The sequence below is a fragment of the Streptomyces sp. CA-106110 genome (assembly GCF_050936285.1).
GTDB lineage: Bacteria > Actinomycetota > Actinomycetes > Streptomycetales > Streptomycetaceae > Streptomyces.
This window is the reverse complement of record NZ_JBNJNB010000001.1, coordinates 1,484,547-1,712,297: the sequence shown is the minus strand read 5'-3', so window position 1 is coordinate 1,712,297 and position 227,751 is coordinate 1,484,547. Positions and strand designations below refer to the sequence as shown.

The 227,751-nt window shown below is 71.0% G+C and carries 204 protein-coding genes and 11 pseudogenes (2 of these 215 running past the window's edge); 126 read left to right on the top strand and 89 right to left on the bottom strand.

Annotated elements, in window-relative coordinates:
* A protein-coding gene (locus ACQEXA_RS08000; protein ID WP_432935682.1) for an alpha/beta fold hydrolase crosses the window boundary here: on the top strand, window positions 1–79 show its 3' end. 278 nt of this gene lie to the left of the window's left edge; only the last 79 of its 357 coding nucleotides appear in the window; its start codon lies off the left edge, out of view; it ends in the stop codon at window positions 77–79.
* Between the two features lie 115 nt (window positions 80–194).
* Here ACQEXA_RS08000 and ACQEXA_RS07995 read toward each other — a convergent pair whose 3' ends face one another.
* Entirely contained in the window at window positions 195–1,814 is a 1,620-nt protein-coding gene (locus tag ACQEXA_RS07995) for an acyl-CoA synthetase (RefSeq protein WP_432935684.1), read from the bottom strand.
* Window positions 1,815–1,998: 184 nt separating this feature from the next.
* Here ACQEXA_RS07995 and ACQEXA_RS07990 point away from each other — a divergent pair, with 184 nt between their 5' ends.
* The 7 genes from ACQEXA_RS07990 (at window position 1,999) to ACQEXA_RS07960 (ending at window position 8,000) form a co-directional block, all read left to right on the top strand.
* Window positions 1,999–2,799 carry a crotonase/enoyl-CoA hydratase family protein gene (locus tag ACQEXA_RS07990; protein ID WP_432935686.1) on the top strand — a complete coding sequence of 267 codons (801 nt, stop codon included), beginning with the start codon at window positions 1,999–2,001 and terminating at the stop codon, window positions 2,797–2,799.
* A gap of 39 nt (window positions 2,800–2,838) precedes the next feature.
* The gene (locus ACQEXA_RS07985; protein WP_432935688.1) at window positions 2,839–3,780 is read left to right on the top strand and encodes a Zn-ribbon domain-containing OB-fold protein; all 942 of its coding nucleotides are present in this window, start codon (window positions 2,839–2,841) and stop codon (window positions 3,778–3,780) included.
* Window positions 3,777–4,826: a thiolase domain-containing protein gene (locus ACQEXA_RS07980; protein ID WP_432935690.1), complete on the top strand. Its 1,050-nt coding sequence runs from the start codon at window positions 3,777–3,779 to the stop codon at window positions 4,824–4,826. The genes ACQEXA_RS07985 and ACQEXA_RS07980 overlap by 4 nt, the downstream gene beginning before the upstream one ends.
* Window positions 4,823–5,989: a thiolase domain-containing protein gene (locus tag ACQEXA_RS07975; protein WP_432935692.1), complete on the top strand. Its 1,167-nt coding sequence runs from the start codon at window positions 4,823–4,825 to the stop codon at window positions 5,987–5,989. Before ACQEXA_RS07980 ends, ACQEXA_RS07975 begins: the two co-directional genes overlap by 4 nt.
* Before the next feature lie 82 nt (window positions 5,990–6,071).
* Window positions 6,072–6,314, top strand: coding sequence for a DUF397 domain-containing protein (locus ACQEXA_RS07970; protein ID WP_359403182.1), 243 nt, complete (start codon window positions 6,072–6,074; stop codon window positions 6,312–6,314).
* Between the two features lie 134 nt (window positions 6,315–6,448).
* Entirely contained in the window at window positions 6,449–7,354 is a 906-nt protein-coding gene (locus tag ACQEXA_RS07965; protein ID WP_433129199.1) for a universal stress protein, read from the top strand.
* A gap of 148 nt (window positions 7,355–7,502) precedes the next feature.
* Window positions 7,503–8,000, top strand: coding sequence for a hypothetical protein (locus ACQEXA_RS07960; protein ID WP_432935696.1), 498 nt, complete (start codon window positions 7,503–7,505; stop codon window positions 7,998–8,000).
* Window positions 8,001–8,054: 54 nt separating this feature from the next.
* On the opposite strand, the gene ACQEXA_RS07955 is transcribed toward ACQEXA_RS07960, so the two are convergent.
* Both ACQEXA_RS07955 and ACQEXA_RS07950 read right to left on the bottom strand, forming a co-directional pair.
* Window positions 8,055–10,028, bottom strand: a complete 1,974-nt coding sequence (locus tag ACQEXA_RS07955; protein WP_432935698.1) for an N-acetylmuramoyl-L-alanine amidase — start codon at window positions 10,026–10,028, stop codon at window positions 8,055–8,057.
* Between the two features lie 292 nt (window positions 10,029–10,320).
* Window positions 10,321–11,460, bottom strand: a complete 1,140-nt coding sequence (locus ACQEXA_RS07950; RefSeq protein ID WP_433129197.1) for an aminoglycoside phosphotransferase family protein — start codon at window positions 11,458–11,460, stop codon at window positions 10,321–10,323.
* Window positions 11,461–11,693: 233 nt separating this feature from the next.
* Here ACQEXA_RS07950 and ACQEXA_RS07945 point away from each other — a divergent pair, with 233 nt between their 5' ends.
* The gene (locus ACQEXA_RS07945; protein WP_432935702.1) at window positions 11,694–13,193 is read left to right on the top strand and encodes a DNA-binding protein NsdB; all 1,500 of its coding nucleotides are present in this window, start codon (window positions 11,694–11,696) and stop codon (window positions 13,191–13,193) included.
* 87 nt (window positions 13,194–13,280) lie between these two features.
* Here the strand turns inward: ACQEXA_RS07945 and ACQEXA_RS07940 are convergent, their stop codons facing one another.
* Window positions 13,281–14,702, bottom strand: coding sequence for a PP2C family protein-serine/threonine phosphatase (locus ACQEXA_RS07940; protein WP_433129195.1), 1,422 nt, complete (start codon window positions 14,700–14,702; stop codon window positions 13,281–13,283).
* Between the two features lie 268 nt (window positions 14,703–14,970).
* Window positions 14,971–15,990 carry a Gfo/Idh/MocA family protein gene (locus tag ACQEXA_RS07935; RefSeq protein WP_432935706.1) on the bottom strand — a complete coding sequence of 340 codons (1,020 nt, stop codon included), beginning with the start codon at window positions 15,988–15,990 and terminating at the stop codon, window positions 14,971–14,973.
* Between the two features lie 492 nt (window positions 15,991–16,482).
* On the opposite strand from ACQEXA_RS07935, the gene asnB reads away from it, so the two are divergent.
* Entirely contained in the window at window positions 16,483–18,327 is a 1,845-nt protein-coding gene (gene asnB / locus ACQEXA_RS07930) for an asparagine synthase (glutamine-hydrolyzing) (protein WP_432935708.1), read from the top strand.
* Window positions 18,328–18,360: 33 nt separating this feature from the next.
* Here the strand turns inward: asnB and ACQEXA_RS07925 are convergent, their stop codons facing one another.
* A complete protein-coding gene (locus ACQEXA_RS07925) occupies window positions 18,361–19,926 on the bottom strand; it encodes an alpha/beta hydrolase (protein WP_432935710.1) in 1,566 nt (521 codons plus the stop codon).
* Between the two features lie 336 nt (window positions 19,927–20,262).
* On the opposite strand from ACQEXA_RS07925, the gene ACQEXA_RS07920 reads away from it, so the two are divergent.
* Together ACQEXA_RS07920 and ACQEXA_RS07915 are read left to right on the top strand one after the other, a co-directional pair.
* Window positions 20,263–20,829, top strand: a complete 567-nt coding sequence (locus ACQEXA_RS07920; protein WP_432935713.1) for a chaplin — start codon at window positions 20,263–20,265, stop codon at window positions 20,827–20,829.
* A gap of 339 nt (window positions 20,830–21,168) precedes the next feature.
* Window positions 21,169–22,023, top strand: a complete 855-nt coding sequence (locus ACQEXA_RS07915) for a GNAT family N-acetyltransferase (protein WP_433129193.1) — start codon at window positions 21,169–21,171, stop codon at window positions 22,021–22,023.
* A 118-nt stretch (window positions 22,024–22,141) separates the two neighbouring features.
* Here ACQEXA_RS07915 and ACQEXA_RS07910 read toward each other — a convergent pair whose 3' ends face one another.
* From ACQEXA_RS07910 to ACQEXA_RS07900, 3 genes are all read right to left on the bottom strand, one after another.
* On the bottom strand, window positions 22,142–23,347 hold the full coding sequence (locus ACQEXA_RS07910; protein WP_432939828.1) for a vWA domain-containing protein: 1,206 nt from the start codon (window positions 23,345–23,347) through the stop codon (window positions 22,142–22,144).
* A 143-nt stretch (window positions 23,348–23,490) separates the two neighbouring features.
* Window positions 23,491–24,807 carry an AAA family ATPase gene (locus tag ACQEXA_RS07905; protein ID WP_432935719.1) on the bottom strand — a complete coding sequence of 439 codons (1,317 nt, stop codon included), beginning with the start codon at window positions 24,805–24,807 and terminating at the stop codon, window positions 23,491–23,493.
* A 207-nt stretch (window positions 24,808–25,014) separates the two neighbouring features.
* Window positions 25,015–26,562, bottom strand: coding sequence for a hypothetical protein (locus ACQEXA_RS07900; protein ID WP_432935722.1), 1,548 nt, complete (start codon window positions 26,560–26,562; stop codon window positions 25,015–25,017).
* Between the two features lie 249 nt (window positions 26,563–26,811).
* Here ACQEXA_RS07900 and ACQEXA_RS07895 point away from each other — a divergent pair, with 249 nt between their 5' ends.
* Window positions 26,812–27,585, top strand: coding sequence for a GNAT family N-acetyltransferase (locus tag ACQEXA_RS07895; RefSeq protein WP_432935725.1), 774 nt, complete (start codon window positions 26,812–26,814; stop codon window positions 27,583–27,585).
* 264 nt (window positions 27,586–27,849) lie between these two features.
* Here the strand turns inward: ACQEXA_RS07895 and ACQEXA_RS07890 are convergent, their stop codons facing one another.
* Window positions 27,850–28,113: a GlsB/YeaQ/YmgE family stress response membrane protein gene (locus ACQEXA_RS07890; RefSeq protein ID WP_359401584.1), complete on the bottom strand. Its 264-nt coding sequence runs from the start codon at window positions 28,111–28,113 to the stop codon at window positions 27,850–27,852.
* 287 nt (window positions 28,114–28,400) lie between these two features.
* Between ACQEXA_RS07890 and ACQEXA_RS07885 the strand changes: the two genes are divergently transcribed.
* The gene (locus ACQEXA_RS07885) at window positions 28,401–29,855 is read left to right on the top strand and encodes a hydrolase (protein ID WP_432935728.1); all 1,455 of its coding nucleotides are present in this window, start codon (window positions 28,401–28,403) and stop codon (window positions 29,853–29,855) included.
* A gap of 177 nt (window positions 29,856–30,032) precedes the next feature.
* Here ACQEXA_RS07885 and ACQEXA_RS07880 read toward each other — a convergent pair whose 3' ends face one another.
* Window positions 30,033–31,214 (bottom strand): ROK family protein, encoded by a 1,182-nt coding sequence (locus ACQEXA_RS07880; protein ID WP_433129191.1) that lies wholly within the window; start codon window positions 31,212–31,214, stop codon window positions 30,033–30,035.
* 201 nt (window positions 31,215–31,415) lie between these two features.
* Between ACQEXA_RS07880 and ACQEXA_RS07875 the strand changes: the two genes are divergently transcribed.
* Complete coding sequence (locus tag ACQEXA_RS07875; RefSeq protein ID WP_432935734.1) at window positions 31,416–32,864, top strand: APC family permease; 1,449 nt, start codon at window positions 31,416–31,418, stop codon at window positions 32,862–32,864.
* Between the two features lie 239 nt (window positions 32,865–33,103).
* On the opposite strand, the gene ACQEXA_RS07870 is transcribed toward ACQEXA_RS07875, so the two are convergent.
* Window positions 33,104–34,360, bottom strand: coding sequence for an aminoglycoside phosphotransferase family protein (locus tag ACQEXA_RS07870; RefSeq protein ID WP_432935737.1), 1,257 nt, complete (start codon window positions 34,358–34,360; stop codon window positions 33,104–33,106).
* A gap of 87 nt (window positions 34,361–34,447) precedes the next feature.
* On the opposite strand from ACQEXA_RS07870, the gene ACQEXA_RS07865 reads away from it, so the two are divergent.
* Entirely contained in the window at window positions 34,448–35,215 is a 768-nt protein-coding gene (locus ACQEXA_RS07865; protein WP_432939831.1) for an ArsR/SmtB family transcription factor, read from the top strand.
* A 117-nt stretch (window positions 35,216–35,332) separates the two neighbouring features.
* On the opposite strand, the gene ACQEXA_RS07860 is transcribed toward ACQEXA_RS07865, so the two are convergent.
* From ACQEXA_RS07860 to ACQEXA_RS07850, 3 genes are all read right to left on the bottom strand, one after another.
* Window positions 35,333–35,773, bottom strand: a complete 441-nt coding sequence (locus tag ACQEXA_RS07860) for an SPW repeat protein (RefSeq protein ID WP_433129189.1) — start codon at window positions 35,771–35,773, stop codon at window positions 35,333–35,335.
* A gap of 79 nt (window positions 35,774–35,852) precedes the next feature.
* Window positions 35,853–36,842: a YihY/virulence factor BrkB family protein gene (locus tag ACQEXA_RS07855; protein ID WP_433129187.1), complete on the bottom strand. Its 990-nt coding sequence runs from the start codon at window positions 36,840–36,842 to the stop codon at window positions 35,853–35,855.
* A gap of 220 nt (window positions 36,843–37,062) precedes the next feature.
* The gene (locus ACQEXA_RS07850; RefSeq protein WP_432935745.1) at window positions 37,063–37,740 is read right to left on the bottom strand and encodes a sigma-70 family RNA polymerase sigma factor; all 678 of its coding nucleotides are present in this window, start codon (window positions 37,738–37,740) and stop codon (window positions 37,063–37,065) included.
* A gap of 183 nt (window positions 37,741–37,923) precedes the next feature.
* Here ACQEXA_RS07850 and ACQEXA_RS07845 point away from each other — a divergent pair, with 183 nt between their 5' ends.
* Window positions 37,924–38,946, top strand: coding sequence for a MerR family transcriptional regulator (locus ACQEXA_RS07845; protein ID WP_432935747.1), 1,023 nt, complete (start codon window positions 37,924–37,926; stop codon window positions 38,944–38,946).
* Between the two features lie 238 nt (window positions 38,947–39,184).
* Here ACQEXA_RS07845 and ACQEXA_RS07840 read toward each other — a convergent pair whose 3' ends face one another.
* Window positions 39,185–40,567: a cryptochrome/photolyase family protein gene (locus tag ACQEXA_RS07840; protein ID WP_433129184.1), complete on the bottom strand. Its 1,383-nt coding sequence runs from the start codon at window positions 40,565–40,567 to the stop codon at window positions 39,185–39,187.
* A 73-nt stretch (window positions 40,568–40,640) separates the two neighbouring features.
* On the bottom strand, window positions 40,641–42,170 hold the full coding sequence (locus ACQEXA_RS07835) for an SDR family oxidoreductase (RefSeq protein WP_433129182.1): 1,530 nt from the start codon (window positions 42,168–42,170) through the stop codon (window positions 40,641–40,643).
* A 271-nt stretch (window positions 42,171–42,441) separates the two neighbouring features.
* Between ACQEXA_RS07835 and ACQEXA_RS07830 the strand changes: the two genes are divergently transcribed.
* Complete coding sequence (locus ACQEXA_RS07830; protein WP_359401553.1) at window positions 42,442–42,609, top strand: hypothetical protein; 168 nt, start codon at window positions 42,442–42,444, stop codon at window positions 42,607–42,609.
* A gap of 463 nt (window positions 42,610–43,072) precedes the next feature.
* Window positions 43,073–44,347, top strand: a complete 1,275-nt coding sequence (locus ACQEXA_RS07825) for an ISL3 family transposase (protein WP_432921964.1) — start codon at window positions 43,073–43,075, stop codon at window positions 44,345–44,347.
* Window positions 44,348–44,380: 33 nt separating this feature from the next.
* On the opposite strand, the gene ACQEXA_RS07820 is transcribed toward ACQEXA_RS07825, so the two are convergent.
* Window positions 44,381–45,697: an IS701 family transposase gene (locus tag ACQEXA_RS07820; protein WP_433129180.1), complete on the bottom strand. Its 1,317-nt coding sequence runs from the start codon at window positions 45,695–45,697 to the stop codon at window positions 44,381–44,383.
* A gap of 202 nt (window positions 45,698–45,899) precedes the next feature.
* Between ACQEXA_RS07820 and ACQEXA_RS07815 the strand changes: the two genes are divergently transcribed.
* The 3 genes from ACQEXA_RS07815 to ACQEXA_RS07805 all read left to right on the top strand — a co-directional run bounded on the left by ACQEXA_RS07815 (window position 45,900) and on the right by ACQEXA_RS07805 (window position 48,207).
* Entirely contained in the window at window positions 45,900–45,983 is an 84-nt protein-coding gene (locus ACQEXA_RS07815) for a putative leader peptide (RefSeq protein WP_359401602.1), read from the top strand.
* Window positions 45,984–46,326: 343 nt separating this feature from the next.
* Window positions 46,327–46,881 (top strand): NADPH-dependent FMN reductase, encoded by a 555-nt coding sequence (gene ssuE, locus ACQEXA_RS07810; RefSeq protein WP_433129178.1) that lies wholly within the window; start codon window positions 46,327–46,329, stop codon window positions 46,879–46,881.
* A 183-nt stretch (window positions 46,882–47,064) separates the two neighbouring features.
* Window positions 47,065–48,207, top strand: a complete 1,143-nt coding sequence (locus ACQEXA_RS07805) for an LLM class flavin-dependent oxidoreductase (RefSeq protein WP_432935758.1) — start codon at window positions 47,065–47,067, stop codon at window positions 48,205–48,207.
* A gap of 286 nt (window positions 48,208–48,493) precedes the next feature.
* Here the strand turns inward: ACQEXA_RS07805 and ACQEXA_RS07800 are convergent, their stop codons facing one another.
* Entirely contained in the window at window positions 48,494–49,534 is a 1,041-nt protein-coding gene (locus tag ACQEXA_RS07800) for an acyl-CoA dehydrogenase family protein (RefSeq protein ID WP_433129176.1), read from the bottom strand.
* Between the two features lie 99 nt (window positions 49,535–49,633).
* On the opposite strand from ACQEXA_RS07800, the gene ACQEXA_RS07795 reads away from it, so the two are divergent.
* From ACQEXA_RS07795 to ACQEXA_RS07780, 4 genes and pseudogenes are all read left to right on the top strand, one after another.
* Window positions 49,634–49,990 carry a YciI family protein gene (locus ACQEXA_RS07795; protein WP_432935763.1) on the top strand — a complete coding sequence of 119 codons (357 nt, stop codon included), beginning with the start codon at window positions 49,634–49,636 and terminating at the stop codon, window positions 49,988–49,990.
* A complete protein-coding gene (locus ACQEXA_RS07790; RefSeq protein ID WP_432935766.1) occupies window positions 49,990–51,195 on the top strand; it encodes an RNA polymerase sigma factor in 1,206 nt (401 codons plus the stop codon). Before ACQEXA_RS07795 ends, ACQEXA_RS07790 begins: the two co-directional genes overlap by 1 nt.
* Window positions 51,196–51,677: 482 nt before the next feature.
* Window positions 51,678–52,395, top strand: a pseudogene (locus ACQEXA_RS07785) (phospholipase); the annotation flags it as partial.
* Between the two features lie 61 nt (window positions 52,396–52,456).
* Window positions 52,457–52,909 (top strand): recombinase family protein, encoded by a 453-nt coding sequence (locus tag ACQEXA_RS07780; RefSeq protein WP_433129175.1) that lies wholly within the window; start codon window positions 52,457–52,459, stop codon window positions 52,907–52,909.
* Here ACQEXA_RS07780 and ACQEXA_RS07775 read toward each other — a convergent pair.
* Together ACQEXA_RS07775 and ACQEXA_RS07770 are read right to left on the bottom strand one after the other, a co-directional pair.
* A complete protein-coding gene (locus tag ACQEXA_RS07775) occupies window positions 52,820–53,854 on the bottom strand; it encodes an IS630 family transposase (protein WP_433129173.1) in 1,035 nt (344 codons plus the stop codon). The two genes, ACQEXA_RS07780 and ACQEXA_RS07775, sit on opposite strands and share 90 nt — an antisense overlap.
* A 273-nt stretch (window positions 53,855–54,127) precedes the next feature.
* Complete coding sequence (locus ACQEXA_RS07770) at window positions 54,128–55,534, bottom strand: IS1380 family transposase (protein ID WP_433129171.1); 1,407 nt, start codon at window positions 55,532–55,534, stop codon at window positions 54,128–54,130.
* A 200-nt stretch (window positions 55,535–55,734) separates the two neighbouring features.
* On the opposite strand from ACQEXA_RS07770, the pseudogene ACQEXA_RS07765 reads away from it, so the two are divergent.
* The 10 genes and pseudogenes from ACQEXA_RS07765 to ACQEXA_RS07720 form a co-directional block, all read left to right on the top strand.
* A pseudogene (locus ACQEXA_RS07765) lies at window positions 55,735–56,358 on the top strand (recombinase zinc beta ribbon domain-containing protein); the annotation flags it as partial.
* A gap of 120 nt (window positions 56,359–56,478) precedes the next feature.
* Window positions 56,479–56,760, top strand: a complete 282-nt coding sequence (locus tag ACQEXA_RS07760) for a hypothetical protein (protein WP_433134830.1) — start codon at window positions 56,479–56,481, stop codon at window positions 56,758–56,760.
* Between the two features lie 465 nt (window positions 56,761–57,225).
* Complete coding sequence (locus ACQEXA_RS07755) at window positions 57,226–57,453, top strand: hypothetical protein (RefSeq protein WP_432935771.1); 228 nt, start codon at window positions 57,226–57,228, stop codon at window positions 57,451–57,453.
* A complete protein-coding gene (locus ACQEXA_RS07750; protein ID WP_433129169.1) occupies window positions 57,450–58,049 on the top strand; it encodes a hypothetical protein in 600 nt (199 codons plus the stop codon). Before ACQEXA_RS07755 ends, ACQEXA_RS07750 begins: the two co-directional genes overlap by 4 nt.
* 2 nt (window positions 58,050–58,051) lie before the next feature.
* Window positions 58,052–59,233 carry a DNA primase family protein gene (locus ACQEXA_RS07745; protein ID WP_433134485.1) on the top strand — a complete coding sequence of 394 codons (1,182 nt, stop codon included), beginning with the start codon at window positions 58,052–58,054 and terminating at the stop codon, window positions 59,231–59,233.
* Window positions 59,234–59,542: 309 nt separating this feature from the next.
* Complete coding sequence (locus tag ACQEXA_RS07740; RefSeq protein WP_432935778.1) at window positions 59,543–59,779, top strand: hypothetical protein; 237 nt, start codon at window positions 59,543–59,545, stop codon at window positions 59,777–59,779.
* On the top strand, window positions 59,776–60,126 hold the full coding sequence (locus ACQEXA_RS07735) for a hypothetical protein (protein ID WP_433129167.1): 351 nt from the start codon (window positions 59,776–59,778) through the stop codon (window positions 60,124–60,126). The genes ACQEXA_RS07740 and ACQEXA_RS07735 overlap by 4 nt, the downstream gene beginning before the upstream one ends.
* A 113-nt stretch (window positions 60,127–60,239) precedes the next feature.
* A complete protein-coding gene (locus ACQEXA_RS07730) occupies window positions 60,240–60,860 on the top strand; it encodes a hypothetical protein (RefSeq protein WP_432935783.1) in 621 nt (206 codons plus the stop codon).
* Window positions 60,861–61,295: 435 nt separating this feature from the next.
* A complete protein-coding gene (locus tag ACQEXA_RS07725) occupies window positions 61,296–61,634 on the top strand; it encodes a hypothetical protein (RefSeq protein ID WP_432935785.1) in 339 nt (112 codons plus the stop codon).
* A 363-nt stretch (window positions 61,635–61,997) separates the two neighbouring features.
* A complete protein-coding gene (locus ACQEXA_RS07720; RefSeq protein ID WP_433129165.1) occupies window positions 61,998–62,849 on the top strand; it encodes an HNH endonuclease in 852 nt (283 codons plus the stop codon).
* Window positions 62,850–63,212: 363 nt separating this feature from the next.
* Here the strand turns inward: ACQEXA_RS07720 and ACQEXA_RS07715 are convergent, their stop codons facing one another.
* Window positions 63,213–63,416 (bottom strand): hypothetical protein, encoded by a 204-nt coding sequence (locus tag ACQEXA_RS07715; protein ID WP_433129163.1) that lies wholly within the window; start codon window positions 63,414–63,416, stop codon window positions 63,213–63,215.
* A 215-nt stretch (window positions 63,417–63,631) separates the two neighbouring features.
* A complete protein-coding gene (locus tag ACQEXA_RS07710) occupies window positions 63,632–63,811 on the bottom strand; it encodes a hypothetical protein (protein ID WP_433129161.1) in 180 nt (59 codons plus the stop codon).
* Between the two features lie 304 nt (window positions 63,812–64,115).
* Here ACQEXA_RS07710 and ACQEXA_RS07705 point away from each other — a divergent pair, with 304 nt between their 5' ends.
* From ACQEXA_RS07705 to ACQEXA_RS07690, 4 genes and pseudogenes are all read left to right on the top strand, one after another.
* The gene (locus tag ACQEXA_RS07705; protein WP_432935794.1) at window positions 64,116–64,337 is read left to right on the top strand and encodes a GntR family transcriptional regulator; all 222 of its coding nucleotides are present in this window, start codon (window positions 64,116–64,118) and stop codon (window positions 64,335–64,337) included.
* A gap of 21 nt (window positions 64,338–64,358) precedes the next feature.
* A pseudogene (locus ACQEXA_RS07700) lies at window positions 64,359–65,039 on the top strand (phospholipase); the annotation flags it as partial.
* 453 nt (window positions 65,040–65,492) lie between these two features.
* The gene (locus ACQEXA_RS07695; protein ID WP_433134483.1) at window positions 65,493–66,674 is read left to right on the top strand and encodes an SMI1/KNR4 family protein; all 1,182 of its coding nucleotides are present in this window, start codon (window positions 65,493–65,495) and stop codon (window positions 66,672–66,674) included.
* Between the two features lie 583 nt (window positions 66,675–67,257).
* A pseudogene (locus ACQEXA_RS07690) lies at window positions 67,258–67,559 on the top strand (DUF6000 family protein); the annotation flags it as partial.
* Between the two features lie 6 nt (window positions 67,560–67,565).
* Here ACQEXA_RS07690 and ACQEXA_RS07685 read toward each other — a convergent pair.
* Window positions 67,566–67,762: pseudogene (locus ACQEXA_RS07685) on the bottom strand (IS110 family transposase); the annotation flags it as partial.
* A 287-nt stretch (window positions 67,763–68,049) separates the two neighbouring features.
* Between ACQEXA_RS07685 and ACQEXA_RS07680 the strand changes: the two are divergent.
* Window positions 68,050–69,720, top strand: a complete 1,671-nt coding sequence (locus tag ACQEXA_RS07680) for an alpha/beta hydrolase (protein ID WP_432935858.1) — start codon at window positions 68,050–68,052, stop codon at window positions 69,718–69,720.
* A gap of 219 nt (window positions 69,721–69,939) precedes the next feature.
* Here the strand turns inward: ACQEXA_RS07680 and ACQEXA_RS07675 are convergent, their stop codons facing one another.
* The 4 genes from ACQEXA_RS07675 to ACQEXA_RS07660 form a co-directional block, all read right to left on the bottom strand.
* The gene (locus ACQEXA_RS07675; protein ID WP_432935861.1) at window positions 69,940–70,821 is read right to left on the bottom strand and encodes a GNAT family N-acetyltransferase; all 882 of its coding nucleotides are present in this window, start codon (window positions 70,819–70,821) and stop codon (window positions 69,940–69,942) included.
* A 465-nt stretch (window positions 70,822–71,286) separates the two neighbouring features.
* Window positions 71,287–72,507 carry an RNA-guided endonuclease InsQ/TnpB family protein gene (locus ACQEXA_RS07670; protein WP_433129159.1) on the bottom strand — a complete coding sequence of 407 codons (1,221 nt, stop codon included), beginning with the start codon at window positions 72,505–72,507 and terminating at the stop codon, window positions 71,287–71,289.
* Between the two features lie 10 nt (window positions 72,508–72,517).
* Entirely contained in the window at window positions 72,518–72,940 is a 423-nt protein-coding gene (locus tag ACQEXA_RS07665; protein WP_432935866.1) for a hypothetical protein, read from the bottom strand.
* Window positions 72,941–73,569: 629 nt separating this feature from the next.
* Window positions 73,570–74,577 carry an IS110 family transposase gene (locus ACQEXA_RS07660; RefSeq protein WP_432935868.1) on the bottom strand — a complete coding sequence of 336 codons (1,008 nt, stop codon included), beginning with the start codon at window positions 74,575–74,577 and terminating at the stop codon, window positions 73,570–73,572.
* A gap of 341 nt (window positions 74,578–74,918) precedes the next feature.
* Between ACQEXA_RS07660 and ACQEXA_RS07655 the strand changes: the two genes are divergently transcribed.
* Both ACQEXA_RS07655 and ACQEXA_RS07650 read left to right on the top strand, forming a co-directional pair.
* Window positions 74,919–75,239 (top strand): hypothetical protein, encoded by a 321-nt coding sequence (locus ACQEXA_RS07655; RefSeq protein WP_432935869.1) that lies wholly within the window; start codon window positions 74,919–74,921, stop codon window positions 75,237–75,239.
* Window positions 75,240–75,311: 72 nt separating this feature from the next.
* On the top strand, window positions 75,312–75,707 hold the full coding sequence (locus tag ACQEXA_RS07650) for a VOC family protein (RefSeq protein WP_432935872.1): 396 nt from the start codon (window positions 75,312–75,314) through the stop codon (window positions 75,705–75,707).
* Between the two features lie 201 nt (window positions 75,708–75,908).
* Here the strand turns inward: ACQEXA_RS07650 and ACQEXA_RS07645 are convergent, their stop codons facing one another.
* Window positions 75,909–76,676 carry a phosphatase PAP2 family protein gene (locus ACQEXA_RS07645; protein ID WP_432935874.1) on the bottom strand — a complete coding sequence of 256 codons (768 nt, stop codon included), beginning with the start codon at window positions 76,674–76,676 and terminating at the stop codon, window positions 75,909–75,911.
* Window positions 76,677–76,765: 89 nt separating this feature from the next.
* On the opposite strand from ACQEXA_RS07645, the gene ACQEXA_RS07640 reads away from it, so the two are divergent.
* The 4 genes from ACQEXA_RS07640 to ACQEXA_RS07625 all read left to right on the top strand — a co-directional run bounded on the left by ACQEXA_RS07640 (window position 76,766) and on the right by ACQEXA_RS07625 (window position 80,133).
* Complete coding sequence (locus ACQEXA_RS07640) at window positions 76,766–77,137, top strand: BlaI/MecI/CopY family transcriptional regulator (RefSeq protein ID WP_432935876.1); 372 nt, start codon at window positions 76,766–76,768, stop codon at window positions 77,135–77,137.
* A complete protein-coding gene (locus ACQEXA_RS07635; protein WP_432935878.1) occupies window positions 77,134–78,063 on the top strand; it encodes a M56 family metallopeptidase in 930 nt (309 codons plus the stop codon). The genes ACQEXA_RS07640 and ACQEXA_RS07635 overlap by 4 nt, the downstream gene beginning before the upstream one ends.
* A 569-nt stretch (window positions 78,064–78,632) precedes the next feature.
* Window positions 78,633–79,025, top strand: coding sequence for a VOC family protein (locus tag ACQEXA_RS07630; RefSeq protein WP_433129157.1), 393 nt, complete (start codon window positions 78,633–78,635; stop codon window positions 79,023–79,025).
* Window positions 79,026–79,062: 37 nt separating this feature from the next.
* The gene (locus ACQEXA_RS07625) at window positions 79,063–80,133 is read left to right on the top strand and encodes an adenosine deaminase (RefSeq protein WP_433129155.1); all 1,071 of its coding nucleotides are present in this window, start codon (window positions 79,063–79,065) and stop codon (window positions 80,131–80,133) included.
* Here ACQEXA_RS07625 and ACQEXA_RS07620 read toward each other — a convergent pair.
* Together ACQEXA_RS07620 and ACQEXA_RS07615 are read right to left on the bottom strand one after the other, a co-directional pair.
* Complete coding sequence (locus ACQEXA_RS07620; protein WP_433129153.1) at window positions 80,130–80,630, bottom strand: mycothiol transferase; 501 nt, start codon at window positions 80,628–80,630, stop codon at window positions 80,130–80,132. The genes ACQEXA_RS07625 and ACQEXA_RS07620 overlap by 4 nt on opposite strands.
* A gap of 58 nt (window positions 80,631–80,688) precedes the next feature.
* Window positions 80,689–81,591, bottom strand: a complete 903-nt coding sequence (locus ACQEXA_RS07615) for a LysR family transcriptional regulator (protein WP_433129151.1) — start codon at window positions 81,589–81,591, stop codon at window positions 80,689–80,691.
* Window positions 81,592–81,701: 110 nt separating this feature from the next.
* On the opposite strand from ACQEXA_RS07615, the gene mgrA reads away from it, so the two are divergent.
* Together mgrA and ACQEXA_RS07605 are read left to right on the top strand one after the other, a co-directional pair.
* Entirely contained in the window at window positions 81,702–82,691 is a 990-nt protein-coding gene (gene mgrA / locus ACQEXA_RS07610; RefSeq protein WP_432935891.1) for an L-glyceraldehyde 3-phosphate reductase, read from the top strand.
* A 405-nt stretch (window positions 82,692–83,096) separates the two neighbouring features.
* Window positions 83,097–83,198, top strand: a pseudogene (locus ACQEXA_RS07605) (AraC family transcriptional regulator); the annotation flags it as partial.
* Here the strand turns inward: ACQEXA_RS07605 and ACQEXA_RS07600 are convergent.
* Entirely contained in the window at window positions 83,188–83,475 is a 288-nt protein-coding gene (locus ACQEXA_RS07600; protein WP_432935893.1) for a DUF1905 domain-containing protein, read from the bottom strand. The pseudogene ACQEXA_RS07605 and the gene ACQEXA_RS07600 sit on opposite strands and share 11 nt — an antisense overlap.
* Before the next feature lie 239 nt (window positions 83,476–83,714).
* Here ACQEXA_RS07600 and ACQEXA_RS07595 point away from each other — a divergent pair, with 239 nt between their 5' ends.
* Entirely contained in the window at window positions 83,715–86,264 is a 2,550-nt protein-coding gene (locus tag ACQEXA_RS07595; RefSeq protein WP_432935895.1) for an ATP-dependent Clp protease ATP-binding subunit, read from the top strand.
* Window positions 86,265–86,381: 117 nt separating this feature from the next.
* On the opposite strand, the gene ACQEXA_RS07590 is transcribed toward ACQEXA_RS07595, so the two are convergent.
* Window positions 86,382–86,786 (bottom strand): nuclear transport factor 2 family protein, encoded by a 405-nt coding sequence (locus tag ACQEXA_RS07590; RefSeq protein ID WP_432935898.1) that lies wholly within the window; start codon window positions 86,784–86,786, stop codon window positions 86,382–86,384.
* A 375-nt stretch (window positions 86,787–87,161) separates the two neighbouring features.
* On the opposite strand from ACQEXA_RS07590, the gene ACQEXA_RS07585 reads away from it, so the two are divergent.
* Entirely contained in the window at window positions 87,162–87,572 is a 411-nt protein-coding gene (locus ACQEXA_RS07585; protein WP_432935900.1) for a hypothetical protein, read from the top strand.
* A gap of 27 nt (window positions 87,573–87,599) precedes the next feature.
* On the opposite strand, the gene ACQEXA_RS07580 is transcribed toward ACQEXA_RS07585, so the two are convergent.
* From ACQEXA_RS07580 to ACQEXA_RS07565, 4 genes and pseudogenes are all read right to left on the bottom strand, one after another.
* Window positions 87,600–88,886, bottom strand: a complete 1,287-nt coding sequence (locus tag ACQEXA_RS07580) for a streptophobe family protein (RefSeq protein WP_433129149.1) — start codon at window positions 88,884–88,886, stop codon at window positions 87,600–87,602.
* A 151-nt stretch (window positions 88,887–89,037) separates the two neighbouring features.
* Window positions 89,038–89,169 (bottom strand): annotated as a pseudogene (locus ACQEXA_RS07575) (LysR family transcriptional regulator); the annotation flags it as partial.
* A gap of 111 nt (window positions 89,170–89,280) precedes the next feature.
* Window positions 89,281–89,889 carry a PRC-barrel domain-containing protein gene (locus tag ACQEXA_RS07570; RefSeq protein WP_433129147.1) on the bottom strand — a complete coding sequence of 203 codons (609 nt, stop codon included), beginning with the start codon at window positions 89,887–89,889 and terminating at the stop codon, window positions 89,281–89,283.
* On the bottom strand, window positions 89,886–90,032 hold the full coding sequence (locus ACQEXA_RS07565; RefSeq protein WP_432935906.1) for a hypothetical protein: 147 nt from the start codon (window positions 90,030–90,032) through the stop codon (window positions 89,886–89,888). Before ACQEXA_RS07565 ends, ACQEXA_RS07570 begins: the two co-directional genes overlap by 4 nt.
* A 226-nt stretch (window positions 90,033–90,258) precedes the next feature.
* On the opposite strand from ACQEXA_RS07565, the gene ACQEXA_RS07560 reads away from it, so the two are divergent.
* Window positions 90,259–90,711 carry an ATP-binding protein gene (locus ACQEXA_RS07560; RefSeq protein WP_432935909.1) on the top strand — a complete coding sequence of 151 codons (453 nt, stop codon included), beginning with the start codon at window positions 90,259–90,261 and terminating at the stop codon, window positions 90,709–90,711.
* A gap of 72 nt (window positions 90,712–90,783) precedes the next feature.
* On the opposite strand, the gene ACQEXA_RS07555 is transcribed toward ACQEXA_RS07560, so the two are convergent.
* From ACQEXA_RS07555 to ACQEXA_RS07545, 3 genes are all read right to left on the bottom strand, one after another.
* Window positions 90,784–91,671, bottom strand: a complete 888-nt coding sequence (locus ACQEXA_RS07555; protein ID WP_433134481.1) for an RNA polymerase sigma factor SigF — start codon at window positions 91,669–91,671, stop codon at window positions 90,784–90,786.
* Between the two features lie 344 nt (window positions 91,672–92,015).
* Window positions 92,016–92,945, bottom strand: coding sequence for a transposase family protein (locus ACQEXA_RS07550; protein ID WP_433129145.1), 930 nt, complete (start codon window positions 92,943–92,945; stop codon window positions 92,016–92,018).
* Window positions 92,946–93,024: 79 nt separating this feature from the next.
* A complete protein-coding gene (locus ACQEXA_RS07545) occupies window positions 93,025–93,918 on the bottom strand; it encodes an IS982 family transposase (protein ID WP_433129143.1) in 894 nt (297 codons plus the stop codon).
* 76 nt (window positions 93,919–93,994) lie between these two features.
* Between ACQEXA_RS07545 and ACQEXA_RS07540 the strand changes: the two genes are divergently transcribed.
* Window positions 93,995–94,426, top strand: coding sequence for a helix-turn-helix domain-containing protein (locus tag ACQEXA_RS07540; RefSeq protein WP_432935913.1), 432 nt, complete (start codon window positions 93,995–93,997; stop codon window positions 94,424–94,426).
* Window positions 94,427–94,448: 22 nt separating this feature from the next.
* Here ACQEXA_RS07540 and ACQEXA_RS07535 read toward each other — a convergent pair whose 3' ends face one another.
* The 3 genes from ACQEXA_RS07535 to ACQEXA_RS07525 all read right to left on the bottom strand — a co-directional run bounded on the left by ACQEXA_RS07535 (window position 94,449) and on the right by ACQEXA_RS07525 (window position 97,015).
* Window positions 94,449–95,051, bottom strand: a complete 603-nt coding sequence (locus ACQEXA_RS07535; protein ID WP_432935915.1) for a ClpP family protease — start codon at window positions 95,049–95,051, stop codon at window positions 94,449–94,451.
* Window position 95,052: 1 nt separating this feature from the next.
* Window positions 95,053–95,700, bottom strand: a complete 648-nt coding sequence (locus ACQEXA_RS07530) for a ClpP family protease (RefSeq protein WP_432935918.1) — start codon at window positions 95,698–95,700, stop codon at window positions 95,053–95,055.
* A gap of 112 nt (window positions 95,701–95,812) precedes the next feature.
* Window positions 95,813–97,015, bottom strand: a complete 1,203-nt coding sequence (locus ACQEXA_RS07525) for an epoxide hydrolase family protein (protein ID WP_432935920.1) — start codon at window positions 97,013–97,015, stop codon at window positions 95,813–95,815.
* 122 nt (window positions 97,016–97,137) lie between these two features.
* Here ACQEXA_RS07525 and ACQEXA_RS07520 point away from each other — a divergent pair, with 122 nt between their 5' ends.
* From ACQEXA_RS07520 to ACQEXA_RS07510, 3 genes are all read left to right on the top strand, one after another.
* Window positions 97,138–97,620: a VOC family protein gene (locus ACQEXA_RS07520; RefSeq protein WP_433129141.1), complete on the top strand. Its 483-nt coding sequence runs from the start codon at window positions 97,138–97,140 to the stop codon at window positions 97,618–97,620.
* Window positions 97,621–97,798: 178 nt separating this feature from the next.
* The gene (locus ACQEXA_RS07515) at window positions 97,799–98,152 is read left to right on the top strand and encodes a hypothetical protein (protein WP_433129139.1); all 354 of its coding nucleotides are present in this window, start codon (window positions 97,799–97,801) and stop codon (window positions 98,150–98,152) included.
* Entirely contained in the window at window positions 98,077–99,348 is a 1,272-nt protein-coding gene (locus ACQEXA_RS07510) for a bifunctional phosphatase PAP2/diacylglycerol kinase family protein (protein ID WP_433129137.1), read from the top strand. The genes ACQEXA_RS07515 and ACQEXA_RS07510 overlap by 76 nt, the downstream gene beginning before the upstream one ends.
* 48 nt (window positions 99,349–99,396) lie before the next feature.
* Here the strand turns inward: ACQEXA_RS07510 and ACQEXA_RS07505 are convergent, their stop codons facing one another.
* Entirely contained in the window at window positions 99,397–100,896 is a 1,500-nt protein-coding gene (locus ACQEXA_RS07505) for an MFS transporter (RefSeq protein ID WP_432935928.1), read from the bottom strand.
* A gap of 203 nt (window positions 100,897–101,099) precedes the next feature.
* On the opposite strand from ACQEXA_RS07505, the gene ACQEXA_RS07500 reads away from it, so the two are divergent.
* Window positions 101,100–101,441 (top strand): ArsR/SmtB family transcription factor, encoded by a 342-nt coding sequence (locus ACQEXA_RS07500; protein ID WP_359406536.1) that lies wholly within the window; start codon window positions 101,100–101,102, stop codon window positions 101,439–101,441.
* Window positions 101,442–101,446: 5 nt separating this feature from the next.
* Window positions 101,447–101,977, top strand: a complete 531-nt coding sequence (locus ACQEXA_RS07495) for an SRPBCC family protein (protein ID WP_432935932.1) — start codon at window positions 101,447–101,449, stop codon at window positions 101,975–101,977.
* A gap of 4 nt (window positions 101,978–101,981) precedes the next feature.
* On the opposite strand, the gene ACQEXA_RS07490 is transcribed toward ACQEXA_RS07495, so the two are convergent.
* The 5 genes from ACQEXA_RS07490 to ACQEXA_RS07470 all read right to left on the bottom strand — a co-directional run bounded on the left by ACQEXA_RS07490 (window position 101,982) and on the right by ACQEXA_RS07470 (window position 109,107).
* On the bottom strand, window positions 101,982–104,798 hold the full coding sequence (locus ACQEXA_RS07490; RefSeq protein WP_433129135.1) for an NHLP bacteriocin export ABC transporter permease/ATPase subunit: 2,817 nt from the start codon (window positions 104,796–104,798) through the stop codon (window positions 101,982–101,984).
* 1 nt (window position 104,799) lies between these two features.
* A complete protein-coding gene (locus ACQEXA_RS07485) occupies window positions 104,800–107,037 on the bottom strand; it encodes an NHLP family bacteriocin export ABC transporter peptidase/permease/ATPase subunit (RefSeq protein ID WP_432935937.1) in 2,238 nt (745 codons plus the stop codon).
* On the bottom strand, window positions 107,034–107,840 hold the full coding sequence (locus tag ACQEXA_RS07480; RefSeq protein ID WP_432935940.1) for an HlyD family efflux transporter periplasmic adaptor subunit: 807 nt from the start codon (window positions 107,838–107,840) through the stop codon (window positions 107,034–107,036). The genes ACQEXA_RS07485 and ACQEXA_RS07480 overlap by 4 nt, the downstream gene beginning before the upstream one ends.
* Before the next feature lie 152 nt (window positions 107,841–107,992).
* Window positions 107,993–108,208 (bottom strand): type A2 lantipeptide, encoded by a 216-nt coding sequence (locus ACQEXA_RS07475; RefSeq protein WP_432935942.1) that lies wholly within the window; start codon window positions 108,206–108,208, stop codon window positions 107,993–107,995.
* 491 nt (window positions 108,209–108,699) lie between these two features.
* The gene (locus ACQEXA_RS07470) at window positions 108,700–109,107 is read right to left on the bottom strand and encodes a PaaI family thioesterase (protein WP_433129133.1); all 408 of its coding nucleotides are present in this window, start codon (window positions 109,105–109,107) and stop codon (window positions 108,700–108,702) included.
* A 191-nt stretch (window positions 109,108–109,298) separates the two neighbouring features.
* Here ACQEXA_RS07470 and ACQEXA_RS07465 point away from each other — a divergent pair, with 191 nt between their 5' ends.
* A complete protein-coding gene (locus ACQEXA_RS07465; protein ID WP_432935946.1) occupies window positions 109,299–110,609 on the top strand; it encodes a S1 family peptidase in 1,311 nt (436 codons plus the stop codon).
* Window positions 110,610–110,852: 243 nt separating this feature from the next.
* Here ACQEXA_RS07465 and ACQEXA_RS07460 read toward each other — a convergent pair whose 3' ends face one another.
* Complete coding sequence (locus ACQEXA_RS07460) at window positions 110,853–111,812, bottom strand: helix-turn-helix transcriptional regulator (RefSeq protein ID WP_432935948.1); 960 nt, start codon at window positions 111,810–111,812, stop codon at window positions 110,853–110,855.
* Between the two features lie 162 nt (window positions 111,813–111,974).
* On the opposite strand from ACQEXA_RS07460, the gene ACQEXA_RS07455 reads away from it, so the two are divergent.
* Window positions 111,975–114,428 carry a SpoIIE family protein phosphatase gene (locus ACQEXA_RS07455; protein WP_432935950.1) on the top strand — a complete coding sequence of 818 codons (2,454 nt, stop codon included), beginning with the start codon at window positions 111,975–111,977 and terminating at the stop codon, window positions 114,426–114,428.
* A gap of 84 nt (window positions 114,429–114,512) precedes the next feature.
* Entirely contained in the window at window positions 114,513–115,034 is a 522-nt protein-coding gene (locus ACQEXA_RS07450; protein WP_432935953.1) for a metallophosphoesterase family protein, read from the top strand.
* A 63-nt stretch (window positions 115,035–115,097) separates the two neighbouring features.
* Here ACQEXA_RS07450 and ACQEXA_RS07445 read toward each other — a convergent pair whose 3' ends face one another.
* Window positions 115,098–116,216, bottom strand: a complete 1,119-nt coding sequence (locus ACQEXA_RS07445; protein ID WP_432935955.1) for an XdhC family protein — start codon at window positions 116,214–116,216, stop codon at window positions 115,098–115,100.
* Window positions 116,217–116,735: 519 nt separating this feature from the next.
* Between ACQEXA_RS07445 and ACQEXA_RS07440 the strand changes: the two genes are divergently transcribed.
* Window positions 116,736–118,721, top strand: coding sequence for a GTP-binding protein (locus ACQEXA_RS07440; protein ID WP_433134479.1), 1,986 nt, complete (start codon window positions 116,736–116,738; stop codon window positions 118,719–118,721).
* Window positions 118,722–118,826: 105 nt separating this feature from the next.
* On the opposite strand, the gene ACQEXA_RS07435 is transcribed toward ACQEXA_RS07440, so the two are convergent.
* Window positions 118,827–120,077, bottom strand: a complete 1,251-nt coding sequence (locus ACQEXA_RS07435; protein ID WP_432935957.1) for a YncE family protein — start codon at window positions 120,075–120,077, stop codon at window positions 118,827–118,829.
* Window positions 120,078–120,299: 222 nt separating this feature from the next.
* Here ACQEXA_RS07435 and ACQEXA_RS07430 point away from each other — a divergent pair, with 222 nt between their 5' ends.
* From ACQEXA_RS07430 to ACQEXA_RS07415, 4 genes are all read left to right on the top strand, one after another.
* Complete coding sequence (locus tag ACQEXA_RS07430; protein ID WP_433134477.1) at window positions 120,300–120,959, top strand: helix-turn-helix domain-containing protein; 660 nt, start codon at window positions 120,300–120,302, stop codon at window positions 120,957–120,959.
* A 470-nt stretch (window positions 120,960–121,429) separates the two neighbouring features.
* On the top strand, window positions 121,430–121,723 hold the full coding sequence (locus ACQEXA_RS07425) for a hypothetical protein (protein WP_359406500.1): 294 nt from the start codon (window positions 121,430–121,432) through the stop codon (window positions 121,721–121,723).
* Between the two features lie 185 nt (window positions 121,724–121,908).
* Window positions 121,909–123,366 carry an aldehyde dehydrogenase family protein gene (locus ACQEXA_RS07420; RefSeq protein WP_433129131.1) on the top strand — a complete coding sequence of 486 codons (1,458 nt, stop codon included), beginning with the start codon at window positions 121,909–121,911 and terminating at the stop codon, window positions 123,364–123,366.
* A gap of 78 nt (window positions 123,367–123,444) precedes the next feature.
* Entirely contained in the window at window positions 123,445–123,912 is a 468-nt protein-coding gene (locus ACQEXA_RS07415) for a PaaI family thioesterase (RefSeq protein WP_433129129.1), read from the top strand.
* 233 nt (window positions 123,913–124,145) lie between these two features.
* On the opposite strand, the gene ACQEXA_RS07410 is transcribed toward ACQEXA_RS07415, so the two are convergent.
* Window positions 124,146–125,054, bottom strand: a complete 909-nt coding sequence (locus tag ACQEXA_RS07410; RefSeq protein WP_433129127.1) for an EamA family transporter — start codon at window positions 125,052–125,054, stop codon at window positions 124,146–124,148.
* Between the two features lie 69 nt (window positions 125,055–125,123).
* Between ACQEXA_RS07410 and ACQEXA_RS07405 the strand changes: the two genes are divergently transcribed.
* The 7 genes from ACQEXA_RS07405 to ACQEXA_RS07375 all read left to right on the top strand — a co-directional run bounded on the left by ACQEXA_RS07405 (window position 125,124) and on the right by ACQEXA_RS07375 (window position 132,129).
* A complete protein-coding gene (locus ACQEXA_RS07405; protein WP_432935967.1) occupies window positions 125,124–125,981 on the top strand; it encodes a LysR family transcriptional regulator in 858 nt (285 codons plus the stop codon).
* A 119-nt stretch (window positions 125,982–126,100) separates the two neighbouring features.
* Window positions 126,101–126,751 carry a GntR family transcriptional regulator gene (locus ACQEXA_RS07400; RefSeq protein WP_432935970.1) on the top strand — a complete coding sequence of 217 codons (651 nt, stop codon included), beginning with the start codon at window positions 126,101–126,103 and terminating at the stop codon, window positions 126,749–126,751.
* A 194-nt stretch (window positions 126,752–126,945) separates the two neighbouring features.
* Window positions 126,946–127,770 carry a PIG-L deacetylase family protein gene (locus ACQEXA_RS07395; protein ID WP_432935972.1) on the top strand — a complete coding sequence of 275 codons (825 nt, stop codon included), beginning with the start codon at window positions 126,946–126,948 and terminating at the stop codon, window positions 127,768–127,770.
* Window positions 127,767–128,477, top strand: coding sequence for a 4-carboxy-4-hydroxy-2-oxoadipate aldolase/oxaloacetate decarboxylase (locus tag ACQEXA_RS07390; RefSeq protein WP_359404548.1), 711 nt, complete (start codon window positions 127,767–127,769; stop codon window positions 128,475–128,477). Before ACQEXA_RS07395 ends, ACQEXA_RS07390 begins: the two co-directional genes overlap by 4 nt.
* Window positions 128,474–129,592: a 4-oxalomesaconate tautomerase gene (locus ACQEXA_RS07385; RefSeq protein WP_432935975.1), complete on the top strand. Its 1,119-nt coding sequence runs from the start codon at window positions 128,474–128,476 to the stop codon at window positions 129,590–129,592. Before ACQEXA_RS07390 ends, ACQEXA_RS07385 begins: the two co-directional genes overlap by 4 nt.
* The gene (locus tag ACQEXA_RS07380) at window positions 129,573–130,523 is read left to right on the top strand and encodes a VOC family protein (protein ID WP_432935977.1); all 951 of its coding nucleotides are present in this window, start codon (window positions 129,573–129,575) and stop codon (window positions 130,521–130,523) included. Before ACQEXA_RS07385 ends, ACQEXA_RS07380 begins: the two co-directional genes overlap by 20 nt.
* A 280-nt stretch (window positions 130,524–130,803) precedes the next feature.
* Window positions 130,804–132,129, top strand: coding sequence for an MFS transporter (locus ACQEXA_RS07375; RefSeq protein ID WP_432935979.1), 1,326 nt, complete (start codon window positions 130,804–130,806; stop codon window positions 132,127–132,129).
* A gap of 110 nt (window positions 132,130–132,239) precedes the next feature.
* Here the strand turns inward: ACQEXA_RS07375 and ACQEXA_RS07370 are convergent, their stop codons facing one another.
* Window positions 132,240–133,250: a M56 family metallopeptidase gene (locus tag ACQEXA_RS07370; protein WP_433129125.1), complete on the bottom strand. Its 1,011-nt coding sequence runs from the start codon at window positions 133,248–133,250 to the stop codon at window positions 132,240–132,242.
* 4 nt (window positions 133,251–133,254) lie between these two features.
* Window positions 133,255–133,680 carry a BlaI/MecI/CopY family transcriptional regulator gene (locus ACQEXA_RS07365; RefSeq protein ID WP_360993560.1) on the bottom strand — a complete coding sequence of 142 codons (426 nt, stop codon included), beginning with the start codon at window positions 133,678–133,680 and terminating at the stop codon, window positions 133,255–133,257.
* A gap of 143 nt (window positions 133,681–133,823) precedes the next feature.
* Between ACQEXA_RS07365 and ACQEXA_RS07360 the strand changes: the two genes are divergently transcribed.
* Genes ACQEXA_RS07360 through ACQEXA_RS07350 form a run of 3 tightly spaced genes read left to right on the top strand, consistent with a single transcriptional unit; the run spans window position 133,824 to window position 136,537 of the window.
* Window positions 133,824–135,209: a UDP-N-acetylglucosamine--N-acetylglucosamine transferase gene (locus ACQEXA_RS07360; RefSeq protein ID WP_432935983.1), complete on the top strand. Its 1,386-nt coding sequence runs from the start codon at window positions 133,824–133,826 to the stop codon at window positions 135,207–135,209.
* Entirely contained in the window at window positions 135,206–135,952 is a 747-nt protein-coding gene (locus ACQEXA_RS07355; RefSeq protein WP_432935986.1) for a polysaccharide deacetylase family protein, read from the top strand. The genes ACQEXA_RS07360 and ACQEXA_RS07355 overlap by 4 nt, the downstream gene beginning before the upstream one ends.
* Before the next feature lie 60 nt (window positions 135,953–136,012).
* A complete protein-coding gene (locus tag ACQEXA_RS07350; protein ID WP_359404569.1) occupies window positions 136,013–136,537 on the top strand; it encodes a MarR family winged helix-turn-helix transcriptional regulator in 525 nt (174 codons plus the stop codon).
* 10 nt (window positions 136,538–136,547) lie between these two features.
* On the opposite strand, the gene ACQEXA_RS07345 is transcribed toward ACQEXA_RS07350, so the two are convergent.
* Window positions 136,548–138,314, bottom strand: coding sequence for an ABC transporter ATP-binding protein (locus ACQEXA_RS07345; protein ID WP_433129123.1), 1,767 nt, complete (start codon window positions 138,312–138,314; stop codon window positions 136,548–136,550).
* A 222-nt stretch (window positions 138,315–138,536) separates the two neighbouring features.
* Here ACQEXA_RS07345 and ACQEXA_RS07340 point away from each other — a divergent pair, with 222 nt between their 5' ends.
* The 3 genes from ACQEXA_RS07340 (at window position 138,537) to ACQEXA_RS07330 (ending at window position 141,430) form a co-directional block, all read left to right on the top strand.
* Window positions 138,537–139,625: an S-(hydroxymethyl)mycothiol dehydrogenase gene (locus ACQEXA_RS07340; protein WP_432935991.1), complete on the top strand. Its 1,089-nt coding sequence runs from the start codon at window positions 138,537–138,539 to the stop codon at window positions 139,623–139,625.
* A complete protein-coding gene (locus tag ACQEXA_RS07335) occupies window positions 139,625–140,254 on the top strand; it encodes an MBL fold metallo-hydrolase (RefSeq protein WP_432935993.1) in 630 nt (209 codons plus the stop codon). Before ACQEXA_RS07340 ends, ACQEXA_RS07335 begins: the two co-directional genes overlap by 1 nt.
* Before the next feature lie 207 nt (window positions 140,255–140,461).
* Window positions 140,462–141,430: an aldo/keto reductase gene (locus ACQEXA_RS07330; protein WP_432935995.1), complete on the top strand. Its 969-nt coding sequence runs from the start codon at window positions 140,462–140,464 to the stop codon at window positions 141,428–141,430.
* Window positions 141,431–141,512: 82 nt separating this feature from the next.
* On the opposite strand, the gene ACQEXA_RS07325 is transcribed toward ACQEXA_RS07330, so the two are convergent.
* Window positions 141,513–142,064, bottom strand: coding sequence for an RNA polymerase sigma factor (locus ACQEXA_RS07325; protein ID WP_359404584.1), 552 nt, complete (start codon window positions 142,062–142,064; stop codon window positions 141,513–141,515).
* Window positions 142,065–142,110: 46 nt separating this feature from the next.
* On the opposite strand from ACQEXA_RS07325, the gene ACQEXA_RS07320 reads away from it, so the two are divergent.
* The 4 genes from ACQEXA_RS07320 to ACQEXA_RS07305 all read left to right on the top strand — a co-directional run bounded on the left by ACQEXA_RS07320 (window position 142,111) and on the right by ACQEXA_RS07305 (window position 146,699).
* On the top strand, window positions 142,111–143,496 hold the full coding sequence (locus ACQEXA_RS07320; protein ID WP_433129120.1) for a serine/threonine-protein kinase: 1,386 nt from the start codon (window positions 142,111–142,113) through the stop codon (window positions 143,494–143,496).
* 152 nt (window positions 143,497–143,648) lie between these two features.
* A complete protein-coding gene (locus ACQEXA_RS07315) occupies window positions 143,649–144,374 on the top strand; it encodes a DUF4232 domain-containing protein (RefSeq protein WP_432936002.1) in 726 nt (241 codons plus the stop codon).
* 186 nt (window positions 144,375–144,560) lie between these two features.
* Window positions 144,561–145,817, top strand: coding sequence for a hypothetical protein (locus ACQEXA_RS07310; protein ID WP_432939847.1), 1,257 nt, complete (start codon window positions 144,561–144,563; stop codon window positions 145,815–145,817).
* A gap of 72 nt (window positions 145,818–145,889) precedes the next feature.
* Window positions 145,890–146,699: an SDR family NAD(P)-dependent oxidoreductase gene (locus ACQEXA_RS07305; RefSeq protein ID WP_432936004.1), complete on the top strand. Its 810-nt coding sequence runs from the start codon at window positions 145,890–145,892 to the stop codon at window positions 146,697–146,699.
* 6 nt (window positions 146,700–146,705) lie between these two features.
* Here ACQEXA_RS07305 and ACQEXA_RS07300 read toward each other — a convergent pair whose 3' ends face one another.
* Window positions 146,706–148,739, bottom strand: a complete 2,034-nt coding sequence (locus ACQEXA_RS07300) for a glycosyltransferase family 39 protein (RefSeq protein ID WP_433129118.1) — start codon at window positions 148,737–148,739, stop codon at window positions 146,706–146,708.
* A gap of 437 nt (window positions 148,740–149,176) precedes the next feature.
* Between ACQEXA_RS07300 and ACQEXA_RS07295 the strand changes: the two genes are divergently transcribed.
* The 8 genes from ACQEXA_RS07295 to ACQEXA_RS07260 all read left to right on the top strand — a co-directional run bounded on the left by ACQEXA_RS07295 (window position 149,177) and on the right by ACQEXA_RS07260 (window position 159,919).
* Window positions 149,177–149,434: a hypothetical protein gene (locus ACQEXA_RS07295; RefSeq protein ID WP_432936008.1), complete on the top strand. Its 258-nt coding sequence runs from the start codon at window positions 149,177–149,179 to the stop codon at window positions 149,432–149,434.
* A 357-nt stretch (window positions 149,435–149,791) separates the two neighbouring features.
* Window positions 149,792–152,686 (top strand): bifunctional glycosyltransferase/CDP-glycerol:glycerophosphate glycerophosphotransferase, encoded by a 2,895-nt coding sequence (locus ACQEXA_RS07290; protein WP_432936010.1) that lies wholly within the window; start codon window positions 149,792–149,794, stop codon window positions 152,684–152,686.
* On the top strand, window positions 152,683–153,816 hold the full coding sequence (locus ACQEXA_RS07285) for a glycosyltransferase family 4 protein (RefSeq protein ID WP_432936012.1): 1,134 nt from the start codon (window positions 152,683–152,685) through the stop codon (window positions 153,814–153,816). The genes ACQEXA_RS07290 and ACQEXA_RS07285 overlap by 4 nt, the downstream gene beginning before the upstream one ends.
* Before the next feature lie 273 nt (window positions 153,817–154,089).
* On the top strand, window positions 154,090–155,406 hold the full coding sequence (locus ACQEXA_RS07280; protein ID WP_432936015.1) for an ABC transporter substrate-binding protein: 1,317 nt from the start codon (window positions 154,090–154,092) through the stop codon (window positions 155,404–155,406).
* Between the two features lie 14 nt (window positions 155,407–155,420).
* On the top strand, window positions 155,421–156,419 hold the full coding sequence (locus ACQEXA_RS07275; protein WP_361826148.1) for a carbohydrate ABC transporter permease: 999 nt from the start codon (window positions 155,421–155,423) through the stop codon (window positions 156,417–156,419).
* Window positions 156,420–156,471: 52 nt separating this feature from the next.
* A complete protein-coding gene (locus ACQEXA_RS07270; RefSeq protein ID WP_359404651.1) occupies window positions 156,472–157,311 on the top strand; it encodes a carbohydrate ABC transporter permease in 840 nt (279 codons plus the stop codon).
* A gap of 29 nt (window positions 157,312–157,340) precedes the next feature.
* Window positions 157,341–158,705 carry a GH1 family beta-glucosidase gene (locus tag ACQEXA_RS07265; protein ID WP_432936018.1) on the top strand — a complete coding sequence of 455 codons (1,365 nt, stop codon included), beginning with the start codon at window positions 157,341–157,343 and terminating at the stop codon, window positions 158,703–158,705.
* A gap of 518 nt (window positions 158,706–159,223) precedes the next feature.
* Window positions 159,224–159,919: a L,D-transpeptidase family protein gene (locus ACQEXA_RS07260; RefSeq protein WP_433129116.1), complete on the top strand. Its 696-nt coding sequence runs from the start codon at window positions 159,224–159,226 to the stop codon at window positions 159,917–159,919.
* A gap of 67 nt (window positions 159,920–159,986) precedes the next feature.
* Here ACQEXA_RS07260 and ACQEXA_RS07255 read toward each other — a convergent pair whose 3' ends face one another.
* Window positions 159,987–161,207, bottom strand: coding sequence for an RNA-guided endonuclease InsQ/TnpB family protein (locus ACQEXA_RS07255; protein WP_433129114.1), 1,221 nt, complete (start codon window positions 161,205–161,207; stop codon window positions 159,987–159,989).
* A gap of 332 nt (window positions 161,208–161,539) precedes the next feature.
* On the opposite strand from ACQEXA_RS07255, the gene ACQEXA_RS07250 reads away from it, so the two are divergent.
* Entirely contained in the window at window positions 161,540–161,725 is a 186-nt protein-coding gene (locus ACQEXA_RS07250; RefSeq protein WP_359404622.1) for a hypothetical protein, read from the top strand.
* A gap of 176 nt (window positions 161,726–161,901) precedes the next feature.
* Here ACQEXA_RS07250 and ACQEXA_RS07245 read toward each other — a convergent pair whose 3' ends face one another.
* The 3 genes and pseudogenes from ACQEXA_RS07245 to ACQEXA_RS07235 form a co-directional block, all read right to left on the bottom strand.
* Window positions 161,902–163,308 carry a S1 family peptidase gene (locus ACQEXA_RS07245; RefSeq protein ID WP_432936024.1) on the bottom strand — a complete coding sequence of 469 codons (1,407 nt, stop codon included), beginning with the start codon at window positions 163,306–163,308 and terminating at the stop codon, window positions 161,902–161,904.
* Between the two features lie 116 nt (window positions 163,309–163,424).
* A complete protein-coding gene (locus tag ACQEXA_RS07240; protein WP_433134829.1) occupies window positions 163,425–163,604 on the bottom strand; it encodes a hypothetical protein in 180 nt (59 codons plus the stop codon).
* Window positions 163,604–163,798: pseudogene (locus ACQEXA_RS07235) on the bottom strand (hypothetical protein); the annotation flags it as partial. The pseudogene ACQEXA_RS07235 and the gene ACQEXA_RS07240, both read right to left, overlap by 1 nt.
* A gap of 176 nt (window positions 163,799–163,974) precedes the next feature.
* Between ACQEXA_RS07235 and ACQEXA_RS07230 the strand changes: the two are divergent.
* The 5 genes from ACQEXA_RS07230 to paaI all read left to right on the top strand — a co-directional run bounded on the left by ACQEXA_RS07230 (window position 163,975) and on the right by paaI (window position 167,996).
* Entirely contained in the window at window positions 163,975–164,721 is a 747-nt protein-coding gene (locus tag ACQEXA_RS07230; protein ID WP_432936026.1) for a type 1 glutamine amidotransferase domain-containing protein, read from the top strand.
* Window positions 164,722–164,878: 157 nt separating this feature from the next.
* Window positions 164,879–165,520, top strand: a complete 642-nt coding sequence (locus ACQEXA_RS07225; protein WP_360993510.1) for an HAD family acid phosphatase — start codon at window positions 164,879–164,881, stop codon at window positions 165,518–165,520.
* Window positions 165,521–165,621: 101 nt separating this feature from the next.
* Window positions 165,622–166,008, top strand: coding sequence for a PPOX class F420-dependent oxidoreductase (locus ACQEXA_RS07220; protein ID WP_432936028.1), 387 nt, complete (start codon window positions 165,622–165,624; stop codon window positions 166,006–166,008).
* Between the two features lie 112 nt (window positions 166,009–166,120).
* Window positions 166,121–167,452: an enolase C-terminal domain-like protein gene (locus tag ACQEXA_RS07215; RefSeq protein ID WP_433129112.1), complete on the top strand. Its 1,332-nt coding sequence runs from the start codon at window positions 166,121–166,123 to the stop codon at window positions 167,450–167,452.
* Window positions 167,453–167,567: 115 nt separating this feature from the next.
* Window positions 167,568–167,996 (top strand): hydroxyphenylacetyl-CoA thioesterase PaaI, encoded by a 429-nt coding sequence (gene paaI / locus ACQEXA_RS07210; protein WP_433129110.1) that lies wholly within the window; start codon window positions 167,568–167,570, stop codon window positions 167,994–167,996.
* Window positions 167,997–168,062: 66 nt separating this feature from the next.
* On the opposite strand, the gene ACQEXA_RS07205 is transcribed toward paaI, so the two are convergent.
* Window positions 168,063–169,343: a cytochrome P450 gene (locus ACQEXA_RS07205; RefSeq protein WP_433129108.1), complete on the bottom strand. Its 1,281-nt coding sequence runs from the start codon at window positions 169,341–169,343 to the stop codon at window positions 168,063–168,065.
* Window positions 169,344–169,359: 16 nt separating this feature from the next.
* Window positions 169,360–170,724, bottom strand: coding sequence for a glutamine synthetase family protein (locus tag ACQEXA_RS07200; RefSeq protein WP_432936037.1), 1,365 nt, complete (start codon window positions 170,722–170,724; stop codon window positions 169,360–169,362).
* 345 nt (window positions 170,725–171,069) lie between these two features.
* Here ACQEXA_RS07200 and ACQEXA_RS07195 point away from each other — a divergent pair, with 345 nt between their 5' ends.
* The 10 genes from ACQEXA_RS07195 (at window position 171,070) to ACQEXA_RS07150 (ending at window position 181,184) form a co-directional block, all read left to right on the top strand.
* Window positions 171,070–171,258 carry a ferredoxin gene (locus ACQEXA_RS07195; RefSeq protein ID WP_432936040.1) on the top strand — a complete coding sequence of 63 codons (189 nt, stop codon included), beginning with the start codon at window positions 171,070–171,072 and terminating at the stop codon, window positions 171,256–171,258.
* 2 nt (window positions 171,259–171,260) lie between these two features.
* Entirely contained in the window at window positions 171,261–172,469 is a 1,209-nt protein-coding gene (locus tag ACQEXA_RS07190) for an NAD(P)/FAD-dependent oxidoreductase (protein WP_432936043.1), read from the top strand.
* Between the two features lie 11 nt (window positions 172,470–172,480).
* Window positions 172,481–173,287, top strand: a complete 807-nt coding sequence (locus ACQEXA_RS07185; RefSeq protein WP_432936045.1) for an acetoacetate decarboxylase family protein — start codon at window positions 172,481–172,483, stop codon at window positions 173,285–173,287.
* A gap of 35 nt (window positions 173,288–173,322) precedes the next feature.
* Window positions 173,323–174,786 (top strand): aldehyde dehydrogenase, encoded by a 1,464-nt coding sequence (locus ACQEXA_RS07180; protein ID WP_432936047.1) that lies wholly within the window; start codon window positions 173,323–173,325, stop codon window positions 174,784–174,786.
* Window positions 174,779–175,714, top strand: a complete 936-nt coding sequence (locus ACQEXA_RS07175; protein ID WP_432936049.1) for a 3,4-dihydroxyphenylacetate 2,3-dioxygenase — start codon at window positions 174,779–174,781, stop codon at window positions 175,712–175,714. Before ACQEXA_RS07180 ends, ACQEXA_RS07175 begins: the two co-directional genes overlap by 8 nt.
* Before the next feature lie 8 nt (window positions 175,715–175,722).
* Window positions 175,723–176,568, top strand: coding sequence for a fumarylacetoacetate hydrolase family protein (locus tag ACQEXA_RS07170; RefSeq protein WP_432936051.1), 846 nt, complete (start codon window positions 175,723–175,725; stop codon window positions 176,566–176,568).
* Window positions 176,569–176,596: 28 nt separating this feature from the next.
* Entirely contained in the window at window positions 176,597–177,211 is a 615-nt protein-coding gene (locus tag ACQEXA_RS07165; RefSeq protein ID WP_432936053.1) for a TetR/AcrR family transcriptional regulator, read from the top strand.
* Window positions 177,212–177,486: 275 nt separating this feature from the next.
* The gene (locus ACQEXA_RS07160) at window positions 177,487–178,941 is read left to right on the top strand and encodes an APC family permease (protein ID WP_432936056.1); all 1,455 of its coding nucleotides are present in this window, start codon (window positions 177,487–177,489) and stop codon (window positions 178,939–178,941) included.
* 45 nt (window positions 178,942–178,986) lie between these two features.
* On the top strand, window positions 178,987–180,477 hold the full coding sequence (locus tag ACQEXA_RS07155) for an aldehyde dehydrogenase (protein WP_432936059.1): 1,491 nt from the start codon (window positions 178,987–178,989) through the stop codon (window positions 180,475–180,477).
* The gene (locus ACQEXA_RS07150) at window positions 180,474–181,184 is read left to right on the top strand and encodes a gamma-glutamyl-gamma-aminobutyrate hydrolase family protein (RefSeq protein WP_432936062.1); all 711 of its coding nucleotides are present in this window, start codon (window positions 180,474–180,476) and stop codon (window positions 181,182–181,184) included. The genes ACQEXA_RS07155 and ACQEXA_RS07150 overlap by 4 nt, the downstream gene beginning before the upstream one ends.
* A gap of 190 nt (window positions 181,185–181,374) precedes the next feature.
* On the opposite strand, the gene ACQEXA_RS07145 is transcribed toward ACQEXA_RS07150, so the two are convergent.
* Together ACQEXA_RS07145 and ACQEXA_RS07140 are read right to left on the bottom strand one after the other, a co-directional pair.
* Window positions 181,375–181,947: a MarR family winged helix-turn-helix transcriptional regulator gene (locus ACQEXA_RS07145; RefSeq protein ID WP_432936064.1), complete on the bottom strand. Its 573-nt coding sequence runs from the start codon at window positions 181,945–181,947 to the stop codon at window positions 181,375–181,377.
* A 158-nt stretch (window positions 181,948–182,105) separates the two neighbouring features.
* Window positions 182,106–183,302, bottom strand: a complete 1,197-nt coding sequence (locus ACQEXA_RS07140; protein WP_432936066.1) for a permease — start codon at window positions 183,300–183,302, stop codon at window positions 182,106–182,108.
* A gap of 193 nt (window positions 183,303–183,495) precedes the next feature.
* Between ACQEXA_RS07140 and ACQEXA_RS07135 the strand changes: the two genes are divergently transcribed.
* Window positions 183,496–184,158, top strand: a complete 663-nt coding sequence (locus ACQEXA_RS07135) for a peptidoglycan-binding domain-containing protein (protein WP_432936068.1) — start codon at window positions 183,496–183,498, stop codon at window positions 184,156–184,158.
* Between the two features lie 188 nt (window positions 184,159–184,346).
* On the opposite strand, the gene ACQEXA_RS07130 is transcribed toward ACQEXA_RS07135, so the two are convergent.
* The gene (locus tag ACQEXA_RS07130) at window positions 184,347–185,246 is read right to left on the bottom strand and encodes an N-acetylglucosamine kinase (RefSeq protein ID WP_433134475.1); all 900 of its coding nucleotides are present in this window, start codon (window positions 185,244–185,246) and stop codon (window positions 184,347–184,349) included.
* Between the two features lie 286 nt (window positions 185,247–185,532).
* Between ACQEXA_RS07130 and ACQEXA_RS07125 the strand changes: the two genes are divergently transcribed.
* Window positions 185,533–187,362: a hypothetical protein gene (locus tag ACQEXA_RS07125; protein ID WP_432936070.1), complete on the top strand. Its 1,830-nt coding sequence runs from the start codon at window positions 185,533–185,535 to the stop codon at window positions 187,360–187,362.
* A 74-nt stretch (window positions 187,363–187,436) separates the two neighbouring features.
* Here the strand turns inward: ACQEXA_RS07125 and ACQEXA_RS07120 are convergent, their stop codons facing one another.
* Window positions 187,437–188,123, bottom strand: a complete 687-nt coding sequence (locus ACQEXA_RS07120; protein ID WP_432936073.1) for a nucleoside/nucleotide kinase family protein — start codon at window positions 188,121–188,123, stop codon at window positions 187,437–187,439.
* 220 nt (window positions 188,124–188,343) lie between these two features.
* Here ACQEXA_RS07120 and ACQEXA_RS07115 point away from each other — a divergent pair, with 220 nt between their 5' ends.
* The 3 genes from ACQEXA_RS07115 (at window position 188,344) to ACQEXA_RS07105 (ending at window position 192,411) form a co-directional block, all read left to right on the top strand.
* Entirely contained in the window at window positions 188,344–189,201 is an 858-nt protein-coding gene (locus ACQEXA_RS07115) for an ANTAR domain-containing protein (RefSeq protein WP_432936076.1), read from the top strand.
* Window positions 189,202–189,316: 115 nt separating this feature from the next.
* The gene (locus tag ACQEXA_RS07110; RefSeq protein ID WP_432936078.1) at window positions 189,317–190,057 is read left to right on the top strand and encodes a beta-phosphoglucomutase family hydrolase; all 741 of its coding nucleotides are present in this window, start codon (window positions 189,317–189,319) and stop codon (window positions 190,055–190,057) included.
* Window positions 190,054–192,411, top strand: coding sequence for a glycoside hydrolase family 65 protein (locus tag ACQEXA_RS07105; RefSeq protein ID WP_432936081.1), 2,358 nt, complete (start codon window positions 190,054–190,056; stop codon window positions 192,409–192,411). The genes ACQEXA_RS07110 and ACQEXA_RS07105 overlap by 4 nt, the downstream gene beginning before the upstream one ends.
* Window positions 192,412–192,511: 100 nt before the next feature.
* Here the strand turns inward: ACQEXA_RS07105 and ACQEXA_RS07100 are convergent.
* The 5 genes and pseudogenes from ACQEXA_RS07100 to ACQEXA_RS07080 form a co-directional block, all read right to left on the bottom strand.
* A pseudogene (locus tag ACQEXA_RS07100) lies at window positions 192,512–193,281 on the bottom strand (SDR family NAD(P)-dependent oxidoreductase).
* A 145-nt stretch (window positions 193,282–193,426) separates the two neighbouring features.
* On the bottom strand, window positions 193,427–194,728 hold the full coding sequence (locus ACQEXA_RS07095; protein ID WP_433129106.1) for a CAP domain-containing protein: 1,302 nt from the start codon (window positions 194,726–194,728) through the stop codon (window positions 193,427–193,429).
* Window positions 194,729–194,828: 100 nt separating this feature from the next.
* Window positions 194,829–195,134, bottom strand: a complete 306-nt coding sequence (locus ACQEXA_RS07090; RefSeq protein WP_359397597.1) for a YkvA family protein — start codon at window positions 195,132–195,134, stop codon at window positions 194,829–194,831.
* A 125-nt stretch (window positions 195,135–195,259) separates the two neighbouring features.
* On the bottom strand, window positions 195,260–195,646 hold the full coding sequence (locus ACQEXA_RS07085; protein ID WP_359397599.1) for a hypothetical protein: 387 nt from the start codon (window positions 195,644–195,646) through the stop codon (window positions 195,260–195,262).
* Between the two features lie 386 nt (window positions 195,647–196,032).
* Window positions 196,033–196,953, bottom strand: coding sequence for a MurR/RpiR family transcriptional regulator (locus ACQEXA_RS07080; protein WP_432936092.1), 921 nt, complete (start codon window positions 196,951–196,953; stop codon window positions 196,033–196,035).
* Between the two features lie 184 nt (window positions 196,954–197,137).
* Between ACQEXA_RS07080 and ACQEXA_RS07075 the strand changes: the two genes are divergently transcribed.
* Both ACQEXA_RS07075 and ACQEXA_RS07070 read left to right on the top strand, forming a co-directional pair.
* Entirely contained in the window at window positions 197,138–197,524 is a 387-nt protein-coding gene (locus ACQEXA_RS07075) for a hypothetical protein (RefSeq protein WP_432936094.1), read from the top strand.
* A 247-nt stretch (window positions 197,525–197,771) separates the two neighbouring features.
* The gene (locus ACQEXA_RS07070; RefSeq protein WP_433129103.1) at window positions 197,772–198,785 is read left to right on the top strand and encodes an alpha/beta hydrolase; all 1,014 of its coding nucleotides are present in this window, start codon (window positions 197,772–197,774) and stop codon (window positions 198,783–198,785) included.
* An 85-nt stretch (window positions 198,786–198,870) separates the two neighbouring features.
* Here the strand turns inward: ACQEXA_RS07070 and ACQEXA_RS07065 are convergent, their stop codons facing one another.
* Entirely contained in the window at window positions 198,871–199,707 is an 837-nt protein-coding gene (locus ACQEXA_RS07065; protein WP_433129101.1) for a hypothetical protein, read from the bottom strand.
* A 142-nt stretch (window positions 199,708–199,849) separates the two neighbouring features.
* Here ACQEXA_RS07065 and ACQEXA_RS07060 point away from each other — a divergent pair, with 142 nt between their 5' ends.
* Entirely contained in the window at window positions 199,850–200,833 is a 984-nt protein-coding gene (locus ACQEXA_RS07060; protein ID WP_433129099.1) for an aldo/keto reductase, read from the top strand.
* Between the two features lie 81 nt (window positions 200,834–200,914).
* On the opposite strand, the gene ACQEXA_RS07055 is transcribed toward ACQEXA_RS07060, so the two are convergent.
* Window positions 200,915–203,077, bottom strand: a complete 2,163-nt coding sequence (locus ACQEXA_RS07055; RefSeq protein ID WP_433129097.1) for a transposase — start codon at window positions 203,075–203,077, stop codon at window positions 200,915–200,917.
* 161 nt (window positions 203,078–203,238) lie between these two features.
* Between ACQEXA_RS07055 and ACQEXA_RS07050 the strand changes: the two genes are divergently transcribed.
* On the top strand, window positions 203,239–203,823 hold the full coding sequence (locus ACQEXA_RS07050; protein WP_433129095.1) for a transposase: 585 nt from the start codon (window positions 203,239–203,241) through the stop codon (window positions 203,821–203,823).
* A gap of 53 nt (window positions 203,824–203,876) precedes the next feature.
* Here the strand turns inward: ACQEXA_RS07050 and ACQEXA_RS07045 are convergent, their stop codons facing one another.
* Window positions 203,877–204,164: a hypothetical protein gene (locus ACQEXA_RS07045; RefSeq protein ID WP_432936109.1), complete on the bottom strand. Its 288-nt coding sequence runs from the start codon at window positions 204,162–204,164 to the stop codon at window positions 203,877–203,879.
* 246 nt (window positions 204,165–204,410) lie between these two features.
* Between ACQEXA_RS07045 and tgmA the strand changes: the two genes are divergently transcribed.
* Entirely contained in the window at window positions 204,411–204,602 is a 192-nt protein-coding gene (tgmA, locus tag ACQEXA_RS07040; RefSeq protein WP_433129093.1) for a putative ATP-grasp-modified RiPP, read from the top strand.
* Window positions 204,603–204,616: 14 nt separating this feature from the next.
* Entirely contained in the window at window positions 204,617–205,561 is a 945-nt protein-coding gene (tgmB, locus tag ACQEXA_RS07035) for an ATP-grasp ribosomal peptide maturase (protein WP_433129091.1), read from the top strand.
* 126 nt (window positions 205,562–205,687) lie between these two features.
* On the opposite strand, the gene ACQEXA_RS07030 is transcribed toward tgmB, so the two are convergent.
* From ACQEXA_RS07030 to ACQEXA_RS06995, 8 genes and pseudogenes are all read right to left on the bottom strand, one after another.
* Complete coding sequence (locus ACQEXA_RS07030) at window positions 205,688–207,274, bottom strand: serine/threonine protein kinase (protein WP_433129089.1); 1,587 nt, start codon at window positions 207,272–207,274, stop codon at window positions 205,688–205,690.
* Between the two features lie 163 nt (window positions 207,275–207,437).
* Window positions 207,438–208,409 carry a 4-hydroxybenzoate 3-monooxygenase gene (locus ACQEXA_RS07025; RefSeq protein WP_433129087.1) on the bottom strand — a complete coding sequence of 324 codons (972 nt, stop codon included), beginning with the start codon at window positions 208,407–208,409 and terminating at the stop codon, window positions 207,438–207,440.
* A gap of 125 nt (window positions 208,410–208,534) precedes the next feature.
* Window positions 208,535–208,624: pseudogene (locus tag ACQEXA_RS07020) on the bottom strand (FAD-dependent monooxygenase); the annotation flags it as partial.
* 99 nt (window positions 208,625–208,723) lie between these two features.
* Window positions 208,724–209,674, bottom strand: coding sequence for an LLM class F420-dependent oxidoreductase (locus ACQEXA_RS07015; RefSeq protein ID WP_433129085.1), 951 nt, complete (start codon window positions 209,672–209,674; stop codon window positions 208,724–208,726).
* Between the two features lie 42 nt (window positions 209,675–209,716).
* Window positions 209,717–211,036 carry an IS701 family transposase gene (locus ACQEXA_RS07010; RefSeq protein ID WP_433129083.1) on the bottom strand — a complete coding sequence of 440 codons (1,320 nt, stop codon included), beginning with the start codon at window positions 211,034–211,036 and terminating at the stop codon, window positions 209,717–209,719.
* A 165-nt stretch (window positions 211,037–211,201) separates the two neighbouring features.
* The gene (locus tag ACQEXA_RS07005) at window positions 211,202–211,897 is read right to left on the bottom strand and encodes a hypothetical protein (protein WP_433129081.1); all 696 of its coding nucleotides are present in this window, start codon (window positions 211,895–211,897) and stop codon (window positions 211,202–211,204) included.
* A 259-nt stretch (window positions 211,898–212,156) separates the two neighbouring features.
* Entirely contained in the window at window positions 212,157–213,362 is a 1,206-nt protein-coding gene (locus ACQEXA_RS07000) for an IS256 family transposase (RefSeq protein ID WP_433134473.1), read from the bottom strand.
* A gap of 123 nt (window positions 213,363–213,485) precedes the next feature.
* Window positions 213,486–213,749: pseudogene (locus tag ACQEXA_RS06995) on the bottom strand (acyl-CoA thioester hydrolase/BAAT C-terminal domain-containing protein); the annotation flags it as partial.
* Window positions 213,750–213,991: 242 nt separating this feature from the next.
* On the opposite strand from ACQEXA_RS06995, the gene ACQEXA_RS06990 reads away from it, so the two are divergent.
* The gene (locus ACQEXA_RS06990; protein WP_433129079.1) at window positions 213,992–215,239 is read left to right on the top strand and encodes an IS110 family transposase; all 1,248 of its coding nucleotides are present in this window, start codon (window positions 213,992–213,994) and stop codon (window positions 215,237–215,239) included.
* A gap of 63 nt (window positions 215,240–215,302) precedes the next feature.
* Here ACQEXA_RS06990 and ACQEXA_RS06985 read toward each other — a convergent pair whose 3' ends face one another.
* On the bottom strand, window positions 215,303–215,602 hold the full coding sequence (locus ACQEXA_RS06985; RefSeq protein ID WP_433129078.1) for an IS3 family transposase: 300 nt from the start codon (window positions 215,600–215,602) through the stop codon (window positions 215,303–215,305).
* Window positions 215,603–215,714: 112 nt separating this feature from the next.
* Window positions 215,715–216,131, bottom strand: a complete 417-nt coding sequence (locus ACQEXA_RS06980; RefSeq protein ID WP_433134471.1) for an IS3 family transposase — start codon at window positions 216,129–216,131, stop codon at window positions 215,715–215,717.
* Here ACQEXA_RS06980 and ACQEXA_RS06975 point away from each other — a divergent pair.
* Window positions 216,031–216,642: a hypothetical protein gene (locus ACQEXA_RS06975; RefSeq protein WP_433134828.1), complete on the top strand. Its 612-nt coding sequence runs from the start codon at window positions 216,031–216,033 to the stop codon at window positions 216,640–216,642. The two genes, ACQEXA_RS06980 and ACQEXA_RS06975, sit on opposite strands and share 101 nt — an antisense overlap.
* Before the next feature lie 118 nt (window positions 216,643–216,760).
* Here ACQEXA_RS06975 and ACQEXA_RS06970 read toward each other — a convergent pair whose 3' ends face one another.
* From ACQEXA_RS06970 to ACQEXA_RS06960, 3 genes are all read right to left on the bottom strand, one after another.
* Entirely contained in the window at window positions 216,761–218,266 is a 1,506-nt protein-coding gene (locus ACQEXA_RS06970; RefSeq protein WP_433129077.1) for a glycoside hydrolase family 3 protein, read from the bottom strand.
* A 224-nt stretch (window positions 218,267–218,490) separates the two neighbouring features.
* The gene (locus ACQEXA_RS06965) at window positions 218,491–219,636 is read right to left on the bottom strand and encodes an exo-beta-N-acetylmuramidase NamZ family protein (RefSeq protein ID WP_433129075.1); all 1,146 of its coding nucleotides are present in this window, start codon (window positions 219,634–219,636) and stop codon (window positions 218,491–218,493) included.
* Window positions 219,633–220,565 (bottom strand): GNAT family N-acetyltransferase, encoded by a 933-nt coding sequence (locus tag ACQEXA_RS06960; protein WP_433129073.1) that lies wholly within the window; start codon window positions 220,563–220,565, stop codon window positions 219,633–219,635. The genes ACQEXA_RS06965 and ACQEXA_RS06960 overlap by 4 nt, the downstream gene beginning before the upstream one ends.
* Window positions 220,566–220,703: 138 nt before the next feature.
* Here ACQEXA_RS06960 and ACQEXA_RS06955 point away from each other — a divergent pair, with 138 nt between their 5' ends.
* From ACQEXA_RS06955 to ACQEXA_RS06930, 6 genes are all read left to right on the top strand, one after another.
* A complete protein-coding gene (locus tag ACQEXA_RS06955; RefSeq protein WP_433129071.1) occupies window positions 220,704–221,840 on the top strand; it encodes a serine hydrolase domain-containing protein in 1,137 nt (378 codons plus the stop codon).
* Between the two features lie 9 nt (window positions 221,841–221,849).
* Window positions 221,850–222,782, top strand: a complete 933-nt coding sequence (locus tag ACQEXA_RS06950; RefSeq protein ID WP_433129068.1) for a MurR/RpiR family transcriptional regulator — start codon at window positions 221,850–221,852, stop codon at window positions 222,780–222,782.
* 201 nt (window positions 222,783–222,983) lie between these two features.
* Complete coding sequence (locus tag ACQEXA_RS06945; RefSeq protein ID WP_433129066.1) at window positions 222,984–224,891, top strand: ABC transporter substrate-binding protein; 1,908 nt, start codon at window positions 222,984–222,986, stop codon at window positions 224,889–224,891.
* Window positions 224,892–224,968: 77 nt separating this feature from the next.
* A complete protein-coding gene (locus ACQEXA_RS06940) occupies window positions 224,969–225,961 on the top strand; it encodes an ABC transporter permease (RefSeq protein WP_433129064.1) in 993 nt (330 codons plus the stop codon).
* A 3-nt stretch (window positions 225,962–225,964) separates the two neighbouring features.
* Window positions 225,965–226,867 (top strand): ABC transporter permease, encoded by a 903-nt coding sequence (locus tag ACQEXA_RS06935; RefSeq protein WP_433129062.1) that lies wholly within the window; start codon window positions 225,965–225,967, stop codon window positions 226,865–226,867.
* Window positions 226,864–227,751, top strand: the 5' portion of a protein-coding gene (locus tag ACQEXA_RS06930; RefSeq protein ID WP_433129060.1) for an ABC transporter ATP-binding protein. 135 nt of this gene lie beyond the right edge of the window; the window shows 888 of its 1,023 coding nt (coding positions 1–888); the start codon lies at window positions 226,864–226,866; its stop codon lies beyond the right edge, outside the window. The genes ACQEXA_RS06935 and ACQEXA_RS06930 overlap by 4 nt, the downstream gene beginning before the upstream one ends.

Below are 227,751 nucleotides of genomic sequence, written 5' to 3'. Positions count from 1 at the left end.
CGACCGACTCGCCGACGATGCGGAGGCGTTCCGCGCGCATCTCGGACTCGAGCGGATGGACGCGCTCGCCCACTCGTGAGCGGCAGCCTCGCCGTGCTGTACGCCGCCCGCCATCCGGGACGCCTGCTCACGCCGGCCCTGATCACCGCGGTTCCAGGGCCCGTGCTGCCGGGCCGGACCCCCGCCCTTTCGGCTCAGCGATCCGCCGCGGCCGCGACCTCCCTGGCCCAGCGGTAGTCCGCCTTGCCGCTGGGGGAGCGCCGGATGGTGTCCGTGATCACCAGCTGGCGCGGGAGCTTGTAGCCCGCGAGGTGCGCCCGGCAGTGCCTCTGGATGTCCTCCAGCGACGGGTGTGCCGCCCCCTCGCGCAACTGCACCACCGCCGCCACATGGTTGCCCCATGTCGCGTCCGGCACCCCGGCGACCAGGGCGTCGTACACGTCCGGATGCGATTTGAGCGCCTGCTCGACCTCTTCCGGATACACCTTCTCCCCACCGGTGTTGATGCACTGCGAGCCGCGGCCGAGGACCGTGATGACCCCCTCCTCGTCGACCGTCGCCATGTCGCCGAGCAGCACCCAGCGCTCGCCGTCCTTCTGGAAGAAGGTCTCGGCGGTTTTCCGCGGGTCGTTGTAGTAGCCGAGGGGCACGTGCCCCCGCTGGGCGATGCGGCCCGGCTCGCCGACCGCGACCGGTTCGCGGTTGACCGGGTCCACCACGCACGTACGGGAGTTGACGCGGATGCGGAAGCCTCTCGCCGGGCCCGAGTCCGGGGTCGCCGTGCCGTTGAAGCCGGACTCCGACGACCCGAAGTTGTTCAGCAGCATGACGTTTGGGACGAGCGCCTGGAACTGGACGCGCACGGTCTCCGACATGACGGCCCCCGACGAGGACACGCTGAACAGGGACGAGCAGTCCGTGCCCCGCAGCGGGCCGTCGAGCGCGTCGATCAGGGGCCGCAGCATCGCGTCGCCCACCAGCGAGATGCTGGTGACCTTCTCCTTCTCGACGGTCCGCAGCACTTCCTCGGGAACGAATTTGCGATGGAGCACGATCCGCTGGCCGAAGTTGAAGCCGATGAACGCCGTCAGCGTCGAGGTGCCGTGCATCAGCGGCGGGGTCGGGAAGAAGGTGATGCCCTCGCCGCCCGCCGCGACCCGCTCGGCCAGCTCCTCCGGCTTCTTCACCGGCTCGCCGGTGGGTGCGCCACCGCCGAGCCCGGAGAAGAAGAGGTCCTCCTGGCGCCACATCACACCCTTCGGCATGCCGGTCGTGCCGCCGGTGTAGATGATGAACTGGTCGTCCCCCGAGCGGGGAGCGAAACCGCGTCCTGGGGAGGCCGCGGCCTCGGCGTTGGCGAAGCCCACGGCGGGCGGGGCGGCGGCTCCTGGCGCGGGGGTCCCCACCCGCACCAGGTGCCGCAGCCTGTCCGTGCGCGGCAGCGCCGCCGCCACCCGGTCGGCGAATTCCGCGTCGAAGACGAGCGCCGCCAGGTCGGCGTCCCGGTAGAGGTACACCAACTCGTCCTCGACATAGCGGTAGTTCACGTTCACCGGGACGATCCGGGCCTTGAGGCAGCCCAGCACCGTCTGCAGGTACTCGATCCCGTTGTACAGGTGTAGCCCCAGATGCTCCCCGGGCCGTATCCCGGCGTCGAGCAGATGGTGTCCGATGCGGTTGGCGGCCGCATCCAGCGCCGCATAGCTGAGACGGCGCTCCTCGCCCGTGCCGGGGTGGTCGGCGTACACGAGTGCCTCGCGGTGCGGAACCACATCGACGACCGACTCGAACAGGTCGGCAAGGTTGTACTCCACCACTCCTCCTGACCCGGGCGACGTTGCGGAGAAAGGCGCGTCCGTCGGTTCGCCGGTCATCAGAGCAAAGGCGCGCGCAACTGTGAAGGGCCCCCACCAAGAAATCTGACTAGCTGTCAGAAATCTCTTGTACTGGCACCGCGCCTACTGCAACCTGTTCTCGTTCCGGAGACGGGAGGAAGCAATGGGTGGGACGGAACACCTCACCGTGCAGCGCGAAGGCGCCACACTGGTGCTCACGCTCAACAGGCCGGAGGCCAGGAACGCGCTTTCGCTGCCCTTGCTGGTGGGCCTCTACGACGGCTGGATGGAGGCCGACGCGGACGACGCGATCCGCTCGGTCGTGCTCACCGGCGCCGGCGGCTCGTTCTGCGCCGGGATGGACCTCAAGGCCCTCGCGGGCCAGGGGATGGCGGGCGAGCAGTACCGCGACCGGTTCGCCGCCGACCCGGGCCTGCACTGGAAGGCGATGCTGCGCCATCACCGCCCTCGCAAACCGGTGATCGCCGCCGTCGAGGGCCCGTGTGTGGCGGGCGGCACCGAGATGCTGCAGGGGACCGACATCCGGGTGGCGGGGGAGTCCGCGACCTTCGGCCTGTTCGAGGTCAGGCGCGGGCTCTTCCCGATCGGCGGCTCGACGGTCCGCCTCCCGCGGCAGATCCCCCGGACCCACGCCCTGGAGATGCTGCTCACCGGACGCCCCTACACGGCGCGGGAGGCGGCCGGCATCGGGCTCATCGGCCATGTCGTACCCGACGGCACCGCGCTCGCCGCGGCACTGCGGATCGCCGAGCAGATCAACGCCTGCGGACCGCTCGCCGTCGAGGCCGTCAAGGCGTCCGTGTACGAGACCGCCGAGATGACGGAGACCGACGGACTCGCCGCCGAACTCGAACGCGGCCAGCCGATCTTCGCCACCGCCGATGCCAAGGAAGGCGCCCGCGCCTTCACGGAAAAACGCCCGCCCGTCTACAAGCGCGCCTGACCCCCGCCCGCGCCTGACCTGCGAAGGAGAACAGCCGGGATGCCCGAAGTCCTCAAAGCCCCCCTCGTCGTCGAGTTCCCCTTCACCCGCTCCCTCGGCCCCGTGCAGAGTGCCTTCCTCACCGGGCTGCGCGAACGCGTGGTCCTCGGGGTGAAGACCACAGACGGACGCACGCTCGTCCCGCCCGTCGAGTACGACCCCGTCACCGCCGACGAACTCCGCGACCTCGTCGAAGTGGCTCCGACCGGCACGGTCACCACCTGGGCCTGGAACCACGCGCCGCGCCGCGGCCAGCCCCTCGGCACGCCCTTCGCCTGGGTCCTGGTCCGGCTCGACGGAGCCGACACCGCCCTGTTGCACGCCCTCGACGCCCCCGGACCCGACGCCGTCGGCACCGGTATGCGCGTCCGTGTCCGCTGGGCCGCCGAGCGCTCCGGCGCCATCACCGACATCGCCTGCTTCGAGCCGTACGACGGCGAAGCCCAGCAACCAGCAGGTCACACCGGCGAGTTCGAGGACCGGGTGAGCGGCATCGTCGCAACCGCCCGGCTCGACTACACCTACACGCCTGGGCGCGCCCAGTCCGCCCACATTAACGCCCTGGCCGAACATCGGATCATCGGTGAGCGCTGCCCGTCGTGCCGGAAGGTGTACGTACCGCCCCGAGGCGCCTGCCCCACCTGCGGTGTCGCCACGACCGAGCAGGTCGACGTCGGGCCCCGGGGCACGGTCACCACCTTCTGCATCGTCAACATCAAGGCGAAGAACCTCGACATCGAAGTGCCCTACGTCTACGCGCACATCGCCCTCGACGGCGCCGGCCTGGCGCTGCACGCGCGCATCGGCGGCATCCCCTACGACCAGGTGCGGATGGGCCTGCGGGTCGAGCCGGTGTGGACCGAAGGGGGCCGCCACCCCGACCACTACCGGCCGACCGGCGAACCCGACGCGGACTACGAGACGTACAAGGAGCTGCTGTGACGCGCCAGATCGCCGTCGTCGCCTTCGCGCAGACCGGCCACCGGCGCACCACCGACGAGCTCTCCGAGGTGGAGATGCTCATGCCGGTGCTGCACGCCGTACTCGAACAGACCGGTCTCAGGACCGCCGACATCGACTTCACCTGCTCCGGTTCCAGCGACTATCTGGCGGGCCGGGCCTTCTCCTTCACTCTCGCACTCGACGGGGTGGGCGCCTGGCCGCCGATCTCCGAGTCGCACGTCGAGATGGACGGCGCCTGGGCGCTGTACGAGGCCTGGACGAAGCTGCTCACGGGCGACGCCGACACCGCACTCGTCTACTCCTACGGCAAGGCGTCTCCCGGATCCGTACGTGACGTCCTCACCCGGCAGCTCGATCCCTACTACCTGGCCCCGCTGTGGCCCGACTCGGTGGCCCTGGCCGCGCTTCAGGCCCAGGCGCTCATCGACGCGGGCGAGACCGACGAGCCCGCACTGGCCGGGATCGCCGCGCGCAGCCGGGCGGACGCGACCGCCAACCCACACGCGCAGTTGAGGGGTCCGGTGCCGCACGGGGAGTACCAGGTACGGCCGCTGCGCACCGGAGACTGCCCGCCGATCGGCGACGGTGCCGCCGCCGTGGTCCTGGCGGCGGGGGAGCGGGCCAGGGACCTGTGTGCGCGGCCCGCGTGGATCCGAGGGATCGACCACCGCATCGAGGCCCATGCGCTCGGCGTGCGCGACCTGACCGACTCGCCGTCCGCGCGGCTGGCCGCCGAGCGGGCCGGGGCCTTCGAACGCCCCGTGGACACGGCCGAGCTGCATGCGCCGTTCACCGCGCAGGAGGTGATCCTTCGCAAGGCGCTGCGCCTCGGCGACGACGTCACCGTCAACCCCTCCGGAGGGGCCCTCGCCGCCAACCCGGTCATGGCCGCCGGGCTGATCCGCATCGGTGAGGCCGCCGCCCGTATCCACCGCGGCGCCTCCGACCGCGCGCTCGCCCACGCCACGTCCGGCCCCTGTCTGCAGCAGAACCTGGTCGCCGTACTGGAAGGAGACCCACGATGAGCAAGGAGCCCGTGGCCGTCATCGGCATCGGCCAGACGAAGCACGTCGCGGCCCGCCGCGACGTGTCCATCGCGGGGCTCGTCCGCGAGGCCGGCCGGCGTGCTCTTGAGGACGCGGAGTTGACCTGGGCCGACGTCGACGCCGTGGTCATCGGCAAGGCACCCGACTTCTTCGAGGGCGTCATGATGCCCGAGCTCTACCTCGCCGACGCCCTCGGCGCGGTCGGCAAACCCATGCTCAGGGTGCACACGGCCGGCTCGGTGGGCGGCTCCACCGCGCTGGTCGCGGCCGGTCTGGTCGCGGCCCGTGTCCACGGCACCGTGCTCACCCTGGCCTTCGAGAAGCAGTCCGAGTCCAACGCCATGTGGGGTCTGTCCCTGCCCGTCCCGTTCCAGCAGCCGCTGCTCGCCGGGGCCGGCGGTTTCTTCGCACCGCACGTACGCGCGTACATGCGGCGCAGCGGCGCCCCGGACACCGTCGGCTCCCTGGTCGCGTACAAGGACCGGCGCAACGCCCTGAAGAACCCGTACGCGCACCTGCACGAACACGACATCACCCTGGAGAAGGTCCAGGCCTCGCCCATGCTGTGGGACCCGATCCGCTACTCGGAGACCTGCCCGTCCTCCGACGGCGCCTGCGCCATGGTGCTCACCGACCGTGCGGGAGCGGCCCGTTCGCCCCGGCGGCCCGCGTGGATGCTCGGCGGTGCGATGCGCAGCGAGCCCACCCTCTTCGCGGGCAAGGACTTCGTCTCGCCGCGAGCCGGCCGGGACTGCGCCGCCGACGTCTACCGTCAGGCGGGGATCGCCGACCCGCGCCGGGACATCGACGCGGTCGAGATGTACGTGCCGTTCTCCTGGTACGAGCCCATGTGGCTGGAGAACCTCGGTTTCGCCGAGGAAGGGGAGGGCTGGAAACTCACCGAGTCCGGCGTCACCGAGCTCGACGGGGACCTGCCCGTCAACATGTCCGGCGGGGTGCTCTCCACCAACCCCATCGGCGCATCCGGCCTGATCCGCTTCGCGGAGGCAGCGCTCCAGGTGCGCGGGCAGGCCGGAGAACACCAGGTGGACGGGGCCCGACGGGTGCTCGGGCACGCCTACGGCGGCGGGTCCCAGTTCTTCTCCATGTGGCTGGTTGGCGACCGTCCGCCGACCTCCTGAGGGATCCCGCTCGCGTGACCTGTCGGCAGTGGGATGCGATCGCTAGGCTGGCCGCGGACGACGAATCGGGAGGAGCACGGACGTGGCCGAGAGCACCATCCAGCAGCAGCCGTACGCGGGCTGGGACAAGCCCGAGCTGGACCTCAGCACCGCCGACTGGCACTCCAGCAGCCGAGGGCTCGGAGATGTCCAGATCGCCTTTGTCGAAGGCTTCATCGCGATGCGCAACAGCGAGCGCCCCGAGAGCCCTTCCCTGATCTTCACCCCCGCCGAGTGGGGCGCGTTCGTGTCGGGGGCGCGGGAGGGAGAGTTCGACCTCACGTGAGCTCCCGCCCGCCGAGGTGAGTCCTCGCCACTTCCGGATTTTCCGGACACGCCGCCGCTGAACCCGTGCCGGGGCCCTGTCTGCGTCAGGCTGGCCCCGGAGCGATCACAGCGTGTGCCCGATGCGAGGAATCCATGACCACTCTGCCGGTCGTCGCGGCCGTCGACGGATCCGACGACAGCCAGTGCGCCTTGGAGTGGGCGCTGACCGCCGCACGACAGCGCGCGGCGACGCTGCGCGTGGCCCATGTACGGCAGCGGGCGCCCGGCCTCCCGGCCGCGGACGCCCCGGAGCCGGCCGCCGACCCGGTGCTGGACGAGGTCCGGGGGCAGCTGGCGGGCCGGGACGGTCTTCCGCTGCTGGAGTACGTGTCCCTGCAGGGCGCGCCCGCCGTCGTCCTGCCCGAACTGGGCATCACCGCGCAGTTGATGGTGCTCGGCTCCCGGGGCCGTGGCGGCTTCGCCAGTCTGCTCCTCGGCTCCAACAGCCTGGCGGCCGCACGCGACGCCGCCTGCCCGGTGGTCGTCGTGCCGCGCCCGGGGCGTGAGGTGCACGAAGGGCCGTCCGTACCGCCGGGTCCGCGGGTGGTCGTCGGACTGCACGTCGACAGCCCCGCCGAGGCGACGCTCGCCTTCGCCTTCGCCGAGGCGGATCGTCGCGGCGCCCTGCTGCATGTGATCTCCGCCTATCCCTGGACCCCGCTCGAGGTCTGGCCGGCGCCCGGCGAAGCGGTGCCCGCGGCCGTCGACGAGGACGCGGTGGAAGAGGAGATCCGGACCCTGGCCGCCGGACTGCTCGCGGTCCATCGGGAGCGGCACCCGGGCGTGCGGGTCGAGCTGTCGACCCCGCCGGGCAGGGCGGCGGGCCACCTGGTCGCGGCCTCCGGGGGCGCCGAACTGGTCGTCGTCGGCCGTCACCGCCGGCGGCTCCTCGCCCCCGCCCGCATGATCGGTTCGGTGACCCAGGCCGTGCTGCTCCACGCGGCGAGCCCCATCGCGGTGATCCCGTCGGCGGCGGAGCCCGAGCGCACCGACGGGTGACGGGACGATCAGCGACGCAGACGACGTGCGGCCGCCCGGCGCCCGGCCGAGGCATCACCGCCGGACCGTCGGCGGGCGCCCGGGAAGCGGTTGTCATGACCGCGCGAGCCGGGGCCCGGCTCGGCGCTCGGGCACGTACCATTGCGGCATGTCCTTCCTCCGCCGCCGCAGCGCCACTCCCGCCGGGCCCGACTTCGATGTCCTGGCCATGGATCCGGGGGACTGGCCGGGCAACCTCGGTGCCGGTCTGCTGCCCGCCCCCGACGGCAGCTGCCAGGGCGTCTTCCTGCGCTACGACCTGTTCGGAGGCCGCGGCCCGGCGATGCTCATCGGCAACCTTCCGGAGGGCTCCCCGGCTCGCGAGGTGGTCGAGGGCGAGATCCCCTTCGAGGTGGCCCAGCTTCTCCTCGCGCTGGAGAACGACGAGGAGGTCACGGTCGTCGGGAGCGAGGACATCCCGGTGATGCAGGGCGACAACCTGCTCATCGTGCGCCGCCTCAAGCTCTCCGAGAGCCGGATCTCCTGCGTGCAGTTCGACCGCAGTGACCATGTCCTGGTGACCATCGCCGCCTGGGACCGTCCCATCACCGACGATCTGTACGCACTGCTGAAGCCGCTGCCGGCGGAGCTGTTCCAGCAGGGCTGACGACCGACACACACGAAGGGCCGGGCTCCACGGAGCCCGGCCCTTCGCCATGTCCTACGACGCCGACGGCACCACCTGCACGTCCGCCGCCCGGACGAACTCCACCCGGTGGCCGAACTGGATCTCGTAGTAGAGGTCCTTGCCGATCACGACCCGGTGCGAGTCCGGCGTGAAGGTGACCGCGTAGTAGTACTCACCCGGCACTTCGTCGCCGATCACATACCGCTGGCCGGCGGGCAGCCTGTACGGCAACGGCGAGACGGACTGAACGGGCACGCCCTCGGGATACGCCTCCTTCTCGGGGTACGCCCTGCCGTACACCGGGATGTCCGTGAGCCCGTCCTTGGGCGTCACCACCAGTCCGGACGCGTTCACCGCCGTCCGCTGCCCCCGCGGGTTGCGGAACCAGGCCTTCTGCCCCAAGTACCAGATCGCCGTCCAGTCCCCGGCACGCTCCGCCACGGCGTACCGCTGACCGGTGGAGACGCGTGAGGCCACGTCGTTCACGTCGATCGTCGAGGCGTCGCCCTTCGGGTACAGACCGATGTCCTTGATCAGCGGCGAGCTCTCGTCGGGCGCGCTGTACAGCCGGACCTCGCTCGAGCCGTGCGCCGCGCACGGCTGGCCCGAGGTGGTGCAGCCCGTGTACTCCGGCTGGTTCGCGGAGTAGTCCGGCAGGATCGTCACCAGGCCGCCCCAGGGCCCGGCCGTAGTGTGGAACGGCCTGCCGAGCAGCTCGAAGTAGTGCCGCCAGTCCCAGTACGGGCCCGGGTCCGTGTGCATCCCGGGAATCGTCGAGGTCGTCGGACCAGGCACGTTGTCGTGCCCGAGAATGTGCTGCCGGTCCAGCGGGATGCGGTACTTGCCGGCGAGGTATCTCACCAGCCGTGCCGACGAGCGGTACATCGCCTCCGTGTACCAGGCGTCCGGAGCGGCGAGGAAGCCCTCGTGCTCGATGCCGATCGACTTGGCGTTGACGTACCAGTTGCCCGCGTGCCAGGCCACGTCCTTGGCCTTCACATGCTGGGCGATCAGACCGTCCGTGGAACGCACGGTGTAGTTCCACGACACATAGGTCGGGTCCTGGATGAGCTTCAGGACGCCGTCCCACTGGCCTTCCGTGTCGTGGATGACGATGTACTTGATGCTCTGCGCGTCCGGCCGGTCGCCGAGGTCGTGGTTGCCGTAGTCGTGGTCGCCGAACTCCTCGTACGGGGCCGGGAACCACTCGCACGAGACGCTCCTCGGGCACTCCGTCCCGTCCGCGTGGCCGGCGCGCAGCCCGGTGCGCCCCAGCTGCGCGGTGTCGGGCGCCAGCCCGGGCTGCCCGGCCAGCGCCACGCTCTGTCCCAGGTCCGTGGTGCGCCGCTCGCCCTCGCGCATCACCTGGAAGACGTCATCGGCGTACGCGGCGGCCGTCGCCCTGTCGTCCGCTCCAGAGAACTCCGCCACCGCCCCGTACCAGTCGGCCGGGTCGCCGCCGAGCGGCTCGCCGAGGTGTTGCTGGGCGGCGGCGAGCAGCGCGGCGCCGCCCGCGATGTTCGCCGCCGGGTCGGTGCGCAGCCGCGCGGCCGGGATACCGGTGAGCGCGGCGGCCTTGGTCAGGGTCTTCAGCCGGGCCGGCAGCTCGGTCTGCGCCGGGACCGTCGTGGTGGGCCGCAGGGCGGCGCGGGCCTGGTCGCCGCGGGCGTCCTCCGTGCCCTCGCTGTGGTGCTCCGCCGCGGCGATCGCGGTGTGGGCGTCCGTGAGGTGCATCGGGCCGTATCCGCCCGAGACGCTGGGCGCACCGCCGTGCGTGTCCCAGCGGGACTGGAGGTAGGACACGCCGAGCAGCACGTCCTGCGGCACGTGGTACTCGGCGGACGCCGCGGCGAAGGCGTTCTGCAGGCCGGACGGGGCACTGCGCTCGGGGGCCGGGGCGGCACCCATCAGCGGCAGCAGCAGAGCCGCCGAGGCGACGGCGACCCCGATCCTGCGGGTGCGTCTGTGCCGGGCGGGGGTGTGGGGGTCGGTGGCGGATCCGCGCAAGGCAGCCTCCTGAGACGGTCGGGCGCTGTGGGGCGTGCGGGGGCCGAACGTGCGTCAGTGGTACCGGCTCTTGGACGATCCGTCAATCACGCCCAGGGACAGGCGATTTGCCTTGTCAACGGCGGTGGCGTGGACTTTCGTGACGGCGATGACGCAGCCTGCGGGGCGTCAGTGGAGTGGACCAATGACCCGAACGGGCCAGTCCCGGACGACATCTGGGCGGGCAGGCCCGGACACGACGAAGGCCCGCGGTGCCCCGCTGTCGCGAGCACACCGCGGACCGCCATCCCCTTCAGCGAGTGCCGACCGCCGCTCGTACGGCCCGTCGGGCCAGCTGGCAGTCGTCGTGCAACCGCCGCAGCAGCAGCCGTTGTTCCTCGCCGGACGGCGCAGCACCAGGGTGGGCCACTCCCGGTGCCGCGGGGGTCGTGTCGTGCATCGAACGCTGCACGGCCGTCTCGTAGGCACGGATCTCCCGGGTGAGCACGAGCATCAGGTTCACCAGGAAGGCATCGCGTGAGGCCGGTCCCGCGGACTGCGCGATCTGGCTGATCTGGCGCCGCGCCACCGGAGCGTCCCCGAGGACCGCCCACAGCGTGGCCAGGTCGTACCCGGGCAGGTACCAGCCCGCGTGCTCCCAGTCCACCAGCACGGGACCCGTCGGTGAGAGCAGGATGTTGGACAGGAGGGCGTCGCCGTGACAGAACTGGCCCATGCCCTGCCGGCCCGCCGCGTGGGCGATGCTGTGCAGCAGCTTCTGCAGATCACCCATGTCCCGGTCGGTGAGGAGCCCCAGGTCATGGAAGCGGGAGATCCGCTCCGCGTAGTCCAGCGGGGCGTCGAACGTCCCCGCCGGGGGATGCCAGGCGTTCAGCCGGCAGATCGCGCCCAGCGCCGCGCGGATGTCCGCACGCGGCGGCGCTTCCGCCGGATGCCGCTGCAACGCGGCCACCCGGCCCGGCATCCGCTCGATCACCAGTGTGCAGTTGTCCGGGTCCGCCGCGATCAGCCGGGGCACCCGCACCGGCGGCCGGTGCCGGACGAACGAGCGGTATGCCGCTATTTCGTGCCGGCTGCGCTCGGCCCAGATCGGGGAGTGGTCGAGTAAGCATTTGGCTACGGCCGTGGTGCGCCCCGTCGTGCCGACGACGAGCACGGAGCGCCCGCTTCGGCGCAGCACCTGTACCGGAGTGAACTCCGGACAGATGCGATGCACCGAAGCGATCGCCGCGCGCAGTTGCGCGCCCTGGGGGCCCGACAAGTCGATTCTCCCGCTGAGCGGTTGAGTGCCGACCCCCGGAACGCGCCGCGCCCTGCCGGCGCCGAGCACCGGGGCCGCGGTTCGCGCGGGGTCGAGGTAGGGGCCGCCGGCGCCCGGGCGGGGGCGCAGCGGCCGGGGCGGGGCGGACACGGAGGACGATGCTGCGTACATGGTCGATACAGATCCCTTCGTGTGCCTTCGAATTCTGCGCCACCCGCCCCGGCCGTCCTCGTTGCACCCTGGGGAGTGTTTCTGCGGCGACCGGGTCGGGGTGGCGCGTTCCTACCTGACACCCGTGGGCCCCTGGCACACCATCTGGCGCACCCTGGCGAACCGTGGCGAATAGTCCCGGAGCAACTGGCAGCGGGCTACTGTCAACTCAGCCGAGAACCTGGGGGCTTGATGTGAGCGGACAACCCAACACCCGGCTCGCGGACCTGTTCGGCCTGGCCGGATGGTCCAAAGGCGAGCTCGCGAGGATGGTCAACCGGCAGGCGGCGGCCATGGGTCACCCCCAGCTGTCGACCGACACCTCGCGGGTGCGGCGTTGGATCGACATGGGAGAGATCCCGCGCGATCCGGTGCCGCGGGTGCTGGCGGCGCTGTTCACCGAGCGACTCGGCCGTGTCGTGACCATCGAGGACCTCGGTCTGGTCCGGCACGGGCGCGCGGGGAAGCGGCGTGACGACGGGGATGCGAAGAACCCCGACGGAGTGCCGTGGGCGCCCGAGCGGACTGCTGCGGTCCTCACCGAATTCACGGGAATGGACCTCATGCTCAACCGACGCGGCTTGGTGGGCGCGGGTGCCGCGCTCGCCGCAGGATCCGCACTCAGCAGCGCCATGCACGACTGGCTGCGCACCGATCCGGCTCTCGCGGCCGACGCTCCCCGCTTCGACGATCCCCTGCACGCCGACCCCGCTGGGTACGACCGCTATGAGGCCGCCCCCATCGGATCGCAGGAGATCGAGGAGCTGGAGCGCTCGGTCGAGGTGTTCCGGGCCTGGGACGCGGCCCGCGGTGGTGGGCTGCAGCGCAAGGCTGTCGTGGGACAGCTCAACGAGGTGGGAGGCATGCTCTCCTACCACCACCCCGATCATCTGCAGCGCCGCCTGTGGGGCGTCGCCGCCAACCTCGCCGTCCTGGCCGGGTGGATGTCGCACGACGTCGGCCTGGAGCCCACAGCACAGAAGTACTTCGTCATCGCCGCCCATGCGGCCCATGAGGGCGGCGACCGGCCCCGTGCCGGGGAGGCGCTCTCCCGCGCCGCCCGTCAGATGGTGCACCTCGGCCGGCCCGACGACGCGCTCGACCTGATGCAGCTCGCCAAGTCCGGCTCCGGCGACCAGGTGCTGCCGCGCACCCAGGCCATGCTCTGCACCATCGAGGCCTGGGCGCAGGCGTCGATGGGCAAGGGGCAGGCCATGCGGCGCACCCTCGGCGAGGCGGAGGACCTGTTCGTCTCGGACCGGGGGGACGTGCCCCCGCCGAGCTGGATGCAGATGTTCGACGAGGCGGACCTGCACGGGATGCAGGCCCTGGCCTACCGCACCCTCGCCGAACACGAGCCGGGTGCCGCCGCCATCGCGCAGCGCCACGCCAAGGAGGCGCTGCAGCTGCGTGGTTCCGGCCGGGAGCGGTCGAACATCTTCGACCACATCTCCCTCGCGTCCGCGTGCTTCATCGCGGACGACCCGGAACAGGCCGACCGGTACGCACGCCTCGCCCTGACGTCGATGGGAGCCAACTCCTCCCATCGCACCTGGGACAGGCTCCGTGAGATGTACCGGCTCACCGCGCAGTACTCCAGCTATCCGAAGATCCAGGATCTGCGTGAGGAGATCAAAGTCGCCCTGCCCAAGGGCCTGTTGAAGTCGAAGGGCAGCGACTCCGCGCAGGCGTGATCCAAGGGCGGCGACTCCGCGCAGGCGTGCGGGGTACCGGTGCCGGTGTCCATGGGGAGTGGCTCCCCGGGGCGCTGACTCCGTTCGTCAGGACATGACTCTGGCGATGAGGACGCAGGCGTCGTCCTCGCGCTCGCACTCGCCGAACTCCTCCACGACGGTCCGTACGCACTCCTGGGCCGTGCGGGCTTCGTGGAAGCGCGGAGCCAGGTCGAGCAGCCTCTGGACTGCATCCGTGCCACTGTGCCGCGGGACCAGCCCGTCGGTGTGCAGGAGCAGCAGGTCGCCTTCCCTGAGGGTTTCTTCGGCCTGTCCGTAGGAGGCTCCCGAGGTCGCTCCGAGCAGCACGCCGTCCGGCGCCGCCGGCATGCGCCCCGTCCCGTCGCGGAACAGCAGCGGGGCGGGGTGTCCTGCCTGCGCCCAGCTCAGGGTGCGTGTCGCGGGCCGGTAGCGGCAGCACACGGCGCTGCCCAGGGCCGGCTGGACCGAGGCGTCGAGCAGCTGGTTCAGCCAGCCCAGCAGCCGGCCGGGCTCGGTGCCCGCCATCGCCATGCCCCGCAGGGCGCCGAGCAGCGTCGCCATGCCGGAAGCCACGCTCACCCCGCGGCCGGTGAGATCACCGACGCTGAGCAGCGTGTCGCCGCCGGGCAGTTCGAGCGCGTCGTACCAGTCCCCGCCGATCGGCGCGGTCGAGGACGACGGCAGATAGCGGGCGGCCAGATCCAGGGTCCCGGGGCCCTGCCGCGGAAGCCGCAGGGATCCGCGCCACGGCGGCAGCACGGCCTCCTGCAACTCGACCGCGAGCCGATGCTCGGTCTGCGTGTGGTCCCGGTGGCGTCGCAGCGAGTCACGGGTCTCGTGTACGGCCCGGCGGTGCCGGCGCAGTTCGCTGACGTCCCGCAGTACGGCCCACATCTGGGCGGTGCTCCCGTCCGCGTCGAGCACGGGCTCGCCCATCATGTGCACCGTCCGCACGTCGCCGTCGGGGCGCCGGATCCGGAACTCGCCGTCGATCGGCTTTCCGTCGATCAGGCAGTCCGTCACCATCCCCGTCAGCAGCGCCCGGTCCTCGTCGTGCACCAGCGAGGGAAGTTCGTCGAGGCCCAGCGCCGGGGCCGCGGGGTCCCGGCCGAGGATCTGGTACAGCCCGCCCGACCAACTCGCCTCGTCCCTCAGCAGGTTCCATTCCGCGCTGCCGACCCGGCTGAGCAGTGAGTCGCCGGGGGACGACGCGGACAGGTCCGGAGCGTCGGCCGGTTCGGCGGCCACGGGCGGCGGACCGTCCCGCAGCTGCGCCAAGTGCTCGTCCAGATCGCTCAGTTGGTGCAGCGCCAGATCGCACAGCGCGCGCTGCCAGCGCCCCTCCGGGTCTGAGCCGTCCTCGGGCGCCTCCCGCCGTACGGCGTCCACCTCGCCGCGCAGTCGCCGTGTCTGTGAGATGAGCGCATCGACGGTGCCGGGCCGGGGTGGCTGGGCGGCGGGACGGTCCGCGGAGAGATGGGGTGGCATGACGCGCTCCGATGCGGGGACGGTTCGACCAAGGCTGACGGAGGGACCGTTACGACTCTTGCACAGCCCGCGACGCCGTGTAAGGGATTTGGCAACACGCGATCCGGTGGTGCTTATGGCATATGCCACAGGCCCGGTGGACGTCCGGACCCCGCTCGGAGTACATGCCCGGGCCCGCCAAGTCGTAGGAGATGTACGGGACTTGAGGGGCTCGGGGGATGGACGGGAAGTCGCTCAGGTGCGCGTTCACCGGCCGTGCGTTCGACCGCTACGCCCGCTCGTACAGCCCCGGCCGTGTGGCCAGGCCGACGGTCTCCCGGGCGCCGCTCCGCTGGGCCCGGACACCGGCCTCGGCGACCGTCGCGGCCGCATAGCCGTCCCATACCGAGGGGCCGGTCACCAGGCCCTTCCTGGTGGCGTCGACCCAGGCCTGCACCTCGCGGTCGTAGGCGTCCGCGAACCGTACGAGGTAGTCCTGTGCGACCTCCTCGCACGCACCGCCCGCGGCCGTGACGACCATGGTGTGCCCGTCCCCGATCCTCGCGCTGCCGTCCTCGCAGACGGCCTCGCAGCGCACCTGGTAGCCGAAGCCCGAGTTGACGAAGATCTCCACGTCGACGACGGTCCCGCCCGAGGTCTCGAACACGACGAACTGGGGATCCAGCAGGCCTTCCGGGGCGTTCGAGGACGCCCGCGGACGCAGCACGGTCACCGCGGTGAGCTCCTGGTCCAGCAGCCAGCGGGCCGCGTCGATCTCGTGCGAGACGGAGCTGTTGATCAGCATGGCCGTGGTGAAGTGCGACGGTGACGACACATTGCGGTGTGTGCAGTGCAGCATCAGCGGCCGGCCCAGCCGGCCGCTGTCGAGCAGCGACTTCAGGCGCATGTACTCGGCGTCGTAGCGGCGCATGAACCCGACCTGCGCGAGCCGCCGCCCGAGCCGCGCCTCCGCCTCCACCACCCGCAGTGCCCCGGCCGCGTCGGGCGCCAGCGGCTTCTCGCACAGCACCGGCAGCCCTCGTGCGAAGGCCTCGAGCAGCGCCTCCTCGTGCGCCGGCCCGGGCGAGGCGATGAGCACGGCCTCGACGCCCGGGGCGTCGAGCGCGGCGGCCGGCTCGGAGTGCACGACGACACCGTCGATGCCCGCCGTGGCCTCCTTGGCGCGATCCGTCTCGGGTTCCGCCACGGCTACGACTCTCGCACCGCTCACCACACGGTCCAGTCGGCGTATATGGTCGGCGCCCATGTGCCCCGCACCCAGTACCGCCACGCCCAACAGGTCGCCCATGAGCCGCCTCCCTCTGCGCTGATCGTCCCTGCGCAGGGTAGACCGCCGGACGTCCGCCCCACGGAGGCGGCGTGCGCCGGCGCTGACCAGACGTCGAGGTGGTGGCCGTCATCGCCGCGGGCCGTCACGCGGTGCTGCCCCTCATGAGCATGCCGGGGCCGGTTCGCCTGGAGCGCCGCCCGCGCTGTGCCGGGCGGCCCGGCCTCGCGTCGTCCCGCGTGCGACGGGCCGGTGCGGCCCCTCGGCCGACCGGGCCGCTCCGCACCTGGAGTGCGGCCCGAAGCAGGCCGCAAGGACGTGCCCGAACGCCGCAGCGCCGCCGGAGTGGCGAGGCATGGGCCGGTCGGACTACGGACGCGTTGCCCGCCGGCCGTACATGGCACACCCTCGTCATATGGCTGCTCGATACAACGGATTGCCGGGAGCGGTCGAGATTCCGAGAAACCGCAGGTGAAGGACATCGTTCCCAGAGGACCTGCGCGGAGGTGACACATGTGCGGCATCACGGGATGGATCTCCTACGACCGTGATCTGCGGGCCGAGGGCGCGACCCTGGACGCGATGACCGCGACCATGGCCTGCCGGGGCCCCGACGCCCGGGGCACCTGGGCCGAGGGACCGGCGGCCCTCGGCCACCGCAGACTCGCGATCATCGACCTGCCCGGCGGGCGCCAGCCGATGACCGTGAAGACCCCCGACGGCACCGTCGTGCTCGTGTACTCGGGGGAGGCGTACAACTTCACCGAACTGCGCCGCGAGCTGACCCGCCTCGGTCACCGCTTCACGACCGACTCCGACACCGAGGTCGTGCTGCGCGGCTACCTCGCCTGGGGCGAGATGGTCGCGGAACGGCTGAACGGCATGTACGCCTTCGCGGTGTGGGACGGCCGCCACGAAAAGCTCGTGATGATCCGCGACCGTATGGGCATCAAGCCCTTCTACTACTTCCCGACCTCCGACGGCGTCCTCTTCGGCTCCGAACCCAAGGCGATCCTCGCCAACCCGCTGGCCCCCGCCCGGGTCGGCGTCGACGGACTGCGGGAACTGTTCGTCATGGTCAAGACGCCCGGACACGCCGTGTGGGACGGCATGCACGAGCTCGAGCCGGGCACCGTCGTCACCGTCGACCGCGAGGGCCTGCACCGACGCGTCTACTGGAAGCTGGAGACCCGGCCGCACACCGACGACCGGGAGGCCTCCGTCGCCACCGTCCGCTCGCTGCTCGAGGACGTCGTGCGCCGCCAGCTGGTCGCCGACGTGCCCCGCTGCACGCTTCTGTCCGGCGGCCTGGACTCCTCCGCGATGACCGCCCTCGCCGCCCAGCAGCTGGCCAGGCAGGGGGAGAAGGTGCGCAGCTTCGCGGTGGACTTCGTGGGGCAGACCGATCACTTCGTCGCCGACGAACTGCGTGCCACCCCAGACAGCCCGTTCGTGCACGACGTCGCCCGCGCCTGGGACACCGAGCACCAGGACATCATCCTGGACGCGCTGTCCCTCGCCGACCTCGAAGTTCGGGCGAAGGTCATCCGGGCGCGCGACCTGCCCGTGGGCCTCGGCGACCTGGACACCTCGCTCTACTTGCTCTTCCGGGCGATCCGCGAGCACTCCACGGTCGCGCTGTCCGGAGAGTCCGCCGACGAGGTCTTCGGCGGCTACCAGCAGTTCTTCGACGAGGACGCCCGGCGCGCTGACACCTTTCCCTGGCTGGTCCACTTCCAGCAGTACTTCGGTGACGAGACCGAGGTCCTGCGCACCGACCTGACCGACGCGCTGGACCTGAAGTCCTACGTGGCCGACAGCTACCGCACGGCGATCTCCGAGATCGTGCGCCTGGAGGGCGAGAGCGACTTCGAGTACCGGATGCGGCAGATCTGCCACCTCCACCTGACCCGGTTCGTGCGCGTCCTGCTCGACCGCAAGGACCGCACGAGCATGGCGGTCGGCCTCGAGGTGCGGGTGCCGTACTGCGACCACCGGCTCGTCGAGTACGTCTACAACACCCCCTGGTCGCTGAAGTCCTTCGACGGCAGGGAGAAGAGCCTGCTCAGAGAGGCGACCGCCGATCTGCTCCCGAAATCCGTGTACGACAGGGTCAAGAGCCCCTATCCCTCCACCCAGGACCCGCAGTACGCGGTCGCCCTCCAGGAACACGTCAGGGACCTTCTGGCCCAGCCCTCCCACCGCGTGTTCGACCTGGTCGACCGGGAACGGGTGCACCGGGCCGCTCATCACGCGGCGCCGCAGATCACGCAGGCTTCGCGGCGCGGCCTCGAACGCACCCTGGACCTCGCTCTCTGGATGGACCTCTACACCCCGCAGCTGTCCTTCACCACTTGACGCCGGGCGCCGTCCGGGCCCGGCATCAGGTGCTCAGTCCGACCGGTCCGGTCCGCACGAGCTGCCGTTGGCCGGCAGGGAGCCGTCCAGGAGGAAGGAGTCGACCTTCTCGCGGACGCACCGGGAGTCCGCGTAACCGGTGTGGCCGTCGTCCCTGTTGTCGAGGACCACCGCAGAGGAGCCGAGGCGCCGGGCGGTCTCCATGGTCCAGCGGTACGGCGTCGCGGGATCCCCGCGCGTGCCGACGAGCAGCATCTTCGGGGTGCGCACGTTCTTCACCTTCTCGCGGATGAAGTCGGTGCCCTTGGGGCGCCCGTAGCACATCAGCACCTCGGTGAGCCGGTACCGCCCGAAGACCGGGGAGGCCTCCTCGTACTCGCCGCGCAGCCGGGCCAGGTCCCCGGTGATCTTGTCGGCGCTCGGCCGGTCCGGGTCGTCGGCGCAGTTGACGGCCATCAGCGCGGCCACCAGGTTGTCGGCGGGCACGTCCTCCGGGTCGACGAGCGCGCCATCCGCACGCGTGGCAGAGGGATACGCCACGCCGGGGCCCAGGAAGCGCATCATCCCGGTGGGATCGCCCAGCTCCACCAGCTGGGACAACGCCTGCTCCAGCAGGGGCCACAGCTGCTTGCTGACGAGGCCCTGCCCGATCGCGCCGACCAGGTCCTGCCCGGAGAACGGCAGGCCGAGAGGGGTCGGCACCGGCTCCTGATCCAGCGTCCTGACGAGCTGCAGGACCTGATTTCCGGCCGAACGGGTGTCCGGGCCGAACGGGCACCCCAGGTCCTTGGCGCACCAGCCGAGGAAGTCCTCGAGCGCGATCTCCTGCCCCTGCGCGCCGGCCAGCCCCTGCTCGGTCAGGGGTTCGGTGAGCGTGTCCACCCCGTCGAGGGCCATGCGGCCCACCTTGTCGGGGAACTGGGCCGCGTACACCGCGCCGAGGCGTGTGCCGTAGGAGAAGCCGAGGTAGTTCAGCTTCTTGTCGCCGAGGGCCTGGCGCATCACGTCCAGGTCGCGCGACGCGTTGATGGTCCCCATGTACGGCAGCACCGGCCCGGAGTGCTTGGCGCACTGCTCGGCCGTCTTGCGCATCTGTTCGAGCGCGGCCCGCGGGTCGCGCTCACCGGCGGGAGCGGTCGCCGTGTCCGTGTCCTCGTCCGTGCCCTGGCCGCAGCTGACGGGTGAGGACCGGCCGACCCCGCGAGGGTCGAACGTCACCACGTCGTAGCCGTTCGTCAGGGGCATGAAGTCCTTGCCCGCCACCGCCAGCACCGGGACGCCGGCGCCGCCCGGACCGCCGAAGTTCAGCAGCACGGAACCGTGCGAGTGGGCGGTGGCACGGTAGCGGGCCATCGCCAGGTCGAGCGTTCCGGTGTCGGGCCTCGCGTAGTCGAGGGGGACTGTCACCGTGCCGCATTCGAGGTCCGGTGGCATCCCTTCGCCTTTGCACGCCGACCACGTGATCCTCTGGTGGTAGAAACGGGACAGATCGGGCTGGCGGTCGGCCGCGACCGAGGGCAGAGCGGCTCCCAGCAGAGCCAGTACCGCGGTCGTGGCCGCCGCCGCGGCTATGGCGGGGCGTGTGTGCGTGGACAGCATCGGCGCCTCCGGGGACGCCCCGGCTGCGGATCCGGCGACGGCCCTCCGATCACGATAGGCGGGCCCCCGCGGGCACGCCTCCCGGGCGGCCGGGACCGGCGGACGTGCCGTGGCCTGCGGCTACGCGGGCGGTACGGCCCCGCTGTCGGTCCAGGCCGCCCTGCCACCCGATGGAGTGAAAGGCAGATAAGCCATAACTCGGATGGTTCGTCTGCGTTTTACGGGGTGCGAGCGACTGCTCGCGACCAAGTCTGGAAGGCAGGGAAACCTATGAAACGGGTTACCTGAAATGGTTTGATCGCTGCGGCCGCCGCCTCGGGGGCGCTGGCTGTGACGATGCCGGCGCATGCGGACTCCGCGGCGGACGGCACCGCGGTCGGTTCGCCCGGACTGATCTCCGGCAGCACCGTTCAGCTCCCGGTTGACGTTCCGGTCAATGTGTGCGGCAACACCGTGTCGGTGGTCGGGCTCCTGAACCCGGCCGCGGGCAACAGGTGTGTGAACCAGGGCGCGCGCACGGCCGGCCCACGGCCGGGGACCCTTTCCCGGGGCGGCGCCACCGCGACCGGCGGTGGCAAGGGTTCCCCGGGCCTGTTCGCCGGAAACAGCGTGCAGTTGCCGGTGCACGTTCCGGTGAACGTCACGGGCAACACGATCGGTGTGGCCGCCGTCGGCAACGCGGCCACCGGCAACAGGTCCACGAACACGTCGAGCACCCACCGCCCCGCCCCGCGGCCCGTCGTGCCGAGGTCGCACACGCAGCCGCGTCCCGTGCCGCGCACGGTCGTGGCCCTTGCACACACGGGCGCGTACGCGACCGTGCCCGCGCTCGCGGGGGGTGCGGCGCTGCTACTGGGCGGGACCGTGCTGTACCGCCGGTTCCGGCCGGGATCGGTCCGCTGAGCCGACCTCGGCTCGCGCGCCGAGGAGGTCCCGCCGGTGATCGGCCGGCGGGACCCTCGGGTCGGCCGAACGCCGTACGGGGCGAAGCCGCCGTGGCATCGCCCCGCGAATCCCATTTCCGCACCGCCTCCTCCCGTATCGACTGGCCCTTTCCCAAGGCTCGCCGTGCGACCGAGTTCCGTTCTGACCGCTCGCCATTGGGCCCTGTTTCTCAACGGCGCGCTCGGCGCGGCGAGTTCGGAACGGCCGGACACCGGATGGTGCGCGACGGGGAGATCGGGAAGGATCTGTCGGCGTGGCCGATCATGGCCCGCGACCCCCACGGAATGGAGCGCAACGATGACCTCTGCGGGTCCCGAAGACCTCGTCGTCACCCGGGCCACCCTCGACGACTGGCCGGTGGTCACCGGCTGGGCGGCGGACGAGGGCTGGAACCCGGGGCTCTCCGACGGCCAGGCCTACTTCGCCCAGGACCCCGAGGGCTTCTTCATCGGCAGGCGTGGCGACGAGCCCGTCTCGGCGATCTCCGTCGTCAACTACGGCGCCGACTACGCCTTTCTCGGCTTCTACCTGGTGCGACCCGACCTGCGTGGCAGCGGCCTGGGGCTGACCACCTGGAAGACGGCCCTCGCCCACGCCGGCGGTCGCACGGTCGGCCTCGACGGAGTCGTCGACCAGCAGGCCAACTACCGCCGCTCCGGCTTCGTGTTCGCCCACCGCACCGTGCGCTTCGGCGGGGCCGCCCCCACCGCGGAGGCGGCCCCCGGAGTGCGCCCCGCGGACAAGGACGACCTCGACGCCGTCGCGGAGTACGACAGCGCCTGCTACCCGGCCGACCGCCCCCGTTTCCTGGAGCACTGGCTGACCACCGCGGGCCACCGGGTCTTCGTCCGGGTCGAGGACGGCCGCCTCACCGGGTACGCGGTGATCCGCCCCGCCCGCGACGGTCTGCGCATCGGCCCGCTGTTCGCCGACACCCCGGAGGGCGCCGACGCGCTGTTCGCCGCGCTGGCCGCCGAGGCGGCCGGCCGGGAGATCGCCATCGACGTCCCCGAGTCGAACGCGGCGGCCGTCGCCCTGGCCGAACGCGCCGGGCTCAGCCCCTCCTTCGAGACGGCCCGCATGTACACGGGCCCGGTCAGGCCCTTCGCCGGGGAGCGCGTGTGCGGGGTGACCACCCTGGAACTCGGCTAGGCGGTTCCGTGCGGATCAGCGGGCGGACCAGACGGAGACGGCGGATATGGGATGTCCGGTCGGCTGGACGGTCGCGGTCGTTTCGTAGCGGGTGGCGACGCCTCGTCACTGTGCCTCCTCAGCCGATGGTGACGACACGCGCCCAGGACGGCGGGGTGTCCGGGACATAGTCGGGGTTCTCCTCGTCCGCGGCGCTGGCGGGACGAGGGAAGAGACCGACGACGGTGCGGCAGGGCGGCTGTGCGGAGGGCCACGGTGTCTGGCCGTCCGTCAGGGCGACGATCACATCGGGGCGGGGCCGGGAGCGGAGCGCCCGGGCGAAACCGGAGCGCAGATCCGTTCCCCCGCCGCCGATCAGTTCCAGGTTCTCGGCACGGCAGAGCGGAACGGCGACCCCGGCCGCCGCGTCGCAGGAGATCACCGAGACCAGGTCGCGCCGCCCGCCCACTGCCCGCGAGATCGCCGCCACCTCCAGCAGCGCGCTGCCCAGCTCGGCGTCGCTCACCGACCCGGAGGTGTCGATCACGATGCAGACCCGGGGCGGGGTACGCCGCAGGCTCGGCAGCAGCACCCGGGGGACTCCGGCCGAGCGCCGGGACGGCCGCCGGTAGCTGTGGTCCTCGCCCACCCCGGGCGCACCCGCCGCCGACCGGACCGCCGCCCCCAGCAACTGCCTCCACGGCTGCGGTGGATGGAACGCCTCGTCCGCCCACCGGCGCCACCCGTCCGGTGCGTCGCCCGGCCGTCCCTTGATCCCCTCGGCGACCCGGAAGCGGACCGCGTCCCGCTGCTGTCTGCTCAGCCCGTGTGCCCCGTCCGGCCCCAGCTCCCAGGGCCGGCCGTGCCCGTCGGCACCGCTGCCGCAGTCCAGCCAGGCCAGGTCCGCGGCGAGTCCGGCCATCGACGCCGTCCGCAGGTACTCCTCCATCAGCAGCCCGTCAGGCAGCCGCAGCAGCGACGGCCGCACCGCTCCGAACGGCTGGGGCAGACCGTCACCGTAGATGTCGTCGTTGATCTCGAAGTCGGCGGCGATGTTGCGCCGCAGCCGCTCGCCCGGCCCGTCCTCCTCCTGCTCCCGCGCATACCGCTCGCCCCGCCCGTGGTGGTCCCGGAGCAGATGGGAGACCTCGTGCACCCAGACGCCCGCCAACTCCTCCACCGGGGTGCGCGCCACGAAACCGGGGGAGACGTAGCAGCGCCAGTGCGCGTCCACCGCCATCGTCGGCACCGACCGGTCCTCCACCACATGCAGCGCGAAGAGCGCGTCGGCCAGGTAGGGGCGGACCTTCACCGCGTGCAGCCGGGCGGCCAGCAACTTCTCCATGTCCAGCGGGAGCCCGCGCCCGTCGTCCGGCCCGCGGGAGGCGACCGGTGGCCCCGGCACGGTGGCCCGCACCGGGCGCGGCGGCGGGGGCGGGGACATCGGGCGCGGCACCGGGCGCGGCCCCGGGCGCTTCGCGGCCCCCGTCATCGGCGCCCACCCGTCGCCCGCCCGGCCTCGGCCGCCGCGGCCCGCCCCACCGACCGGTCCGCCCGCCGGACGAGACCGACCACCCCGGCCAGCCGCTCCACCGCGTCCGGCACCTCCCAGTCGTCGCGCCGCAGCGCGGCCAGCGCCGTGGCCGGGGCGACCACCAGGTCCGGGGCACCGGTCTCCAGCGCCCGGACCAGCACCGCCCAGCCCGCCTCCCACCGGTCCCGCTGCGGCCGCGCCCCGACGGCCGCCACCACCGCCTCCAGCGCCGCCTGACGCAGATCGCCCCGCACCGGCAGCTCGGCGGAAGCCGGATCGGCCAGCAGTGACTCCGGGTCCGGCAGGTCCATCCGGTCCAGATGCGCGAGGAGTTCGAGCCCTGGCCCATCTCCCACAGCGCCCCGCACCAGCAGTGCGAGCACCTCCCGGGAGACGGAGGCGGCCGTGCCGAACGCCAGCAGGGTCAACGCGGCCTCCCAGCTCCGGGGCGAGGGCCAGGCACCGCCGCGCCGTGTCTCGCTGCTCGGCAGCCGGTGGATCAGCGTCGGCCGGGCCTTGAGGAAGCCGCAGACCGCGCGCCGGGCGAAAGCCACTGCCTCCGGCAGCCGCTCCGGCACCAGCCGGGGCAGCTCCGCCCGGGGCCAGACCCCGCCCAGCCCACGCACCACCACGTCCCGGTCGTGCACCCAGTGGAGATGCACGAACCGGTTGGCCAGCGGCGGGCTCAGCTCCCACCCGTCCGCCGCCGACGCGCGCGGATTGGCCGCAGCCACGATCCGTACCCCCGGCGGCAGTTGCAGCGCACCAACCCTCCGCTCCAGGACGACCCGGAGCAGCGCGGCCTGAACGGCCGGCGTGGCGGTGGAGAGTTCGTCAAGGAAAAGCAGGCCCCGCCCGGCCCGGACGAGCTCCACGGCCCACTGCGGCGGCGCCATCGGTACTCCCTGCACCGCCGGGTCGTCGCCCACGATCGGCAGCCCGGAGAAGTCCGACGGCTCGTGGACGCTGGCGATCACGGTCGTCAGCGGCAGGCCCAGGGACGTGGCCAGCTGCGTCAGGGCCGCGGTCTTGCCGATGCCCGGCTCGCCCCAGAGCAGCACGGGCAGGTCGGCCGCGACGGCCAGGGTGAGCGCTTCGAGCTGCTCGTCGGGGCGCGGCTCGGTGGTGGTGGTCCGCAGCAGAGTCAGGAGGTCGTCGGCGAGGCCGAGTTGGGCGCGGGTTGCGGATGCGCCGGCAGGCGCGTCGGCGGGAACGGATGCGGGCGCGTCGGCGACCGGAACCGCGGCGGGCAGGAGCGTGCTGGAGATCATGGGCATCACCTGGGGTGGGATAGGGGATCGGGACGGAACAGGACGGCCCGTCCCGGATGGCATGGGGGCGTGCGGCGCGGAATGCGCCGGGAGGGAAAAGGGCTTCGGCGGATGCGGCCGGTCCGGCGGACAACCCGGCCGAGCGGCCAACTGGTTGGGCGAACCGGTCGAACGGTCAGGGGGTCGCCCGGTCAGACGGTCGACCGGTCAGCAGGCCAGGCCGGTGCGCGGCCGGGCCCGAGCGCTGAGCTTGCGGCGCAGTGCGAAAGGCGCACGGCGGCCGAGCCGGGGGCGGTGGTTGGCCTCCGCGTGTCCCGCACCCGAGGGGTTCCCGCCCCCTGCCGCACCGGCACCGGGGTGCACGGCGACCAGTCCCGAACGGAAGAGCCCGTGGTCGACTCGGCGGGCCGCGGCCGACTCCAGTGCCTCCCGGAGCGGCCCGTCGCGCAGGATCGCGCCGGGACCGAGCAGCCCCTCGACCACGGCCAGCGCCCCGGAGACGTCACCGTGGCCGAGCCGCTCCCGGACCGCGGGCAGCGCCTCCGGGCTGCGGTGCACCGCGTCGATCGCCCGCAGGCAGGGCATCGCCGACCCGCCGAGCGCCACCAGCAGCTCTTCCCGGCGCAGTTGGGCCGGATCGTGATCGATCGCCGTCAGCACCCCGTCCCGCAGGGCGATCCGGTGCAGCTCGCCCCGGCAGTCCACCCGGTGCGGATCGCCGGTCTGGGGGAAGAGACCGGACACCGGTGCCGAGTCGGACGTAGCCATCGATCCGGACACCGCCACCGAGCCGGACTCCGCCAGTGCGGCGGCGACGAGTGGATGCAACCGATCGGCCGCGACCAGCCCGGCCCGCAGCAGCTCCAGATCCGGAAGGACCCGGGCAGCCGCCTCCGGCAGCACCGGAAGCGCGGCGACCACCTGCGGCGGCAGCGCCTCCCGCAGCTCCCGGAACGTCGGGGCATGGCTGTCGTCGGGGGCGACGAGTTCGAGCACGACGCGGCTTTGCGCAGCGAGCCGCACGGTGAAGGCGCCACGAGGGCGCCCCTCCGCCTGCAGCAGCAACTCCGCCTCGCCGGCCCAAGTTCCAGCCGCCCACGGGGAATCGTGGACGGTGGACCGATCGGGCCGATCTGGCCAGTCCCGCAGACCTGACAGGGCTGACCCGCCGGGCGTGTGACGCGGGTCGGGCGGTGCCGTGGACGGTGTCCCGCCCGCGCCGCACCTCCGCGCCAGTTCGCCGCTCCGCCCGGCGTCCCAGAGGTGCCGGTGCAGGTCGAGCCGGAAACGCCGGTCGGGATGCGGGTGCGGATGGTGCCCAGGGGTGCCGTTCCCGGAGCCGTCCCACAGGGCCAGGGACATCCGCTGTCCGGCGTCCGCCCAGGCCGGCGGTGTCCGCACCACCAGCTGCAGTGGAGGTGCGCCGGAACTCCGGTAGCGGGCCAGCGAGACGGTGAGGCCGGGCCGGAGCCGCCCGTCGGGGGCGATCCGGGGCATGTGCCAGCGGAGCAGATCCGGCGCCAGCCGGCGCAGGTCCGCACGGAGGCGGGTGACGAGATCGGCGCCGTGGCGGTCGCGCACGGCGCGCAGATCAAGATCGACGTCGATCCGGGCGGCGGCGCAGGCCCCCGCCCAGTCGCCGACCGCACGTCGTGCGGTCGCAGTCTCGATCATGGACGGTGGCACGGCGTACTCGCGCACGCGCTGCCACATCAAGAGGTGGGCCGGAGATCGGTTCGCGATGTGATGTGCCATCAGCACTCACCTTGCGCGAACGATTCCCCCGTTCCGTACGAGGAGGAGTTCTTCATCGGCGGCATCGTAACCACCCCGACGTTGATCTGTCAGTCCCTTTTGGCCGCCCATCGGCCCCGCCTCGACGCACGGCACAACCCCCCGGGCGGGACGCACCGGAGGGTGCGCCGTGGCCGGGGACCCGGGTGAAGGCCGCCGGGAAAGGGATATTAACGTGCGGATATACGTCCTGCATGCTGGAATGAGTTCATGGACCACGCTGCCGTACTCGCGCTGTACGACCGGGACATGCGCCAGGGAGCCCGGCCCGACGGGCCCGACGCTCGCATCGAGCGTGATGCACGGGTGGTGCGCCAGGTCGGCTCGGAGTACGGCTGGAACGGGATCCTCTGGTCCGATCTGGACGAGACGACCGCGGACGAGGCGATCGCCGAGCAGGTCCGCCACTTCTCCGGACTCGGCCTTGAGTTCGAGTGGAAGCTCTACGGGCACGACCTGCCGGTCGACCTCGGCACGCGGCTGCGGGCGGCCGGATTCACGCCCGAGCCCGAAGAGACGGTGATGGTCGCCGAGGTCGCCGAGCTGTCCCTCGATACCGAACCGCCCGAGGGAATCCGCATCGTGCCGGCCACCGACGCGAGGGGCATCGGTCTGGTGGCAGAGGTCCACGAGAAGGCGTTCGGCACGGACAGCTCGAAGCTGCGCCACCAGTTGCTCGCTCAACTGGCCGGGGACCCGGACGGCCTCGTCGCCGTGCTGGCCCTCGCGGGCGACGAACCGGTCAGCGCGGCACGTATGGAACTGGTCCCGGGAGCCCGTTTCGCGGGACTGTGGGGCGGCGGCACCGTTGCCGACTGGCGGGGCCGTGGGATCTACCGGGCGCTGGTCGCCTGTCGCGCCAGGGTCGCCGCCTCCCGCGGCTACCGCTACGCCCAGGTCGACGCCGGCGCGCAGAGCCGCCCCATCCTGGCCCGCCTCGGCTTCGAGCCCTTGACCACGACGACGCCGTACGTCTCTCCGTGACCGGATAACGAGCGAGTCACAGGGCGAGCCGGTACTCCGCAGCCCGGTGTGCGGGCGCTCGGGCCGAGCGCATGCGCGAACGGCGCGTTGGCGTCCGCCGGGTCCGTGCGCCGTGGTGCGCCCCCGCCCGGTCCGCAGTCGCGGCGCCCAGAGCCGCGACGCCCGGCGGGAGCCCGTGGCGGGGTGCGGGGCTTCGAGGCCCGTAGCACCCAGCCGCCACGGCTTGCCCACGGCACCGGGATCCGGTACGAGCGCGCAGCGCGGTCAGCGGTGCGCCTGTGCCCGGTCGAGAGCCGCGACGCCCAGCGCCGCCAGGCCTATCTGAATGAGCCACTCGATCCAGTCGACGCCCTTGGTGTCGGCCACTCCCATCGCGGCAGCTATCCCGGATCCGATGAAGGCCGCCACGATGCCGACGAGGATGGTCCACAGGATGCCGATGCGCTGCCGTCCGGGCACGACGAGCCGCCCGAGGATACCGATGATGAGCCCGATGACGATGGCACCGATGATGCTCGAAATCTCCATCTTCGCCCCTTGGTGTGAAGGCCTCTGCAGTACTTCGTCTGCCCGGCGCGCGCGGCAACAGTCCGTTCCGTTTCAACCTCCGGTCAACGCCGGGTCAATCCTCGGCCTGCCGTAGGGGCGCTCCGCTGTTCCGCCCTCGTTCTGCCATGTACCGTTCAACAGTCCGTCGCGCGGGCGGCGTAGAAAGAGAGATCTACGCGCGCAGACAGCGATGGCGCGGTTCTCCGCGCGAAGACGAACGGCACCCGCACGCTCCTTCCCCGACTCCCCACACGGAGGTCCGCCGGATGCTCGGACTCACCAAGTCACGTCACAGACTCACCACGGCGCTCGCCGTGTTCGGGCTGCTCGCCACGGGCGCCGCCGTCCAGGCGGCCACCGGCGCCACGCCCGCCCACGCGGCCACCCCCCACCGCGTCCTGTTCGACAACGCGCACGCGGAGACCGCCGGCAACGCCGACTGGATCATCTCCACCAGCCAGCCCGACCCCCTCGGCCAGGACTCCACGCCGTCCGCCGAGACGGACTGGACCGGCGCTCTCTCCTCCTGGGGCGTCGCCCTGCAGAAGACGGGCAACTACAGCCTCAAGACGCTGCCTTCGGGCTCCAGCCTGAGCTACGGGGGTTCGTCCGCCACCGATCTGTCGAAGTTCGACACGCTGGTCCTGCCGGAGCCGAACACGCTGTTCACGACGGCCGAGAAGACGGCCATCATGAACTTCGTCAAGAACGGCGGCGGCCTGTTCATGATCTCCGATCACACCGGAGCCGACCGCAACAACGACGGCAACGACGCGCTCAAGATCCTGAACGACCTGATGACCAACAACAGCGTCGACTCCACCGACCCGTTCGGCTTCTCGATCGACTCGCTGAACATCACCTCCGGCTACCCGGCCGCCATCAGCTCCGCCACCGATCCCGTCCTGCACGGCTCCTTCGGCACGGTGACCAAGAGCCTCATCGCCAACGGCACCACCGCCACCCTCAAGCCGTCGGACAATTCGTCCGTCAAGGGCCTGGTCTACCGCAGCGGTTACTCCGGCAACACCGGAGCCTTCTTCCTGACCAGCACCTTCGGCAGCGGCCGCGTCGCGTTCTGGGGCGACAGCTCGCCCATCGACGACGGCACCGGTCAGTCCGGCAACACGCTGTACGACGGCTGGAACGACTCCGGCGCCACCAACGCGGCCCTCGCCCTCAATGCCACCGAATGGCTCTCCGGCGCGAGCGGCAGCAGCGGGGGCGGTGGGGGCGGTGGCTCCACCTGCACCGCCGCTCAGCTCCTCGGCAACAACGGCTTCGAGTCCGGCGCCACCACCTGGAGCGCCAGCAGCGGCGTCATCACCAACGACACCGGTGAGTCGCCCCGTACGGGGTCGTACTACGCCTGGCTGAACGGCTACGGCTCCGCGCACACCGACACCCTGTCCCAGTCGGTCGCCATCCCCTCCGGCTGCACCTCCACCACCCTGAGCTTCTACCTCCACATCGACACGGCGGAGACCACCACCAGCACCGCGTACGACACGCTCAAGGTCCAGGTTCTGAACAGTTCCGGGACCGTGCTGGGCACCCTCGCGACGTACTCCAACCTCAACGCCGCGAGCGGCTACACCCAGCGCAGCTTCAACCTGGCGAGCTACGCCGGGCAGACCATCACGCTCAAGTTCACCGGCACGGAGGGTTCCACCCTCCAGACGTCGTTCGTCGTCGACGACACGGCGCTCAATGTGAGCTGACGCCCCGCAAGGGGTGGGCCCGTTGAACGGGCCCACCCCTTGCGGGTGATGCCGCGAAGAGGGCCTGCTCCGTTGGCGGCGCCCCCGCAGGATGAAAGTAAGCAAACTTTACTAGCGGCGAACAAGCCGGAGCGCGGCCGCAGTTGCGTCAAACGCCGTGGCTTCCGGTCGGGCCGTTCAAGAGGCCGAGCGGCGTTCGAAGACCACGTCCCGCGCCGTCCCCAGCGCCGTCGCGAGCGCGCCCAGCAGCACCGCGTCCTCGCCCAGCCGGCTCGGTGCGATCTTCGGGCGCAGTGGAGTGAGTGCGCGCAGCGTCTCCCGTACGGGGCGCAGCAGCAGGTCGACGCTGTGGCCCACCCCGCCGCCGAGCACCACGAGGTCGGGGTCGAGCACGGCCGCCGCGGCCGCCACCGTGTGCGCGATCCGCTCGCCCTCCAGCCGTACCGCACTGATCGCGGCGGGATGCTCCTTCCGGGCCGCCTCGAACACGTCCTTCGCCGTGAGCTGGCCCGTCATGCCGAACGCCCGCGCCGACTCGACGACGGCCACACCCGACACCGCGTCCTCCAGCGTCTCCGGCTTCTGCCGCCCCGGCCACGGCAGGAAACCGATCTCCCCGGCCCCGCCGTGTGCGCCTGTGAACAGCCGTCCCTCGCTGACCACGCCCATGCCGAGCCCGGTGCCGATCAGGATGTACGCGAACAGCCGGCTGCCCGCGCCGACACCGTACGTGTACTCGCCGAGCGCGGCGAGGTTGGCGTCGTTGTGCACCTCCAGCGGGATGCCCAGCTCCTCGCGCATCCGGTCGAACAGCCCGGCCCGGCCCCAGCCCGGCAGGTGCATCGCGTAGCGCACCCGGCGCCGCTCCTCGTCGTACACGCCGGGGGTGCCCACCACCGCGTGCGCCACCTCGCCACGCCCGGCCCCCGAGCCCGCGACCACCTGCCGGGCGGTGTCGACGACCAGTTCGGCCATGGCCCCCGAAGTGCGGGCCCGATTGCGCACATCGGACCGGGCGACCACCTCGCCGTCGAGGTTGGCCACCGCAACCCGCAGCCAGCCGCGTCCGATGTCGATGCCGAGCGCGTACCCCGCGGCCGGGTCGGGGGCGTACAGGACCGCCATCCGGCCGCGCTCGGGCGTGTGCGTGCCCACCTCGCGGACCAGGCCGGCGTCCGCCAGGGCCGCGAGCGCGCTGGAGACCGTCGGCTTCGACAGGCCCGTCTCCCGGGCGAGTTGGGCCCGCGAGGCGCTGCCCGCCGCGCGCAGCCGGTCCAGGAGCAGCCGCTCGTTGGTGCTGCGCAGCCGCTGGCGGCTCCAGGTCTGTTCCGGCTGATCTGCGGGTTCTCGCGCGGGCATCGCACCATTCTCACGTATTCCTGACGCGCTCTTGACGCGTCTAGTAAGGCTCCTTAACTTTATCGCCCAGTCAGCCTCGCCGGGCGAGCCAAGGGGAGCCCAGCGCCGGCCGGATACCCGCCGGCCTTGATCCGTCTGCCGCCGCTCGACGCCGGCACACAGTCCGTACATCTCTCCCCGCGTCCCGCTTCAGGAGGTCCCGTGTCCGCCAATCCGCCGCCCAACGGCGGTTTCGTCCGCCGAGTCGGCCTGTTCCAGGCCACCGCCATCAACATGAGCCAGATGTGCGGCATCGGGCCGTTCGTCACCATCCCGCTGATGGTCGCCGCGTTCGGCGGCCCCCAGGCGGTCATCGGCTTCATCGCGGGCGCGCTGCTGGCGCTCGCCGACGGGCTCGTCTGGGCCGAAATGGGCGCGGCCATGCCCGGTTCCGGCGGCAGTTACGTCTATCTGCGCCAGGCGTTCCAGTACCGCTCGGGACGCCTGATGCCGTTCCTGTTCGTGTGGACGGCGATGCTCTTCATCCCCCTGATCATGTCCACCGGTGTGGTGGGCTTCGTCCAGTACCTCGGTTATCTGGCACCGGACCTCAACAAGACCGCCGGCGACCTGATCGGGCTCGGCGTCATCGCCCTGGTGATCCTTCTGCTGTGGCGGGGCATCGAGAACATCGCCCGGATTACGGCGGTGATGTGGGCTGTGATGATCGCCTCGGTGCTGCTGGTGATCGTCGCGGCGGCCTCGGACTTCAGCCCGCACCTGGCCTTCACCTACCCGGCGCACGCCTTCGACCTGGCGAGCAACCACTTCTGGATCGGCTTCGCGGCGGGTCTGACCATCGGCATCTACGACTACCTGGGCTACAACACCACCGCGTACATGGGCGCCGAGATCAAGGACCCGGGCCGTACCCTCCCGCGGTCGATCGTCTTCTCGATCCTCGGCATCATGGCGATCTACCTGCTCCTGCAGATCGGCACGCTCGGTGTCATCGACTGGCACCGTATGATCGACCCGAACGACATCGCGTCCACGTCGGTGGCATCGGCGGTGCTGGAGAAGACCTGGGGCAAGGGCGCGGCGGACACCGTCACCGTCCTGATCCTCATCACCGCTTTCGCCTCGGTGTTCACCGGTCTGCTCGGCGGCTCCCGGGTTCCCTACGACGCCGCCCGCGAACGCGTCTTCTTCCGCCCGTACGGCAAGCTGCACCCGAAGCACCGTTTCCCGACGCTGGGCCTGGCCACCATGGGTGTGATCACGGCCATCGGCTTCCTGATCGGCCGTCACACCGACCTGGCGACCCTGATCCAGCTGCTCACCACGGTGATGGTGCTGGTCCAGGCGCTGGCACAGATCGTGGGTCTGACGGTCCTGCGCAAGCGGCAGCCGACGCTGCGGCGGCCGTACCGGATGTGGCTGTACCCCGTGCCGAGCATCGTGGCCCTCGTCGGCTGGCTGGTCATCTACGGCTACGCGGACAAGAACTCCCCGGGCCGCCACCCGATCGAGTGGTCGCTGGCCTGGCTGGCGCTCGGCTGCGTGGCGTTCGTGATCTGGGCCCGTCTGGAGAAGGTCTGGCCGTTCGGCCCGAAGGAGATCGCGGAGGAGTACCTCGACGCTCCGGCGCCGGAACCGGCCGGAGCGTGAGGGCAGAGCCGTGACAGAGGGGCGGGCGCCCGCGGCGCCCGCCGGTGGCCGGCCCGCCGGGGGTGTGGGGCCGGCCACCCGCACGACGCACGCCGGTTCTCACGACCATTCACCCGTTCAAGGGCATGGGCCCGTCTGTCGGCCCCTCAGCGCGCCCTGGCGATCCTGTGCCGCGGCGGCGCAGGAGACGCCTGTGCAGGCCCGGAGGCGTCGTTCCGGCGCGCTTCGACCGGAGTGGGCTAGCGGAACTCCCCGGACGTCCCGGCCCCGGGCTGCCCGAGGCGAAGGTCCGTGAGGGACGGGCTCGGGTGTGTCGCGCGCCGCGCCGCGCTGCGGAGCGCCGAAGCCGGGTCCCCCTCGTGGTACGGCCGCTCCGACGTCTCGATGCCGTCGAGGAACTCCTGGTAGCGCACGGCGTACATGAGCTGGGCGAGCGGCTCGGCGAGCCGCAGGGCCCGGACCGGGTCGCTTCCGGGAGCGTGGGCCTTCCAGGCCTCGGCCCAGGCGCGGGCCGCCGTGGCCCGGGCGGGCTCGGGGAGGAAGTCATGGGCGCGCAGGCCGTCCACCACCGGGTTGCCCCAGTGGGCGTCCGCGAAGTCCAGGACGACCGGACGGCGGCCGTCGCTGCGCCAGTTGCCCGGGTGGAAATCGCCGTGCACCACCGTGTCGGGCAGCCCGCACTCCGCGAGCTGCCGCCAGCCGCCCGCCAACCCCCTTACCGTCGCCAGCTCCTGAGAGGTCAGCTCGGCCGCGACCGGGCCGTCGAGCAAGGCCTCCACCCGGTCCGGGAGCACCGCGGTACTCCAGTCCCGCAGACCGGCGGGCCGGTTCGACGCGAGGGATGCCTGTGCCGCGACGAACCGCTCCATCACCGCCGCCACCGTCGCGGATGAAGCGCCATAGCAGTCCTCGCCGGGTATGTGCTCCATGAGGATCCGCCGCTCGCCCCCGCCGAGCAGGATCGGCACCAGTCCGGGATCCACACGGGCGAACGCGCGCACGGTGGCCGCCTCGTCCGCCGCGAAGTGCGGGGTCGCCTTGAGCCAGACCGGTCCGCTCGCGGTGGGCAACCGGAACAGGCCGGCCAGGTTCCAGGTCCGCCGCTGCTCGACACGTCCGGTGACGGGACGGCCCGCCGCCTCCAGGGTGCGGCCTGCCCAGTCGATGAGTTCCCGCAGGCCCTCGGCGCGGGCCCACGGGGCGCGGAGCGCGTCGTCCCGCGTCAGCGGACCCCCGTCGAGGGGACGGGATTCCAGCAGTCCGGGCGCCGGACGCCGCGACGCCTCGACGTGGTACGTCGCGTGGCCGTCCCGCCCTCCCTCACCACCGTCCACCGTCAGCAGCCGCAGCACGAGCACCTGCACACCCAGCATCCCCTCGAGGCGGCCGATGACCGGCTCGACCTCCTGCCACCACGGCACCTCCACGGGAAAGGGTCCGACGACGCCCAGGACGTCCTCACCCGCGGTCACCCACGCACTGACGGTTCGGCTCACCGGGCCAGTGTGCGGGCGGGTGCCCTCCTTGACATGCAAGTATTTGCCTGCATAACGTTGAGTGTGCGATCAGAGAGCGACTCCGAGATGGATCAGGTCTTCAAGGCCCTGGCCGACGCCACGCGCCGGCGGCTGCTGGACCGGCTGCACGAGCACGGCGGGCAGACGCTCGGCGAGCTGTGCGCACACATCGACATGACGCGTCAGTCCGTCACCCAGCACCTGGCCGTGCTGGAGGGCGCCAACCTGGTCAGCACCGTGCGGCGCGGACGGGAGAAGTTGCACTACCTCAATCCGGTGCCGCTGCACGAGATCCAGGAGCGCTGGATCGACAAGTTCGAGCGCCCGCGTCTGCGCGCGCTGAGCACCCTGAAGCGAAAAGCCGAGGAAGCCATGGCCGACAAGCCCACGTTCGTGTACGTCATCTATATCGAGAGCACACCCGAGGCCGTCTGGGACGCGCTCACCGACCCCGGCCTCACCGCCGCGTACTGGGGCCACAGCAATGTCTCCGACTGGAAGCCCGGCTCCCGCTGGGAGCACGTCCGCACGGACGGATCGGGCATCGCCGACGTGGTCGGAGAGGTGATCGAGAGCGAACGGCCCACCCGCCTCGTCACCACCTGGGCCGCGCCCGAGGACGAAGGGCGCAAGGACACGTACTCCCAGGTCACCTTCGACGTCCAGCCGCACGCCGACATCGTCAAACTGACCGTCACCCATGAAGACCTGGCGGACGAGACGGCGCGCGCGGACGCCGCCGGAGGCTGGGCGGCCGTGCTGTCCAACCTGAAGTCGCTGCTCGAGACGGGCAGTCCGCTGCCGCAGGAACCGTGGCTCATGCCGAACCGCTGACGCGCGTGTGGCGGGGCTTGTCCGGGTACGGCGCGGCCGGTCCGCGGCCGCGGACCGGCCGACCGGTCTCCTTCCGTGCTCGCCGCACCCGGCGACCGGGGGTGGGTGTCGCGGCGGCTATGCGGGCGGGTTGCTCCTCACCGCCGCCCCCGCGCAGAGCGTGCCGAGGACCACGCCTAGGGCGCCGATGACGATGCTGTTGACCACGACTCCGGTGTCCGGGGCGGTGCCGACGATCCACGGCGAGATGATCATCCATGCGCCCATCGCGCACATGGCCCAGCTCAGGCCGTACATCCTCTCCGGCACGATGGTGAATCCGAGGGCCAGCAGCCCGAACGCGATGCCCATGATGAGGTTGTGCGTCGCGATCGCCGGCTGGCTCCTCGTGTAGTGGAGTATCCACGGGGACGCGGCGCAGTACAGACCGAGGAGGAACACCGGCCCGTCCACGAGCGCCACATCGCGAGAACCGAGCATGCGGGCGTAGCGGGCCCGCATCTCATGGACATCAGGATGGGCGCTGATGTCACCTCTGCTGTGCGAGACGTCAGCCATGACTCGTCTCCTTCGACTCCGCAGGCCTGACCGCTTCTGGTGCGATGCGCGGTAAGTGCCACATAAAGGTATTTTGCGCTTATTTTTTCCTTATGTGTAGCGGCTGCGAAGTGTTCCCGGCCCGGGACGACGCCCCACGGGCCAGTTCGGCGGTGAACTGGGCGCCCGCCAGCAGCGACAGATGGGACATCCACAGCCACACAAGGAACACCACCACCCCCGCGAGGGACCCGTAGAGCCTGCTGTAGGTGCCGAGTCCGGCGGCGTACGCGGTGAAGCAGAAGGACGCGGCCAGCCACAGCGCCGCCGCGAGCACCCCGCCCGGCAGCGCATGGCGCAACGCGCGCGCCTCGGGGGGTCCGGTCCGGAAGAGGACGAGCACCAGGAGCGCCACCACGGCCACCAGTGCGGGCCAGCGCATCAGCGCCCACACGGCCGTCCCCGCCTCGCCCATCCCCGCCCACCGGCCCAGGTCCCGCACCATGGGGCCGCCGAGAACCAGCAGCAGCGCACTGCAGAACAACAGCGCCAGCAGTGTGACGGCCGTGAGCAGGATGCGGTGCGCCTTGCGCAGGGCGGGCCGGGTGTCGGCGACGCCGTGCTGGTCGTGCAGGGCCCGGCGGAAGACCGCCAGATAGCTGGAGGCCGACCACAGTGCGCTCGCCCCGCCGCCCACGGCCACCGTGACCGCGGCCGACCGCTCCCCGGCGAGCCGGAGCAGCGTACTGTGCAGGGCCGAGCCCGCTTCGGCCGGCGCCCATGTCGTGACGTGAGCGGTCAGCGCGTCCGTGAGGTGCGGGCTGATCGCGCCGATCAGTGAGAGCGTCATGAGGAGCGTGGGCAGCAGGGCGAGGATCGCGTAGTACGTCAGGGCTGCGGCCCAGTCCGACACATCGTCCCGCCACATCGCCACCGGGGTGCGCCGCAACGCCTCCCACAGCACCGGCCCCGAGCGGCGGAGCCGGGCTGCCGCGCGTGCGGCGCCCGGCCGCACACCCGCTCCGGAGTGGGCGCCGACCCGCCGTAGCCATGACCGCCTCCGGTGAGACAGCGACGCGTGTCCGTCCACGGCCGTCCTTCCGTCCGTGCCGCGTCGCGCGCGGCTCTCCGTGCCGCCGTCCGGTCGTCGCGCGGTCCCGAGCGGCGGACCCGTCTCTCACCGCCTTCCCGCAGTCGCGGACGAAAGGCCACTGCATCACCCGGGCGCAGGAAAGGGGCGACCCCGCCGAACGCGAAGTGCATTGTTCTCGCATCGAATATCTCATCGGAGAGCCGATCGTGATGCCCTGTCAGATGCCGTCCTGCTGTTGCAGACAGCGGCGCAACTGGTGCAGCCCGCGCCGGGCGTGGCTCTTGACCGTGCCGAGGGGCCAGCCGGTCCGTGCGGCGATCTGCGTCTGGGTCAGGTCCTCGTAGAAGGCCAGACGCAGTACCCGCTGCTGGGCCGCGGGAAGCCGGGACAGCGCCCGCCCCACCACCACGCGGTCGAGGACGGACTCCGGCTGCGCAGCGCATTGCCCGGCCGGGTTCAGGCGCGATCCCGCCGCAGCGACCAGGTCGCTGCGGCGCGCCCGGGCCGACAGCGCGTCGGCGATCTTGCGCCGGGCGATGCCCACGATCCAGCCCGGCAGCGCGCCGCGATCGGGCCGGTAGCCGCCCCGCCCGCGCCACACGCCGAGAAAGACCAGCTGGGTGACGTCCTCGGCCTCCTTCGCGTCCCCGAGCGAACGCCACGCCAGCGTGTGCACCAGGGCCGACCAGCGCAGATAGGTCTCGGTCAGACAGGCCTCGTCACCCGCCACCAGGCCCTCGGCCAACTCCTCGTCCGCCAGCGAACCGGGGACCTGGTCCCGCCAGGACCCCTCCGTACGCACCGCCGGGGGAGCGGTGTGCCCATGCGGACGGACAAGGACGCCCGCGCCGCCCTGAACACCGCAGTCGTCGCCGGAGTGCTGGTGAACGGGCATGACGACGGCTCCTCACATCGGGCGGCGACCGTCCCGCTCGCCCGCGGGGCGGCCGGATCGCGGTGTGCGGTCCGGAGTGGGCCTGTCACCGGGACGGGCCGACCCGTCCCGGTGTGTCGCCATCGTCCGCGGTGGACGGGATTGCCCACAACTTGCATCGATTCTGCGTCGTATAGTCGTGCGGTGGACAAGCCCGGAGCCGTCCCGAGCGGCGGTGAGCGACCTCGACCGGCCCACGAGCGGGCGGACCCTGGACTGACGACGGGCGCGCTCGCCCGCCGCCTCGGCGTGTCGCCCACCACGCTGCGGTCCTGGGACCGCAGATACGGGCTCGGGCCCGCGGTCCGGCCCGACGGACGGCACCGCCGCTGGACTCCCCAGGACGTGGCGATGCTGGAGACCATGTGCCGGCTCACCTCCGTCGGCGTCCCGCCCGCCGAGGCGGCACGGATCGCGAAGGAAGGAGCGGGCTCCGCACCGCCCACCGCGCCGGTGCCGCCACCCGAGCCGGAAACCCGGTCGCGGGCGGCGGGCACCCTGCCCCTCGGGGACGTGCGTCAGGAGTGCCGCGGCCTCGCCCGGGCCGCGGTACGGCTGGACGCGGCGGCCGTCGAGGAGCAACTCGCCTCGGCCGTCGAGCAACACGGCCTCACCGTCGCCTGGGAGGAGGTCATGGTGCCGACCCTGCACGCCGTCGGACGCAAGTGGGCGTCCTCCGGGGACCGTTACGTCGAGGTCGAGCACCTGTTGTCGTGGCACGTCTCCACCACGCTCAGGCGCCGCACCCGGCCGGCCGCGCCGGGCGACGCCGCCGGCGCGGGGCCGGTGGTGCTGGCCTGCGTTCCCGGTGAGGAGCACACCCTCGCGCTGGAGGCGCTCAACGCGGGGCTGAGCGAACTGCGCCTGACCACCCGCATGTTCGGTGGGGCGGTGCCGGCCGAGGCGCTCACCGCGGCGGTACGGCGGCTCGGCCCCGCGGTCGTGGTGCTGTGGGCGCAGGCGCGATCGACGGCGAGCGTGCCGCTGGCCCGGCATGTGGCCGCCACGGAGTGGGGTGTGCGGGGGGCGCGCCGGCAGCCGGTGGTCATGCTGGGCGGACCCGGCTGGGCGGGACGCGCGACGCATGGGCTGCTCCGGCCGGCCGGTCTGCGCGACGCGCTGGCCACACTGGCCGCCGGGTACGGGACCGAGCCGGCCGTGAGCTGAGCGGGACCGGTGAGCCCGCCCGCGTCGTCTCCGGGCCGTCGCCGTGACGTCAGGACGTGCGTCAGCGCGCAGCTCTTCCTTGTCGGGCAGCCGGTCCGGCGCCAGTACTGTGCGCACTACCCGTACTGCGTGCCATGCAGGGATCGCACGCCGGCTGAGTGGGTCCCGCTCGGGTCCGCCGGCGCCCAGACACGAACCGAGCTCCGAGCCGGTGCGGCCGTAGTGGCGAGGCGGCTCCTCAGTCCGAGTCCCGTCCGCGCGCCTGCCGGAAGCGGGCGAGACCTTCGGAGAGGTCCACGATCGGGTCCGGGTACGCGTCGTACTCGGCGCGCTGCGTGCCGCGCAGCTTCCACGGCTCGTGCACCGCGGGCGCCGCAAGCCCCGCGAGTTCCGGTACCCAGCGGCGTACGTACGCGCCGTCGGGGTCGTGACGCTTGCCCTGCGCGACGGGGTTGAGCACCCGGTTCGGTCTGGTGTCGGTGCCGGTTCCGGCCATCCACTGCCAATTGAGCTGGTTGTTGGCGAGGTCGCCGTCGACCAGCAGCCGGAGGAAGTGCTCGGCGCCCACCCGCCAGTCCACGTACAGGGTCTTCGCAAGGAAGCTGGCGGTGAGCAGCCGGGCGCGGTTGTGCATCCAGCCCTCGTGCCGCAGCTGGCGCATCGCCGCGTCGACCACCGGATAGCCCGTACGGCCCTCGACCCACGCCTCGATGTCCTCCCGCGCCGTGCGCTCGGAACGCCAGCGGTCGTGGTGGGTGCGGTAGTCGGAGGTGGCGGCGTCGGGCCGGACCGCCAGGACCTGACGATGGAAGTCCCGCCACGCGAGCTGCCGTACGAAGGCATCGGCACCCGGTCCGCCCGCCCGCCGTGCCCGGTGGACGACCTCCACGGGGGAAAGGGTGCCGAAGTGCAGATGGGGCGAGAGGCGGGAGGTGGCGTCGCCCGCCAGGTCGTCATGGCGGTCCGCGTAGTCGGCGACACCGGCGCGCAACCAGGCCGCGAGACGCTTCCTGCCCTCGGTCTCGCCGCCGGACGCCAGCCCTTCCGAGAGGTCCGGGAGTCCTCGGCGCGTGGGGAGTTCCCCGGACGCGACGGTGTCCGGCACCCGCACGGTGCGCGGTGCGCCGAGAGCGTCGCGCAGCCGCTGCGCCGACCACTGACGGAAGTACGGTGTGAAGACGGCGAAGTGGTCGGAGGAGGCTGGCGTCACCCCTCCGGGCGGAACGGCCGTCGTCACGGCCTCGTGCACATGCAGCCGGCGTCCCTCGGCCTCCAGTGCCTGCCGCAATCGCGTCTCGCGCCGGTGCGCATAGGCGCTGACATCGGCCGCCATGTGCACCTCGTCGGCGTCCGCCTCGGCGGCCACCCGGCACACCTCCTCCACGACGCCCCCGGACCGGACGACGAGACGGCCGCCCCGCGCGCGCAGACCGGCGTCGAGGTCCCCCAGGCAGTCGGCGAGGAACGCCAGCCGGTTCGGGGCGGTGAATCCCGCCGCATCGACGGCCGCGTCGCGGACGAACAGAGGCACCACCTGGCGGCGGCCCTCGAGGGCGGCGCGCAGCGGCGGGTGGTCGTGCAGACGCAGGTCTGCGGTGAACAGGACGACCGATACGTTCATGGGACGGACTCCGGGACGCCGGGCGGGTGGGCCGTGAGCTGCTTCGCGCCGAACAGGCCGGGCGGATGCGGGGTCAGCAGGCAGGCGGGTGTTCCGCCTCCCTGGTGAGCGGGGCCCTCGCCGCGGCCTTGGCGATGTTGCGTGCCATGCCACCGAACACGACGGCATGGAAGGGGGAGACCCCCCACCAGTAGGCGTGACCGAGCAGCCCGTGCGGATGGAACAGTGCGCGCTGGCGGTAGCGGGTGCGCCCGCAGTCGTCCCGGCCGGTGCACATCTCCAGCCAGGCGAGTCCCGGCAGCCGCATCTCGGCGCGCAGCCGCAGCAGCCGCCCCGGTTCGATCTCCTCGACCCGCCAGAAGTCCAGCGAGTCGCCGACCCGCAGTCGCTGGGCGTCGCGTCGTCCACGGCGCAGGCCGACCCCGCCGGCCAGCCGGTCGAGCCATCCGCGCGCCGCCCAGGCGAGGGGAAACGAGTACCACCCGTTGTCGCCGCCGATGCCCTCGATGACGCGCCACAGCGCCTCGGGCGAGGCGTCGACCCCCAGCTCGCGCCGGTCCGTGTAGAGGCTGCCGCCCGCCCACTGGGGGTCGGTGGGCAGCGGATCGCTGGGGGCCCCGGGCGGCGAGGCGGACGACCAGCGGGTGGTGACCTGGGCGTCCCGGACCCGCTGCAGGGCGAGACCGACCGCTTCGTCGAACCCGATCGGGTGGCCGGGGGGTTCGGGCACGTACCGCGTGATGTCGTTCTCGCGGCAGACGACCTCGTGGCGCAGCGACTCGGTGAGCGGCCGGGCGATGGACGCGGGCACGGGGGTCACCAGACCGACCCAGAGACTGGACAGGCGAGGGGTCAGGACCGGGACGGGGACGATGACCCGAGGCGGAAGGCCCGCGACCGCCGCGTACCTGACCATCATCTCCCGGTACGTCAGCACCTCGGGACCGCCGATGTCGAAGGAGCGGTTGACGTCGTCCGGCATACGCGCGCTGCCGACGAGGACGCGCAGCACGTCCCGCACCGCGATGGGCTGGATGCGGGTGTGCACCCAGCTCGGGGTGACCATCACGGGCAGGCGTTCGGTCAGATAGCGCAGCATCTCGAACGAGGCCGATCCGGACCCGAGGATGACGGCGGCCCGGAGCACGGTCGTCGGCACACCCGAGTCCAGCAGGATGCGGCCGACCTCCGTGCGCGAGCGCAGATGCGGGGACAGCTCCCGGTCCGGCACACCCGCCGGGGTGAGGCCGCCGAGATAGACGATGCGCCGTACGCCGGCGGCGCGGGCCTGCTGCCCGAAGGTCCGCGCGGCCTCGCGGTCGGTCTCCTCGAAGCCGCGGCCGCTGCCCAGGGCGTGCACCAGGTAGTACGCCACGTCGATGCCGCGCATGGCGTCGGCGACCGAGTCGGCCCGGGTGACGTCCCCGGTCGCCGTCTCGACCTCGCACGCCCATGGATGGTCCCGCAGCTTCTCCGGGGAGCGGGCCAGACAGCGCACCCGGTGGCCCGCGGCGAGCAGCTCGGGGACGAGCCGGCCGCCGATGTACCCCGTGGCGCCCGTGACCAGGCAGCGCAGTCCCGGTGTGGCGTCGTCGCCGTTCATCAGCTCTCGTTCCTCCGTGTCATCGTCTCCTCAGCGATCACTTCCACTTCTGGGCCCTCTTCGGATGCGCCGACGGGGGCTTCCATGGTCACCTGGCCGTGGGTCGGTGGTTTCGTGACGGGCGCGCGGGACGGTTCCGCCGCCGCTCGGGACGTGGGCGAGCCCGGCCGATTTTGACTGGACCCGGCATGTCCGCGTCGAGTCGGGGCAGGCGGGTCCCAGGAGAAGTGTCGGTTCGAGTCGACAGTCGACGACGGAGGTGTCTGCCGCTATGGGCGCGAAGGTGTTGGAGCGGTTTTCTGCGGGAGCTCCGCGCGGGGCGTGGCCGGCGGAGGAGTACGCGGCCAAGCGCCGTGCCGAGGGTGAGCCGGCGAAGGTCGTCATGGACCTGAAGTCGGACGCGTTCCTCGTGGTGATCCCGGCAGGCGAGGACGACTGACCGGGCGGTCGTACGGGACAGGGCGCCGCTGTGCCCGTCGGCGGTTCGCGGCGGGTGCGCGCCACGCCCGGCTCCCGCGCCGTGCGCACCAACATCTTGTGAGGGTCCCTCGTGACCCCCGGATCACGCTCAACGCGGGCTGTGGCAGGCGCAGTTCCCCGGCCGCCTGGCCGCCTGGTCGCCCGGCCGCGCGGCGCAACGGGCCGAGCCCGGTGACCGCGGCGACGAATTCCGGTTCTTCCATCCGCGCCGCCGCACAATGCGGGCCCGCGCAGGGGGAGTTCAAGGGTTTCCCTGTCGGACCTTCGTGAAATTCACGGGTCCGCGATACGAGACCGGCCGGGTTTTTCTGGCTCTCCTGTCGCTTCCGTGGGTCGCTGACCAGGGGCGATGAACGCAACACGCCGTACCACAGGTACGTTTCGACTGCTGAAAGTACGAAACGGAAGAATCTGGATACGGCGTGCGATCTACAAGCATATGGACTCGGCTGCTCGGAGTCGAACACACGGTGATCGACTTGGTCGAGGCCGAGGAGGATGACAGTGCGGAGGCGGGCGCCGAGGATGTGGTGATCGTGGCCCACGCCCACCCGGCGAAGCGGCGGCGGCAACGCTGCGGGGTCTGCAAACGCCGGTGTGCCAGGTTCGACAGCGGTGAGGGCCGCCGTCGCTGGCGGGCCCTGGACTTGGGCGCGGTCCGCGTGTTCATCGAGGCCGACGCGCCGCGTGTGTCCTGCCCCGAGCACGGCGTGGTCGTCGCCCATGTGCCCTGGGCCCGTCACGGTGCCGGACACAGCCTGGCCTTCGACGACACCGTGGCCTGGCTGGCCACGCACTGCGCGAAGACCACGGTCACCCAGCTGATGCGGATCGGCTGGCGCACAGTGGGCAACATCTGCGCCCGAGTGTGGGCGGACGTCGAAGCGCGTGTGGACCTGCTCGCCGGACTGCGCCGGATCGGCATCGACGAGATCTCGTACAAGCGCCACCACAAGTACCTGACGGTGGTGGTCGACCACGACAGCAGCCGTCTGGTGTGGGCGGCGGCCGGCCGGGACAAGGAGACACTGCGGTCCTTCTTCGACCTCCTCGGCGAGGAGCGCTCGAAGAAGATCACGCATGTCAGCGCGGACGCCGCCGAATGGATCGCCACCGTGGTGGCCGAGCGCTGCCCCAACGCCGTCCGCGTGATGGACCCCTTTCACGTGGTGCAGTGGGCCACCGACGCTCTGGACGAAGTCCGCCGGGCGGTGTGGAACGCCGAGCGCGGCGGCAAGGGCCGGGTCACCGCAGGGTCCAAGGCGCTGAAGAAGGCCCGTTGGGCGCTGTGGAAGAACCCCACCGGCCTGACCGAACACCAACGTGCGCAACTGGAGTTCATCGCCAAGGCCCATCCCGTTCTTCACCGCGCCTACCTACTCAAGGAAGGACTACGCCTCGCGCTGAAGGCCGGCCCCGACACACCCGAGACGCTGCGGGACTGGGTGTCATGGGCTCGCCGCTCCCGCCTGGAGCCCTTCGTCAAGCTGCAACGGTCCATCGTCAAGCACTGGGACGCCATCACCGCCGCCGCCGAACACGGCTTGAGCAACGGCCTGGTCGAGAGCATGAACACCAAGATCCGACTGATCACCCGCATCGCCTTCGGCTTCAAGGACCCCGACGCTCTCATCGCGCTCGCCATGCTCAGCCTCGGCGGCCACCGCCCCCACCTACCAGGCCGTCACACCGCATGAACCCACCCACGGAAGCGACTCGTCTTTCGCAGTTCAGGCGGCAGCGGAGGCCCATGCCCGCTGGACTTCCAGGATTTCGGCGGCTGTTGGGGGTTGGGCCCGCAGGGGGTTAAATCGGGCGGCGATGACGGTGCGTCGCAGTGCGAGGGCCATGTCCTCGAAGGAGGGTTCCCGCTTGGTGGTGTACCAGGGTGCGGTGCTGCGGTAGGCGGCCACGTCCGCGGCCGGGTCGCCGAACTGGCTGTACCACAACGGGATCAGGCTGGTGCAAATCATGGCGAATGGCACGGTGCGTTCGACCGCGGCCCGGGTGCGGTTGCGGGCCTGCCCGGCGCCGACGACCTGCTTGGCGTCAAAGACGGCGACCTCGATGGACCAGCGCCTGGCGTAGCGGGAGACCAGGGCCGCAACTGATGAGGCCAGGTCGGTGGTGACCACGGTCAGCTCCTTGCCCCGCACGGCAGGGTTACGCACGGTCAGCACCCGCACGGGGCGGGGCCCGAAGACGCCGTACCACAGGCAGACGGTCTCGGCCACCCGCACTGTGACGGCGTGCCCGTAGCAGGTGGTGCGGCAGGGGCGGAAGCGGGTGCGGGCGGCGAGGTCGGCGCTGGTGCCCAGCCGGTCGCCCTTGAGCCGGGGGCGTCCGCGCCTGCCGGTCGGCGCGGGCGGCAGACCGTAGAAGACCGACCGGTGGGCGGCCCGGGTGGTGAAGGTGATCCGGTCGGGCAGTCCGCGCAGCACGTGCGTGGCGTAGGCGCCGTCGGCGACGACGTGCAGGGTGCGGTCGGGGAAGGCACGGGCGAGCAGTTCCACCAGGGTGCGGGCGAGCTGGACCCGGGTGACGGTGCCCTTGCCGGCCCACAGGCGCAAGAGCACCGGCAGGCAGATTGGGCGCGGGCAGCCGGGCAGGTGCACCACCAGGCCGGCGATCACCCAGCAGTGGCCCCAGCCGACCTGAAGGGGCTTGGGGGCGTTGACCGAGCCGTCGTATCCCCACAGCACGCCGAAGACCTTCTTGCCGCGGCGGCGGAAGAAGGTCTCGTCCACCGCCACCTCCAGTGCCGCATCCGACGGCAGGAGCAGGTCAGCGATCAGGCGGGCCAGGGCCAGGCCGACCCGGTCGGCCGACCAGCGGGCGGTGGAGAAGAAGCGGTGGGCGCGGGCGTGGTGCCACACCCCGCCCAGACCGGCGCCCAGCAGCATGCCGCACACGGTGTGGCGGCCGGTCTGCGCGATCATCCCCACGACCAGTGCGGTGAACACTCGGTAAGTCGGCGCCCGGAAACAGGGCCGCAAGACGCCCAGCAGCCAGTCCAGGGACGGCGGTACAGTCGGAAACGGAAGCATCGACGGGTCACTCCTCTCCGGGAGCGGAACTTCTTCTACCGCCGATGCTTCCTCGCGTCCCGGCCGACGGCGACACCCGCCGCAAGAGAACCGATCGCCGCCCCAGTCGCCACTACCGACCAAGCAAACTGCGAAAGACGAGAAGCGACAGGAGAGCCGTTTTTCTTGACTGCTCGCGCGGGCGGCTGCCACGATCGACGGCATGAAGAAGCGACTGGACCTCACGCGGCGACGCCACGTCGACCTCGCGCGCGTCTCCAGCGCCTCCTGTCGCACCGCGGCCTGATCCCCTCCGGTCCGCCGCTCGCTTTCCGCCTCACACGTCCGCTGGTCGCTCCCGGACGTATTCCTGTGGCGCCTCTGCCATGGGGCAGGTGATGCGCCCATTCCACTCCGGAATTCAGTGACACGGCTTCAAGGCAATGGGGACACGCTTCAATTCGGCCTCGACTTCCTGCATTTCCACTAGGAGATCGAGGACTTCGGCAAACGCGTGCCGCCCCTCGCCGGGGATCCGGAGTTCTGGCTGCCGGGGATGGGGTCCGGGCCCGAGTCTCTCCCCGTGCCCGCCCGACCGCTCGTCCCACGGGGCCTTTTGCGAAGGCCCGCTCCGTCCCGAAAGAGGACTCATGGCCATCGTTCTGTCCGTCTCCGGCAGTCCCTCCGCCTCCTCCCGCACCGCCCGTCTGCTGCGCCATCTGGACCAGCGGCTGATCGCCCAGGGCCACCAGGTCATCCCGCTCGACGTGCGCACCCTGCCGGCGGAGGCCCTCCTCGGCGCGGACTTCCGCCACCCGGCGATCGTCGAGGCGACCGAGCTGTTCGCACGTGCCGACGGCATCGTCGTCGGCACCCCCGTCTACAAGGCGTCCTACTCCGGGGTCCTCAAGGCGCTGCTCGACCTCCTCCCGCAGTACGCACTCGCTGGAAAGACCGTGCTGCCGCTGGCCACCGGCGGCACCACCGCGCACGTCCTGGCCATCGACTACGCGCTGCGTCCCGTCCTCAACTCCATGGGCGCGGGCCACATAGTGCAGGGCTGGTTCACCCTCGACAAGGACATCACGGTGCACGAGGACGGCTCGCTCACCGTGGCGGCGGCCGCCACCGAAGCATTGACCCAGGTCGTCGACCAGTTCTCGGCGGCCCTCGGCCGCACCCCCCTCCTCGCGGCGGCCGGCTGAGCCCCACGACTGCCCGGACCGCCCATGTGACTCTCTCAACCTGCACACCACCGGCGCGACGCCCGCACCCACACATTCCACGCCCGCCCCGCCGCGAGTTCCAGCCCGACCGCCGGTACGTGCTGAACGGACGAAGCCGCGCCCCGGCCCGCTCTGACGGACGTTCGAGATCGGAGACCTGACGTGTCCCTCACCTTCCACTGGTTCCTTCCCACCAACGGCGACAGCCGCGATGTCGTCGGTGGCGGTCACGGCACTCCGGTGACGGCCTCCGGACGGGACCGGCCGCCCACGGTCGGCTATCTGAGCCAGATCGCCCGCGCCGCCGAGGATCTCGGCTTCGTCGGCGCCCTCACCCCGACCGGTGCCTGGTGCGAGGACGCGTGGCTGACCACCGCGATGGTCAGCCAGCACACGGAACGCCTGAAGTTCCTCGTCGCCTTCCGGCCCGGCTCCGTCTCGCCCACCCTCGCCGCGCAGATGGCCTCCACCTATCAGCGGCAGACCGGCGGACGGCTGCTGCTGAACGTCGTCACGGGTGGCGAGAGCCATGAGCAGCGGGCGTACGGCGACTTCCTGGACAAGGACGCCCGTTACCGCCGTACCGGCGAATTCCTCGGCATCGTCAGGGAGTTGTGGGACGGCAAGACCGTCGACCTGGACGGCGAGCACCTGCGCGTCGAGGATGCGAAGCTGGCCCGGGTGCCCGACCCGGTCCCCGAGGTGTACTTCGGCGGTTCCTCGCCGGTCGCGGGGGAGATCGCGGCCCGGCACGCCGACGTGTACCTCACCTGGGGCGAGCCGCCCGCGCAGGTCGCCGAGAAGATCGCCTGGATCAAAGGGCTCGCCACCCGCCAGGGTCGCGCCCTGCGCTTCGGCATCCGGCTGCACGTCATCACCCGCGACACCTCCGAACAGGCCTGGGCCGAGGCGAACCGACTCCTCGCCGGCTTCGACCCCGAGACCGTCGAGTCGGTGCAGGCCGGCCTGGCCCGGAGCGAGTCCGAAGGCCAGCAGCGCATGCTCGCGCTGCACGGCAGCGGCCGGAACGGACTGGAGATCCACCCCAACGTGTGGGCCGGGATCGGCCTTGTGCGCGGCGGGGCGGGCACGGCGCTGGTCGGCAGCCACGAGGAGGTCGCGACACGGATCAAGGAGTACGCAGCCGTCGGCATCGAGGAGTTCGTACTGTCCGGGTATCCGCACCTGGAGGAGGCGTACTGGTTCGGGGAGGGCGTGCTGCCTCTGCTGGCCGCGCAGGGGCTGTGGCGGCATCCGTCCGACAAGCCGGACGCCGCCTCCTCCCAGGTGACGTTCGCGAGCTAGGGGCGGACGCCTTCGGGGCTGCCCGGTGTCGGCGGCCTGGCGTCCGCGGTCCGGCGGGGGCCGGAACGGGCCGGCGGCTGGTTCGGGACAGTGGCCGGAACGGGATGGCGGCCGGTTCGGGGCGGCGGCCGGAACGGGCTGGCGGCCGGTTCGGGGTTTGCGGTCGGTGCGGGGCGGCCGGCGGTTCCGGACAGCGGACCGTGCGGGGCGGCATCCAGCCCCTGCCGAGGCAGCGCCGCCACGCCCTGTTTCGCGCGTTCTCCGGGGCCGGCCGACGGTAGGGCGCTCAACGGGCGTTACCGGCCAGGGCGCCGAGATGGGCCCGGCGGGACTCCGCTGTCTGCCCCTGTACCAGGAGGAACATCCCCTCGCGGGCCAGTCGCTGGGCCTTGTTCGTGAGGGTCAGCGCACGTCCGCCGCCGGCCACCACCGCCGCAGTAGTGGTCTCCTGCATCACCTCGAACGCCTGGATCCTGAGGGCCAGCCGCTCCTCGGCATGCTCATCCGGGGCGGAACGGTCGGCCAGCGTGTAAGCGCGGCACCGTACCTCGTCGAGGCGGCCCCGCAGAGGTCCGGCGATGTCCTCGTCCAGCAGGCCCAGCGCCGCCTCGGCGATGCCGAACGCCGCGGGCGAGGCGTTCATGGTCCTGGCGCGGTCGGCGGCGAGCCACCCTTCGTGCGGTATCCGCAGGACCGTCGCCTCGTCCGGCAGCCACAGCCCGTCCAGCTCGAGCGACACCGTGCGCGCAGCGGTGAGCGCGGCGAGCCGCATCGGCCCCGAAGCGCGCAGTCCCCGCTGTTCGCGCGCCTCGGTGAACGCGAAGAGCGCCTCGCCGGTGTCGGTCCAGCCGGCGAGCAGCATCACATCGTTCAGACCCCACCCCGTGTACCAGGGCACGCTCCCGTCGAACCGCCAGCCCTTACGGTCCCGTACGACCCGTACCGGTGTCCGCGGGTAGGAGCGCAGATGGGCGTACGCCACCCCGGACATCAGCTCACCGCGCGCCAGCGGTCCCAACAGCCTTTCCCGCACGGCCCCTTTGCTCTTCGCCAGGGTCGTCACCGGAGTGTGGTGCTGCGTCTGCACGAACCATGTGGAACAGCAGGCCCCGGCCAGGATCTCCGCCACCCGGCGGGCGACCGGGGCGGAAGCGTCCGCGCCGCCGTACTCCTTCGGGGCGTTCAGCCCGAGCAGCCCCGAGCGCTTGATCTCCTCGACATGGCTCGGGGGCACGCCCTCCTGGTCGACGCCTTCGGCGTTCGGCGCCAGCAGTTCCGCGGCGAGCTGCCGGGCGCGGGCGATGAGCGGGTGTGCCGTGGTGGTCATGAAGAAGATTCTCCCGATGTCGTCGGGTGAGGTGTCGATCCGGGGACGCGTCGTTCGTGTAGGAGGTGAGAGAACACCCCGGGCGCCAAGGAGGACGCCATGAAGTACTACCTGCTCAGCGTGATCCAGCCGAGCGAGGGCGAGCCGCCCTCGGCCGAGGCGCTCGCGCAGATCATGCACAACGTCGAGACCTTCCACGAAGAGCTGCGAGAGGCCGGGGCCTGGGTCTTCGCCGGCGGACTGCACGGCCCGGAGACGGCCACCGTCCTGCGTCCGAAGGGCGGCGACGTACTGATCACCGACGGGCCCTACGCCGAGGGCAAGGAGTACCTCGGCGGCCTCTGCCTGATCAAGGCCCCCGATCTGGACGCGGCCCTGGAGTGGGGCCGCAGGGCGACCCGGGCCACCACCCTCCCCATCGAAGTGCGGCCGTTCATGCATCCGGCCGAGGACTGATGCCCGGCGCCAGTGACGTCGAGTCGGTCTTCCGGGCCGAGTACGGACGCGCGGTCTCCGTCCTCGTCCGCTTCCTCGGCGACATCGACGCCGCCGAGGAAGCGGTGCAGGACGCCTTCGCCACGGCCCTCAAGAGGTGGCCCGAGTCCGGCGTGCCGCCCAGCCCGGCGGGCTGGATCATCACCACCGCTCGCAACCGCGCCGTCGACCGGCTGCGCCGCGAGTCCTCCCGGGAGGCCCGCCACGCCGAGGCAGCCCGGCTGTACGCCCCCGACGCACCGGCCGAGGAGGGACCCGTGCGAGACGACCGGCTCCGGCTGATCTTCACCTGCTGCCACCCCGCGCTGGCGCCCCAGGCGCGGGTGGCGCTCACGCTCCGGCTGCTCGGCGGACTCTCCACGGCACAGATCGCCCGTGCCTTCCTGGTGCCGGAGCCCACGCTGGCCCAGCGGCTGGTCCGCGCCAAGGCCAAGATCCGCGACGCGGGCATTCCGTACCGGGTGCCCCGGGACGCCGACCTGCCCGACCGGCTCGGCGGTGTGCTGGCCGTGGTGTACCTGATCTTCAACGAGGGCTACACCGGCTCCCACGACCTGTGCGCCGAAGCCGTACGCCTCGGCCGGCTCCTGTACGACCTCATGCCCGACGAACCCGAGGTCACCGGCCTGCTCGCGCTGATGCTGCTCATCGAGGCGCGCCGGCCGGCCCGGACGGGGGACGGCGGTGAACTCGTGCCGCTGCACGAGCAGGACCGCACCCGCTGGGATCGCGCCCTGATCGACGAGGGGCAGGGACTCGTCCGTCGCTGCCTGCGCCGCGGCCGTCCGGGTCCGTACCAGATCCAGGCCGCGATCAACGCCGTGCACAGCGACGCGCCGACGGCCGGCGCCACCGACTGGGGCCAGATCCTGCGGCTGTACGAGCAGTTGACGGCGCTCACCCCGAGCCCGGTCGTCGCCCTGAACCGTGCGGTCGCCGTGGCCGAGGTCCGGGGCGCGGGAGAGGCCCTCGAACTGGTCGACGCGCTGGACCTCGACGGCTACTACGTGTTCCATGCGGTCCGCGCCGATCTGCTGCGTCGCCTGGGCCGCGACGCCGAGGCGGTGCAGGCCTACGAGGCGGCCGCCGCACGTACGGACAGCCCGGCGGAGCGGGCCTTCCTGGAGCAGCGGCGACGGGAGTCGGCGGAGGGCAGTGGGGGTTGACGGCACGGGGGCGAGTGGTAGGTCTTTCCGACCTCTGTTGGCCCGGCCGTTTCGGTCTGGTTCGGCGCGGGGGTCGGCCGCGTCCAGGTGCGGTTTGGCCGTTCGTCGGCCGCGGCCAGGTCCGGCGCGGGGTCGACCGCGTCCGGGTCCGGTTTGGCCGTTCGTCGGCCAGGTCCGGTGCGGCAGTCGGCCGCGTGCCGTGCCCACGAAAGGGGTCAACTCAGCGACAGTCCAGGCTGGTTGACCGATTGACACTCTTGACTGGTAAAGACCAGGACGGTTGAGTGTGCCTCCGCAACCCCCCACCGCGGCCGCCCCCCACCGGCGCGTGCGTGTCAGGTCCTGCTCCGCGTGTCCTTGCCCGGGGGCGGCCGTGAGCGAGCTCGTCGGAGTTTCACCGAGCGGCAACCTTGCCTGCCGACTCCCGACCATCGCTCCTGATGTCATGCACCTGCCTGTCGCCGACCACGAAGGGCCACCTCATGCGAACCCCCCACGCCCTGCTCGCCGTGACCACCGCGCTCGTCGCCGCGGTCGTGGCTCCGCCCTCCCACGCGGCCGCCGCGATTCCCTCCGATGGTGCCTACTACGTCCAGTGGTGCCTACTACGTCCAGAGCGCCGTCACCGGACTCAACGCGGCCGACAACGGGGGAGCCGTCGAGCAACACAACCCCAAGGGCAACGAGGATCGCCAGCAGTGGAACCTGAGAACGAGCGGATCCTTCTACCTGCCGGAAAGCGCCGACACCGCGGGCAGCTGCCTGGGCCGATCGGGCGACCAGGCGCGCACCGTCTCGTGCACGAGCGCGGACGCCGCTTGGGACGTCACGGCCGGCGGCAGCGACCAGTACGCACTCAAAGTCCCGGGAACGGATCGCTTCCTGACCTTGGCCGCCAAGGCCTCCGGCGCCAACTACCCCTCCCAGTTGGCGATCGGCTCCTCGGGGAGCCTCGCCGCCTGGTACCTCACCCCGGTCACCTCACCGACCAGCCCGATGCCGCCCGCGGATCAGCGCACCCTGGACCAGGTCACGTTCCTCACCGCGCACAACGCCTACGCCAATGGGGTCGACGGCGGCTTCGCCCCGCCCTTCGTGAACCTGGTGCCCAACCAGACGCGCGGCATCAACCAGCAACTCGCCGACGGGGTGCGCGGTTTCATGCTCGATATCCACCAGACCCCCGACGGGTCGGTTCTGTAACCAGCCGCACGTCTCGGCTACGCTGCCCTCTCCGAGCAACCCAGGGGAGGACACAGCCATGGCCCGCCGCGGACGCGCGTCCCTGTACATCAGATTGTCGAAAGCCGCAGACGACACGAACGTGTCCCTTGACGGCATGCTGACCGACGTCCGTGCGGTCCTCCAGCGCGAAGGCCTGGACGAAGTCGCCCTCCACGTGGACGACGGACTGTCTGGTGGCTTCCGGGACCGGCCGGAGTTCCTTTCCTGGCTTGACGATGCCCGCTCCGGCCGCTGTGACGTCCTGGCCACCTACTACACGGACAGACTTACCCGAGAGGGCCTGAACGTCGCTGCATCGCTCCTGGACGTCGTAGAGGGCAAGGACCCTGCCTCCGGTAGGCCGGCCCACCGTCCGATCAGGCTCCTGGACGCGAAGGGCCTAAGCGGCTTGCCTGAAGTTCTGCGCGTAACTCTTCGGCAGCCAGGGCGAGGCCCAGGGTGCGGCGGTGGTCAGCATCTGGGTGGGTGAGCGCTGCCGGAAGAAGGCGTGGACCTGGCGCAGGCGGCCCGGCCAGGTGACGACGGTGTTGGCAATGTGGGCCTTCAGCGCGGCCCAGATGCGCTCGACCGGGTTGTCGTGCGGGCTGTAGCGGGCGCCGAACAGCAGGCGCAGGCGGGGCTGGTCGGCCAGGTAGGCGGTCACCGCCTTCGCGTGATGAATGCTGTCGTTGTCGCAGACCACCGCGACGACCGGGGCGGCGGGGTAGGCGGCCAGCAGTAGCTGGAGGAAGGCGACGAAGGCGGCGGCATTGCGGCGGCCCAGGGTGTAGACCCAGGCGCCGGTGGCCACTTCCAGGGCCCCGAAGACGGTGGCCTGCCGGTTCTTGCCTGGGGTGGCCACCTGCTGCCGCGTCCCGCGCAGGATCCAGCTCGCCCGCACGTGCGGCAGTAGGTGCAGGTGGGTCTCGTCCTCGGCCCAGACCACCGACCCGTGGGGCAGGGCGGCGAGTTGGCGGCGCAGGGCGGCGAGGGTGCGCCTGCGCTCGGGGTCACCCCTGGCCACCAGGCGGGGCCGCCGCCAGGCCGCCTGTTCGCGAGTGTGCCGGTACACGGTGCGCAGGCTCATCTTCGGCCGGCCCAGGCGGCGCCAGATCCGGCGGATGGTCCACGGCCCGGGGCGGGTCAGCAGGCGGCGGATGCGCTCGCCCAGCCTCGGCCCGCCGAGCCGGGGCCGCCCCGCGCGGGGGCGATCGGCCAGGCCCGCCAGGCCGGCGGTGTTGTAGCGATGGATCCAGCGGCGCACCGTGGCCGGGTGGTAGCCGAGCAGCTCGCCGATCTCTCCTGCGGTCATGCCGGCCGCGGACAGCAGCACGATCACCGCGCGGGAGGCCTCTCGCCACCGGTGATGCAGCAGGTGATACAGGTGCTGGTACGCCGGACCGGGGCGGTTGGCGAACACGGATGCCGGACGCATACTGGCCTTGACCTCGCCGGTTTTGTCGTAGTTTGGTCAACCTCGATACAACACCCGGCGAGGTCTTCTCGTCATCGAGGCCATCGCGCCAGGCCGCCGCTGCCGCTCCAGATTCCGCGCAGAACTTCAGGTCATCCGCTTAGCCTCGATCCACCGGTCGGCTCATGAAGTGATCTTCTGAGGTTGGGGCCCGGGTATGGGCAGGAGGTGTCCGCTGGTCTGCCCAGCTTTTCCACGATTTCGGCTCCGGTCGGGCCCTGGCGGGCGAAGTGGTCAGGAACGTCGGGCTGCTTCGGGTGGTGCGTGGAGGGTGGCGAACAACTGCGTCCAGGGGTCCTGCCAGGGCCATTGTCTCGGCAGGTGCAGGGTCAAGCGCCGGGCGGAGCGGGCGATCCGGGCGGGGACACGGACGAGGTGGGCGCGCAGGGTGGCGGTGGTGGCTTTGGCGTGGAAGGTGGAGGCCAGGGCGCCTGCGGCCCGCAGCAGGTTGTAGGCCATGGCCCACAGGGTCAGCCAGGCGGCGTTGGCGTGGAAGTGTCCCGAGGGCAGGTGGGCCAGGGCGGAGGCTTTGCTGTCGGCGATGACCTGCTCGACGACGGCGTGGTGGCGGTGTTCCCGCTCGGCCTGGAGGGTGGGGGCGGGGTTGTCGGTGAAGAACGGGTGGTAGCGCCAGACGGGGAACAGTTCGCCCTGCTCGCCGACGGTGGCGGGTTTGGCCAGGTCGCGGACCCGGCGCACGATGAGGCGGGCGGTGACCTGCTCGGCCTTCTTGCGGCCGGTGAACGCGGTGTAGGCGGGGATCTCGGCGACCTGGGCATTGAAGATGAGCTCACCGGTGTCGGGGTCGGGCACGGCGGTGGGGTAGGTGATCTGCTGCCATGCCTTGTCCGGGACGGCCAGGACGGCCCGTTTGATGGAGGGGTTCATGCCGCAGGTGATCGAGAAGCGGGCTTTGGCCCGGCGGCAGGCGGCGATCACGCCGGCGTTGTAGAACTGAGAGTCCGCGCGCAGGACGCGCAGGCCGGTGCAGCCGGCCTCCGTGGCGGTGGCCAGGGCCTCACTGACGAGTTTCGGGGCGCCCCGGGAGTCGGCTGCCTTGCCACGCCGCATCCGCACCGTGGCGATCATCGGCCTCGAGTTGGGGGTGCAGATCGTGGCGAGCAGGGGGTGCAGGGTGCGCACTCCCTTGAACCGGCCGTACTGCGCGCCTTGCTTGGTCCGGCCGTAGACGCGTTTGTGGGTGGAGTCGACATCGATGAATGCCTTCTCGCTCGCGCCGGGCAGCAGCGGGGTGTGTGCGGTCAGTGCGGCCAGGAACTGGCGGTGCGCGGCGTGGAGTTGGAGCGCGTGACCGTGGGTGAACGCACGCAGGAACGTGCCCAGCGTGGACGGGGCACGGATCCCGTCGAACAGGAGGGACATTGCACCGTGCCGCAGGACGTCCAGGTCGTCGATGCTGTCCGCGCCCGCGACCATCCCGGCCACGATGCTCATGACCTTGGCGTCGGCTGCGGCCCCCGCGCTGTTCTTCGCCCCGCCAAGCTTCACCTTCTCCGCCGTCAGACGGGCCAGCCCGCACCGCTCGGCCAGTCGTATCACCGGGACCAGCCCGGCGTACGCGACCAGATTCGTGTCATCGAACGCGGCGGACACCGCCGCAGCGGCATGGGAAGATTGCATCTCGCGGGTGTTCTCTTGCTCTGTGGATGTGGAACCGTAGGAAGTCCCATCATCCCAGTTCAGAGGGCATCCGCGTCTTCATGTCCGAGCCCTGGACTGGCTATTGCTCGGTGGATTGAGGCTTAGATAGCCGCGACGGGGACGCCTTCCGCTTCAGGTTCGTAATCCAGGCTGAAGTGGGACGCGCCGAACGTGAACGCATGCGGGACCGCAACCGCTCCCGAACCCGCCGCCTGCGCCGTGCTGGCCGCTGGCCTGGCGGGACAACTCCCCACGGATACAAGGCCGTTGACAACCCTGACGGCCCTGGCAAGGTCCTGGACATCGAGCCAGCGGAGGCAGCGGCCATCCGCGAAGCGGCTGACGCGGTCCTGGCGGGCGATAACGCGACCCTGGTGGCACGCCGGCTCAACCACGCAGGCGTCAAGCCACGACGCGCCAAGGAGTGGACCAGGGTCGTCCTGGTGGGGGTCCTGACTGGTGACGCTGTCCTGGGGCGAATCAGCGTTAACGGCCGTCCCCTCCGCGACGAGGAGGGCGACATCCTGGCTCCGTATCCCGCTGTCCTCACCGTGGCCCAGGTTGCCTCTCTAAGGGCCGTTCTGGCACCAAAGGAGGGAACGGCCCAGCGCGGTGGCCGCAGGCCCGCCAGGCTCCTGTCAGGCCTCTTGTCCTGCCACTCCTGCGGCTCCGTCCTCCAGGTTGCCAGGAGGTCCCCGCGTTCACGATCAGGGGCCGAAGTCGTGTACCGCTGTCCGTCGCGGGGGAACGGCGGAGGCTGCGAACGGCCTGTCACAGTGGCTGCGTTGACGATTGAGGGGCACGTGGAGGCTCGCTACCTGGCTGCGGTTGGCAGCCTGCCCATGTATCGGGAGACAGTCCGCGTCACTGGCGTGGAGGACCTGGCAGCGGTTGACGCGGAGATCAGGGAGACACTCGCTGACATGGCGACGAACGCAACGGCGGACACGTTCGCACGTCTTCAGCGGCTCCAGGCGCAGCGGGCAGAGCTGGCGGAGTTGGAGCCTGAACGCAGGACGGAGCTGGTCGCAACCGGCCGGAGCATGGCGGAGCACTGGGCGGAGTCGATGACCGACGATCGTCGGGCCCTCCTCGCTGACGCCCTGGAGGAGCTTGTCCTCCTGCCTGGCGTGCGAGGCCGCCGCGGCTTCGACCCGGACCGGCTGTTGTGGCGCTGGGCCGACGAGGGGGACGCGGCGGAGTAGCCGTTAACGGTCTGAGCTGCGGTTACTCGCAGCGGGGGAGGTCATCACCTGTACCTAGGTAGAGGGCCGACACGGCACCTTGCCACAGCGGGGGACATCCTCCCCGGTCAGTAGCGAGGGCAGGGGAAGCCCCACGCCCCTCACAAGACGCGTTCGTCGGACGGCCAACCCTTCCGAACGCGTTAACGCAGTCAACCGCCAGCGCAGAGGCGGTATAGAAGTACGCGCAACGGGCCCACCCGGGCCTGGCGGGATCAGCGAGGACGTGGCCGTCCGCTCGCTGGTTTCGACCAGGTTCCGGGTGGGCCCTTTTTCTGTCTCCGGGGCGCGGACCGGTCAACTCCGCGCAGTCTCCTTTCGGGTGATGGGTGAGAGCGACCCGGCTGGCAACCAGTCAGCCGGGCGTTCGCCATGCCCAGCGAGAGGAGGCGACACCCACCCAATCCGAAGTGCAGGAGAACACCCGTGAACGACACACCGCAGGTCAAGCCCACCACCGCCCGATCCTGGGACGGAGTCTGGCTCCTCACCGTCCGCTGTCCGTTCTGCACGAAGTTGCACACGCACGGCGGAGGCGACGGAGACGCGCCGGCCCGCTTCGGTGGCCGTATCAGCCACTGCAAGACCGGCGACCAGGGCGTTTACGAGATCGTTGACCCCGCCGCTGCCAGCAACGAGGAGGGCCGCAAGTGAATCTCTCCGCCCTTCCCGCCAGCACGGGCCGGTATGAGACCTGCCCCGTTTGCCTCACGCCTGACGCGCTGTGGGTCGAAGACATCAGCGGCATGACATACCTGGACCCCCTCTGTGACTGTGCCTACACGGACGTCCTGGAGGCCCGTGACACGGCGGACGACAACGAAGGGCCCTTGTGGCGCGAAGGGTCGCTGTCTGAAGCGGACCTGGCTGCGCGCCTGGGCGTGGAGTACCTGAAGGGCCGCTACGTCGCCTGGGGCCGCTCCCGCTGGTCCGGCTGGACCGGGAAGGTCTGGAAGCACTGCGAGGAGGCCCAGGTCTACGGGGCCATGCGGAAGGCCGTGACGACCCTCGTAAACGTCGAAACGGCGGAAGCGAACCGTCGCCTGGAGTCCGCCATGACAGCGGCCAGCAAGATGACTGACGACGACGCGGCGAAGGCTGCCCGCGCTGAAGCCACCAAACAGCATGCCGAGCGCATGAAGATGCTCCGGGGCCTGTTCTGGGTCAACCGCATTAAGACGCTCCTTCAGGGGCCCGGGAAGTCCTCCACGTCGACTACGGAGTGTTTGACACGCACCGAGACCTGTTGAACGTGGCCAACGGTGTCGTGGACCTCCGGACCGGCGAACTGACCGCGCATGACCCGGCGCTGATGTTTACGAAGATCAGCGGGGCGAACTACGTCCCCGGGGCCCAGCACAAGGACTGGGACGCTGCGCTGACCGCGCTGCCCGAAGACGTGTCTGGTTGGATGCAGGTCCGCTTCGGCCAGGCCGCTACAGGCTACGCAGCGTCAGACGACATCGTGCCCTTCATGTTCGGGGGAGGCGGCAACGGCAAGTCTTCGATCCTGAACGGCATCATCGGCGCGCTGGGCAAGGATGAGCGCGGCGGATACGCGGTACCCATCCCTGACAAGGTCCTCCTGGGCAACCAGAACGATCACCCGACAGATCTGATGACGATGAAGGGTGCCCGCTTCGGGTCCATCGAAGAGCTGCCTGAAGGTGACTACCTGAACGCTGTCCGCCTGAAGAAGGCAGCGGGAACGGACGGCATGACGGCCCGGTACATCGGGCAGGACTCCGTGTCCTGGACCGCGACGCACAGCCTGTTCGTTACGACGAACTACAAGGTCCGCATCGACGCTGTGGACGAGGGCACCTGGCGACGCGTCGCTGAAGTCAGGTTCCCCTACTCGTTCAGGGGTGACGACCCGGCGCGGCCGAAGGACCCCACCCTTCGTGAACGCATCACCGAGGGCAGGGACGGCCAGCACGAAGCTGCCCTGGCCTGGCTGATCGCCGGAGCGATGGCCTGGTATGAGGCAGGCAGGGTCATCCCGCCCATGCCCGACAGCGTCCGCGCCGACACCGACCAGTGGCGACACGGCAGCAACAAGGCTGTGGAGTTCCTGGACGAGTTCTGCGAGCCGGCGGAGGGTCATGCCATCCCGTCAGCGCAGGTCTTCCAGGCGTTTACGACCTGGGCCAGGAGCAACGGACAGCGGCAGTGGACCGCGGACACGTTCTGGACCCGCGCTGAACAGCACGCCTGGTTCCGCAGCGGGAAGGCCGACCGGCCCCGCAACCCTGTCCGTACCGCAGCGTGGGAGATCGACGGACAGAAGCCTCCTCGTGCACGCCTGATCACGGGCCTGCGCTGGGTCAGCGACTACCGGCCGGAGACAGCGGCGGACGCGTTCGGCGACCTGGCCCAGTGGCGGCAGGGGTGGCACGGGTGGCACAGGCAAATATGGCCGTTTCCCCTATAGAGAGCTTCCCTGGGGAATCGACCATCTGAGCCTGTGCCACCTGTGCCACCCCCTGGTCACCGCTCCTGCCGCTGACTCCGCCGCTGTAGGCCTCCGCCCTTCCCGCTGCCCTGACGGCTGTCCCTGCTCGCTGTCCTCCTGGAGGCCTCTTGCTGTGATCTCCCCTGCCCTGCGCCAGCTCCTCGGCCTCGCTGACCGCCTGGCCGCCCCTGCCGATCGGCTCCTGGACCTCCTCGGCACCGCAGACCGCGTGCCTGACGGGGACCCTGCCGACTCCCTCAACTCCACTGACTACGAAGGAACTTCATCGTGAACGACACGCCCTCGCCCGCGGACATGCCGCCGCGGAGCACTTCACCCAGCACGCTCCAGCGCAACGCGGTCCGGAACCTGGTCACGGGCCTGGCCCTCAAGCTGTCCGCCCAGGTGGACCCCGACCTGGACGCCCTGGAGGTCCTGGCGAAGCTTCTGGATGCCCAGACGCGCGCTGGGGAGTTCAGCCTCCGCCTGTCCCAGCGGCTGGACGCGAAGGACACCGCGAAGTGAGCGCCGACCAGGACACGCTCATCGCGGAGGCCCTGGCCGCGGTCCTGGAACCTGACCCGAACGGCGCTGTCGTCTTCTCCTGGGTTTACGACGTCACGCGGGCGCACGTGGACCAGCGCTACGGCTTCAGGCCCTCGCTGGGCGAAGTGAAACGGGTCCTGCGCGCCGCTGGTGTTGTGGTCCGACTCCCGCCGACCCCGGGCCAGCCGCAAGTTGCCTATGGCGTCGTATTGGCCCCGCACGCTGCCCCGCCGGAGCCTGGTCCGCGCCCCCGTCCGGCCGCGCAGGCAAGTCCTCCAGCGGGCGACCTGGACGCGCGAATTCGTCGGGCCCTAGGCGGCTCCTGAGCCGCTCCTGACGCCCTAACACTCCTGCCTCCTGGCCCAGTTACAGGAGGCCCTCCCAGGCCCGCACATGCCCGCCTGGCTCGTTAACGACCCTTCTGAACGGAGTTCCAACCATGTTCACGTCCTACGACGTCAACGCTCCCGACTTCCTGCCCGGAAACGTTCCGCCGCCGGCCGCCGTCATCAAGGCCAACAACGAACGCGATACCGCGTACGACGCCTACGAAGCGAAGTACTTGGAGTTCAGCGACGTCCTTGACGATGGCGCCATAGAGCGTGCCGCCCAGCGTGACCAGGCTGCCGCCCGTGCTGCCGTCCTGGCTGGCGAGGACCTGAGCAAGCTGCCCAGCGAGGTCGACCGTGTGCGACGACTTCAGCCGGTAGCCCGGGGTGTGGTCCAGGCCCTCGCTGAGAAGGTCAGGGCCGCCGATACTGTCGTCTTCCGCGCCTGGACCGCCGCGCTGCCAGAGACGGCCGAATTGGTCGACAAGCTGCGGGACGAGGCGGAGGCAGAGTTCAAGGCCGCCGAAACTGCCTACCGCGCTGCCCTGGGCAAGTTCCGCGGCCTGGTGCAAACGACCGCGTACGTCCGCCTCCAGCGCGCTGGGAAGGTCCGCACGCTGGTCGACGCTCCGGGGTTCACGATGTACACCCGCCTGGGCGAGACCCAGTCGGAGCTGGCCCGCTACTGGCTGCTGGCTCATGGCGTGCCTGGTGCAGAGCAGGACGCGTAACTGATCCGTTAACTCCGCTGTGGGGCCTGGCTTACCACTGGGCCCCGCCTGGGGTAGGGCAGGCACGCCACGGCCGGAGCGCCAGGCCAGCGATGCAGCGACGATGCGCCATCGCTGTCGCTGTCGCTGTCGACAGGTCCTCGCGTTGCGCTGTCGCTCCGCCGGCTAGAGGCCAGGCCGTAGGGCAGGTAGGCCGGGCCAGGGCTGCACGCCTGCCCGATGCGGTAGCGACGATGCGGCGACAGACCTTCACGATTCGCGCTGAAGTTGCACAGCGTGACCCCCACCCCCGGGGGGTGACCCCTGCCGGCCTGGGGGCCCTGAACGCGGGGGAGGGCTCTGCCCCGCGCGCCCGGTTCAGGGACCTGATTCTTCACGCTAAGTTCACAAATCGCGACGCTCCGTCGCCAGACCTCACTACTAGGAGTGACCCAAATGAACCGACATCTGATCATCGCCCTCTCCTTCATGGAGTACCACGGCACCGACCAGGACGGCCGGCCCCGCACCTTCACGCCTGACGAACTGAAGGCCGTCGCTAACCACTTCACGGTCCCCAACCAGGGCCCGCACAGCGAGGCCGGCGCCGCTGTCGTCAACCGCTGGACGTGGACCTCTCCGGCCGCCTCCGCAGCCTTCCCGCGCCAGTACATGACCCTGGCCGAAGGCGGGGAGCGCTTCCGCTGCGCGGATCACGGCTGTCCCTGCGGCTGGTCGTACACCTACGCGCCTGGGGAACCGATGGCCGTGCCAGCGGAGGTGCCGGCAGTTTGAACGTCTCATATGCCCTGATGGACATGCGGATCGGTACAGACGATCACGTCATAGACCGCATCCGCGCTGAACACGCTGCGTGCCGCTGGGCCGACTGTGCCCACCTGACTGCCTTCGAGGCACACGAGGACCACATGGAGTCCCTGGGCCGTGGCTGGCGCAACCGCCCAGCGCAGCGCCACCGCCGGCCTGACAGGCCGTAACGCCTGTCTCGCGCCTTCCCGCTGCTGACCTGACACGGGACAGGCCGGCGGCCTGACGGGGCGCCTGGTGGCCTCCAGGGCCGTCCCTGCGCCTCTCCGGCCGCGGAGGAGATGGTCTCGCCTGTCAGAAGTACAGCCACCACCGAGAGGGGTTAACGATATGCCGTCCATGCTTGCCGACCAGGCCACGCGTCAGCGATACAACAAGTCTTTGCGCCTGAAGGGCGTCCCAGCGAAGGCGTGTTCACGCTGTCACACGGTCCGGAGTCTGGGCCAGTTCAGCGGCGCGGAACACCGATGCAAGCCGTGCTGTGCTGCTCGTCAGGCCACCAGGCGCAAGGACCCCGCTGTAAGGGCATCGGAGGCCACGCACAAGGCAGAGTACCGAGCCGCGAACCGGGACCGCATCGCCGAGTACGGGGCCGCCTACCGCGCGGAGAACCGGGACCGCATCGCCAAGCGTCAGGCAGAGTACCGAGCCGCGAACCGGGACCGCATCGCCGAGCGTCAGGCAGAGTACCGAGCCGCGAACCGGGACCGCATCGCCGAGTACGGGGCCGCCTACCACGCGGAGAACCGGGACCGCATCGCCGAGTACCAGCGCCGCCGACGCAGCGACCCAGCGACGCGGGACCACGTCCTTGCCCGGAAGCGCGCCAACGAACAGCGGCGCACCGCGCTGAAGTACGGCGCAGAAGCCGACGGCCACTCCGCTGACGACATGCTGGCTTACTGGGACGCGGAGGACCTCTACGCCTGCGTTTACTGCGGCGGACCGTACGAGGCTATCGAGCACTCCGTGCCGCTGCGCCGCGACGGAGCGCACGTCCTGGAGAACCTGGTCCCCGCGTGCACCGCTTGTAATGCAGCGAAGGGGGACCGCTGCCCGTACGAGTTCCTGGCGGAGCGCTTCCCTGGCCTGGCACCACTCCTTGCCCCGCTGATCGAGTCGTCCCCGCGGCTGTCGGACGAGGAGATGGAGCGCCGGCTGGCCGCCTACCGGGCACGCTAGGATAGCGAGGTGTCCGCGTCATGACCGCCGCGACCGGACAGCCAGGGGACAGCCAACCGACACCACGTCAGGCCCTGTCCGCCCTCCAGGCCCTTCGCCAGGAGCTGACCACCGCACGTGACCGCGCCGGTAACCCTGTCCCTCGTCCTGACAGCCCTCTGCCCGCTGTCGTCCCTGGTCAGAGGGCTGGCCGCCGGCTTGTCCGGGGCCTGGCCCTGGCTATTCGCGCGGTTGACCGCGACTGACCGGCCCTGTCCGCGCTGTGGCCGCGCGCCTGGCCACTGTGGCCAAACGACAGAAGCCTGACCGCCCCTAGTCCGGGATCGCGGTCAGGCTTCTGTCGTTTGGCCAGGCTGTCCGCGGTCAGTCGTCGTCGTCGCTGGCCGCGTCCAGCCGCTCCAGGCGGAGCGTCGCCACGTTAACGACGTCCCGAGTCAGTTCCGCCAGGGCCCGCACGCAGACACGCAGCTCCGCCCTGGACGCCGCCATGTCGGCAGCCAGCTTCAGGGCCCGCTCCAGGGCGTCCTCCGCGGCTGTCAGCGTGGCCTCTTCGAGCGAGTCCGCCATGCGGGAGGCAAGCCCTCCGCCCTCGCTGACGAAGGCGGAGTGTCCGTCGCCAGTACCGGGGAGCCGTCGCAACGGCGCTGCACTGCTCCAGAGCACTCCAAGGCTGTCCCGATGCGGGCCAGGGTGACCAGAACTGAGGATGCAGACGAACCTGGGGAGCCTGTCAGCATTCGCGCACCGCGGCTGGTCGCTGCCCTTCTCCACAGCTGGGCGGCTCATCGGGCGTCCACCGCTGCGAAGAGGGCGTCCAGAGAGACCAGGGCGTCAGCGAGGAGTTCTTCGTCCCGGGCCTCCGGACGCGCCAGCTCCGCCAGGCGGAGGAGGTCACGGAGGAGGTCCGCGTCCTCGTCGCCCAGGCCGTCCAGGAGGCCGAGGATCAGATCCGTGCGGGGCACCTCCGGCAGCTCCGCCTGACTAACGGGCCATGAGGCATACGCATTGTCATGATCTGCGTACCCTGCGTGGTCCGCATCGCGGAGACAGCCGCCCAGGCCGTCACCGCTGAGTCCAGCAGCCAGGTGTGTGGGGACCTTCGCATCGCACGTACGATCGTCCATGTCATCGCTCCCTTGAAGCGGTGGCCGGCCCCAGGACGGCTTCCCTCCGTCGCTGGGGCGTCTTCTGTTTGGGCTACCGAGACTAGCTGACTAGTGAACCAGTGCGATAGCCGGGCAGCGGACTATTGCGCAGGCTGGTCACATGGATCTTGACCGTTCGGTTCCGTTCGCCCCGCAGGTAGCCGCTGACCTCCGCCGCAGGCTGGACGCTGGCGAGTGGCAGCGTGGGGACCGGTTCCTGGGAACGGTGGCGATCTCCGCGGAGTACAACATCAGTCAGTCGACCGCCGTCCGCGCTGTGGGATTCCTGGTCGCGGAGGGACGCCTACGCAAGGTGATCCCACGCGGTTTCTTCGTCGTATGACGTGCGTCTGATGGAAGTTCCGACGGCGCGATCCTGTGTCACAACAGCTGCACCCTGGTCAGCAGCCCGGTCGCCCTCTGGGTGGACATCCAGCGCATCGTCGACTTCCTCAAGGCGCACCCGGATCAGTTCATCACCGTCTTCCTCGAGGACTACGTCGACCCGGGCGTCCTGCGCAGTGAACTGGCCCGTGTGAACGGGCTGTCGGACGTGCTCTACCGGCCCGACCAGACCGGGGTGCGACAGAACGGCTGGCCGAAGATGGCAGACCTCATCGCCGCGAACCACCGGCTGCTGATCTTCACCGACCACAGCCGCTCCTCGGACGAGTCCGCCGGCCTCACCCGTGACAGCTTCGGTGTCATGTACCAGAAGGACTGGACGGTGGAGAACTACTGGTCCATGGGCTCGGGCATCGGCTCCTCCGACTGGTCCTGCTACAGCCGCTGGTACGACGCCAACACCAACATCCCGCTGACCCGCACGGAGCCGGGCTTCCGCCCGCTGTTCGTCATGAACCACTTCCGGGACGCGGCGATCGCCTCCACGGCGCAGACCGACAACATCAAACTCGCCGACCGTGCCCAGCGGTTCTGCCAGCCGGCCGCCCGCAAGAAGCCCAACTTCCTCGCCGTCGACCGCTACGACCTCGGCAACCCGGCCGCCGCCGTGAACACGCTGAACACGTACACGTATCCGTAGGCCCTCGGCGTCTGTGGTGTGCGCCAACCGCTCGGTCTTCGCAGCGGCCGCGAAGGGGCCGTACTCGTCGAGTCCGGCCCCAGCGGCGGTCACTGGGTGCGCTGACAAGCCACAAGGGGGCGCGTGCTGCCAGCCGTACCAAAACACACGCCCGGGCGGCCATGTGAGCCGCCCGGGCATCAGTCGGGAGTTCCTTGCGCCGCATTGCGGGTTGGCAAGGTCGCCGCTGGAGCCGAAGGCTCGTTGCAAGGGAGCTGCACTCTCGGCCCTCGGGGCTCAGGACCTTCTTCGCGCGGCCCACGGCGGTGAGCAGCTGGATGCCGGATGCCTCGCGGACATCGAGAGCCCGGCCGGCGAGCCAGCGGTCAGTGATGCCGACTGTGTGCTCGGCCCGCCACTGCCGCATCACTGGAAGACGGCGGCGCCGCGCAGCGATGTACGCTCCGCGCTCTTCTGTCAGTCCGCGCCTCTAGGGTCAGCCGCATAACTACCGACCTCGTTCAGACCTCGTGGGATCGCATCGACAGGTGGCTGCGCGAGTACGCCCCGCGTACCTTCGCCTCGCTCGGACCGCCCGCGACGGACGAGGAGATCCGGGCGGCGGAGGCGGAACTGGACCTCACTTTTCCTCCCGACCTGGTCGCGTCTCTGCGCAGGCACAACGGGGCGCTGGGCGGCGTGGAGGCGTTCCAGTTCACCACGCATGACCGGCTTCTCGGCGTGCGCGAGATCGTCGAGGCGACCAGAGGCCTGAGGGGCATCGCCGCCGACCTGGACGAGGAGGAGCGCGAGTACTACTGGCACCAGGGGTACCTCAAGATCGGTTCCTACGGGGTCACTTCCGACGGCCTCAGCATCGACTGCCGCGCAGGGCGGGGTTCGCATGGTGCGATCGGACGGTTCTTCGACGAGACGGGGACCGATTTCGGGCGCGCCGACTCACTGGGCGCCTATGTGGCGAAGCTGGCGGACCAGTTGGAAGGCGACAAGAACCCGCGCGCGGTGGCGTTCAACGGTCGGCTGATCTGGGAGTCGCCAAGTGCTGCCAGCCCTGAATGGGGCAGCCCGGACGGCCCGATTCCCGGGCCGGAGGCGCAGCTACCACCGCTGGCTCTGCCAGGCGACCCGGCGGAACCTCTCATGGTGGGCTACCTGTTGGGACTCCAGGAGTTCGGCGCGCTGGTCGCCACACTGCCTCGCGAGCGCGTGGCCGAGGCTGCGCACAAGCAGATGCGCAGGCTGGCCGTCGAGACCGGGCTGGCCAAGTACACCGAAGTCGGCACGGCCCTGGAAGCGCTGGAGCGAGGCGAAGCCGTACCGCCACGGGGCCAGTCCGGCCCCCTGAGCCTGCGGCTGCGCCACGTGATCGTCCAGGCTGGCACTCAACGGGACGACCTTCGCAGATGGGCGGCGGAAACGATGGCGCACGCGGTATGGGGCTCGCCGCATCAGGCGCTGTACAAGATCGCAACCACCCGTAGCCGACTGAGCTTTGACTGGCGCGCCGAACTGCTTGCTGACCTCGGCAACCCACCGATACCGCCCATGCCGGACGACCATTTCTGGGCGGTGCTGCGTAACCCAGCCATCGACGCGAGCTACTACGCGAACCGCTACGCCCGCGACGGGGGCTGACCGCACAGCTACCAGCGCCTGCGGGGGTGTGCGGATGTGGTCCACCGTCACCGTCCGTCATTACGAGTCAGACGCCTGGCCGGCGCTCATCGGGGCGCCGACGAGGGACTGCAGGGCGCGGACCAAAAGCTTCGCGTCTGCGCTGGAGAGCGGGGCGAGGAAGCGGCGTTCCATCCATCACAGACCTCATCGCCGCAGGCGTGACGCACATCGTGCTGAGCCTACGGAGCCCATATCCCTCACAGTTCGCGCGATGGCTCGCCGACGAGATCATCACGCCCGTACGCAGCGTGACCGGAGAATTCTGCTGACGCGGCCGGGGGCTCGCGCGTGAAGACGTTGATCGGCCGGCTGTTGTATGTGACGTACACCGTGGAGGGGATGTGGGCGTTGCTGCGGCGCCACAGCTGACGGTGGTGAACCTAGCGGAGCGCCCACGACGGGCTCAGCCACAGGGCGGCAGCAGCCAGCTCTCCCTCAGCCCAGCTCTTTGCCGGTAGGCCCGTTTACTCTGTCGCATCCGTGACGGTGGCGGTACGGCGCTCGGCCCTCGCCGGCCTTGTCCGCCCGGCGGCGTGCCGGTGAACTGGGCGTCCTGCTCGACGAGGGATGGCGCGAGCGTAAGACTGCGGCCTGGCTCATTGCAGTTGCAGGCGGAACCGAGTTCCGCGAACGGCTCGGCGAACTCCTGCTCGCCAGTGAAGACCCTACGCAGGGCAGGCATACTGCGTCGCGCTCGCCACGTTCGGCACCGCTGCCGACGCCGACATCCTGGTCGCTTACCTGGACCGATATCTGCGTCGCCCCGATCTCTACTACGACCAGACAGTCGCCCTCGGCACGCTCCTGTTGCTCGACGCGAGGCTCGACACCGGCCAAACGGCAGCCCGGGGCGGCGCCGCCGTCCGCCAGGTCGATGCTCCAGGTCACCTCGTCGCCCAAGGGCTGGCCTTCCGCGAGGAGTTGGAGCAGTTCCGGCTCGTCGTTGGCGACGCGTCGCGACAGCAGTCGCTGGCCGCTCGCTCTTCGATCGCGACGCAGTGGTGGTGGGTCTTTCCTGCGTCGATCCCGGCCCAGATCGCGGCCATGTGGTGCCTCCGTGCGGCGTGCTGTTGGTGCCTCTCACAGCCCACCTCGCTGTCGATTCCCCGCGGATTCCTATGGAGCGATCATTCGCAATTCCTCGTGGGCAGCCGAGTCGTCGTGGGCGCCGGGCGGCCCCTCGATGGAAGCGACAAGCGGCAGAAGGTTGAAAGCCACACCCGCCGTACCTGGGTGGGTGAACCATACGAAGGGCTTACCGCGTCTCGCTGTACAGCGTAGAAAGTTTGAGCGGCATGCCGTTCCGATGGGCCAGGGGCAGGGGGACTCGCGGGTGCGCACGCGCATGTGGATCTCGGGGCGTTTGACTTGGACTTTCGGTAAGACAGCGGACAGGTTCGGTGGTCGCTCGCGGCTTGTCGTGTTGTCCGCCGCCCTACGCCGACGCGCTGCTGCGGGCCTGCTCGCCATCGCCGTCGTGGTGGCCGCAGGGGCCGGGTGTGATGTCATCGAGGGCTCGGGCTCGGGGCCGTCCGCATCGACCAAGGGCGGCGCGGCGACCCGCCGGGTCGAGGCCAAGGCGACGAACCCGCCATCGGGGCTGCCCGCAGCCTTCACCACCGGTCAGCGGCTCGACTGGTCGGCCTGCCCGGCGCCGTCCGCGGCGCAGGGTGACGGTGCCGCCCCGGGCGACGGCTGGGAGTGCGCCACGATGAAGGCGCCGTTGGACTACCGGCGGCCCGGCCGCGGCACGATCGACGTCGCCATGATCCGGAAAAGGGCCACAGGACCGGAGCGGGAGCGGATCGGGTCGCTCCTCCTCAACTTCGGAGGACCCGGCCGGTCCGGCGTCATCGGGCTCCCCACGTACGCGGCCGACTATGCACCGCTGGGCGAGCGCTACGACCTGGTCAGCTTCGATCCGAGAGGTGTGGGCGGGACCGCCCCCGTCAACTGCGGGGACAAGACGTTCGAGGGCGGCGACGCCTGCAAGAAGCACTCCGGTGGGCTCCTGCCGTACGTCGGCACCTCGCAGACGGCGCGCGACCTGGACCTGATGCGCTATCTCCTCGGTGACGAGAAGCTGAACTACTTCGGCGTCTCCTACGGCACCGAGCTGGGCGGCGTTTACGCCCACCTGTTTCCGAAGAACGTGGGCAGACTCGTACTCGAAGCCCCTGTCGACCCGACGCAGGATCGCCTGCAGGGCAACATCAGCCAGGTCGAGGCCGTCCAACTTGCCTTCGACCGCTTCGCGCAACACTGCGCGAACACATACGACGACTGCCCCACCGGCAGCGATCCCGAGCAGGCCGACCAACGTGTCATCGAGCTGCTGGACAAGCTCAAGAAAGAGCCCGCATCCACCGACGGCGACGAGAAACTCGACGGAGATCTCGCCGCTCACGCCATCGCGAACTACCTGGATCTCGGTGAGGAAGGCTGGGGGCCGCTCGTGAAGGCGCTCAATGAGGTCATGGAGCGGGGCACCGGCAGCAAGCTGCTGCAGAAGGCGTACGACCAGGCCCCAGGCGCCCGGGTCCGGCCCTGGGCCGGCGTGAGCGCCCGCAGCGAGAACTCCGGCGGCAACGGCGTCTCCGCCTTTGTCGCGATCACCTGCGCCGACTCCAACGTGCGCCCTGGATTCACCAAAGCCGAGAACATGATCAAGCGGACCAAGGCGGCATCCCCCATCTTCGGCGAAGCATGGTCCGCGATCGTCTACCTCTGCTACGACTGGCCGTTCAAAGGCGAGCGCGCCACCCCGGACGTCAGCGCGGACGGCGCTCCCCCGATCCTCGTCGTCGCCAATACCGGCGACCCGACGACGCCGTACCCGGGCGCCAAGCGCATGGTCGGCGAGCTGGGCAAGGAGGTTGGCGTCCTGCTGACAGTGCGGGCCGAGGGCCACGGGTCCTACCCCTACAACCGCTGCGCAACGAGGGTCGTCGACACATACCTCCTCGACGGCACGGTCCCTGGGCACGGCACGACGTGCTCGTAATACGCCCTCCAGGGCACGAGCGCCTGCCCCATTCCCCTACAGGCGTGCATCTATGGGCATGCCTCCCCACCGCGTAAGAACCCACCCAGATCGGCTCGGAGGGCCTGTGCTCTGCTCACCCTTCGGTGGCACGCACGCACTCAAGCTTCGCCAGGCGCGTATCGAACGCGCCGACGGGCCGGGTGAGGCGATACCCAGGTCCGGCCCGTCCGCGCGCCGCTAGAGGCCGAGTTGGTGCTGGTGTGTCGAGTGTGTGGGTGTGTAGCCGAGACTCTCGTTGATGTGTCTCATGTGCGTGTTGCTGTCGGCGGTGTCGGTCACGAGGCCACCGAGGTCCGGATAGTGCCCGAGGGCATGTCGGATCGACGCAGCCTTCATCCATCGGCCGAGGCCGTGACCCCGGTGTTCAGGCAGCACGCCGGTGCCGTAGTGCTGGCCGTCACCTGTGCCGCTGCCGGGGATGACGAGTTCGGTGAATCCGACGATCGAGGCGTTTGAAATGTCGATGGCGACGACGGTGTGCAGGTGGTCGCCGCGCTGTTCCACAGTCTTCGCCGCGGCCCGGACCTGGTCCACGTCCCAGGTCACGATGCCGTAGTGGGTGTCGTCCATGGGCATGTCGTCCATGGCGCGGCGTGAGGCGGCGAACGTCTGGGCGAGGTCGTCGGGGACGGTTCCCTTCCAAGATGCCAGCCGGTAGCCGGGATGCGGACGCTCAATGATCTCGGTGAGGGCGGCGGTGTCGACGTCGGCAAGTGACAAACGGGAGTACCGCAGGGTGAGGACCCTACGGAAGCCGCGCGCCGCCAGAAAGCGGTCGCCGGGCGATCCGGCCTCAGCCTGCGCGATGACGCAGCGTCGGGTGTTGTTCCGGGCTGCTGCCACGGCGGCGTCGAGAAGTCGGGAACCTACGTACTTGCGTCGCTCGGCGGGATGGACACCAAGGGTCAGTTCGGCCAGGTGCTCCTGACCGGGATCGGTGAACAGGCGCAGAAAGGCCGTCCCGACAGGAATGGAATCGGCGTCGGACGCCAGCCAGGCAAGACGCCGGCTGTGTGGCGCGTGAGCGGGGTCGGTCAATGGGGTGATGCGAAGCGACAAGGCGTCTCCGTCGTGAGGTGGCGGTAAAGGTGAGTACACGGGCGCAACTGCTGGGCACTCCTGCGCATGTGCTCCACACCTCCTCGTCGACAGTGCCGGTCCGGAAAACGCGGACGGCTGGGGGAACCTAGCTGGCCGATCGGTTCCTCGGCAACGGGTTATCGAAAGGCTGGTACGGGCGTGTTGTCACAGCCATGCATTGATGGCAGTCACCAGCACCCTGGCCTCGTAGCGGACCGCCGATTTGGGGCCGGGCAAAGTCGGCTGCTGTTGTTGCTGGACTGCAGTCGGTCGGGCGGATACCGAAACTGAGCCCGGGAGCACCAACCTCGGGGCTGTCACACCGTGCCGCGCCGTCGGAAGATGCGGCGCCCCGACCGGAGGGCGAAGAACAGAACCTTGAAGGCTCCCCTCCCTGAAGGGAGGGGATTCTCCACCCTCCAGGGCTGCGTGGGGATTCACGGCTCAGGCCGCCTCTTGGTCCAGCGGACCAGGTGGTCTTACGCCCTCGGCACCGTCCGGGTTCCAACCTGCCCGGACCAGCATCACGCGGGCGGAGTTCTTGTCCCTGGGGGACACGGCTGCGCACACGGTGCAGGCATACGTTCTCATCGAGAGAGGGAGTGCGTGCTTGGTTCTCGCCCCGCACGTTGCGCAGTCCATCGTGGTGTGCGCCGGGTGCACGAGACGGACGTCCCGTGCGTGCTTGCGGCCCATCTCGATCAGGGCGCGCTTCGTCGCCGCGATGGCCGCGTCGGCCGCCTTGCGGGCCATGGTGGTCTTCGCGAGGAACTTCGGGCGGAAGTCCTCCACCGCCACTCCGTCATGATCGCGCATGACGGCCTTGGCCCACTTGCGGCCGGTGTCCTCACGCTGCCGCGCGATCTTCTTGTGCAGCTTCGCGGCCTGTGCCTGCGCCTTCCGGTAGCCGGTGGATGCACGCTGTCCTTTCGGTCGCCGGCGCCGGGCCATCATCCGCTGGTACTTCGCGAGCCGCTGAGCGGACCGCTTGCCGTGTTCGGCATGCGGAAGGTCGTAGGCGTCGTCGGTGGTGGTCGCGGTCTCCTTCACACCCCAGTCCACGCCCAGGACGTGGCCGGTCTCCACAAGCGGCTCGACCTGGGCCGGGGCGACGAAGGAGGCGTACCAATGCCCGAGCGTGTCCTGGTACACGCGCACACTCGACGGGTCGGCCGGAAGAGCCCGCGACCACACCACGCTCAGCACGATCTGGCCCGCAAGGTGCAGGCGGCCCTCCTTGAGGCGGAAACCGCGCCGGGTGTAGTTCAGCGACGGTCGGCTGTCACGCTTGCGCTTGAAGCGGGGCATCCCCGCCCGGCGGTGCTGCGCAAGCCCGTCCTTGATGTCCTTCAGCGCCTTCGCCCTCGACCTGGCGAAGTCCCGGATCACCTGCTGCTGCGGCACGCTCGCGCCCTCAGCCAGCCACGCTGTCACCCCGCGGGCGTCGGTCAGCATCCTGTCCAGCTGCGCCGGACCACACGTCAGCTTCTCGCCGCCCGCTCTGCTCTGCGCGTGGGCCTGCCGGGACTTGGCCACGCATTCGTTCCAGATCCAGCGGCAGCGATCCCACTCGGCTTCGAGTGCGCGCCGGGCTGTCTTCGACAGGCGTACACGGAAGGTGTACCGGGCATGCCCGGTGTCCTTCGTGGTCGCTTCTGTCGTCATGCATCCGAACCTACCTGGGAGGACTGACAGTTGAGAGTTCTTGACCGTTGTGGGCGGCATCACGGCCGTGCGGGGTGGACGCCGGATCGCCCTGACGGCGATCCGGCTGTCCCTGCCCTGCTCCGCAGGAGTCCGATTCCTCCCCGGCCTGAAGGCCGGGGCATCCTCGGAGAAAGCCGGTGATGGCCAGTGCGAAGTTGAGCGCGTCAATGAGTTCGACGACCAGGTGGGGTGCGTGCAACAGGCCGGGCACCTTGGCGCTGATCATTCCCAGGCCCATGAGGAGAGGGAGCCAGGCCCAGAAGAAACGCATGCTCGGGTCGGGGCTCTGTCCCTTCGAAACCATGGTGCGTTCCCACCAGCGGCTGCCGAGACTTCCGAGAACGAGCAGACATCCCAACGCGACTACGGACCAGTCCATGAACCGCAGCATCACGCCTCCTTGATCGCCAGGATCTTCCTCTTGAGACAGGCCGCACGCAAGGGCCGCGTTCCGAGTTGGTGATCCATTCGGCAGTGTCGGTCACGAGGAGCAGGAACGTATGAGAGCCGAGCGAAGCGCGGTACTGGGACCAGGGACTCTCTCCTGGACTTGGTGGTGCGCATGTTCGTGCATGCCGGATCGATAACCTGTGTCGGCGCCACGTGCCGTGGTGCGAAGCTGCGGCCATGACAGCACCCCACCCATGAGGGCCAGGGCTGTCAAGCGTAGAAATGGCCCCGGCCTGCGGCTTTTGTTCTTCGCCGAGGCGTTTTCCTTTGTGGGCCTTCCTCGTGCTCGTCTGGCAGGGCTGCTGTTCACAGCTCTGAATCGGGAGCGAGGAAGCGTCACCAATGTTCAGGGGTTTGGTCGTTGACGTCCCCGATGTGCTGATGGCCTGGCGGAGTGGGGCTCACATCCACCCATTCGGCGTCTGGCCGGGCGGGCCGGCGCCATGACCGTGGTGCGGGGATCCGGGCTGCTCAGTCAGCTCATCGAGCGCGGGCGGCAGCCCGTCTCATGGGATGTTGCGAGCTCACCCGGGGTCTGCGACCACCCCTGGCGGTTGTCGTCGGCTGGTGTCATCGGGACCCCTGCCGGTTGTGTTGGGTCTGGACTGCGCGCAGCAGATGGTAGGCGCGGGCCAGCAGGCGGCGGGCGATCGCGGTGGTGGCGATCTTCTTGCCCCGGCGGTGTGCGATGGCCTGGTAGGAGGCTGCGAATTCCGGCGAGCGTTTCGCGGTCTGGGCGGCCTCACACAAGATCCACCGCAGCCAGTCCGAACCCTGTTTGGAGATGTGGCCGTGCCGGACCGTCGTATCCGAGCTGCGGACCGTGGGGGTGAGCCCCGCCCACGCGGTGAGCTTGCGGGCGGAGGGGAAGCGGCTGATGTCACCGATCTCGGCGACGATGACCAGGGCGGTGAGCGTGCCCACCCCCGGCAGCTGGGTGAGGGTTTTGACCCGCGGATCACCACGGGCGTGCGCGACCAGCTGCTGGTCCAGGGCGTCGATCGGTTCTTTGAGGGCGTCCATCAGGACCAGGAGATCGTCGACCACGCGGCGGGAGGCGTCCGGCGGGTCCAAGCCGTCGAGCCAGACCCGGCCCGGGGCGGTGAAGTAGCCGCCCGGCCGGTCGCAGCCGTGGTCCGCCAGGACGGCGTGGACCCGGTTGCGTAGCAGGGTCCGCAGCCGCACCAGCTGGCAGCGGTGCCGCAGCAGGGCCCGCTGCTGCCGCACGTCCAGCGGGGCGATCCACGCCTCCGGGAGAAGGTCGGCCCGCAGCAGCTGAGCCAGGGTCGCGGCGTCGACCTTGTCGTTCTTCAGCCGCGCGGAGGCGATGGCCTTGCACCGCAGCGGGTGCACCAGGTGCGGCTCGAAGCCGTAGTCCTCCAGCAGTTCCACCAGCCAGCCCCAGCCGTAGGCGGCCTCGAAGGCCACCGGGGCTCCGATCGGAAGATCCCCGATCACCGAGAGCACCGACTCGACCCCGTTGGGCACCTTCCGATTCACCTGCACCGCACCGTCGTGATCAACGACCGCGATCTGCGAGCGCTTGCGGTGCACGTCGATGCCGACGTAGACCGACATTGAGGGCCTCCTTTCCGAGCACGTATGGGACCCGGAACCAGAATCCACCGGGCTGTGCAGGAAGGGGGGCCCGGCCCTCATAGAGTCAGCTCAGTGAACTGGACTACCTTCGGGAGATTGAGCGCCCCGCGAAGGGCGTCGCCGCGGAGGCATCCAACGAAGGATGGCTCTCGTTTCAAGCAGACTCAGAGGATTCGACACCCCTCCAGCGCAGCGTGAATGGACTTGCTCGGGCTCTCCGCCATTACCACTTCGAGGGCGATGGATGTATGGAGGAGGACCGGCCCCGGGTCAGACTCGTCGGAGCCACAGTGCTCAAGCCCGGGGCCATGCCGGCTGGGATGGAGGAAGGGTACGAGGTGGTGTGTACGCGCATCGGCGTCGAGCCCAGGTCTGAGGGCTGGGCACTGTGGAACACCTGGAGCGACGGGGAGTTGAAGGTGACCATGGTGGTGTCCGCCGTCGAGACGACCGAGGGGCTGATCCAGAACTGGTCACGAGGAAGGGCCATCGATCCGGTGGCTCCGCTGCCGTCCCAGATCGCCCTCGTCCGCCGGGACTGGATAGGACCGATGACATTCTCGCCTCGCGCCGTCACTCGGATGGGCCTCAACGGTGAGCCGCTGTCCTGGACGATCGATGCCAAGGGTCAGTGGGCGTAGCGATCCTGGACTTGCCGGACGGGTGGCGGGACCCCATACGCTGAGCCCCCGTCCTCACTCACTGGGGGAGTCATGACCTGTAGGTTCACCGAGTTGGTTGTCGACTGCCACGATCCGGAGCTGCTCGCGGCCTTCTGGTGCGCGGTCCTGGACTTCAAGGTGATCGACCGGAGCGAGGACAAGGTCGAGATCGGCTCCTGGGAGCCGACCGTCGAGGAGGTCCTGGCCCGCCAGATGCCGCCCACTCTGTTGTTCATCCGGGTGCCCGAGGGCAAGACCGTGAAGAACCGGCTCCACCTGGACGTCAGCCCGATCGACAGCAGCACCGACGACGAGGTGGCCAGGCTCCTTGGCCTTGGCGCCGCCAAGGTGGACGTGGGCCAGGGCCCTGGCCGGAGCTGGGTGGTCATGGCCGACCCCGAGGGCAACGAGTTCGACGTCCTGCGCACCCTGGCACCGCCCAACTAGATGATCCGCCCGAAGGGTCAGCGGTCGTCGACGGTCAGCGAGCGCAGGGCCGGCTGTCCGCTCCGGTCGCGGTGCCAGATGGTGGTGGTCAGCGTGAGGAGCGCTGCATGACGCGGGCCACGACGCCGGCGGCTGTGCGGCCTTGGTTCAAGTACGGCACCCGGCGGCCGGGGCGTCGAACCGCTGTGCGCACGGCGTCATTCAGGGGGCCGGGGACCCAGTCGACTCCGGTGTGGCGGTGCCGGTACGCCGCACCAACCGGATGGCGGCGTAGGTGCACAGGCTCAGCCAGCACAGGGCCAGCAGCCAGCCGCCCAGCACGTCGGAGAACCAGTGGACGCCCAGATACACCCGGCTCAGGCCGACCAGGGCGCCCCAGATGAGGGCAACGGCCACAAAGCCGGCTCGACCCCGCGGCGCGCGCACCAGGATGGCCAGGGCCAGCAGCCCGGCGGCCATGGCGGACGTCGTCGTGTGGCCCGAGGGGAATGACCAGCCCGACGCGTGCGTCACCCAGTTCTCTGTCGCGGGGCGGGGGCGTGCAGCCAGCGACATCACGCTGTAGCGCACGGTCTGTCCCAGGGCCAGGCAGGCCAGACAGGCGGCGACGGCGACCACGCGCTGCCGCAGCGTGCGTCCGATCAGGAGACCGGCGACGGCGGCCAGGAGATAGGGCACCAGCCCCGTCCCCGTGTACGTCACCGCCCTTGCCACCGAGACCCCGACCGGTGGGCGGTGGCCGACCGACCAGGCCAGCAGATCCTGGTCACCGAAGAGCGGGGCGCCGCCGCGTCCCTTCACGCTCAGGGCCAGCAACACGAACGCCACCAGGGCGCCCACCGCCGTCGAACCGGCGAGGTCGGCCCTGTCCTGCCGCCTCACCACGGCATGTTGCTCACGGCGGCCGCGTTCGGCGGCCTGGTGCGCGAAGCTGCGCCCATAGTGGTGAGCCCCTTCCATAATGGACATGCGGTCCGGGACCGGCCCGACCGCATAAAGACTACAATCTTGTAGACGGTCTACGGCAATGTAGACGACGGCGGGGTGAGGAAGGTTCCATGGCCGAAGCGAAGGACGAGCGCCGCCCGGCAGGTGAGCTGGAAGCGAGTGTCATGGCCGCCCTCTGGGCCGCCGGCGCCCCCCAGACCCCGGGCGAGGTGCAGCTGAGCCTCGGCGCGGGACTCGCCCGTACGACGGTGACGACGATCCTGTCCCGGCTGCATGAGAAGGGCGTCGTCGGCCGCGCGCGCCAGGGCCGCGGCTACGCCTACTTCCCGGTCCAGGACGCCCACGGGCTCACCGCCCGGCGCATGCACACCGAACTGGACCGGGACAGCGACCGGCACACGGTGCTGGCCCGGTTCGTCGCCCAGCTCAGCGAGGACGACGAGCGTGTCCTGCGGGACCTACTGGAATCGGGTGAGCAGTGACCTTCCTGTTGCTCGTTCCCCTGGCCCTGCCGTTCGCGACGCCCCCGCTCGCACGGCGCGCTCTCGCACGGCTCGCGCCCTCGACCGCGCTCTGGCTGGTGGCGGGCTCCACGCTCGTGCTCGCGTTCTGTTCCCTGACCGCGCTCGGCGCCTTCGTCCTGACCGGGCTGCTCCAGTTGCCGCTGTTCGCCGCGCTCGGCGCACTCGTCCGTCCGTTCCGCGCCGGGTCGGACCTGTTCGTGGTGCCTGCGGCCGCGTTTTCGGTGGGCGCGCTCGCCGTCTGCCTGTGGGCCGTGGGCCATGCTGTGCTGCGCCAGTCCAGGGCCTTCCGCGCCGCCACCAGCGAGGCGGACCGCCGCTCCACGGCGGGTGACCTCTGCGTCATCGACGCCCCGCACCCGGAGGCCTACGCCCTTCCCGGCAGGCCGCACCGCATCGTCGTCACCACCGGCATGCTGCGCAGCCTCGGCCCGGACGAGCGGGAGGCGCTCTTCGCCCATGAACGGGCCCACAACGCCGGCGGACACCACTACTTTCTCGCCCTCGCCGAGCTGGCCGCCCACTGCCACCCCGCGCTGCGTACCGCGGCCGCGGTCATCCGGCTCGCGGTCGAGCGGACGGCGGACGAGGCCGCCGCCGCGGTGGTGGGGGACCGGCGGCTGACCGCGCGTGCCATCGGCCGAGCCGCGCTCGCCGCCCGCGCCGGCCACCGGGAGCGGCCCTCCTTCGCGGCCGCCGTGAACACCGGACCGGTGCCGCAGCGGGTCGCCGCCCTGCTGGCGACCCCCCGCACGCCGCACCGGGCCGTCTCCTGGATCACCGCCCTCCTGGTCGCCTGCGCCGCGCTCTCCGCCTGCGCCTCGGCGACCGGAGTCATCGGCTTCCATCACCAGGTCGAGGTCGCACAGGGCGAGGCCGCCCGCTGAACGGCCTCGGTGGCCGGGAGCGACGAACGACATAGGCGGTCAGGGCCGCTGAACGGCCTGGGCGGCCAGGGCGAGGACGGCTGCCGACAGGGCTTGGGTCACCAGGGCGAGATTGGCCGCTGACAAGTCCTGGGGGCCAACGCGAGGGGGCGCCGACAGGGCCCGGGCGGCCAAGGGGCGGGAAGCCGCCGAAACGACCTCGACGAGCAGGGCGAGGGGGGCCGCCGGAAACGACTTGCGCGACCAGGGTGCCGAACGCCCTCGAACCGCCTGGAGCGCCGTCCGCCGCTCCAGGCCCGAGCCCCAGCCGCACCCGGCCTGAGCCCAGCCGCTCCAGGCCCGAGCCCCAGCCGCACCCGGCCTGAGCCCCGTCGCACCCTGCCCGTGCCGTGCCGCTTCCGTCCCTTGCCCCGCCACTCCGGCCGGCGGCGGGGCCGACCCGACCGCACCCCCAGAACGCCGCCCCGCCGCCTCCGGCACCCGCCGTCACCCCGCCAATGCACGTGCCGGAATGCCGTACCCTACGTGTTACGTATAACCCCGCACCGCCGTACTCCCCGGAAGGCCCCATGAGACGTATCGCCCTGGTCACCCTCGTCGTCGACGACTACGACGAGGCGATCCGTTTCTACACCGACGCACTCGGCTTCCGGCTCACCGCCGACGAGCCGCGGCCGGACGGCTCCCGGTGGGTCGTCGTCGAGCCCGGCGCCGCAGGTCACAGCACCGGGCTGCTGCTCGCCCGGGCCAAGGACGAGGCGCAGCGCGCCCGGGTCGGAGACCAGACCGGCGGGCGCGTGGGCCTCTTCCTGCACACGGACGACTTCGCCCGCGATCACGCCCGGATGACCGCCGCCGGCGTGACCTTCCTAGAGGAACCGCGGCACGAACCGTACGGAACCGTGACCGTCTTCCAGGACCTGTACGGCAACCGCTGGGACCTACTCCAGCCCGCCGCGTGACCCGCCCTCAGAACCAGCTGCCGAGGAACCACCGCACATGACCGCCCCGCGCATCGACATCGAGACCATCCGCCGCCTTCCGAAGGCCGTCCTGCACGACCACCTCGACGGCGGTCTGCGCCCCGCGACCCTCGTGGAGCTCGCCGACGAGGTCGGTCACGTCCTGCCCACCACCGATCCGCAGGCGCTCGCCGACTGGTACTACGAGGCGGCCAACTCCGGTGACCTGGTGCGCTACATAGCCACCTTCGAGCACACCCTGGCCGTCATGCAGACCCGCGAGGGCCTGCTGCGCACCGCCGAGGAGTACGTCCTGGACCTCGCCGCGGACGGCGTCGTCTATGGCGAGGTGCGCTACGCGCCCGAGCTGATGCTGAAGGGCGGTCTCACCCTGCCCGAGGTCGTGGAGACCGTGCAGGAGGGTCTCGCGGCCGGTATGGCGAAGACGGCGGCAGCAGGCACCCCTGTCCGCGTCGGCACCCTGCTGTGCGGCATGCGCATGTTCGACCGCAGCCGGGAGATCGCCGACCTCGCGGTGGCCTTCCGCGACGCGGGCGTGGTCGGCTTCGACATCGCGGGCGCCGAGGACGGGTTCCCGCCCGCCGATCACCTCGCCGCGTTCGAGTACCTGCGCGACGAGAGTGTGCCGTTCACCATCCACGCGGGCGAGGCATACGGCCTGCCCAGCATCCACCAGGCCCTCCAGGTCTGCGGTGCCCAGCGCATCGGCCACGGTGTGCGCATCACCGAGGACATCGTCGACGACAAGCTCGGCCGGCTCGCCGGCTGGGTGCGCGACCGCCGCATCGCGCTGGAGATGTGCCCGACCTCCAACCTCCAGACGGGCGCCGCCTCCTCGATCGCGGGGCACCCCATCACGACGCTGAAGGACCTCGGCTTCCGGGTCACCCTGAACACCGACAACCGGCTGGTCTCGGGCACCACGATGACCCGGGAGATGTCCCTGCTGGTCGAGGAGGCCGGCTGGACGGTCGAGGACCTGCGCACGGTCACGGTGAACGCCGTCAAGAGCGCGTTCATCGCCTTCGACGAGCGGAACGCCCTCATCCGGGACGTGATCCTGCCCGGCTACGAGGCGGCGCTCTAAAGCAGCCCCCGCACATAGGCGGCCTGTCCGACGTGCTGCAGATCGTCGGACAGGACGCTGACCAGCCGTACGCCCAGGGTGACCGGCGGATCCCAGCTCTCGTCCACGATCCGCTCGAAGTCCTTGGCGGCCAGCCCGCGCAGGAAGCCGAGCGTCTGCTCGTGCACGGCGTCGTAGTACCCGATGAGCAGGTCGGCCGACTCCACCAGCGTCTTGGCGACCTTCCCCGGGGTATGGCCGTACCCCGTGTCCCGGCTGGGGTGATCGAGGCCGAAACGCTTCTCCCACCCCTGTGAGAGCCAGACCTGCTCGAGGCCGGCGGCGTCGGCGACATGGTCGTCCTGCACCCGGGTCAGATGCCAGACGAGCCACGCGATCGAGTTGGCGTCATCGGTGGGCCGGGCGTTCAGTTCGTCCGGGCCCAGACCGCCGACGGCGGCATGGACTTCTTCCTGGATGCGGTCGTACGCGTCGATGAGGATGTCCTTCGCATGCATGGGTCCACCATCGCGCATCGCGGCCGGCGACGTCAGGCGAACGTGCGCCGCGCGCCGGTCATCCTGCCGCCTCCGGCGCCTCGTGCGCGGCCGCCGTGAGAAGGCCCATCAGCGCCCGGGCCGCAGGGCTCGTCGCCTCGTCCGGCGGCAGCAGGGCGAGGGTCTCGTACAGGGCGTCGCTCTTGACCGGAAGCGACACCAGGGTCGCCGCCTCCCGCTTCTGCCCGAAGTGCCGGGGGACCACGGCGACGCCGAGCCCCTCGTGGACGAGGTCCAGCAGACTGTGCACGTCGTTGACCTCGAGTGTCACGGTCCGCTGGACGCCGGCCTGCGCGAACGCCGCGTCGGTGGTGCGGCGCGGACCCCAGTCGGGGTGGAAGTCGACGAACGCCTCGCCGCCCAGATCTTCGGGGGTCACGGGGCCACCCTCCGCCAGCGGGTGCGACGGGTGGCACAGCACGGTCATCGGCTCGCTGGTCAGCGAAACGGACCGCAGTTGGTCGGTGTCCGTCTGTGTGCGCACGGCGAACGCCAGGTCCAGCCGGCCCGCGGCGACCTCCTCGGCCAGCGCGCCCGACCCCGCCTGCCGCAGCCGGATCTCCACGTCGGGGTGCCGACGGCGGAACGCGGCGAGCAGCCCGGCGACGTTCACCCCGGCGATGCACTGTTCGGTGCCGAGGGACACTGTGCCGCGCAGCACGCCCTGGACGGCGGCCACCGCCTCGTGGGCCGCACGCACCTGGGCCAGGATCCGCTCGGCCTCCACCAGCAGGGCACGGCCCGCCTCCGTGAGCGTGACGCTGCGGGTGGTGCGTACGAACAGCGGGGCCTGAAGCTCCCGCTCGAGGGCGCGGACCGACGCGGACAGGCCCGACTGCGACACCATCAGGCGTTCCGCTGCCCGAGTGAAGTGCCGGTCCTCGGCGACGGCGACGAAGTGCTGTAGATGGCGCAATTCCATGATTGAGAAGCGTAGACGCTGAATTCCATCCGGTTCCTCTGTTGGACCGCCGGTGCGAGGGCGGGCGAGAGTGGACCGCGTCATCGAGGAACGCCATCCTGGAGTGCACGTTGTACACGGCAGATCCCGCCCGTTACGAGGCCATGCCCTACCGCCGCACCGGACGCAGCGGCCTGCAGTTGCCCGCGCTGTCCCTCGGTCTGTGGCACAACTTCGGCCCTGACCGTCCGGTGGAGATCCAGCGGCAGATTCTGCGCCGCGCCTTCGACCTCGGGGTCACGCACTTCGACCTGGCGAACAACTACGGCCCGCCGCCCGGCGCCGCCGAGTGCGCACTCGGCGACGCCCTGAAGGCGGACTTCGCGCCCTACCGCGACGAGCTGGTGATCTCCACCAAGGCCGGTTACCTGATGTGGCCCGGCCCGTACGGTGAGTGGGGATCCCGCAAGTACCTGCTGTCGTCCCTCGACCAGAGCCTGAAGCGGATGGGTCTGGACTACGTCGACATCTTCTACTCGCACCGCCCCGACCCGCAGACTCCGCTCGAGGAGACGATGGGCGCCCTGCACTCGGCGGTCCAGCAGGGCAAGGCGCTCTACGTGGGCGTGTCCAACTACTCGCCCGAGGAGACCCGCGAGGCGGCCCGCATCCTCGCCGAACTGGGCACCCCGCTGCTGATCCACCAGCCGCGCTACTCGATGCTCGACCGCCGCCCCGAGGACGGGCTGCTGGACACGCTCGACGAGGTCCAGGCCGGCTCTATCGCCTACTCGCCACTGGAGCAGGGGCTGCTGACCGACCGCTACCTCGACGGCATCCCGGAGGGGTCCCGGGCTGCGAGCGGCAGCCCGTCCCTGACCGCCGAGTCGCTCACCGAGGACCTGGTGGGTCAGCTGCGTGCGCTCGACGGGATCGCCAGGTCCCGTGGGCAGTCGCTGGCCCAGATGTCCCTGGCCTGGGTGCTGCGCGGCGGCCGGGTGACCTCGGCGCTGGTGGGGGCGAGCAGCCCGCGGCAGCTGGAGGACAGCGTCGCCGCCACCCGCAACCTGGACTTCGACGACGAGGAGCTGGCGCGGATCGACGCGGTCCTCAAGGCGTAGCGCTCCGGGCCTGATCGACCTGCGGCCGCCGCGGGACGATCAGGCCGCCAGGCGTGCAGCGCGGCCATGCCGGCGGCGGCTGGGGCGGTGGCCCCGGCGGCGGCCGGGGGGCCGCGAGGCCATCATTCCGCGATCAATCCGCGTGGCGATCAGTCCGCGAGGCGATCAAACCGTGAGGCGTCCACTCACCTCCCGGAGGCGGGCGGCCGCCTCAGGGTCGACCGCGTAACCAAGAACGCCTGCCGACTCGCCCCGGCCCGCCAGGCCGTCTCGTCCGCCTCGGCCACCAGCGGGCTGATGCCGCAGTTCTCGCAGGAGACGCCGCCCAGCCCCGACCTGCTGCGCGGGCCCTGCCGGAGCTGGTCCGGATGCGGGCCGCCGCGATCGAAGCGCCCGTACTGAGCCGGCTACAGCTCCGAGAGCGCCTTCAGTAACGCGTCCAAGCGCACCGTGGGCGTCGCCCCCGGGCGCTATCGGGACGCTGCGCGGGCGGGCGTCACGGGCTGAGCCGCTCCTCGAGGTGGACGGCCACGGTGTCGCCCTCCTGCTTCCCGATCGCCTTGCGGACATCAGCCTTGACCGGCAGTTTGTGGGTGCCGTCGCCCAGGGCCATGAACGAACTGCGGAAAGGGTGCCCGTCGATCGTGCCGCGCACCTTGACCAGTCCACGCGTCCCGAAGAACTCGACGGACCTCGGCCAAACCACATACGTCCAGCCGCCTTTGGCCTCGCTCCTGCGCAGGACGGCGGTGAACCGCTCGTCCAGTGGCCCGTTCGCGTTCATACGTTCCTCCGCTTCTGACGGTCCTCGTACCCGCATGACCGGCGGGGACGCAAGAACTCATCGGTGGGGAGCCCCGCATGACAGCGCGGCCGAGTACCCCTGCGTATCTTCCTCAATCTCCCCGATGCGTCGATTGCTCAGCGTTTGTCATGCTGTGCGAACTGGCGAAGACTGGGCAAGTAGGGGCAAATCGACTACGGTGATGCGGCCGTGTGTCGCTGCCGGACGGGTGGTCAATCGTGACGATCTCGCCCTTCGGGTCAGGTGACCCGTTCTCCGATCTCTTCAACCGCTTCTTCGGCACGAGCCCGGCCACTTCGCCGCCGGCCGTGCAACGTGTGCCCATCGGACGTCTGCTCAGCGAGTCCGCGCACGAGCTCCTCGCCGCCGCGGGAGCGCGGGCGGCCGAGGACGGCTGCGATCTCGACGCGGTGCACCTGCTGTGGGCCGCCACCCAGGTGCCCGCCGCGCGCCAGGTGCTGCAACAGGCCGGCGCGGATCCCGACCGGCTCGCCGCCGACCTGGAGTCGTCGCTGCCCTCGGGTACCGGCACCGGCGAACCGGCACTCACTCCGGCGGCCAAGCGCGCCCTGCTGGCCGCACATGCCCGCTCCCAGGGGGCCGGTTCCTCCTACATCGGCCCGGAGCACATCCTCTCGGCGCTGCTCGACGACGCTCGCTCCCCGCTCGCCGAGACCCTCCGGTCCGAGGGTGCCTCCCCAGGCGCGCTGAGCGGCGTCGGCCGGCAAGGGCAGGCGCCAGGCGGACATCCCGACACTCCGACGCTCGACGAATACGGGCGCGACCTCACCGACGAGGCGCGCAGCGGGCGGCTCGACCCCGTGATCGGCCGGGCGAGCGAGATCGAGCAGACCGTCGAGGTCCTCTCCCGCCGGACCAAGAACAACCCGGTGCTCATCGGTGATCCGGGCGTCGGCAAGACGGCCATCGTGGAGGGACTGGCCCAGCGCATCGTCGCCGGTGAGGTGCCCAGGACGCTGAAGGACCGCCGGGTGGTCGCGCTCGACATGGCGGGCCTCGTCGCCGGGTCGCAGTATCGCGGTCAGTTCGAGGAACGCCTGAAGAAGGTGATCGACGAGGTCACCGAGGCCAAGAAGGGCGTCATTCTCTTCATCGACGAGATGCACCAGGTCGTCGGCGCGGGCGCCACGGGCGAGGGCTCCATGGACGCGGGCAACATCCTCAAGCCCGCGCTCGCACGGGGCGACCTCAGCGTCGTCGGGGCCACCACCCTCGACGAGTACCGCAAGCACATCGAGAAGGACGCGGCGCTCGAACGCCGCTTCCAGCCCGTCATGGTGCCCGAACCCACCGTCGAGGACACGATCGAGATCCTGCGCGGGCTGCGCGACTCCTACGAGGCCCACCACCAAGTCCGCTACATGGACGAGGCGTTGGACGCCGCGGCCAACCTCTCCGACCGCTACATCAGCGACCGCTTCCTGCCCGACAAGGCCATCGACCTGATGGACCAGGCCGGAGCCCGGGTCGCGCTGCGCATGGTCGGCGACACCGAGGCCGTGGAACTGGAGGAGGGCCTCAGCCGGCTGCGGCGGGAGAAGGACGAGGCGGTGAACGCCGAGGACTACGAGCGGGCGAGTGAGATCAAACGGCAGATCGCCGAGGCGGAGCAGCAGCTGTCCGGGATCGGTGAGGGCGGGGTGGCGACGCCTTCCGTCGTCACCGTCGACGACATCGCCGAGGTGCTCTCGGCGCGCACCGGTATCCCGGTCTCCCAGCTGACCGAGACCGAGCGGGAGCGGCTGATGAAGCTGGAGGAGCTCCTGCACGAGCGCGTCATCGGCCAGGACCAGGCGGTCACCGCGGTGGCCCAGGCGGTGCGGCGCGGCCGGGCCGGAATGGGCGATCCCGACCGGCCCACCGGCAGTTTCCTCTTCCTCGGCCCCACCGGAGTCGGCAAGACGGAACTGGCAAAGGCGCTCGCGGAACTCCTTTTCGGTGACCCCGACCGCATGATCCGCTTCGACATGAGCGAGTTCCAGGAGAAGCACACCGTCTCCCGGTTCGTGGGCTCTCCACCCGGCTACGTCGGCTACGAGGAGGCGGGCCAGCTCACCGAGGCGGTGCGCCGCAAGCCGTACAGCGTCGTGCTGTTCGACGAGGTGGAGAAGGCCCACCCGGACGTCTTCAATCTGCTGCTGCAGGTGCTGGACGACGGGCGGCTGACCGACGCCCAGGGGCGCACGGTCGACTTCCGCAACACCGTCGTCATCATGACCAGCAACATCGCCTCCAAGCACATCCTCGACCACACCGGCGACATCGAGGAGATCAGGGACGATCTGATGGCGGAGCTGCACGCGCACTTCCGTCCCGAGTTCCTGAACCGGATCGACGAAGTGATCGTCTTCCACTCGCTGGGCCGCGAGGATCTGGTGCAGATCGTCGATCTGCTCCTCGAGGGGACCCGGCGCCGGCTGCATGCGCAGGGGGTCCGGCTGGAGGTCACCGAGGCGGCCAAGGAGTGGCTGGCCGACCGTGGCTACCAGCCCGAGTTCGGTGCCCGTCCGCTGCGCCGCACCATCCAGTCGGAATTCGACAACCGGCTGTCGAACATGCTGCTGGACGGCACGCTCAACCCGGGCGACACGGTCATCGCCGATGTCGTGAAGGACGAACTGGTCCTGAGTCTCAAGGCGCCGACCGAGGAGGAGAAGGCCGCACGGGACGCGAAGGCCGACGCCCCGGCCGGGCGGGACGAGGAACCGAAGGGCACACGGGACACCGGAGGCGTCGCGGACGCCTAGTCCACCTCCGCTGACGAGTCCGGACCGAGCGGTACCCCGGGTGGCCCGGAGGCCGGCGGACGGTAGCCGGCCTCCGGGCCACCCGGCCCGGTTCCTGGGCTGCGCGGCCCGGTTCTCCTAGGCCACGCCCGGCGGGACGCGGTCGAGGAAGCCGTGGACGGAGCGGATGCGCCCGTCGTCGGCCAGGGCGATCACGTCGAAGCCGGCGACGGGTGCCGAACCGTCCGCCTCGTTCACCAGCTCCCAGGCGAAGCGGGCGATGTCGTGGTGCCCGTCCACCGCGCCGGACAGCCGGAAGGAGAACCCCGGGAACTGCTCATGGGCTCCCGCGATCAGTGCGGTGATCCGCTCGTGCCCGACGACGTCGGCCAGCGGGTCGGTGTACGTTCCGTCCGCGGTCCAGGCGGCGGCGACCGCCTTCGCCAGCGCTTGGGGGTCGGTGGTGTTCCACGCCTCGAAGTAGCGGGCGACGGCGGACTCGTGGTGGTTGCCGGACTGGCGGCGGTCGGTGTCTGCGGACATGGCGGATCAGCCTCCATCGAGGTCGTAGGTGCTGGTCAGAAGCCGGATCCCAGGGCCCGGTGCCCGTCGGGAGCCGATAGCGCAACCATGCCCGGACGCGTCCGGGGCGTCGATTACCTCCGGGGTCAAACGACAGCACCGGGCCCGCCGGCGCCCGCCCCGTTTCGGCCAGCCGCAGCGGTGAATATGCCAGGAGACTGGCCGAAATGGCATGGTGACAGAGTGTCAGGAGTGGCGATACTCGAAGTGACGGGTGACCGGTCACGACTGAGAGAGCGCCACCGCGCCTCGTGTCCGGGACGCCCACGTGCACAGCGAGCGTACGCAAGGCACTACGGGCCGATCCGGCACCGAGCACCGCACTGGGGGACGATCGTGCACGACGAATTCCTGTGCCATGTCACGGCATACGGTATATGCGCCGGTCAACGGGTCGGTGTGCCCTTGGGGACCTATCGCGCGCCCACCCTCGCCCTGGCCCTGTGGTGGATGCGCGGCCGCGCCCTGTGGATCGCCGAACGCCTCGATCCGCACCCCGACAACCCGCTCTTCCCGCCGAACTCCATCGCCCCCGTCGCCGACAGCGTCCCCGACGTGCCGGGCGCACTGCGCAGCTGGTGCGGTGACACCGGTCAACAGGATCTGTTCGCCGATGAGTTGGCGGCCGGACGACTGGCCCGCTTCGCCGTCAGCGACGACACCACGGAGTACGAGCTGCTCGCCGAGTCCATCGACGCGCTGCGGATGCAGCGGTTCGTCCCGGCTCTCTCCACCCCGGCCGCCTGACCCCGCCGCTGACCTCCGCGCGCTGCCCTACGGAACCTCAGACCTCGGACGAACCCGTGTGGCGAGCAGTCCGGCGGCGAACCCCGTCACCAGCCCCCACAGCGCGGCAAGGCCCAGAGCGCTCCACAGCCTCGGTTCGAGGAACAGCACACCGGACAGCCCGCCCCCGAGGTCCCCGATGCCGATCAGTGACAGGCCGTAGTGCGCCGAGATCCGGCAGACGAGACAGATCGTGAGGACGGCCGCCACCAGCGCCAGGGCCATGTGCACGGCATGCCGCCACGGCCGGATCCGGGCCGGTGACCGTGCCGCCATGGCGAACGCCGCACCGACGGTGAGCACGGCGTCGGCGGCCACCAGCCACCACACCCGCCCGTCGTACTGGGCAAGGGAGTGCAGATCGAGCGTCGAGACGTCCGGGGTGCGCAGCACCTGGTCGAGCAGATGCGGCATGGGCAGCCCGAAGGGCCCGTCCACGCGACCGTTCCAGGTGGCGCCCAGTCCGATCGTGAACGCCGGCCAGATCACGTTGGGCAGCGCCAGCAGAACCACGGCGAGCGTCCGGGCGGGGTGCCCGCGCGTCGCCGCCACCACCAGCCCGATCACCACGCCCACGCAGACGCAGGCGAGCAGCAGGACCACCATGGCGTACGCGGCCGGACGCACCGACTCCTGCCGGCGCAGCAACCGGGCCGGGAGCGGGGCACCGCGCGACGCCAGCAGGGCGAGGACGAGCACGCCCGCGAGCCACAGGAACCCGAACAGCAGGGTCGGCGCCAGGTCCGTCGTGTAGCCGATGCTCGGGTTGACGCCGAACAGGTCGCCGATGTCGCCGATGGTCCCGTTGCCCAGCGGGACGGTGAACGTCTGACGTGCCGCCAGCGCGAGCCCGACGAGGGCTGCCAGCCACAGCACGGCGATCCGGGCGGCCCAGCCCACCAGTTCGGACGCGCCGGCCATGGCCCGGTGCCGCAGCGGGCGCAGGAACCCGGTGGCGATCACCAGCGCCCCCGCGAGCGTCACCGACAAGGGCATCGCCGTCAGCCCCGCCCGGGTGTCCGCGAGTGCGCCGGCGTCGCCCGCCAGCCGCACGCTGCCGCCGCCGGCCATGACGACCGTGGCGGCCACCACCCGGGGGAATCCGTTGTCGGGAATGCCGGTGCCGCCCGCCGCCCACAGGCCGAGCGCGGCGAGCACGCCCATGACGATCACCCCGGCCAGCACCGTCACGGCGGCCTGGACCCAGCCGTGCCGGGCGGACGGTGGACTTCCGGTGCGGGCGACGGCCTGGCCGGACGAGGGCGGGGCGCTCACGCTGCCACGCTAGGCACCCCTTCCGTGTTCCGCCTGCCGGGAGAGCCGACCCCATCGACCGCGGCCCGGCACTGTGCCTTTTCCGCAGACGGGGCCGGCCACCGGGGTTCTACTTGCCGACGACGGTCCGAGGGGCACTGGCGCGCGGCAATCCCAGTTCCGCCTCCAACCGGGCCACCTGCTGGCTGAGTGCCGACTGCGCGACATGGCAGCGCTGCGCGGCGCGGGTGAAACTCTGTGTGTCAGCCACTGCGAGGAAGTACGTCAGGTACCGCAGCTCCACGGTTGCCCCGTTCCGTCGGCCGTTGTCGTGGCCGAGCCCAGGACGAGGCGCGCTCCGGCTCACGGACCGCTGTCCTCCCGAGCCTCGCCCTCCTGCTCACCGGGAGCGCCGTCACTGTGCCGGCCCCTTCTCGACGCCGTCCGGCGCGGCCCCGCCGCGCGCCAGGAACGCCTCGAGACGGGCGGCGAACGCGGCGAGGTCGTCGGCTACGAAGTGCACGGCGTCCGAGGGCACCACAAGCGCCCGCCCCGACACGGCGAGCGTCTCGCCCCGCGGCACGAACACCTTGCGCCGGCGTTTGCGCGACCCGGAGACCAGCGCATCGCGCGCATTGATCCGGAAGCCCACCACCCGCCCACTGGCGCCGCCCTCGACGACGACGTCCAGTACGACGCCGATCTCGGTGCCCGCGTCGGTGAGTACCCAGGCACCGAGCACCCTGCCGTGCGAGGCCTCCCGGCGCTCCACCACCGCCGACCGGTCGGCGAGCACCTCCGGGTCGCGGATCATCACGGCGTGCCGGCCGAGCGCGTGGACCGCGGTCCACGGCAGGCTCTTGCACAGCGGTCCGGCCAGCAGACCCCGGCCGCTGAGCGTGAAACCGGTGATCCGGCCCGCCGGACCGTCGAAGACCGTGTCCCTCACCTGGGCGACCGCCTCCCCGCCCAGAGTCACCACGGGACGTCCCGACAGCTCGCGTGCCCCCATCAACTCGTTCATCGCACGCCCCGCCCTCCGGGCCCCCGCTCCCGCCGTACGGTGATCACCGTGCCCGACCGCCGACGCGCCTGCACCCACAGGAACAGCCCGGCCACCAGCACGATCGCCGCCACCACGAGGACCGGCCACACCCACCAGCTCACGGCCACCTCCGCCACCCCGCCCCGGCGGCGTCCCGCCGGGTGTCGTACTCTGCGGGTGCCCCGCACCCACGCGAAGATGCGCCCGCCGGCCCGGCCGGTCGGTCGTCGGCAAGAGGGGCTGTCCGTACGGTGAGTGGGGAACGCGTTGCTGGGTACGAGCACTGGTGCGGTGCCTCTTCCACGAGGTTTCCGCACCGTACGACTCCCGGCATCCGAGAGAGACCGCATGATGGAGTACCTGGACGGAGCAGTGATACCGACTGACTTCGACACGCCCGTTGAACCGCTGCGGCGGGCGGCGCACTACACCGGGGAGCCGGGCTCCATCGCTGAGGCCAGGGCCTTCGGCGAGCTGTTCGTCGAACAGCTCCGGTCCGAATGGTGCGCCGCCATCGACGCGCGGGCGACCGGCGATGTCCTGCTGGTGGTGAGCGAGCTGGTCACCAACGCACAGCGGCACAGCCACGGCCCGTACATCCTTGAGCTGGAGGGCACCGACACGGTCGTCACCGTCGCCGTGTACGACAGCAGCAACACACTGCCCCTGCGTTTTCCGAAGGACCCCGGGCGGATCGGCCGGCACGGCCTGGAGATCGTCCATGCGCTGGCGGACCACGTCGCGTGCGAACGGGTCCCGGTCGGCAAGTGCGTCAAGGCCGTGGTGAAGCTGGGGCACTGAGGCACAACAAAGAGCCCGTGGGTCCGAGGAGCCCACGGGCTCTTTCGCGCCGCCGTCCGGGCGCCCCGTCCGTCAGGTGGCGTCCACCCGCTTCACGTCGTCCAGCATTCCGCTCCGCAACTGCTCGATGATCCGCTTGATCAGCCGGGAGACATGCATCTGCGAGCAGCCGAGGCGGGCGCCGATGTCGGCCTGTGTGGCCTCTTCCACGAAGCGCATGTGGATGATCGTCCGGTCGCGTTCGCTCAGCTCGGCCACCAGGGGAGCCAGGGTGTGGAAGTCCTCGACGAGGCGCATGCCGTCGTCCTCCTCACCGATGAAATCGGCGAGGACGGCCTCTCCGTCCTGCTCGTCGCTGGCCAGCGTGGCGTCCAGTGAAGAGGAGTTGTAGCCGTTGGCCGCGATCTGCGCCTCGACCACCTCGTCCTCGGAGAGGTTCATCAGCGCGGCCAGTTCGGCGACGGAGGGCTCGCGGTCGAGGCGGGTCGCGAGCTCCTCGCGCGCCTTGGCCAGCTCGACCCGCAACTCCTGCAGACGCCGGGGCACATGGACGGCCCAGGTCGTGTCGCGGAAGAACCGCTTGATCTCGCCGACGATGTAAGGGACGGCGAAGGAGGTGAACTCCACCTCCCGGGAGATCTCGAACCGGTCGATGGCCTTGATGAGCCCGATCATGCCGACCTGGACGATGTCCTCCATGTCGTCGCTGCGGTTGCGGAACCGTCCGGCCGCGAACCGGACCAGCGACATGTTCATCTCGATCAGCGTGTTGCGCGCGTACTGGTAGTCGTGCGTGCCCTCTTCCAGTGTGCTCAGGCGCTGGAAGAACTGGCGGGACAGTTCCCGGGCGTCGCGAGGAGCCACGGTCCTCGGATCCGTGACGGTCGGCAGGCTCTCCTCACCAGCCCTGGTGCTGACGCTCTCGTCGGTGACCGTCGACCAGCTCATGGCGGTGTCCATTACCTCTCCCACGAAACTCACTGTTGGGCCTCTCGGCGTTGTCCAAGCGTCGTGCTTCCGCGCATACCCCCATCTCGACACCTCATGTACGCATGCGGCGAAGAAGCCTGTGGCGCGGCTCTCGCGGGCCGGGTGGGGACGCCGTGCCGGAGCCGGTGCGCAAGACGGAAAGCGCGCAGGCCGGACGCGGACTTCGACGGTGCCGCGCCGCCCTGGCGGCGTGGGATTCACCCAGGGCAGAACGCGGCTCCCTTCCCAGGGCACCCCGGATCCCTAGACGAGTAACGAGTTGGTGCGCGATTGAGGTCGGGTCGTGTTGGCCTGGCGGGTTGGCTGGTGGATGATCACCGCTCGGCGGTGCGGTCGGAGACCAGGCTGGCGATGGCCAGGTGGGTCTCGTCGTAGTACTCGCGGCGTCCGATCCAGCGCTGGAGGGACCGCCACTGCTTGTGCTCGGCGTTGGCGTGCTCGACTGGAATCCGCTCGGAGGACTGCTTCTTGCGAGCGGCCTCCCAGACAGCTACTTCTTCGGGCGGGGAATCCTTCTTCGACTTCAGCGGCGGGGCTTCGACCTGGTTGGGAAACTGTTTGGCCAGGCCTCGGTATCCGGCGTCCACCTTGGCCTTCACCTGGGGGAACTGCTCGAACAGGTCCGAGATGCCTTCGGTCTTCAGCGCGGTCTGATCGTGCATACGGCCGGGCCGGAAGGCCCCGGTCCACAGGGTGCGGCCCTTCTCGTCGCTGATGACGCTGGCCTTCTTGGTGTTCTGCTTCATCTTGCCGGAGACGAACGCCCGGCGGCCGGGCTTGTTCGCCCGGGGGCGGCGTACACGGACCTCGGTACCGTCGATCCGCAGTTCCACACCGTGGGAGGCGGCGTAGGCGAAGACATCAGCCAGGGAGCGAAGCCGCAGGTCGGGGCCATCGGGGATAGCGAAACCGCGGGCGGCGAGCAGGGGGCGTACCTCGTGAACGGCGCGGGTGATCGTGGAGCGGTCCACGCCGTAGAACACGGCGAGGGCGGCGTGCGGGAGTTGGAAGCGCAGGACGACCAGGGTGGCAATGACCCGGTCGGTGAAGACCAGTTCGTGGTCGGGGCCGGCTCCTGCGGCGCGCTGCCGGTCGTGGCCTCGGCGTTCGCGCAGCCGGGACTCCTCACGGGCCGTCCACGGGTCGGCCAGCTCCACAATCAGCTTGCTTAAGCGGCGGCGCGGGATCCCCGTACAGATACGATGTCTCAAGGCCGTGCGGGCCCATCCTGACGTCACAATCATGATCGTCCCGCACGGCCGTTCGCGTACCTAGGCAGGGGGTGTCAGCTATCGCGCACCAAGCCGTAAGTCCGAAGCCCGGTCAATGGTCGTAGGCGATCAGTGATCGGGTGACCGGGGCCCCGGTTTGGGTGTTGTGCCAGATGGCGGCGGCCATGGCGAGGATGCGTTGAGCGACGCGGATCGCGACGCCCGCGCAGCTGCGTCCACCGTGCTGTTCCAGGTCGAGTTGGCCCTTGAGGGTGTCGTTGACCGACTCGATGAGCTGCCGGACCTTCTTGAGCATCGGTTCGCCGTAGCGGGCCTTCTCGCGCTTGCGCGAGGGTCGCATCAGCGTGATGCCATACCCAGCCAGCAGTTGTTCGAAGTCCTTCCCCGCGAAGCCCTTGTCGGAGATCAGCAGGATGCCGTCGTGTCCGGCCACGACGCCCGCCTCGACCTCCAGCATCGCGGCCAGCACCTCGCGTTCGCCGATCTTCGGGTCCGCCAGCGCCCAGAGGATCGGCATTCCCGAGGGGGTGCACACCAGGTATAACCGCAGGCCCCAAAAGAACCGGGAGTGGCTGGCGCAGTAGCCGTAGCCCGCCCATCCGGCCAGATCCGAGCGTTTCACGGTGGGCCGGGACATCCCACACGGCACTGGTGTGGAGTCGACGATCCAGCAGTCGTCCAGCCAGAAGTCCGAGGACTTCGCAAGCATGCGGATGACTCGCTTGACCAGGCCGAGCGCCGCACGCAGCCGTTTGTTGTAGCCGGACTGCTGCGGCAGATACGGAAACATGCCGTTCAGGTGCTTGCGGGCGTAGCGCAGCCAGTGGGCTTCGGAGGTGAACCCGAGCATCGCCTGGGCGACCGCGACGCACACGAGTTCGGAGTCCGTCAGCACCGGCGGCCTGCCCAGCCATCGCGGTCCTCCCAACTCGTCATCGATCTTCACGTACAGTGCGGTCAAGAGGGTGTTCAGATCTTGCGTCACAACATGATCTTGAACGCCCTCTCCTCATGCCCTCCCACCGGCCCGGACATCGGACTTACTCGTCTAGGCTGGAGGGGTGAGCGATCGTGCCCCGAACGAAGCCCGTGTCATCCCGCTGCGTCCGCAGACCGGCCCGCCCCGCACCGGCGGGACGGACCGGCCGCCGCGGCAGCCGGAGCTGACGCCGCACACCCCGGCCCCCAGGGAGCCCCTGTGGCGCGACCTCCTCGGTGAGGTGCTGCGGCGCGAACGGCTCGCGCAGGAGCGCACGCTCAAGGATGTCGCGGAGGAGGCCCGGATCTCGATGCCCTACCTGTCCGAGGTGGAGCGCGGCCGCAAGGAGGCCTCTTCGGAGGTGCTCGCCGCCGCCGCCCAGGCCCTCGGGCTCGGCCTCGCCGATCTGCTCTCGCGCGCCCAGAGCGAGCTGGCGCGGCCCGCCCGGACACGGGCCGGCCGGGGCCGCACATCGCCGACGGCGCACTACGACGGTCTGTGCCTCGCCGCCTGACCGGGCACCCGGCCCGCCGGCGTCAGACGAGCGCGAGACGCCGGCTCAGCACCTCGTCCGCGAGCCCGTACGCGACGGCCTCCCCGGCGGTGAAGACCTTCTCCCGGTCCATGTCGGCCCGCAGGGCCGCCACTTCGTGACCGGTGTGCCGCGACAGCACCTCCTCCACCTGGGCGCGGATCCGGACCATCTCCTTGGCCTGGAGGCTCAGGTCCGAGACCGTGCCCTGCCGGCCGCCGCTGGCAGGCTGGCCGAGCAGCACCCGGGCGTGCTGGAGCACGAACCGCCGCCCGGGGTCTCCGCCGGCCAGCAGCACCGCCGCCGTGGAAGCGGCCTGCCCGACGCAGAACGTGGAGATCGGCGCTTGCACGAACGTCATCGTGTCGTAGATGGCCATCAGGGAAGTGAACGATCCTCCCGGGGAGTTGATGTAGATCGAGATCTCGTGTTCCGGGTTCGCCGACTCCAGGTGCAGGAGCTGGGCAATGACGACGTTCGCGACGCCGTCGTCGATCTCGGTACCGAGGAAGATGATCCGCTCGGAGAGCAGCCGGCTGAAGACGTCGTACGACCGCTCGCCCTGCGCGGTGCGCTCGACGACGTACGGAACCGTGTACGACCCCATGTCACAACCCCATCCGTCGGCGGGAGGATGCCGGGCGCACGTCGGCGAGCGACTCGACGACCCGGTCCACCATCCCGTACTCCCTGGCCTGTTCCGCGGTGAACCAGCGGTCCCGGTCTCCGTCCCGCGCGATGGTCTCCGGGCTCTGCCCGGTGTGCTCGGCGGTGATCCGCTCGATGGCCTTCTTGGTGTACTCCAGGTTCTCCGCCTGGATCTCGATGTCGGCGGTGGTGCCGCCGATGCCGGCCGACGGCTGGTGCATCATGATCCGCGCGTTCGGCAGCGCGAACCGCTTGCCGGGCGCTCCCACCGTGAGGAGGAACTGGCCCATGCTGGCCGCGAAGCCCATCGCAAGAGTCGACACGTCGTTGGGGATCAGCCGCATGGTGTCGTAGATCGCGAGACCGTCGGTGACCGACCCGCCCGGGCTGTTGATGTACAGGCTGATGTCGCTGCGCGGGTCCTCGGCCGACAGCAGGAGCAGCTGCGCGCACACCCGGTTGGCCGACACCTCGTCCACCTGCGTGCCCAGGATGACGATCCGCTGGGCGAGCAACTGTGCGGCGAGATGGTCGTCGAAGCGGCTGGTCGAGGTCTCGCCCTCCTCCGCGCGGGGCGAGGGCCTGGTGAGTCGGAGCAGTGGAGTCATCGGGTCTCCTTGTCGTGACGCGGGTACGCCGTCGACTCCACTGTCGGCCGCCGGCGACGGCCAGAGGAGATTTCTCTGCCCGCCGCAGATTCGCCACGGGCAGAGCGCGGGCTCAGCCCTTCTCGCGCAGCTGCCGGAAGAAGGCCCGGACGTCGTCCACCAGCAGATCGGGCTCCTCCATCGCGGCGAAGTGCCCACCGCGGTCGTACTCCGTCCAGCGCACGATGTTCTCCGTCCGCTCGGCCTTGTGCCGCAGCGGGACCTGCGGTTCGGCCGGGAAGACGGCGAGCGCGGTCGGGGCGGTGGAGGGCTCGGCGGGCGCGGCGCCCCGGCCCGAGGCATGGGCCCGCTCGTAGTAGATCCGGGACGCGGAACCGGCGGTGCCGGTCAACCAGTACAGCATCACGTCGGTGAGCATCCGGTCCCGGTCGACGGCTTCCTCTGGCAGCTCGGCGCAGTCCGTCCACGCCTTGAACTTCTCGACGATCCAGGAGAGTTGTCCCACCGGCGAGTCGGTGAGCGCATACGCGAGCGTCTGCGGCCGGGTGGAGTGCACGTTCGCATAGCCCGCTTCTTCGCGCTGCCACTCCGACCAGCGGTGCCAGGACGCGAGCGTGCGCTCGCGCTCCTCGGGGCCCAGCGCCGACAGCTCATCGGCGGTCGGCTCGGTGGTCTGCTGCGCCCCCGGCAGCAGGTTCAGATGGACGCCGATCACCCGGTCCGGGTGGACGCGGCCCAGTTCGCGGGAGATCGCCGCGCCCCAGTCCCCGCCCTGCACGCCGAACCGCGGGTAGCCGAGCCGGTCCATCAGCACGGTCCAGGCGTCGGCGATACGGCGCGCCTCCCAGCCGGTGTCCCGGGTGGGCCCGGAGAGTCCGAACCCGGGGATGGACGGCAGGACGACGTGGAACGCGTCCGCCGGGTCCCCGCCGTGGGCGGCCGGGTCGGTCAGCGGACCCACGATGTCCAGGAACTCGACGAACGAGCCCGGCCAGCCGTGGGTGACGACCAAGGGGGTGGCGTCCGGTTCCGGGGACCGGATGTGGGCGAAGTGGACATGTGCCCCGTCGATCTCCGTGGTGAACTGGGGCCACTCGTTCAGCTGCGCCTCGGCGGCCCGCCAGTCGTAGTCGTGGCACCAGTACCGGACGAGTTCTTGCAGATAGTCGCGCGGGACCCCGTACGCCCATCCCACGCCCGGCAGTTCGTCGGGCCAGCGGGTGCGGTCGAGACGGTCGTGCAGGTCGTCGAGGTCGCTCTGGGGGATGGCCAGACGGAAGGGCCGGATGCCGTCGGCGGGCGATGACGTCGTCATGGTGGGGATGCTAGTTCGAGTGCTGGCGGCGCCCCACGCAATAAATCGCCGTCCGGCCGATGAGTTCCGGGGCGGGGATCGGTCGAAACAGGTGACCGCGTTCCACGCTCCAGGAGGTGCCCATGCCCACCGAAGGTTTCACCACATGTCTCTGGTTCGACGGCCAGGCCGAGGAGGCGGCGCACTACTACGTCGCGATCTTCAAGAACTCCAGCATCGGCCGGATCGGCCGTTACACCGAGGCCGGTCCGGGCCCCGCCGGCTCGGTGATCGCCGTCGACTTCGTGGCCAACGGCCAGAAGTTCGTGGCGCTGAACGGCGGCCCGCAGTTCACCTTCAACGAGGCGATCTCCTTCCAGATCCACTGCGCCGACCAGGAGGAGGTCGACCACTACTGGAACAAGCTCGTCGGGGACGGCGGCGAGCCCGGCCCCTGCGGCTGGCTCAAGGACAAGTACGGGGTGTCCTGGCAGGTCATCCCCGACGGGCTGATCGGCATGATCGGCGACCCGGACCACGAGAAGGCGGCCCGTACGACGCGGGCGATGCTCTCGATGGGCAAGCTCGACATCGCCGCCCTGACGAAGGCATACGCGGGGGAGTAGCGGTGGCGCGCGGCGGCCGGCCCACCCGGGACGGGGTGTGCCGGCCGCAGGCCCGGGCCCGGGGCCGGTGGAGGCCCCGGAGGCGCCCGGACGCGTGGCTCGTCCGCCCGGAGCAGTCCGGTCACCGCTTGGCGGCACCCCGGATGCCCGCACGGTCCCGTCCGGGTAGCCCTGGAGCATGCGCATCCTCGGCGAGTTGGACCGACGGCTGTTCACCCGTGTCGCCACCGCCCGGGTGCCCGGCGCCGATCCGGCGCTCATCAGGCTCAGCCACCTCGCCGACCACGGCCGGCTGTGGATGGGCGCGGCGACCGGGCTCGCGGCGCTCGGCGGCCGTAGTGCCCGGCGCGCCGCCCTGCGGGGGATCGGCTCCCTCGCCATCGCCTCGCTCACCGTCAACACCGTCGTCAAGTGGAGCGCCCGGCGTCCCCGCCCCTGCTCGACCCCGTACCGCCGGTGCGCCACCTCACCCGTCAGCCGTGGACCACTTCCTTCCCCTCCGGCCACGCGGCCTCGGCCGCGGCGTTCGTGACGGGGGTCGCCCTCGAGTCCACCCGGTACGGCGCGCTGGTCGCCCCCGTCGGTGCGGCCGTGGCCTTCTCACGGGTCTACGTGGGCGTGCACTACCCGGGGGACGTCCTGGCCGGGGCGGCGATCGGCGCCGGCGCCGCGCTGCTGACCTGCCGGTGGTGGCCGCCGCGCCAGGTGAATCCCGAGCGGGAGCGGCCGCCGGCCCCGGCACCGGCCCTGCCCGACGGCGACGGGCTCGTCGTGTTCGTCAACAGCGGCTCCGGAGCCGGGGCAGCGGCCCCCGCGCTGCCGCCCGCCGTCCTCCTCACCGAACTGCTGCCCCGAGCCGAACTCGTCGAATGCGGCCCGGACGACGACTTCGCCGAACTGCTCGACCGGGCGGTGCGCCGCGCGGTCGAACGGAGCGGTGCGCTCGGCGTGTACGGCGGGGACGGCACCGTCAACGCGGCCGCGCGTGCCGCCGCCGGCAACGGGGTGCCGCTCGCGGTGTTTCCGGGCGGCACCTTCAACCACTTCGCCCTCGACGTCGGCGTGCCCCACCCGGAGGACACCGCGGCCGCGGTCGTCCGCGGTGACGCGGTCGCCGTGGACATCGCGGTGGCCGCCCCACGGTCGGTCCAGGCCCCCGGCACGGAGTCCGTCGAGTTCCTGAACACCTTCAGCATCGGCCTGTACGCCGATCTGGTGCGGATGCGCGAGCGCCTCGAGCGCCGCTGGGGCAAGTGGGCCGCCTCGGCCCTGGCGCTCATGCGGGTGCTGCGCACCGCGACCCCCGTCGAACTGCGGCTCAACGGCCGTCCCAGACGGCTGTGGCTGCTGTTCGCCGGCAACTGCCGCTACGTCCCGGACGGTTTCGCGCCCGCGTTCCGGCCGTGCCTGGACGACGGACTGCTCGATCTGCGGCTGATCGACGGCGGCCACCGCCTGGCCCGTACCCGAGTGGTCCTCTCCGCGATCGCCGGTGCCCTCGGCCGCTCGCCGGTCTACTGCGTCGAACGGGTGGCCTGGGCCCAGGTGGACGACCTCAGGGGCGCGGACACTTTCGCGTACGACGGGGAGCTGGTCGGTGCCACCGGTGACCTGCGGCTGGAGAAGAGGAACCGCGCGCTCGTCGTCTACCGGCCCGCCGCACCGGGCAACGAGATCCTCCAGCAGGCACGACTCGCCGCCGCCGCGGCCCGCTACCAGAACAGATGAGGGGCCGCCGTCTCCCTGCGGACGGCGGCCCCTCGGCCTGTGTGGACCTCACATGTGGATGACGGTGGCGTTCTCGGGCCCGGGCTGCTGCCTGCCGGGGCGGTAGAGCAGGAACGCGACCAGGGTGCCCGCGGCGAACAGGCCCGCCGACCACCAGAAGGCCGTGGTGTAGCTCTCGATGGTCGCCTGGGCACGGACCAGCTTGTCGGTCGGGTTCTTGCCGGCGAGGTAGTCGGTCGCGGCGCTCGCGGCCAGGGTGTTCAGCAGCGCCGTGCCGATCGAACCGCCCACCTGCTGCATCGCGTTGACCGACGCGGAGGCGACACCCGCGTCCTCGGCCGCGACTCCGCCGGTGGCCAGCTGCATGGCGGGCGGCATCACCAAACCCAGGCCCACACCGATCAGGATCAACTGCGGCAGCACCGCGGTCGTGTAGTGCGAGCCGAGCCCGATGCCGGTCAGCCAGGCCATGCCGGCCGTGGCGACGGCGAAGCCCAGCGGGATGACGGCCTTCGGGCCGATCCGCGGCAGCAGCACCGTGGTGCCCAGCTGTGCCGCCACCATCAGCGCCCCGACCATCGGCAGGAACGCCACGCCGGTCTTCGTCGGGCTGAAGCCCAGGTTCAGCTGCAGGTAGTAGGTGAGGAAGAGGAAGACGCCGAACATGCCCGCGCCGGTGATCAGCACCGCGAGGAACGAGGCCGCGCGGTCGCGGTCGAGCAGGACGCGCAGCGGGAGGAGCGGGTGCGGGGCCCGGGTCTGCCACCAGGCGAAGGCCACGAGCAGCAGACCGCCGGCGGTCAGGAAGCCCCAGGTCAGCGGGGAGCCCCAGTGGTGTGTCTCGGCGTTGGAGAAGCCGTAGACCACGGAGAAGAGACCGCCGGCGACCAGGAGCGTGCCGGGTACGTCGAGCTTGGAGTTCCCGGCGTCGCGGTGGTTGCCGAGCAGGATCCAGCCACCCACGAACGCGACCACGGCGATGGCCACGTTCACGTACAGCGTCCAGCGCCAGTCGAGCCCGTCGGTCAGTACGCCGCCGAGCAGCAGCCCTACGGCACCGCCGGCGCCGGCGATCGCGCCGTACACGCTGAAGGCCCTCGCGCGTTCACGGGCGTCCGTGAACGTCGTGTTCAGCAGCGAGAGCGCGGCCGGGGCGAGCAGCGCGCCGAAGACGCCCTGCAGGGCGCGGGCGGTGACCAGCATGCCGAAGCCGGTGGCGGCCCCGCCCAGCGCGGAGGCCGCGGCGAATCCGACGACGCCGACGAGGAACGCGGGCTTGCGTCCGAACAGGTCCGCGATCCGTCCGCCGAGCAGCAGCAAGGAGGCGAACGCCAGAGCGTAGGCGGTGACGATCCACTGCCGGTTGGCGTCGGAGAAGCCCAGGTCCGCCTGGGCGGACGGCAGGGCGATGTTCACGATGGTGGCGTCGAGCACCACCATCAGCTGGGCGATCGCGATGACCGCGAGGATCCACCACCGCTTCGGCGAGGCCGCCGGCGGCGCCTCCACGGCGCCTGCGCGGGCGCCGTCCTTCACCATCTGGGACATCGAGAACCACTCCAGGGAAAGTCGTTCGAGTCAACGGTCTAAACGAAACCGTTTCGTACACATAGCTTAGGCGGGCTCTCTCGAAACGACAACGTTTCGATAGGGGAGTGAGCCGGATCACGTCGTACCTGGCGCCGACGTTCAGGGAGGGGTCGGTCGAACATTCCTTGACAGGAATATAACCGGCGAGGCATATTGGCTCGGTGTCCGATGCCTCTTTGTGGACCGCCCTCGCCGACCCCCATCGGCGGGCCATCGTCGCGCTCCTTCTGGAGCACCCGCGGCCCGTCGGTGAGATCGTCGAGGCGTGCGGTCTCAGCCAGCCGAGCACGTCGAAGCATCTGAAGGTGCTGCGCGAGGCGGGTCTGGTGCGCGTACGACAGGACGCGCAGCGCCGGGTGTACGCGCTCGACCCGGCCCCCATCGCCGCACTCGACGCCTGGCTCGCCCCCTACCGCACGCTCTGGAACACGAGCCTGGACGCGCTGGGGCGGCGCCTGGACGAGACATCGGACGGCACCGACGAACCCTTCCCGGAGGACTGATCCCCATGGCCGCCGAACTCACCGGCACCTACGTCTCCCTCGACGACGGCCGCCCCGCCGTCCGTTTCACCCGCGTCTACGACCACCCGGCCGCACGGGTCTGGCGGTTCGTCACCGACCCCGACGAACTCGCCCAGTGGTTCCCCTCCCGCGCCGAGTTCGACCTGCGCCCGGGCGGGACCGTCCGGTTCAGCGGCGACCCCAACATGCCCGAGTCGACCGGTACGGTCTTGGCCGTGGAGGCGCCGCGGCACCTCTCCTTCGAGTGGGGCGGCGACGAGCTGCACTTCGACCTCGAGGAACTGGACGGTGAACGCACCCGCTTCACGCTGACCAACGTCCTCGGCGCCCAGAACACAGCGGCCCGCAACGGCGCGGGCTGGGAGGTGTGCCTCTCGGCCCTGGACGCCAAGGCCCGCGGCGAACGGTTCGAGGGCCCGCACGCCGGGATGAGCGCCCCCTGGAAGGAGTACTACGAGGGCTACATCCAGGCCGGGATCCCCTCGGGCGCGCCCGTCCCCGGCGCGGACCACTGACCGCTCACGCCATCTGACGCCGGACCAGCTCGTGCAGCCGTCCGGACGTGTCCGCGAGGAGCTGGGCCGGCGGGCCCTGCTGGGCGACCTTGCCGTCCTCCATCACGATGACGCGGTCCGCGTCCAGCACGGTGGACAGACGGTGGGCGATCACGATGCGGGTGGCGTTCAGGGCGCGCGTGGACTCGATGACCTTCCGCTGGGTCTCGTTGTCCAGCGCGCTCGTCGCCTCGTCGAAGAAGAGGATGCGCGGCCGCCGGATCAGGGCCTGCGCGATCATCAGGCGCTGACGCTGACCGCCGGAGATCGCGCCGCTGCCCTGGACGATGGTGTGCAGTCCCATCGGCATCCGCTTGATGTCCTCGGCGAGGCCCGCCATCTCGGCCGCCGCCATCGCCTCCTCGGGCGTGAACGGTTCGGTGCCGCAGATGACGTCCAGGATCGACCCCGAGAACGGCTGAGCGTGCTGCAGCACCACCCCGCACTGGCGGCGTACCGCGGACTGGTCGAGTGCCGCGAGGTCCTGGCCGTCGTACAGGACGCTGCCCGACACCGGCTTGTCGAAGCCGATCAGCAGCCGCAGCAGGGTGGACTTGCCGCAGCCGCTCGGGCCGACGATCGCCACGAACTCGCCCGGCCGCACGTCGAAGGAGACGTCGTCGAGGACCAGCGGGCCGTCGTCGGAGTACCGGAACGAGAGCCTGCGCGCCTCGATGCCGCCGGTCAGCACACCCGGGCGGGTGCTCGCCGTGCGCACCTCGGGCGCCGCGTCCAGCACCGGCTTGATCTCCTCGAACAGCGGCAGCGCCGCCACCCCAGAGACGAACGCGCCGGTCAGCTGGGTGACCGAGGTGAGCAGCATGGTCACGGAGGTGTTGAAGGTGAGGAAGGCGGCGGCGGACAGCGTGCCCCTGGCCGGGCCGGCGAGGAGCATGAACAGCAGCAGTGAGCACAGCGGCAGATACACCGCTCCCATGACCGTCGTCAGGTTCTTGATCCGGCCCACCCGCTGCTGCAGCTCCCGGCTGCGGGCGAACTCCCGCGCCCAGGCGGCGTACGCGTAGTTCTCGGCCGCCGCGACCCGCAGCTTGGGCAGGCCCCGCAGGGTCTGGAACGCCTGGTTGTTCAGCTTGTTGGTGAGCCGCACCAGCTGCCGCTGCCAGCGCACCTGCCACAGCCCCAGTCCGAGGAACACGGCGGCGATGACGACGAGCATGCCGATCGCCGCCAGCGCCATGGGCACGCTGTACCAGAGCAGCAGCGCGAGGTTCACCACGCCGACCGTCACCGACTGGGCGACCACCGGGGCGACGCCCGCGAGCAGCCGGCGGATGGCGCTGATGCCCATCGCCGCGCTGGCCAGTTCGCCGGTGGACCGCTCGGCGAAGAACTTCGTCGGCAGCCGCAGCAGCCGGTCCCAGACGGCGGGCTGGAGCGTCGCCTCGATCCGCCCCTCCAGGCGCAGGATGGTCAGGTTCTCCAGCAGCATGAACGCCGCCGCCACCACGCCGGTGACCATGATCGCGAGGCAGACCTGGACGATCAGCCCCTCCTCGGCCTTCGGCACGAACTCGCCGAGCACTTTGCCGGTGGCGATGGGCACCAGCGCGCCGATGACGACGGTCACCAGACCGCTGAGCACAAGGCCCCACAGATCGCCGCCCGTGCCCCGCATACTGAACCGCAGCAGCCCGAACGGGCCGAGCCGCCGGTCGGGCAGCGGGCGGTAGAACATCACGGCACGGGGCTCGAACTCGGCGGCGTTGGCCTTCTCGATCGGTGTCTCCCGCCCCGACGACGGCTGGACCGCGGCATAGCCGCCGCGCCGCCACAGCAGCGCCACGGGCGCGCCCGACAGGGCCCGGTGGCCCACCAGGGGGCCGACGTCCTCATGCCACCAGGGTCCGTCGAGCCGGACAGCCCGGGTGCGGACACGGGAAGCGAGCGCGATGCGCTCGACCGGGTCCAGGCGGTCGCTCTCGGTACCGCTCTGCGCGGGCTCGGCGAGCGTGATCCCCGCGGCACGCGCCACCACCTTGCAGGCCGCGTACGTGGCGTCGGCGTCCGCCGTCGTCGTGCGCTTCGCCGACGGTTTGCCGATCGAGGCGAGCAGCGTCTGGTCCGCCTGGGCACGCACCGCCTCGCCCGCCTTGATGCCCGCCGCCGTACGGGTCTCGTGGCTGCGCTCCAACTGCTCGATCCACCGGTCGAGCGTGGTGAGCAGGCGGTACTGCTGGTCGACCATGCTCTGCCAGATCGCGGGGTCCATCAGCAGGTCGGCCGCTGCCTCTGCCCCGTACAGGGAGCCGTACTGGACGCTGCCCGGCGGCACCTGCATCCAGAACACGTCGTCGTCGGTGATGTCGGCGGCCCGGTCGTTGGCCATCGGCGCCTGGAAGAGGATCGACAGGCCGCGGCCGACGCCCAGGGCGAGGGCGTACTCCAGCGGGCTCGTCGTCGGCGGCACGTACTGCGGGTTGCCGTACTCGTCGTACGACCACGTCTGGGTGTCGACCTGCTGGTAGAGCTCGCGCAGCTGGATGCGGCGCACCACGCAGTCGCGCACCGGGCGGGCGACCAGGGTGTGCTGGGGACCGGGGACCGGGCCGAGCAGCAGGGCGCCGGTTTCCAGACGGCCGATGTGGTGCCAGTGGCCCTGCACGACGGAGTCCACCGCGAACAGGTCCAGCGCACCGGAGGCGACCAGCCACAGCACCTGCGGCCCCTCCAGGTCGAGCCGGCCGAGGCCGGCGCAGTCGACCGGGGCCCCCATCTGGCCGAGGGCATTGAGGACGAGGTCGCCCTCGTGAACCGTCGTCATCTCATCGCTCCCTGACCAGCTCGGCGTACGCCCCGCCGGCCGCCACCAGGGCGTCGTGCCGCCCGCGTTCCACGATCGTGCCGTGCTGCAGCACGACGATCTCGTCGCTGTCGCGCACGGTGCTGAGCCGGTGCGCGATCACCACGCAGGCGCAGCCGCGCTTGCGGATGTTGTCGATCACGGTCTGCTCGGTCTCCGCGTCCAGGGCGCTGGTCACCTCGTCGAGCACCAGGATGCTGGGGCCGCGCACCAACGCCCGTGCGATCTCGAGCCGTTGGCGCTGGCCGCCGGAGAAGTTCCGTCCGTCCTGCTCGACGCGGCTGTGGATGCCTCCCGGGCGGCGCATGACGACGTCGTACAGGGCGGCGTCCCGCAGCGCGGCGACCACGGCGTCGTCCGGGATCGAGGGGTCCCACAGGGCCACGTTGTCGCGGACCGTGCCCTCGAAGAGGAAGACGTCCTGGTCGACGAAGGACACGGAGGCCGCGAGCGCGCCGCGCGGAAGGTCCTCCAGGCGCTGCCCGTCGATGCGGATCTCGCCCTCCCACGGGGCGTACAGGCCCGAGATCAGCCTGGACACCGTGGACTTGCCGCTGCCCGAGCCACCGACCAGCGCCACCTGCTCGCCGGGGCCGACCGTCAGGTGGAAGCCGGCCAGCAGCGGTTTGTCGAGCGGGCTGTAGCCGAACGAGATGTTCTCGAGCTCGACATGGCCGTGCAGCCGGCGGGTCGACTCGCGGCCGCCGGAGCGCCCGTAGAGCGGGTCGGCCTGGAAGTTCTCCACGTCCTTGAGACGGGCCACGTCCGCCGCGAAGTCCTGGATACGGCCCGCGACCCCGTTGAGCCGGGTGATCGGCGCGGTGAAGCGGGTCACCAGCGCCTGGAAGGCGACCAGCAGACCCACCGAGATATGGCCCTCGACCGCCCGCAGCCCGCCGATCCACAGAATCAGCGCGCTGTTGAGCGTGGCGAGCGTGGGGGCGACCACGCCCAGCCAGGCGCTCGGCGCTCCCAGCCGCTGCTGCTCCTCCAGCGTGGTGGCGTGCTGGCCGGCCCACTTGCGGAAGTAGCCGTCCTCACCTCCGGTCGCCTTCATCGTCTCGATCAGCTGCAGGCCGGTGTAGGACGTGTTGGTGAGCCGGGCGGTGTCCGCGCGCAGCTTGGCCGTGCGCGTCGCCCGCAGCCGTACGACGACCCGCATGGCCACCACGTTCAGCAGCGCGACGCCGATACCGACGAACGTCAACTGCGGGTCGTACGTGTACAGCAGCACCGCGTAGAGCACGACGACGACCGCGTCGACACCGGCCGCCGCGAGGTCGCGGGCCAGGGTCTCGGCGACCGCGTCGTTGGACTGGAGCCGCTGCACCAGGTCGGCGGGGCTGCGCTGGGCGAAGAACGTGACCGGCAGCCGCAGCAGATGCCGCAGGAAGCGGGCACTGGAGAGAGTGGAGGAGATGATCCGCCCGCGCAGCAGGTTCGCCTGCTGCAGCCAGGTCAGCACGATCGTCAGCAGCACGCAGGCCGCCATCGACGCGAACAGCACGCCGAGCAGCGAGGTCTGGCCGCCGATCAGGAACATGTCGATGTAGGTGCGGCTCAGCGCGGGGAGCGCGGCCCCGACCACCACCAGGAGGAGACTCGCCAGGACGGCGGCGGGCATGGTGCCCGACGTGCCGCGCAGGCGGGCCGGCATGGCACCGAGGATGCCCGGCCTGCGGCCGCCCCTGGTGAAGCCCTCATCCGGCTCCATCACCAGGACGACGCCGGTGAAGCTGGTGTCGAAGTCCTCCATGGGCACGAAGCGGCGGCCCTTGCCCGGGTCGTTGATGTACACGCCCCGGCGGCCGAAGCGGCGGCCCATGCCGTCGTAGACGACGTAGTGGTTGAACTCCCAGAACAGGATCGCGGGTGCTTTCACCTCGGCGAGCGCGGCCGTGTCCATCTGCATGCCCTTGGCCGTCAGGCCGTAACTGCGGGCCGCCTTGAGGAGGTTGCTGGCGCGCGAGCCGTCGCGGGAGACGCCGCAGGCGATGCGGAGCTCCTCGAGCGGGATGTGCCGGCCGTAGTGGCCGAGCACCATCGCCAGGGAGGCGGCACCGCACTCCACGGCCTCCATCTGCAGCACGGTGGGGGTGCGCACGGTCTTGCGCCTGCCCTTGGGAACGGTGCGCTTCGGCGGCGGCGCGGCACGGCGTCTGCCCCGCACCGGGGGCAGGGTGTCCTGGGGAGCGGTCACGGCAGCAGCCAATCGACGGGACGCTGATCGGCCAAGCGGATCGAACCCGTGGCCAGGGTCATGGAGGAGAGGGCGAACGGGGGGCCGTCCGCGGACGACCACTTGTAGCCGCTCTTCGAGCGGGACGAGGAGTCGAGCCGCACGAGCACGGCCACCGGCCGGTCCTTCTTGGTGAACTGCTCGCCCAGCTGGCTGTCCCCGAGGAACGCGGCGATCTGCTGCGCCGACTGGGGGGTGCGGTCCACGGACTTCACATGACCGCGCAGCACGCCGTACTCCTGCGCAGGCACCGACTGGACGGTGAGGTCGACGGCGGCGTCGGCGGGGATGGAGGCCGCGTTCTCGGCGGGGATGTACACCGTCGCGTACAGCGGGTCCGACGCGTGCGCGACCTTCTCCACGGCGGCGACGTTCGCGCCGGTCTGGATGATCTGGCCGATGGTCGCGGCGAGCGCGGTGACCCGCCCCGCGGCGACCGTGCGCACCACCGAATCGCCTTGGCTGGTGCGGACCTGCAGCACGGGAGAGTCGGCGGGCAGCCGCTCTCCCTCCTTGGCGAGGACCGCGGTGACCTGCCCGGCCACGGGGCTCTGCAGGATGTAACTGCCCTCTCCGTGCGTGAGGATGGCGGGAGCGCTGACCGTGGAGGCCACGGAGCCCGTCACAGCCCACACGGAGGCGGCGGCCATGGCGGCCACCGTGACCGTCAGTACGAACCAGCCCTGGGGGCGGGCGAAGCGCACCGGGAGGTCGAGCTCTTCGGGCGACTGCAGCTTAGCGAGGGCCTGTTGGCGGAACTGCACGGAACTTTCCCTCACCTGCGGGTGACTGGGAGCCGGCTCGGGTGAGCCGGGTCAACGGGGGAGCCGGCCCGTGTGCGAGCCGACCGATTCATGGCATCCGTGAGTCCCGGAACCGGTATGCGGTTCCGGGACTCAGCGGCGCAGGGGCGCGATCAGAGACCGGCGACCAGCTGGGTGACCGGAGCGGCGTTCAGGCCGGTGACACCCTCGACGGTGCCGACAGCCGTGCCGACCAGGCCGGAGACCGGGGCGACGCCGTCCACCAGGCCGGTGACGGTGCCGACGGCGTTGAGGGACAGGCCACCGGACACGGCGTCCAGCTCGGCGTCCGAGATCTCGGCGGTCTCAACCTGGGGGGTGGAGTTCATGATGGAACTTCCCTTCATATGGGTATTCACAAGGGGAGAGCGGCCCGTCTCTGGGGACAGACGTCCGGCCGCGGTCCGCAGGCGCCGGGAATCCGTTGCCGGGTGCATCCTCGGCGGCCCCGCGGTGCAACGGATCAAAGCACGCCGACGCTCGGCGATTCCACTCAACCATCGCTCTCACCAGGGCAATTGACGTAGTCGGAGAGCGATCCGTGCAGGCTTGCGCACGTCTTTGAGGCGACTTCTTCACATGCTGCGCGGCATCGGCGCACACGGCGCCTTGTCGCCGCGGGGCCGAATGGGACAGTCCGCTCCAATGGCGCGTCCCCCGGCGCGCGACTGTGCAGATCTGCCGTACACGGTGACTTGCTTGAGTAATCGGTGTGCAGATTCCCTGAAGCCGGGATTCCGTCGTGCGTCCGCCACCTTGCGTCACCGGCCGGTGGCGCAAGGTGTCCGAAGGGCCCCCGGCTGGTGTCCGCGGGGCGTCCTCAGCCGAGCAGCGCGTACACCGTGCCGGCCCGCGCCGCGATCTCCGTCTCGCCCTCCGCGGTCATCGTCACGTCGGCGAACGCCATGCGCCGGCCGAGCTTGGTGAGTACGACCTCCACCAGTACGTCGGCGTCCATGACCGCGCGCTGGAAGCTGGTCGACTGCTGGACCGTCGTCATCGGCACAAAGCCGCCGCGCGCCGCCGAGACCGCGATCACCGTGGCCGTGTCGGCCGCCGCCATCAGCGCCTGTCCCGAAAGACCGCCGCCCTCCCGGGCGAGCCGGGTGGACCACGGCAGTCGCAGGACGGTCCGTTGGTCGTCCAGTTCCACCACGCTCAGGCCCAGTTCGAGCACCCAGGGGGCGAAGTTGTCGGAGAGGAGCTTGTCGGCTTCGGCTGGAGTCATGCGTGATTCTTTCCCCCCGCCGCGCTCCGTCAGACGTGTTTGCCACCTATTTCACGCTTTCGCATACGCCAACTCGGCCAGTTGCAAGAGCGATTGAACGGCCCCCGTGACGCGCGCGTATCAACAGGCATCCAGGCGCCCAGTCAGCTGCCGGACGGCGGCAACGCACCCCCGTCCCAGGAGGTCAAGAGTTGAGTCACAAACGCATACCCAAGCGCAAGGCCGCGATCGCGGCGGGAAGCGTGGCGGCGCTCGGAGCTGCGGCCCTTCTGCTGCCCAACGCCAACGCCTCCCAGACGGACTCGTCGACGGACGCCACGCCCAGGACGTTCAAGGCCGGCGACGTCTCGGACCTCGCCTCGCAGCTGGCCTCCCAACTCGGTGACGCCTTCGCGGGCTCCTACTACAGCGCGGACAAGCAGCAGATCATCGTCAATGTGGTCGGCGACGACAGCAACGTCGTCAACACCATCAGAAAGGCGGGCGCGGTCCCCAACCAGGTGCGCAACAGCACCGCCGCGCTCCAGACCGCCGCGAAGACCCTCCGGACCAGGGCGACGATCCCCGGCACCGCGTGGTCCGTCGACCCGAAGACCAACGAGATCCGGGTCACCGCCGACAGCACCGTCACCGGCTCCGAGTGGAACACGCTGCAGTCGACGGTCAAGAACCTCGGCTCGGGCGTCGCGACCGTCAAGAAGTCCGCTGGCACCTTCAAGACGTTCGTGTCCGGCGGCGATGCCATTTTCGCCCAGGTGAACGGCGGCGGCGTCCGCTGCTCCCTCGGCTTCAACGTCACGGCGAGCGACGGCAGCCCGGCCTTCCTGACGGCCGGTCACTGCGGAGTCGCGGCCAAGCAGTGGTCCGACTCGCAGAACGGCCGGCCGATCGCCACGGTCGACCAGGCCACCTTCCCGGGCAACGGTGACTTCTCGCTCGTCAAGTACGACGACCCGAACACCCAGGCCCCGAGCGAGGTCGACGTCGGTAACGGGCAGACGGTCCAGATCAACCAGGCCGCCGACGCGGTGGTGGGCCAGCAGGTCTTCCGGATGGGCAGCACCACAGGTCTGCACGACGGGACCGTCACGGGCCTCGACGCCACCGTCAACTTCCAGAGCGAGACCGACCCCAACGGCGTCGACACCGTCACCGGTCTCATCCAGACCGACGTCTGCGCCGAGGCCGGCGACAGCGGCGGCTCCCTGTTCACCCAGGACGGCAGCGCCGTCGGCCTGACCTCGGGCGGCAGCGGCGACTGCACCACGGGCGGCGAGACCTTCTTCCAGCCGGTGACCACGGCGCTCCAGGCGACCGGCGCGACGCTCGGCGCGGGCGGCGCGGCCGGCTCTGGCACGGGCGACCAGTCCGGAGCCGTCGACCCGAGCGCGGGTGAGCAGACGGCGAGCCCGGGCGGCCAGTCGAGCGGCGCGGCGGACCCGTCGGGCCAGTCGCAGAGCAGCGGCGTCGGCGACGGCTCGGGACTGGTGTCGGGTCAGTGACCGGGACGCCGTAGCGGTTCCTGCGCGGCCGCGGAAGCGGTCCGGCCCCGGCGGGAGGGCCGGACCGCTTCCGCGTGTTCAGTAGGCCACATGCGCGCGTTGGCGTCCGCAAAATGAGCAAAGTCGCCCTGTTGCGGTCGCCACCGCGACGGCCGGACCTCGCCGGCGCGCGTCCGCCGGTCGGGCAGGCGTGCGTCGCGCGCGCGACGCCGCGGACCTCGGATGCCGCCCGGTCAAGGGCGTTCACCCTCTGTCGCCGGAAGCAGAACGACGCCCGGCCCGCCGCCCGCCCCGGCTTCCGCGGCCCCCGCCGGAGGCGGCGGAGTCGCGGCCGGTACGCACATCGTGCGCCGACGTGTCCGGGTCGGCCGGTCGCCCACCGGGGGCGTGCAGACTGGCCAGCAGCGCCAGCAGTTCGGCGCTGCGGCTGCCCGGTTCGGCGTGGAAGACGACGAGGGTGAGCCCGTCCGTCCCACCGATCTCGAATTTGTTCGAGTGCAGCTCCAGGTCACCGACCTCGGGGTGGGTCAGCCTGCTGAGGCGGCCGCGTCGGGGCAGCACGTCATGACGGCCCCACAGCAGCCGGAAGCGTTCGCTGCGCACGGACAACTCGCCGACCAGCTCGACGAGTCGCGGATCGTCGACCTCGGAGCCCACGTGCGCGCGCAGACTCGCCACGCCCTCGGCGGTGGCCTCTTCCCAGTCGCGGCGCAGATCCCGCTCGGCGGGGTCCAGGAACACGGCCCGCAGCAGGTTCACGCCGGGCGCGTAGTGGGGGGAGAGGGCCGCGGCGAGTGCGTTGACAGCGAGGATGTCGGTGAACCTGTTCTGCACATAGGCCGGATTGCCCGTCCAGCCCTCGATGAGCTGACGGATGCTCACCGGAACCTTCTCGTCCCGCGCGGAGTGCTTTCGGGCGCGGGGCTGTTGGGGCTGTGCCAGGCCGATCAGATGCGTGGTCGTGTCGTCGTCCAGGCCCAGGACGCGGGCGAGCGCCCGGAGGACCTGCACGGACGGATTGCGGTCGCGCCCCTGCTCCAGACGCAGGTAGTAGTCGGAGCTGATACCGGCCAGCGTCGCCACCTCCTCGCGGCGCAGCCCGGGCACGCGGCGCAGCCCGCCGCCGGTGATCCCCACATCCTCGGGCCGCACCTGGGCCCGGCGGGCGCGAAGGAAGTCGCCGAGCGCGTTTGTGCTGTTCATAGGACCACGGTAGGACTGCTCGCGGGTCCCAGACTGGCCCTGTCACCCCCAGGAACGCGGCTGAACACGAGCACGGCGGCCGCATCTCGCCCGTCGACGTTTGCGCGTACCGGGTTGCGCACAGGGGCTGCGCCGACGTCGCGGAAGCGCTGTAATTGCAAAATGGGCAGTGAGGGCGCTGCGGTGCGCAGAACGAGATCGCTCCGTGCCGAACTTGCCCTCAAGACCCTCACCACGGACCTCGACCCGCGCGAGCGCCTGCGCCGCGTCCTCGAACAGGCCCTCGTCTTCGCCGGTGCGGCCCTCGCCGCCGTCTACGCCCCGGCGGAGGACGGCGGCCAACTGTGCCTCACCGAGTCGGTCGGTGTGCCGCGGACTCTGTACGGACTGCGCGACACCTACTCCCTCTCCGACGACGGCCCGGCGGCGCGCGTGCACCGCTCCAGGAAGCCCGTGTGGCTCACCGCCGAGGACCTCGCCCGCTGCGCCGAGACCGAACGGCTGCCGGGCGGGGACTTCTCGCTGGCCGTCCTGCCGCTTCCTGACGGAGGGTGGCTGGTCGCGGTCAGCGACAGGCTGGACGGGTTCGACGCCGAGGAGCGCGGCTGTCTGCGGCTTCTCGCCGACGCCATCACCGGACCCGCCCGCGCCGAGGGTGATGTGGTCGAGCCGTCCGGAAGCTCGTTCAGCCTCGCCGTGGACAGCGGCCGGGTCGAGGTCGACGACGAGATGCTGGAGTTGTTCGGTATCGCCCAGGACGAGTTCGACGGCAGGGTCGAGACCCTCCTGGCCCGGACCGTGCCGGAGGACGTGCCCTCCCTGATGTCCGTGGTCGAAGCAGACCACATGTCCCTCGGCGACCGGGAACTGGAGTTCCGCATCCTCAAGCCCTCAGGCGAGCCGAAGTGGCTGCGGCTGCGCGGGCGCATGCTCCCCGGCGGGGAGGGCCGGTCGGCCCGGCTGGTCGGCACCGTCATCGACGCCTCGAAGCTGCGTCCAGCGGTCAGCGACGTCACCCGTATCCAGCGGCTGGCGGCGGACCTCGCCACCGCGGGCACGGTCCGGGACGTGAGCATGGCCGTGATCGGTGCCCTCCGCAAACCGCTCAAGGCCGACCGTGTGGCCCTCGCCGAGCTGGAGTCCGACCGGCTCGTCGTCACCTTCCTCGACCCGCCGGAACCGGAGGCGTGGCCCGAGGTGTGGCGGACGGAGTGGCGCTCGGAGTGGCCGGACGCGCCCGTGCGGGCCATGCCCACCCTCGCCGCCGCGCTGCGGGAGGGCCGCCCCGCGGTCTGGCCCGCCGGCACCGAGCTGGAGCCCGCGGTCGCGGAGGTCGGCCCCGGTGGCCTCGCCGTGCTGCCGCTGCCCGCCGCGGGCACCATAGCCGGTGCCTGTCTGATCGGCTGGGACAGCCCGCACGACTTCGGTGCGGACGAGCGCGCCCTGCTCACCGCGGTGGCGGGCCTCGCCGGACAGGCCCTGGTGCGCGCCCACGCCTTCGACGCCGAGCACGAACTGATCGGCATGCTCCAGCGCGCCCTCCTCCCGCGCCGTCTGCCCGAGCTGCCGGGCGCGGTCGCCGTCGCCCGCTATCTGCCCACCACCGCGGGGCTGGAGCTCGGCGGCGACTGGTACGACGTGATCCCGCTGCCCGACAACCACGTGGCCTTCGTCATCGGCGACGTCCAGGGACACAACGCCGGTGCCGCCACCCTGATGGGCCAGATGCGCACGGCACTGCGTGCCTACGCCGCCGAGGGCCACCCTCCGGACGTCGTCGTCTCCCATGCCAACCGGCTCCTGGTGGACATGGAGTCCGATCTCTTCGCCACCTGCTGCTACGTCGACGTCGACATGGAGGAGGGCAGTGCCTGGTGCGTCCGCGCCGGCCACATTCCGCCCGTGCTCCGGCACCCGGACGGCAGGACGGAGATCGCCGAGTCGGAGGGCGGACCGCCTCTCGGCGTCCTCACCCGGGCCGACTTCCCGATGAGCCCGTTGCGGCTGCAGCCCGGGACGGTCCTCGCCCTGACGACCGACGGTCTGGTCGAGTCCGCCGACGTGGACATCGAGGACGGCCTTGCCCGGATGGCCCGCGAACTGTCCGCCGCCGATCCCGGGCACCTCGGGCTTGTCGCGGACGCCCTGCTCACCGGTGCCAACCGCAGCGACGACGTCGCCCTCCTCCTCATGCGCTACGACGGCATGGCGGTGCGTCCGCTGCGCGAGAGCTGGACGGTGTGGCGGGTCCCCGAGGCGGTCCGCCACGCCCGCCGCTTCACCCGCCGGACCCTCCGCGCCTGGAATGCGACCGAGGAACTCGACGCGGTGCTCCTCCTCGTCTCCGAACTGGTCACCAACGCCCTGGTCCACACCGAAGGCCCGGTCCGCCTCGACCTCACCCTCTTCAACCACCGGCTGCGCATCGCGGTCGCCGACGCCTCGCCGCGCACCCCGGTCAGGCCGACGAGCATCGGCTGGGAGGCCACGGGCGGCCGGGGCATCTGGCTCGTCGAGGCCATGTCGACGGCGTGGGGCACAGTGCCGGTCAGCGGTGGCAAGCAGGTGTGGGCGGACCTCGCCCTGCCGCAGGTGCCGTCGCCGGAGCGCACCTGAGCCCGGCTTTCCGGGCCCCCGTCGCACATCGGGCCCAGAACTCGCGGGCAGGACCGGGCCCGTCCGGCGTGACACCCTGACATCGTGCGCCTGCTCCTCATGTCCGACACCCACCTCCCCAAGCGCGCCAGGGAACTGCCCGCGCGGTTGCTCGCCGAACTCCCGCACGTGGATGTGGTGATCCACGCCGGAGACTGGGTGGACGTCGCCACCCTGGACCTGCTGGAGAGCCGGTCCGCCCGGCTGATCGGGGTCCACGGCAACAACGACGGCCCGGACTTGCGGGCCCTCCTCCCCGAGGTCGCCCGCGCCGAACTCGACGGCGTGCGCCTCGGAGTGGTCCACGAGACCGGCGCCGCCCCGGGCCGGGAACGCCGCTGCGCCGAGCGCTTCCCCGATCTCGACGTGCTGGTCTTCGGGCACAGCCACATTCCCTGGGACAGCACGGCGGACAGCGGGCTGCGCCTGCTCAATCCGGGTTCCCCGACCGACCGCCGCCGCCAGCCCCACTGCACGTACATGACCGCGACCGTGACCGACGGCGCACTGACCGACGTGGTGCTGCACCGGCTGCCGCCGCGGGCCGGGCGGCCGGCGGACGCCTGAGCCCGGCCGCCCGTCGCGCGGCGCGGCGCGTCCTGGGGTGCCGTAGCGCCGACGGATTGCCTGCTACGACGGCTCGCGACCGGTCCGGCCGGCATGGATCGCGCCGTCCGTCGCCGCCAGTGGCGTACCGCTGCCTCCCCAGCGCAGTGCGACGATCTCGGCGGCGACGGACACCGCCACCTCCTCGGGCGTGCGCGCCCCGAGGTCCAGACCGATCGGCGAGCGCAGCCGGGCGAGCTCGGCCGGTGAGAGCCCGGACTGCGTCAGCCGGCTCATCCGGTCCTCATGGGTGCGGCGGCTGCCCATCGCCCCGATGTACGCGGCGGGCCGGCGCAACGCCTCCTCCAGCAGGGGCACGTCGAACTTCGGGTCGTGGGTCAGCACGCAGATCACCGTGCGGTCGTCGGTGGCCGTGGCGTGCAGATAGCGGTGCGGCCAGTCCACGACGACCTCCACGCCCTCGGGGAACCGCTTCGGCGTGGCGAAGACGGGGCGGGCGTCGCACACCGTGACCCGGTAACCGAGGAAGTCGCCGATACGGGCGACCGCGGCCGCGTAGTCGATGGCGCCGAAGACCAGCATCCGCGGCGGTGGCGCGAAAGAGTGCAGGAACACGGAGACGGCGTCCTCGCGCCGCTCGCCGTGCGGGCCGTAGTGCCGCCGCCCGGTGGCGCCCAGGGCGAGCTCGCCGCGCGCGTCGGCGGTGACCGCCACGTCCAGGCCCGTCGACCCCAGTGACCCCGCCACCTCGTCGGCCCATACGGCGAGCGTGGCCCCACGCGGCGCGGGACCGTCGATCACCGTCGCCACCGTCACCGGACGCCCGGCGGCCACGGACTCGGCCACCGCCCCGAAGGAGACGTCCTCCTGCGGTGTCACCCGGCGCACCAGCAGCGTGATCCGCCCGCCGCAGGTGAGCCCCACGGCGAACGCGTCCTCGTCGCTGTAGCCGAAGGTCTCGAGACGGGCCTCGCCCGACTCGATCACCTCCTGCGCCAGTTCGAACACGGCGCCCTCGACACAGCCGCCCGAGACGCTGCCCACCACGTCGTCGCCGGCACCGACGGCCATCGCGGCGCCCGGGCCGCGCGGCGCGCTGTCGCTGACGGTGACCACCGTGGCGAGTCCGAACGGGGACCCCGCCGCGTACCACCGGTGCAGCGCCGGAAGGATCTCACGCATCACGTCCTCCATCGGTCACGGTCCGCTCCTGTCACCTGCACCGCAAGTCTTCCGTGCGGCGGTGCCCTGTCTCCCGGCGAGCGCGTCCACACCGGCGGCCCGGGCACGTGCTCGCGGCGGGCCCTGCGAGCAGGTCCGGAGCACCCGGTGCGCGAGCCGGTGGGGGAGCCGCGCCCGGCCCGCGACGGGGCCGGATCACTCTGGGGGCCGGGGGAGGACGGGCCGCCGTTCACCGGCCGGGTGCCGCCGGGCGGGTGACGGGCGACAGGCCGTCAGCGTACGGGGCCACCGGATCCGCCCACGCCGCGAACGGCCCGACACGGCGCAGTGTGGGGCGGACCGCGGCGGGGTCGTGCCCGCCGCGGACGCCGTTTCGTTGAAGGTTAATCCGTTGCCGTCGCCGACGGGGTCCTGCTGCACTGCACGGGACCAGTCGTCGAGGCCGAGGAGCGGCAATGCGCACAGCGTTCATGTCCACCCAGGAAGGAACCACTCCCATTTCGAAGGACATGACGCTTGGTGCACACGCGCAATCCGCACACTCTGAATCTGGGAATCCTGGCGCATGTAGACGCCGGTAAGACGAGCCTGACCGAGCGGCTGCTGCACTCGGCCGGGGTGACCGACGAACTCGGAAGCGTGGACGACGGCAGCACCCGGACGGACTCGCTCGCGCTGGAGAAGCAGCGCGGCATCACCATCAAGTCCGCCGTGGTCTCGTTCGCGCTCGACGACATCACCGTCAACCTGATCGACACGCCCGGTCACCCCGACTTCATCGCCGAGGTGGAACGGGTGCTGAGCGTGCTCGACGGCGCGGTGCTCGTCGTCTCGGCCGTCGAGGGCGTCCAGGCGCAGACGCGCGTCCTGATGCGGACGCTGCGGCGGCTGCGGATCCCCACACTCGTCTTCGTCAACAAGATCGACCGGCGTGGGGCCCAGGAGGAGGGCGTGCTGCGCGCACTGTCCCAACGCCTGTCCGTGGGGGTCGTGCCGATGGGACGCACCGGGCAACTGGGCACCCCTGAGGCGCACTTCGTACCCGGCCTGGTCCCGTCGGCGATCGACGTGCTCGCCGACCACGACGATGCGCTGCTGTCGGCGTACATCGAGGACGCCCTGGACCACGAGCACCTGTACACGGCTCTCGTCGACCAGACCCACCAGTCCCTGGTGCACCCCGTGTACTTCGGGTCCGCCATCACCGGGGCGGGGGTGGACGCGCTGATCCGCGGCATCAGGGAACTGCTGCCCGCCGCCGGCGGTACCCCTGACGAACCTCTCTCGGCCACCGTGTTCAAGATCGAGCGGGGCCCCGCCGGGGAGAAGGTGGCGTACGCGCGGATGTTCACCGGAACGCTCCGCGTCCGCGACCGCGTGCCCTTCGGCGACGGGCGCAGGGAGGGCAGAGTCACCGCGATCAGCGTCTTCGACGACGGCGAGGACGCCCGCGGCGACGCCCTGCAGGTGGGCCGGATCGGCAAGCTGTGGGGACTCGCCGACATCAGGATCGGGGACGACATCGGCGTACCGAGGAAGGCGTCTGGACAGTTCTTCGCGCCGCCGACACTGGAGACCGTTGTGGTGCCGGGACCCGGCGTCGACACAAGGGCCCTGCACCTCGCGCTCATCCGGCTCGCCGAGCAGGATCCGCTGATCGACCTCAGGCACGACGAGGTGCGGCAGGAGACCTCCGTATCGCTGTACGGAGAAGTGCAGAAGGAGGTCGTCCAGGCCACGCTCGCCGATGAATTCGCCCTGGAGGTCACCTTCCGGGAGACGACGCCCCTGTGCATCGAGCGGCCGGCCGGCACGGGAGCGGCCGTGGAGTTCAACAAGAAGGACCCGAACCCGTTCCTCGCCACGGTCGGACTCCGTGTCGATCCCGCCCCGGTCGGCTCGGGCGTGGACTTCCGGCTGGAGGTGGAGCTGGGCTCGATGCCGTACGCCTTCTTCAAAGCCGTCGAGGACACGGTGCGGGAGACGCTCGGACAGGGGCTGCACGGCTGGGAGGTGACCGACTGCACGGTCACCATGACCCACTCCGGCTACTCGCCCCGCCAGAGCCATGCCCACCAGGGTTTCGACAAGAGCATGTCGAGCACCGGCGCGGACTTCCGAGGACTGACCCCACTCGTACTGATCGAGGCGCTGCGCCGGGCGGACACCCGGGTGTACGAGCCGATGCACGACTTCCGCATCGAGGCTCCGGCCGACACGCTCGGCGCCCTGCTGCCGGCGCTGGCCGCGATGCGGGCCCTGCCCCGGACGACGGGGACGAGGGGAACCCTCTGCGTCCTGCGGGGTACGGTCCCGGCGGCCCAGGTGCACTCCCTGGAGCAGCAGTTGCCGGGACTGACGCGGGGCGAAGGTGAGCTGGAGAGCGACTTCGGCCACTACGCACCCGTCGCGGGCGGATCGTCGCCCAGCCGGCCGCGCACCGACCACAACCCGCTGAACCGGAAGGAGTATCTGCTGAACGTGACACGCCGGCTCGAGGGATGAGCCGCTCCGGCCACCGCCGGGGGTGCGCGGACGGGGCGACGGCTCCGTCCGCGTCTTTGTTGAGCCTGGTGCGGAGGGAGCCGTCGGTGCGGCGGGCAGAGGAGGTCAGCCGGCGGAAGGGCCCGTCCAGTCGGCCGGGACGTGCGCGAGGCGCACCCGCTGAGGGTGGTCGCCGACCGGGACCGAGGTCACCTTCTGGCCCGTGGCGAAGTCGATCGCGGTGACCTGGTCGGCGCCGCTCTCCGAGATGATGCAGTCCTTGCCGTCACCGCTCACCGTCGCCCAGTAGGGCTTGGACGCGGTGACGAGCGGGCCCTCCTGGAGCGTGGAGCGGTTGACGACCGTCGCGTAGTCGTCCATCGTCCCCGCGACGCACAGCTCGGTGCCGGACGGGTTCATCGAGATGCCGTGGTGCCGCGAGTCGTTCACCCATGTCGTACGGTCCTCGCTGGTGGCCGGGTTCTTCGGCAGGGTCTTTACCCGGGTGATCCGGTCGGCGGCCACGTCGTACTCCAGGAAGCCGTTGAAGAACGACACCTGGAAGTAGAGCTTGGACTCGTCGGGGCTGAAGACCGCGGGCCGCACGGCGTCGGAGAAGTCCTTGAGCCCGATCGCGTCCAGCCGGCTCCGCATGTCGATGACCTTGACCTGCTTGAACGTGGTGGCGTCGACGACCGTGATGTGCCGGTCGCCCTTCGTCCAGTCCCAGGCCGGGTCGTCGAGCGCGGTGTTGACGTCGCCGATGGCCATGTTCCAGATGTACTTGCCGTCCTTGGTGAAGATGTTCTCGTGCGGCTTGTCGCCCGTGGCGAACTCGCCCAGCTGCCTGCCGGTGCTGATGTCCAGCACCTGCACCTTGTTCGCGGTGGACGCGGAGACCGCGACTCTGGTGCCGTCGGGGGAGACCGCCATGTGGTCGGCGCGGTAACCGGCCACGGGGAAACGCCAGTTGATCTTCCCCGTCGCGAGGTCGATGGAGACGACGTCGGCGAAGCTGGGCCGCGAGACGACCATGGACCTTCCGTCGGGTGTGGAGTACATGTCGTCGACGAACTGGTCGTGGCCCTCGCCGACGCTGTTGCGGATGGCCATGAAGTAGATCCACTTGATCGGATCGGCGTTGATCTCCGCCATTCGCTGTGCCTTGTCCGGGGTCACGTCGACGCGGCCGATCCTGGCGAAGTCTCCGGTGGACTTGATGACGTCGGCGGTGCCGTCCCAGTTGTTGCCGACGAACATCACCTCGCGCAGCGCGGCGGGGGAGTCCTGTGCGGAGGCGGCCGTGGCCGTTCCGCCGGCGGTCAGGGCGAGGGCGGCGGCGAAGGAGAGGAGGTGGCGGGGTCTGAGCACGGACATGGGGGGTCCCATCTGTGGAATCAATCCTGATCTAGGCATGACAAGCAGCGTCGGAGGGTCGACTCGGGGAGCCGAGGGTGCCGCAGTTCGGGAATCTGAATACGCCCGCGTTCACAGTGGACTTACTGGAAAGTAAGGAAGGGGTGGCCCTCTCCACAAGACTCCGTACGCGACAAAATCGAGCAACGGTCGAACGGATCAGTGAGCGACGAGGAGGAGCGGGTGGCGGGCAGGCTCAGGCAGCCAACGGGCCGGTACGGCGGCAGGTCGGCCGAGGAGCGCCAGGCGGAGCGGCGCCGGCGGTTCCTGGGCGCCGCGCTGCAACTCTTCGGTGACAGGCCGGGCTTCCGTGCCACCACCGTCGCCGCACTGAGCGAGGCAGCGGGCCTGTCGACGCGTCAGTTCTACGAGGAGTTCCACACCCTCGAGGACGTGCTGGCCGCGCTGCACCTGCAGGTCAACGACTGGGCGGAGGAGGCCGCGACCGCCGCTTTGGCCGGAGCCCGCGACCGGCCGCTCGCGGAGCGGGCCGCCGCGGCCTTCCGGGCGTACGCCGCTAACGTCACCTCCGATCCGCGCCGGATCCGCATCGCCTTCGTCGAGATCATCGGCGTCAGCCCGCGACTGGAGGAGCAGCGGCTCGAACGCCGGTCCCGTTGGGTGGACTTCATCTGCGCGGAGGCCGCCGAGGCGGCGGCGCACGGCGAGGCGGCGCCCCGCGACTACCGGATCGCGGCCACGGCGTTCATCGGCAGCGTCAACGGCCTGCTGCACGACTGGCGGGCCGGCTGGGTGGACGCGACCCTCGACGAGATCGTCGACGAACTGGTCCGGCAACTGCTGGGCATCCTGCGGCCGGCCGGGTGGCTGCCGGGCGCCTGAGGCTCGGCCGGGCCGTCGGCCGCAGGCCACGGCGAGACCGGCGGCGGGTGCGGACGCGCCTCACCGATGCCGGGTGCGACCCCTGCGAATGGCACGACGGGCCGGTGGACAGGGGTGGGGGCGCGCGGCTCGCAGCACCGAACGCAGAAGGGAGACGGACGCGCGCAGACCTGCCGCGTAAACGGGTGATGGCAGCGAAGTCCGGCCCTGCCGGCCCAGTTCCGCCCGTGCGGAGAAGGTCCAGGAGAGCCGCGAGCCGACCTGGAACTTCAGATGCCGCTGTCTTCCTACTCGTCCCATGCCTGACCTCCGTCGAGGGCCCGGCCCGGGGAGCGGCGGGTCGTGGAGGGCCTCTTCATCGAGCGTCCCGCGCTGACAGGGGCCCGGCAAGCGCAGCGGACTGTGCCCCTTGCGGGTGAGGGCCGAGGTGCTGCCCGTGACCGTCCGTAGCCCCGTGACGTTGCTGGGGCATGATCTCAACACGACGCATCGTCGCCGCAGTCGGTCTCGCCGTGGGCGTCACGGGCCTGGCCGCGCCGGTGGCCGGCGCGGCCACCGCGCCCCAGGACGCGGGCAGGCTCAACCCGGTCACCCTGCTCGACTCAGTGCCCCGCACCGGTGTCCCGGCCCAGTACAGCGAGGAGATCCCGACGGTCTCCGGCCAACTCGCGGGGCTGAACCACCTGAACGACCTCCAACAGCTCCATCAGGCCACCGACCTGGCTGCGCCCGCGACGGGGCTGCTGCCGGCCGTCGAGTCCTGAGGGCGGCGCGGCCCGCGACCGCAGTGTGACAAGGCCCCCGGCCGTAAGACGCCGGGGGCCTTGACATTCCCGGAGGGCCGCCGGAGCATCGCGGGGGATCAGTGAATGGGATTTCACCAGGCGAACAAGCCTGTGCGGTTCGCCTGGTCCTCCTGCTGCCCCAGCCCGTACCGAAGGAAGCCGCCATGCCCCTCACCCGCGAACTCCTCATCGGCGGCAAGGACGTGCCCGCCGCGTCCGCCCGCACCACCGTCGACGTCAACCCCTACACCGGCGAGGTGTACGCGACCCTCGCGGCGGCGGGCCCCGAGGACGTACGGCGGGCGGTGGACGCCGCGGACGCGGCCTTCGAGGACTGGGCGGCCCTCGCGCCCTTCGCCCGCCGGGCGATCTTCCTCAAGGCGGCCGACCTGCTGGACGCCCGGGGCGAGCAGGTGGCCGAGACCATGGCCCACGAGGCGGGCGCCACCCGGCCGTGGGCCTACTTCAACGTGTCCCTGGCGGCGAACATCCTGCGTGAGGCTGCGGCCGCGATCACCGCGCCGCGCGGTGAGGTGCTCAGCGTCCAGGAGGAGGGAACGCTCGGCCTCGCGGTGCGCGAACCCCTCGGCGTCGTGGCCGCGTTCGCGCCGTGGAACGCACCGGTCATCCTCGGCGTACGGGCAGTGGCGGCACCGCTCGCCGCAGGCAACACGGTGGTCGTCAAGCCGAGCGAGGACGCGCCGATCGCCTGCGGTCTGCTCATCGCCGACCTCCTGCGGGAGGCGGGGTTGCCGGACGGAGTGCTCAATGTGGTCACCAACGCCCGGGAGGACGCGGCCGAGATCGCAGAGGCGCTGATCGGCGACGGCCGGGTGCGCGCGGTGAACTTCACCGGCTCGACCGGAGTGGGGCGGATCATCGGCGAGCTCGCGGCGCGTCATCTCAAGCCCGCTGTCCTGGAACTGGGCGGCAAGAACGCCGTACTCGTGCTGAACGACGCCGACGTCGACCACGCCGTCGACGCGGCCACCTTCAGCGTGTTCATGAACTCCGGGCAGATCTGTATGTCGGGCGACCGGATCCTGGTCCACGAGTCGCTCGCCGAGGAGTTCACCGAGAAGTTCGTGCAGAAGGTGGCCTCGCTGCGGGCGGGCGACCCCGCGCATCCGCGGACGGTGGTCGGCCCGCTGATCAGCGCACGGTCCGCGCAGCGGCTGGCCGCGCTGGTGAAGGACGCCGTGGCCAAGGGCGCCGACGTGCTGACCGGCGGTGAGCCCGAGGGAGCGGTGTATCCGGCGACCGTCCTCACCGGCGTACCGAAGGACGCGGAGCTCTACTTCACCGAGTCCTTCGGCCCGGTCTGCGTGCTGGAGACGTTCACGGACGACGACACCGCGGTGGCGCTCGCCAATGACACCGAGAACGGCCTGACTTGCGGAATCATCACCGAGAACGCCACCCACGGGCTGGCCGTCGCCCGCCGGGTGCGCACCGGCATCGTGCACATCAACGACCAGTCCGTGGCCGACGAGCCCCAGGCCCCCTTCGGCGGGGTGAAGGCCTCCGGCTACGGCCGTTTCGGCGGACGGTGGGGCATCGAGGCGTTCTCCAACACCCGCTGGGTCACCCTCGCCACCCGGCACGCGCACTACCCGTTCTGACAGAAGGCCCGGGGCGGCGGCGACCGGCCGTCGCCCAGCTGTCACCCGAGCGCCACTGCCGCCTGTCAGGCTGACGGGATGGACATGACGGCACTGGCCAGAACGCTGCTGGAGTCCGTTCCGGCGCATCGCACGGCCCGGATCGAGGTGATCCGGGCCGCGGACGGTGCGGCCGAGATCGTGTGCGAGACACCCGTGGAGCTGACCAACGTGATCGGCTCCCTCCACTCCGGCGGACTGATCACCCTGCTCGACGCGGCCGGACTCGGCGCCCTCATCGCGTCGGTCCCGCACGCCCGCGCGCTCGACGGAGTCGTGCCGCTCGGTACGGCGGCGGCCCTGGAGTTCCTCGCCCCGGCCCGGGGACGCCTTGTCGCCTCCTGCCGACTCGACGAGGAGGCCGAGCGAAGTCTTCAGCCGCTGTGGCGGGGTGAGACCGATCGGGTCCGGCTCGGCACCAAGGCCGCGATCACCGATGCGGCGGACACGGTGGTGTGCCGTGGCCGGTTCGACTGGAGTGTGCGCCGCACGAAGCCGGCGGGATGACGCGGGCGGCCCCGGCAACCGTAACGGGACCACTCTCCCGAGCCTTTACCCGCGACACCCCCACGCGCCGCACCGTCGCTCCTGACTGTCTTCTCCAGCGCCCTCGGCGTCAGCGCGAGTTCGAAGGGCCGCCGGACCTCGGCGAACGGGACGCGACGTGAGTGAGCGGCGCTCTGCCCGAGGCCGTCGTCCTGACGCGCGGCGGACCCGGGAGCGGGGGAGCGGGGTGTCCGTCAGCCGCGGCGTGCGGTGATGCTGACCGCGTTGGCGGCCACGACGGCCCCGATGCCCGCCCACTCCGCCCACCCCAGGTGCTGTTCGAGGAGCACCCGGCCGACCACGGCGGCCAGGACGGGGTTGACGCTCATGAAGAGCCCGAAGGCCGGAGCCGAGACCCGGCGCAGGGTGAACAGGTCCGCGAGGTACGGCACCGCGGACGACAGGACACCGGCGGCCACCGCGCAGGCCGCGGCCTGCGCGGTGGGTGGATGTCGGACGGCCATGACGGCTCCGACGGGCAGGAACAGCAGTGCCGATACGGCGGCGGCCGCCGCCGAACCCTGCGCTCCGGGCGTGCGCCGGCCGACGGTGCGGTTGAGCAGGATGTAGGACGCCCAGCAGCAGGCGGCCAGCAGACCGAGGCACATCCCGACGTAGTCGGTGGACGGTCGGGGACGCATCAGGGTGACGACGCCCGCCGTGGCGACCAGCGCGCAGCACGCGTCGACGCGCCGCCGGGTGGCGGCCAGGGCGATGCCGAGCGGGCCGAGGAACTCCAGGGTCACCGCGAGACCGAGGCCGACGCGATCGATGGCGGTGTACAGAGACAGGTTCATGGTGCCGAACACCAGGGCCAGCAGCAGGACCGGCCACCACTGCCGCCAGGTGAAGGCGCGCAGCCGCGGCCTGCCGACGAGGAGCAGGACGAGCGCGGCGACGTACTGGCGCACCGCGACGACACCGACCGGCCCGAGTACGGGGAAGGCGAGCGAGCCGAGCGCGGCGCCGACCTGGTTGGACAGGCCGCTGCCGGCCATCGTGGCGACTCCGGCGGGGCTCGTCCGGGCGCGCCTCGGGCCCGGGGAGGCCGGACCGGCCCGGCGCGTGACGGCGGCCGCCGGGCGTGCGGATGCTCCATGCATGGTCCGATCGTGCGAGAGCATCGGCCCTTGCGGAAAATGCATCCGCCCCGCTGTCCATACGCTTTGGTCATGCATGAAGTGGAACTGCGCCAGTTGCGGTGTCTCGTCGCGATCGTCGACGAGGGCACGTTCACCGACGCGGCCATCGCCCTCGGCGTCTCGCAGGCGGCCGTGTCCCGCACGCTGGCCTCGCTCGAACGCGCACTGGGCGTACGACTGCTGCGCCGTACCTCCCGCGAGGTGACCCCGACCGGCACCGGACTGCGCGTGGTCGCGCACGCCCGGCGGGTGCTGGCCGAAGTGGACGCGCTGGTCCGGGGGGCCACCTCCGGCCCGGCCCGGTTGCGGATCGGCTACGCCTGGTCGGCCCTCGGCCGGCACACCCTCGCCTTCCAACGGCGCTGGGGCGAACTTCACCCGCAGACCGAACTGCACCTCGTGCGCGTCAACTCGGCCACGGCAGGACTCGCCGAGGGTGCCTGCGATCTCGCGGTGGTGCGCAGGCCCGTGGACGACCGCCGTTTCGACTCGGCGATCGTCGGGCTCGAACGCAGGCTGTGCGCGATGGCGGCGGACGATCCGCTGGCCGGACGCCGCTCGGTGCGCCTGGCGGACCTCAGCGAGCGTGTACTGCTGGTCGACCGCCGTACCGGGACCACGACCGCGCACCTGTGGCCGGCGGACGCCCGTCCGGCGACCGAGGAGACCCACGACGTCGACGACTGGCTGGCCGCCATCTCCACCGGGCGCCGGATCGGGGTGACGGCGGAGTCCACCGCCAACCAGTACTCCCGGCCCGGGGTCGTCTACCGGCCGGTGCGTGACGCGGAACCGATCGCCGTACGGCTCGCCTGGTGGCGCGACGGCCCGCATCCCGCCATGCAGCCGGTGGTGGAACTACTGATCTCGCTGTACCGCACAGGCTGAGCCGGCCGCTGGGGACGGGGGGCCTCCATCCTGCTCGCGCACGATGGAGGACAAAATTGTTGACAATGTTGTCGGGCTAGATTTAGGTTCAACAAGCACTCACTCAGGGAGGGCAAACGATGCAGAAGGACGCCCGTCCGAGCACCGGAGAGCAGGCCAAGCAGCACGCGTTGGAGCAGCTTCGGCAGGCGATCCTGCACGGCGAGATGGCGCCGGCCCAGCGGCTGGTGGAGAACGAACTCGCCGAGCAGTTCGGTGTGACGCGGGCCAGTATCCGCGCGGCGCTGATCGACCTGGAGGCCCAGGGCCTGGTCGAGCGGATCCGCAACCGCGGCTCACGGGTGCGGGTGGTGACCGTCGAAGAGGCGGTCGCCATCACCGAGTGCCGCATGGTCCTGGAGGGGTTGTGCGCGGCCAAGGCGGCCGTCACGGCCGACGACGAGCAGCTGACCGAACTGGCCGATCTGGGCACGGCGATGAGCAAGGCCGTGGCCGGCGGCGAACCGGTGACGTACTCCGAGCTCAACCAGCAACTGCACGAGCGGATCAGGCTGTTCTCCGGCCAGCAGACGGCCGTGGCACTGCTGGAACGTCTCAATGCCCAACTGGTGCGCCACCGCTTTCAGCTGGCACTCCGTCCGGGGCGCCCGCAGCAGTCCCTGAGTGAACACCTGGCCATGATCGAGGCGATCCGGGCCAGGGACCCGCAGGCCGCCGAGGCGGCCGTCCGTGCCCACCTCACCAGTGTGATCGAGGCGCTGCGCGACTGACGCGAGCGAGGCGGGCGCGACCTGTCCAACCCGGCGAGTGAGCCGAAGGGGCGGGTCGGTGTCGAAAGCGTGGGGTGTCCCTGCTCGCTTGAAGCGGCAAGGGGCCAAGGCCCGATGGGCCGAGCACGCTCGCGTTGTCGGCACCGGCTGTGCCGCCCCGTCGGCGAGTCGCCTGAACGAGGAGAGTTTCAGCGATGACGCACGGCACCGCGCCCGCCGCCCCCGAGCCCCCGGCTTCTCCGCCGCTCCCGGCTCCGCTCGAGCAGGGGGACCCCCATGAGCAGGCGGGACCGCCGTCACGGTCCACGCTCGTCATCACCGCCCACGCGGGGGACTTCGTGTGGCGCGCGGGGGGAGCCATAGCCCTGGCCGCCTCCCGCGGGGAGAAGGTCACCATCGCGTGCCTGACCTTCGGCGAGCGCGGCGAGTCCGCCAAGGCGTGGCGCGAGGGCAGGAAACTGGCGGAGATCAAGGCGATCCGCCGGGAGGAGGCCGAGCAGGCCGCCGCCGCCCTGGGCGCCGAGGTCGTCTTCTTCGACGCCGGCGACTACCCGCTGATCGCCACACCCGAGCTGACCGACCGTCTGGTGGCCGTGTACCGCGAGGCACAGCCTGACGTCGTGCTCACCCACCCGCTGGAGGACCCCTACAACGGCGACCACCCGGCCGCGGCCCGGATGGCTCTGGATGCCCGCGTACTGGCCCAGGCCATCGGCTACCCGGCCGAGGGCGGGGTCATCGGCGCCCCACCGGTCTTCTTCTTCGAGCCCCATCAGCCGGAGATGTGCGGCTTCAAGCCCGAGGTCCTCCTCGACATCACCGAGGTGTGGGAGACCAAGCGCAAGGCCATGGAGTGCCTGGCAGCCCAGCAGCACCTGTGGGACTACTACACCGACCTCGCCGTCCGCCGCGGCGTCCAGCTCAAGCGCAACGCCGGTCCCAACCTGGGCCTTGCGCACAAGACCATGGCCGAGGCGTACATGCGCCCGTACCCGCAGATCACGAAGGAGCTGGCATGAGCGGCGTGATCGTCACCGACCCGCCGAAGGCGGACGTGAAGGACGTCGAGGCCCTCGCCGGGTACGGCGTGGCCACCGTCCACGAGGCGATGGGCCGCACCGGACTGCTCGGCACCCGCCCGCGCCCCGTGCAGCAGGGCGTCCGGGTCGCGGGCACCGCGGTCACCGTGCTCTCCTGGCCCGGCGACAACCTCATGATCCACGCGGCCGTGGAGCAGTGCGGCGAGGGCGACATCCTCGTCGTCACGACCACCTCGCCGTCCACCGACGGCATGTTCGGCGAGCTCTTCGCCACCGCGCTGAAGCGGCGCGGGGTGCGCGGCGTGGTCATCGACGCCGGTGTGCGCGACACCGCCGAACTGCGCGAGATGGGCTTCCCTGCGTGGTCCGCGGCCGTCTCGGCGCAGGGCACCGTGAAGGCGACCGGCGGCTCGGTCAACGTACCGGTGGTGATCGGCGGCCAGGTTATCCGGCCGGGCGACGTGATCCTCGCCGACGACGACGGTGTGGTGGTCGTGCCGCGCGAGGACGCCCGCCGGGCCGCCGAGGCGTCGGAAGCCCGCGAGAACAAGGAAGCGGCGTCCCGCGCCGCCTTCCTGGAAGGCCAACTGGGCCTGGACCGCTACGGCTTGCGTACGACCCTCGAGCGGCTGGGGGTGCGCTACCAGTCCTACGACGAGTACGTCCGGGACGGAGCGGGCTCATGACCGGGCCCGGCGAGGTGCGCTGCATGCTGATGCGCGGCGGCACGTCCAAGGGCGCGTATTTCCTGGCCGGGGACCTGCCCGCCGACCCCGGGCTCCGCGACGACCTGCTGCTGCGCATCATGGGCAGCCCCGACCCGCGCCAGATCGACGGCCTGGGCGGCGCGCATCCCCTGACCAGCAAGGTGGCCGTGATCTCCAGGTCCGACGACCCCGAGGTGGACGTGGACTACCTCTTCCTCCAGGTGGCCGTCGACAGCCCCGAGGTGACCGATCGGCAGAACTGCGGCAACATCCTGGCCGGGGTCGGTCCCTTCGCCGTCGAACGCGGCCTGGTCGCCGCCCGGGACGGCGAGACGTCCGTACGGATCCGCATGCGCAACACCGGGGAGCTTGCGGTCGCGACGTTCCCCACTCCCGGTGGGCGCGTCGACTACACCGGTTCCGCCGAGATCTCCGGCGTGCCGGGGGCGGCCGCCCCCGTGCTGATCGAGTTCCCGGCGGGCGGCAGGACGCTGCTGCCCACCGGGAACGTCCGCGACACCGTCGCCGGCACATCGGTGACCTGCGTGGACAACGGCATGCCGACCGTGCTCATCGCCGCTCGCGCGCTGAACGTCACCGGGTACGAGGACCCCGTGGCCCTCGAGGACGACCCGGTGCTGGCCCGCCGGTTGCACGGGATCCGGCTGGAGGCCGGGCGGCTGATGGGGCTGGGCGACGTCGAACGGGCCACGGTCCCCAAACTCAGTCTGCTGGCGCCGCCCCGGGACGGCGGCGCCGTCATGACCCGTACATTCATCCCGGTGCGGTGCCACACCTCCATCGGCGTCCTGGGCGCCGCGAGCGTGGCGGCGGGGCTGCGCGTCCCGGGAAGCGTGGGGGAGGGGATCGCACGCCTTCCCGCCCGCGGCGACCGCATCCGCGTCGAACACCCCACGGGATTCCTGGACATCGACACGAGAGTCGATCCCGGCTCAGGCCGGACCCCTCCGGTCGCCCGCCGCACCGCCGTCGTGCGCACCGCCCGGAAGATCTTCGACGGCAGCGTCTTCCCCCGCTCCGCCGGCAACCCCCCACAACCCTTTGGAGGCAACGATGGCTCCGCCCCTCGGTGACATCGCCCATATCGGCCACGCCCAGCTGTTCACCCCGGACCTGGACGCCAGTGTCGCCTTCTTCACGGACTATCTGGGACTCACCGTCAACGGACAGCACGGCGACACCGTCTACTTGCGGACCTTCGACGATTACGAGCACCACAGCCTGGTGCTCACTGCCCGCGAACAGCCCGGACTCGGCCGGCTCGCCCTGCGCACGTCCAGTGAGGAGGCGCTGCGGCGCCGTGTCGAGGCGAGCGAGCAGGCGGGCCGTCCCGGCCACTGGGTCGAGGACGAACTCGGTATCGGGAAGCTGTACCTCACCACCGACCCCGACGGACACGAGCACGCCCTGTACTGGGAGAGCGAGCACTACCGCGCCCCCGAGGCGCTGAGACCCGCACTGAAGAACCAGCCCCAGGCCAAACCCAACCGGGGCGTGGGCGTGCGCCGGCTGGACCATGTGAACTTCCTCGCCGCGGACGTGCTCGCCAACGCCGAGTTCCAGGAACGGGTGCTGGGCGCCCGGCCCACCGAGCAGATCCGGCTCGACAGCGGGCGGATCGCGGCCAGCTGGCTGACGTTCACAGCGAAGTCGTACGACGTCGTGTACACGGAGGACTGGACGGGCTCGACCGGTCGGCTGCACCACATCGCCTTCGCCACCGACAGCCGCGAGGACATCCTGCGCGCCGCCGACCTCGCCATCGACACGGGCGTGTTCATCGAGACCGGACCGCACAAGCACGCCATCCAGCAGACGTTCTTCCTGTACGTCTACGAACCGGGCGGCAACCGCATCGAGTTGTGCAACCCGCTGACCCGTCTGGTCCTGGCTCCCGACTGGCCGCTGATCACCTGGACCGAGGCGGAGCGCGCCAAGGGGCAGGCCTGGGGCCTGCAGACGATCCAGTCCTTCCACACCCACGGCACACCGCCGGTCGGCTGAGCGACGGGGGTGGCCGGCGTACCGGCGTGCGGCGCCCACCCCCCTCCATCAGCGTCTTTGCTGGATCTTTCCAGGGGCATCGGCACAGCCACAGGTGCTCGCTGAGATTGTTGACAAAAACGTTGACAGTTAATCGCCCGGTCTTTAGCGTCTAGCGCACACCGGGTCCGCCGCACGAGCCGCGTCGACCCTCCCCACGCTCTCGGCTCGCGCCCGAGCACGCGGACCCCCATCACCGATCCCCTCCAGGGACCGCCTCCTGGACGAGAGGAAAACAACGATGTCCTCCTCCCCCGCCCTGTCCGCTCGCGGCAGCAGACTGGCTGCTCTGGTCGTCGGTCTGTGCTGGCTCGCCGTGCTCTTCGACGGCCTCGACATGTTCATCTACGGCTCGGTGCTGCCCCACATGCTGGAGCAGAAGGCCCTGGGGATCACCCCGGGCCAGGCCGGTGACCTCGGCAGCTACGCCACCTTCGGCATGCTGGTGGGTGCCCTGACGGCGGGCACGGTCGCGGACCGGATCGGCCGCAAGAAGCTCATGGTCGCCTGCGTCACGCTCTTCTCACTGGCCTCGGGCCTGTGCGCGGTCTCGGGCAGCGTCGGGGTCTTCGGCCTCGGCCGGACGCTCGCCGGCGTCGGTCTCGGCGGACTGCTGCCCACCGCGATCAGCATGGTCTCGGACTACGCCCGGGGCGGCCGCGCCGCGCTCACCATCGGGGTGCTGATGACCGCCCACCACGCGGGCGGCATCCTCTCCGCCTATGTGGCGAAGTGGCTTGTGGAGCCGGTGGGCTGGCGCGCCGCGTTCTGGGTCTGTGTGCTCCCGCTGCTCTTCGTCCCGGTGCTCGCCAAGGTGATGCCCGAGTCCCTGAGCTTCCTGGCCGCCAAGGGCCGTACCGAGGAGGCCCGGACCTTGGCCGAGCGCTACGAGGCCGAACTGCCCGCCGCCGCCGGCCGGCAGGCCCCGGCCGGTCGTTGGAACGCCCTGGTCGACCTGTTCCGCGGCGGTGAGTGGCTGCAGACCCTGCTGTACTGGCTCGCCTCCTTCGGCGGACTGCTGCTCGTGTACGGCGTCGCCACCTGGCTGCCCACCCTGATGCGCGGCGAGGGCTACAACCTCGGCTCCGCGCTGACCTTCGTCGTCCTGTTCAACCTCGGCGGCATCGTGGGCATGCTGGTCGCCGGCCGTGTCTCCGACCGCTTCGGTGCCCCGCGCATCTCGGCCATCTGGTTCGCACTGACCGCCGCCGGGGTCTTCCTGCTCAGCGTCCACATGCCGCTGGGCGTGACCTACCTGGTCGTGTTCCTCACCGGTGTGTTCCTGAACAGCGCTCAGACGATGATCTACGCGACGGTCTCGATCCGCTCGACCCCGGACAACCGTGCCACCGCGGTCGGCTGGACCTCCGGCATGGGCCGGTTCGGCGCCGTCTTCGGTCCGTGGCTCGGCGGACAGTTGCTCGCCGAGGGTCATGGCGACTGGGGTTTCACCGCCTTCGCGCTGGCCGGAGTCTCGTCCATGATCTTCATCGGCCTGGCCGCGCTGCGCTCGTTCAGGCAGCCCCGTACGGGCACCGCGCAGCAGGAACTGCTCGCCGCCCACTGAGTCGGGCGGACGCGCGCACCGGGCCGGGCTCATCGGGGGAGCCCGGCCCAGCACGTCGGACACCCTGAGGCCGGCCCGGCCCCGAGCAGACGGCCCCCCCGCGCCCCGGACTAGCCGTGGCGCCGCTCGTGCTCCAGGTGCCGGTGGTGGCCGCAGCAGGCAGGGCGCTCCACGGAGGACGCCCCGGCCCACGGCGGCTCGGCGTGCGCCGCGCACTCCGCCCGCTGTGCGCTCTCGACCATCCTCTCGCTGTCGGATGCCGCGTTGGCCACACTCGCGCAGCACACCGCCAGCAACACGGCGCCCGCGGCGAACGGCAGGGCCCGCAGCGGGGGAGCGGGGGCGAGCAGCGCCCGTACCCGCTGCGGCACGGCCCCGCCGGTCGCGGCCAGCGCCGCGCGGCGGGAGGTCTCGGAGGCGGAGGCGAGGGCGGCCCGCCCGACCGCGCGGGCGACGACCGTACGGCTGCCGATCCGCGCCGCGGCCTCCTCGTCGGCCCAGCGTTCCAGGACGAAACCGCCGGTGTCGGCGAGCGGCCGCAACAGCGGATTCACGGCTGCCGCGAGCCGCCAGACGGTCTGGAAGAGGTGGTGCCTGCCGCGCAGATGGGCCCGCTCGTGTGCGAGGAGGGCCTCGCGCTCCGCGTCGCCGAGACAGCGCAGCATGCCGCGGGAGACCACGATCCGCCCGGGCGCGCCGGGAAGCGCGAAGGCATGGGGCGTGTCGTCGTCGAGCACGGCCAGTTCCGTGTCGCCGGGCAGACGGGCGCACTCCCGCCGGGCCCACCGGAGATGACGGACCTGACGTACGGCTGAGACGCAGAGCGCGACCATGCCGCCGGCCAGGGCGAGGGCGCCGGCCACCGCGACGACGAGGTACACCGGGTCCTCGGCCCGCAGGGCGTCCACCGACCAGCGGCCCTCCTCGGCGACCTCGGGGATCTGGGCGAAGCCGGTGAAGGCCAGCAGGGCCAGCGAACCCGTCCAGGCGAGCGCCGCCACCAGAGCGGCACACGCCAGGGCCAAGGCGGCCGGCCTCGGTGCCAGCCGGCGGGCCGGTCGCGGCGCGAGCACCGTGAGCGCCCCGGTGACCAGGAACGGAACGTAGACGCTGATCAGCACCGGGTCAGGGCCCTTCGTCCCGGGGCCGGGTGTCGTCGCGCCCGTCGTGCGCGGACAGCAGTCGTTGCAGCAACTGCTCGTCCTTCTCGGACAGTTCGGAGACGAACCGGGCCAGTACCGCCTCGCGGTCCGAGCCGCGCTCCAGCAGGGTGTGCATCCGCTCCGCGGTGTGGGTCGCCTCGTCCCGGGCCGGCTCGTAGGCGTATCCGCGGCCCTCGCGGTGGCGGACCAGCATGCCTTTGTCGTACAGCCGGGACAGGATCGTCAGCACGGTCGTGTAGGCCAGGTCGCCCGGCAGTCGCTGCCGGACCTGTCGCGCCGTCAGCGGTCCTTCGGACGCCCAGAGTGCGGCGAGCACTCCGCTTTCCAGTTCGCCGCGTGCGCGCCTGCCTGATGCCCCACCGGACTCGTCGCTCCTCCGGTCCTGCATCGTTCACCTCCCCTTCGCCACTTGGCTTTCCAGACTACCCGGTGAGCTACTACAGGATGTAGGAAGTATGCTCCGGGCTTTGAACCGTGAACTACTACATGTTGTGGAGTTCCGCTCCCCTCGATGTGCGGAGGAAGAAGCCCATGCCCCACCCCGGAACGACGGTTCCCGCGCCTGCGCTCACGGGTGCCGTTCCGCCTCCCAGAGCAGCCGCGACGCCGTCGGGGCGGGTCACGATCGTCTCCGCGAGCGTGGGGGCCGGCCACGACGGTGCCGCCGCCGAACTCGCCCGCCGTCTCGCGGCGGACGGATTCATGGTCGACCGCTACGACCTGATGGACCTGTTGCCCGCACGTCTCGGCAGGGCCGTCAAGGAGAGCTACCAGCGGATGCTGTTCCGGGCGCCGTGGGCGTATCAGCGGATCTACAACAGCACCGAGCGTGCCGGCGGCAGCGGCCCGGCGGCGCGGGCGCTGCTGCGCGCCGCCGAGGACCGGGTGCTGCGCGCCCTGCCCCCGGGCACAGGCGCGGTCGTCTCCACCTACCCGGGGGCCAGCAGAGTGCTGGGCAATCTGCGTCGCGACGGCCGGCTGGCCGTTCCCGTCCTCACCTATCTGACCGACTTCTCGGTGCATCCGCTGTGGGTGGCGGACGGCGTGGACGTGCATCTCGCGGTCCATGCCGTGCCCGCCGCCCAGGCCGGGGCCGCCGGTGCCCGGGACGTCCGGGTGTGCGGACCGGTGACCGATCCGCGGTTCCGCCCCGGCGACGCTCAGGAGCGACGCCGGGCACGGGCCCGGTTCGGGCTGCCCGAACGCGCGCCGCTGGCGCTGCTGGTCGCCGGTTCCTGGGGCGTCGGGCCGGTCCGGCAGGTGGCGCTCGAGCTGCGGGACTGCGGCGCGGCCCTTCCGGTCGTGGTCTGCGGCCGCAACGAGGCCCTGGCCGAACGGCTGCGCGCGGACGGCATCGAGCACGCCTACGGCTGGGTCGACGACATGCCCGGCCTCATGCACGCCTCCGACGTCCTCGTGCAGAACGCCGGCGGACTCACCTCCCTCGAGGCGTTCGCCACGGGCCTGCCCGTCGCCGGCTACCGCTGCATACCGGGCCATGGGCTGACCAACGCCGCCGCCCTGGACGAGGCGGGTGTCGCCGCCTGGATCCGGGACCCGGCCGACCTCAAGACCGTGCTCTGCGACCTGATCGACGGCCCGCTCGGTCTGCGGCAGCGCGAGGCCGGCCTCGCCCTCTTCGCCGGACCGGGCGCCGGCCCCGCAGCCGAGATCGCCCGCGTCCACCGCTCGGGACCCGGGCACGAGGTGCCGCCTTCCGCCCCGCGGCGCCGCCGCCGCGGCTCCCGCAGGCTCGCCGCCACCACCGCCGTGGCGTGCGCCGTATGGGCCGGTGCCGTCGGTACCGGGGTCGCCGGCACGGACGACGGCCCCAGCCTGATGCACGCCATCGGCCATGGCCTGGATCTGGACGACTCCGCTCGCGGTCATGCCCACGCGTCGGGGGGCCACCAGTGACCGGGACCCGGCTCATCCGCGCGGCCGCGCTCGCCGCCCTGCCCGCCCTCGCCGCGGTGCACGCCGCGCCCGTCGTCTCCACCTTCGGGCCGCTGCGCAACCGCGTCATGCCCCGCCTCTCGGGGCGTGGCCGTGCCGGTCACGTCGCCCTCACCTTCGACGACGGACCCCACCCGCTGTCCACCCCGCTCTTCCTGCGGCTGCTCGCCGAACGCCGGGTGCAGGCCACCTTCTTCCTGCTCGGCAGCGAGGTCCGCCGATCTCCGGGGCTGGTCCGGGAGATCGAGGCGGCAGGCCACGAGATCGGCATCCACGGCTGGCTGCACCGCCCGCTGCTGCTGCGCGGCCCGCGCGCCACGTACGACGACTTCGCCCGGGCGCGGGACATCGTCGCCGAGATCACCGGTCGCCGGCCACGGCTCTTCCGGCCGCCGTACGGGGTGATGTCGGCCTCCGCCCACGTCGCCGCCCGCCGACTCGGCCTCACCCCCGTCCTGTGGACCTGCTGGGGCGAGGACTGGACGGCCCGTGCCACGGCGGAGTCCGTGCACCGCACGGTCACGGCAGACCTGGACGGCGGCGGCACCGTGCTGCTTCACGACTCCGACTGCACCTCGGCCCCCGGCGCCTGGCGTTCGGCCCTCGGTGCCGTGCCCCGCATCCTGGACACCTGCGAGGAACGGGGCTTCGAAGTCGGCCCGTTGCGCGACCACGGCTGGCCCCGCCCGTCCTCGGCGGTCTGACAGCAAGGGCCGGAGGAGCAATTTACTTGAGTTAGGCAACTATATGGTAGACTGGCGGGTATGCCCACTGCACAGCCGCCCTCAGCCGCCGCCTCAGCGGAAGTGATCGAGATCGAGCGAGCGCTCAGCCGTATCACCTATCTGAGCACGCGCGCCCGGCAGCACGACCGTCTGATGGCCATGGCCGGAGTGCCGCTGGACCGTGCGGCGGTGGCGCTGCTGAGGCAGATCGCCGACTCCGAGCCGCTGCGACCGGGCGAACTGGCCAACCGGCTCGGAGTCGAGGCGTCCCATGTGACCCGCCAGGTGCAGCAGTTGGAGAGGACGGGGCATGTCTCGCGGGTCCCCGACCCGGACGACCGCCGCGCCCAGCGCATCCAACTGACCCCCCAGGGCCGGGACGCCATCGACCGCATTCGCGCCGCGGGCGTCCGCGGCATGCAGGCCGCTCTGGCCGCCTGGTCGCCCGAGGACCTCGGGCGGCTGGCATCCCTCTTCCACCGCATGGTCGACGACTTCCTCGCCTACGCCGCGGACGACGAAGCCGCCCAGGAGATCCCCGCGGCCGCACACCCGAAGTCCTGACCGCCCCGCTTCAGCCTGCCGTCGCCAGGAACTGCGTCGCGGCCAGTTCGGCGTAGAGCGGGTCGGCGGTGACCAGTTCGCGGTGCGTGCCGATCGCGCTGACACGGCCCGCGTCCATCACGACGATCCGGTCGGCCGTGGTCACCGTGGACAGCCGGTGCGCGACCACCAGGACGGTGGTCGACTGCGCGACCTCCGCGACCGTGTCCCGCAGCGCCGCCTCGTTGACCGCGTCGAGCTGTGAGGTCGCCTCGTCCAGCAGGAGCAGCCGGGGACGGCGCAGCAACGCCCGGGCGATCGCCACCCGCTGGCGCTCACCGCCGGAGAGCTTGGTCCCGCGATGCCCGACCAGGGTGTCCAGGCCCTTGGGGAGCCGTTCCACCAGAGCGTCGAGCCGCGTCGTGACGAGCACCCGCCGCACGTCGTCGTCCTCGGCCCGCGGATTGCCGAGGAGCAGATTGTCGCGCAGGGAACCGGACAGCACCGGCGCGTCCTGCTCCACGTAGCCGATGGCGGACCGCAGTTCGGACAGGTCCCACTCGGCGATGTCCCGGCCGTCGATCGTGATGCTGCCCGACTCGGGATCGTAGAACCGCTCGATCAGCGAGAACACGGTCGTCTTGCCCGCGCCCGAGGGGCCGACGAACGCGGTCATGCCCCGGGCCGGTACGGCGAAGGACACGCCGTGGTGCACATACGGCAGGTCGTCGGCGTACCGGAAGCGCACATCGTCGAAGGCGAGCGCGGCAGGCGGCGCGGCGGGCGACGGCAACGGGGAGGCCCCGGCGGGCGGTTCGGCGGGCAGCCGCAGCGCCTCGTGGATACGGGCGAGCGCGGCGGCCCCGGTCTGGTACTGGGTGACGGCGCCGACCACCTGCTGGATCGGGGACATCAGATAGAAGACGTAGAGCAGGAAAGCGACCAGAGTGCCCACGTTGATGGCGCCGGTCGCGACCCGTGCGCCGCCCACCGCCAGCACGGTGATGAACGCGATCTGCATCGCGAGCCCCGCCGTGTTGCCCGCGGCAGCCGTCCACCGGGCGGCTCGTACGCTCTGCCGCCACGACTCCTCGGCCGCCGCATGGACGACCTCCTCCTCGCGGTGCTCCGCACCCGAGGCCTTGACCGTGCGGAGCGCACCGAGGACCCGCTCCAGGGAGGCGCCCATCGCGCCCACCGCGTCCTGCGCCTTGCGGCTCGCCTGGTTGATGCGCGGCACGATCACTCCGAGCACCATGCCCGCCAGCAGGATCACACCGAGTGTGACGCCCAGCAGGACCGGGTCGACCAGGCCCATCATCACCACCGTCGCGACCAGCGTCAGCCCGCCGGTGCCGAGGCCGACCAGCGAGTCGGTGGTGACCTCCCGCAGCAGTGTCGTGTCGGAGGTGACCCGGGCCATCAGATCGCCGGGCTCGGTGCGGTCGACGGCGGAGATCCGCAGCCTCAGCAGATACGACGACAGGGCGCGCCGTGCCCCGAGGACGACCGACTCGGCGGTGCGGCGCAGCACATAGGAACCCAACGCGCCCACCGCCGCGTTGGCGACGACCAGGCCTGACATGCCGAGCAGCGCCCCGGTGATGGACCGGTCGTGCGCCAGGTCGTCGATCAGCCCCCGGGCCACCAGCGGCAGGAGCAGCCCGGTGGCGCCGGTGGTCAGTGCCAGCAGCGCACCGGCGAGCAGTGCCCACCGGTGCGGCCGTACGTATCCGAGGAGCAGCCGCCACGAGGGCGGCATCGATTGCGGCTCTGCTTCCGTCTCTGCGATGCTCACGGCTTTCCTTGCGGCGTAGGGGGGTTCAGACTACGTCCGCCGTGGGGCGCGGGTGTCACCCGGATGCGTTCCGGAAGGGTGCGGCCCGCAGCCGATCTCACATTCGCCGCGCGGGATACGTGCGGGGGCAGTGCCCGCCGCGCGAGGATCAGCGTGCGGGCCGCCGAGACCCGCACCGGGCGCGCGAGGCGTCCGCGACACCGACGGGAAGGCAGTAGCACCATGGCGCAGGAAGTACGCGGCGTGATCGCCCCTGGCAAGGACGAGCAGGTGCGGGTCGAGACCATCGTCGTACCGGATCCGGGGCCCGGTGAGGCAGTGGTGCGCATCCAGGCCTGCGGGGTGTGCCACACCGACCTGCACTACAAGCAGGGCGGCATCACCGACGACTTCCCGTTCCTGCTCGGGCACGAGGCCGCCGGGATCGTCGAGTCGGTCGGCGAGGGCGTCGACGACGTGGCACCCGGCGACTTCGTGATCCTCAACTGGCGGGCGGTGTGCGGGAAGTGCCGCGCCTGTCGCCGTGGCCGGCCCTGGTACTGCTTCGACACGCACAACGCGCGGCAGAAGATGACCGTTGCCGCCACCGGCCAGGAGCTCACCCCGGCCCTCGGCATCGGTGCCTTCGCGGAGAAGACGCTGGTCGCGGCCGGACAGTGCACGAAGGTCGACCCGGCCGCCTCCCCGGCCGTGGCGGGTCTGCTCGGCTGCGGCGTGATGGCGGGCATCGGCGCCGCCGTCAACACGGGCAACGTCGGCCGGGGCGACTCGGTCGCGGTCATCGGCTGCGGCGGCGTCGGCTGCGGGGCGATCGCAGCCGCACACCTGGCCGGCGCTTCGAAGATCATCGCGGTGGACGTCGACGACCGCAAGCTCAACTCCGCCAGGGAACTGGGTGCCACCCACACGGTCAACTCCCGGGAGACCGATCCCGTCGAGGCGGTCCGCGGGCTCACCGACGGCTTCGGGGCCGATGTCGTCATCGAGGCGGTCGGCCGCCCGGAGACGTACACGCAGGCCTTCTACGCCCGTGATCTGGCCGGCACCGTCGTCCTCGTCGGCGTCCCCACCCCCGAGATGAAGCTGGAACTCCCGTTGCTGGAGGTCTTCGGACGCGGCGGTGCCCTGAAGTCCTCCTGGTACGGCGACTGCCTGCCCTCCCGCGACTTCCCCATGCTCATCGACCTGCATCTGCAGGGGCGCCTGCCGCTGGAGAAGTTCGTGTCCGAGACCATCGCCCTCGACGAGATCGAGAAGGCCTTCGAGCGGATGCACCACGGCGACGTGCTGCGTTCGGTGGTGGTGCTGTGATGACCGCGCGCATCGACCACCTCGTCACCTCCGGCACCTTCTCCCTCGACGGCGGCACCTGGGAGGTCGACAACAACGTGTGGATCGTCGGCGACGACCACGAGGCCGTCGTCATCGACGCCGCCCACGACGCGGACGCCATCGCCGAGGCCGTCGGCGACCGGCGGCTGCGCGCCATCGTGTGCACGCACGCCCACAACGACCACATCGACGCCGCCCCCGCGCTCGCCGAGCGGACCGGCGCGACGATCTGGCTCCACCCCGACGACCTTCCGCTGTGGCGGATGACGCATCCCGAGCGGCTGCCCGACAACTGGCTGGCCGACGGCCAGATCATCGAGACGGCCGGAACCGATCTGACCGTCCTGCACACCCCGGGCCACGCGCCCGGCGCGGTCTGCCTCTACGACGCGGGCCTCGGCACGGTCTTCACCGGGGACACCCTCTTCCGGGGCGGCCCGGGCGCCACCGGGCGCTCGTACTCCGACTTCCCGGCGATCATCGGGTCGATCCGCGACCGGCTGCTGAGCCTCCCGCCCGAGACGGTGGTCCGCACCGGGCACGGCGATACCACGACCATCGGCGACGAGGCGCCCCAACTCGACGAGTGGATCACCCGCGGCCACTGACCGGACAGGGCGACAGAGGGTCCGGGACGCGGGCGGTCCGGCGGGCCCCGGGTACCGCCGAGCCGATGCCGCCGGGCCTCGGCGGCGGGGCTTCGGGGCACCTAAGGTGGGCAGGGATCACGTCGTCAGGGCCAGGGCGCCACGCCACCGGCCCGTGCGGCCGGTGGCGTGGCGCCCTGCCCCGCCCCGAGTGAAAGCAGGACGCGCATGGAGTACGTGAAGCTCGGCTCGACGGGTCTCGAGGTGTCCCGGATCTGCCTAGGCTGTATGAGTTTCGGCATCCCCGACCGTGGCCATCACATGTGGAGCCTCGACGAGGAGGCGTCCCGGCCCCTCATCCGCCGGGCCCTCGACGCCGGCATCACCTTCTTCGACACCGCGAACGTCTATTCGGACGGCACGAGTGAGGAGATCGTCGGCCGGGCGCTCGCCGAATACGCACAGCGCGACGAGATCGTGCTGGCGACCAAGGTGCACGGCCGGATGCGGCCCGGACCCAACGGCGGCGGCCTGTCCCGCAAGGCGATCATGACGGAGATCGACCACAGCCTGCGCCGCCTCGGCACCGACTACGTCGACCTCTACCAGATCCACCGCTGGGACCCGGACACTCCGATCGAGGAGACGATGGAGGCCCTGCACGACGTGGTCAAGGCGGGCAAGGCCCGCTACATCGGGGCGAGCTCGATGTACGCCTGGCAGTTCTCCAAGGCCCAGTACACGGCCCGGCTCGGCGGCTGGACGCGGTTCGTGTCGATGCAGAACCACTACAACCTCCTCTACCGCGAGGAGGAACGCGAGATGCTGCCGCTCTGCGCGGACCAGGGCGTCGGCGCCCTGCCCTGGAGCCCGCTGGCCCGCGGGCGCCTGACTCGGGACTGGGACGAGGCCACCGAGCGCAGCCGCACCGACGAGTTCGGCAAGGGGCTCTACCAGGAGGGAGACCGGGCCGTCGTCGAGGCGGTGGCCGCGGTCGCCGCCACCCGGGGCGTCCCCCGCGCACGGGTCGCCCTCGCCTGGCTGCTCCAGCAGAGCACGGTCACGGCGCCCATCGTCGGTGTCACCAAGCCGCACCACATCGACGACGCCGTGGCGGCGCTCGACCTCGACCTCACCGACAAGGAGGTCGAGGCACTCGAGGAGCCGTACCGCCCGCACCCCATCCGCGGCCACTGACGGATCACCGGGACGGGGCCCGCACGGCGGGGCGGTACGTGACACCCGTACCGTCCCGCGCGGGAGATCCGGCCCGGCGCCCTCACAGGGAGCCGGTCAGCCAGGGCCTGACTTGCTTGCGCGCCTCGTGCAGCCGGGACTTCAGCGTGCCCAGCGGGACACCCACACGCTCGGCGGCCTCCGCGTACTCCAGCTGGCAGATGTCCCGGTAGACCAGCGGTGCCACCAGGTGCGGGTGCTCGCGCTCCAGCCGCTCCAGGGCCTCCAGCAGATCCACGCGAGAGCCGGCGATCACGCTGGTGGTCCGCGGGTCCACGTACTGGGCCGCGTCGATGGTGGCGGGCTGCTCGGCGGCCCGCCGCTTCAGCTCCCGGTACTTCTGCCGGGCGCAGTTGGCGACCACCGTGTACAGCCAGGTACTGAAGCGGCTGCGGCCCTGGAACGTGCCGATCTTCCGGGCCACCTGGAGCAGCACGTCCTGTGCCGCCTCCTCGGCGTCCTCGCGGCACGGAAGGAACCGTCCGCAGCGCCGTACGACCTCCGGCTGGATCTGCTGGAGCAGCGCGTGCAGAGCCGCTCCGTCCCCCGCGGCCGCGCGCCGGGCGAGCTCCTCCGTGTCCGCAGCGTCACCCACTGGGAGCTCCCCTCGTCACCGTTTACCGACCAGGCATGATAGTCCCATGCACTCCCTGGAGCGGATCGACCGCTACCGCCTGCAACGGCGCTTGGGCGGCGGCGCGTTCGGCGTCGTCTGGCTCGCCCTCGACGACGTCCTCGAAGCACCGGTCGCCGTCAAGGTGCTCGCCGAGAACTGGGCCGACCGGCTCGATGTCCGGGAGCGCTTCCTGGCCGAGGCGCGCCTGCTGCGCCGCGCCGACTCGGCCCGGGTCGTGCAGGTCTACGACATCGGTGAGCTCCCCGACGGCAGGCCCTACTTCGTCATGGAGTACGCGGACGGCGGCACCCTCGCCGACCGGATCGCCGACAGTCCGCTCCCGGTGGCCGAGGCGCTGCGCCTGACGGCCCTCGCCGCCCGCGCCGCGGCCGCCCTGCACGAGGCCGGCATCGTGCACCGGGACATCAAGCCGTCCAACGTCCTGCTGCGCACCGCGCCCGACGGTTCCACCCGGCTGCTGCTCGCGGACCTGGGTCTCGCCAAGAGCCTCGCACAGGCCTCGGGACTGACCATGGCGGCCGGATCCGCCGGGTACGCGCCGCCCGAGCAGACGGAACCCGGCTCGGGCATCGACGCGCGCGCCGATGTCTACAGCCTCGGCGCCCTGGCCTACCACCTGCTGACCGGCACGGTCCCCGCCCCGCCCGGCAGGGTCCAGCGCCCCGACCGGCTCCGCCCCGACCTGCCGCCCGAGGTCCAGCGGGCGGTGCTGCGGGCCATGGAGCCTGACCGAGACCGGCGCTGGCCGACCGCCGACGCCTTCGCGGACGTACTCGACCGGCTCGCGGGATCCGCCTTCCCGGCACAGGCGGCCCAGCGGCCGAGGCGCCATCGGGGGACCCTGTACCTCACCCTGGCGGCCTTGGCCGTCGCCGCCGCCGCGGCGGTCACGACGACCCTGCTGCTGCGACAGGCCCCGGCCGCGGACGCGAAGGTCGAGGATTCCACCGGGCGCGTCCACGCGGTCGTCCCGGCGGCCTGGGACCGCCAGCTGCGCGACGCGGGCTGGGACCCGAAGTCGGTGGGCCTGCCCACCGGGCAGGAACCCGCTCTCGCCGTCGCCGACGACCTGTCTCACTGGTCCGACCTCGCCACCGCTGTGAACGGCGCGTTCATCGGTCTGAGCGTGCACGGGGACCTCGCCGCCAAGGTCCGTGAGCTCCGGCACACGAGCTGCCACTACGCGGGCAGCCGGGATTACCATGGCGCGGTCTGGCAGGGCAGCATACGAACCTGGGACGCCTGCCACGGCGGCAAGGGCACCGTCACGGAGGCCGTTCTCGGCCCGGTGCACGGCGCCGGCCGGACGCAGGTCTACGTACAGCTGCGCCAGGACGGCGGCAGCGACGAGACCGACCGGATCCTGGACTCGGTGCGCGTCACCGGCTGACCGGGAGTGCCGAGGCCGCCGGTCCGTTCCGTGCCCCGGGGCCGCACGCGAACTTTCCCGCGCCAGCGTGCATCGGACAGGGAGGACGGGGCACACGGCACCGTCCTCACGCACCGCCCCCCACAAGCGGTGAGTCTCAAGGAGCAACAGACATGGTGACCTTCCGGCGCGGCACAGCGGGCCCGGACCTCGGCGGCACGGCCCCCCGCCTGACGGCACGACGCGTGGCGGCCGGGTTGACCGCGGTCGCCGCCCTCGGCCTGCTGACCGCCTGCGGTGAGCACCACGGCACGGTCGCTGCCCCGCAGAAGCTGCCCGGGACGGCCCAGCCCGCCTCCGGCGACAACACGAGCCCCGACGGGTCCGCGACGACCACGGGCAGCAGCACTTCCTCCACCCCCTCCGCATCGAAGAGCGGCACGAAGTCCTCCGACGCGGCCTCCGGGGGCGGCACCACGAGCACGCGCTGCCACACCACCGAACTGCGCGCGTCCGTCGGCGCCAACAATCCGGGCGCCGGGCAGGAGAACTTCCCCCTCGTACTGACCAACAGCTCGGGGCGCACCTGCACGATCGACGGCTACCCGGGCGCCGCCTTCGTGGACGCCTCCGGCAAGCAGCTGGGACCGGACCCCAAGCGCACCTCGGGCAGCCCCACGAAGATCTCGCTCGCGCCGGGCAAGAGCGCCTGGGCCGGCCTCTCCTTCTCCAACCCCGACATCAGTGAGGCGAACAAGGCCACGCCCGCGGCGATCCTCGTCACACCCCCGGACGAGAAGGACGCGCTGAAGGTGAAGTGGTCCGGTGGCGCGATCCCCGTCTCCGGTAACTCCTCCTCCGTGTTCCTGACGGTCTTCAGCCCGGGCACCGGCGTCTGACCCACCCCCCCGAACCCCGCTGTCCGCTCGCCGGCAGCGGGGTTCGTCATGGAACCGCCGCGGTTGTCACAGCACGGCAACACGTCCCCGGCACGGCGATCTTTCCGACGCCCCGGCCCATCGAACTCGTCGGCCACATCGGAAGGGCTCCGCATGGAGCCGTACGACGAGGAAACGGGGACGACCATGAACGGCATCTCACGCAGGCGCCTGCTGACCGCGAGCGCGACGGCGGGCGCCCTGGGCGCACTGTCCGCCTGTGCGCCCGGCGGCTGGTCCGTGGGCGGCGACAGCCCCTCGGGCGACGGCAAGGACACCGTCCAGCCCCCGCCCGTGAAGCTCATCGGCGACGGCTCCACCGCGGACACCGGTGCCCAGCCGCACCAGCCCACGGCGGAGCGGCTGAAGCCCGGTCAGCGCCCCCCGCAGTTCGTCGTGTTCTCCTGGGACGGCGCCGGCGAACTCAGCAACCAGCTCTTCTCCCGCTTCCGCAAGGTCGCGTCCGACCACGGCGCGTCGATGACCTTCTTCCTCAGCGGCATCTACACCCTGCCGGAGTCCAAGAAGGACCTCTACAACCCGCCGCAGCACGCGGTCGGCGCCTCCGCGATCGGCTACCTCTCCGACCGGCACATCCACGCCACACTCCAGCAGGTGCGCGCCGCCTGGCTGGAGGGACACGAGATCGGCACCCACTTCAACGGCCACTTCTGCGGCGCCGACGGAGTACGCAACTGGTCGTCCGCCGAGTGGCGGAGCGAGATCGACCAGGCCGTGCGGTTCGTCACCGAGTGGAAGACCAACACCGGCTTCACCGACCTCGACCCGCTGCCCTTCGACTACCGCAAGGAGCTGATCGGCGGGCGCACCCCCTGCCTGGAGGGCCAGGCCAATCTGCTGCCCACCGCGGCGGCGCTCGGATGGAAGTACGACGCCAGCTCGCCCGGCGGCCTGCAGATCTGGCCGGGGAAGGTGCAGGACGGCCGGATCTGGGACTTTCCCCTGCAGTCCATACCGTTCTCCGGCCACTCCTTCCAGGTCCTGTCGATGGACTACAACATGATGTTCAATCAGTCCGGCGGCAATCCCCTGGGCGACCGGTCCCAGTACGACGCGTGGCGGGTCCAGGCCCGGGACACCTATCTGGCCGGTTTCCAGCGGGCCTACGAGACCAACCGCGCCCCCTTCTTCATCGGCAACCACTTCGAACGCTGGAACGGGGGCATCTACATGGACGCCGTCGAGGAGACGATCGAGCGGATCGCGGCGTACGACGACGTGCGCATGGTGTCCTTCCGGCAACTGGTGGAGTGGCTGGAGGCGCAGGACCCCGCGGTCGTCAGGAAGCTGCGCACCCTGGCCCCCGGACAGGCGCCGCTCGGCGGCTGGGAGGAGTTCCTCGGCGTCCCCGCGTCCCCTACGGCCACGGCGAGCGCCGGCTGACGGCCCCTCGGCCGATCGTCTCGACGGCACCGACCGGTGCCCTTGGGCCAACCGGGCTAGTAGCGTCGGCGCATGGATCACATGCGGCGGTTCGAGGGGTACGGCGTGCTGATCACCGGTGCGGCGCGGGGCATCGGCGCCGCGACCGCCCGGCGGTTCGCGGCGGAGGGTGCCCGCGTGCTGGTCACCGACGTGGACATTTCGGCTGCGGAGACAACCGCGGGCGCGGTGCGCGAGTCGGGCGGGCGGGCCGAGGCGTTCCCGTGCGACGTCGCGGACCGCGCCTCGGTGGAGGAGGCCGTCGAGCGCGCCGCGGTGGCGTTCGGTGGGCTCGATGTGCTGGTCAACAACGCGTACGGCTGCACCCCTGACGTCCCGCTCTTCGAGGACGAGCCGGACGCGGTGTGGGCGCGCGACCTCGACCTCACCCTGACGGGGGCCTACCGCTGCAGCCGGGCGGCCCTTCCGTACCTCGTGGACTCGGGGCGCGGCGCCATCGTCAGCATCGGCTCGGTCAACGGCATCCAGGACTTCGGCAACCACGCCTACAGCGCGGCGAAGGCGGGTCTGATGTCGCTGACCCGGACCCTCGCCGGGCACGCGGCACCGCGCGGGGTCCGCGTCAACCTCGTGGCGCCCGGCACGGTCCGCACCACCGCCTGGGAGGGCCGCGACGCGGAACTCGGCGCGGTCGCCGAGCTGTACCCACTGGGCCGGGTCGGCGAGCCGGAGGACATCGCGGCCGCGGTCGCGTTCCTCGCCTCCCGGGACGCCGCCTGGATCACGGGGACCGCGCTGTGCGTCGACGGCGGCCTGCTCGCGGTGAACACCGGGTTCCGGCAGGCATTGCGGCACCCCGGCGAGTCCCCGGACCCGGCGTAGGACGATTCAGCGGGCGGACCGTGCGTCGCACCGGTACAGCAGGAGCCCGTCGGCGCCGCCGTCGTAGGCGGTCGGCGGCACGGCCGTGCAGTGGCCGGTGACCCAGTGGGTGATCGCGGCGTTCCCCGCCGAAGCGGTTCCCGCCCGCCGCCGGCTCGCCCCGTACGTCCCGGCCCCGCCGTGCGGCGCGGCCCTGCTGTCCTGTGCGGGCCTGCGAGAGCCCTGCAGAGCGACGTAGTGCAGTTCGCCCGAGCCGACCAGCCGGCGCAGCTGGGCGGGAGTGGGGTCAGGGACCCGTCCGGTGAAGCCGCCCACGGGAAGCACGGACGCGTTGGCCTGGAGGATATAGGGCGCGGCGTCCGGCCAGCGGGGGAGCGCCACGAGGTACTTCGCCCCATCCCGGTGGGCGGTGAGATACGACAGGAGACGCCGGTCCCCGGGCGTGAGCAGGGACGGATCGGTGCGGGCCGGGTGGACGCCGGGGCCCACCCGGCCCATGCCGCCGGGCTGGTTGTAGCGCGTCGACAGAGCAGAGGCCGACCAGGCTCCCGGTATCACCAGGAGCGAGGCGAGTCCGGCCGCAAGCCCGGCCACGAGGATCCGCGGGCGGGCCGCCCCCGGCCTGCGGCCGGCCTCGACGAGCGCCAGGGAGAGGACGCACAGTCCGACGGCAGCGGGAGCGAGCCAGCCGTGGAAGTGCGGGTAGCAGAGAGTCAGAGCGGCGCACCAGACGACGTTCACGGCGGTCACCGCCGACAGCACCCAGGCACGGTGGTCACCGGTCCGGCACGCCGCCCACGCCCTGGCCAGACCGGCACCGCTCAGCGCCGCCAGGGCCACGGCGACGACCCCCATGTAGTACGTGTGACCGGTGACGCTGCCGAAACTGAAGGTGGCGAAGAAGGTGGCCAGCCACACGCCCCACAGCAGATACCCGGCGAGGGCCGGGTCGGTGCGGGCGGCGCGGCGGCGCCGGGCGACGACGAGGCCCCAGACCAGGGAGCATCCGGCCAGCGGGTACAGCCACCCCGTCTGCGTGGCGAGGCCCGGACTGAACATCTTCAACTCGCTGTTGCCCATGGCGGGGCCCTTCCAGCCGGTGGGCCGTGCGGTGTGGCCGGTCGTGCCGGCCCCGCCCGCGCGGGTGCCATGACCGGGCCGGTCGCTGATGCGGGTGCCGTGACCGGTGCCGCCGCCCGCGCCCCTGCCGGTTGCGTGGACCGGACCGCCGCCCCGGTGCGAGGTCTGGCCGGTGACGACACTGCCGGTGGCGCCGGCGTCGACGCCGAGCGTGGTGAACCGGGTCAGGAAGTTGTAGCCGACGACCATGCTGAAGGCCGAGTTGTCCGTGGTGCCGTCGATGTAGGGGCGGGACTGTGCGGGGACGACCGTCGCTACGGCCACCCAGGATGCCGACACCGCCACGGCGACCGCCCCGGCCACGGCGACATGACCGATTCTGCGGCGCAGTGTCGTGGGCGCGGCGACCAGATAGGCCACGGCCAGCGCGGGCAGCACCGCCCAGGCCTCCAGCATCTTGCACTGGAAGGCCACTCCGACCCAGACAGCGGCGAGCAGCAGTGTGCGCAACCGGCCGCGTTCGACGGCCCGCCAGGTGGCCTCGGCGGCCAGGAGCAGCAGCAGGACGAACGGTGCGTCCTCCACGACCGATCGGCCGAGGCCCACGGTCACCGGGGTGAGCGCCAGGAACGCGGCGGCCAGCAGTCCCGCCACGACACCGGCCCAGCGGCGTACCAGCAGATGGAGGAGGAGCACACACGCCACGCCCTCCACGGCCTGTGGCAGCACCAGCGCCCAGGGGTGGAAGCCGAGGACCATGGCCGACAGGGCCTGGGGCCACAGGAAGCCGGGCAGCTTGTCGAGGGTGATGGAGTTGCCCGGGTCGAACGAACCGAAGAAGAACGCGACCGGGTTGTCGGTCATGCTGCGCACGGCGGAGGCGTAGAACGTGTGGTAGAGGCTGTGGCCGATGCCCCAGGTGTAGAGGACGGCCGCGAGCGCCGCGATGCAGAGCAGCACCGGGAGTTCGTATCGCGGCCGTGGCCCACGGTGTGGCCGCCCTCCGTCGTCGGGGTGGCCCGTGCCGGTCGAGGTCGCCACGTCCGTGCCCGGCTCCCCGCCGGTCGCCGCAGTCGGTTGCGCATGAGGGCTGAGCATCGTGGGCCTTCCAGGACTCCCGCGGATTCTGCACCGTCGTGTCGGTCCGGTCCCGGGGATCCCGTCGCCGCTCCGTCGCCCACGAAGAGGAGTCGTGCTCGCTTCCCGTTGTCCGATTTGTTCAGGACCTTGGTAAGAACATGCTCACCGTCGTCCGGAGCGTCCCAAGGGACGAAGCCGCTCGTCGGCGTGTCTTCGCCCCCGAACAGGTGAAGGATTTAGTCCGGTCAGCCGTGCGTAAGGTACGTGGGCGGGGCACAGGGAAGAGAATGCTGAACCCCTCCCCACTGGACCGTGCGATGACCCACCCCACCGGACAGACCACCGCCCGCGCCGCCGCGATCCTCGTCGGCCCGCCGCTGGACAAGGCCCCGGCCTTCACGCGGCAGGAGCGCGCGGTGCTCGGCCTGGACGGGCCGGGTTCGCCCGCGGTGGACACCCTGGACGTGTGGGTCCGCCGTGCCCACCGGGCCCGGGTGGCCCCTGAGGCGGCCGACGCGGATCAGCGCGCGAGGGTGGCGAGGACACAGTTGACCCCGGACCCCCCGGGCCGCTGATGCTCCGCGCACCGTCGACCCCGCAGTCGGCCACGTCGCACCGGCGCCGTGGCGGGACCTCGGCGGGCATGGGCACCGCCGAGCGAGCACCGGGTCCGCCACGCGTCGGGCCATCGTCCGGGAGCGCTCTGCGCCCACGGCCCCCGCCGGGTCCCTCACGTAGCGTGGAAGGGCCGAGGGGAGTCCCCTCGCCGAGGCCGGACACGCACGCGAAACCCTACAAGATGTAGGGTCCAGTTCCAGAGCCGAACGCCGGATGCACCCCTGTCCGCGGGATGCCCTCGCGGACGCCACCGAGCCGTGGCGGTGACGGGTCAGTCGTCCGGAGAGAGCCGCAACCCGAGACGAGAGGTGGCCGTGTCGATCGACAATCCCGGATCAGACGGGCCGGAACCGGACATCAGCGTCGTCGTCATCGTCTACAACGATGCACGGCGGCTCCCGGTGGCCGTACGTTCCGTGCTCGACCAGACGCTGCGCAACGTGGAAGTGATCATCGCCGACGACTGTTCGACGGACGACTCCCACACGGTCGCGCGACAGCTCGCCGCGGACCACCCCGGCCGGGTGCGGGCGATCCGGCTGGAGCGGAACAGCGGCGGTTGCGGGGAGCCGCGCAACCAGGGCATGGCTGTGGCCCGCGGCCGCTATGTGATGTTCCTGGACAGCGACGACACCCTCGAGCGCAACGCCTGCCGCAACATGCTGGAAGCGGCCGACCGCACCGGTGCGGACCTGGTCTCGGGACTGTGCGTCCGGGTGCACACCGACAGCCGGCACGACAAGCGGATCCCCTGGTACCCCTGGCTGTACCAGTCCACGCGCACCGTCGAGTCGATCGCGGAGCTGCCCGACCTCTTCGTCTTCGACACCCTGTCGACCAACAAGTGCTACCGGCGCGCGTTCCTCCTCGAGAACGAGCTCAGCTTCCCGCGGGGCATCCACTACGAGGACCTGCTCTTCTCGGCGCAGGCCTATCTCGCGGCGGGCCGGATCACCCTCATCCCCAACACGGTCTACTACTGGCACGTGGCGGAGAAGACCACGGCCAAGTCGATCAGCAACCGGCGCCACGAGATCAACAACTTCACGGACCGGCTGGAGATCCACCGCCGTATCGACGCCGTGCTGGACCGCCGGGCCCTCGACGGACTCAAGCTGCAGAAGGCCATCAAGTTCCTCAAGCACGACCTCGTGCTGTATCTGCGCGAACTGCCGTTCCTCGACGACGGCTACCGGCACCGCTTCGCGGAACTGGCCCGCGGCTACATCCAGGACTTCCCCGAGGCGGCGTACGCCCAGCTGGACCGCGTGCACGCCATCTGTGCCTACCTGCTGCTGCGGGAGGACTGGGACAACCTGATGCCCGCGATCGACACACTGATCAACCGGGACAAGATCTCGGCGCCGCTCGCCGAGCGCGACGGCCGCGTCTACTGGTGCCACCAGTACCTGGACGACCCCAAGGCACGCGAGATCATGGACGTCACCGGTCTCGGCCACCACGGCACACTGCTGGAGCGGATGTTCCTGCGCAACCTGCTCACCGGATACGCCGTACGCGGGGACCTGGTGGTGCTCGAGGGCGCGGTGGTCAATCCGCTGGGGACCGTCGCGCCGGACGCCCGACTCGCCGCCGAGCTGGAGTTCCGGGCCCGCCGCCGTAGTCTGCAGACCTTCCGGTTCCCGGTGCGGACGGTCCGTCACGCGGGCGACACCATCACCTGGCGGGCCGTGATCCCGCTGTCCGCCCGCTTCCGCCCGCTCGGCGTCGTCGACGAGGTCTGGGACATCCGGCTGCACCTGACGGCGGACGGCAAGCGCACCACCACCCGCATCACGGCCGGGCGCGTCGACCTGGAGAACTCCGCGTCGGTGCCCGTGCAACCCAGGCTCAGCCGGCTCGTGGCCGACCGGCTCGAACCCCAGGCCTCGGCCAAGGGGCATCTGGCCTTCCGCCTGACCCAGCACGGCACGCCGGCCCGCCGCGGGCGCGCCGTCGTGGACCGCAATCTGCACGGCTCCGCGGCCAAGACCGTCAAGGGTGCCTACCGCACCGCCCGGGCCGTCAGAAGAGAGCTGGTCTCCGGCCCGCGCAAGATCCAGGGATACCACCACATGCTGCGCCTCCTTCCGGTCCGCAGGGGCACGGTCGTCTTCGAGAGCCACCTCGGCCGGCAGTACAGCGACAGCCCGAGGGCCGTCTACGAGGAACTGCGCCGCCGCCGTGCCCCGGTCACCGCCATCTGGTCCTACGCGGGCAAGCGGCCCGAGGGCTTCCCGGCCGACGCCGAACTCGTCCGCCGCTGGTCCTGGCGTTACCTGAGGGCCCTGGCCCAGGCCGAGTTCTGGATCGACAACCAGGGGTTCCCGCTGCGGCTGTCCAAACGCCCGGAGACCACCTACATCCAGACCTGGCACGGTTCGGCCCTGAAGAAGATGGGCTTCGACGAGCCCGGCTACCGGGTGATGCCGGAGCAGGAGCAGCGCGCCTACCAGGCGGCGCTGGACCGCTTCGACCACTTCCTGGTCCGCAGCGAGCACGACGTCCGCACCCTGGCCCGGGCCTACCGCATCCCCGAGGGGAAGCTGCTGCGCTTGGGCTACCCCCGCAACGACGCCCTCGTCCGGGCGGCCCGCGACCCGCAGGCGCCCGACCCGGACCTGCGCCGGCTCGCCGAGAGACTCGGCATCCAGCCGGGACACCGCGTGGTGCTGTACGCGCCCACGTTCCGTGCCCGTGCCGACGGCGCCGTACGGGCCTTCGAGTTCCCCTTCGACGTGGAACGTTTCGCCGACCGCTTCGGGGACCAGTGCACCCTCCTGGTCCGCTCCCACTACCTGAACCGGGTCGCCCTGCCGCCGTCGGTGGCGGGCCGGGTCGTGGACGTGACCGGTGAACCCGACATCACCCCGCTCCTGCTGCTCGCCGACGCTCTGATCACCGACTACTCGTCCGTGATGTTCGACTATGCGCTGCTGCGCCGCCCACTCGTCTTCTACGCCTACGACTGGGAGGAGTACGCCGAGGACATGCGCGGCACGTACTTCGACCTGCTGACGGAGGCCCCGGGACCGGTGGCCCGCACCGAGGACGAACTGTTCGCCGCGGTGTCCGACCTGCCGGCCGTGGGCACCCAGTACGAGGCGCAGCTCAAGGAGTTCGTGGACAAGTACGGCGAGTACGACCGCGGGGACGCGGCGGCTCGCATCGTGGACCGTTTCTTCGGCCCTGCGGGAGAGACCCGATGACGCAGCGTGAGATCTACTTCGTCGCCAACGAGGTCAACGAGCTCGGTGGCGTGGGCCGCTGGCAGGCCCAGATGGCCCGGCTGTTCGCGGAGCGCGGCCACCGGGTGCGGATCATCGGCATCTCCCCGCCCGAGGTGCCGATGGACCTCGGCGAGGATCCGCCGTTCGAGACGGTGACCCTGTACGACCGGCGGCCACCGGGCCGGCGCAGGCCGCGGGTCCGGCTGGGCCGGCTGGATCCCGCGGTACGCCGCCGGGAGGCGGGAATGCGGGCCGCGGCCGAACGCCTGACCGGCATCTTCCGCGCCGCACGGCCCGGCGCCGTGGTCATCGTGACCCAGGTCTGGGCGATGGAGTGGGTGGCGCTGGCGGACACCGCCGGGCTACCGGTCATCGGCATGAGCCATGAGTCCTTCGACGCCTCCCGCCGCTCCTCGCGCTTCGAGCGGGTGAAGAAGTACTACGAGGGCGTGGACAGGCTGCTGGTCCTCACCCAGGAGGACGCGGACCGCTGGGTGCGGGAAGGCCTCAACAACGTCGGGTTCATGCCGAACCCGCTGCCGCTGATGCCCGGCGCTTCCTCGCCGCGCACAGAGAAGGTGGTGGCCAGCATCGGGCGGCTGAGCCACGCGAAGGGTGTCGACCTGCTGCTGGACGTCTGGGCCGAGGCCGCGCCGCGGCAGCCCGGGTGGATCCTGCGGATCTACGGTGCCGGCGAGTTCGAGGACGCGCTCCGGCAACAGTGCACCGGGCTCGGTCTGGACGACTCGGTCGAGTGGGCGGGACAGACGGACGACGTGACCGGGGCGCTCGGCCGGTCGTCGGTGTTCGTGCAGTCCTCCCGGGGCGAGGGCTTTCCGCTCGTCCTCCTCGAGGCGATGGCCTGCGGCGTGCCGTGCGCCGCGTTCGACTGTTCACCCGGGGTGCGCGAGATCGTCAGGGACGGCGAGGACGGTCTGCTGGCCCGGCACGGCAACATCTCCGAACTCGCCCGGCAACTGGTGCGGTTGATGGCCGACGAGAACCTCCGCGACACGATGGGGGAGAAGGCGCGCCAGAACGTGCAGCGCTTCGCCCCCGATGTGATCAGCCGTCGGTGGGAGGAGCTCTTCGACTTCCTGGAGCGCTGAGGGAGGGCGCCCCGGTGCGAACCGGGGCGCGCGGTCGTGCGGGGCCGAGGTGGGACGGGGCGCTCGCCCGCCTGCGAATGCCTCAGCCGTCGTACGGATGCATCAAGAGTTGAAACCGGATTCCGCGAGGGGTGTGAGAACCCTTGACGTACCTACCCGTTGAGGTTTAACTCACGTCCTAAATTAAGCCATGAGGAGCTTCGGGGGCCGCACGTGTGCCGCTGCCGCAGCCTTCCTCTGGGTTTCGACTCCCGGAAAGGGACACCAGGAGCCATGCGCAGTATCCGAGCCGCGGCCGTAGGCGCCGTCACCTTGTCTCTCGCCCTTGCCGCCTCGGCCTGCGGAGGCGGTTCGTCGACGAACGGCGGGTCCAACGACTCGCCGAAGACGCTCACGTACTGGGCCTCCAACCAAGGCGCCAGCATCGAGGTCGACAAGAAGGTCCTCCAGCCCGAGCTCGACAAGTTCGAGAAGCAGACCGGGATCAAGGTCAAGCTGGAGGTCGTCCCCTGGTCGGACCTGCTGAACCGAATCCTCACCGCGACCACGTCCGGTCAGGGCCCCGACGTGCTGAACATCGGCAACACCTGGAGCGCCTCCCTGCAGGCCACCGGGGCGCTGCTGCCGTGGGACGCCAAGAACTTCGACAAGATCGGCGGAAAGGACCGCTTCGTCGACTCGGCGCTCGGCTCCACGGGCGCGCAGGGCAAGGACCCGGCCGCGGTACCGCTGTACTCGATGGCATACGCGCTCTACTACAACAAGCAGATCTTCAGCGACGCCGGCATCTCCCAGCCCCCGGCCACCTGGAACGAGCTGGTCGCGGACGGCAAGAAGATCCAGCAGAAGGGCAAGCAGGTCCTCGGCGCCGAGGGCTCCAACGTCTCGGAGAACATCCACCACGTCTTCGTCTTCGCCAAGCAGCACGGCGCCGACTTCTTCACCGCGGACGGCAAGGCCGACTTCACGAGCGACGGAGTGGTCGCCGCGGTCAAGCAGTACGTCGATCTCATGGCCAAGGACAAGGTCATCCCGCAGGGCAACGCCGAGTACGCGCAGAACCAGTCGGTGAGCGACTTCGCCAAGGGCAAGACGGCGATCCTCCTGTGGCAGTCCGCCTCCGCCAACCTCAAGTCGCAGGGCATGAGCGAGGACGCGTACGGCATCGCCCCGGTGCCCGTGCAGTCCGGCACCCCGGGGACGGGCACGAACGTCAACTCGATGGTGGCTGGAATCAACCTGGCTGTCTTCAAGAACTCGCACAACCTCGACGGCGCCACGCAGTTCGTGAAGTTCATGACCAGCGACGCGGAGCAGAAGATCCTCAACACCGCGTACAGCTCCATCCCGCCGGTCAAGAACGCCCAGTCGGACGCCGCGTTCAACAGCCCGGCGAACGCCGTGCTCAAGAACACCCTCGCCACCAGCGCCGCCGCACTGCCTCAGGTCGCCGACGAGTCCCAGTTCGAGACGACGGTCGGCACGGCCGTCAAGGGACTGTTCGCCGACGCCGCGGCTGGACGGCCGGTGACCACCGAGTCGGTGAAGGCGGCACTCCAGAAGGCCCAGCAGCAGATGCCGGCGAAGTGAGCGCGGACACAGCCATGACCACCACGACCGCCTCCGCCGAACCTGGCGAGCGGACGGTACGGAAGAGCTCCCCCGGTGCGGCGCGCGGCCCGCGCCGCACCGGGCGGATCCGCCGCATCGCACTGCCCTACCTGCTGCTCCTGCCCGCCCTGATCCTCGAACTCCTGGTCCATCTGGTGCCGATGGTGATCGGCATCGTGATGAGCTTCAAGGAGCTCACGCAGTTCTACATCCGCGACTGGGGCACCGCCCCCTGGTCCGGTCTGGACAACTACAAGGTCTCGGTGGACTTCAACGCCCCCGTGGGGGACGCGCTGCTCCACTCGTTCCTCGTCACCGTCGCCTTCACCCTCCTGTCGGTGGGGCTGTGCTGGCTGATCGGCACCGTGGCCGCGATCTACATGCAGGACGCCTTCCGCGGCCGCGGGCTGCTGCGCGCGCTCTTCCTCGTGCCGTACGCGCTGCCCGTCTACGCCGCCGTCATCACCTGGGTGTTCATGTTCCAGCACGACAACGGCCTGGTGAACCACGTCCTGCACGACCAGCTGCACCTCACGGACAAGCCGTCGTTCTGGCTCATCGGCGACAACAGCTTCATCGCCCTGCTCGTCGTGTCCGTCTGGAAGGGGTGGCCCTTCGCCTTCCTCATCGTCATGGCCGGTCTGCAGAACATTCCCAGGGAGCTGTACGAGGCGGCCGCCCTCGACGGCGCCGGGATGTGGCAGCAGATCCGCCGCATCACCCTGCCGTCGCTGCGCGCGGTCAACCAGGTGCTGATCCTGGTGCTGTTCCTGTGGACGTTCAACGACTTCAACACCCCGTTCGTCCTGTTCGGCAGGGCCGCGCCCGAGGCAGCAGACCTCATCTCGGTCCACATCTACCAAGCCTCGTTCGTCACCTGGAACTTCGGCACCGGCTCGGCCATGTCCGTGCTGCTGCTGCTCTTCCTGCTCGTCGTGACGGGCGTGTACCTGCTGCTGACCTCCCGAGGAAGGAAGACGGCCGATGTCTAGCACCATCCGGACACCGCGCCTGACGCGTACGCCCAGTGCGCCCCGGTCGCCGATGGCCCCGCCGCGCTCCTTCCTCTGGTCCCGGCGGATCTTCCTCACGCTGCTCACCGGCTTCGTCCTGATACCGGTCTACGTGATGGTCTCCAGCTCCCTGAAGCCGCTCGCGGATGTGTCGGGGAAGTTCCGCTGGCTGCCGAGCGGCCTGACGATCCGCCCCTACATCGACATCTGGTCGACGGTCCCGCTGGCCAAGTACTTCATGAACTCGCTGATCGTGGCGGGTGCGGCGACCGTCTGCTCGGTGGTGATCGCGGTGTTCTCGGCGTACGCCGTCAGCCGCTACGACTTCCGGGGCAAGCGCGTCTTCACGGTCACCGTGCTGTCCACCCAGATGTTCCCGGGCATCCTCTTCCTGCTCCCGCTGTTCCTGCTGTACGTCAACATCGGCAACGCCACCGGCATCGCCCTGTTCGGCTCGCGCGGCGGGCTGATCCTGACGTATCTCACCTTCTCTCTGCCGTTCTCGATCTGGATGCTCATCGGGTATCTCGACTCGGTGCCGCGCGATCTGGACGAGGCGGCGCTGGTGGACGGCTGCGGACCGCTCGGCGCGCTCTTCCGGATCGTCGTGCCGGCCGCGATCCCCGGCATCGTCGCGGTCGCCGTCTACGCCTTCATGACCGCCTGGGGCGAGGTGCTCTTCGCCTCCGTGATGACCAACGACACCACCCGCACCCTCGCCGTCGGCCTGCAGGGCTACTCGACGCTGAACGACGTCTACTGGAACCAGATCATGGCCGCCTCGCTCGTCGTCAGCGTCCCCGTGGTCGCGGGCTTCCTGCTGCTGCAGCGCTACCTCGTCACCGGGCTCACCGCCGGAGCCGTGAAGTGACCGACACACCTATTCCTGAGAGGACTTCTGTGTCCGAACGCATCGACCTCGCCGCGCTCCCGCACGACTTCCTGTGGGGCACGGCCACATCGGCGTACCAGATCGAGGGGGCCGTCGACGAGGACGGCCGCTCGCCGTCGATCTGGGACACCTTCTCGCACACCCCGGGAAAGATCGCAGGTGACGACAACGGCGACGTCGCCTGCGACCACTACCACCGCTGGCGCGAGGACATCGGGTTGATGAAGCAACTCGGCACCAACGCCTACCGGCTGTCCATCGCCTGGCCCCGGGTGGTCCCCGGTGGCGACGGCCCGGTGAACCCCAAGGGGCTCGCCTTCTACGACGAGTTGGTCGACGCCCTGCTGGAGGCCGGCATCACCCCGTCGGTCACTCTGTACCACTGGGACCTGCCGCAGGTGCTCCAGAACCGGGGCGGCTGGCCCGAGCGGGAGACCGCCGAGCACTTCGCCGCCTACGCGTCGGTCGTCGCCGAACGGCTGGGCGACCGCGTCACCCACTGGGCGACGCTCAACGAACCGCTGTGCTCGGCCTGGATCGGACACCTCGAGGGCAAGATGGCCCCCGGTCTCACCGATCTGACCGCCGCCATCCGTGCTTCCTACCACCTGCTCCTCGGCCACGGCCTCGCCGTCCAGGCGATCCGCGCCGCCGCCCCGGACGCCCGGGTCGGCATCGTCAACAACCTGTCCACCGTGCACGCCGCCAGTGACAGCCCCGAGGACCAGGCCGCGGCCCACCGCATGGACGGTCATGTCAACCGCTGGTGGCTGGACCCGGTCCACGGCCGCGGCTTCCCGGAGGACATGCGCGAGGTCTACGGGGTCGAACTCCCCGAGCGTTCCGGCGACCTGGAGACGATCGCCGCACCGCTGGACTGGCTGGGCCTGAACTACTACTTCCCGGCCACTGTCGCCGACGACCCGGCCGGTCCGGCTCCCCGCGTCCGCTCGGTGCGCCGCTCCGGAGTGCCGCGCACCGGCATGGACTGGGAGATCGACGCGAGCGGCATCGAGACGTTGCTGCTGCGCCTCACCGACGACTACGGCGCCCGCAGGCTGTTCGTCACCGAGAACGGCTCCTCCTTCCCCGACGTCGTACGTCCCGACGGCACCGTGGACGACCCCGAACGCCAGGACTACCTGATCGGGCACCTCGCGGCCTGCGCCTCGGCGGCCCGCAAGGGCGCCCCGCTGGCCGGCTATTTCGCCTGGTCGCTGCTCGACAACTTCGAGTGGGCGTACGGCTACGACAAGCGGTTCGGACTCGTCCATGTCGACTACCGCACCCAGGTTCGGACGATCAAGGGCTCGGGGTACCGGTACGCGGACATCGTGCGCACTCACCGGGGCCGGGCCGACAAGGCCGCCTGAGCCGTGCTCGCCCGGGTGTGGCGCGCGTCCGCGCCACACCCGGGCAGCAGCGGTACTCAACGCCGGGTGCCGGTCCGCGCCCTGAGCCGCGGGCCGGCACCCGGTCGTGGACCCGGAGGGTGTCAGTACCAGCCGTAGCCGCCCCAGTGGCCCAGCCGCCCCAGACGTCGTCCCCGTGGCCGTGCTGGTGCTGTGCCCGGTGGGGGAGCTGTGGCGGGGGTGCTCACCATTGCCACTCCGCTGCCCGCCGCACCGGCCGGCAGCATGGTGCCGGCGATCAGCGCGACCCTGTTCCCCGCTCCGGGGTCGGATCCGTATCGGCCTCCTACCACGGCCGGGGGCCGACGTGTGCCCCCGCTCACCGCCGCGGAGGGGGGATCCCGGTGGAATGTCACCGTTTCGTCGCAGTGTGATTCGTGCTACAACCAGGGCGGCTCGGTGCCGGTCTATCACACGAAACCTGTTACTCAGGGGAGAGCACCCCGCTCGGGGCGCGCACGGATGACGAAAGGGCCGCCATGGGGGACATACGCAGACGGGGAGCCGTCGCACTGGGCATCACCGCATTGGTGACTCCGCTCACACTCGCACTCAGCGCCGCGCCCGCGGGTGCCGCGAGTTGCACCACGAGTACCGGCCCGTATCAGAAGCAGGTCGAGAAGTTCCTCGGCCGGCCGGTCGACGGCAAGCAGTCCGCCGCCGACTGCAAATCCATCCAGGCCTTCCAGAACAAGCACGGCATCACCCCGGCCATCGGCTACGCGGGTCCCGTCACCTGGGGCGTGATGGACCTCATGAACAAGCAGAAGGCCGTCGGGAAGAACCCCAACAAGGACGGGAAGTGCCCCGTCAACAAGGGCCGTATCGCGTGTGTGAACCTCACGCTCCAGCTCAGCTGGATCCAGGACGGCAGCCGGCTCGTCTACGGCCCGGTCCCGGTGCGCACCGGCCGCAACGGCTACGAGACCCGCACCGGACTGAAGAAGATCTACTGGCGGGACATCGACCATGTGTCGAGCGTTTACCACGTGCCCATGCCGTACAGCCAGTTCTTCGACGGCGGCCAGGCCTTCCACTCCGTCGGTCTCAGCATGTGGAACCCGCCGGGCTCCCACGGCTGCGTCAACATGACCACGACGGACGCCAAGAAGTACTGGTCGCTGCTCAAGGTCGGCGACGACGTGTTCGTGTACGGCCGCAAGCCGGGCACCTGATTTGAAGGCTCCCCTCCCTGAAGGGAGGGGATTCTCCACCCTCCAGGGTTGAGCGGGGATGTACGGCTCAGGCTGCCACCGGAGCCAGCGGCTCAGGTGGTCTTACGCCCTCGGCACCGTCCGGGTTCCAACCTGCCCGGACCAGCATCACGCGGGCGGAGTTCTTGTCCCTGGGGGACACGGCTGCGCACACGGTGCAGGCATACGTTCTCATCGAGAGAGGGAGTGCGTGCTTGGTTCTCGCCCCGCACGTTGCGCAGTCCATCGTGGTGTGCGCCGGGTGCACGAGACGGACGTCCCGTGCGTGCTTGCGGCCCATCTCGAGCAGGGCACGCTTCGTCGCCGCGATGGCCGCGTCGGCCGCCTTGCGGGCCATGGTGGTCTTCGCGAGGAACTTCGGGCGGAAGTCCTCCACCGCCACTCCGTCATGATCGCGCATGACGGCCTTGGCCCACTTGCGGCCGGTGTCCTCACGCTGCCGCGCGATCTTCCTGTGCAGCTTCGCTGCCTGTGCCTGCGCCTTCCGGTAGCCGGTGGATGCACGCTGTCCTTTCGGTCGCCGGCGCCGGGCCATCATCCGCTGGTACTTCGCGAGCCGCTGAGCGGACCGCTTGCCGTGTTCGGCATGCGGAAGGTCGTAGGCGTCATCCGTGGTGGTCGCGGTCTCCTTCACACCCCAGTCCACCCCGAGCACCCGCCCCGTGAGGGCAAGCGGTTCGCTCTGCGCGGGGGCGACGAAGGACACATACCAGTGCCCGAGCGTGTCCTGGTACACGCGCACACTCGACGGGTCGGCCGGAAGAGCCCGCGACCACACCACGCTCAGCACGATCTGGCCCGCAAGGTGCAGACGACCGTCCTTCAGACGGAAACCCCGCTTCGTGTAGTTCAGGCTCGGCCTGGCCTCCCGCTTCCGCTTGAAGCGGGGCATTCCCGCCCGGCGGTGCTGCGCAAGCCCGTCCTTGACGTCCTTCAACGCCTTCGCCCGCGACTTGGCGAAGTCCCGAATCACCTGCTGCTGCGGCACCGAGGCACCCTCGGCCAGCCACGGCATCACCCGACGCGCCTCAGTCAGCATCCTGTCCAACTGCGCCGGACCACACGTCAGCTTCTCGCCGGACTCCTTGCTCTGCCGGTGGACCTGCTTGGACTTGGCCACGCATTCATTCCAGAGCCACCGGCAGCGCTCCCACTCGGCTTCGAGTGCGCGCCGGGCTGTCTTCGACAGGCGTACACGGAAGGTGTACCGGGCATGCCCGGTGTCCTTCGTGGTCGCTTCTGTCGTCATGCATCCGAACCTACCTGAGAGGACTGACAGTTGAGAGTTCTTGACCGTTGTGGGCGGCATCACGGCCGTGCGGGGTGGACGCCGGATCGCCCTGACGGCGATCCGGCTGTCCCTGCCCTGCTCCGCAGGAGTCCGATTCCTCCCCGGCCTGAAGGCCGGGGCATCCTCGGAGAAAGCCGGTGAACCCGCGGCCCGGTCGTCCTCGTGCACGGCCGGGCCACGTACAACCCACGTGGGTGCGTCCCTGTTCCCTCCTGAGAAGTGATCAGCTTCACGGCCCGGAATGCCAGGAGATGCCTGATTACTCACAGCGCCTTCACGCCGGGCCCCGTATGCTTCACGGCATGTCCACCACTCCCCAACCTGCGGCGGAACGCTCCGCCGACGAGGTGAACGAGGAGATCCGGGCCTTGTGGTTCCGGAGCGGCGGGACGCTGAGCATGGAGGAGCGGCGGGAGTACGAGCGGCTCGTCAAGGAATGGGCCGCGGCGTCGCCGGACCCGACGCAAGCGGCGTGAGGGCCCGCCCGGTCGCTGCGTGAAGCTCCCCGCTTCGGAAGACCGACGGCTCGGCAGATCCGCTGATCTCCCCGTCTCCCTCGATACCCGCCGTTCTCAACAGCAACGGCCCTAGCACGCCGTCCGACGCCGCTCAGGCACGGGCGCCGGCGCTGCGCACCCGTGCCTGAGGAGCCTCAGCCCCAAGTGCCGGAGTAGGCGCGGCGGTAGGCGTTGCGCTCCTGTTCCGTGCGGATGTAGCGGGTGGCGACCAGGGCGACGAGGCTGCCCGCGATGACGAGAAGGCCCGGCCCGACGTTCCGCGGGTCGGTGAGCCGTGCCACGAAGCCGTCGGAGGCACCGGTGACCCCGACCCCCTGGACCGCGCCGGGAGCCGCCGGGCCGGGAGCCGCCGAGCCGGGCACGATGGCCGCACCCTGCGCGGGCGAGGCGGACGGCGCGGGACCTCCCGAGGTCTGGGCGCCCGCACTCGCCGACGCCGGCGACTGCCCGGTGAGCTGCACACCCAGCGCCGCCATCGCCTGCGTCACCGGCTGGAAGAACGTCGTACCGCCCGACCGGCAGTCTCCGCTGCCGCCCGACGTGACCCCGAGCGCGATGCCCTCGGAGAACAACGGGCCGCCGCTGTCTCCCGGTTCGGCGCACACCGTGGTCTGGATGAGGCCGGTGACCGTACCCTCGGGATAGTTGACCGTGGCGCCCAGCGCGGTGACCTCGCCCTCGCGCAGACCGCTGGTACTGCCGCTGCGGAAGACCTTCTGCCCGACGACCGGGTCCCCGGACGCCGTGATGCGCACACCGCGACCGCCGCCGATGGCCACCACGTTCTCGCCGGGGGTCTCCTGACCGTTCTCGTACCGGATGAGGGAGAAGTCTCCGTTGCCCGGGAACTCCGATGTCACCGTCCGGCCCAGCTGCGTGCGGCCCGTGTTGTCGGAGAACCAGAGCGTGCCGCCGGGCCCGCAGTGTCCGGCGGTGAGGATGAACTCGCTCTGGCCGTTGGTCACATTGAAGCCGGCCGAACAGCGGCCACTGGTCGAGAAGATGGGCTGCGCGCCGTTCACCCGGGTGGTGAATCTGCCCTGGGTGCGCTCCATGTGCACGAAGTCGCCGATGCCGTCGGCGAGTCGGGTCATCCGGGACCAGTCTGAGGCGGAGACGCTGCTGTCGGCCTCCACCACGACCTTGTTGGTCCGGTAGTCCACAGCCCAGGCGGTGCCGGCCACCCTGGGCGCCGAACTCAGCTCCTGCGTGGCTGACTTGAGCTGGTCCATACTGTGGCCGACCATCTTCGCCCGGGCCCCGGCCGCCGTGACGCGGGAGGCCGCGGCACGGTTGGTCACGGCCACGACGGGTGTGCCGTCGGAGGCCACCCAGCTGCCCGCTGTGCGCGAGGTGCCGAGCCCTGCCAGCAGTTCGGCACCCGTCCGTGAGGCGACCTGCACCGATGTGCTGTCGGGAGTCTGCGCGCCGGACGGTTCGGCGGCCAGAGCCTGGGTGACCATCAGTCCTCCCAGGAGCACTCCGCCGGCCGCCGCGATGCGTGCCCCCCGCCGGACCATCCGTCGTCGTGCATGCCTCATCCATGGCTCCCGAACTGCGAACGCACGGCGTCACCACCGCGGGGCACTCCGGTCGTCGAGCGCCTCCACTCCATACGTGCGGCCGCGCCGGGGTGTTCAGCGAGGAGCCGTGGAACTCACCCTGTGGGCGATGCCGAGAACGGCCCCAGCAGCACGCCGCTGCGCTCGTCGCTCCACATCGAGTCCCCCTCCACGTACGGCCGCAACAGCGCGGTCAGCGTGGGATCACCTCGTCCGTTCAGCTCGTCCGAGGCGATCTTCCGGGCGATCCCGGCGAGGAAGTCGGCGAGTTGCACAGCACCGATCGGTGCTTCTGCCGGAGCAGGTGGTTCGCCTTGTACTCCTCCGCGGGAGACCGGATCCGGTCACGGATCTCCTGGACGTGCGCGGCCGCGGCGGACAGGGGCACATGGACACTGGCATGCGCGAAGACATCGGTGTTCCCGCTGGTGAGGTTCTCGCCGTCCGACCCCGACTCGTCGCAGGCCACCTCCAGCGGCCGTTCCGCCGCCTGCGTACCGGCCACGCTCCCGCGACTGAAGGTCACCGCATCGCCCCCTGCCTCGTGTCCCATGAGGATCATCCCGCACCGGACGGCCGGCGAACCGTCTCCGTGCGGCGGGTCGTGCTGTCATGGACACGAGACCACCCTGCCATGATGAGCGCATGCGCGTACTGATGCCGGTGCCGGACCACGACTTCGACGTCACCGAGGTCGCGGTGCCCTGGCGGCTGCTGACCGATGCCGGCCACCAGGTCGTCCTCGCGACGGAGCGGGCCGGCACCCGTCCGGCCGCCGATCCCCGACTGCTGACGGGAGTGCTGTTCGGCCGGCTCGGCGCCGCGCCGGAACCCGTACGGTTCTACGAAGAGCTCACGCGGGCGCCGGAGTTCGCGGCCACGGTGTCCTGGGCGGATCTGGACGTCACGGAGTTCGACGGGCTGCTGCTGCCGGGCGGTCACGCTCCCGGCATGCGGCAGTACCTCGGCTCCGGCGAACTGCGGCGGCAGGTCGCCCGGTTCTGGGCGCTCGAGCGGCCGGTCGGTGCGATCTGCCACGGCGTCCTGGTCCTTGCGCGGACGCCTGACGGCGGAACCGGGCGCAGCGTGCTGGCCGGCCGCCGTACGACCTGTCTGCCGAAGTACATGGAGCGCACCGCGTACCTCACCACAGCCTGGCGTCTTGGCCGCTACTACCGCACGTACCCGGCGTACGTGGAGGACGAGGTGCGCTCGGCGCTCACCGGGCCGGGGGCCCGGTTCGAGCGCGGGCCCCGCGTGCTCACCCGGCGCGGCACCGCCACCGACGACAGCCATGCGTTCGTGGTGGAGGACGGCCGCTACCTCTCCGCCCGCTGGCCGGGTGACGCTTATCTCTTCGCACGGCGGTTCCTGGCCCTTCTGGCCAGGTGAGCGCCCCTGTCCGGATCTACTCGCGAGTAACTGTCTACCGGGGAGTAACTTCTCTGTGGTCTGTCGTCCACTCTTGGACGTGAACATGCCGGGCGCGGCGGCGGTCGAGGAACTGCCGTCGATCTGAAGCGAGTTGGACGCGAGAGAAGGGACCGGCATGACAAGACCGGGTGTGGGGCGCCGGATCGGCGCGGTATCGGCGGTCGTGGCGCTGAGCATCGGCGGCACGGTCGCCGCCGCGCAGACGGCTTCGGCGGCTCCCGCCAAGACCACCGTGAGCGTGGCGGCGGCACAGGCCTCCGCCGTCGACTACGCCACCTGGCAGGCGGACGTGAAGGCCGTCATCGACCAGGCGCGGCCGTACGTCCAGCAGCGCACCGCGAACGCCGCCGGGCAGAAGCTCGCGATCGTCTTCGACATCGACAACACCACGCTGGAGACGTACTTCCACCCCTGGTACCAGCTGCCCACTCCGGCGGTGAAGCCTTCGCTGGACCTGGCCAAGTACGCCAAGTCCCGCGGCGTCTCCGTCTTCTTCGTCACCGCGCGCCCCGGCATCATCGAGGAACTCACCGAGTGGAACCTCAAGGCCGTGGGCTACCCGGTCGACGGGCTGTACGTGCGTGACCTGCCGGACCTGTTCGACGAGGTCAGCGCGTACAAGACCGCCAAGCGCGCGGAGATCGAGGCGAAGGGCTACACGATCATCGCCAACGTCGGCAACAACGACAGCGACCTGGTCGGCGGCCACGCCGAACGTACCTACAAGCTGCCCGACTACGGCGGCCGGCTGTCCTGACGCTGCTCTCCGCGTATCCCGGCGCCGGTACGGCCGTACACCCGTACCGGCGCCCCCGTACGATGCCGTGCCGGGCCGCGAGGTGCCTAGACTTGCGACCCATGGACGATGCCTCCCTGGACCGGCTCGCGACGGGCAAATATCTGCTGATCACCAGTTACCGCAAGAACGGCACCGGGGTCACCACCCCGGTCTGGGTGGTGCGGGACGGTGACGCGCTCGGTGTGTGGACCACCGCGGACTCCTGGAAGGTCAAGCGGATCCGGGCCCGCGCCGATGTCCTCGTGGGGCCCTGCGACGTGCGCGGCAATCCGACCGGCGATCAGGTCCCGGCCATCGCCGAGTTGACCGACGCCCCCGCCACGGCCCGCTACCGGCAGCTGATCGCGCGCAAGTACGGCATCCTCGGCCGCCTCACCCTCCTGGGCAGCCGGCTGCGGAGGGGTGAGCAGGGGACGGTCGGTATCCGGGTGACGCCGACATCCTGACACCACCCGGCTGAGCGGGCGTCGCGACGATCATCGGCGCCCATTGACCTCGCTGGTTCCTCCATCTAATGTCTGTCTACATGGGTAGACGGCATCTGCATGTGAGGACGATATGAGCCAACCGGTCGTCACCTCGTTCTCCGTGTACCCGGTCGCCGGCCGGGACTCCATGGCGCTCAACCTCTCCGGCGCCCACGGCCCCTACTTCACCCGCAACGTCGTTGTCGTCGAGGACTCCGAAGGGCGTACCGGACTGGGCGAGGTCCCCGGCGGGGAAGGGATCACGCGTACCCTGCGCGAGGCCGAACCGCTGGTCGTCGGTGCGCGTGTGGGCGATTACCGACGCGTCCTGCGCGCGATGGGCGACCGGTTCGCCGACCGGGATTCCGGCGGCCGCGGCGAGCAGACCTTCGACCGGCGCACGACGGTGCACGCGGTCACCGCCGTCGAGTCGGCGCTGCTCGACCTCCTCGGGCAGCATCTGGAGGTGCCCGTCGACGCTCTGCTGGGCGACGGGAAGCAGCGCGACTCCGTCCGCGTCCTCGGCTACCTCTTCTACGTCGGCGACCCCGACCGCACGGACCTGGAGTACGTCCGCGAACCCGACGCCTCCGTGGACTGGTACCGGATCCGCCGCGAGGAGGCGCTCACCCCCGAGGCGATCGTCCGGCAGGCCGAGGCCACCCAGGACCACTACGGATTCAGGGACTTCAAACTCAAGGGCGGTGTCCTGCCGGGCGGGGAGGAGGTCGAGGCGGTCCGCGCGCTCAAGAAGCGCTTTCCCGAGGCCCGGATCACCCTCGACCCGAACGGCGCGTGGTCCCTGCGGGATGCCGTCGAGCTGTGCCGTCCGCTCGTCGGCACCCTCGCCTACGCCGAAGACCCCTGCGGAGCCGAGGGCGGCTACTCCGGCCGGGAGATCCTCGCGGAGTTCCGCCGGGCCACGGGGCTGCCCACGGCCACCAACATGATCGCGACCGACTGGCGCCAGCTCACCCACGCGCTGGCGCTCCAGTCCGTCTCCATCCCGCTCGCCGATCCGCACTTCTGGACCATGCAGGGGTCGGTGAGAGTGGCCCAGTTGTGCAACGCCATGGGGCTGACGTGGGGTTGCCACTCCAACAACCACTTCGACATCTCCCTGGCCATGATGGCCCATTGCGGAGCCGCGGCCCCCGGCGAGTACAACGCGCTGGACACGCACTGGATCTGGCAGGAGGGGCTGGAGCGCCTCACCGCCGAGCCGCCGCGGATCACCGGCGGCCAGGTCGCCGTTCCCGACACACCCGGCCTCGGTGTGCGGCTCGACCGGGACCGGCTCATGGCCGCCCACGATCTCTACCTGCGCAAGGCGCTGTCGGACCGCGACGACGCCGTGGGCATGCAGTATCTCGTCCAGGGGTGGGCCTTCGACAGCAAGCGGCCCTGCCTGGTGCGGCCGTAGCCCGCACGGCAGGGTCCCTCGCGCCCGGGGGAGAACGCGGCATCCGCCGGGTCGCGGGCGGCCTGGTCGACTATGCTGACCGAATGTTCGTTCGGTACCTGGGGTGGTGAGTGGGATGTCATCTGCGCCGGACTCCGCGGCGGAGGCCATGTTCGCCGAGGACAAGGCCTCGCGGCGGCTCGGCATCGAGCTGCTGGAGGGCGGCCGCGGGACCGCTGTGCTGCGCATGACCGTGACATCGGACATGGTCAACGGTCACGGGATCGCCCACGGCGGCTATCTCTTCCTCCTCGCGGACACCGCCTTCGCCTGTGCCTGCAACAGCCACGGCCCCGTGACGGTCGCCGCCGCGGCCGACATCGACTTCGTGGCCCCGGCCCACGAGGGCGATGTGCTCGTCGCCACGGCGCGCGAACGCACCCGGTTCGGGCGCAGCGGCATCTACGACGTCAGCGTCCTGCGCGGTGACGAGCTGATCGCCGAGTTCCGCGGCCGCAGCCGCAGTCTGCGCACGGTGCCGGCTCCCGGGGCGAGGGGGGAGTGAGGCCGCCCGGGCCCGGGGGTCACCGCCGGGACGTCGTGGCCGACCTCCCGGCGGTGCGCCTCCCGCTCAGGCGAGGGTGACCTCGACCGGCAGGTGCTTGATCCCGTTGACGAAGTTGGACCGCACCCGGGGGACCTCGCCGGTGAGACGGATGTCCGCCAGACGCGGGATCAGTTCCTCGAACATGATCCGGATCTCGGTACGGGCGAGCAGGTTGCCCAGGCACAGGTGCGGGCTGCCCTTGCCGAAGGTGACGTGGTCGTTGTTCTGCCGGGTGACGTCGAAGTCGTACGGGTTGCCGAAGACCTTCTCGTCACGGTTGCCGGACGCGTACCACATGACGACCTTGTCGCCCTCCTTGATCCGCTTGCCGCCGACTTCGGTGTCGCGGGTCGCGGTGCGGCGGAAGTGGTACACCGGCGAAGCCCAGCGCAGGAACTCCTCGACCGCCGTCGGGATCAGGGAGGGGTCCTCCTTGAGCCGGGCGAGCTGCTCGGGGTGCTGGATCAGGGCCAGCATCGAGTGGGTGATGGTGTGCCGTGTGGTCTCGTTGCCGGCCACGACCAGCAGCAGGAAGTAGTTGTCGAAGTCCTGCGCGGACAGCGGGACTCCGTCGCGCGGGGTCTGGTTCACAAGTCGCGAGACCAGGTCGGTTCCGTCGCCCCCGCGCCGTTTGCGGGCCAGCTCCCGTCCGTACTCGAAGACTTCGAGCGAGGCGGGGGAGCGGAAGGGCAGGTCGCGGTACTTCTCGCTCTCCTCGCTGTGCAGCAGGACGTCGGCGTAGTCGGGGTCGGTGTTGCCGATGATGCGGTTGCCCCAGTCGATGAGCTGCTGGTTGTCCTCCGGCGGTACGTCCAGCAGCCGGGCCAGCACGTTGATGGGGAAGTCGGCGGACACCTCCTTGACGAAGTCGAATCGGCCCTTGGCCAAGGCCGCGTCCAGCGTCTTCGCCGTCAGACCGCGCAGGAACTCGGTGTAGCTGTTGATGACGCTCGCACCGAACTGACGCTGAATCAGACTGCGCAGCGCACGGTGGCGGACGCCGTCCAGCTCCAGGATGGACGCCCGCTTCTTGATCTGGTCGTCGTCGAGTTCCTCGAGATTGACGAACCTGGTCGAGGTGAAGGTCTCCGCGTCGCGGTCCACCCGGGCGATGTCCTCGTGCCGGGTCAGCGCCCAGAAACCGGAGTTGGGCGCCTCCTCCGGCTGCCAGTGCACCGGGTCCTGGTGGCGCAGAGTGTGGAACATCCGCCAGGGAGTCACCCCGTCGGTGAAGTTGTCGAGGTCGGCGAGGTCCACATCCTCGAGCGGCATCGGCTCGTTGACGGTGGCGAGGGTTTCGGTCATCGATGGCTCCCGGACATCACAGGTGGTAGGCGTACTCGGTGAACTCCCAGTCGGTGACGTGCCGCCCGAAGCGCTCGACCTCGTCCCGCTTGTAGGAAAGGAAAGAAGTGGTGAAGCCCTTGCCGAGGACGTCGGTGAGGGCGGTGTCCGCCTCCAGCGCGTCGAGCGCGGCGGGCAGGCTCGTGGGCAGCATGGCGGACCTGGCCGTGTCGTAGCCGTAGCCCTCCAGCGGTGCCGGGGGCTCTTCGCCGGCCAGGACGCCGAGGAGCGCGGCCGCGACGGTCCCGGCGATCAGCAGATAGGGGTTGGCGCTGGCGTCACCGAGCCGTACCTCCAGACGGGCGCCCGCGCCGCGCTCGGGCGGGATGCGGACCATGGCGCTGCGGTTGTCCAGGCCCCAGTCGATCAGCCAGGGTGCGAGGGTGTCGGGCCCGAAGCGCTTGTAGGAGTTGACGGTCGGGTTGGCCAGCGCGGCGAGCGCCGGCGCGTGGTCCAGGATGCCGGCCACGGCATGGCGCGCGGTGGCGGACAGGCCGTATGCGCCGGAGGGGTCGTCGAAGGCGTTGCGGACGCCTTCGACGTCATCGGCCTCGCACGACAGATGGAGGTGGAAACCCGAGCCGCCCGCGTCGTTGAAGGGTTTCGCCATGAAGGTGGCGAGTCTGCCCTCCTTGCGTGCCAGCTCCTTGACCGCCGATTTGAAGCGGAAGGCCCGGTCGGCGGCCTCCATGGCGCCCGTGTGGGTCAGGTTGATCTCGAACTGGGCGCCGTCGAATTCGTGGTTGCCGTTGCTGACGCCGATGCCGAGGTCGCGCAGCAGCCGCAGGACGCGCAGCAGGTGGTTGTCGGGGTCGGCGCGCAGCCCGGTGGTGTAGACGCAGCCGAGCGCGTCGGTGTAGCGGCGCCAGCCCCGGGGCGAGTCGGGTGCCGGGTCGCACAGGAAGTACTCCAGCTCCGGGCCGACCACCGGCCGCAGTCCGTGCTCGGCGCACCGGGCGAGGACCGTGCGCAGCAGGTCGCGGGGGGATTCGGGGGCGGGGAGCCCGGTGGCCGGGTCCGTGACGTCGCCCAGACAGGAGGCGACCCCTGGTTCCCAGGGCAGGGGGACGAGCGTGTCGAGGTCGGGCCGTACGCAGACGTCGGGCAGGCCGGCGTCCAGTCCGCCCGGGACCGGCACGACATCGCCCTGCGGGCTGGTGTGGTAGACGGCCTTGCAGAAGGCGAGTCCGTGCTCGCACGCCGAGGGCAGATGTTCCAGCAGGACGTCGCGGCCACGGTCGGTGCCGATCAGGTCGGGGTAGGTCACCCGGACCACATCGATGCCCTCTGCGGCGAGCCGGTCCTGGTGCCGGCGGACGGGTGGGGTGTCGGATGCGCTCACCGATGTCTCCTCGGGCGGACGAAAAAGGGGGGCGGCCCCTCCCGGCCCTAGAAGGCCTGGGGGTGGCGGGCGTCGATGCGGGGTCGGCAGTGGAGAGCCCCGACGCAGTCGTTTGATGTCAAACGGTAGGAACGCCCGTCGCTTTCCCGCAAGGGGGCGGTCTCAAAAATTTATCCATCCGGATAGCTATTGACCAGGGTCCGGCCGCTTTCTATGTTGTTTGAAGCCAAACGAGTTGGGGGTGCGGTCATCCGCACCCCTGTGGCCGGGGCCCGGCCCCCAGCCGGGCCCCTCTCCCTTTCGCGTATCCCCGCTCCGACGCCCTCACCACCAGGAGGACCGGCCATGAAGGTCGTCGTCGACATGAACAAGTGCCAGGACCACGGCCAGTGCGTCTTCGCGGCGCCCGACGTCTTCCAGCTCGACGAGAACGGGCGTCTCGCCTACGTCAGCGACCCGGACGACGCGCTCCGCGAGGAGGTCGAGGAGGCCGCCGACGTCTGCCCGCTCCAGGCCATCCGGATCGAGGCCTGAGCATGAGCGCCCGCATCGTCGTGGCCGGCGCCTCCATGGCCGGCCTGCGCGCCGCCGAGCAGCTGCGAGGCGCCGGCTGGACCGGGGCGATCACGATCGTCGGGGACGAGCCCCACATGCCGTACAACCGGCCCCCGCTGTCCAAGGAAGTCCTCGCCGGCAAGGCGCCCTTCGAGTCCCTGGCCTTCCGCCCGCGCGGGAGCGTGGCGGACGTGGACTGGCGCCTCGGCACGAGGGTCGTCGCGGCCCGCCTCCGGGAGCGGACCGTCGAGCTCGGCGGGGGCGAGACGCTCCCCTACGACGGCCTCGTCGTCGCCACCGGCATGCGGCCCCGGCGGCTGCGCTGCCCCGGTCCGCTCCAGGGCCGCCACACCGTCCGCACCATCGCCGACGCCCAGGGGCTGCGGGACGCACTGACCCGGCCCGGCGTACGCGTGGTCGTGGTGGGCGCGGGTTTCATCGGCTGCGAGGTCGCCGCCACCGCACTCGGCCTCGGGGCCGCCGAGGTGACCGTCGTCGATCCGCTGCCCCTGCCGATGGTGGGCCCACTCGGTGAACTTCTCGCCCGCGCCCTGCTCGAGCGGCACGAGAGGCGGGGAGTGCGCTTCGCGCTCGGCACGGGTGTCGCCGGCTTCGAGGGTGAGGACCGGGTCACCGGCGTCGTGCTGAGCGACGGGACCGTGCTGTCCGCGGATGTGGTCGTCGAGTCGGTCGGCTCGATCGCCAACACGGAATGGCTGGAGGGCAACGGCCTCGATCTGAGCGACGGTGTGCTGACCGACGAGCAGTTGCGCGTCGGGGGCCGCCCCGCGATCGTGGCGGTCGGCGACGTGGCCCGTTTCCCCAATGCGCGCTACGACGGCGTGCCCCGCCGCGTGGAGCACTGGAGCATCCCTACCGACACCGCGAAGCACGCGGCGAAGGTCCTCGTCGCCCATCTCACCGGGACCGAGGCCGTCGCGGCCCCCTTCTCCCCGCTTCCCACCTTCTGGAGCGACCAGCACGACTTCCGCCTCCAGTCCTTCGGCGCGCCGGTGCTCGGCAAGGACGACGTCCGCGTCCTGGACGGAGACCCGGACGGCGACGTCCTCGTCGGCTACCACTCCGGCGGCCGGCTGGTGGGCGTCGTCGCCCTCGGCGGCCAGGCCGCCGCGTCCGCCGCCGCCCGCCACCGAGCCGAACTGCTCCAGCAGCCCGCCCTCACCGCCTAAGGAACCCCGACATGACCACCGTCCGCGGTTACTTCCACCCCAAGTCGGCGACCGGCGCCTCGTCGCTGATTCCCTCGCCCCCGTGGCGCTACTCGGGCGACCTGCTCACCGTCGAGTACCGCACCGACCCCGCGCGCGTTCGCGAACTGCTGCCGGAGCCACTGGGGTTGGCCGAGGACGATCCGGGTGCCGTGGCGCTGATCTGGGCCGACTGGCAGTCCTGTTCGGCATCGGGGGAGGAACTGCTCGACCCGGTGCGCTCCCAGTACAAGGAGGCCTTCGCGGTCGTGCGGTGCAGGTACCGGGGACAGACGTACTCGCGGTGCGTTCACATCTGGGTCGACAAGGACTTCGCGATCGCGCGGGGACTGCACCAGGGCTACCCGAAGAAGCTCGGCTCGATCCACCAGACCCGCCCGCACTCGTACGGGCCGGCGCCGCGCATCGAGGCGGGCGCCCGCTTCGGCGCCACCCTCGCGGCCGGCGACCGGCGGCTCGCCCAGGCGGTGGTGACCCTGAGGGAGCCGTCGGCGACCAATGGGTTCGTCAATGGGCACCCCATGGCGCACCACCGCTGGCTGCCGTCCATCGAGAAGGGCAAGGGCCTCGCCCTCGACGAACTGATCGAGTCCGGTGCCGCCTCCTTCGAAGGCGGCACGCCGTGGGTCGGGGACGCCGAGCTGGAGCTGTTCGAGGCACCCACCGAGGAGCTGGCCCGGCTGGAGATCCACGAGCCGATCGCCGCCTACTACCGCCAGGTCGGCGTGGTGTGGGACGGCGGTCGCCTGCTGGAGTCCGGGACGTCCGGCGCCGAGTGAACACCCCCGCAGCACAGAGGACTTGGAGACCGGACATGACCGACCACGCCATCACCGTCGCCGGGACCGCCGTCGACACCCGGCACTGGATCGGCGGCGAGCGCGTCGCCTCCGCCGAGACCTTCGCGGACGTCTCACCGATCGACGGCGCGGTCCTCGGTGAGATCTCCCGTGGACGGGAGCCCGAGGCCGCGGCCGCGGTGGCCGCCGCGAAGGCCGCCTTCCCGGCCTGGGCCGCCACCTCCCGCGCCGAGCGCGCCCGCATTCTGCACGCCATCGCCGACGGCGTCGAGAAGCGCCTCGAGGACCTCGCGATCGTCGAGACCACCGACAACGGCGCCCTGCTGCGCTCCCACCGCCGGGGCGTGATGCCGCGCGTGGCGCACAACTTCCGCTTCTTCGCCGACTGGTTGCTGAAGCTGGAGCACGAGGACTTCGAGACCCGAGGCCACACCAACCGCGTGAGCTGGGACCCGGCGGGCCCGTGCGTGCTGATCACGCCCTGGAACGCCCCGCTGATGCTGGCCACGTGGAAGGTGGCGCCTGCCCTCGCCGCCGGCAACACGGTGGTCCTCAAGCCGGCCGAGTGGTCACCGCTGACCGTCTCGCTGCTCGCCGACATCGCCGCCGAGGCCGGGCTGCCCGCCGGAGTCCTCAACGTCGTCCAGGGCCACGGCGCCGAGATCGGCGACGCCCTCACCTCCCACCCGGACGTACGCCGCATCAGCTTCACCGGCTCGGTGCCGACGGCCCGGCGGATCGCCGCGTCCGCCGCCGCGAACCTGACCCCGCTCAGCCTGGAACTGGGTGGGAAATCGCCGCTGTTGGTGTTCGCCGACGCCGACCTCGACCTGGCCGTGGACCTCGCGGTGGAGCAGTACGACAACGCGGGGCAGGTCTGCCTCGCGGGCACCCGCCTGCTGGTCGAGGAGCCGATCGCCGAGGAGTTCACGCGCCGATTCGTCGAGAAGGCGTCCCGGTTGAACCAGGGCGACCCGCGCGAGGAGGCCACGGACATCGGCCCCAACATCCACTCCCGCCAGGTGGAGAAGATCGACGGGTTCGTGCGCAGGGCGGTCGAGGCCGGTGCCCGCGCCGTCATCGGCGGCCACCGCGGGGACGGCCTCCACTACGCGCCGACCCTGCTCACCGATGTCGCCCAGGACTCCGAGATCGTCCAGGAGGAGGTCTTCGGCCCGGTACTGACCCTCCAGACCTTCGCCACCGAGGAAGAGGCCGTCCGTCTCGCCAACGACACCCGTTTCGGACTCGCCGCCACGCTCGCCACCGGCGACCGCGAGCGCGCCGGACGTGTCACGGCGCAGCTCGTGGCCGGCACCGTCTGGGTCAACTGCTTCTTCGTACGCGACCTGCAGGCACCGTTCGGCGGCTCCCGCCTCTCCGGCGTCGGCCGCGAGGGCGGCACCTGGAGCTTCGACTTCTACTGCGACCTGAAGAACACCGTCACCGCCCCGAAGGGATGGAACGACCATGGGTGAGATCGTCGGGGCGGGCCTGCTCGCCCACGTCCCCACCATCGTGCTGCCCGAGGCCGACCGGCTGGCACTGAACGAGGGCAAGGAGATCACCCTCGTCACGGGCCTGCGCCGGCTCCGTGAGGAGGTCTTCGAACGGGACGACTACGACACCGTCGTCGTCCTCGACTCGCACTGGGCCACCACGGTCGAGTTCGTCGTGACGGCCCAGCAGCGGCGCGCCGGGCTGTTCACGTCGGAGGAGCTCCCGCGCGGGATGTGCCGTATGCCGTACGACTTCGCCGGCGACCCCGAACTCGCCCGCAACGTCGCGCGGTTCGCCGACCGGCACGGCACCTGGATCACCGCGATCGAGGACGACTACCTGCCGGTCTACTACGCCACCATCAACCTCTGGAAGTTCCTCGGCGAGGGACTGCCGGACAAGCGCTGGGTGACCATCGGTGTCTGCCAGACCGGCGACATGGAGGACCACCTGCGGCTCGGCCGCGCCCTGGCGGACGGCATCGCCGCGACTCCCGGCCGCCGGGTCCTGCTGATCGCCTCCGGTGCCCTCTCGCACACCTTCTGGCCGCTGCGCGAACTGCGCGACCACGAGGCCAGCGACCCGGTGCACATCTTCACGCCGGAGGCCCGCGAGGCGGATCACGAGCGCATCGCCTGGTTCAAGGAGGGCCGTCACGACAAGGTCCTCGGCACCATGGACGAGTTCTGGAAGTTCAAGCCCGAGGCCAGGTTCTTCCACTACCTGATGATGGCCGGCGCCCTCGGTGAGCAGGAGTGCGTCGCCAGGGCCCGCCAGTACGGCGAGTACGAGAACTCCATCGGCACCGGACAGGTCCACCTGTGGTTCGACCGCCCCGCCGAGGGCTGGACCGGCACCGGCCTGCCCGCACCCGTTGCCCAGCGCACCCCGCACAGCCGCATCTAGGAGCCCGCATGCCCGAGTACCGCCGCATCCTGCTCGACGGCGCCGCCGTCCAGGTCACCGTCGAGGGCGACGAGCTCGTCGCCGGCGACGGCCGCCGTGTGAAGTCCGACGGCGCCCAGCACCTGCCGCCGGTGGTCCCCTCCAAGGTGATCGCCGTCCACCTCAACCACCGCAGCCGGGTCGAGGAGTTCCGCATCGACCTGCCCGACACCCCGACCTACTTCCACAAGCCGACCTCCGCCCTCAACTCCCACCAGGGCGCGGTCGTCCGCCCCGAGGGCTGCAAGTGGCTCAACTACGAGGGTGAGGTCGCCATTGTCATCGGGAGGACGGCGCGCAACATCTCCCCGGCTGACGCGGGGGAGTACATCGCCGGCTACACCGTCGCCAACGACTACGGTCTGCACGACTTCCGTGACACCGACGCCGGGTCCATGCTGCGGGTGAAGGGCTCGGACACCCTCTGCCCGCTGGGCCCGGGCCTGGTCACCGACTGGGACTTCCACGGCAAGCGCCTGCGCACGTACGTCAACGGCGAGGTGGTGCAGGACGGCTCCACGGACGAGATGAAGTGGGACATGCACTACCTCGTGGCGGACATCGCGCGCACCATCACCCTCTACCCGGGCGATGTGCTGCTGTCCGGCACCCCGGCCAACTCCCGGCCCGTGCGGCCGGGCGACGTCGTCGAGGTCGAGGTCGAGGGCCTGGGCCGGCTCACCAACCACATCGTCACCGGCCCGACTCCCGTCCGGACCGACGTCGGTGCCCAGCCGACGGAGTCCGAGGAGGTCCTGTCCACCGCGCTCGGCGGCGACTGGGAATTCCGTGGCATCAGGCCGCCCAGGCGCTGAGCCGGGCGGCGTCGGTAGGGTCGGGACCATGACCGATCCCGCAGAGCCCGCCGGTGAGCGCCGCACCCGCAAGCGCGTGAGGAATTACGGGGCGGGCCGGGCGGCACTGCTGGACGCCGCTGTGCGGGTGGTGGCCCGCGGCGGGCTGCGCAAACTCACCTACCGGGCCGTCGCCGAGGAGGCCGGGGTCACCCACGGGCTCGTCGTGCACCACTTCGGTTCGCGTGACGCGCTGATCGAGGAGGCGCTCGCCCACGCCGTCCGCTCCTCTCTCCAGAGCAGCGCCCTCGAGCCCGGGACGGGCAAGGTCGCGGACTTCTCGGCCGGCCTCGCGGACATGGTCGAGTCCGGGCCGGACCTGCAGGCCTTCCAGTACGAGCTGCTGTTGGAGGCGCGGCGCCGCCCCGAGCTGCTGCCGCACCTGCGCGGCCTGTACGAGGAGTACTTCGACGCCACCCGGCGCGAGCTGTCGCAGATGCTGTCCCGCCCGGTCGACCGGGGCCTGTACCGGCTGGTCTTCGCTGCCCTGGAGGGCCTCGTGCTGCACCAGTTGGTGTTCGGTGAGCGCGAGGTCACCGAGGAGGCCCTCGCGCAGCTGCGCACCCTGCTGGACGGGCTCGCCGAGCAGCGGGGCGACGACTGAGGCGACCCCGCCGGATCGAGCCGCTCCCACCGCCCACCGCGTGGGCTTCGATCGCGGACCGTGACCGCTCCGACGTGACCGCTCCGACCGCGGACCGCGCCCGCTCCGGGCCGGATCGCGGCCGGAGCGTGCCCGTGGAGCACGGCATCCTAGGAATCTTCGGTCGTCGGGGATTCCCCGCCCCTCACCCCTTGTCAAACGGATAGTTCCGCCCGCACGATGGGGCAACTCGTTTGGCCTGAAACGACCATTCCCCTATCTGGCAGGTGATCCGAGTGGACAGTCAGACGGTCTCCGCCCAGCGGACCGTGCGGGACGCATCCACCGCAGCCACACTCAAGCCCAATGCCCTGGGCGTTTTGGGCATCCTCTTCTTCGTCCTGTCCGCTCAGGCCCCGCTCACGGGAATCGCCGGGGCGGCCCCGATCTCCGTGGCCATCGGCAACGGGGCCGGCACCCCCGCCGCCTATGTGCTGGCCGGGGCCATGATCCTGCTGTTCTCGGTCGGCTTCGTCGCCATGGGCCGCCATGTCGTCGACACCGGCGCCTTCTACACGTACATCGGTACCGGTCTCGGCCGGACCGTGGGCGCGGGCAGCGCGGCCGTGGCCCTGTTCTCGTACTGCGTCATCCAGGCGGCCATGTACGGCCTCTACGGCTCGATCGTCGCCGGCCTCGTCGCCGACCACACGGGTCTGCACCTGGCCTGGTGGGTGTGGGCCGTGATCACCATGCTGGTGGTGCAGGTTCTGGGAGTCACCGGAATCGAGATGGGCGCCAAGGTGCTGGCGGTGTTCGTCACGGCGGAGTTCAGCATCCTGCTGCTGTTCGGTCTGGTCACCCTGTTCAAGGGCGGCGGGCCGGAGGGCCTCGGGGTCGCCGACAGCTTCTCCCCGTCGGCGGCCCTTCAGGGGGCTCCGGGCGTCGCCGTGATGTTCGCCGTCGCGTCCATGTTCGGCTTCGAGGCCACCGCCATCTACGGCGAGGAGGCGCGGGAGCCGAAGAAGACCGTCCCGCGGGCCACCTACCTCTCGGTCCTCGTGGTCACCGGCTTCTTCGCCCTCACCTCCTGGATGCTGATCTCCGCCTACGGCGCCTCCAAGGCCCCCCAGGCCGCCGGGAAGGCGCTGGCAAGCGGCGACTCGGCCGGATTCGTCTTCGCGCCAATCACCGCGCAGTTCGGCGGCTGGGCCAACGACGTCCTCCCCGTCCTGCTCGCCACCTCTCTGTTCGCCGGCATCCTCACCTTCCACAACTCCGCCAACCGCTACCTGTTCTCCCTCGGCCGTGACGGTCAGCTGCCGCGCCGTCTGTGCACGCTCAACACCCGGCACTCCCCCTGGGTGGCCGGGTGCGTGCAGACCGTCGTGGCACTCGCCCTGGTCGTACCCTTCGCGCTGGCCGGCAAGGACCCCGTCCTGACCCTGTTCTCATGGTTCAGCGGACTCGCCGTCCTGGCGATGATGCTGCTCTACCTCCTGACCTCGGTGTCCGTGGTCGTCTTCTTCCGTCGTGAACGTCTGGACGCACGCCCGTGGAACACCCTGATCGCGCCGGCGCTCGGCGCGCTCGGCCTCGCGGGTGCCATCTGGCTCATCCTGGAGAACTTCACCACCCTCATCGGCGGTGAGACGAGCACGGCCGTGTGGCTCGCAATGTCGGTTCCCCTGGTGATGGCGCTCGGAGCGGCCAACGAGCGGTTGCGGCGCCGCAGCCGGGCATCGGCGTAGACATCTCATCCGGTATCAAACGATCAACGTGGTCTGGAGGACCGCATGTCCGCTGTCACCCACGACGAATGGCTCCGCCACGCGAAGGCGATCGAGCTCCCCGGCACGCACCACATCGACGGCGCCGAGGAAGCCGGGGGCGGCACCGTCTTCGGCGTCGTCTCGCCCCGCGACGGTCAGCTGCTGACCGAGGTCGCCGACGGTGGTGCCGCCGAGATCGACGCCGCCGTGGCCGCCGCTCGCCGTGCCTTCGACAGCGGGCCGTGGCCGCGGTCGGCGCCCGCCGACCGCGGCCGGGTCCTGGTACGCATCGCCGAACTCCTCGAGGAGCGGCGTGCCGAACTCGCCCTCACCGTGAGCCTGGAGATGGGCAAACCGATCACGGACGCCCACGACATCGAACTGCGGGCGATCATCAACACCTTCCGCTGGTACGGCCAGTTGGCCGACAAACTCACCGACTCATCCCCGCACACCGCACCGGACGCCCTCGCCCTGGTCACCCGGGAGCCCGCCGGTGTGGTGGGGGCCGTGGTGCCCTGGAACTTCCCGCTGACCCTGGCCGGCTGGAAGGTCGCGCCCGCGCTGGCGGCCGGATGCACGGTCGTCCTCAAGCCGTCGGAGAACTCTCCGCTCTCCGCCCTGCTGCTGGGACGGATCGCCACCGAGGCCGGACTTCCGCCCGGCGTGCTCAACGTCGTGGCCGGCAACGGACCCGTGGCCGGCCGAGCCCTCGGCCTCCACCCCGACGTCGACGTCCTGGCGTTCACCGGCTCCACCGCAGTCGGCCGCCACTTCCTCCACTACGCCGCCGACTCCAACCTCAAGCGTGTGTGGCTGGAACTGGGCGGCAAGTCGCCGAACATCATCCTCCCCGACGCCCCCAACCTGGAGAAGGCCACCGCGACGGCCGCCTGGGGCATCTTCTTCAACCAGGGCGAGATGTGCACCGCGCCCTCCCGGCTGCTGGTGCACTCCTCGATCGCCGAACGCGTCACCGAGGCGATCGTGGCGCGCGCCCGCGACCTGCGCGTCGGGGATCCGCTCGACCCCGCCACCGAGATGGGCGCCCTGGTCGGCGAGAGCCATCTCGGCCGCGTCCTCGACCACGTCCGGCACGCCACCGACGACGGTGCCCGCCTACGCACCGGGGGATCGCGCATCCTCACCGAGACCGGCGGCACCTACCTGGAACCGACGGTGTTCGACCGCGTGGACCGGGACAGCCGACTGGCCCGCGAGGAGATCTTCGGCCCCGTGCTGTCCGTCCTCACCTTCGACGAGCCGGATGAGGCGGTGGAACTCGCCAACGCCACCGAGTACGGCCTCGCCGCCGGTGTGTGGACCGCGGACCTGTCCACCGCCCACCGCCTCTCCCGCGCGCTGCGGGCGGGCACGGTCTGGGTCAACTGCTACGAGGAGGGCGACCTGACCGTGCCGTTCGGCGGCATGAAGCAGTCGGGCAACGGACGCGACAAGTCGGCGCACGCCCTGGAGAAGTACACCGAACTCAAGACCACCTGGATCCAGCTGTGACACGCCCCCTGATAGCCATCCCCGCCCGCTTCTCGGCGACAACATCGGCGCTGCGGTACGCCGCCGAGGTCAATGCCCGTGCGCTCGTCGAGGCGGTGTGGCGGGCCGGCGGCGAACCCGCGACCATCCACCCCACCGACCCCGCGGACAGCGATGTCGCCGCACGACTGACGCGCTTCGACGGCGTCCTGCTGCCCGGTGGCGGCGACGTCGCCCCGCACCGTTACGGAGCGGCCGACACCCACGACTCCGTGTACGACGTCGACGACCTCCAGGACGCCTTCGACCTCGAAGTCGCCCGCCGGGCACTGGAACGGGGACTCCCCCTGCTGGCGATCTGCCGGGGTCTCCAGGTCGTCAACATCGCCCTGGGCGGCACCCTTCACCAGGACATGGGCGGCCCGGAGCACGAGCACCGGCACCTTGTGCACCCGGTGGCGGTCCGGCGGGACACACGGCTGGCGCGGGCGGTGGGCACGGAGAAGGTGGAGGCCTCCTGCTACCACCATCAGCGGGTGGACCGCCCGGGGGCGGGGCTGACCGTCACGGCCTCCGCGGTGGACGGCACGGTCGAGGCTCTCGAACACCCCGGCGGCCGCGGCTGGTTCACGGCGGTGCAGTGGCATCCGGAGGACACCGCGCACCGTGACTCCACCCAGCAGGCGCTTTTCAACGCCTTCGTGGACGCGGCGCGCAGGCGACCCTAGGGGCCGCAAGGCGGCGGCGGACCGGCGCCGCGCCGGGTTCCGGCGGTCGGGAAGGGTAGTGCCGCGTCAGATCCCGTCGGCCGGAAGGGACGGTGCCGCGCCCGGCCGTTGAGCCGGGGAAGGCAGGAGATGATCTGCCGGCGGATCCCCGTTGGATGCCCGGCGGATCCCCGGAGGGTCCCCGCCGGAGTCATGACCTCGGACGGCGGCCGCTGCGGCGCGGTGCGGGTTCGGCGCCGTTGAGCAGGGCGCGCCGACGCTCCTCGCCGTGCTCCTCGACCTGCAGGACGATGCGCCGCAACGACTCCGCCAGCCCGCGGCACTCCGCGTCGCTCAACTGTCCCGTGACGAAGGCCTCTTCCTCGTTGAACGCCGGGAGCACGCGCTGCATCAGCTGCTCACCCTCGTCGGTGAGACCGAGCAGTACCAGCCTGCCGTCGCTTGGGTGGTCGGCGCGCTTTATCAGCCCCCGGGACTCCAGGGTGCGCGCCACCCCGGTGAGCGTGCCCTTGGAGATCCCCGCCTCCGCGGCCACGTGCCGGGTTTCCTGTTCGCCCCAGACCCACACCACCCACAGGACGACGAATGCGGTCCAGGTCAGATCGGACTCCCGCAGCACTGAGTTCTCCAGGTGCTGGCGTACCGTCGACGCCGCCCGGTAGATGTTGGCCACGGCCGCCATCTGGTCCCGGCGGATGGGAATGCCGCCGAGCTTCGCCGCCGCGAGGTTCTCGGCCTCGGTGATGGATCGCTGGCCGGGCACGGGCGCTCCTTCGGTCTGCTCGCCGGAACCGGGACGGCTTGTCGGGCCGCCAGGTCGTCCGGCCGCCCGGTCGTTCGGGCCTTCGAGCGTCGGTCGTTCGGTCGTTCGGCCTCAAATTGTACGGGCGTGATGCCCGTGTATGCCGGGTGCGGTGCCGGTTACTGGGGATGGCCCCCGTGCGCCCCGTTCGCCGATGTGTGCTGCCCAGCGCTCTCGTCGCGCTCGGGTCCGCCGCCCATCGCCCGCAGCATGGCCCGGCCGCCGGTGCGCAGGAACCGCACCACCAGGACCGCGGCCAGGAGCAGGAACGCGATGTTGAGCCAGGTCGTGTAGTCCCAGGTGACCCCCTCCTCGGGGATCCTGGCGTCGGCCTGGTCGGGGATCAGGCCGAGACCGCCGAAGAGGAACTCCACCACGAACCCGGCGACCACCATCGCCGCGTAGAAGGTGCCGAGGAGGAACGCGGCCATGCGCGCTCCATAGTATTTCCGGTAGATGTTCAGGATCGGCAGGATGACCAGGTCCGCGTAGATGAACGCGACCACGCCGCCGAAGCTGATGCCGCCCTTCCACAGCACCACCGCCAGCGGCACGTTGCCGATGGAGCAGACGAACGTGGCGATCGCGACCAGCGGTCCGACGAGCGGCCCGATCACCCGGGCCGCGGTGGGGTGGTCGGCCAGGAAGAACGTACGCCAGAAGTCGTCCGGCACCCATGCGGCGATCGCGCCCGCGATCAGCAGCCCCGCCACCAGATCGCGCAGGATCGCCGCCCACTCCATGGCGAAGATGTGCGACACCGAGGTCAGGCCGTCGCGCGAGAGCAGCCGGCGCAGGAAGCCGCCCTCGCCGCCCATCGACATGTCCATCGCCGCGTGCCCCTCCATCGAACCGGCCAGCCCCCGCTCGGCCTGCTCCCGGGCCTCACGCAGCAGCCGGTCGCGCAGCAGCACACGGAAGAGGACGGCGAGGACCACGATCATCACCGGTCCGCCGACGAACTCGGCGACGGTGAACTGCCAGCCCATCAACAGGGCCAGGATCACGCCCAGTTCGACCACGAGGTTGGTCGAGGCGATCTCGAAGGCCATCGCCGCGGTGAAGTTCGCACCCTTGCGGAACAGGGAGCGCGCCAGCGCCACGGCCGCGTAGGAGCACGAGGACGAGGCCGCGCCGAGTCCGGAGGCCAGCGCGAGCGTGCGCGGCCGGTCGTCGCCCAGCAGTCTTACGACCGTCGACCGGCGCACCACCGCCTGCACCACCGCGGACAGGGTGAAGCCGAGGATCAGCGCCCAGGTGATCTCCCAGGTCATCGACCCCGTGATGAACAGTGCGTGCCCGATCGCATGCCACATGGGGTGCCCTTCGCCATGGCGGTCCGGTACGCGGACACACTGTACCCCCAGGGGGTATCGGGAAACGCTCCGAAACGGACTTCGGGCGGGCGGATCGTGCGACGGCTGGGGGATTCCGGTGAACCGGGTGGCGGGCGGCCACGTATCACTCCGCGGGGACGGCGGGAGACCGCGCGCACGGAAGGAGAGCAGTGTGTCGACACCGCCCGAGCCGAGGCAGCCGCCACGGCGCCCGGTGCTGGAACCCACCCACGTCGTGCGCCGCCGCCGCACGGAGGCCCTGGCCGAACTGATACGCGAGTTCCGCGAGAACGAGAGCCGGCCCCCGGAGCCCGTCCACGAACCGATCGTCGTCCACGTCGAGCCGCCCACCGCCGACGACGCGACGGAGGAGCTGCCGCCCGTACCCTCCCGCGGTCGGCGGGCACGGCCCGCCGACGACGGACTCACGCTGCGGCGCGCGGCCCTCGTGGTCGGGGTGACCGCGGCCGCCCTGATAGGTTTCGGCGCCGCGCTCCTCCTCCCCGGGCCCGGGGACGACGGCGCGGCGCAACGGGCGGCCGCTCCGCCCCACCGGTCGCCCGCCGCCGTCGCCCCCGCCGAGCGGCAGAGCACCGACCCCGACGGCCCCGGCACCCTGCGCGAGGGCGACAGCGGACCGGAGGTGACCGAGCTGCAGCAACGCCTGCTGCGCGTCCCCGACGTCTACGACCACGGCTCCACCGACGGCCGCTACGACGCCACACTCGCCGCCGCCGTCGCCCGCTTCCAGCTCTGGTACGGCATCCGCGGCGACGAGACGGGGGTGTACGGCAACGACACCCGCCGCGACCTCGAGTTCCGCACCACGCTCTAGCGGTGCGGCGGCGGGCACGGCACGGTACGGCGGCCGCTCACCCTGAGCCGTACGGTCCGTGCTCGCACAGCGGTACGGGTGTGTCGCGCACTCCCCTGGCGCGACACACCCGTCACCGTGCGACGGGCGGCTCCCGCGTCAGCAGCCGGGAGCCGGTCCGCCGACCCGGCCCACCGGCGCCGTCCGGCTCACAGGATCGAACGGGCCAGCGCCACCGCCCCCTCGACGGGCGGTACCCGCAAAGGACTCGGCCGCGCGCCGGGCAGCGCCGCGGCGAGCGAGACCGTGAAGGCGTCGTACAGCGCGGGCTGAGCCAGCACCGTGCTGCCCGCGACCACGACATGGTCCACAGGGACCCCGCGGTCGGCGAGCCGCACGACGAGCGCGGCCAGTGAGCGGCCACCCGCGGCGATCACCTCGCGGGCGAGGGCGGAACCGGCCTCGGCGGCCTCGAACACGACCGGTGCGTGCCGCCCCCACTCCGCGGACACGTCCGCGGCGCTCTCCAGCGCCGCGCCGAGTGCCGGGACTTCGGGCACACCGAACGCGGTGATCAGGCGCACCGCCAGCTCGTCCGGTGCCTCGCCGCGGTCGTGTGCCGCCCAGACGGCCCGCGCCGCCTCACGGACGAGACCGGCCGAACCGCCCTCGTCGCCGAGGACCGCTCCCCAGCCGCCGACCTGAAGGGGGCTGCCGTCGCCGAGCCGGCCCACCGCCACCGAACCGGTGCCGGCGACCAGACCGACGCCCTTGTCCAGTCCCGCGGCGGACACCAGCAGTTCGGCGTCGCCCACCACCAACGCCGGTATCCGGAGCCGTTCGCGCAGTTCGGCCCGGATCTGTTCGCACTGGCGCGGTGTCTCGCAGGCGTGCCCGCCCACGGCGACGGCCGAGGGGCGCATGCCGTGCGGTATTGCGTCGTGGACCAGCGCGGTCAGCCAGTCGGCGGCGGCCGCGGGGTCGTGCGGACGCCAGCCGCTGCTCGGCCGGACATGGTCGGCGACGCATACCTCACCCGCGACCGCCTGAAGACGGGGCTTGGTGCCGCCCACGTCGACACCGACCACGAGGGACGTCGAGTCCTGCACGGATCCTCTTTCAACCGTCACGCTGCGCCTGCTCCTTGTGCGGGCCACTCTGATCCCCGCAGTACACGATTTTCTACGATTCGGCCCCGAACGGCACCCATCCGCCTGTGACCGGCCCGGATTCCTCGGTGCGGACGCGTACTTCACCTTCGTGAAACGTCCAGTCCCACGGGGCGATGTTCGCCCTGTCGACGCCCGCCCTCCTCCCGGCGCTCATCTGCTTCCTCGACGTCCGTAAGAGGCTGGGCGAAGGCCCGGCGAACTGCGTCTCGAAGGGATGTCGGACATGCATCTCCCGTACCAGCGGGGTCCGTTGCACGACCTCGCGGACACCCCGGTGGCGTACGACACCGTCCTCGCCGAGGTCACCGAGGAGGCCCTGGAGCGCCTGACGCCGGAGGGCAGCCTCGAACACCTCGGCGCCCTCCTCGACGTCGGCGACACCTCGCTCGGCGTCACCGCGCTGCTGGCCCTGGCCTGGCAGCGCACCAAGGACCCGCACCTGCCCGAGGCCGTCGGCCGCAGCCTGGCGTTCCATCTGCGTGAGCGGGTGTTCACGGACGACAACCCCGGCTACCCCAACCTTCGGCTCCGCGACTCCGGGCTGCCGTACGCCCGTTATGTCCTCGAAGCGGGCGCGCACCCCATCGGCGACTGGCCGAGCACGGTCTGGGCACTGCTCCAGGCGGTCAACCTGCTCGACGCGGCGGACGGGCTCCTCCACGGCGAACAGCGCGCCGACCTCCTCACCGTGGCGCACGGGTACTGGCGTTGGCTGACCGAGGCGACCTTCTTCAACCCGCAGGAGGCGGGCAACCAGGCGATCGGCTGCGTGGTGGGCGGCCTGATGCTGGCCCGCCACCTCCCCTCCTCCGAGGGCGAGCCGGTCCGCGCCCGGGCGCTGAGCCTGTACGCGGACCGGATCCGTGCCCACCGGGTGCTGGACCGGGGTGCGCTTCTGCCGCCCGAGCACGGAGGCGCGTACGACAACAACTACGGCCCGATCTCGCTCTCCTTCCTGGCCCAGGCGCACCGGGTCAGCGGCGAGGACGTCTTCACCGAGGACGGCGACGCGCTCGCCCGCTACATCGACGCACGCCTGACCAACGGGGGATTCGACATCGGAGGCCCCCGCTACAGCGAGCAGCACTCCGGCTTCGAGTCCGTCCTCGGCCTGCGCTACTTCAGCGGCCGCATCGGTTCCGATCTGGGACGCTACCGGGGCGACACGCGCTGGGGGCGGCACGCGGTCCACCTGGACGGGGGCATCGACGGCCACTTCGCCTTCATGCTGGTCTGGCAGATCCAGGACCCGGCACGCTGGCACCGGACGCCGTCGACGGGGATCGCCCGCCACCAACTGCGGGCGGGAACGGTCTCGGTGGCCTTCGACGACCGGATGACCCCGTCGCTGGTGGAGGCCGGCGGCACCTACTACCTGCCGGCCGCCGTGAACCGCCAGCACGGCTTCGGCCCGGTGACCGACGGTTTCCTGCTGTGCCGGCCCATGGGCCGGGTACGGGTCCGCGACCTCCGGACCGACGGTCTGGCGGCCAAGCTGGTCACCAAACCGGTCGTCGGCCGTGACCATGTCCTGCGGCACGTCAGGTCCCTGTACGTCACCGACGGCACGAGCCTGTGGATGACGGTCGCGGTGGAACGGCTCGACGGAACGCCGTACCTGCTGGCCGGCCTGCCGTACGCCGCGGACGACGGCGACCGGGTGCGCAGAACGGCGGAGGCGCAGGCGGAGGCCGCCGGCGAACTGAGGCTCACGCACCCGCGGATGGCGGGCGTCGAGCACTTCGCGGCAGATGCGGAGACCACCCAGGAACAGGCGGCCTTCGCCCTCGCCGCCGACCCGCGCGGTTACGGCAACCCGGACGACGGCTGGCGCCGTCTGGTGTCCTCCACCGCGCTCGAAGTGGAACCGGCCCCCGGTGTCCGGGACGATCTGTGTGTGTTCGCCGTGCGGTACGGCCCCGGAGGGCGCTACGCCCCGGTCTTCGAGTACACCGCGGAGGGGCTGACGGTGCGCACGGAGGCCTTCGAGGCGACGATCGGCGAGCCGGCGGGCGATGCGAGCGGCGAACCGGTGCTCACCCTGCGGGGCTGACCTGCCGGTGGCGGGCGAGGGGCGGATTCAGCGGCGCGGTCCCCTGACCGTGCTGCCTGGCACCGTGGGACCGGTCACCGGCGAGCCACCGGCACATGGTTCGGGCCGGGCTGCGGTGCCGAGGGCGCGGGCAGCGCCGTCTCCGGCACGATCAGGTCCGCCAGGTCCCGGGTGGTCGCCACCAGGTCCGCGTTGCGCTGGTCCGTGCCCAGCACCCATGCCACCGCCGCGTCGTGGTCCTTGCCGAACTCCTCGTGTCGGGCCACCAGCCGCTCGATGCGCTGCCGCTCGTCCGTCTCGCAGAACCACACCTCGTCCAGCTGCGGGCGGACCCGCGCCCAGGCACCGGTGTCCAGCAGCAGGTAGTTGCCCTCCGTGACGACCAGGCGCGTCGCCGCCGGGACCGGAAGGGCTCCCGCGATCGGCTGTTCCAGCACCCGCTCGAAGCCCGGCGCGTACACCGTCTCCGCGTCCTCCTCGCGCAGGCGCCGCAGCAGCGCCGCGTACCCCGCCGCGTCGAAGGTGTCCGGCGCGCCCTTGCGATCGCGGCGCCCCAGCCGCTCCAGCTCCACGTCGGCCAGGTGGAAGCCGTCCATCGGGACGTGCGCCACCCACGGCCGGCCGTCGTCGTTGAGGTCGCGCACTAGGCGTTCGGCGAGTGTCGTCTTGCCCGCCCCCGGGGCGCCGGCGATGCCGAGGATCGCACGGCGGCCGGAGCCGGCGAGGGACGCGGCCCGCTGGAGAAGGTCGTCGAAGGTCATGGGGGTGAGCCGCTCGCTGCAGGGGGTGGGTCCCCGCCATTGGACCAGAGACGGCGCCGGAGCGCGAGAAGGAGAAGCGGCTCACCGCCGCCACGGCCGAGGCGCCGGGCGGCCGGGGAGCCGTTGGTGTAGGCATGGGATTCCGGGGCATGTGCGGACACGGCACCGCGCGCACCGGGCGCACGGCACGCCGCCTCGCGGGAAGGGATCAGGGCGTCGTATGAGTGAGTCGCCAGGGCATGAGCAGCATGAAGCGGAGGAGATGGAGCTGATGCGGGCCGAGGTCCGGCATCTGCGGGCCCGGCTGCGCGCGCATCCGCTGATCTCCGAGGCACAGGGCCTGCTGCGGGAACGCTATGGCCTGCCGGACGCCGAGAGCGCGTTCGCCCTGCTCCAGCGGGCCTCCCAGCAGTACAACGTCAAGTTGCGCACCCTCGCGGGGGCCCTGACGCGCGCCCAGCGCCCGGACGAGCGGGAGCCGCTGTGGTTTCCCCGGCGGGCCCGCCGCGCCGAGCCCGGACTGACCTTCGACGGGGCCGGACGGGCCCGGGGCGGCAACCGGGGCGCGGTGCTGAGCGCCGTGCTCAGCCAGGCCCTCGCGGTCGTCAGCTCGGACATGGCCAATGTGCAGACGCGCGACCGTGCGAAGGGCGGTCTGCTTCTGGAGAAGCACACCGGACTGTCCGCCGACTTCGTCGACTTCTTCAGCCATGTCGAGGAAGCCGGTACCGCGTGCGGGCTGGCCGCCCAGAAGGTCGCGCAGATCACCGTCGAGGACGTGGCCACGGACCCGGTGTTCACCGGACCCGTCCGCGAGACGATCCTGCGTGCGGGCAGCCGTGCCTGCCACAGCGTGCCGCTGACCACCGCTGCGGGAACGTGTGTCGGAGTGGTCTCGGTCCACCTGGACCGCCCTATCAAAGGGCTGACGGCGGCTCAGACCAGGACGCTCGACCGGGTCGGCGCCGAGGCGGGCGAGTGGCTGGGCTGGTACGACCGTACGGTCGTCGTGGACGCCCTCGAGTATCTGCACGCGCTCGGCCGGGACCATGGCGGGAGACGGTTCAGACGTTCCTGAAGTGCCCCGCCCACGTGCCCGCCACGGCCACCCAGCGGCAACCGGGTGGTACCGGCGGGGCCGAATGTGGTGCTCATTACTCTCTGCCCGGCGTTCTTCGGGGAAAGTGGCTCCTATGACAGAGCTCGGTCTTCCGGACGGCATCCAGGCCTGCCTCTTCGATCTCGACGGGGTCATCACCAAGACCGCCGTCGTCCACGCGGCCGCGTGGAAGCAGACGTTCGACGACTTCCTGCATCAACGGGACGGGGACGCATACCGCCCCTTCGACGAGGTCGCGGACTACGACGAATACGTCGACGGGCGCCCCCGCGCCGACGGCGTGCGCACCTTCCTGGCCTCCCGGGACATCCGGCTGCCCGAAGGCGCTCCCGACGACCCGCCGGACCGGGAGACCGTCCACGGTCTGGGCAACCGCAAGAACGAACTGCTCCTGGAGCTGATCCGCACCCGTGGTGTCGAGGCCTACGACGGCACGATCCGCTACGTCGAGGCGGTGCGTGCCGCCGGTCTGCGCACGGCCGTCGTCTCCTCCAGCGCCAACTGCCGGGACATCCTGCGGTCGATCGATGCTGAGCACCTCTTCGAAGTGCGCATCGACGGTGTCGTCGCCGCCGAGCGGCACCTTCCGGGCAAACCGCACCCGGACACCTTCCTCGCCGCCGCCCACGACCTCGGCGTCGAGCCCAAGGCAGCGGCGGTCTTCGAGGACGCGCTCGCGGGCATGGACGCCGGGCGCTCGGGCCACTTCGGGTACGTCGTCGGCCTGGACCGCGTCGGTCAGGCGGACGCGCTGCGCGCCCACGGCGCCGACGTCGTCGTACCGGACCTCGCGGAACTGAGGGAGCGGCGTTGATCACCCACACCTCGTACGCCGTCGAACCCTGGGTGCTGCGCGAGCGGGGGCTGCACCTCGACGTCCTCCCGCAGAGCGAGTCCGTGTTCGCGCTGTCCAACGGGCACGTCGGCTGGCGCGGCAACCTCGACGAGGGTGAGCCGCACGGACTGCCGGGCTCCTACCTCAACGGCGTCCACGAACTGCACCCCCTGCCCTATGCCGAGGCAGGGTACGGCTATCCGGAGTCCGGTCAGACCGTCATCAACGTCACCAACGGCAAGGTCGTCCGTCTGCTGGTGGACGACGAGCCCTTCGACCTGCGCTACGGGCGGCTGCGCTCCCACGAACGAGTCCTGGACCTGCGGGCGGGCACGCTCACCCGTACCTGCGAGTGGACCTCACCGGCCGGCACGACGGTCCGGGTGCGCTCCACGCGCCTGGTCTCCTTCACCCAGCGTGCCATCGCCGCGGTCGCCTACGAGGTGGAGGCCGTCGACGGTCCCGCCCGCATCGTCGTGCAGTCGGAACTGGTGGCCAACGAACAACTTCCCGGCCACAACGGCGATCCGCGGGCCGCCATGGTCCTGGAGTCACCCCTGGAGTCGGAGGAGCACTTCGCCTCGAGCGACCGGCTGCGCTTGGTGCACCGCACGCGCCGCAGCGGCCTCAGGGTCGGTGCCGCGGCCGACCATGTGGTCAGCGGTCCCGAGCCGACCACGACCAAGAGCGAGGCGACCGACGACCTCGCCCGGCTCACCGTGGCCTCCGCTCTCAAGGAGGGCGAGCGGCTGCGCGTGGAGAAGTTCGTCTCCTACGGCTGGTCCGGCACCCGTTCGCTGCCCGCGATCAGCGACCAGGTGGACGCGGCGCTGGCCGCCGCCGCCAGTGTCGGCTGGGTGGGACTGGTCGCCGAACAGCGGGCCTACCTGGACGACTTCTGGGCGCGTTCGGACGTCGAGGTGGAGGGTGACGAGCAGATCCAGCAGGCGGTGCGGTTCGCCCTCTTCCACGTTCTGCAGGCCGGGGCCCGCGCCGAGCAGCGCGCCATTCCCGCCAAGGGGCTGACCGGTTCCGGCTACGACGGCCACGCCTTCTGGGACACCGAGATGTTCGTGCTGCCGCTGCTGACCTACACCTCGCCCGGCGCGGTCGCCGAGGCGCTGCGGTGGCGGCAGAACACACTGCCCGCCGCCAGGGAGCGGGCGGCGCAGCTCGGGCTGCGCGGCGCCGCGTTCCCGTGGCGGACCATCGAGGGCTCGGAGGGTTCGGCCTACTGGCCGGCCGGCACCGCCGCCTTCCATGTCAACGCCGACATCGCCGACGCCGTCGTGCGTTACACGGCGGCCACCGGCGACGAACACTTCGAACGCGACACCGGCGTCGAACTTCTCGTGGAAACGGCCCGGTTGTGGCGCTCGCTCGGCCACCACGACCAGCGCGGCACCTTCCACATCGACGGAGTGACGGGCCCCGACGAGTACAGCGCGGTCGCCGACGACAACACGTACACCAATCTGATGGCCCGGGCGAATCTGCAGGCCGCCGCGGACGCTGTGGGGCGGCATCCGCGCCGGGCCGAGGAACTGGGCGTCGGTGAGGAGGAGAGCGCCGCCTGGCGTGACGCCGCCGAGGCGATGCACGTCCCGTACAACGACGACCTGGACGTGCACGAACAGCACGCCGGGTTCACCCGCTACCAGCGCTGGGACTTCGCCGCGACCCGCCCCGACCAGTACCCGCTCCTGCTGCACTTCCCGTACTTCGACCTGTACCGCAAGCAGGTGATCAAGCAGGCCGACCTGGTGCTGGCGATGTACACGTGCAGCCCCTGCTTCGACCCGGAGCAGAAGGCGCGCAACTTCGCCTACTACGAACCTCTCACCGTACGGGACTCCTCTCTGTCCGCGTGCTGCCAGGCTGTCATCGCGGCGGAGACGGGCCATCTCTCGCTCGCCTACGACTATCTGCACGAAGCGGCCCTGATGGACCTGCAGGACCTGGAGCACAACACTCGCGACGGCCTGCACATCGCGTCTCTCGCCGGTACCTGGATGGCGCTCGTCGCGGGCTTCGGCGGACTGCGCCACCACGGGACGAGGGTCGACTTCGCGCCGCGTGTCCCGGAGAAGTTCGGCCGTCTCGCGTTCACGCTGGAGCTGCGGGACCGCCGACTGCGGGTGGAGATCGACCGTACGACGGCCACGTACACCCTGCTGGACGGAGAGCCGCTGACGGTCCACCACCACGGTGCACCGCTCAATCTGGACGTCGACAAACCGCAGACCCTCGACATCCCGCCCCTCAGGCCCCGCGCGGCGCTCGACCAGCCCCTGCACCGGCGTCCCAACAACCGGCCCGGCAAGAAGGCCTGACCGGGGACCGGCCCGCCGCCGCTCACCGTGCCCGTCCGACACGGTGAGCGGACCGGTGCCGTGCCCGTCCCGGCGGGTCGGACACGGCCGGTGATCCGCGTCAGACGCTGTACCCGCCATCGACGCCGAGCACCTGCCCGGTGATGAACCCGGCCCGCTCGGAGGCGAGGAACGCGACCGCCTCCGCGATGTCCACCGCGGTGCCGAACCGGCGCAGCGGGATGTTGCGCCGGGCGATCTCCAGCGCCGCCTCGTCGAGTTCACCGGTCGCCATCAGCCGTGCCGCCATGCCGTCCGTCAGCATGCCGGGCGCTACGCAGTTCACGCGCACGCCGTACCGGCCCTCCTCGGCGGCGAGCGCCCGAGCGACCGCCTCGACCGCGCCCTTGGTTCCCGCCGACAGCCCGTCGCGCACCGGGAACCTGCGGGTGGCGACGGTGGTGACGGCGACGACGCTGCCCCGGCTCTCCCGCAGCACCGGCAGCGCCGGATGCACCAGATTGAAGAACGCCGCGGCGTCCGCGTTCAGCTGCGCCCGGTACTGGCCGGGGGAGACCCTGCTCAGATGCACCATCGGCACATGCGGGCCCGCCGCGTAGACAAGGGTTGGAGGCCTCCGAGGGAATCGGCGGCCCGGTGCACCGCCCGAGCCGTGGCGGACTCCTCGCTCAGGTCCAGCCTGAGCGCCAGGCACCGGCGCCCGCACTCCTCGACCTCCCCGACGAGGGCCGCTGCCAGCCGCTCGTTGGCCAGGTAGGAGAAGGCCACGTCGCTGCCCCGCTCGGCCAGCGTCCTGACGAGCGCCGCACCGATGCCGCCGGTGCCGCCCGCGACGAGCGCGCCGCCGGTCCTGCGCGAGAAGTCCGCCACCGTACCGCCTCACAATCCTGGTTCCGGTGCGCGGGGCAGCGCCCGTCTCCCCGCGCACCCGGTGATGGGTACTCCAGCGTGTAGCGGCATACGCCGAAGAGGGGAAGACCTGGGCGGTGAGGCGCGAGAGAGTCGCAGGGCGCTGTCAGCCGCCGAACAGCTGTGTCCAGTACGTTCCCGCCTGGCCGCCGCCCACGAAACCGACGCCGATGTGGGTGAAGGCTGGCTTGACGATGTTGGCCCGGTGACCCGGGCTGTCCATCCAGCCGCGCACGACCTCGGCGGGGGAGCGCTGGCCGCACGCTATGTTCTCGCCGATCGTGCGGTGGCGGGAGCCCGCGGCTGCGGCGCGGTCCCAGGGCTCGCGGCCGTCGGGGGAGGTGTGGGCGTAGAACGCCCGGGCCACCATGTCCGCGCTGTGCGCCTGAGCCGCGGCGGAGAGTAGGGGATCGGCCGCGAGCGGCGGCAGACCGGCCGTGGCCCGTTCCGCGTTGGTCAGCGCGGTCACCTCCTCGGCCGTCCGCACCAGCCCGGCAGCCGAGAAGGGCCGGGCCCACAGCGCCGTCCAGTACAGGTCGCCCGAGCGCGGACCGGGAACGCACGCCACACCTGCCTGGGTGAACGCGGGCTCGCACAGGGTACGGCGCGACCGCTCGTCGCCGAGGCAGTAGTCCACGAACTCGGCCGGGTCGCGCGGACCGGAGACCAGGTGCTCGCCGACCGTCAGATACGCGTACCCGGTCGCGGTGATGCGCTGGTGCACGGAGACGCCGTCCGCGCTCTCGCCGGCCAGAGCGCCACGGGCGGCCATCCCCGCGGCGTGCGCGTGCGCCGCCGCCGTGAGTCGCGCGTCGAGCGAGATGGCAGGTGAACCGGTCCGGGCGCGGGCCGAGTTGACCAGGGCCAGGAAGCCGTCGGGAGGCGGCAACGGCATCGGCGCGGGGGCGAGGGGAGATGCCGGTGCCGGGTCGTTCGCCACGTCCACGCCGAAGTCCCGGGCCACGCCCGCCAGACCGTCCGCATAGCCCTGCCCCAGCGCGCGCAGCTTCCAGCCCGCGCCCCGGCGGTAGAGCTCGGCGAGCAGCAGGACGGTCTCCTGCCGCGGGCGTGGCGGGGTGAAGCGGGCGACGGCGCGGCCACCGGTTCCTGCGACGTACAGCGTGGGGGCGGGCAGGGCGCTCAGGGACAGGGACGGGTCGGCGGGACTGACCACCACGGTGACGCGTTCGGCTCCGGCCCTGAACCCGGCGGGGCGGACGCTCAGTTCCCCGTCGAGCAGCCGGACGCCCGGCGCGGACGGCTGGTTGTAGAACACGAAGTCGGCGTCGCCACGCACCTTTCCGCCGGCGTCGGTGACGAGCGCGGAAACGTCGAAGGGTCCCGGCACCCGGAGCGTCAGGGTGCCGTCCGGGAGGGCCAGATTGCCCCCGGGAACCAGCTCGTTCATCGTGCCGTCCGCTCGTCCGTGCCGCTGCCAGGACGCGTGCGGCCGCGCGGCCGCCGCCCGTCAGTCGGACAACGCGCCGCCGCCGCGCGGCCGCCGCCCGTCAGTCGGACAACGCGCCGCCGCCGCGCCCGGGTTCCCGCACCGGAACGGCGGCACGCATCGACCTGAGGGCGAGCAGCAGCACGCCGATGTCGTCCAGATAGACGGGATCGGGCAGCAGATCGGTGGGCAGCACCAAGTACAGGACCGCACCCCAGAAGACCCAGCGGGGCCCTGTGGGCAGTCCGGCCCGGCGCAGATCACGACGGGTGCGGACCAGTCGCCGCAGCAGGGCGAGCGCCACGCCGAGCACCACCGCCGCGAGGAGCGCGACGGCGGCGATCAGGATCCAGGTGGTGGAGTCCATGTACAGCTCCGGGCATCCGTAGGAGTCGTCCCATGCTACGGATGCCCGGCTTCGCGGCGGGCAGTGCCCGCGCCGGTGCACAATGCCCCGCACGGATGCGGAAGGCGGGGCGCGGCGCCGTGCCCTCAGTGACCGGCGCGGGTGGAACTGCTCTCCAGCAGCGCCTGGCTGACCGCCCGTACGCTGCGCGCGATGTGCTGGAGCTGCATGATCTCGGCGGCGTACAGCCTGATGGTGTGCTCGATGACCGACTCGGGCAGACCCAGAGCGGGCAGCTCGGCGCGGGCCGTCTGCAGCGCCGTCCGGGCCACCCGCACCTCCTGCTGCACCTGGATCTGGGCGTGCCGGGCGAGCAGGACCGGATGGCGGATCAGGGCCGGATAGCTGGCGTAGCGCGCCGGTACGAGGTCGCGCAGCCACTTGGCTGCCGAACGCTCCCAGTCGTAGCTACCGGGTGTCTTGACCTGGCACGGCCAGTCCGAGCTGATCGGCGAGTACGTCGTCAAGGCCATGATCTTCGCTTCCGGGTCACGTCGGCTCAGGGTGGTACGGCGACTTGGGGGCGGCCCCGGCCTAGGGGAGGACCGGAGCCGCCGCCATGGACGCCCGCGCAGCGGGGCCCGGCCGGACACCAGGAGTCCGTGGGTAGGAGCGGACGCCCGGGAGTCCGTACGGCGTGGCCCGGGGGTCCGGGTCACGATCCGCGAGCAGTATTTATATATACCGCTGGGTACGCAAGGACATGAAAAAATTCACCCAGGATTTGTGGAGAACGATCCCGTCTTGTGATCGAGCCGAGGCGGACTGCGGGCCTTCTGTGCAAGAGGAGGCCGGGACAAGGAGCCGCACGGAGCGCGGACGCCATCCCCGGTAAGCCGGTCCTCGAGGCAGAGGCGGGTCAGTCCTTGAGGAAGAACTGGTGCTGGTCGGCGATCTGCTCGTACTCCTCGAGGCGGGCCTGCGTCCGCTCCGGGTCGGCGTCCGTCATGGCCTGCAGGAGGGCCGCGGCGATCAGGCCGGGCGCGGCGTACGAGTCGAAGACCAGGCGCGACCCGGTGCCCGTGGCGAAGACGACGTCGGCCTCGTCGGCCAGCGGCCCCAGCCCCAGATCCGTGATCAGCGCGACCTTGAGCCCCGCGGTGCGTGCCACCTGCACCGCGGTCAGGGTCTCCTGGGCGTGCCTGGGCATCCCGAAAGCCAGCACCCAGGTACCGCCTGCCTCGCGGGACTGCAGCAGCGCGTCGTAGGCCACCGTGCCCCCGCGTGTCACCAGCCGCACGTCCGGGTGGATGCGCCGGGCCCCGTATGCGAAGTACTCGGCGAGCGATCCGGAGATCCTCAGCCCCATCACGGTCAGCGGCGTCGACTCCGACAGCGCGCGACCGACCCGGATCACCTCGTCGGGATCGGCGAAGTCCCTGCGCAGGTTCTCCAGGTTCTCGATCTCGGCGTCCACGGCCGCCTGCAGTTCGTTGCTGCGGGACTCCGGCGGCGTACCAGGGCTGCCCAGTGTGCTGAGGGCGATGGACTGGAGTTTCTCCCGCAGCGCCGGGTAGCCGCTGAAGCCCACGGCCGCGGCGAAACGGGTCACCGAGGGCTGGCTGACCCCCGCCCGCTCGGCGAGATCGGTGATCGACAGGAAGGCGGCCTCGGTGATGTGCTCGATCAGATACTGGGCGATCCGGCGATGCCCGGGGGACAGCCGAGGACCGTCGAACAACTCTCTGAGCTGGGACGTCGGGGAAGCGCCTGCCTCCGGGACCGTCTTGCCCGCAGTGATCGCAGCCGCCTGCGCGCGTGCCTTCTGCGGGGACGACACCGGACCGCCTCCTTCATGTCCCGGGAACCTCAACATAGCTCACCCGCGGCGCTGACCAGGGGCCTTGTCTCCACCAGGGCGGACGCGGCTCCGACAGGCGCGCCCGCCGCTTCGGCCGTACCGTCGTGCATGGGGGTGTCGGGGGTGGGGTACCCGCGTCGGTCAGCGAAGGAGAGGAGCGGCCGTGAACTCGCCCGTAGCCCACGCACCACAGGTCGAAGTGGTGGTCAGCGACTGCTCGGCGTCGGACGCCGGAAGGCTGTTCGCCGAACTGTGCCGGCGCTTCGGCTCGGACCGCAGTGCCGAGGACGTGCCTCATGAGACCGAAGGGTCCAGGCCCACGATGTGGACCGGGACGTTCGACACATCGGCCACCTCGGGCCCCTCCGAGCAGATGTCGCCGCCTTCCCTCTCGGGCCCCGTGAAGCTCGAAGTCCAGGGCGAGCCCCTGGCGGTGGAGCGACTCCGTCAAGCGCTGGACGCGATGTACGACGTCCACCAGCTGGGCGTGGTCGCCGGCGACCAGGAGGTCGACGTAGAGCTGCGTCTGGAGAGCCTGGCACACGCCTGAGAAGGCGAGCCGGCCCCGGTCCGCCGGGAACGCACTTCCGTCAGGGCGGGGCCGGCGCCCTCGCGGCCGGCTGCGAGCGGACGACAGGTGTCATGGACGAAGGCCGCCGGGGTACAGACCCGGAGGGTCGTCGGGTTCCCGCTGTGCGGCGAGGGACTCCCGCGCACAGCGTATACCGGGACGACGGCCCCGTGGGCACCGTGAACGCACCGGCCGCAGGGGCCTGGCCACGACGCGAGGAGCAGCCATGACCGCCGAGCCGGGGGTCTCCTCCGCAGCCGCGGACGACGGTCCGGTCCTTCCTCCTCCGCCCTTCGATCCGGAGCTGGCGGCGGCTTTGGACCTCACTCCGGAAGCGCTGCCACCGGGCTTCCCGCCCGAGGCGATCCCCGAGGTCCGCGCGAGCATGCTCCTGCCGCCGCCCACGGACGACCACCTGCGCCGCGGCGGCGCCTTCGAGGTGGAGGAACGGACGGTGCCCGGCCCGGCCGGTGCGCCGGAGGTCTCCCTGCTCATCTGCCGGCCCGCCCCTGCGAGCGCCCCCCTGCCGGCCGTCTACCACACGCACGGCGGCGGAATGATCGTCGGCAACAACCGGATGGGCGTCGACGAGATGCTCGACCTGGCCGAGGAGCTGGGGCTCGTCGTGGTCTCCGTGGAATACCGGCTGGCCCCGGAGCATCCGCACCCGGCCCCGGTCGAGGACTGCTACGCCGGACTGGTGTGGACGGCCGGGCAGGCGAAGGAACTCGGCGTCGACCCCGAACGGATCGTCGTCGCCGGCAGCAGCGCGGGCGGGGGCCTCACCGCGGCACTGGCTCTGCTCGCAAGGGACCGCGGCGGTCCCGCCCTCTTCGGCCAGATGCTGCTGTGCCCGATGCTCGACGACCGCAACGACTCGTACTCCGCCCGCCAGATGGCGGGGCACGGAGCGTGGGACCGCACCGCCAACGCGACCGGCTGGGGCGCGCTGCTCGGCGACACCCGCGGCGGCCCGGACGTCTCACCGTACGCCGCCCCGGCCCGCGCCAACGATCTGTCGGGCCTGCCGCCCGCCTTCATCGACGTCGGCTCGGCGGAGACGTTCCGGGACGAGGACGTCGCCTACGCCACCGGGATCTGGCAGGCGGGCGGGGTCGCCGAACTCCATGTGTGGCCGGGCGGCTTCCACGGCTTCGACGGCTTCGCCCCGCAGGCCCGGCTTTCTCAGGAGGCCCGGACGGCCCGTGCGCGCTGGCTGCGACGCCTGCTGCGCGCCTGACCCGGACCGGGGCCCGCCCCGAAGGGCGTGCCCCGCACTGCCCGCCGCCGGCCGACCGTCCCGGTACGGCGGTCGGGAGAGGACCTCAGACGCGGGACTCCGTCCGCAGACACCCGTGGAGCGAGGCCGTCATCGCCGCGACGAAGGCGTCACGGGTCTCGGCGTGGACGAGGTCGAGGGACAGGTAGGGGTTGAGGTCCTCCAGCTCGACCAGCAGGAGATCCCCCTCCCGGGTGCGGCAGGCGTCCACACGCTGTATGCCGTGCTCGAGGGTGTTCCAGTCGATGAAGCGCCGGGCGAAGGCCAGGTCGGCGACCGTGGGCTCGTAGGGCACGAGATCCCAGCGGCGGCCGGGATCCGGGGCGTGGAGCGCGTACTGGAAGGCGTCGTCGACGTAGTAGAACGACACCTCGTAGCGGAAGTCGATGCGCGGCTGGACCAGGACGTCGCCCCAGGACAGGGTCCCGAGCCGGTCGGATGGCAGGAACTCCAGACCGATGGAGTCCGCGCCGGCCTTGGGCTTGACCGCGTACAGATCGCTCGCGGGCAGCCGGACCAGGTCCTCGGGCCGGTCGGCGGTGGGTATGACCGGGTACCCGGCGGCGGTCAGGTCGAGCAGGTACTGCTTGCCGGCCATGTCGGCCTGTCCGGTCAGCGGGTTGTACACACGGGTCTCGCATGCCGCGGCCCGGGCGCGGAAGGAGTCGTACTGCTCCTGGTAGTGCAGCACCGGTCCGCTGTTGCGCACCACGACGGCGTCGTAGCCGTCCATCAGCGCCTCCGCGTCCAGCGGATGGCACAGGGCGATGTCGAAGTCCGCGCGCAACCGGGAGGAGAGCGCGATGTCCTCGTCGCAGTAACGCCGGCCCCGGGCCTCGTAGGCCAGGTCGGTCACGTACAGGAGGCGGGGGCGGGCGGGCATGGCTGGCTTCTCCTCGGTCGGCGGCCATCAATCTAGTCGGCGCGAGTGGCCGCGCCGGAGCCGGCCGGTGATCGCGTCCCCCTGGCGGCGCGCAGGACGGGGTATTCCGTTCCCGGGCGAGTGCGGATGACAAACTGGCCGTATGGAAGAGCGAGAATTCCGCAGGTTGGGACAGCACGCGTCGGTCATCGGCCTGGGTACCTGGCAACTGGGCGCGGACTGGGGCGACGTCGACGACAAGGACGCCCACGAGGTGCTGGAGTCGGCGGCCGAGTCGGGCGTGACCTTCTTCGACACCGCGGACGTGTACGGGGACGGACGCAGCGAGCAGACCATCGCGGCCTTCCTGCTCGGCAGGCCGGATCTGCATGTGATGGTGGCGACCAAGATGGGCCGCCGCCTCGACCAGATCCCGCAGAACTACGTCCTGGACAACTTCCGTGCCTGGAACGACCGTTCCCGGCGCAACCTCGGCGTCGACCGCATCGACCTGGTCCAGCTGCACTGCCCGCCGACGCCCGTCTACTCCTCCGACGAGGTGTACGACGCCCTCGACACACTGGTCGAGGAGGGCCGGATCGCCGCCTACGGCGTGAGTGTGGAGACCTGTGACGAGGCGCTGACCGCGATCGCCCGCCCGAACGTGGCGAGCGTGCAGATCATCCTCAACCCGTTCCGGATGAAGCCGTTGCGCAAGGTCCTCCCGGCCGCACAGGAGGCCGGCGTGGGCATCATCGCGCGGGTGCCGCTGGCCTCCGGCCTGCTGTCGGGCAAGTACACGAAGGACACGGTCTTCGCCGCCAACGACCACCGCTCCTACAACCGGCACGGCGAGGCCTTCGACCAGGGCGAGACGTTCTCCGGCGTCGACTTCGGGACGGGTGTGGAGGCGGCGGCCGAGTTCGCGGCGCTCGCCCCTGAGGGCTTCACCCCGGCCCAGCTGGCGCTCGCCTGGATCGTCCAGCAGCCCGGGGTGACCACGGTGATCCCCGGTGCCCGGTCCGCGGACCAGGCTCGCGCCAACGCGGCGGTCGCCAAGATGCCGTCGCTCCCGCAGGAGACGCTCGACGCCGTCCGGGAGCTGTACGACCGGCGGATCAAGGAGCAGGTCGAGGGCCGCTGGTAGGCACCGGGAAGGCGACCGCGCGGCGGTCCGTCCCGGCCGGACGGACCGTCAGCATGCCGGAGCCGTCAGACAGTCAGCCCGCTAAGAGTCATCACGTAATGAGGTGATGTCCACCCGATGTCTGTACGGAGCTGGCGCGCCTGGGTGGCGTGTCAGCTCCGTGCAGCCGGCTGTTCCGACGTGGGCCTTGTGCCGCTCGTTCGCGGGTCGGGTCTCATTCGGGGTAAGTGCGGTACCGGGTGGTGGTGTTTTGTCGAGCAGAGGCCCGCGGCCGGAAACTTCCGGCTTGTGGGCTGCCGCGTGGGTGCGGCCCCGGGTGGGGCGGTCACCGCGCTGCGGTTGACTCGACAGGGCTTCTTGCAGCCCTTCATGGAACATGATCTGTGTGTGGTGCGCCTGGACTATGTCCAGGCGTGCGGTGCTTGGGTCGTCCGGATCAGCGAGGTGGACGTGGGCGCAGAGCGCGGCGGAGATTTTGTCCCTGTCGCCGACGAGCCCGCACGTGGGGCAGGTGTGGATGCGGTCGGCGAGGGTTTTGGGAACGCGTTCGCCGCAGAAGCAGGCCTGGGAGAGTTTGGTGGTGAAGGTGGAGCCTCGGAGCATCCGCCCGCCGGTCTTCTCACACTCCCGGCCGATGGCAGCTATGAGCCGGCCGGGTGTGGTGGCCTGCAGGGCTTTGCCCCACCGGCGGTACCAGGTGCGGATGTCGCAGTCCTCGACGATCAGGTTGGCGCCGTGGTGAGTGGTGATGGCTGTGGCGATGCGGCGGGCGCGGTGGTCTTTGGCCGCCGCGGCGGTGGCGGCGGCTTCGGCGAGCCGGGCCCGGTTGAGCCGGTAGCCGGCTGACAGGCTGTCGCGGCGGTACGCGTGCTTGGGCACTCCAGCCTTGTTCGCTGCCCTTGCCCCGCAGGGCGTTTCGACGGCCCGGGCGGGCAGGCGTGCGGCCTGGCGGCGTTCGGCCCGGTCCTGCTGCCGTTTCGACGGCTGGTACTGGGCGGGGTTGGAGGCTCGGCGGGAGCGGTCGAGGGCGCGCTTGCGGCCGCGGTCTTTGCGGCGGGCTTTCGCCAGTGCGGCGAGTTCCTCATCGGACGGCTCTATCCGGGTTGCCTCCACGCCACCGTCGGCGGGGTCGAAGGTGTTCGGGAAGGAGACGATGGAGAGGTTGGAGACGTTGCCGTCGATGCCGCCGACCCGCTCGAGTGCGGCCGCCCCTGCGCGCCGGGCCTTTGTGGTGGGGGATGCGTAGCCGCCGGTCAGGACCGTCAGGTGGGCTTGGTACGCCCATCCGCCCGGCGCCGAGGTGTCGCGGCGGCGCACGAGGTCGATCTTGTGCCAGGTGTCGGGGTTGGTCAGGAAGTGCAGCAGACGCGGCCAGCGGCCCGAACCCGACGGCAGGCGGACGGGCAGGACCAGGTCGCCGCGGCGGGAATCCGCTCCGCCGGTGAACACGACGGCCAAAGGTCCGGTGTGATCCCACCACGTGGCGGCCCGCGTCTTCGGCGTGTTCTTCGCCGTCACCTCGCCCGTCTGAACGCGTCCCGAAGGGCGCGCAGGCTTGGGCAGGTGCCGCGGCTGCTCGAGCACCCCGATCCCTGCAGGGAGCGCGGCGACCTGCTCCGGGGTGAGGAACGTGCGGTCGAGGCTGCGATGGCGGTAGGTGTCCAGGTGCCCGGCGAGGGTGCCGTGGAGCCGGAAGGTTTCCCATGTCCGCGAGGTGGTGTGGGAGCGGGCGCGGCCGGGGATGCGGGTGTAGTCCCACCACCGGCCCACGCGGGGCCGGCCGTGCCTGCGGCCGGAGGCATCCGGGAACAAATGCCGGCTCACCGACGTCTCGAACACCTCATCCGCCTGGTGCATCACCAAAGCTTTGGTGACGTGATGGGCAAGGTGTTTCGAGTGTTCCATGTGCCGGTAGGCGCGGCGTTCCATCCCTTCCCGGGACAGACCGAGTTCCAGCCGCCACGCTTTCGCGTCCACTTCGCGGCGGACATCACCGGCCCAGTACGCATCGACCGCGTCCCGCGCATCACGCTGCAAGGCCCGCTTGATCGACCACATCGCCGAGAACAGGTCCTCGGTCCGGTGCCGGGTATCAGGCTCGTGGACATCCAGCGGGAGGCGGATCACCGCAAGCTCGGTGTCCTTATCCCGCGTCCAGCGCTTCCCCTTGTTCTTGCCCCGGAACCGGCGGGCAGGAGGCGCACCGCCGGAGGCGGACACGGGCTTGCCCAATGCTGTGCTCACCAATGCTCCACCTCCTTCTTTGACTCACGCCCAACGACGACGTCACCTGCCCGCAGTTTGACCAGTGCGGCAACCAACACCAAAGCTACAAGAGCCCACTGACAACGCCCCGTCTCACAAGAGGACTTCGGTCTCTGCGATGGCCGTCATGCGCCTGCGTCTTGCCCACTGCACCTCGTCCGATCGGCTCCCTCTTCGGCATCTCCCACGCGGCCGCCCACCGGGTCATTTCTCGGCTGGCCGCACCGCTCGCCGAACTCCTCGGGCCACCGCCCACCGACCGGCGGGAATTGTGGGTGGTCGACGGCACACTCATCCCCGTCCACGACCAGCAACGCACAGCGAAGAGCAAGAACTACCGGCGCAGCGTCAACGTGCAGATCGTCTGCAGAGCCCGCGACCGCCGCGTCGTCGCCGTCAAAGACGCCTGGCCGGGCAACCGCAACGATGTGGTCGTCTTCCGCGAAACCCTCCAGAAAACACTCCCTGATCATCCCCGCCTGTCCGGTGACGGCGGCTACCGCGGATGCGACCGCATCCGCACACCACGCCGCGGGGTCGACGGTCGCATCATCAAAGACCGCGCCTACCGCCGGTTCCGCAAACGGCGGGCCGTCGCCGAACACACCATCGCCCGACTCAAAGACCACCAGATCCTCCGCCAATGCAGACGCCGCGGCAACGCGATCAACCACGCCGTCGCCGGCGTCGCCGCACTCCACAACCTCAAGATCGACATCCGGTAAACGAAGCACTCCCAGAAGTGAGACACGCCCCGACCCGCATTACGTGATAGCTCTTAGGCCGTCAGCGCGGAGCGTGCCGAGCGGGACGCTCCCCGCGCGGCGGCCCGCACCCGGTACATGGTCTTGGCCCGGTCGACGACCGGGTCGCCGAGCACGATCCGTCCGGCGGCGTACAGCGCGTCGCACTCGTCGGTGGGCAGCGCCACAGGACGGCTCCCGGACCGCCAACAGCCCCAGCGCCGACGCCCGTTGCCCTGCACCGTGAGGAAGACCGGGGCGCGCTCGTCGGTGATCAGGCGCAGCACTTCGGCAGCACGGGAACTGAGCCGAGGGCGCGTCATGGTCGGTCAGCCTTTCGGGGCACGGGCGGACGGTGTCTTGTCCGGGGACAAGATGATCTCTACCCGCATTGTTGCCGAGGGCACTGACAACGTGCATCCGGCTTGTGGGACGCCCTGCCGCACCGGCCGGTTGTCCGCCGCCGATGTGACGACCTTCACCCTGATGTGGCGGAAAGTGATGAATTCCTTACGCGAGGAATGCGTAAGGGGTTGGGAAGAGCCGCCTCAAGAACGCGGAGGTTTCCCGTGCGACCGTTCACTCTCAACTATGCCCGGCCCAGAGGGCTTCCGGCTGTGGTGACGCCGTACCGTTTCGACTCCTCCCGGCAGTTGAACGTGCTCCCCGACGGCCGTCCCGCCGTGAGCGACCGCGCGCTGCTGCTGGCGGCCGGCACGACGACGTCCACCGCCGGCTCCCAGACGCACTTCGACGACTGACGGCCCGTACGCGCATGACGGTCCTCATCCTTACGTCCGAGGAGGACGTGACCGCCGACATGGTGGTGGCCGTGCTGGACGAGCGGGGTGTTCCCGTGGTGCGCCTGGACCCGGCCGACGTGCCCGGCAAGGTGGTGCTGTCCGCCGACTACGCCCACGGCGACTTCGACGGCCACCTCTCGGTCAACGGGCACGTCCTGAGCATGGCGGGCCTGCGTTCGGTGTGGGTGCGCCGGCCCGGTGAACCGGCCGCGCACGCCGCCCGGTCCTCGGCGTGGCTGACGGCGGAGACCCGTCAGGCGCTGTACGGCATGCTGTACTCGGCCTCGACGCGGTGGATGAACCACCCGCGCAACGCCGAGCAGGCCCGCCACAAACCGTGGCAGCTGCGGATCGCCCACCTCAGCGACTTCGCCGTCCCGCCGACCGTGATCACGACCGCGCCGCGCGTGGCCAAGCAGTTCGCCGAGGAGTACCGGGACGTCGTCGTGAAGGCGGCCTCGGGACCGCCGCCCGAGGACCCGGCGCTGGCGCTGCCCACCACGCGCATCGGACCCGACGCCGACTTCTCCGCCGTCGCGGCCGGTCCCGCCCTGCTGCAGCGCTACATCCCCAAGCGCGCCGACATCCGCCTGACCTGCGTCGGCCCCCGTCTCTTCGGTGCCCGCAAGAGGACCGCGCCCGGGCAGGTCGACGGCCGGTACGGCGACACCGGCTACACCTGGGAGAGCACGGTGGTGCCCGACCGCATCGTGAAGTCCGTCCACGCGTATCTGGCGCTGGCGGGACTCGCCTACGCCGCCTTCGACTTCGCGGAGGACGAGGACGGGCTGTGGTGGTTCCTGGAGTGCAACCAGGGCGGGCAGTTCGGCTTCGTGGAACTGCAGACCGGACAGCCGATCGCGGAGGCGGTGGGGTTGTGGCTGGCGCAACGCACGACGGACCGTCGCGTGTCCTAGAGCCGCCGGTGAGCCGCCGGCGTCCGGTGGTGGCCTGAATCAGGCCGTCACCCCATCCGCGGTCCGGTCCGCACGGGGGCGCGGACCGGGCTGCGGATGCCCCTCTTCCGGTGATCTGGCGCGCCGTCAGGACGGCATGGGGCGGAAGGTCCGCAGGAACACGTCGAGCGCCCGCTGGTTCTCCGCGTTCCCTGCGTCGGCGACCGGGGTCGTCCAGCGCAGCGAGTAGCCCCGGTCGTCGCCGGTCAGAAAGCCCCGGCCGAAGGTGTGCACCCGGACGCCGTCCACCGTGGACAGCCACTCCATGTCGGCGCCCTTGCGGCCCTGGTAGGTGACGGGTCTGATGTCGCCCACCCGTGTGTAGCCGGTGTAGGTGTCCTTGAGGGACGGCTCCAGGGCCTCCCAGATCGCGACCGGGTCCGGACCGAGTCGCACGCCGGAGGTGACCGTCAGCGTGCGCGGGTCCCCGCTCGTCCCGAACGTCGCGCGGTAGGTGCCCTCGGCGGCGCTCTGCGTGTTGACGCGCTGCCATCCCTGCGGCAGGAGGATGGAGAAGCCCTCGGGCGCGGCGTAGGGGGTGAAGCCGGCGTTCGGGTCCCGGGTGGTGCCGGAGGAGGGAGCCGGAGCCGTCGCGGGCGGAGGCGTGTTGCGACCGGTGCGGTCGGCCGAGGCGGAGGGCGCGCCGGAGCGGGACGGCTGGGTACCGGACGCGGACGTACGGCCGCCGTCCGATTGGCCCGCCGCGACGAGGACGGCGACCGACGAGGCGACGACCATGAGGCCCGCGCCCGCCAGCACCGACCGGCGCACCACCGGCGTGCCCCACGCCCGCCCGGCCCGGTGGGCGAACTGCCACGCGCCCTGGAAGCGCGGCATCAGCGTCTCCGCAGCGGTCGCGTCGAAGTCGTCGTTCACGATGCGCGTCAGCGATGCGCGCACCACAGGCTCCGGCACCCGTTCCAGGGCGTCGCGCCGCAGCAGCCCCGTGACGGCCGGGGCGAGCGGGCCGGCGTTCGTGGGGGCGCGCAGTGGCAGCCGGTCCACGGCGCGCATCGTCGCCTCGACCGGGCCCCGGTCCTTGAACGGCGGACGTCCCTCCACCATCGCGTACAGCAGCGCCCCCAGTGCCCACTGGTCCGCCGCCGGGCCCGCGCTCGAACCACGCGCCTGTTCGGGGGAGGCGTACGTCGGCGCGGTGACCCGCTGGGTGACGGACGTGCCGATCAGCCCGAATCCCGTCACCACGACTCCTCCGCCCTCCTGGACGAACACCTGCCCGGGGCTCAGGTCGCCGTGCGTCACCCCCCGGCGGTGGGCGGCCTCCAGCACATCGAGGATGCCGAGGCCGATGCGGGCGGCCCGCACATAGTTCAGCGGGCCGCGGGCCAGGAGCACCCCGAGGGGTGTGCCCGGGATCCGCTCCGCCACAGTCCACAGGACACCGTTGTCGTCGACGACGTCGAGGACGGTGGCGACCCGGCCGGGGCACAGCACTTCCATGGCCTCCGACTCACGCAGGATCCGGGCGACCGTGCGGCGCGGAGTGACCTCGGGCCGCAGCGCCGTGAGCCGGGACGCGGTGAGCGTGACGGGGCGCCCGAACTCCAGGTCCTCACCGAGCCGGACGGCCCGGCCCTCCTCCTCGTGGGCGACCTCGAGCGCCCGGTATCTTCCTGCGATCAACTCCCGTGCGGAGACCTGGTCATGGTCCATCGTCATCCCTCGCTGCGCCCCGGACTGTCCCGTTTCAGGGATGTACGGCGGGCGTGACGGTGGGTGTTCAAAGAAAGGGGATTTCCACCGACGGGATTTTCTTCAACTACCCTTGCACCGCTCACACGTGCGAAAACATCGCCGTGGTCTACTCGTCAGTAAGTTACCCTCGGTTACTGTCTCCGCCCGAGCCGATGTACGACTCGGCGAACGCGGCCGCCGCGACCGGGGAGTCGAACAGCCGCCGCAGCCGGGCGGTGGCGTTGCCCGCGCGGAACGGATCGCCCGAGGACGGTCCGTGCAGCAACTCGGCGAACCACTGGGAGAACTCCTGGTACTCCCACACACGGCGCAGGCAGGCGGCCGAATAGCCCCGCAGGCCGGCCGCGTCGCCCGAGCGGTAGTACGTGATCAGCGCGTCCACGAGCACCAGGGCGTCGTACAGGGCGAGGTTCATGCCCTTCGCGGCGATCGGGGCGACGAGATGGGCGGCGTCACCGGCCAGGAACAGCCGTCCGTGCACCATGGGCTGGACCACGTAGTTGCGCATGTCCAGGACACGCTTCTCGATCAGGCGCCCCTCGGTCAGCGGCGCCCCGTCCGAGACGGACAGCCGTTCGTGCAGCTCGGACCAGACACGCTCGTGCGGCCAGTTCTGCGGGTCGTCGCCGGGCGGGCACTGGAGGTAGTAGCGGGTGACCTGCGGGCTGCGGGCCATGTGCGCCGCGAACCCGTGGGGATGGACCCCGAAGACGACGCAGTCCGACGAAGGCGGCGACTCGGCGAGGAGGGCGAGCCAGCCGACCCCGTAGTCGAGCCGCGCGACGTGCGCGCGCTGCGGCGGCAGCGAGGCCCGGGTCACGCCGCGGGCGCCGTCGCACCCTGCGATCACGTCGCAGACGATCCGCCGCCGTTCGCCCGAGCCGGGATCGGTGTACGACACCGACGGGTGCTCGGTGTCGATGTCGTGCAGCTCGACATCCAGCACTCCGAACCGGATGTCGCCGCCCTTGGTGTCCGCGTACTCCCGCACCAGGTCGGTGACGAGCAGCGGTTGCGGATAGACGAAGTGGTGATGCCCGGATATCTCCGTGTAACGGAACCGGTGCCGCGGCCGCCGAGGCGGAACTCGCACTCGGTGTGCCTCTGGGCCCGCTCCAGCAGCCCCCCGGCCAAGCCGTGCCGCTCCAGCGCCCGCACCGCCCACTCCTCGATGAACCCCGCCCGGGGCCGCCGTTCGATGAACTCCCGGCTCTCGGACTCCAGGACGACGCAGTCCACCGAGGTGTCTCTCAGGACGTTGGCCAGGGTCAGCCCGGCCGGGCCCGCACCGATGATGGCGACGGGCACGCGCTGCTCGGACGGAGGGGCGGCCGGATGTGGGGAGGCGATCACCGGGTCATTATGGCCACATCACGTCAACGCCCTGTCGGAGCGCCCGCGTTGGGGTCAGTGCAGTGCCTCCCGCAGGGCCGGCAGCAGATCCTTCGCCGACCACCGGATGAACTCGGGCTGGGTGTCGCCGCCCACCTGCACCAGCGCGATCTCTGTGAACCCAGCCTCGGCGTAGGGCCGTACGGCCTCGACGAAGTCGGCGGGATCGTCGCCGCACGGGATCGAGGAGGCCACGTCCTCGGGCCTGACGAACCGGGTGGCAGAGTCGAACGAATCCGGATGCGGCAGCTCGGAGTTGACCTTCCATCCACCGCCGAACCAGCGGAACTGCTCGTGTGCGCGGCGGACGGCGGCCTCCCGGTCCCGGTCGTAGCAGACCGGCAGCTGCCCCACCCGGGGTTTGCCCTCGCCGCCGTGCCGGTCGAATGCCGTGAGCAGTTCCCGTTTCGGCTCGACGGCGATGACGAGGTCGGCGAGATGGCCGGCCAGGGCGCAGGACCGCTCCCCGGAGACGGCGATGCCGATCGGCGGCGGCTCGTCCGGCAGGTCCCAAAGCCGCGCCGAGTCCACGCCGAAGTACGTGCCCCGGCGACTGACATGGCCTCCGCCGAACAGCTCGCGGATGATGCCGACCGCCTCTTCCAGCATCTCGTGCCGCACCTCGACGGACGGCCAACCCTCGCCCACCACATGCTCGTTGAGATTCTCGCCGGCGCCGAGACCCAGCCGGAACCTGCCCTGCGACAGCAGTTGCACCGTCGCCGCCTTCTGGGCCACCACCGCCGGGTGGTAGCGGAACGTCGGGCAGGTCACGTAGGTCATCAGTGGGATGCGCGAGGTGGCCTGCGCGGCGGCGCCCAGCACGCTCCACGCGTACGGCGCGTGCCCCTGGGCCCGCAGCCACGGGAAGTAGTGGTCCGAGGTCACGGAGAAGTCGAACCCCGCCTCCTCGGCCCGCACCACATGGTCGACGAGTTCGCGCGGGCCCGCCTGTTCGGTCATCATCGTGTAGCCTTGAGTTTCGCGGTTTTGGCGGGCCTGATGTGATCACGCTGCGTGGGTGAGTCCTGCTTGGGCCCAGGCTTCCTGGACGGTCCGAATTTCGGCGTCGGTCGGCTGGCCTGCGGCAGCGGGAAGAAATCGGGTGGCGATGATCACGCGGCGGAGCTTGGCGAGCATGTCGACGAAGGCTGGGTCGGTCTTGGTGGTGTACCAGGGGGCTTGCTCGCGGCGGTCGGCGGCGTCGTTCGGGTGGTGGCCGTGCAGTGCGTACCAGACGACGGTGATCGAGTAGCAGTACAGGCCGAAGGGGACGGTGCGGCGGACCGCGTTCTCGGTGCGGCTGCGGGCCTGTCCGACGCCGAGTAGGGCGCGGGCTTCGGCGAAGGTGATCTCGATGGACCACCGCCAGGCATATCTGGTGATCAGCGCCGTGGCCGGGGTGTCGGGGTCGGTGGTGACCAGGGCCAGGTCGTAGCCGGTGTCGGTGCCGTCGTCGCGAATCAGGATCACCCGGACAGTCTGGGTGTGGAAGGAGCCGTACCACAGGCAGCGGACCTCGGCGATCCGCACCTGGTCGGTGCGGCCATAGCGTTTGACCCGCGCGGGCGTGAATGTCGCGGTCGCCGAGAGGTCGGCGGGCGTGCCCAGCCGGGCGCCTTTGAGGCGGGGGCGGCCGCGTCTGCCGGTCGGCGGTGGCGCGAGGTCGAACAGCACGGCGTTGGCCGGCAGCCGGGTGGTGAGGGTGATCGCCTCGGGCAGGTGGCGCAAGGCTTTGCCGTGATACGCGGCGTCAGCCACGACATGTAGTCGCCGGTCCAGGCACACGGCCAGCAACCGGACCATCGACGCAGCGAGTTCGACCTTCGACGGCCCGGTCTTCGGCCGCCACAGCCTGGCTGCCACCGGCAGGCACACCGGCCGGGTGAGGAACGGCAGCTCCACGACGATCCCGATCACCACGAAGCACGTCCCCCACCCGACCGGCTTGACACCGGCCGCCGCGCCGTCGTGCTGCCACGCGGCGCCGAACACCTTCTTCCCGCGCCGCTTGAACAGCGTGTCGTCCACCGCGACCGTCACCGCCGCGCCGTGTGGCAGCAACGTCCTTACGATCAGGTGCGCCAGCGCGATCCCCAGGATCTCGACGTTCCAGCTCGCCCGGGAGAAGAAGGAGTGGGCCCGGTCGTGCGGCCAGGCGCGGGCCAGACCCGCCCCCGTCAGCATCCCGGTCACCGTGCTGGCCCCGGTCTGCGCGACCAACCCGGTCACCATCGCGGTGAAGGTCTCGAAGCTCTGCGCGGTGAACACACGCAGCGTCTCCAACACGGCCAGCAAGGACGCCGGTACCGGCGGATTCGGAAGCATCGGCGGATCCCCTCCCCGGCGTGGTCGCCGCACCGCTGATGCTGCCGCCGTCCGGCCTGCGGACAGCCCGAACCAGCCGGCCCGTCACCCGCCGGGGTGACCGTCTGCCGGCTCACGCACCCCGGACGGTTACCGGTACGCCTGGAACAGCCGACGCCGCCGCGGCTACTCGGGGAAGGCGAGGGTGTAGTGGAAGCCGTCGTCGCCGACGGCTTGTCGCAAGGTCCGCATAATCGCCTCGGGATCGTCGTAGGGGCCATTGACGTAGAACGGCTTGCCATCACGACCGAAGCGGATCGGACTGGGGCCGGTTGGCTCACCGAGCACAACGGCAGCGGCATCGAAGTCCGCCTCGGGAGCGAACCCGAGCTCGCGGGCGTAGTCGGCGGCGCCGAACACCAGGGCACGGACAAGCTCGGCGGGAACCTGCACATGCCCCTCGAAGGCACTGAAGTAGGCGTGCCGGTGCACAGCCAGCTGGCTCGGAGTCATCGGCTCCGGAGGCAGCGCATTCTTCGCCCCCAGGCACCACACATCCAGCAGGAAACCGGCAACCTGGGCCTTCGCGGAGCGCGCGCTGTCCGCGGCGACGAGCACGGCGACAAGGCCGCGTACCTCCTCGGCGTCGGAAGCCCCCGGGTCAAGGCTTGTCCACTGCGGCGCACCCTCAAGATCCACACTGCGGCTCCAGCCGGCGTTCACCCAGCAACGCGGCTCGCCGCGGCCCGACACCGAGACCTGCACAGCGCCGTTGAGCACCCCGACGACATCCTTGACGCCCACCCCCAGTGTTCTGGCGATCGCCTTCGCTGACCGACCCTGCTGGTCCAGTTGCCGTACCTGTTCTACAAGCTCATCCACAGCCTCACCCTATGGCCGCCGCCAAGACCACAGGACCCAAACACCAGCAGCTACAACCGCCAGAGTGACCCTGCGAAAACGGCGAAACTCGAGATCCGTACGACGCACGGAATTTACATCAATGTTGGGCGTCGGCGAGGAACGAGAGAACTCTGGGCCAACCCCGCTCCTGTGCGGCGGCGTCGGCGGCGCCGCTCCCGCCGAGATTGAGGGTCCGGCGGGTGTGTCAAATTAACGGCTGATCTTGGTTGTTGAGGTGTCAGTTGTTGCTCGGGGTCAGGCGGCCCTCGAAGGCGATCTGGAACGCGTTCAGGGGTGCCTTCCAGCGCATGGTCCACCGCTTGCGGCCCTTCCCGGTCGGGTCCAGGCTCATCAGCGCCATGTAGATGCACTTGAGGGCGGCGGCCTCGTTGGGGAAGTGTCCGCGGGCGCGGACGGCCTTGCGTATGCGGGCGTTGACGCTCTCGATCGCGTTCGTGCTGCAGATGACCTTGCGTATCTCGACGTCGAAGGAGAGGAAGGGCACGAACTCGGCCCAGGCGTCCGACCACAGCTTCACGATCGCTGGATACTTCTGGCCCCAGGACTCCTGGAACTCCAGGAACCGCTCCGTGGCCGCGTCCTCGCTGGGTGCGGTGTAGACGGGCTTGAGGGCCTTGGCGACCTTGTCCCAGTCCTGGCGGGCGGCGTAACGGAACGAGTTGCGCAGCAGGTGAACCACGCACGTTTGGACAATCGTGCGAGGCCAGACGGTTTCCACGGCCTCGGGGAGGCCCTTGAGTCCGTCGCAGACCAGCATCAGCACGTCGTCCAGGCCGCGGTTCTTCAGCTCGGTGAACACGTGCAGCCAGTACTTCGCGCCCTCGCCGCCGTCGCCGGCCCAGATGCCGAGGATGTCGCGGGTGCCGTCCACGGTCACGGCCATCACCACGTATATCGGACGATTCGCGACCTGCCCGTCCCTGATCTTGACGTTGATAGCGTCCACGAACAGGACCGGGTAGACGCGATCGAGCGGCCGGTTTTGCCATTCGGCCATGCCGTCCATCACCTTGTCGGTGATGGTGGAGATGGTCTGCTTGGACACCTCCGCCCCGTAGATCTCGGCGAGATGAGCCGATATCTCCCCGTGGGTGAGACCCTTCGCGGACAAGGAGAGCACCATCTCGTCGACACCGGTCAGGCGGCGCTGCCGCTTCTTGACGATCTGCGGCTCGAAGCTGCCGGCGGTGTCGCGGGGCACCCTCACCTCCACCGGGCCGATGTCGGTCAGCACGGTCTTCGCCCGGGTGCCGTTGCGGCTGTTGCCGTTGTTCTTCCCGGCCGGGTCGTGCTTCTCATAGCCGACGTGGTCGGTGATCTCGCCTTCCAGGGCGGACTCCAGCACCCGCTTGGTCAGCAGCTGCAACAGCCCACCCTCGCCAGTCAGCTGCAGCCCCTCGTTCCGGGCACGGTCAACCAGCATCGCAACGAGCTGCTCGTCCGACACCGCACTCGACGGTGCCTGAACCACCTTCTCGGCCTGCTCGTTCTCCACGGCGGTCTCCGTCATCAGACGCGTCTCCTTGATCATCAGATCCGCCGTTGATTAGACACTCCCGGTCCGGCCGGTGCGGGGATTGGGCGCTGTGATGCCCATCGCAAGGTAGGGAAAGGTCCCCACCTGATGCCCCGCTCCTGGGTAGATGAGGGACTGGTGAGAGTAACGGTCGTGGTTGTTGTTCAGTTGGGCGGCGATCTGCTTGGCGAAGGTCGGGGAAGCCCACAGGGCGTCGTCAGTGCCGGCAATGGAGAGCAGCGGTCCACTGAGATGGTTCAGCGGTATGGTGCTCTGGAAGACCGGCTTTCCTTGGTAGTCATCCCGGGCCCTGTCGGTCCCGCCCCATGGCCGGGAAAATCGGGGCTGGTGCCCGTCCGGAGGACGTCGTTAGAGCTTGGTGCCGAACATTGAGCCCGTTTGGTAGTCGGACGCGGGGGCCGAGCGCAGGAGTCCAGTGGTGTTGCCGCGAGCACGCAAGAGAGCTTCTTTGAATCCTGTGGTCCCTGATGGGCGGGCACCGCTACTGGTGCACGCGAGGAAGGGCGGGACGGGACATGGATGTGGTCGAGGAGCGGTGCGGGGGCGCCGACTTGGGCAAGGCGGATGTCAAGGTGTGCATCCGGGTCCCGGGCACCGGCAAGCGCGCCCATTATGAGGTCCGTACGTTCTCCACGATGAACGACGGCCTGTTGGAGTTGCGGGACTGGCTGGTGGAGAACAGGATCGCCCGGATCGGCATGGAGGCGACGGCGTCGTATTGGAAGCCGCTGTTCTACCTTCTTGAGGCCACCGAGGGGATCGAGCCGTGGCTGCTCAACGCCCAACACATCAAGACCGTTCCCGGCCGCAAGACCGACGTGAAGGACTGCCAGTGGATCTGCAAGCTGGTCGAACACGGCCTGGTGCGGCCCAGCTTCGTGCCTCCGCGTGACATCCGTCAGCTGCGAGACCTAACCCGGTATCGCACCGAGACTGTCCGGGACCGGGCCCGTGACGTGAACCGCCTCGCGATGTTCCTGGAGGACACCGGGATCAAACTGTCCTCGGTCGTCACCGACATCACCGGCCGCTCGGCGCGGGCCATGCTGGATGCCTTGGTGGCAGGCGAACGGGACCCGCAGGTGCTGGCGTCCCTCGCCCTGGGCAGCCTGCAGGGCAAGATCCCCTTGCTGACCCGCGCCCTGACCGGTGGCTTCAATGAGCACCACGCGTTCATGATCGCTTCGATGCTGCAGGCCATTGACGAGGCCGACAACCGGATCTCCCGCCTGAGTGAGGAGATCAACCGCCAGCTGCAGCCCCTGCGGCGGCAGGTCGACCTGCTGATCACCATTCCCGGGATCAGCCTGACCCTCGCCCAGGTCCTGATCGCCGAGATCGGTGTCGACATGAGCCGTTTCGCTACCGCCGGACACCTTGCCTCCTGGGCCGGAGTGTGTCCGGGCAACAAGGAATCAGCCGGCAAACGGCTGTCCGGACGCACCCGCCACGGTGACACCTGGCTCAAGACCGCCCTGTTCATGGCCGGCGCCAGCGCCGCCCACAGCAAGACGACCTACCTGGGCGCGCAATTTCGACGGCTGGTCCCGCACCGAGGCGCCAAGCGCGCGACCCTCGCCGTCGGACACTCCATCCTCGTCGCCGCCTGGCACATCCTCCACGACCTCGTGCCCTACCGCGATCTCGGCCCCGATCACTTCACCAACCGCCTCGGCAAGGAACGCCAGACCCGACGCCTGATCGCCCAACTCGCAGCCCTCGGCATGGACGTCACCATCGCCTCACGCGAACAGACCGCGTGAACTGCGCCAACGCGTATCACCGCAGGTGCTTTTCAAGAGAGCTCCTTCGACCTCACCCATCACTCACCCCAGCTCCCATCCCGTCCGCCGTCGACCCACACACCGCGGAGCAGGCGTGGTCCCTGCGGTCCAGGTGGAGCGCGCCACTGTCAATCCCCTCGCGCCGTGGAGATCTTTCAAGCGGCCACCTCCACGGTGGGGTCGGCCTGATGGTCTTTGTTCGTAGTCGATCGGGCTCCGGTATCCGCACACGCTGTGTAGCCGACGGGTGTTGTAGAAGCCGGTGATCCAGGGGGCGATCTTCAGCCGCGCCTCGGTGCGGGTGGTGAAGGTGCGCCGGTGGACATACTCGACCTTGAGCACACTGTTGAACGGCCTGCCGCAGGCTCGGCGTGACCCAGTCCGTGGGCCGTGTCGGCTCGTGTTTCGACAATGCCGTCAGCGAGGCCGCCTGAAACGCCGGTACTTCACATACTCACTGTCCGAGTGGAAGATCGACGTCGCCGCCGCAGGTGGCCGCGGCCATATGCAGGGAAGCGACGACCAGCTCCGCGTCGTGGCGCTCGCCCATCGCGTAGCCGAGCAGGCGGCGCGAGAACAGATCGATCACGGTGGCCAGGTACAGCCTGCCCTCGCTGGTGACGATCTCCGTCATATCCCCGGCCCACACCTGGTCGGGAGCGGGGGCGCTGAAGTCGCGGCCCACAAAGTCCGCAAACGCGGGCCAGTTGCCCGGCCTGGTCAGCCCCCGGCGCCTTCGAATCTTGCGTCCGGCCAGGCCGAGTTCGGCCATGAGCTTGGCGACGGTGTTCACCGACACCCTCCAGCCCTGGCGCACGAGCGTGATCCAGACCTTCGGGGAACCATACGTGCCGCCCGACTCATCGAAGATCTGCCGGATCGCGTCGGCCAGCTTCCCGCGCCCTTCAGCGGGCAACGCTCCGCCAGGGGTGCTGGAGGTCCTGCACTCCCCCGGCCACCACGAGGCGGCCGTCACCTTCCACGACCCGTGGACCGGCACGCTGCTCACCGGCGACACGGTGCTGCCCGGCCGCCTGTTCGCCTTCAACGCGGCCGCCGTCCTCGCCACCATGGAACGCCTGGTGTCCTTCGCCGCGACCCGCCCGGTCACCCACGTCCTGGGCTGCCACATCGAGATGACCCGCCGCCCGGGCCGCGACTACCCCATCGGCGCGGACTACCAACCCCGGGAGCGGGCGCTGGAGTTGCCCCCCGCCCACCTCACCGCGATCCGCGACGCCGCCGCGGCTCCCGTCGCCGCTCCCGGCGTCCGCGCCCACCCCGACTTCGTCCTTTACGCCCAGCCCGGCGAGCGCGATTTCGGCCGACTCCTGCGCCGCGGCCGCGCCCACAAGTTCCTCCGCAAGCTCGCCGCCCGCTGAGGACCGACCCTCCGGAGGGTCCCGGACGGACGAACGCGCTCACGCAGTCGGGGAACCGGGTTCGGCACCCGGTTCCCCGATCAGCGGGCGGACCGGCCGCGGGCGGATGGCCGCAGGCTCACGCCACACCGCCGGCGCTCAGCAGGGACTCCGCCGCTGCGAGGCCGCACACCCGGGAGGCACCGTGCGTGTCGATCCGGGCGGCGGCGTCGAACCCGCCCTGCGGGAGGCCGAGTTCGACGAGCACTGCGTCCGGACGGCGGGCCAGCAGGCTGGAGGCCCAGGCCGACACGTGCGGACGCCGGTGTGCGTCGCGGACCACGAGGACCAGCGCCCGGTTGCGAGCCGCCTCGAGGACGTCGTCCTCGGTGCGGTGGTCGTGCGGCGTGTCCGGAACCAGCGTCGTGCGGGTCGTACCGGGCAGCAGGGCGGCCAGCGCGGGGCCGAGCCCCCAGGGCACTCCCTCGCCGATGGCCACCGTCCCCGGGACCCCGAACTCCACCAGATGGACCGGCCCCCGCAGCGGCAGCGTCCCGGCCGTCCGCTCGGTCACCCGGAGCGCACGTCGGGCGGCGTCTAGAGCCAGCGGCCGGTCCGCGGTCGTCTCGGGCGCCGCGGAGCGCAGGTCCCGGACCCAGGCGCCGAAGCGCTCGACCTGATCCGCCGCCTGGGTCAGGCGTGCCTTCGGCAGCACGCCCTGGGCCACGGCGTCCGCGATCGCGTCGCGCAGGTCCAGTACCTCCGCCTCGGCGGACCTGTCGCCGAGGCAGACGAGGTCCACCCCGGCCGCCAATGCCTGCACGGTGGCACCGGCCAGGCCGTAGCGGGCGCGGACGCCGGCCATCTCCACCGCGTCGCTGACCACCAGTCCGTCGAAGCCCATCTCCTGCCGCAGCAGCCGGCCCAGCAGGCGCGGGCTGACCGTGGCCGGCCGCTCGGGGTCGTGGGCGGAGACGAGCAGGTGGGCCGTCATCACCGCGCGGGCGCCCGCCGCCAGCGCCGCCCGGAACGGCGGCAGGGCGACGGCCTCGAGGTCCGCGGCGTTCATGTCCACGACGGGCAGGCCGTGGTGCGAGTCCACGTCGGTGTCACCGTGGCCGGGGAAGTGCTTGGCGCAGGCGGCCACGCCCGCGCTCTGCAAGCCGCGCACCCATGCCTCGACGTGACGGCACACGAGTGCGGTGTCGGCTCCGAAGGAGCGGGTCCCGATCACGGGGTTGCGCGGATTGCTGTTGACATCGGCGTCGGGCGCGTAGTCCAGGTCGATCCCGGCCGCGCGCAGTTCCGCCCCGATAGAGCGGGCCACCGACTCGGTCAGCCCGGTGTCGTCGACGACGCCCAGGGCCAGGTTCCCGGGGTAGGAGGAGCCCGTCGCGGCCTCCAGCCGGGTGATGTCGCCACCCTCCTCGTCGACGGCGACCAGGACGTCCGGGTTCTCCGAGCGCAGGCTCCCGGTCAGCGCTGCGACCTGCTCGGTGTCCCGGATGTTGCGGGAGAAGAGCAGGACGGAGCCCAGGCCCTCGGCGATCCTGCGCCGGATCCAGTCGGGTGCCTCGGTGCCCGTGAACCCGGGCTGCAGCACCCGGTCCGCCAGGGCGAGGAGTTCGGGGTCGTGCCGGGTCACCGCTCACCGCCCCGGTCGGTTCGGGAGACGGCCTCGCCGGTCGTGGCGGCCGCGCGGGCCCGCCGTTCGGGAAAGGACGGCCCGTCCGGCCCGGAGGGCTCCGCGGGGGAAGGACGAAGGTGGTCCATCGGAACAGGCGGCCTCTCGGCATCGTCGGCGGCGGAAGGGAGACGCTGTGGGGTACGTCGTGGAACTGTCCTCGAAGCGTCCTGGGGCAGTACAGGTCAGGACCGCGAGTAGCGCAGGTAGGGCACGCGGGTCCGCGTGGCGAAGTTCTCAGCGGCGGTCCAGGAGTCGAAGATCGTGCGGGGCTCCGTCCCGGCGAGCAGAGCCAGCCGCAGCCGGTCGGTACCGGCGAGCACGTCGAAGGTCCGGTCCTGGAAGGCGAACTCGTCCGGCCACCCGGCGATGAGCAGGGCGAGCAGGTGCACCGCGGTCGCCAGCGGATCGAAGGCCTCGGTGTCTGTGACATACAGCTGGACGCCGCACAGCGGCATCCCCTGGTGCACGTCCGCGAGCGGTGTCGTCCTGGCCCCGCGGACGAGCAGGCCGGGCAGGTCGAGAGCGCGCAGTTCGCTCGCGAGCGAACCGTCGAGCCAGGGCGCGCCCAGGAACTCGAAGGGCGTCGTGGTGCCGCGCCCCACGGACAGGTTGGTGCCCTCGAACAGGCAGGTGCCGGGGTAGCAGCGCGTCGCGGCCAGGGTGGGCAGGTTCGGGGAGGGCGGCACCCAGGGCCGGCCGCTCGCCTTCCACGGCAGGGCGGCGCCACCGGTCATGGGCACGACGTCGGGGGCGGGCGCGCTCAGCAGCTCGGCAAAGAGCGGTGCCAGCTCGCCCATGGTCATGCCGTGCCGCAGCGGCAGCGGGGCACGGCCGACGAAGGAGCTGAAGTCCGGATCCAGCACCGGCCCCTGGACGTGGACGCCGCCGAGCGGATTGGGACGGTCCAGCACCACGACGCGGGTGCCGGTGCCCGAGGCCGCGGCGATGAGGTCGTACAGCGTGGATTCGTAGGTGAAGAAGCGCACGCCCGCGTGCTGGAGGTCGATCGCCAGTACGTCGATCCCGGCCTGCTCGACCAGTTCGGTCAGGGCCGGTCCCTCCTTGAGGTAGGTGTCGTGGACGGGCAGGCCCGTCGCGGGATCGCGGGGATCGTGCTCGGAGTCGCCGGCTGGGGCCGTCCCCTGCACCCCGTGCTCGGGTCCGAACAGCGCCCGCAGGTCAGTGCCGGCGGCCAGCAAAGCGGACGCGCTGTGGCGCAGGTCACCGGTGACGGCCGCGGGATGGGTGACCAGACCGACCCGCTCGCCCTGGAACGGCGAGCGCCGGCTTGCGAGCAGGGCGTCGAGCCCGGTGGTCACGTCGGTCACGGAAGTTCCTTGGTGTAGGTCCAGAACACCCGGCCCAGTGCGGCGCCGACGGCCAGGGCGTAGAAGTGAATCGGTGCGGTCCAGCCGATCTCGGCGACGTCCAGGCCTTCCGCACGCTGGTCCGCGAGGCAGCGTCGCAGCAGTACCGTGCCGACGCCGGAGCCGCGCTCGGAGCGCTCGGTCCCCATCGGGCCGAACCAGGAGAGCCGGTTGACACCCCAGCAGGCGAAGCCGACGAACCGGGTCTCTTTGCCCTCGCCCCGGACCGCCACGTGGCCTCGGGGCGTGTCGTAGGTCAGGGATTTCGCGCCCTCGCCCTCCCAGGCGCCGCCCCAGTCCAGCATCCAGCGCCGGAAGGCCGGTTCGTCCTCGGAACGCAGCCGGCGGACCGTCACTCCGGCCTCCGCCAGCCGCTTCTCGTCCGCCGCGGTGTCCAGTGGCGCGGCCCGCAGGTCCACGCGCATGTTCAGGCCCTCCTTGCCGCGGAGGTAACCGCTGGACTCCGCCAGGCAGATCGCGGGGGTGTAGCGGATGTCGATCCCGGGCCAGGCGTAGTTCGGCGGGTTGCCGCGGATGACCAGTCGCGCCGCGGACTCCTCGCCGAGCCGCCGCTCCAGGTCCACGAGCAGTGCCCGGCCGAGGCCGCGCCCCTGGCACGCGGGGTTCACCGCGAGGAGGTTGAGGTGCCCCGAGCGGGGCGCCGTGTCGGTGGCGGCGCGGACGGAGCCCAGGGCGAAGCCCACCGGGACGCCGTCCTCCTCCGCGACGACACGGAGCGCGGGATGCAGGTCCGCCTCCGTCCACAGCAGGTCGATGACAGCCTCGGCGTCCTCGTCGTGGACAAGGGCCGCGCGGGCGATGGCTCGCAGCCGCGGGAGGTCCTCGGGGACTGCCGTGCGCAGGACGGGCCCCACCGAGGAGTTCGCCACAGGGGAAGCTGAGGAGAAGGTCGACAAGCCCGCCCACCGCCTTCGTAATTTGCTAACGTTGGAACGCTTAATGTTGGTGGAAACTTACCAGCGAGGGTTGGGACTGTCAGCCCCTGCAAAGCCGCCGGAAGGACCGCGATGCGTGCTGCCGAATCCGTACCGCCGCATCACCCGGACACCGCTGATCCCGTCGACCTCGTCCGCGCCGCCGTGGAAGCGGGAACCGTCCCCGGCGCCGTCCTGGTCACCGGCAGGAGCGCCGCGGACCCGGGCCGCGTCTTCGCCCACGGGCGCACGGCCGCGGGCGACGGCGGACACCCGGTCACGGCGGACACCGTGTACGACCTCGCCTCGCTCACCAAGGTCGTCGCCACCACGCCGGCCGTGCTGCGGCTGGTCGACGAGGGTGCGCTGGCGCTGGACGACCCGGTCCAGCGGCACCTGCCCGGCTTCACCGGGGCTGGAAAGTCCGAGGTGACGGTTCGTCAACTCCTGTCGCACAGTTCGGGGCTGCCGCCTCACCGCGACTTCTGGCTGCTGCCCTGCTCCCCCGCGGAGCGCCTGGCGGCCGTTGCGCGGGAGCCGCTGGAGCACCCGCCGGGGAAGGTGGTGCGCTACTCGGACCTGGGCTTCATCCTGCTCGGCGAGATCGTCGCGGCCGTCACCGGACAGCCGCTGGACCAGGCGGTCCGCGCCCTGGTGCTCGACCCGCTGGGCCTGACGGAGACCGGCTACCGGCCCTCGGCGGAGTGGTCCGCACGCTGCGCGGCGACCGAGGCGCCTCCCGTCGGTGGTGAGCCGAAGGTCGGAGTGGTGCACGACGACAACGCCGAGGGGCTGGGTGGGCTCGCCGGCCACGCCGGTCTCTTCGGGACCGCCCCTGACCTGGCCCGTTACCTGCGGCTCGGATGGCTCGCGCCGCAGAGTCCGGTCCTTTCCGCGGCAATACGCGAGGAGGCGCTGCGCTGCCAGACCACCGGTCTGGACGGCGTGCGCGGGCTGGGCTGGACCCTGCGCGGGGACACCTGGGACCACACCCGGGACCCGTGGCCGGGCTCGGCGGCCGGGCACACCGGGTTCACCGGTACCAGCGTCGCCTTCGATCCGGTCAGCGGCGCGTGGGTGGTGCTGCTCACCAACGCCGTGCATCTGGGGCGCGGACCACGAACGCGGGAACTGCGCCGGGCCGTGCACGCCGCCGTCGTGACATATCCCCGCTCCCCGGCGCCGGCTTCAGAGGTCCACACCATCGGCACCAGGTCCTCCGATGAGTAGGATTGCCACGTGACAGCAGCAGGTGAGCCGCCGCGTCACTCCGGCGGCAGATTCGGGGCCGCGGGGGACGTCGGCGCTCCTCCGCAGACGGTGCTGGTGCAGATCCGCGCGCTGCTGCCGACGCTGCCGCCGTCCGAGCGCCGCGTCGGTGAGGCCGCCGTGGCCGACCCGGGCGGAGTCGCGGCCAAGACCATCAGCGAGCTCGCCTCCGACTGCAACACCTCGGAGACCACGGTGATCCGGTTCTGCCGCGCCGTCGGACTGAAGGGCTATCCGGACCTGCGCATCGGGCTGGCCACCGCGGCCGCCATGGAGGACGGGTCCGCGACCTGGGCCTCGGTCGGCAGCGATATCGGTCCGAAGGACACCCTCTCCGACGTGGTGAACAAGCTCGGCTTCGCCGACGTCCGAGCGGTCGAGGACACCGTCGCTCAGCTGGACCTCGACGCCCTGCAACGGACCGTGGACGCGGTGGTCTCCGCGAACGCGGTGGACCTGTACGGGGTCGGCGCGAGTGCGTTGATCGCCCTTGACCTGCAGCAGAAGCTCCACCGGATCGGCCGCCGGGTCAGCGCCTGGGCCGATGCCGACGGGGGGTTGACCTCGGCCGCACTGCTCGGGTGGGGCGACCTGGCCATCGGCATCTCGCACACCGGCAGCACGCCCCAGACGATCGCAGCCCTCACCGAGGCGTCCGACAACGGTGCCACGACCGTAGCCATCACCAACTTCCCCCGCTCGCCGCTTGCCGAGGTCGCCGATCACGTGCTGACGACCGCCGTGCGCGAGACCACCTTCCGGTCGGGCGCGATGGCCAGCCGGATCGCGGCGCTGACCGTCGTGGACTGCCTGTTCGTCGGCGTGGCACAACGCAACTACAGCCGCACCATGCGGGCCCTGGAGCGCACCTACACCGCGGTTCGCGGTCGCGACAACGGCTGAGCCGAGCGTCAGGCACCGGAAGGTCCGCCGACGAGATGCAGACTTCGTAAGTTTGTCACGCGCCTGACGTTGCGACTGTTGTTTCTGGTGTTCCAGTTGCATAACACACATATGTCGCCTGAACAGGCCTTTTGCCGCCAGCGGCCGAAATCCGGCCGGTCAGGCCCGGCCTCAAGTGTTGCGAAGTTACGAATTGAGCGCGTGCTTCGCAATTTATTGACTTCCAGGTCGCCCCGTATCTACGGTCTGCTCACCGCGCTCCCCTACCACTCGTTCCGGCTGATCGGAGTCCTCAGGACCATGCCCAGGTACAAGCACCTCACCGCCGCGATCGCCGCTCTGGCGACGCTGGGCGCGCTCTCCGCGTGCTCCTCGGCGACCACTTCCGCCTCGGGTGGCGGCGTGTACACCACCATCGACGAGAACAACCCGATCACCGTCGGCGCCCCGATGAACCCGTTCAACGCCGCCACGAACACCTTCCTCGGCTACGACACGATGCAGCTGGGATTCACCAAGAAGAACCCCTCGGACCCCAACGACGCCTTCCCCGGCCTGGCGAAGACCTGGACCATCAGCTCCACCGGCGTCACCGTCCAACTGCAGCCGAACGCCAAGTGGTCCGACGGGACCCCGGTGACCGCCGACGACATCAAGGCCTCCATGGCGATCGCGCTCACCCAGGGCAACGCGACGGTCGGCGCGGGCTTCCTCAGCCAGGGCCTGGACGTGGCGAGCGTGAAGGCGGTCGGCGCCCACGGTGTCGAGATCGACCAGGTACCGGGGGTGAACAACCTCAACTTCGGCCGCCTGGTGCTCAGCCAGACCATCGTGTCCAACAAGGTCTACGGCTCGCTGCTGCCCGCCGACATCTGGCAGACCATCGCCGACAGCGAGAACACTGACGTGGCCGTGGCGCAGAAGGCGGTCGACAAGCTGACCGCGACGGGCCAGAGGGTCTCCGCGTTCGCACCGAAGACCGACGTCTCCGCCGGCCCCTTCGCCATCACCCGCATCAACCCGGGCTCGGCCGTGCTCGACCGGAACAAGTACTTCTACGACGTCGCCAAGATCGCGCCGAAGCAGGTGGTGATCCGCCACTACACCGGCAACTCGCAGATCTGGTCCTACATGACCAACGGCGAGCTGGACTCGGCACCGTACACCGCCATTCCGAGCAACGTGCTCAAGCGGATCCTCAGCGCCGGCTACGGCCGCGTGGACTCGACCAGCTACGTGGACGCCGCCATCGCGTTCAACGAGAGCGTCGCCCCGTACAACAACACCGCGGTGCGCCAGGCGCTCGCCTACGTGATCGACCGCCAGGCCGTGACCAAGGTCGGCGAGCCGGTCGGCGGCGTGGCCAACACGTACAACACCGGCCTCATCGACAGCGAGGCGAAGACCTGGCTGGCCCCGGAGCAGATCAGCGGGCTGAACAAGTACGCGCCGGACGTGGCCAAGGCGACCTCCCTGCTGGAGGCCGCCGGGTTCAAGAAGTCGGGTGGCACGTGGCACCTGCCGAACGGCAAACCGTGGACCATCACCCTGCAGACCGTCAACGGCTTCAGTGACTGGATCGCCGCCTCCACCGTCATCGCCAACGAGCTCACCGCGTTCGGGATCCCGACCAAGCCGGCCATCACCGCCGACTTCGCCACCTACAAGAAGGAGATGGCGGCGGGCAAGTACGCCGTCGGCTGGTGGCTGACCGCCCTGGGCCCGGAGACCTCGAAGGCCTACCAGCGGTACTACGGCACGGACGACGGTTACACGCAGACCGGCGCCACTGCCAAGCACAGCGACGCCGCCAACGCGGGCAACTGGGAGCACACGCCGACCAGCTACACCCTGAACGGCAGCAGCTTCGACCCCGGCCAGCTCACCGCGCAGCTCTCCACCATGGACCTGACCGCGCAGAAGCCGGTCGTGCAGAAGCTCGCCCAGGCGTCCAACCAGGAAGTTCCGATGATCCAGATCTGGGACTACACCAACGTGCAGTTCACCAGCTCCAAGCGGTTCACCAACTTCCCGAAGCAGGGGCAGGACGCGCTGCTGAGCAACCCGCCCGGCGTGTGGATGATGCAGGGCTACGTCCAGAGCAAGTGACACCGGCCGCGCGCCCGGCCGGTCCCACCGGCCGGGCGCGTCCCCACTCCCTTGAACCACTATCGAAGTGAGACAACGTGAAGGCATTCACCCGCAGACTGCTGGTGAGGCTCGGTGGTGGGCTGGCCATGGTCTGGATCGTGGCCACGTTCACGTTCTTCCTCGTGCACGCACTGCCGGGGAAGCCGGGTGACGCCCAGTACGAGCAGTTCATCATGCAGGGCCTGTCGCCGGAGGTCGCCCGGGCCAAGGTGGCCGCGATCTACGGCTTCACCTCACACGATCCGCTGTTGACCCAGTACGGCCACTACCTGTGGAAGCTGCTCCACGGCGACCTCGGCATCTCGATCTCCTACAGCGGCGTGCCGGTGAGTCACGTGATCGGCTCCGCACTGCCCTGGACCGTGCTGCCCGTGCTCAGCGGACTGCTCGTCAGCTTCCTGATCGGCGTGACCGCGGGCATCGTCGCGGCGGTGCGCAGATCCAGCCGCTGGGGCGGGCTACTCAGCCTCTCAGGCTCCATCGTCGCGGGCGTACCCTCGTTCGTTCTCGCCCTGCTGCTGGCCCTGATCTTCCACACCGAGCTGAACCTGCTGCCCTACGGCGACACCAGCGACGTCACCCTGGCACCCGGCTTCAACCTCCCCTATCTGACCTCGTTGGTGCAGCACGCGGTGCTGCCGGTGGCGACCTACGCACTGCTCAGCTACGGCGGTTGGCTGCTGGCCATGAAGTCCAGCGTCGTCTCCGTACTGGGGGACGACTTCATCCTCGCGGCCGAGCTGCGCGGTATCACCCAGCGCACCCGGATGCGGTACATCGGCCGCAACGCCATCCTGCCGCTGTTCACGGTGCTGGCGCTGTCGCTGGGCTTCATGTTCGGCGGGGCCATCCTGATCGAGGACATCTTCGACTACCCCGGTCTGGGCAACCTGCTGCTGCAGAGCATCGGCAACCGCGACTACCCGCTGATGAGCGGCGCCTTCCTGCTCATCACCGTCGCCATCGTGCTTGCCAACATCCTCGCCGAACTCTGCTATTCGGTGATCGACCCCCGTGTGAGGCGCTGACCGATGACCACCGCGACACTCCGCCTACCCAGCATCTCCCCGGCCAGGCGCGCCCGATGGAAGGCCGTCCGACAGGTCCTCCTGCGCAAGCCCGGCCGCATCGTGGGGCTGGCCATCCTGATCCTCTTCGCGCTGATGGGCGTGTTCGGTCCCTACCTCTACTCCGGACAGCTCGCCGTGGACCCCGCCGCCGTGTATGCGGCGCCCAGTGCGTCGCACCTGCTCGGCACCGACTTCGCCGGCTCCGACGTCCTGCAGGAGGTCGTGATCGGCGCCCGCTACGTGCTGTTCACGGCCACGATCGCCGCCGTGATCACGGCGGTGCTCGGCACCGGGGTCGGCCTGTTCGCCGGCTATCACCGCGGCTTCACCGACTCGGCGCTGATGCGCGTCACCGACTTCGTGCTGACCATTCCCGGGTTCCCGCTGCTGATCGTCCTGTCCACCATCTGGAGCTTCAGCAATCCGCTGGAGATGGGACTGGTGCTCGGGCTGACCGGCTGGGGCGGCGTCGCCCGAGCCGTTCGCTCCCAGACGCTCTCCCTGCGCGAGCGGGGCTTCCTCGAAGCGGCGCGGGGGCTGGGACTGTCCAGCCGGCACATCATCGGCAGGGAGCTCCTGCCGAACATCGCCCCCTACGTGGCCATGCACCTGCTGCTCTCCGTGATCGGATTCATCGGCTCGGAAGTCGGCCTGTTCTTCCTCGGCGTCGTCCCGTTCTCCAGCAGCAACTGGGGCGTGATGCTCAACGAGGCCGTCTTCTCGGGCGGCGCCATGAACAGCCCCGAAGCGCTCACCTACCTAATGGCCCCGCTGATGTGCATCCTGCTGCTCACCCTGGGCGTCGTGCTCTTCCTCGACGCCATCGACGAACTCTTCAACCCCCGCCTCCGGGAGCGCTCATGACGGACACCATCGAACGCGCCGCGGAAGACGGCGTCGCGGACGTCCGCGTGCGCGACCTGACCGTGCTCTACCGCACCCCGCAGGGGGAACTGCCGGCCGTTTCGCACGCCTCCATCGACCTGGTCAGAGGCCAGATCACCGGCCTGGTGGGCGAGTCGGGCTCCGGCAAGTCGACCCTCGCCCTCGGCCTGATGAACGCCGTTCCCGAGCCGGGCCGGATCAGCTCCGGCACGGTGCTGGTCGAGGGCGTCGGCGACGTCACCGAGCTGCGGGGAGAGCAGCTGCGGAAGGTGCGCGGGGCGGCGCTGGGCTACGTCTTCCAGGCCTCGCAGAACTCGCTGAACCCGCTCAAGACGATCGGCAAGCAGCTTCTGGACCTGGGCCGTTCGCACGGCATCCAGGACCTGCGGGGCCTGGTGGCCCGGGCCAAGGACCTCGCCGACCGGATGGGGCTGGACGGGGAGCGGGTACTCGACTCCTACCAGCACGAGCTGTCCGGCGGCATGCGGCAGCGCGTCGGCATCGTCCTGGCACTGGTGCTCAACGCCAAGGTGCTGATTCTCGACGAGCCCACCACGGCGCTGGACATGATCTCCCAGGCGGCCGTCCTGGACATCGTGCGCAAGGTGCACGACGAGAACGGCCTGGCCACCCTGATCGTCACTCACGACATGGGCGTGGTCTCCGAGATCGCCGACCGGCTCGCCGTGATGTACGGGGGACGGATCGTCGAGGACGGTCCCGTGCTGGACGTGCTCCAGCGGCCCGCCCACCCCTATACCCGCGCCCTCATCCGTGCCACGGCGAGGATCACCGGCGACACCTCCGCAGCCGAGGCGCTCCCCGGCCGGCCGCCGGACCTGACCACCGTCCCGCGCACCGGC

Bases quoted from the DNA above. Each gene is read 5' to 3' on its own strand.
- ACQEXA_RS07990 (WP_432935686.1), top strand. From the start codon at position 1,999: ATGGGTGGGACGGAACACCTCACCGTGCAGCGCGAAGGCGCCACACTG.
- ACQEXA_RS07985 (WP_432935688.1), top strand. From the start codon at position 2,839: ATGCCCGAAGTCCTCAAAGCCCCCCTCGTCGTCGAGTTCCCCTTCACC.
- ACQEXA_RS07975 (WP_432935692.1), top strand. From the start codon at position 4,823: ATGAGCAAGGAGCCCGTGGCCGTCATCGGCATCGGCCAGACGAAGCAC.
- ACQEXA_RS07965 (WP_433129199.1), top strand. From the start codon at position 6,449: ATGACCACTCTGCCGGTCGTCGCGGCCGTCGACGGATCCGACGACAGC.
- ACQEXA_RS07960 (WP_432935696.1), top strand. From the start codon at position 7,503: ATGTCCTTCCTCCGCCGCCGCAGCGCCACTCCCGCCGGGCCCGACTTC.
- ACQEXA_RS07950 (WP_433129197.1), bottom strand. From the start codon at position 11,460: ATGTACGCAGCATCGTCCTCCGTGTCCGCCCCGCCCCGGCCGCTGCGC.
- ACQEXA_RS07940 (WP_433129195.1), bottom strand. From the start codon at position 14,702: ATGCCACCCCATCTCTCCGCGGACCGTCCCGCCGCCCAGCCACCCCGG.
- ACQEXA_RS07935 (WP_432935706.1), bottom strand. From the start codon at position 15,990: ATGGGCGACCTGTTGGGCGTGGCGGTACTGGGTGCGGGGCACATGGGC.
- asnB (WP_432935708.1), top strand. From the start codon at position 16,483: ATGTGCGGCATCACGGGATGGATCTCCTACGACCGTGATCTGCGGGCC.
- ACQEXA_RS07925 (WP_432935710.1), bottom strand. From the start codon at position 19,926: ATGCTGTCCACGCACACACGCCCCGCCATAGCCGCGGCGGCGGCCACG.
- ACQEXA_RS07920 (WP_432935713.1), top strand. From the start codon at position 20,263: ATGCCGGCGCATGCGGACTCCGCGGCGGACGGCACCGCGGTCGGTTCG.
- ACQEXA_RS07915 (WP_433129193.1), top strand. From the start codon at position 21,169: ATGACCTCTGCGGGTCCCGAAGACCTCGTCGTCACCCGGGCCACCCTC.
- ACQEXA_RS07910 (WP_432939828.1), bottom strand. From the start codon at position 23,347: ATGGAGAAGTTGCTGGCCGCCCGGCTGCACGCGGTGAAGGTCCGCCCC.
- ACQEXA_RS07905 (WP_432935719.1), bottom strand. From the start codon at position 24,807: ATGATCTCCAGCACGCTCCTGCCCGCCGCGGTTCCGGTCGCCGACGCG.
- ACQEXA_RS07900 (WP_432935722.1), bottom strand. From the start codon at position 26,562: ATGGCACATCACATCGCGAACCGATCTCCGGCCCACCTCTTGATGTGG.
- ACQEXA_RS07895 (WP_432935725.1), top strand. From the start codon at position 26,812: ATGGACCACGCTGCCGTACTCGCGCTGTACGACCGGGACATGCGCCAG.
- ACQEXA_RS07890 (WP_359401584.1), bottom strand. From the start codon at position 28,113: ATGGAGATTTCGAGCATCATCGGTGCCATCGTCATCGGGCTCATCATC.
- ACQEXA_RS07885 (WP_432935728.1), top strand. From the start codon at position 28,401: ATGCTCGGACTCACCAAGTCACGTCACAGACTCACCACGGCGCTCGCC.
- ACQEXA_RS07880 (WP_433129191.1), bottom strand. From the start codon at position 31,214: ATGCCCGCGCGAGAACCCGCAGATCAGCCGGAACAGACCTGGAGCCGC.
- ACQEXA_RS07865 (WP_432939831.1), top strand. From the start codon at position 34,448: ATGGATCAGGTCTTCAAGGCCCTGGCCGACGCCACGCGCCGGCGGCTG.
- ACQEXA_RS07860 (WP_433129189.1), bottom strand. From the start codon at position 35,773: ATGGCTGACGTCTCGCACAGCAGAGGTGACATCAGCGCCCATCCTGAT.
- ACQEXA_RS07850 (WP_432935745.1), bottom strand. From the start codon at position 37,740: ATGCCCGTTCACCAGCACTCCGGCGACGACTGCGGTGTTCAGGGCGGC.
- ACQEXA_RS07840 (WP_433129184.1), bottom strand. From the start codon at position 40,567: ATGAACGTATCGGTCGTCCTGTTCACCGCAGACCTGCGTCTGCACGAC.
- ACQEXA_RS07835 (WP_433129182.1), bottom strand. From the start codon at position 42,170: ATGAACGGCGACGACGCCACACCGGGACTGCGCTGCCTGGTCACGGGC.
- ACQEXA_RS07830 (WP_359401553.1), top strand. From the start codon at position 42,442: ATGGGCGCGAAGGTGTTGGAGCGGTTTTCTGCGGGAGCTCCGCGCGGG.
- ACQEXA_RS07820 (WP_433129180.1), bottom strand. From the start codon at position 45,697: ATGCTTCCGTTTCCGACTGTACCGCCGTCCCTGGACTGGCTGCTGGGC.
- ACQEXA_RS07815 (WP_359401602.1), top strand. From the start codon at position 45,900: ATGAAGAAGCGACTGGACCTCACGCGGCGACGCCACGTCGACCTCGCG.
- ssuE (WP_433129178.1), top strand. From the start codon at position 46,327: ATGGCCATCGTTCTGTCCGTCTCCGGCAGTCCCTCCGCCTCCTCCCGC.
- ACQEXA_RS07800 (WP_433129176.1), bottom strand. From the start codon at position 49,534: ATGACCACCACGGCACACCCGCTCATCGCCCGCGCCCGGCAGCTCGCC.
- ACQEXA_RS07795 (WP_432935763.1), top strand. From the start codon at position 49,634: ATGAAGTACTACCTGCTCAGCGTGATCCAGCCGAGCGAGGGCGAGCCG.
- ACQEXA_RS07790 (WP_432935766.1), top strand. From the start codon at position 49,990: ATGCCCGGCGCCAGTGACGTCGAGTCGGTCTTCCGGGCCGAGTACGGA.
- ACQEXA_RS07780 (WP_433129175.1), top strand. From the start codon at position 52,457: ATGGCCCGCCGCGGACGCGCGTCCCTGTACATCAGATTGTCGAAAGCC.
- ACQEXA_RS07775 (WP_433129173.1), bottom strand. From the start codon at position 53,854: ATGCGTCCGGCATCCGTGTTCGCCAACCGCCCCGGTCCGGCGTACCAG.
- ACQEXA_RS07770 (WP_433129171.1), bottom strand. From the start codon at position 55,534: ATGCAATCTTCCCATGCCGCTGCGGCGGTGTCCGCCGCGTTCGATGAC.
- ACQEXA_RS07760 (WP_433134830.1), top strand. From the start codon at position 56,479: ATGGCGACGAACGCAACGGCGGACACGTTCGCACGTCTTCAGCGGCTC.
- ACQEXA_RS07730 (WP_432935783.1), top strand. From the start codon at position 60,240: ATGTTCACGTCCTACGACGTCAACGCTCCCGACTTCCTGCCCGGAAAC.
- ACQEXA_RS07725 (WP_432935785.1), top strand. From the start codon at position 61,296: ATGAACCGACATCTGATCATCGCCCTCTCCTTCATGGAGTACCACGGC.
- ACQEXA_RS07720 (WP_433129165.1), top strand. From the start codon at position 61,998: ATGCCGTCCATGCTTGCCGACCAGGCCACGCGTCAGCGATACAACAAG.
- ACQEXA_RS07715 (WP_433129163.1), bottom strand. From the start codon at position 63,416: ATGGCGGACTCGCTCGAAGAGGCCACGCTGACAGCCGCGGAGGACGCC.
- ACQEXA_RS07705 (WP_432935794.1), top strand. From the start codon at position 64,116: ATGGATCTTGACCGTTCGGTTCCGTTCGCCCCGCAGGTAGCCGCTGAC.
- ACQEXA_RS07670 (WP_433129159.1), bottom strand. From the start codon at position 72,507: ATGACGACAGAAGCGACCACGAAGGACACCGGGCATGCCCGGTACACC.
- ACQEXA_RS07665 (WP_432935866.1), bottom strand. From the start codon at position 72,940: ATGCTGCGGTTCATGGACTGGTCCGTAGTCGCGTTGGGATGTCTGCTC.
- ACQEXA_RS07660 (WP_432935868.1), bottom strand. From the start codon at position 74,577: ATGTCGGTCTACGTCGGCATCGACGTGCACCGCAAGCGCTCGCAGATC.
- ACQEXA_RS07655 (WP_432935869.1), top strand. From the start codon at position 74,919: ATGGAGGAAGGGTACGAGGTGGTGTGTACGCGCATCGGCGTCGAGCCC.
- ACQEXA_RS07650 (WP_432935872.1), top strand. From the start codon at position 75,312: ATGACCTGTAGGTTCACCGAGTTGGTTGTCGACTGCCACGATCCGGAG.
- ACQEXA_RS07645 (WP_432935874.1), bottom strand. From the start codon at position 76,676: ATGTCCATTATGGAAGGGGCTCACCACTATGGGCGCAGCTTCGCGCAC.
- ACQEXA_RS07640 (WP_432935876.1), top strand. From the start codon at position 76,766: ATGGCCGAAGCGAAGGACGAGCGCCGCCCGGCAGGTGAGCTGGAAGCG.
- ACQEXA_RS07630 (WP_433129157.1), top strand. From the start codon at position 78,633: ATGAGACGTATCGCCCTGGTCACCCTCGTCGTCGACGACTACGACGAG.
- ACQEXA_RS07625 (WP_433129155.1), top strand. From the start codon at position 79,063: ATGACCGCCCCGCGCATCGACATCGAGACCATCCGCCGCCTTCCGAAG.
- ACQEXA_RS07620 (WP_433129153.1), bottom strand. From the start codon at position 80,630: ATGCATGCGAAGGACATCCTCATCGACGCGTACGACCGCATCCAGGAA.
- ACQEXA_RS07615 (WP_433129151.1), bottom strand. From the start codon at position 81,591: ATGGAATTGCGCCATCTACAGCACTTCGTCGCCGTCGCCGAGGACCGG.
- ACQEXA_RS07600 (WP_432935893.1), bottom strand. From the start codon at position 83,475: ATGAACGCGAACGGGCCACTGGACGAGCGGTTCACCGCCGTCCTGCGC.
- ACQEXA_RS07590 (WP_432935898.1), bottom strand. From the start codon at position 86,786: ATGTCCGCAGACACCGACCGCCGCCAGTCCGGCAACCACCACGAGTCC.
- ACQEXA_RS07570 (WP_433129147.1), bottom strand. From the start codon at position 89,889: ATGAACGAGTTGATGGGGGCACGCGAGCTGTCGGGACGTCCCGTGGTG.
- ACQEXA_RS07560 (WP_432935909.1), top strand. From the start codon at position 90,259: ATGATGGAGTACCTGGACGGAGCAGTGATACCGACTGACTTCGACACG.
- ACQEXA_RS07555 (WP_433134481.1), bottom strand. From the start codon at position 91,671: ATGGACACCGCCATGAGCTGGTCGACGGTCACCGACGAGAGCGTCAGC.
- ACQEXA_RS07550 (WP_433129145.1), bottom strand. From the start codon at position 92,945: ATGATTGTGACGTCAGGATGGGCCCGCACGGCCTTGAGACATCGTATC.
- ACQEXA_RS07535 (WP_432935915.1), bottom strand. From the start codon at position 95,051: ATGGGGTCGTACACGGTTCCGTACGTCGTCGAGCGCACCGCGCAGGGC.
- ACQEXA_RS07530 (WP_432935918.1), bottom strand. From the start codon at position 95,700: ATGACTCCACTGCTCCGACTCACCAGGCCCTCGCCCCGCGCGGAGGAG.
- ACQEXA_RS07525 (WP_432935920.1), bottom strand. From the start codon at position 97,015: ATGACGACGTCATCGCCCGCCGACGGCATCCGGCCCTTCCGTCTGGCC.
- ACQEXA_RS07520 (WP_433129141.1), top strand. From the start codon at position 97,138: ATGCCCACCGAAGGTTTCACCACATGTCTCTGGTTCGACGGCCAGGCC.
- ACQEXA_RS07515 (WP_433129139.1), top strand. From the start codon at position 97,799: ATGCGCATCCTCGGCGAGTTGGACCGACGGCTGTTCACCCGTGTCGCC.
- ACQEXA_RS07505 (WP_432935928.1), bottom strand. From the start codon at position 100,896: ATGTCCCAGATGGTGAAGGACGGCGCCCGCGCAGGCGCCGTGGAGGCG.
- ACQEXA_RS07495 (WP_432935932.1), top strand. From the start codon at position 101,447: ATGGCCGCCGAACTCACCGGCACCTACGTCTCCCTCGACGACGGCCGC.
- ACQEXA_RS07490 (WP_433129135.1), bottom strand. From the start codon at position 104,798: ATGACGACGGTTCACGAGGGCGACCTCGTCCTCAATGCCCTCGGCCAG.
- ACQEXA_RS07475 (WP_432935942.1), bottom strand. From the start codon at position 108,208: ATGAACTCCACCCCCCAGGTTGAGACCGCCGAGATCTCGGACGCCGAG.
- ACQEXA_RS07470 (WP_433129133.1), bottom strand. From the start codon at position 109,107: ATGACTCCAGCCGAAGCCGACAAGCTCCTCTCCGACAACTTCGCCCCC.
- ACQEXA_RS07460 (WP_432935948.1), bottom strand. From the start codon at position 111,812: ATGAACAGCACAAACGCGCTCGGCGACTTCCTTCGCGCCCGCCGGGCC.
- ACQEXA_RS07455 (WP_432935950.1), top strand. From the start codon at position 111,975: ATGGGCAGTGAGGGCGCTGCGGTGCGCAGAACGAGATCGCTCCGTGCC.
- ACQEXA_RS07445 (WP_432935955.1), bottom strand. From the start codon at position 116,216: ATGCGTGAGATCCTTCCGGCGCTGCACCGGTGGTACGCGGCGGGGTCC.
- ACQEXA_RS07435 (WP_432935957.1), bottom strand. From the start codon at position 120,077: ATGTCCGTGCTCAGACCCCGCCACCTCCTCTCCTTCGCCGCCGCCCTC.
- ACQEXA_RS07425 (WP_359406500.1), top strand. From the start codon at position 121,430: ATGATCTCAACACGACGCATCGTCGCCGCAGTCGGTCTCGCCGTGGGC.
- ACQEXA_RS07420 (WP_433129131.1), top strand. From the start codon at position 121,909: ATGCCCCTCACCCGCGAACTCCTCATCGGCGGCAAGGACGTGCCCGCC.
- ACQEXA_RS07415 (WP_433129129.1), top strand. From the start codon at position 123,445: ATGGACATGACGGCACTGGCCAGAACGCTGCTGGAGTCCGTTCCGGCG.
- ACQEXA_RS07410 (WP_433129127.1), bottom strand. From the start codon at position 125,054: ATGCATGGAGCATCCGCACGCCCGGCGGCCGCCGTCACGCGCCGGGCC.
- ACQEXA_RS07405 (WP_432935967.1), top strand. From the start codon at position 125,124: ATGCATGAAGTGGAACTGCGCCAGTTGCGGTGTCTCGTCGCGATCGTC.
- ACQEXA_RS07400 (WP_432935970.1), top strand. From the start codon at position 126,101: ATGCAGAAGGACGCCCGTCCGAGCACCGGAGAGCAGGCCAAGCAGCAC.
- ACQEXA_RS07395 (WP_432935972.1), top strand. From the start codon at position 126,946: ATGACGCACGGCACCGCGCCCGCCGCCCCCGAGCCCCCGGCTTCTCCG.
- ACQEXA_RS07390 (WP_359404548.1), top strand. From the start codon at position 127,767: ATGAGCGGCGTGATCGTCACCGACCCGCCGAAGGCGGACGTGAAGGAC.
- ACQEXA_RS07385 (WP_432935975.1), top strand. From the start codon at position 128,474: ATGACCGGGCCCGGCGAGGTGCGCTGCATGCTGATGCGCGGCGGCACG.
- ACQEXA_RS07380 (WP_432935977.1), top strand. From the start codon at position 129,573: ATGGCTCCGCCCCTCGGTGACATCGCCCATATCGGCCACGCCCAGCTG.
- ACQEXA_RS07375 (WP_432935979.1), top strand. From the start codon at position 130,804: ATGTCCTCCTCCCCCGCCCTGTCCGCTCGCGGCAGCAGACTGGCTGCT.
- ACQEXA_RS07365 (WP_360993560.1), bottom strand. From the start codon at position 133,680: ATGCAGGACCGGAGGAGCGACGAGTCCGGTGGGGCATCAGGCAGGCGC.
- ACQEXA_RS07360 (WP_432935983.1), top strand. From the start codon at position 133,824: ATGCCCCACCCCGGAACGACGGTTCCCGCGCCTGCGCTCACGGGTGCC.
- ACQEXA_RS07350 (WP_359404569.1), top strand. From the start codon at position 136,013: ATGCCCACTGCACAGCCGCCCTCAGCCGCCGCCTCAGCGGAAGTGATC.
- ACQEXA_RS07340 (WP_432935991.1), top strand. From the start codon at position 138,537: ATGGCGCAGGAAGTACGCGGCGTGATCGCCCCTGGCAAGGACGAGCAG.
- ACQEXA_RS07335 (WP_432935993.1), top strand. From the start codon at position 139,625: ATGACCGCGCGCATCGACCACCTCGTCACCTCCGGCACCTTCTCCCTC.
- ACQEXA_RS07330 (WP_432935995.1), top strand. From the start codon at position 140,462: ATGGAGTACGTGAAGCTCGGCTCGACGGGTCTCGAGGTGTCCCGGATC.
- ACQEXA_RS07320 (WP_433129120.1), top strand. From the start codon at position 142,111: ATGCACTCCCTGGAGCGGATCGACCGCTACCGCCTGCAACGGCGCTTG.
- ACQEXA_RS07315 (WP_432936002.1), top strand. From the start codon at position 143,649: ATGGTGACCTTCCGGCGCGGCACAGCGGGCCCGGACCTCGGCGGCACG.
- ACQEXA_RS07310 (WP_432939847.1), top strand. From the start codon at position 144,561: ATGAACGGCATCTCACGCAGGCGCCTGCTGACCGCGAGCGCGACGGCG.
- ACQEXA_RS07305 (WP_432936004.1), top strand. From the start codon at position 145,890: ATGGATCACATGCGGCGGTTCGAGGGGTACGGCGTGCTGATCACCGGT.
- ACQEXA_RS07295 (WP_432936008.1), top strand. From the start codon at position 149,177: ATGACCCACCCCACCGGACAGACCACCGCCCGCGCCGCCGCGATCCTC.
- ACQEXA_RS07285 (WP_432936012.1), top strand. From the start codon at position 152,683: ATGACGCAGCGTGAGATCTACTTCGTCGCCAACGAGGTCAACGAGCTC.
- ACQEXA_RS07280 (WP_432936015.1), top strand. From the start codon at position 154,090: ATGCGCAGTATCCGAGCCGCGGCCGTAGGCGCCGTCACCTTGTCTCTC.
- ACQEXA_RS07275 (WP_361826148.1), top strand. From the start codon at position 155,421: ATGACCACCACGACCGCCTCCGCCGAACCTGGCGAGCGGACGGTACGG.
- ACQEXA_RS07270 (WP_359404651.1), top strand. From the start codon at position 156,472: ATGGCCCCGCCGCGCTCCTTCCTCTGGTCCCGGCGGATCTTCCTCACG.
- ACQEXA_RS07260 (WP_433129116.1), top strand. From the start codon at position 159,224: ATGGGGGACATACGCAGACGGGGAGCCGTCGCACTGGGCATCACCGCA.
- ACQEXA_RS07255 (WP_433129114.1), bottom strand. From the start codon at position 161,207: ATGACGACAGAAGCGACCACGAAGGACACCGGGCATGCCCGGTACACC.
- ACQEXA_RS07250 (WP_359404622.1), top strand. From the start codon at position 161,540: ATGCTTCACGGCATGTCCACCACTCCCCAACCTGCGGCGGAACGCTCC.
- ACQEXA_RS07245 (WP_432936024.1), bottom strand. From the start codon at position 163,308: ATGAGGCATGCACGACGACGGATGGTCCGGCGGGGGGCACGCATCGCG.
- ACQEXA_RS07230 (WP_432936026.1), top strand. From the start codon at position 163,975: ATGCGCGTACTGATGCCGGTGCCGGACCACGACTTCGACGTCACCGAG.
- ACQEXA_RS07225 (WP_360993510.1), top strand. From the start codon at position 164,879: ATGACAAGACCGGGTGTGGGGCGCCGGATCGGCGCGGTATCGGCGGTC.
- ACQEXA_RS07220 (WP_432936028.1), top strand. From the start codon at position 165,622: ATGGACGATGCCTCCCTGGACCGGCTCGCGACGGGCAAATATCTGCTG.
- ACQEXA_RS07215 (WP_433129112.1), top strand. From the start codon at position 166,121: ATGAGCCAACCGGTCGTCACCTCGTTCTCCGTGTACCCGGTCGCCGGC.
- paaI (WP_433129110.1), top strand. From the start codon at position 167,568: ATGTCATCTGCGCCGGACTCCGCGGCGGAGGCCATGTTCGCCGAGGAC.
- ACQEXA_RS07205 (WP_433129108.1), bottom strand. From the start codon at position 169,343: ATGACCGAAACCCTCGCCACCGTCAACGAGCCGATGCCGCTCGAGGAT.
- ACQEXA_RS07195 (WP_432936040.1), top strand. From the start codon at position 171,070: ATGAAGGTCGTCGTCGACATGAACAAGTGCCAGGACCACGGCCAGTGC.
- ACQEXA_RS07190 (WP_432936043.1), top strand. From the start codon at position 171,261: ATGAGCGCCCGCATCGTCGTGGCCGGCGCCTCCATGGCCGGCCTGCGC.
- ACQEXA_RS07185 (WP_432936045.1), top strand. From the start codon at position 172,481: ATGACCACCGTCCGCGGTTACTTCCACCCCAAGTCGGCGACCGGCGCC.
- ACQEXA_RS07180 (WP_432936047.1), top strand. From the start codon at position 173,323: ATGACCGACCACGCCATCACCGTCGCCGGGACCGCCGTCGACACCCGG.
- ACQEXA_RS07175 (WP_432936049.1), top strand. From the start codon at position 174,779: ATGGGTGAGATCGTCGGGGCGGGCCTGCTCGCCCACGTCCCCACCATC.
- ACQEXA_RS07170 (WP_432936051.1), top strand. From the start codon at position 175,723: ATGCCCGAGTACCGCCGCATCCTGCTCGACGGCGCCGCCGTCCAGGTC.
- ACQEXA_RS07165 (WP_432936053.1), top strand. From the start codon at position 176,597: ATGACCGATCCCGCAGAGCCCGCCGGTGAGCGCCGCACCCGCAAGCGC.
- ACQEXA_RS07155 (WP_432936059.1), top strand. From the start codon at position 178,987: ATGTCCGCTGTCACCCACGACGAATGGCTCCGCCACGCGAAGGCGATC.
- ACQEXA_RS07140 (WP_432936066.1), bottom strand. From the start codon at position 183,302: ATGTGGCATGCGATCGGGCACGCACTGTTCATCACGGGGTCGATGACC.
- ACQEXA_RS07125 (WP_432936070.1), top strand. From the start codon at position 185,533: ATGCATCTCCCGTACCAGCGGGGTCCGTTGCACGACCTCGCGGACACC.
- ACQEXA_RS07120 (WP_432936073.1), bottom strand. From the start codon at position 188,123: ATGACCTTCGACGACCTTCTCCAGCGGGCCGCGTCCCTCGCCGGCTCC.
- ACQEXA_RS07115 (WP_432936076.1), top strand. From the start codon at position 188,344: ATGAGTGAGTCGCCAGGGCATGAGCAGCATGAAGCGGAGGAGATGGAG.
- ACQEXA_RS07110 (WP_432936078.1), top strand. From the start codon at position 189,317: ATGACAGAGCTCGGTCTTCCGGACGGCATCCAGGCCTGCCTCTTCGAT.
- ACQEXA_RS07095 (WP_433129106.1), bottom strand. From the start codon at position 194,728: ATGAACGAGCTGGTTCCCGGGGGCAATCTGGCCCTCCCGGACGGCACC.
- ACQEXA_RS07090 (WP_359397597.1), bottom strand. From the start codon at position 195,134: ATGGACTCCACCACCTGGATCCTGATCGCCGCCGTCGCGCTCCTCGCG.
- ACQEXA_RS07085 (WP_359397599.1), bottom strand. From the start codon at position 195,646: ATGGCCTTGACGACGTACTCGCCGATCAGCTCGGACTGGCCGTGCCAG.
- ACQEXA_RS07070 (WP_433129103.1), top strand. From the start codon at position 197,772: ATGACCGCCGAGCCGGGGGTCTCCTCCGCAGCCGCGGACGACGGTCCG.
- ACQEXA_RS07065 (WP_433129101.1), bottom strand. From the start codon at position 199,707: ATGCCCGCCCGCCCCCGCCTCCTGTACGTGACCGACCTGGCCTACGAG.
- ACQEXA_RS07060 (WP_433129099.1), top strand. From the start codon at position 199,850: ATGGAAGAGCGAGAATTCCGCAGGTTGGGACAGCACGCGTCGGTCATC.
- ACQEXA_RS07045 (WP_432936109.1), bottom strand. From the start codon at position 204,164: ATGACGCGCCCTCGGCTCAGTTCCCGTGCTGCCGAAGTGCTGCGCCTG.
- tgmB (WP_433129091.1), top strand. From the start codon at position 204,617: ATGACGGTCCTCATCCTTACGTCCGAGGAGGACGTGACCGCCGACATG.
- ACQEXA_RS07030 (WP_433129089.1), bottom strand. From the start codon at position 207,274: ATGGACCATGACCAGGTCTCCGCACGGGAGTTGATCGCAGGAAGATAC.
- ACQEXA_RS07015 (WP_433129085.1), bottom strand. From the start codon at position 209,674: ATGATGACCGAACAGGCGGGCCCGCGCGAACTCGTCGACCATGTGGTG.
- ACQEXA_RS07010 (WP_433129083.1), bottom strand. From the start codon at position 211,036: ATGCTTCCGAATCCGCCGGTACCGGCGTCCTTGCTGGCCGTGTTGGAG.
- ACQEXA_RS07000 (WP_433134473.1), bottom strand. From the start codon at position 213,362: ATGCTGGTTGACCGTGCCCGGAACGAGGGGCTGCAGCTGACTGGCGAG.
- ACQEXA_RS06990 (WP_433129079.1), top strand. From the start codon at position 213,992: ATGGATGTGGTCGAGGAGCGGTGCGGGGGCGCCGACTTGGGCAAGGCG.
- ACQEXA_RS06975 (WP_433134828.1), top strand. From the start codon at position 216,031: ATGAGCTTGGCGACGGTGTTCACCGACACCCTCCAGCCCTGGCGCACG.
- ACQEXA_RS06955 (WP_433129071.1), top strand. From the start codon at position 220,704: ATGCGTGCTGCCGAATCCGTACCGCCGCATCACCCGGACACCGCTGAT.
- ACQEXA_RS06935 (WP_433129062.1), top strand. From the start codon at position 225,965: ATGACCACCGCGACACTCCGCCTACCCAGCATCTCCCCGGCCAGGCGC.